At 45.3% G+C, this 230,686-nt stretch carries 214 protein-coding genes and 14 tRNA genes (1 of these 228 cut by a window edge); 91 read left to right on the plus strand and 137 right to left on the minus strand.

Annotated elements, in window-relative coordinates:
- The 7 genes from rnd to DPF91_RS05130 form a co-directional block, all read right to left on the minus strand.
- On the minus strand, positions 1–173 hold the 5' end (the start) of the coding sequence (rnd, locus tag DPF91_RS05100) for a ribonuclease D (protein WP_123766751.1). Its footprint begins 946 nt before the window's first position; the window shows 173 of its 1,119 coding nt (coding positions 1–173); the start codon lies at positions 171–173; its stop codon lies off the left edge, out of view.
- 74 nt (positions 174–247) lie between these two features.
- On the minus strand, positions 248–1,939 hold the full coding sequence (gene fadD / locus DPF91_RS05105) for a long-chain-fatty-acid--CoA ligase FadD (RefSeq protein WP_117233362.1): 1,692 nt from the start codon (positions 1,937–1,939) through the stop codon (positions 248–250).
- A gap of 131 nt (positions 1,940–2,070) precedes the next feature.
- On the minus strand, positions 2,071–2,922 hold the full coding sequence (locus tag DPF91_RS05110) for an alpha/beta fold hydrolase (RefSeq protein WP_117233363.1): 852 nt from the start codon (positions 2,920–2,922) through the stop codon (positions 2,071–2,073).
- Between the two features lies 1 nt (position 2,923).
- Complete coding sequence (locus DPF91_RS05115) at positions 2,924–3,520, minus strand: Slp family lipoprotein (protein WP_117233364.1); 597 nt, start codon at positions 3,518–3,520, stop codon at positions 2,924–2,926.
- A 56-nt stretch (positions 3,521–3,576) separates the two neighbouring features.
- Complete coding sequence (locus DPF91_RS05120; protein WP_117233365.1) at positions 3,577–3,882, minus strand: chromosome partitioning protein ParA; 306 nt, start codon at positions 3,880–3,882, stop codon at positions 3,577–3,579.
- 47 nt (positions 3,883–3,929) lie between these two features.
- The gene (tsaB, locus tag DPF91_RS05125; RefSeq protein ID WP_117233366.1) at positions 3,930–4,637 is read right to left on the minus strand and encodes a tRNA (adenosine(37)-N6)-threonylcarbamoyltransferase complex dimerization subunit type 1 TsaB; all 708 of its coding nucleotides are present in this window, start codon (positions 4,635–4,637) and stop codon (positions 3,930–3,932) included.
- Positions 4,638–4,666: 29 nt separating this feature from the next.
- Positions 4,667–6,616: a DNA repair helicase YoaA gene (locus DPF91_RS05130; RefSeq protein WP_117233367.1), complete on the minus strand. Its 1,950-nt coding sequence runs from the start codon at positions 6,614–6,616 to the stop codon at positions 4,667–4,669.
- Positions 6,617–6,824: 208 nt separating this feature from the next.
- Between DPF91_RS05130 and purU the strand changes: the two genes are divergently transcribed.
- A complete protein-coding gene (gene purU / locus DPF91_RS05135) occupies positions 6,825–7,658 on the plus strand; it encodes a formyltetrahydrofolate deformylase (protein ID WP_117233368.1) in 834 nt (277 codons plus the stop codon).
- A gap of 69 nt (positions 7,659–7,727) precedes the next feature.
- Here the strand turns inward: purU and DPF91_RS05140 are convergent, their stop codons facing one another.
- The gene (locus DPF91_RS05140) at positions 7,728–8,327 is read right to left on the minus strand and encodes a VOC family protein (RefSeq protein ID WP_117233369.1); all 600 of its coding nucleotides are present in this window, start codon (positions 8,325–8,327) and stop codon (positions 7,728–7,730) included.
- Between the two features lie 223 nt (positions 8,328–8,550).
- Between DPF91_RS05140 and argS the strand changes: the two genes are divergently transcribed.
- Both argS and DPF91_RS05150 read left to right on the plus strand, forming a co-directional pair.
- Positions 8,551–10,284, plus strand: coding sequence for an arginine--tRNA ligase (argS, locus tag DPF91_RS05145; protein ID WP_117233370.1), 1,734 nt, complete (start codon positions 8,551–8,553; stop codon positions 10,282–10,284).
- Positions 10,285–10,573: 289 nt separating this feature from the next.
- Positions 10,574–11,005, plus strand: a complete 432-nt coding sequence (locus DPF91_RS05150; protein WP_117233371.1) for an HIT family protein — start codon at positions 10,574–10,576, stop codon at positions 11,003–11,005.
- A gap of 75 nt (positions 11,006–11,080) precedes the next feature.
- Here the strand turns inward: DPF91_RS05150 and DPF91_RS05155 are convergent, their stop codons facing one another.
- The 5 genes from DPF91_RS05155 to znuA all read right to left on the minus strand — a co-directional run bounded on the left by DPF91_RS05155 (position 11,081) and on the right by znuA (position 18,835).
- A complete protein-coding gene (locus DPF91_RS05155) occupies positions 11,081–11,311 on the minus strand; it encodes a FeoC-like transcriptional regulator (RefSeq protein ID WP_117233372.1) in 231 nt (76 codons plus the stop codon).
- A complete protein-coding gene (feoB, locus tag DPF91_RS05160; RefSeq protein WP_117233373.1) occupies positions 11,308–13,581 on the minus strand; it encodes a Fe(2+) transporter permease subunit FeoB in 2,274 nt (757 codons plus the stop codon). Before feoB ends, DPF91_RS05155 begins: the two co-directional genes overlap by 4 nt.
- On the minus strand, positions 13,581–13,808 hold the full coding sequence (locus DPF91_RS05165) for a FeoA family protein (RefSeq protein ID WP_117233374.1): 228 nt from the start codon (positions 13,806–13,808) through the stop codon (positions 13,581–13,583). Before DPF91_RS05165 ends, feoB begins: the two co-directional genes overlap by 1 nt.
- A 723-nt stretch (positions 13,809–14,531) precedes the next feature.
- Complete coding sequence (locus DPF91_RS05170) at positions 14,532–17,855, minus strand: helix-turn-helix domain-containing protein (protein ID WP_117233375.1); 3,324 nt, start codon at positions 17,853–17,855, stop codon at positions 14,532–14,534.
- Positions 17,856–17,950: 95 nt separating this feature from the next.
- Positions 17,951–18,835: a zinc ABC transporter substrate-binding protein ZnuA gene (gene znuA / locus DPF91_RS05175; protein ID WP_117233376.1), complete on the minus strand. Its 885-nt coding sequence runs from the start codon at positions 18,833–18,835 to the stop codon at positions 17,951–17,953.
- An 81-nt stretch (positions 18,836–18,916) separates the two neighbouring features.
- Here znuA and znuC point away from each other — a divergent pair, with 81 nt between their 5' ends.
- Both znuC and znuB read left to right on the plus strand, forming a co-directional pair.
- Positions 18,917–19,702, plus strand: coding sequence for a zinc ABC transporter ATP-binding protein ZnuC (znuC, locus tag DPF91_RS05180; protein ID WP_117233377.1), 786 nt, complete (start codon positions 18,917–18,919; stop codon positions 19,700–19,702).
- Positions 19,695–20,477: a zinc ABC transporter permease subunit ZnuB gene (gene znuB / locus DPF91_RS05185; RefSeq protein WP_117233378.1), complete on the plus strand. Its 783-nt coding sequence runs from the start codon at positions 19,695–19,697 to the stop codon at positions 20,475–20,477. Before znuC ends, znuB begins: the two co-directional genes overlap by 8 nt.
- A 76-nt stretch (positions 20,478–20,553) precedes the next feature.
- On the opposite strand, the gene sucD is transcribed toward znuB, so the two are convergent.
- From sucD to sdhC, 8 genes are all read right to left on the minus strand, one after another.
- Positions 20,554–21,426, minus strand: a complete 873-nt coding sequence (gene sucD, locus DPF91_RS05190; protein ID WP_117233379.1) for a succinate--CoA ligase subunit alpha — start codon at positions 21,424–21,426, stop codon at positions 20,554–20,556.
- Positions 21,426–22,592: an ADP-forming succinate--CoA ligase subunit beta gene (gene sucC, locus DPF91_RS05195; RefSeq protein WP_117233380.1), complete on the minus strand. Its 1,167-nt coding sequence runs from the start codon at positions 22,590–22,592 to the stop codon at positions 21,426–21,428. Before sucC ends, sucD begins: the two co-directional genes overlap by 1 nt.
- Positions 22,593–22,847: 255 nt before the next feature.
- Positions 22,848–24,053, minus strand: a complete 1,206-nt coding sequence (gene odhB / locus DPF91_RS05200; RefSeq protein WP_117233381.1) for a 2-oxoglutarate dehydrogenase complex dihydrolipoyllysine-residue succinyltransferase — start codon at positions 24,051–24,053, stop codon at positions 22,848–22,850.
- 27 nt (positions 24,054–24,080) lie between these two features.
- Entirely contained in the window at positions 24,081–26,906 is a 2,826-nt protein-coding gene (gene sucA / locus DPF91_RS05205) for a 2-oxoglutarate dehydrogenase E1 component (RefSeq protein WP_117233382.1), read from the minus strand.
- Positions 26,907–27,009: 103 nt separating this feature from the next.
- Positions 27,010–27,720, minus strand: a complete 711-nt coding sequence (locus DPF91_RS05210; RefSeq protein ID WP_117233383.1) for a succinate dehydrogenase iron-sulfur subunit — start codon at positions 27,718–27,720, stop codon at positions 27,010–27,012.
- Positions 27,721–27,734: 14 nt separating this feature from the next.
- A complete protein-coding gene (sdhA, locus tag DPF91_RS05215; protein WP_117233384.1) occupies positions 27,735–29,501 on the minus strand; it encodes a succinate dehydrogenase flavoprotein subunit in 1,767 nt (588 codons plus the stop codon).
- Positions 29,502–29,846 carry a succinate dehydrogenase, hydrophobic membrane anchor protein gene (gene sdhD, locus DPF91_RS05220; RefSeq protein WP_117233385.1) on the minus strand — a complete coding sequence of 115 codons (345 nt, stop codon included), beginning with the start codon at positions 29,844–29,846 and terminating at the stop codon, positions 29,502–29,504.
- Positions 29,840–30,232, minus strand: a complete 393-nt coding sequence (gene sdhC, locus DPF91_RS05225) for a succinate dehydrogenase cytochrome b556 subunit (protein WP_117233386.1) — start codon at positions 30,230–30,232, stop codon at positions 29,840–29,842. The genes sdhD and sdhC overlap by 7 nt, the downstream gene beginning before the upstream one ends.
- A gap of 432 nt (positions 30,233–30,664) precedes the next feature.
- On the opposite strand from sdhC, the gene DPF91_RS05230 reads away from it, so the two are divergent.
- The gene (locus tag DPF91_RS05230) at positions 30,665–31,954 is read left to right on the plus strand and encodes a citrate synthase (protein ID WP_117233387.1); all 1,290 of its coding nucleotides are present in this window, start codon (positions 30,665–30,667) and stop codon (positions 31,952–31,954) included.
- A gap of 266 nt (positions 31,955–32,220) precedes the next feature.
- Here the strand turns inward: DPF91_RS05230 and DPF91_RS05235 are convergent, their stop codons facing one another.
- Complete coding sequence (locus tag DPF91_RS05235) at positions 32,221–32,979, minus strand: Nif3-like dinuclear metal center hexameric protein (protein ID WP_117233388.1); 759 nt, start codon at positions 32,977–32,979, stop codon at positions 32,221–32,223.
- Positions 32,980–33,081: 102 nt separating this feature from the next.
- On the opposite strand from DPF91_RS05235, the gene DPF91_RS05240 reads away from it, so the two are divergent.
- Complete coding sequence (locus DPF91_RS05240) at positions 33,082–33,831, plus strand: DUF1853 family protein (RefSeq protein WP_117233389.1); 750 nt, start codon at positions 33,082–33,084, stop codon at positions 33,829–33,831.
- Between the two features lie 136 nt (positions 33,832–33,967).
- On the opposite strand, the gene pgm is transcribed toward DPF91_RS05240, so the two are convergent.
- Positions 33,968–35,614, minus strand: a complete 1,647-nt coding sequence (gene pgm / locus DPF91_RS05245) for a phosphoglucomutase (alpha-D-glucose-1,6-bisphosphate-dependent) (protein ID WP_117233390.1) — start codon at positions 35,612–35,614, stop codon at positions 33,968–33,970.
- Positions 35,615–35,705: 91 nt separating this feature from the next.
- A complete protein-coding gene (gene seqA, locus DPF91_RS05250; protein ID WP_117233391.1) occupies positions 35,706–36,242 on the minus strand; it encodes a replication initiation negative regulator SeqA in 537 nt (178 codons plus the stop codon).
- 154 nt (positions 36,243–36,396) lie between these two features.
- On the opposite strand from seqA, the gene DPF91_RS05255 reads away from it, so the two are divergent.
- The 3 genes from DPF91_RS05255 to fldA all read left to right on the plus strand — a co-directional run bounded on the left by DPF91_RS05255 (position 36,397) and on the right by fldA (position 38,127).
- On the plus strand, positions 36,397–37,200 hold the full coding sequence (locus tag DPF91_RS05255) for an alpha/beta fold hydrolase (RefSeq protein ID WP_117233392.1): 804 nt from the start codon (positions 36,397–36,399) through the stop codon (positions 37,198–37,200).
- Between the two features lie 93 nt (positions 37,201–37,293).
- Positions 37,294–37,515 (plus strand): DUF2788 domain-containing protein, encoded by a 222-nt coding sequence (locus DPF91_RS05260; RefSeq protein ID WP_117233393.1) that lies wholly within the window; start codon positions 37,294–37,296, stop codon positions 37,513–37,515.
- 78 nt (positions 37,516–37,593) lie between these two features.
- Positions 37,594–38,127 (plus strand): flavodoxin FldA, encoded by a 534-nt coding sequence (gene fldA, locus DPF91_RS05265; protein WP_117233394.1) that lies wholly within the window; start codon positions 37,594–37,596, stop codon positions 38,125–38,127.
- A 71-nt stretch (positions 38,128–38,198) separates the two neighbouring features.
- Here the strand turns inward: fldA and DPF91_RS05270 are convergent, their stop codons facing one another.
- Positions 38,199–38,714 carry a DUF4442 domain-containing protein gene (locus tag DPF91_RS05270; protein ID WP_117233395.1) on the minus strand — a complete coding sequence of 172 codons (516 nt, stop codon included), beginning with the start codon at positions 38,712–38,714 and terminating at the stop codon, positions 38,199–38,201.
- A gap of 191 nt (positions 38,715–38,905) precedes the next feature.
- Between DPF91_RS05270 and fcrX the strand changes: the two genes are divergently transcribed.
- A complete protein-coding gene (fcrX, locus tag DPF91_RS05275; protein WP_117233396.1) occupies positions 38,906–39,355 on the plus strand; it encodes a ferric iron uptake transcriptional regulator FcrX in 450 nt (149 codons plus the stop codon).
- 51 nt (positions 39,356–39,406) lie between these two features.
- Positions 39,407–40,027, plus strand: a complete 621-nt coding sequence (locus tag DPF91_RS05280) for a prepilin-type N-terminal cleavage/methylation domain-containing protein (protein ID WP_117233397.1) — start codon at positions 39,407–39,409, stop codon at positions 40,025–40,027.
- Between the two features lie 66 nt (positions 40,028–40,093).
- Here DPF91_RS05280 and glnS read toward each other — a convergent pair whose 3' ends face one another.
- On the minus strand, positions 40,094–41,761 hold the full coding sequence (gene glnS, locus DPF91_RS05285; protein ID WP_117233398.1) for a glutamine--tRNA ligase: 1,668 nt from the start codon (positions 41,759–41,761) through the stop codon (positions 40,094–40,096).
- A gap of 336 nt (positions 41,762–42,097) precedes the next feature.
- Positions 42,098–43,657 carry an N-acetylglucosamine-specific PTS transporter subunit IIBC gene (gene nagE / locus DPF91_RS05290; RefSeq protein WP_117233399.1) on the minus strand — a complete coding sequence of 520 codons (1,560 nt, stop codon included), beginning with the start codon at positions 43,655–43,657 and terminating at the stop codon, positions 42,098–42,100.
- 484 nt (positions 43,658–44,141) lie between these two features.
- Here nagE and nagA point away from each other — a divergent pair, with 484 nt between their 5' ends.
- The 4 genes from nagA (at position 44,142) to asnB (ending at position 50,038) form a co-directional block, all read left to right on the plus strand.
- The gene (nagA, locus tag DPF91_RS05295) at positions 44,142–45,278 is read left to right on the plus strand and encodes an N-acetylglucosamine-6-phosphate deacetylase (protein ID WP_117233400.1); all 1,137 of its coding nucleotides are present in this window, start codon (positions 44,142–44,144) and stop codon (positions 45,276–45,278) included.
- A gap of 2 nt (positions 45,279–45,280) precedes the next feature.
- Positions 45,281–46,495, plus strand: coding sequence for a DNA-binding transcriptional regulator NagC (gene nagC, locus DPF91_RS05300; RefSeq protein ID WP_117233401.1), 1,215 nt, complete (start codon positions 45,281–45,283; stop codon positions 46,493–46,495).
- Between the two features lie 72 nt (positions 46,496–46,567).
- Positions 46,568–48,148 carry a cation:proton antiporter family protein gene (locus tag DPF91_RS05305; RefSeq protein WP_117233402.1) on the plus strand — a complete coding sequence of 527 codons (1,581 nt, stop codon included), beginning with the start codon at positions 46,568–46,570 and terminating at the stop codon, positions 48,146–48,148.
- Positions 48,149–48,373: 225 nt separating this feature from the next.
- Entirely contained in the window at positions 48,374–50,038 is a 1,665-nt protein-coding gene (gene asnB / locus DPF91_RS05310; RefSeq protein WP_117233403.1) for an asparagine synthase B, read from the plus strand.
- 86 nt (positions 50,039–50,124) lie between these two features.
- Here the strand turns inward: asnB and DPF91_RS05315 are convergent, their stop codons facing one another.
- The 4 genes from DPF91_RS05315 to htpG all read right to left on the minus strand — a co-directional run bounded on the left by DPF91_RS05315 (position 50,125) and on the right by htpG (position 55,603).
- Positions 50,125–51,159, minus strand: coding sequence for a chemotaxis protein (locus DPF91_RS05315; protein ID WP_241033762.1), 1,035 nt, complete (start codon positions 51,157–51,159; stop codon positions 50,125–50,127).
- Positions 51,160–51,591: 432 nt separating this feature from the next.
- Complete coding sequence (hemH, locus tag DPF91_RS05320) at positions 51,592–52,551, minus strand: ferrochelatase (RefSeq protein WP_117233405.1); 960 nt, start codon at positions 52,549–52,551, stop codon at positions 51,592–51,594.
- A gap of 177 nt (positions 52,552–52,728) precedes the next feature.
- Positions 52,729–53,373: an adenylate kinase gene (gene adk / locus DPF91_RS05325; RefSeq protein WP_117233406.1), complete on the minus strand. Its 645-nt coding sequence runs from the start codon at positions 53,371–53,373 to the stop codon at positions 52,729–52,731.
- Between the two features lie 328 nt (positions 53,374–53,701).
- Positions 53,702–55,603 carry a molecular chaperone HtpG gene (gene htpG / locus DPF91_RS05330; RefSeq protein ID WP_117233407.1) on the minus strand — a complete coding sequence of 634 codons (1,902 nt, stop codon included), beginning with the start codon at positions 55,601–55,603 and terminating at the stop codon, positions 53,702–53,704.
- A 283-nt stretch (positions 55,604–55,886) separates the two neighbouring features.
- Between htpG and DPF91_RS05335 the strand changes: the two genes are divergently transcribed.
- The 3 genes from DPF91_RS05335 (at position 55,887) to DPF91_RS05345 (ending at position 57,609) form a co-directional block, all read left to right on the plus strand.
- Positions 55,887–56,735 carry a winged helix-turn-helix domain-containing protein gene (locus DPF91_RS05335; protein WP_117233408.1) on the plus strand — a complete coding sequence of 283 codons (849 nt, stop codon included), beginning with the start codon at positions 55,887–55,889 and terminating at the stop codon, positions 56,733–56,735.
- A 13-nt stretch (positions 56,736–56,748) separates the two neighbouring features.
- Positions 56,749–57,261 (plus strand): regulatory protein ToxS, encoded by a 513-nt coding sequence (locus tag DPF91_RS05340; protein ID WP_117233409.1) that lies wholly within the window; start codon positions 56,749–56,751, stop codon positions 57,259–57,261.
- Between the two features lie 69 nt (positions 57,262–57,330).
- The gene (locus DPF91_RS05345) at positions 57,331–57,609 is read left to right on the plus strand and encodes an Rdx family protein (RefSeq protein ID WP_117233410.1); all 279 of its coding nucleotides are present in this window, start codon (positions 57,331–57,333) and stop codon (positions 57,607–57,609) included.
- 226 nt (positions 57,610–57,835) lie between these two features.
- Here DPF91_RS05345 and fadJ read toward each other — a convergent pair whose 3' ends face one another.
- A complete protein-coding gene (gene fadJ, locus DPF91_RS05350) occupies positions 57,836–59,953 on the minus strand; it encodes a fatty acid oxidation complex subunit alpha FadJ (RefSeq protein WP_117233411.1) in 2,118 nt (705 codons plus the stop codon).
- A complete protein-coding gene (gene fadI, locus DPF91_RS05355) occupies positions 59,953–61,260 on the minus strand; it encodes an acetyl-CoA C-acyltransferase FadI (RefSeq protein ID WP_117233412.1) in 1,308 nt (435 codons plus the stop codon). The genes fadJ and fadI overlap by 1 nt, the downstream gene beginning before the upstream one ends.
- Positions 61,261–61,858: 598 nt before the next feature.
- On the opposite strand from fadI, the gene DPF91_RS05360 reads away from it, so the two are divergent.
- The 4 genes from DPF91_RS05360 to DPF91_RS05375 all read left to right on the plus strand — a co-directional run bounded on the left by DPF91_RS05360 (position 61,859) and on the right by DPF91_RS05375 (position 66,303).
- Positions 61,859–62,407: a sigma-70 family RNA polymerase sigma factor gene (locus DPF91_RS05360; protein ID WP_117233413.1), complete on the plus strand. Its 549-nt coding sequence runs from the start codon at positions 61,859–61,861 to the stop codon at positions 62,405–62,407.
- Positions 62,400–63,119: a DUF3379 domain-containing protein gene (locus DPF91_RS05365; RefSeq protein WP_117233414.1), complete on the plus strand. Its 720-nt coding sequence runs from the start codon at positions 62,400–62,402 to the stop codon at positions 63,117–63,119. The genes DPF91_RS05360 and DPF91_RS05365 overlap by 8 nt, the downstream gene beginning before the upstream one ends.
- A 256-nt stretch (positions 63,120–63,375) precedes the next feature.
- Entirely contained in the window at positions 63,376–64,656 is a 1,281-nt protein-coding gene (locus DPF91_RS05370) for an outer membrane protein transport protein (RefSeq protein ID WP_117233415.1), read from the plus strand.
- 318 nt (positions 64,657–64,974) lie between these two features.
- Positions 64,975–66,303: an outer membrane protein transport protein gene (locus tag DPF91_RS05375; RefSeq protein WP_117233416.1), complete on the plus strand. Its 1,329-nt coding sequence runs from the start codon at positions 64,975–64,977 to the stop codon at positions 66,301–66,303.
- Between the two features lie 209 nt (positions 66,304–66,512).
- Here the strand turns inward: DPF91_RS05375 and DPF91_RS05380 are convergent, their stop codons facing one another.
- The 48 genes from DPF91_RS05380 to DPF91_RS05605 all read right to left on the minus strand — a co-directional run bounded on the left by DPF91_RS05380 (position 66,513) and on the right by DPF91_RS05605 (position 111,867).
- A complete protein-coding gene (locus tag DPF91_RS05380) occupies positions 66,513–67,274 on the minus strand; it encodes an MlaA family lipoprotein (RefSeq protein WP_420855573.1) in 762 nt (253 codons plus the stop codon).
- Positions 67,275–67,494: 220 nt separating this feature from the next.
- The gene (gene ccmI, locus DPF91_RS05385) at positions 67,495–68,718 is read right to left on the minus strand and encodes a c-type cytochrome biogenesis protein CcmI (protein ID WP_117233417.1); all 1,224 of its coding nucleotides are present in this window, start codon (positions 68,716–68,718) and stop codon (positions 67,495–67,497) included.
- Positions 68,715–69,194: a cytochrome c-type biogenesis protein gene (locus DPF91_RS05390; protein WP_117233418.1), complete on the minus strand. Its 480-nt coding sequence runs from the start codon at positions 69,192–69,194 to the stop codon at positions 68,715–68,717. Before DPF91_RS05390 ends, ccmI begins: the two co-directional genes overlap by 4 nt.
- The gene (locus DPF91_RS05395; RefSeq protein WP_117233419.1) at positions 69,194–69,742 is read right to left on the minus strand and encodes a DsbE family thiol:disulfide interchange protein; all 549 of its coding nucleotides are present in this window, start codon (positions 69,740–69,742) and stop codon (positions 69,194–69,196) included. Before DPF91_RS05395 ends, DPF91_RS05390 begins: the two co-directional genes overlap by 1 nt.
- A gap of 11 nt (positions 69,743–69,753) precedes the next feature.
- The gene (locus DPF91_RS05400; RefSeq protein WP_117233420.1) at positions 69,754–71,706 is read right to left on the minus strand and encodes a heme lyase CcmF/NrfE family subunit; all 1,953 of its coding nucleotides are present in this window, start codon (positions 71,704–71,706) and stop codon (positions 69,754–69,756) included.
- Entirely contained in the window at positions 71,703–72,185 is a 483-nt protein-coding gene (ccmE, locus tag DPF91_RS05405; RefSeq protein WP_117233421.1) for a cytochrome c maturation protein CcmE, read from the minus strand. Before ccmE ends, DPF91_RS05400 begins: the two co-directional genes overlap by 4 nt.
- A complete protein-coding gene (ccmD, locus tag DPF91_RS05410; protein ID WP_117233422.1) occupies positions 72,182–72,388 on the minus strand; it encodes a heme exporter protein CcmD in 207 nt (68 codons plus the stop codon). The genes ccmE and ccmD overlap by 4 nt, the downstream gene beginning before the upstream one ends.
- Positions 72,389–72,400: 12 nt before the next feature.
- Positions 72,401–73,141 carry a heme ABC transporter permease gene (locus DPF91_RS05415; RefSeq protein WP_117233423.1) on the minus strand — a complete coding sequence of 247 codons (741 nt, stop codon included), beginning with the start codon at positions 73,139–73,141 and terminating at the stop codon, positions 72,401–72,403.
- A 123-nt stretch (positions 73,142–73,264) separates the two neighbouring features.
- Entirely contained in the window at positions 73,265–73,933 is a 669-nt protein-coding gene (gene ccmB, locus DPF91_RS22155) for a heme exporter protein CcmB (RefSeq protein WP_206355541.1), read from the minus strand.
- Positions 73,934–74,584 carry a cytochrome c biogenesis heme-transporting ATPase CcmA gene (gene ccmA / locus DPF91_RS22160; RefSeq protein ID WP_206355542.1) on the minus strand — a complete coding sequence of 217 codons (651 nt, stop codon included), beginning with the start codon at positions 74,582–74,584 and terminating at the stop codon, positions 73,934–73,936. It lies immediately after the preceding gene.
- A 193-nt stretch (positions 74,585–74,777) separates the two neighbouring features.
- Positions 74,778–75,275, minus strand: a complete 498-nt coding sequence (locus DPF91_RS05425; protein WP_117233424.1) for a DUF2802 domain-containing protein — start codon at positions 75,273–75,275, stop codon at positions 74,778–74,780.
- Positions 75,275–75,769 carry a chemotaxis protein CheW gene (locus tag DPF91_RS05430; RefSeq protein WP_117233425.1) on the minus strand — a complete coding sequence of 165 codons (495 nt, stop codon included), beginning with the start codon at positions 75,767–75,769 and terminating at the stop codon, positions 75,275–75,277. Before DPF91_RS05430 ends, DPF91_RS05425 begins: the two co-directional genes overlap by 1 nt.
- Positions 75,770–75,808: 39 nt before the next feature.
- Complete coding sequence (locus tag DPF91_RS05435) at positions 75,809–76,594, minus strand: chemotaxis protein CheW (RefSeq protein ID WP_338116861.1); 786 nt, start codon at positions 76,592–76,594, stop codon at positions 75,809–75,811.
- A gap of 32 nt (positions 76,595–76,626) precedes the next feature.
- Entirely contained in the window at positions 76,627–76,905 is a 279-nt protein-coding gene (locus DPF91_RS22365; RefSeq protein ID WP_338116862.1) for a hypothetical protein, read from the minus strand.
- Positions 76,892–77,674 carry a ParA family protein gene (locus tag DPF91_RS05440; protein WP_117233426.1) on the minus strand — a complete coding sequence of 261 codons (783 nt, stop codon included), beginning with the start codon at positions 77,672–77,674 and terminating at the stop codon, positions 76,892–76,894. Before DPF91_RS05440 ends, DPF91_RS22365 begins: the two co-directional genes overlap by 14 nt.
- Positions 77,675–77,683: 9 nt before the next feature.
- Entirely contained in the window at positions 77,684–78,787 is a 1,104-nt protein-coding gene (locus tag DPF91_RS05445) for a protein-glutamate methylesterase/protein-glutamine glutaminase (RefSeq protein ID WP_117233427.1), read from the minus strand.
- A 23-nt stretch (positions 78,788–78,810) separates the two neighbouring features.
- The gene (locus tag DPF91_RS05450; RefSeq protein WP_117233428.1) at positions 78,811–81,009 is read right to left on the minus strand and encodes a chemotaxis protein CheA; all 2,199 of its coding nucleotides are present in this window, start codon (positions 81,007–81,009) and stop codon (positions 78,811–78,813) included.
- A gap of 9 nt (positions 81,010–81,018) precedes the next feature.
- On the minus strand, positions 81,019–81,738 hold the full coding sequence (locus DPF91_RS05455; protein WP_117233429.1) for a protein phosphatase CheZ: 720 nt from the start codon (positions 81,736–81,738) through the stop codon (positions 81,019–81,021).
- Positions 81,739–81,800: 62 nt separating this feature from the next.
- Positions 81,801–82,169 (minus strand): chemotaxis response regulator CheY, encoded by a 369-nt coding sequence (cheY, locus tag DPF91_RS05460; protein ID WP_008218307.1) that lies wholly within the window; start codon positions 82,167–82,169, stop codon positions 81,801–81,803.
- A 44-nt stretch (positions 82,170–82,213) separates the two neighbouring features.
- Complete coding sequence (locus DPF91_RS05465) at positions 82,214–82,945, minus strand: RNA polymerase sigma factor FliA (RefSeq protein ID WP_117233430.1); 732 nt, start codon at positions 82,943–82,945, stop codon at positions 82,214–82,216.
- Positions 82,938–83,825: a MinD/ParA family protein gene (locus DPF91_RS05470; protein ID WP_117233787.1), complete on the minus strand. Its 888-nt coding sequence runs from the start codon at positions 83,823–83,825 to the stop codon at positions 82,938–82,940. Before DPF91_RS05470 ends, DPF91_RS05465 begins: the two co-directional genes overlap by 8 nt.
- 13 nt (positions 83,826–83,838) lie before the next feature.
- The gene (gene flhF / locus DPF91_RS05475; RefSeq protein ID WP_117233431.1) at positions 83,839–85,347 is read right to left on the minus strand and encodes a flagellar biosynthesis GTPase FlhF; all 1,509 of its coding nucleotides are present in this window, start codon (positions 85,345–85,347) and stop codon (positions 83,839–83,841) included.
- Between the two features lie 66 nt (positions 85,348–85,413).
- Positions 85,414–87,516: a flagellar biosynthesis protein FlhA gene (flhA, locus tag DPF91_RS05480; RefSeq protein WP_117233432.1), complete on the minus strand. Its 2,103-nt coding sequence runs from the start codon at positions 87,514–87,516 to the stop codon at positions 85,414–85,416.
- A gap of 191 nt (positions 87,517–87,707) precedes the next feature.
- The gene (flhB, locus tag DPF91_RS05485; protein WP_117233433.1) at positions 87,708–88,838 is read right to left on the minus strand and encodes a flagellar biosynthesis protein FlhB; all 1,131 of its coding nucleotides are present in this window, start codon (positions 88,836–88,838) and stop codon (positions 87,708–87,710) included.
- Position 88,839: 1 nt separating this feature from the next.
- Positions 88,840–89,622, minus strand: a complete 783-nt coding sequence (fliR, locus tag DPF91_RS05490) for a flagellar biosynthetic protein FliR (protein WP_117233434.1) — start codon at positions 89,620–89,622, stop codon at positions 88,840–88,842.
- A 19-nt stretch (positions 89,623–89,641) separates the two neighbouring features.
- A complete protein-coding gene (gene fliQ, locus DPF91_RS05495; protein ID WP_117233435.1) occupies positions 89,642–89,911 on the minus strand; it encodes a flagellar biosynthesis protein FliQ in 270 nt (89 codons plus the stop codon).
- 12 nt (positions 89,912–89,923) lie between these two features.
- Positions 89,924–90,793: a flagellar type III secretion system pore protein FliP gene (gene fliP, locus DPF91_RS05500; protein ID WP_117233436.1), complete on the minus strand. Its 870-nt coding sequence runs from the start codon at positions 90,791–90,793 to the stop codon at positions 89,924–89,926.
- Complete coding sequence (gene fliO / locus DPF91_RS05505; protein ID WP_117233437.1) at positions 90,783–91,262, minus strand: flagellar biosynthetic protein FliO; 480 nt, start codon at positions 91,260–91,262, stop codon at positions 90,783–90,785. Before fliO ends, fliP begins: the two co-directional genes overlap by 11 nt.
- A complete protein-coding gene (gene fliN, locus DPF91_RS05510) occupies positions 91,195–91,599 on the minus strand; it encodes a flagellar motor switch protein FliN (protein WP_117233438.1) in 405 nt (134 codons plus the stop codon). The genes fliO and fliN overlap by 68 nt, the downstream gene beginning before the upstream one ends.
- A gap of 19 nt (positions 91,600–91,618) precedes the next feature.
- A complete protein-coding gene (gene fliM / locus DPF91_RS05515) occupies positions 91,619–92,677 on the minus strand; it encodes a flagellar motor switch protein FliM (RefSeq protein WP_117233439.1) in 1,059 nt (352 codons plus the stop codon).
- A 7-nt stretch (positions 92,678–92,684) separates the two neighbouring features.
- Positions 92,685–93,191, minus strand: a complete 507-nt coding sequence (fliL, locus tag DPF91_RS05520; protein WP_117233440.1) for a flagellar basal body-associated protein FliL — start codon at positions 93,189–93,191, stop codon at positions 92,685–92,687.
- Between the two features lie 38 nt (positions 93,192–93,229).
- Positions 93,230–95,131 carry a flagellar hook-length control protein FliK gene (locus DPF91_RS05525; RefSeq protein WP_117233441.1) on the minus strand — a complete coding sequence of 634 codons (1,902 nt, stop codon included), beginning with the start codon at positions 95,129–95,131 and terminating at the stop codon, positions 93,230–93,232.
- A 107-nt stretch (positions 95,132–95,238) separates the two neighbouring features.
- Complete coding sequence (fliJ, locus tag DPF91_RS05530; protein WP_117233442.1) at positions 95,239–95,676, minus strand: flagellar export protein FliJ; 438 nt, start codon at positions 95,674–95,676, stop codon at positions 95,239–95,241.
- Between the two features lie 12 nt (positions 95,677–95,688).
- The gene (fliI, locus tag DPF91_RS05535) at positions 95,689–97,008 is read right to left on the minus strand and encodes a flagellar protein export ATPase FliI (protein WP_117233443.1); all 1,320 of its coding nucleotides are present in this window, start codon (positions 97,006–97,008) and stop codon (positions 95,689–95,691) included.
- A gap of 1 nt (position 97,009) precedes the next feature.
- Positions 97,010–97,810 carry a flagellar assembly protein FliH gene (gene fliH / locus DPF91_RS05540; RefSeq protein ID WP_117233444.1) on the minus strand — a complete coding sequence of 267 codons (801 nt, stop codon included), beginning with the start codon at positions 97,808–97,810 and terminating at the stop codon, positions 97,010–97,012.
- A 91-nt stretch (positions 97,811–97,901) separates the two neighbouring features.
- Positions 97,902–98,957, minus strand: coding sequence for a flagellar motor switch protein FliG (gene fliG / locus DPF91_RS05545; protein WP_117233445.1), 1,056 nt, complete (start codon positions 98,955–98,957; stop codon positions 97,902–97,904).
- Entirely contained in the window at positions 98,950–100,683 is a 1,734-nt protein-coding gene (gene fliF / locus DPF91_RS05550; protein ID WP_420855574.1) for a flagellar basal-body MS-ring/collar protein FliF, read from the minus strand. The genes fliG and fliF overlap by 8 nt, the downstream gene beginning before the upstream one ends.
- 67 nt (positions 100,684–100,750) lie before the next feature.
- Positions 100,751–101,062, minus strand: a complete 312-nt coding sequence (fliE, locus tag DPF91_RS05555) for a flagellar hook-basal body complex protein FliE (RefSeq protein ID WP_117233447.1) — start codon at positions 101,060–101,062, stop codon at positions 100,751–100,753.
- A gap of 111 nt (positions 101,063–101,173) precedes the next feature.
- Positions 101,174–102,577 carry a sigma-54-dependent transcriptional regulator gene (locus DPF91_RS05560; protein ID WP_117233448.1) on the minus strand — a complete coding sequence of 468 codons (1,404 nt, stop codon included), beginning with the start codon at positions 102,575–102,577 and terminating at the stop codon, positions 101,174–101,176.
- A complete protein-coding gene (locus DPF91_RS05565; protein WP_117233449.1) occupies positions 102,577–103,635 on the minus strand; it encodes a sensor histidine kinase in 1,059 nt (352 codons plus the stop codon). Before DPF91_RS05565 ends, DPF91_RS05560 begins: the two co-directional genes overlap by 1 nt.
- 106 nt (positions 103,636–103,741) lie before the next feature.
- Positions 103,742–105,205: a sigma-54 dependent transcriptional regulator gene (locus tag DPF91_RS05570; protein ID WP_117233450.1), complete on the minus strand. Its 1,464-nt coding sequence runs from the start codon at positions 105,203–105,205 to the stop codon at positions 103,742–103,744.
- A 252-nt stretch (positions 105,206–105,457) separates the two neighbouring features.
- A complete protein-coding gene (gene fliS, locus DPF91_RS05575; protein ID WP_117233451.1) occupies positions 105,458–105,868 on the minus strand; it encodes a flagellar export chaperone FliS in 411 nt (136 codons plus the stop codon).
- 10 nt (positions 105,869–105,878) lie between these two features.
- A complete protein-coding gene (fliT, locus tag DPF91_RS05580; RefSeq protein ID WP_117233452.1) occupies positions 105,879–106,184 on the minus strand; it encodes a flagellar protein FliT in 306 nt (101 codons plus the stop codon).
- Between the two features lie 10 nt (positions 106,185–106,194).
- Positions 106,195–108,174: a flagellar filament capping protein FliD gene (fliD, locus tag DPF91_RS05585; protein WP_117233453.1), complete on the minus strand. Its 1,980-nt coding sequence runs from the start codon at positions 108,172–108,174 to the stop codon at positions 106,195–106,197.
- A 19-nt stretch (positions 108,175–108,193) separates the two neighbouring features.
- Entirely contained in the window at positions 108,194–108,604 is a 411-nt protein-coding gene (flaG, locus tag DPF91_RS05590) for a flagellar protein FlaG (protein WP_117233454.1), read from the minus strand.
- 66 nt (positions 108,605–108,670) lie between these two features.
- A complete protein-coding gene (locus DPF91_RS05595) occupies positions 108,671–109,804 on the minus strand; it encodes a flagellin (protein WP_117233455.1) in 1,134 nt (377 codons plus the stop codon).
- A 282-nt stretch (positions 109,805–110,086) separates the two neighbouring features.
- The gene (locus DPF91_RS05600; protein WP_117233456.1) at positions 110,087–110,914 is read right to left on the minus strand and encodes a CheR family methyltransferase; all 828 of its coding nucleotides are present in this window, start codon (positions 110,912–110,914) and stop codon (positions 110,087–110,089) included.
- 20 nt (positions 110,915–110,934) lie between these two features.
- Positions 110,935–111,867: a chemotaxis protein CheV gene (locus DPF91_RS05605; protein ID WP_117233457.1), complete on the minus strand. Its 933-nt coding sequence runs from the start codon at positions 111,865–111,867 to the stop codon at positions 110,935–110,937.
- 136 nt (positions 111,868–112,003) lie between these two features.
- On the opposite strand from DPF91_RS05605, the gene flgA reads away from it, so the two are divergent.
- The 3 genes from flgA (at position 112,004) to DPF91_RS05620 (ending at position 113,605) form a co-directional block, all read left to right on the plus strand.
- The gene (gene flgA, locus DPF91_RS05610) at positions 112,004–112,696 is read left to right on the plus strand and encodes a flagellar basal body P-ring formation chaperone FlgA (protein ID WP_241033763.1); all 693 of its coding nucleotides are present in this window, start codon (positions 112,004–112,006) and stop codon (positions 112,694–112,696) included.
- 134 nt (positions 112,697–112,830) lie between these two features.
- On the plus strand, positions 112,831–113,145 hold the full coding sequence (gene flgM / locus DPF91_RS05615) for a flagellar biosynthesis anti-sigma factor FlgM (protein ID WP_117233458.1): 315 nt from the start codon (positions 112,831–112,833) through the stop codon (positions 113,143–113,145).
- Positions 113,146–113,179: 34 nt separating this feature from the next.
- Positions 113,180–113,605, plus strand: a complete 426-nt coding sequence (locus tag DPF91_RS05620) for a flagella synthesis protein FlgN (protein ID WP_117233459.1) — start codon at positions 113,180–113,182, stop codon at positions 113,603–113,605.
- Positions 113,606–113,721: 116 nt separating this feature from the next.
- Here the strand turns inward: DPF91_RS05620 and DPF91_RS05625 are convergent, their stop codons facing one another.
- Positions 113,722–114,906, minus strand: a complete 1,185-nt coding sequence (locus tag DPF91_RS05625) for a DUF2066 domain-containing protein (protein WP_164684052.1) — start codon at positions 114,904–114,906, stop codon at positions 113,722–113,724.
- 254 nt (positions 114,907–115,160) lie between these two features.
- On the opposite strand from DPF91_RS05625, the gene DPF91_RS05630 reads away from it, so the two are divergent.
- The gene (locus DPF91_RS05630) at positions 115,161–116,405 is read left to right on the plus strand and encodes a uracil-xanthine permease family protein (protein WP_117233461.1); all 1,245 of its coding nucleotides are present in this window, start codon (positions 115,161–115,163) and stop codon (positions 116,403–116,405) included.
- A 96-nt stretch (positions 116,406–116,501) separates the two neighbouring features.
- Here DPF91_RS05630 and upp read toward each other — a convergent pair whose 3' ends face one another.
- Positions 116,502–117,128 carry a uracil phosphoribosyltransferase gene (upp, locus tag DPF91_RS05635; protein WP_164684054.1) on the minus strand — a complete coding sequence of 209 codons (627 nt, stop codon included), beginning with the start codon at positions 117,126–117,128 and terminating at the stop codon, positions 116,502–116,504.
- A 168-nt stretch (positions 117,129–117,296) separates the two neighbouring features.
- Here upp and purM point away from each other — a divergent pair, with 168 nt between their 5' ends.
- Together purM and purN are read left to right on the plus strand one after the other, a co-directional pair.
- The gene (purM, locus tag DPF91_RS05640) at positions 117,297–118,337 is read left to right on the plus strand and encodes a phosphoribosylformylglycinamidine cyclo-ligase (protein ID WP_117233463.1); all 1,041 of its coding nucleotides are present in this window, start codon (positions 117,297–117,299) and stop codon (positions 118,335–118,337) included.
- Between the two features lie 179 nt (positions 118,338–118,516).
- Positions 118,517–119,155 (plus strand): phosphoribosylglycinamide formyltransferase, encoded by a 639-nt coding sequence (gene purN, locus DPF91_RS05645; protein ID WP_117233464.1) that lies wholly within the window; start codon positions 118,517–118,519, stop codon positions 119,153–119,155.
- Positions 119,156–119,271: 116 nt separating this feature from the next.
- Here purN and DPF91_RS05650 read toward each other — a convergent pair whose 3' ends face one another.
- Together DPF91_RS05650 and lpcA are read right to left on the minus strand one after the other, a co-directional pair.
- Positions 119,272–120,117, minus strand: coding sequence for a class II glutamine amidotransferase (locus DPF91_RS05650; RefSeq protein ID WP_117233465.1), 846 nt, complete (start codon positions 120,115–120,117; stop codon positions 119,272–119,274).
- Between the two features lie 87 nt (positions 120,118–120,204).
- A complete protein-coding gene (gene lpcA, locus DPF91_RS05655) occupies positions 120,205–120,780 on the minus strand; it encodes a D-sedoheptulose 7-phosphate isomerase (RefSeq protein WP_117233466.1) in 576 nt (191 codons plus the stop codon).
- Between the two features lie 332 nt (positions 120,781–121,112).
- Here lpcA and fadE point away from each other — a divergent pair, with 332 nt between their 5' ends.
- Positions 121,113–123,560 (plus strand): acyl-CoA dehydrogenase FadE, encoded by a 2,448-nt coding sequence (gene fadE, locus DPF91_RS05660; RefSeq protein ID WP_117233467.1) that lies wholly within the window; start codon positions 121,113–121,115, stop codon positions 123,558–123,560.
- 268 nt (positions 123,561–123,828) lie between these two features.
- Here the strand turns inward: fadE and DPF91_RS05665 are convergent, their stop codons facing one another.
- Together DPF91_RS05665 and dnaQ are read right to left on the minus strand one after the other, a co-directional pair.
- Complete coding sequence (locus DPF91_RS05665; RefSeq protein ID WP_241033773.1) at positions 123,829–125,067, minus strand: TIGR03503 family protein; 1,239 nt, start codon at positions 125,065–125,067, stop codon at positions 123,829–123,831.
- Positions 125,068–125,186: 119 nt separating this feature from the next.
- Positions 125,187–125,945, minus strand: coding sequence for a DNA polymerase III subunit epsilon (gene dnaQ / locus DPF91_RS05670; protein WP_117233469.1), 759 nt, complete (start codon positions 125,943–125,945; stop codon positions 125,187–125,189).
- 69 nt (positions 125,946–126,014) lie between these two features.
- Here dnaQ and rnhA point away from each other — a divergent pair, with 69 nt between their 5' ends.
- Positions 126,015–126,479: a ribonuclease HI gene (gene rnhA / locus DPF91_RS05675; RefSeq protein WP_117233470.1), complete on the plus strand. Its 465-nt coding sequence runs from the start codon at positions 126,015–126,017 to the stop codon at positions 126,477–126,479.
- Positions 126,480–126,504: 25 nt separating this feature from the next.
- On the opposite strand, the gene DPF91_RS05680 is transcribed toward rnhA, so the two are convergent.
- Positions 126,505–127,236 carry a class I SAM-dependent methyltransferase gene (locus DPF91_RS05680; protein WP_117233471.1) on the minus strand — a complete coding sequence of 244 codons (732 nt, stop codon included), beginning with the start codon at positions 127,234–127,236 and terminating at the stop codon, positions 126,505–126,507.
- Positions 127,237–127,298: 62 nt separating this feature from the next.
- Here DPF91_RS05680 and gloB point away from each other — a divergent pair, with 62 nt between their 5' ends.
- Complete coding sequence (gloB, locus tag DPF91_RS05685) at positions 127,299–128,057, plus strand: hydroxyacylglutathione hydrolase (protein ID WP_117233472.1); 759 nt, start codon at positions 127,299–127,301, stop codon at positions 128,055–128,057.
- A gap of 115 nt (positions 128,058–128,172) precedes the next feature.
- Positions 128,173–129,747 carry a LysM peptidoglycan-binding domain-containing protein gene (locus tag DPF91_RS05690; RefSeq protein ID WP_117233473.1) on the plus strand — a complete coding sequence of 525 codons (1,575 nt, stop codon included), beginning with the start codon at positions 128,173–128,175 and terminating at the stop codon, positions 129,745–129,747.
- Here DPF91_RS05690 and DPF91_RS05695 read toward each other — a convergent pair.
- The 21 genes from DPF91_RS05695 to rpsB form a co-directional block, all read right to left on the minus strand.
- Complete coding sequence (locus DPF91_RS05695; protein ID WP_117233474.1) at positions 129,744–130,583, minus strand: endonuclease/exonuclease/phosphatase family protein; 840 nt, start codon at positions 130,581–130,583, stop codon at positions 129,744–129,746. The two genes, DPF91_RS05690 and DPF91_RS05695, sit on opposite strands and share 4 nt — an antisense overlap.
- A 110-nt stretch (positions 130,584–130,693) precedes the next feature.
- Positions 130,694–131,032: a nitrogen regulatory protein P-II gene (gene glnB, locus DPF91_RS05700; RefSeq protein ID WP_117233475.1), complete on the minus strand. Its 339-nt coding sequence runs from the start codon at positions 131,030–131,032 to the stop codon at positions 130,694–130,696.
- A gap of 119 nt (positions 131,033–131,151) precedes the next feature.
- The gene (locus DPF91_RS05705; RefSeq protein ID WP_117233476.1) at positions 131,152–131,466 is read right to left on the minus strand and encodes a c-type cytochrome; all 315 of its coding nucleotides are present in this window, start codon (positions 131,464–131,466) and stop codon (positions 131,152–131,154) included.
- 54 nt (positions 131,467–131,520) lie between these two features.
- The gene (tilS, locus tag DPF91_RS05710; RefSeq protein WP_117233477.1) at positions 131,521–132,870 is read right to left on the minus strand and encodes a tRNA lysidine(34) synthetase TilS; all 1,350 of its coding nucleotides are present in this window, start codon (positions 132,868–132,870) and stop codon (positions 131,521–131,523) included.
- Between the two features lie 119 nt (positions 132,871–132,989).
- Positions 132,990–133,949: an acetyl-CoA carboxylase carboxyl transferase subunit alpha gene (gene accA / locus DPF91_RS05715; RefSeq protein ID WP_117233478.1), complete on the minus strand. Its 960-nt coding sequence runs from the start codon at positions 133,947–133,949 to the stop codon at positions 132,990–132,992.
- A 43-nt stretch (positions 133,950–133,992) separates the two neighbouring features.
- On the minus strand, positions 133,993–137,472 hold the full coding sequence (gene dnaE / locus DPF91_RS05720) for a DNA polymerase III subunit alpha (protein ID WP_117233479.1): 3,480 nt from the start codon (positions 137,470–137,472) through the stop codon (positions 133,993–133,995).
- Between the two features lie 71 nt (positions 137,473–137,543).
- A complete protein-coding gene (gene rnhB, locus DPF91_RS05725) occupies positions 137,544–138,164 on the minus strand; it encodes a ribonuclease HII (protein WP_117233480.1) in 621 nt (206 codons plus the stop codon).
- Entirely contained in the window at positions 138,164–139,321 is a 1,158-nt protein-coding gene (gene lpxB, locus DPF91_RS05730; RefSeq protein ID WP_117233481.1) for a lipid-A-disaccharide synthase, read from the minus strand. Before lpxB ends, rnhB begins: the two co-directional genes overlap by 1 nt.
- Positions 139,322–139,563: 242 nt before the next feature.
- Complete coding sequence (lpxA, locus tag DPF91_RS05735; protein ID WP_117233482.1) at positions 139,564–140,352, minus strand: acyl-ACP--UDP-N-acetylglucosamine O-acyltransferase; 789 nt, start codon at positions 140,350–140,352, stop codon at positions 139,564–139,566.
- A 1-nt stretch (position 140,353) separates the two neighbouring features.
- Complete coding sequence (gene fabZ, locus DPF91_RS05740) at positions 140,354–140,806, minus strand: 3-hydroxyacyl-ACP dehydratase FabZ (RefSeq protein ID WP_117233788.1); 453 nt, start codon at positions 140,804–140,806, stop codon at positions 140,354–140,356.
- Positions 140,807–140,893: 87 nt separating this feature from the next.
- Positions 140,894–141,925, minus strand: coding sequence for a UDP-3-O-(3-hydroxymyristoyl)glucosamine N-acyltransferase (lpxD, locus tag DPF91_RS05745; RefSeq protein ID WP_117233483.1), 1,032 nt, complete (start codon positions 141,923–141,925; stop codon positions 140,894–140,896).
- A 6-nt stretch (positions 141,926–141,931) separates the two neighbouring features.
- Complete coding sequence (locus tag DPF91_RS05750; protein WP_117233484.1) at positions 141,932–142,441, minus strand: OmpH family outer membrane protein; 510 nt, start codon at positions 142,439–142,441, stop codon at positions 141,932–141,934.
- An 18-nt stretch (positions 142,442–142,459) separates the two neighbouring features.
- Entirely contained in the window at positions 142,460–144,865 is a 2,406-nt protein-coding gene (gene bamA / locus DPF91_RS05755; protein WP_117233485.1) for an outer membrane protein assembly factor BamA, read from the minus strand.
- Positions 144,866–144,913: 48 nt separating this feature from the next.
- Entirely contained in the window at positions 144,914–146,272 is a 1,359-nt protein-coding gene (rseP, locus tag DPF91_RS05760; RefSeq protein ID WP_117233486.1) for a sigma E protease regulator RseP, read from the minus strand.
- Between the two features lie 27 nt (positions 146,273–146,299).
- Positions 146,300–147,508 carry a 1-deoxy-D-xylulose-5-phosphate reductoisomerase gene (gene ispC / locus DPF91_RS05765; RefSeq protein ID WP_117233487.1) on the minus strand — a complete coding sequence of 403 codons (1,209 nt, stop codon included), beginning with the start codon at positions 147,506–147,508 and terminating at the stop codon, positions 146,300–146,302.
- Between the two features lie 78 nt (positions 147,509–147,586).
- The gene (locus DPF91_RS05770; protein ID WP_117233488.1) at positions 147,587–148,429 is read right to left on the minus strand and encodes a phosphatidate cytidylyltransferase; all 843 of its coding nucleotides are present in this window, start codon (positions 148,427–148,429) and stop codon (positions 147,587–147,589) included.
- Positions 148,426–149,211 (minus strand): isoprenyl transferase, encoded by a 786-nt coding sequence (locus DPF91_RS05775; RefSeq protein WP_117233489.1) that lies wholly within the window; start codon positions 149,209–149,211, stop codon positions 148,426–148,428. Before DPF91_RS05775 ends, DPF91_RS05770 begins: the two co-directional genes overlap by 4 nt.
- 95 nt (positions 149,212–149,306) lie before the next feature.
- On the minus strand, positions 149,307–149,864 hold the full coding sequence (gene frr / locus DPF91_RS05780; protein WP_117233490.1) for a ribosome recycling factor: 558 nt from the start codon (positions 149,862–149,864) through the stop codon (positions 149,307–149,309).
- 81 nt (positions 149,865–149,945) lie between these two features.
- Positions 149,946–150,677, minus strand: coding sequence for a UMP kinase (gene pyrH / locus DPF91_RS05785; protein ID WP_117233491.1), 732 nt, complete (start codon positions 150,675–150,677; stop codon positions 149,946–149,948).
- 230 nt (positions 150,678–150,907) lie between these two features.
- Complete coding sequence (gene tsf, locus DPF91_RS05790) at positions 150,908–151,750, minus strand: translation elongation factor Ts (RefSeq protein WP_117233492.1); 843 nt, start codon at positions 151,748–151,750, stop codon at positions 150,908–150,910.
- Positions 151,751–151,879: 129 nt separating this feature from the next.
- On the minus strand, positions 151,880–152,614 hold the full coding sequence (gene rpsB / locus DPF91_RS05795) for a 30S ribosomal protein S2 (protein WP_117233493.1): 735 nt from the start codon (positions 152,612–152,614) through the stop codon (positions 151,880–151,882).
- 459 nt (positions 152,615–153,073) lie between these two features.
- Here rpsB and map point away from each other — a divergent pair, with 459 nt between their 5' ends.
- The 3 genes from map (at position 153,074) to DPF91_RS05815 (ending at position 157,173) form a co-directional block, all read left to right on the plus strand.
- The gene (gene map / locus DPF91_RS05805) at positions 153,074–153,904 is read left to right on the plus strand and encodes a type I methionyl aminopeptidase (RefSeq protein ID WP_117233495.1); all 831 of its coding nucleotides are present in this window, start codon (positions 153,074–153,076) and stop codon (positions 153,902–153,904) included.
- 129 nt (positions 153,905–154,033) lie between these two features.
- Positions 154,034–156,658 carry a bifunctional uridylyltransferase/uridylyl-removing protein GlnD gene (glnD, locus tag DPF91_RS05810; RefSeq protein WP_117233496.1) on the plus strand — a complete coding sequence of 875 codons (2,625 nt, stop codon included), beginning with the start codon at positions 154,034–154,036 and terminating at the stop codon, positions 156,656–156,658.
- A 131-nt stretch (positions 156,659–156,789) separates the two neighbouring features.
- Complete coding sequence (locus DPF91_RS05815; protein WP_117233497.1) at positions 156,790–157,173, plus strand: DUF3461 family protein; 384 nt, start codon at positions 156,790–156,792, stop codon at positions 157,171–157,173.
- A 467-nt stretch (positions 157,174–157,640) separates the two neighbouring features.
- Here the strand turns inward: DPF91_RS05815 and glyA are convergent, their stop codons facing one another.
- Positions 157,641–158,891, minus strand: a complete 1,251-nt coding sequence (glyA, locus tag DPF91_RS05820; RefSeq protein ID WP_117233498.1) for a serine hydroxymethyltransferase — start codon at positions 158,889–158,891, stop codon at positions 157,641–157,643.
- Between the two features lie 343 nt (positions 158,892–159,234).
- Here glyA and DPF91_RS05825 point away from each other — a divergent pair, with 343 nt between their 5' ends.
- Positions 159,235–159,834: a YitT family protein gene (locus tag DPF91_RS05825; RefSeq protein WP_117233499.1), complete on the plus strand. Its 600-nt coding sequence runs from the start codon at positions 159,235–159,237 to the stop codon at positions 159,832–159,834.
- Positions 159,835–159,908: 74 nt separating this feature from the next.
- On the opposite strand, the gene DPF91_RS05830 is transcribed toward DPF91_RS05825, so the two are convergent.
- Positions 159,909–160,259, minus strand: a complete 351-nt coding sequence (locus DPF91_RS05830; protein ID WP_164684056.1) for an MliC family protein — start codon at positions 160,257–160,259, stop codon at positions 159,909–159,911.
- A gap of 45 nt (positions 160,260–160,304) precedes the next feature.
- The gene (gene gmhB / locus DPF91_RS05835; RefSeq protein ID WP_117233501.1) at positions 160,305–160,859 is read right to left on the minus strand and encodes a D-glycero-beta-D-manno-heptose 1,7-bisphosphate 7-phosphatase; all 555 of its coding nucleotides are present in this window, start codon (positions 160,857–160,859) and stop codon (positions 160,305–160,307) included.
- A 212-nt stretch (positions 160,860–161,071) separates the two neighbouring features.
- Here gmhB and metN point away from each other — a divergent pair, with 212 nt between their 5' ends.
- The 3 genes from metN to DPF91_RS05850 all read left to right on the plus strand — a co-directional run bounded on the left by metN (position 161,072) and on the right by DPF91_RS05850 (position 163,656).
- Positions 161,072–162,106, plus strand: coding sequence for a methionine ABC transporter ATP-binding protein MetN (metN, locus tag DPF91_RS05840; protein WP_117233502.1), 1,035 nt, complete (start codon positions 161,072–161,074; stop codon positions 162,104–162,106).
- Positions 162,096–162,773, plus strand: coding sequence for a methionine ABC transporter permease (locus DPF91_RS05845; RefSeq protein WP_117233503.1), 678 nt, complete (start codon positions 162,096–162,098; stop codon positions 162,771–162,773). The genes metN and DPF91_RS05845 overlap by 11 nt, the downstream gene beginning before the upstream one ends.
- Before the next feature lie 73 nt (positions 162,774–162,846).
- Entirely contained in the window at positions 162,847–163,656 is an 810-nt protein-coding gene (locus DPF91_RS05850; protein WP_117233504.1) for a MetQ/NlpA family lipoprotein, read from the plus strand.
- Between the two features lie 100 nt (positions 163,657–163,756).
- Here the strand turns inward: DPF91_RS05850 and DPF91_RS05855 are convergent, their stop codons facing one another.
- The 4 genes from DPF91_RS05855 to DPF91_RS05870 form a co-directional block, all read right to left on the minus strand.
- Complete coding sequence (locus DPF91_RS05855) at positions 163,757–164,524, minus strand: hypothetical protein (RefSeq protein ID WP_117233505.1); 768 nt, start codon at positions 164,522–164,524, stop codon at positions 163,757–163,759.
- A gap of 122 nt (positions 164,525–164,646) precedes the next feature.
- Positions 164,647–166,074: a glutamate--tRNA ligase gene (gltX, locus tag DPF91_RS05860; RefSeq protein WP_117233506.1), complete on the minus strand. Its 1,428-nt coding sequence runs from the start codon at positions 166,072–166,074 to the stop codon at positions 164,647–164,649.
- 111 nt (positions 166,075–166,185) lie between these two features.
- Entirely contained in the window at positions 166,186–166,821 is a 636-nt protein-coding gene (locus tag DPF91_RS05865; protein WP_117233507.1) for a DUF2057 family protein, read from the minus strand.
- Between the two features lie 67 nt (positions 166,822–166,888).
- Positions 166,889–167,998, minus strand: a complete 1,110-nt coding sequence (locus tag DPF91_RS05870) for a porin (protein ID WP_117233508.1) — start codon at positions 167,996–167,998, stop codon at positions 166,889–166,891.
- A 484-nt stretch (positions 167,999–168,482) separates the two neighbouring features.
- On the opposite strand from DPF91_RS05870, the gene DPF91_RS05875 reads away from it, so the two are divergent.
- Together DPF91_RS05875 and DPF91_RS05880 are read left to right on the plus strand one after the other, a co-directional pair.
- Positions 168,483–171,221, plus strand: a complete 2,739-nt coding sequence (locus DPF91_RS05875; RefSeq protein ID WP_117233509.1) for a cation transporter — start codon at positions 168,483–168,485, stop codon at positions 171,219–171,221.
- A gap of 15 nt (positions 171,222–171,236) precedes the next feature.
- Positions 171,237–171,683, plus strand: coding sequence for a DUF411 domain-containing protein (locus DPF91_RS05880; protein WP_241033764.1), 447 nt, complete (start codon positions 171,237–171,239; stop codon positions 171,681–171,683).
- An 83-nt stretch (positions 171,684–171,766) separates the two neighbouring features.
- Here DPF91_RS05880 and DPF91_RS05885 read toward each other — a convergent pair whose 3' ends face one another.
- Entirely contained in the window at positions 171,767–172,462 is a 696-nt protein-coding gene (locus DPF91_RS05885) for an oligogalacturonate-specific porin KdgM family protein (protein ID WP_117233510.1), read from the minus strand.
- A 419-nt stretch (positions 172,463–172,881) separates the two neighbouring features.
- Between DPF91_RS05885 and DPF91_RS05890 the strand changes: the two genes are divergently transcribed.
- Positions 172,882–173,739 (plus strand): TraB/GumN family protein, encoded by an 858-nt coding sequence (locus tag DPF91_RS05890; protein ID WP_117233511.1) that lies wholly within the window; start codon positions 172,882–172,884, stop codon positions 173,737–173,739.
- 861 nt (positions 173,740–174,600) lie between these two features.
- On the opposite strand, the gene DPF91_RS05895 is transcribed toward DPF91_RS05890, so the two are convergent.
- Positions 174,601–174,677, minus strand: a tRNA-Pro gene (locus DPF91_RS05895).
- 258 nt (positions 174,678–174,935) lie between these two features.
- Between DPF91_RS05895 and DPF91_RS05900 the strand changes: the two genes are divergently transcribed.
- The 3 genes from DPF91_RS05900 (at position 174,936) to rluF (ending at position 176,990) form a co-directional block, all read left to right on the plus strand.
- Positions 174,936–175,076 carry a DUF3149 domain-containing protein gene (locus DPF91_RS05900; protein ID WP_117233512.1) on the plus strand — a complete coding sequence of 47 codons (141 nt, stop codon included), beginning with the start codon at positions 174,936–174,938 and terminating at the stop codon, positions 175,074–175,076.
- A gap of 151 nt (positions 175,077–175,227) precedes the next feature.
- Positions 175,228–175,821, plus strand: coding sequence for a DNA endonuclease SmrA (gene smrA / locus DPF91_RS05905; RefSeq protein ID WP_117233513.1), 594 nt, complete (start codon positions 175,228–175,230; stop codon positions 175,819–175,821).
- Between the two features lie 98 nt (positions 175,822–175,919).
- Entirely contained in the window at positions 175,920–176,990 is a 1,071-nt protein-coding gene (gene rluF, locus DPF91_RS05910; protein WP_117233514.1) for a 23S rRNA pseudouridine(2604) synthase RluF, read from the plus strand.
- 139 nt (positions 176,991–177,129) lie between these two features.
- Here rluF and ybaK read toward each other — a convergent pair whose 3' ends face one another.
- The 8 genes from ybaK to hemA all read right to left on the minus strand — a co-directional run bounded on the left by ybaK (position 177,130) and on the right by hemA (position 185,055).
- A complete protein-coding gene (ybaK, locus tag DPF91_RS05915) occupies positions 177,130–177,606 on the minus strand; it encodes a Cys-tRNA(Pro) deacylase (RefSeq protein WP_117233515.1) in 477 nt (158 codons plus the stop codon).
- 76 nt (positions 177,607–177,682) lie between these two features.
- The gene (gene ushA / locus DPF91_RS05920) at positions 177,683–179,347 is read right to left on the minus strand and encodes a bifunctional UDP-sugar hydrolase/5'-nucleotidase UshA (RefSeq protein WP_117233516.1); all 1,665 of its coding nucleotides are present in this window, start codon (positions 179,345–179,347) and stop codon (positions 177,683–177,685) included.
- Between the two features lie 290 nt (positions 179,348–179,637).
- The gene (gene kdsA / locus DPF91_RS05925; RefSeq protein ID WP_117233517.1) at positions 179,638–180,489 is read right to left on the minus strand and encodes a 3-deoxy-8-phosphooctulonate synthase; all 852 of its coding nucleotides are present in this window, start codon (positions 180,487–180,489) and stop codon (positions 179,638–179,640) included.
- A 50-nt stretch (positions 180,490–180,539) separates the two neighbouring features.
- Complete coding sequence (locus DPF91_RS05930) at positions 180,540–181,349, minus strand: SirB1 family protein (RefSeq protein WP_117233518.1); 810 nt, start codon at positions 181,347–181,349, stop codon at positions 180,540–180,542.
- Positions 181,350–181,355: 6 nt separating this feature from the next.
- The gene (locus DPF91_RS05935; RefSeq protein ID WP_117233519.1) at positions 181,356–181,739 is read right to left on the minus strand and encodes a SirB2 family protein; all 384 of its coding nucleotides are present in this window, start codon (positions 181,737–181,739) and stop codon (positions 181,356–181,358) included.
- Between the two features lie 43 nt (positions 181,740–181,782).
- Positions 181,783–182,634, minus strand: coding sequence for a peptide chain release factor N(5)-glutamine methyltransferase (prmC, locus tag DPF91_RS05940; RefSeq protein ID WP_117233520.1), 852 nt, complete (start codon positions 182,632–182,634; stop codon positions 181,783–181,785).
- Between the two features lie 9 nt (positions 182,635–182,643).
- Entirely contained in the window at positions 182,644–183,732 is a 1,089-nt protein-coding gene (prfA, locus tag DPF91_RS05945) for a peptide chain release factor 1 (RefSeq protein ID WP_117233521.1), read from the minus strand.
- A gap of 69 nt (positions 183,733–183,801) precedes the next feature.
- Positions 183,802–185,055, minus strand: a complete 1,254-nt coding sequence (gene hemA, locus DPF91_RS05950; protein ID WP_117233522.1) for a glutamyl-tRNA reductase — start codon at positions 185,053–185,055, stop codon at positions 183,802–183,804.
- A 160-nt stretch (positions 185,056–185,215) separates the two neighbouring features.
- Here hemA and lolB point away from each other — a divergent pair, with 160 nt between their 5' ends.
- The 19 genes from lolB (at position 185,216) to DPF91_RS06045 (ending at position 192,891) form a co-directional block, all read left to right on the plus strand.
- Positions 185,216–185,881, plus strand: a complete 666-nt coding sequence (lolB, locus tag DPF91_RS05955; protein ID WP_117233523.1) for a lipoprotein insertase outer membrane protein LolB — start codon at positions 185,216–185,218, stop codon at positions 185,879–185,881.
- A complete protein-coding gene (ispE, locus tag DPF91_RS05960; protein WP_117233524.1) occupies positions 185,863–186,741 on the plus strand; it encodes a 4-(cytidine 5'-diphospho)-2-C-methyl-D-erythritol kinase in 879 nt (292 codons plus the stop codon). The genes lolB and ispE overlap by 19 nt, the downstream gene beginning before the upstream one ends.
- Positions 186,742–186,780: 39 nt before the next feature.
- Positions 186,781–187,725 carry a ribose-phosphate pyrophosphokinase gene (locus tag DPF91_RS05965; RefSeq protein WP_117233525.1) on the plus strand — a complete coding sequence of 315 codons (945 nt, stop codon included), beginning with the start codon at positions 186,781–186,783 and terminating at the stop codon, positions 187,723–187,725.
- Between the two features lie 146 nt (positions 187,726–187,871).
- Positions 187,872–188,462: an aminoacyl-tRNA hydrolase gene (gene pth, locus DPF91_RS05970; protein WP_117233790.1), complete on the plus strand. Its 591-nt coding sequence runs from the start codon at positions 187,872–187,874 to the stop codon at positions 188,460–188,462.
- A gap of 10 nt (positions 188,463–188,472) precedes the next feature.
- Positions 188,473–189,564, plus strand: coding sequence for a redox-regulated ATPase YchF (ychF, locus tag DPF91_RS05975; RefSeq protein ID WP_117233526.1), 1,092 nt, complete (start codon positions 188,473–188,475; stop codon positions 189,562–189,564).
- A 284-nt stretch (positions 189,565–189,848) separates the two neighbouring features.
- Positions 189,849–189,925, plus strand: a tRNA-Met gene (locus DPF91_RS05980).
- A 109-nt stretch (positions 189,926–190,034) separates the two neighbouring features.
- Positions 190,035–190,119, plus strand: a tRNA-Leu gene (locus DPF91_RS05985).
- A 53-nt stretch (positions 190,120–190,172) separates the two neighbouring features.
- A tRNA-Gln gene (locus tag DPF91_RS05990) sits at positions 190,173–190,247 on the plus strand.
- 86 nt (positions 190,248–190,333) lie between these two features.
- Positions 190,334–190,410, plus strand: a tRNA-Met gene (locus DPF91_RS05995).
- A gap of 89 nt (positions 190,411–190,499) precedes the next feature.
- Positions 190,500–190,584, plus strand: a tRNA-Leu gene (locus DPF91_RS06000).
- Between the two features lie 52 nt (positions 190,585–190,636).
- Positions 190,637–190,711: transfer RNA gene (locus tag DPF91_RS06005), tRNA-Gln, on the plus strand.
- 53 nt (positions 190,712–190,764) lie between these two features.
- Positions 190,765–190,849 (plus strand) — tRNA-Leu (locus DPF91_RS06010).
- Between the two features lie 46 nt (positions 190,850–190,895).
- Positions 190,896–190,972: transfer RNA gene (locus tag DPF91_RS06015), tRNA-Met, on the plus strand.
- A gap of 89 nt (positions 190,973–191,061) precedes the next feature.
- Positions 191,062–191,146, plus strand: a tRNA-Leu gene (locus tag DPF91_RS06020).
- Between the two features lie 52 nt (positions 191,147–191,198).
- A tRNA-Gln gene (locus DPF91_RS06025) sits at positions 191,199–191,273 on the plus strand.
- A 55-nt stretch (positions 191,274–191,328) separates the two neighbouring features.
- Positions 191,329–191,413, plus strand: a tRNA-Leu gene (locus tag DPF91_RS06030).
- Positions 191,414–191,466: 53 nt separating this feature from the next.
- Positions 191,467–191,541, plus strand: a tRNA-Gln gene (locus DPF91_RS06035).
- A 54-nt stretch (positions 191,542–191,595) separates the two neighbouring features.
- Positions 191,596–191,680: transfer RNA gene (locus tag DPF91_RS06040), tRNA-Leu, on the plus strand.
- 173 nt (positions 191,681–191,853) lie between these two features.
- Complete coding sequence (locus DPF91_RS06045; RefSeq protein ID WP_164684058.1) at positions 191,854–192,891, plus strand: lactonase family protein; 1,038 nt, start codon at positions 191,854–191,856, stop codon at positions 192,889–192,891.
- Between the two features lie 98 nt (positions 192,892–192,989).
- Here DPF91_RS06045 and DPF91_RS06050 read toward each other — a convergent pair whose 3' ends face one another.
- Positions 192,990–194,165, minus strand: coding sequence for a 2-octaprenyl-3-methyl-6-methoxy-1,4-benzoquinol hydroxylase (locus DPF91_RS06050; RefSeq protein WP_117233791.1), 1,176 nt, complete (start codon positions 194,163–194,165; stop codon positions 192,990–192,992).
- 270 nt (positions 194,166–194,435) lie between these two features.
- Between DPF91_RS06050 and miaB the strand changes: the two genes are divergently transcribed.
- The 5 genes from miaB (at position 194,436) to lnt (ending at position 200,074) form a co-directional block, all read left to right on the plus strand.
- The gene (gene miaB / locus DPF91_RS06055; RefSeq protein ID WP_117233528.1) at positions 194,436–195,860 is read left to right on the plus strand and encodes a tRNA (N6-isopentenyl adenosine(37)-C2)-methylthiotransferase MiaB; all 1,425 of its coding nucleotides are present in this window, start codon (positions 194,436–194,438) and stop codon (positions 195,858–195,860) included.
- A 146-nt stretch (positions 195,861–196,006) separates the two neighbouring features.
- On the plus strand, positions 196,007–197,119 hold the full coding sequence (locus DPF91_RS06060; RefSeq protein ID WP_117233529.1) for a PhoH family protein: 1,113 nt from the start codon (positions 196,007–196,009) through the stop codon (positions 197,117–197,119).
- A 2-nt stretch (positions 197,120–197,121) separates the two neighbouring features.
- Entirely contained in the window at positions 197,122–197,586 is a 465-nt protein-coding gene (ybeY, locus tag DPF91_RS06065) for an rRNA maturation RNase YbeY (RefSeq protein WP_117233530.1), read from the plus strand.
- A 74-nt stretch (positions 197,587–197,660) separates the two neighbouring features.
- On the plus strand, positions 197,661–198,557 hold the full coding sequence (gene corC / locus DPF91_RS06070; RefSeq protein WP_117233531.1) for a CNNM family magnesium/cobalt transport protein CorC: 897 nt from the start codon (positions 197,661–197,663) through the stop codon (positions 198,555–198,557).
- 8 nt (positions 198,558–198,565) lie between these two features.
- Positions 198,566–200,074, plus strand: coding sequence for an apolipoprotein N-acyltransferase (gene lnt, locus DPF91_RS06075; protein WP_117233532.1), 1,509 nt, complete (start codon positions 198,566–198,568; stop codon positions 200,072–200,074).
- A gap of 73 nt (positions 200,075–200,147) precedes the next feature.
- Here the strand turns inward: lnt and DPF91_RS06080 are convergent, their stop codons facing one another.
- Entirely contained in the window at positions 200,148–200,618 is a 471-nt protein-coding gene (locus DPF91_RS06080) for a zinc ribbon-containing protein (protein WP_117233533.1), read from the minus strand.
- Positions 200,619–200,735: 117 nt separating this feature from the next.
- Here DPF91_RS06080 and leuS point away from each other — a divergent pair, with 117 nt between their 5' ends.
- The 12 genes from leuS to lipA all read left to right on the plus strand — a co-directional run bounded on the left by leuS (position 200,736) and on the right by lipA (position 213,319).
- On the plus strand, positions 200,736–203,309 hold the full coding sequence (gene leuS, locus DPF91_RS06085) for a leucine--tRNA ligase (RefSeq protein ID WP_117233534.1): 2,574 nt from the start codon (positions 200,736–200,738) through the stop codon (positions 203,307–203,309).
- A gap of 133 nt (positions 203,310–203,442) precedes the next feature.
- Positions 203,443–204,048, plus strand: a complete 606-nt coding sequence (locus tag DPF91_RS06090) for an LPS-assembly lipoprotein LptE (protein ID WP_117233535.1) — start codon at positions 203,443–203,445, stop codon at positions 204,046–204,048.
- 9 nt (positions 204,049–204,057) lie between these two features.
- A complete protein-coding gene (gene holA / locus DPF91_RS06095; RefSeq protein ID WP_117233536.1) occupies positions 204,058–205,095 on the plus strand; it encodes a DNA polymerase III subunit delta in 1,038 nt (345 codons plus the stop codon).
- 90 nt (positions 205,096–205,185) lie between these two features.
- Positions 205,186–205,503 (plus strand): ribosome silencing factor, encoded by a 318-nt coding sequence (rsfS, locus tag DPF91_RS06100; RefSeq protein WP_117233537.1) that lies wholly within the window; start codon positions 205,186–205,188, stop codon positions 205,501–205,503.
- Positions 205,504–205,506: 3 nt separating this feature from the next.
- Positions 205,507–205,977 (plus strand): 23S rRNA (pseudouridine(1915)-N(3))-methyltransferase RlmH, encoded by a 471-nt coding sequence (gene rlmH, locus DPF91_RS06105; RefSeq protein ID WP_117233538.1) that lies wholly within the window; start codon positions 205,507–205,509, stop codon positions 205,975–205,977.
- A gap of 3 nt (positions 205,978–205,980) precedes the next feature.
- Entirely contained in the window at positions 205,981–207,870 is a 1,890-nt protein-coding gene (mrdA, locus tag DPF91_RS06110; RefSeq protein WP_117233539.1) for a penicillin-binding protein 2, read from the plus strand.
- On the plus strand, positions 207,867–208,988 hold the full coding sequence (rodA, locus tag DPF91_RS06115) for a rod shape-determining protein RodA (protein WP_117233540.1): 1,122 nt from the start codon (positions 207,867–207,869) through the stop codon (positions 208,986–208,988). Before mrdA ends, rodA begins: the two co-directional genes overlap by 4 nt.
- Before the next feature lie 6 nt (positions 208,989–208,994).
- Positions 208,995–209,768: a septal ring lytic transglycosylase RlpA family protein gene (locus tag DPF91_RS06120; RefSeq protein WP_117233541.1), complete on the plus strand. Its 774-nt coding sequence runs from the start codon at positions 208,995–208,997 to the stop codon at positions 209,766–209,768.
- Positions 209,769–209,854: 86 nt separating this feature from the next.
- On the plus strand, positions 209,855–211,036 hold the full coding sequence (locus tag DPF91_RS06125; RefSeq protein ID WP_117233542.1) for a serine hydrolase: 1,182 nt from the start codon (positions 209,855–209,857) through the stop codon (positions 211,034–211,036).
- A 143-nt stretch (positions 211,037–211,179) separates the two neighbouring features.
- A complete protein-coding gene (gene ybeD / locus DPF91_RS06130) occupies positions 211,180–211,455 on the plus strand; it encodes a DUF493 family protein YbeD (RefSeq protein ID WP_117233543.1) in 276 nt (91 codons plus the stop codon).
- Positions 211,456–211,632: 177 nt separating this feature from the next.
- Complete coding sequence (gene lipB, locus DPF91_RS06135; protein ID WP_117233545.1) at positions 211,633–212,283, plus strand: lipoyl(octanoyl) transferase LipB; 651 nt, start codon at positions 211,633–211,635, stop codon at positions 212,281–212,283.
- Positions 212,284–212,353: 70 nt separating this feature from the next.
- The gene (gene lipA / locus DPF91_RS06140) at positions 212,354–213,319 is read left to right on the plus strand and encodes a lipoyl synthase (protein ID WP_117233546.1); all 966 of its coding nucleotides are present in this window, start codon (positions 212,354–212,356) and stop codon (positions 213,317–213,319) included.
- 75 nt (positions 213,320–213,394) lie between these two features.
- Here the strand turns inward: lipA and truC are convergent, their stop codons facing one another.
- Complete coding sequence (gene truC, locus DPF91_RS06145; RefSeq protein WP_117233548.1) at positions 213,395–214,120, minus strand: tRNA pseudouridine(65) synthase TruC; 726 nt, start codon at positions 214,118–214,120, stop codon at positions 213,395–213,397.
- On the minus strand, positions 214,120–214,428 hold the full coding sequence (locus DPF91_RS06150) for a YqcC family protein (RefSeq protein WP_117233549.1): 309 nt from the start codon (positions 214,426–214,428) through the stop codon (positions 214,120–214,122). Before DPF91_RS06150 ends, truC begins: the two co-directional genes overlap by 1 nt.
- A gap of 124 nt (positions 214,429–214,552) precedes the next feature.
- On the opposite strand from DPF91_RS06150, the gene DPF91_RS06155 reads away from it, so the two are divergent.
- Positions 214,553–215,602, plus strand: a complete 1,050-nt coding sequence (locus tag DPF91_RS06155) for a DUF3549 family protein (protein ID WP_117233550.1) — start codon at positions 214,553–214,555, stop codon at positions 215,600–215,602.
- A gap of 20 nt (positions 215,603–215,622) precedes the next feature.
- Entirely contained in the window at positions 215,623–215,937 is a 315-nt protein-coding gene (locus DPF91_RS06160) for a DUF3301 domain-containing protein (protein ID WP_117233551.1), read from the plus strand.
- Positions 215,938–215,966: 29 nt separating this feature from the next.
- Here the strand turns inward: DPF91_RS06160 and DPF91_RS06165 are convergent, their stop codons facing one another.
- Positions 215,967–216,470: a GNAT family N-acetyltransferase gene (locus DPF91_RS06165; RefSeq protein WP_117233552.1), complete on the minus strand. Its 504-nt coding sequence runs from the start codon at positions 216,468–216,470 to the stop codon at positions 215,967–215,969.
- A 720-nt stretch (positions 216,471–217,190) separates the two neighbouring features.
- Between DPF91_RS06165 and DPF91_RS06170 the strand changes: the two genes are divergently transcribed.
- The gene (locus DPF91_RS06170; RefSeq protein ID WP_117233554.1) at positions 217,191–217,514 is read left to right on the plus strand and encodes a hypothetical protein; all 324 of its coding nucleotides are present in this window, start codon (positions 217,191–217,193) and stop codon (positions 217,512–217,514) included.
- Positions 217,514–217,957: a YaiI/YqxD family protein gene (locus DPF91_RS06175; protein WP_117233555.1), complete on the plus strand. Its 444-nt coding sequence runs from the start codon at positions 217,514–217,516 to the stop codon at positions 217,955–217,957. Before DPF91_RS06170 ends, DPF91_RS06175 begins: the two co-directional genes overlap by 1 nt.
- A 238-nt stretch (positions 217,958–218,195) precedes the next feature.
- On the opposite strand, the gene DPF91_RS06180 is transcribed toward DPF91_RS06175, so the two are convergent.
- Positions 218,196–218,972, minus strand: a complete 777-nt coding sequence (locus DPF91_RS06180; protein WP_117233556.1) for a Zn-ribbon-containing protein — start codon at positions 218,970–218,972, stop codon at positions 218,196–218,198.
- Positions 218,973–218,977: 5 nt separating this feature from the next.
- Positions 218,978–219,523 (minus strand): SecY-interacting protein, encoded by a 546-nt coding sequence (syd, locus tag DPF91_RS06185; RefSeq protein WP_117233558.1) that lies wholly within the window; start codon positions 219,521–219,523, stop codon positions 218,978–218,980.
- Positions 219,524–219,659: 136 nt separating this feature from the next.
- On the opposite strand from syd, the gene queF reads away from it, so the two are divergent.
- From queF to xni, 5 genes are all read left to right on the plus strand, one after another.
- On the plus strand, positions 219,660–220,505 hold the full coding sequence (queF, locus tag DPF91_RS06190; protein ID WP_117233560.1) for an NADPH-dependent 7-cyano-7-deazaguanine reductase QueF: 846 nt from the start codon (positions 219,660–219,662) through the stop codon (positions 220,503–220,505).
- A gap of 51 nt (positions 220,506–220,556) precedes the next feature.
- Positions 220,557–222,827 (plus strand): tetratricopeptide repeat protein, encoded by a 2,271-nt coding sequence (locus DPF91_RS06195; RefSeq protein ID WP_117233561.1) that lies wholly within the window; start codon positions 220,557–220,559, stop codon positions 222,825–222,827.
- Positions 222,828–222,951: 124 nt separating this feature from the next.
- Positions 222,952–224,520: a sensor domain-containing diguanylate cyclase gene (locus DPF91_RS06200; protein WP_117233562.1), complete on the plus strand. Its 1,569-nt coding sequence runs from the start codon at positions 222,952–222,954 to the stop codon at positions 224,518–224,520.
- A 200-nt stretch (positions 224,521–224,720) separates the two neighbouring features.
- Entirely contained in the window at positions 224,721–226,082 is a 1,362-nt protein-coding gene (gene ppnN, locus DPF91_RS06205) for a nucleotide 5'-monophosphate nucleosidase PpnN (RefSeq protein WP_117233563.1), read from the plus strand.
- Between the two features lie 87 nt (positions 226,083–226,169).
- Entirely contained in the window at positions 226,170–226,940 is a 771-nt protein-coding gene (gene xni / locus DPF91_RS06210; RefSeq protein ID WP_117233564.1) for a flap endonuclease Xni, read from the plus strand.
- A 243-nt stretch (positions 226,941–227,183) separates the two neighbouring features.
- Here xni and rlmM read toward each other — a convergent pair whose 3' ends face one another.
- The 4 genes from rlmM to DPF91_RS06230 are packed head-to-tail and all read right to left on the minus strand — an operon-like array spanning position 227,184 to position 230,219.
- Positions 227,184–228,275, minus strand: a complete 1,092-nt coding sequence (gene rlmM, locus DPF91_RS06215; protein WP_117233565.1) for a 23S rRNA (cytidine(2498)-2'-O)-methyltransferase RlmM — start codon at positions 228,273–228,275, stop codon at positions 227,184–227,186.
- A 9-nt stretch (positions 228,276–228,284) separates the two neighbouring features.
- Positions 228,285–228,671: a DUF423 domain-containing protein gene (locus DPF91_RS06220; protein ID WP_117233792.1), complete on the minus strand. Its 387-nt coding sequence runs from the start codon at positions 228,669–228,671 to the stop codon at positions 228,285–228,287.
- Positions 228,672–228,673: 2 nt separating this feature from the next.
- Positions 228,674–229,318, minus strand: a complete 645-nt coding sequence (locus DPF91_RS06225; protein ID WP_117233566.1) for an alpha/beta family hydrolase — start codon at positions 229,316–229,318, stop codon at positions 228,674–228,676.
- Positions 229,311–230,219, minus strand: a complete 909-nt coding sequence (locus DPF91_RS06230) for a transcriptional regulator GcvA (protein ID WP_117233567.1) — start codon at positions 230,217–230,219, stop codon at positions 229,311–229,313. The genes DPF91_RS06225 and DPF91_RS06230 overlap by 8 nt, the downstream gene beginning before the upstream one ends.
- Positions 230,220–230,686 lie beyond the last annotated feature (467 nt).

A 230,686-nucleotide genomic window follows, 5' to 3' on the forward strand; every position in this document is an offset into this window, starting at 1 on the left:
ACCGGATCTATTAGAGAAAGTGTCTCACCATCGAAAAGTTGAATCAGCCCCAGCTGCGGAAAGTAGGTGCGAGTTCGTACGAATTCGGTATCCAACATCACAACATCGTATTGCTGTGCTTGCTGACACACCTTAACCAACTCATCGTATTGGGTAATTATTTGGTAATTCACTGAATGCCCTCTAAAAAAATACCGGCGAAACCGCCGGTATTGTAGCATTTATTGCAGTAATAGTTTTCGAAAAACTATTTTGCTTCTTGTTTTAACTTCGCATCGTTCTCTTCACGAAGAACACGACGCAAAATCTTACCTACGTTAGTCTTTGGTAGTTCATCACGGAACTCAACCAGCTTAGGTACTTTGTAACCTGTTAGGTGCTCACGACAGTGCGCAATAATCTCTTCTTTGGTTAAGCTAGGATCACGCTTCACCACAAAGATCTTCACCGCTTCACCGCTGTTTTCATTCGGCTCACCGATAGCAGCCACTTCCAACACTTTTCCGTGCAGTGCAACCACATCTTCGATTTCATTTGGGTACACGTTAAAGCCAGATACCAGAATCATGTCTTTCTTACGGTCAACAATGAAAATGAAACCTTGTTCGTCGATACGAACGATATCACCCGTTGATAGCCAACCATCTTGGTCAATCACATCTTTGGTGGCTTCAGGACGCTGCCAGTAGCCTTGCATCACCTGAGGACCGCGAACTTGCAGCTCACCCGTTTGATCCATTGGCAGTACATTGCCTTCGTCGTCAATGATACGCACTTCTGTTGATGGTACAGGTAAACCAATAGCACCCGTGTAATCAGATAGATTATATGGGTTACCCGTTACTAGTGGCGAACACTCTGTCAGGCCATAACCTTCAAGCAGGTGAACACCAGTTATCTTCTTCCATTGTTCAGCAACAGCACGCTGCACAGCCATACCACCACCGACAGACAGGCTTAGGTTGCTAAAGTCTAGCTCGTGGAAATCTTCGTTATTCACCAATGCATTAAACAGGGTGTTTACACCTGTAATCGCGGTGAATGGGTATTTTTGAAGCTCTTTGATGAAGCCTGGGATATCACGTGGGTTAGTGATTAACAGGTTGCGCCCCCCCATCTCAACGAACAGTAGACAGTTCACCGTCAATGCAAAGACGTGATACAGAGGAAGCGCCGTCACAACTAGCTCACGACCTTCACGCAGAACAGGACCGTACGCTCCTTTAGCTTGTAGAACGTTCGCAATCATATTGCGATGAGTCAGGATAGCACCCTTTGCCACACCCGTGGTTCCACCTGTGTATTGCAAGAATGCAATGTCATCACCCGACATGAATGGCTTCACATACTGGAGACGACGACCTTTGTGCAGTGCTTTACGGAATGAGATTGCGCCAGGCAGGTTGTACTTAGGTACCATACCTTTTACGTACTTCACAACGAAATCAACAATGGTACCTTTAGCACGCGGCAACATTTGACCTAGGCTAGTCAGAACAACGTGTTTAACTGGTGTGTTGTCAACAACCTGCTCTAGTGTATTCGCAAAGTTAGACACAATTACGATAGCTTTTGCGTCTGCATCGTTTAATTGATGCTCTAGTTCACGAGGCGTGTACAGTGGGTTTACGTTAACGGCAATCATACCCGCTCGCAGAACACCAAATAGTGCCACTGGATATTGCAGTAAGTTAGGCATCATCAGAGCAACACGGTCACCTTTCTTAAGCTTTAGCTCATTTTGTAGGTAAGCCGCGAACGCTCGGCTGCGCTCCTCCAGCTTGCGGAATGTCATTACCGAGCCCATGTTCATGAAAGCTGGTTGGTCCGCGTAGTTACGTACTGACTGCTCAAACATCTCAACCAGAGACGGATATTGGTCTGGGTTGATTGTTTCTGGCACGTCTTCTGGATAGCGTGATAGCCAAGGTTTATCCACAGTAAACTCCTCAAATAATTGCTGAAATCGCTGATGTTCGTTGCCACTTAGCAACAATTATCACCCTGCATTGGCGAACGTCTATTACAGCACAGCATTAGAGCTTGAGCACGAAAGTCTCAAACACTTGTTTAAATTTTGTTAACTAAACCAAGAATTAGCTCAGCGACAAGCTTTGGTTGTTGCAAATGACAGTGATGACCACCAGAGATCACCTCTATTTGTTGCATGTTCGCTACGTATTGCGACTCTTCACGTAATCGCTCATACCCCTGGTCACCCAAAATAACGAGATTAGGGCAGGTAATCGCAGCCAATATAGCTTCGGCATGTGGGCGAGACATTCGGTATAAAGAGTCGCACTTTAGCTTTGCGTCGTGTCGCCACTGCCACTGTTTTCCATCATAATTGGTGGCGCGTTTGACGATCGGGCTCAGTAGCTCAGCAGGTAATTGATTTGCTTTTACTCTCAGTGCTAACGCATCTTCAAACGATGTCAGTGGGCGTGAAGGCTTTCTGCGCTGTCGTTGTCGACTTAACACCCCTTGCCTCAACCTAGAAACACTGTTTTGCGGGGATTCAGAAAGAGGTCCATAACCTTCGATTTGAACTAATCCTGATACCTTTTCAGGAAAGGCGGCACTATAGCAACTTGCAATCAATGCACCAAGAGAATGTCCTATCAATACAGGTTTGTTTGGCGAAATATACAGCAGGACTTGATTAAGATCGTCAATATAGTCATGAAATGGATAGAAATTATCGGATGATTTATGAAACGAACAGCCGTGACCAGGTAGGTCGATCGCCAAAAGGTGTAAGTCTGGGTGCCGCTGATGTATCTCAGCCAAAGTAGATAAAAAGCTGGCCGAGTTGTCTAACCAACCATGAATAAATACCAAACTAGGTGTCTGACTTGAGGGTTGACCATACTCGAACGCCGCGAGCTTTCCACCAGCGGTAAGGATAGCGATTTCCTTGATGTTATCTTACCTCTTGAATAACGGTACCTTGTCGAGACGGGCTAACATAAACACCTCGACAATGAATTCCACGACAATTATGTAAATAGCTACCCGTATCGTGAATCACTACTCGTTCTTGGATTCGCCACAGGTGATAGCCATCGGCGTCAATCACTGGGTACTGGTAAACGAACTCCTCAACCTTGCCCTTCTCAGATGGGGCGACGCGACCCAATACCGTAATCAAACGTCCTTCAGAGAAGGTGACTGGGTCAACGAAACCGTCAACATACGCGACAAAGCGTCCCTCTGGTTCTTTATTAATATCTGGCTTACCCGCACTACTGATTGGCAAGTTTACCATTTCAATACGCGTTCTATTTTCTGCATTAGAAACCTTGGCGATGACTCCACCAAGACGAGCGACTTGAGAAGACTGCCCGTTACTAGGTTCGGTAACAGCGCTAGATTGTTCGGCGACAGATGCGTAATCAATCAACACATTTTCAGAGGGGGTTATCAGTGATTCAGGAAGAGAAGAACAACCCGCTAACAAAGTCAGTGACAAAAGTGTAATGAGAGACGAGCGTGCTGTTTGATGCAAGAAAGGTTTCATAATGGCCTCGAAGTGATGAGGAATGTCCAAAGAAGCTAAGCGATATAAAAGCGTGACTAGATGTAGATGTCGACTCCTAACATCTTGGCAAGTTCCTCTTTACGACTGTGATTCATAACATCCATGTACTCTTCCATTGCTTTACGGCTTCGGCCTTCAGGAAGATCATACTGCACCTGTGCACGATGCAAGTCGCTTTCGTTCAGCTGTTTAATGGTGTGCGAAACCGCATTGGCCACCTTGGAGGTATGGCCAACTTCTCTCATTTCCTTGCTTTGATTTACCTTGCTGTTCTTCCTCGCCTTCTGTGAAGACGAAGTACTCGGTATACGAGCGGGGGGTAAACCGTTAATCGAAACCATGTTTCACACAACCATTTGAACGACTACAAAATCATTACTTGCTTAGGTTATTCTCGGCCTGGGAGCTTTTTCCACGCGACCTTGTCGCGAAGGTATACTGGGCTTGATTCTTCAACCGGTACCGTATTGCCTTTCTCAAACTCATAACGAGCTAGATGAACAATGTCTTGTGCCTCGGGATACAGTACTTCACCAGCTTCGCTATCCAAGTTTAGCATCTCGAGTTCTGTCTCATAAGCAGACCAACCGGTACCTGCTTGACGCCATTTAGCCTCACTCGCATTGTCTTTTAGCTGCTCAACAAGTTCCGCAGGTGGAATCACACACTCTTCATCCACTTCTGTCCAATCACCGTTTTCCAAGCGTTCAAAACGTCCCCAGTACACCTCACTCATACGAGCATCAATAGCGCTTGCTACAGTAGTCGCACCGTGCTGGCGGAAAGAGCCTTGAGCCATAGCTTTAAGCGTTGAGACGCCAATCATTGGTAAATCTGCACCAAACGCTAAACCTTGCGCAATACCAATGCCAATACGAACACCAGTAAAGCTACCTGGGCCTCGACCGTAAGCAAGGGCATCTAAGTCTTGTAGAGTCAATCCAGCTTCTTTCAGCACTTCATCTACCATAGGCAGAATTTTCTTCGTGTGGTCGCGAGGGGCAACTTCACTGCGTGCGATACATTGATCGCCCACAAGCAGTGCAACAGAACAATTTTCAGTAGAAGTATCCAAAGCGAGGATTTTTTGGCTCATTACTTTTTCTCAATTTTATCTATATCGATTCAGCTTTCGCTGACATCACTCTCGTTGACCTTTGGCGGCTCAAGAGTGCTTAAAAATTCTTTGATGATACCCAAGTCACGTGTTCTTGGGATATCTGGCAAACTGCGCAGGAATATACCACCATAATCACGCGTTACTAGACGATTGTCACAGACAATCAGGGCACCTTTGTCTTTTTGGTCACGAATCAAACGTCCGACACCTTGCTTTAAGGTAATCACCGCATCCGGGATCTGTACCTGCGCAAAGGGTTCTCCGCCTCTCAGCTGACAATCTTCAATTCGTGCTTTAAGTAGCGGATCGTCAGGGGCGGTAAAGGGCAATTTATCGATGATAACACAGCTTAATGCATCACCTCTAACATCTATCCCTTCCCAAAAAGCTCCGGTTGCAACCAGTAGCGCGTTACCTAGCTCCATAAACTCGTTGAGTGTTTTCTGCTTACTAGTTTCCCCCTGCATCAATACGGGCAATGACAGATGCTCTCGGAAGCGTTCTCCCAACTCTTTCATCATGCTGTGCGACGTACATAGGAAGAAACAGCGCCCTTGGTTGTGCTCAATGATTGGCGACAAGATTCTCACTAATTTTTCCGCCATTCCCGGACTGTTTGGTTCCGGTAAATACCTTGGAACACACAACCTTGCTTGTGATTGATAATCAAAAGGGCTTGGCAAAGAAAACTGCTGCTTCGGTTCTAAGCCCAAACGTTGTGTAAAATGGCCAAAATCATCTGAAACCGCTAGCGTTGCGGAAGTAAAGATCCAGGCTCCCTGCTTTTCTTGCAGATGCTCTTTAAACTTATCCGCCACCGAAAGCGGCGTAATGTGGAGGCTAAAGTGCCGTGGTGAGGTTTCATACCAATAGGAATAACCGGTGATCGACACATCACACACTCGGTCTATGCGGCTTTTAATGGTATTTGCTCGCTCATAAGCAGCATCAAGTAACTCACTGCGCCCTAAAGCTAGCTTAAGCACGTCAATCGCTAGCTGAAGAGTATCTTGTAATCGCTCTATTTCACGGATAATTGAGGGCGACTTTAACGCTTCTCGCCAATTGCCTCGAAAGCCCGTTTCACCCAGTGCTATGCGCATATCCATCGCGGCTTGATAGAGCCTATCTCCCACCTTTTGTAACTGACGCATGTCTTTTGCTTCGGTTCGATAGCTGATTTCGATATCTTTCGATAGCTCTTGAATCTGACGACTCGACACCGACTGGCCAAAGTATTGACTGGCAATGTCAGGAAGCTGATGGGCCTCATCGAAAACAAACACATCGGCTTCAGGAATGAGTTCACCAAACCCTGTTTCTTTTATCGCGACATCCGCAAGAAAAAGATGGTGATTAACCACTACCACATCCGATTCGAGCGCGCGCTTACGAGCCTTTAAGACAAAGCAATCTTGATAGCTTGGGCACTCTTTGCCGAGGCAATTGTCATTGGTAGAGGTAATCGTAGGAATGATTGGGCTATCTTCAGCAATATCTTCACAGTCACCCAAATCACCCGATTTAGTCTCAGATGCCCAGGAACGCACTTTTACCAACTGAGTCAGCAGTGTTGGTTCGGCTTCATTGGAGTGGCTTTCCACCAATTGACGGCTCAATCGGTCAAGACAAAGGTAGTTTGACCTTCCTTTTAATAACGCTACTTGCCCATAGAAACCCAACGCACTGATCATTAACGGCAAATCTCGATGATAGAGCTGCTCTTGCAGGTTTTTAGAACCGGTACTAATGATGACCTTCTTGCCACTCATCAATGCTGGTACTAAATAAGCAAATGTTTTACCCGTACCTGTCCCTGCCTCCACGACCAGTTGTGTCTGATTCTGAATCGCATCCACAACAGCATTCGCCATATCCAACTGTGGTTGACGAGGCTGAAATCCGGGAATCGCCTTACCTAAGGCACCGTCAGCAGAGAAGGCTTTATTGATCATTACATTCGCTTTAATGAGGTTTCAATCGAACGCGAAATTATGGCAGGTTTCGAGAATATGTTGAATCTGAAATCAATATAGATTAGTTATAACGGTATGTTCGTTATTAATGCCCCATTTCTAAACAGGTTGGCAACTCGCATTCACGCTCGAAAAACAACGAAAAACGTATTCAGATTATAAATTTAGACACGGAAGATACTGGTAAATGGAAAGAAAGACACTCCTTACCCACTGCACAGATGCACCTGGGCTGATCTCAAAAATCACCAACATTTGTTATAAGCACCAACTCAACATCATTCATAACAATGAGTTCGTAGATAATACAAGTGGTCACTTTTTCATGCGCACAGAACTAGAAGGGATCTTTAATGATGAAACCCTACTGGCGGATCTTGACCAAGCGCTACCACCAGCGACGAAGCGCAAGCTAATTGGCTCCGAACGCAAACGCATCGTTATTCTGGTGACCAAAGAAGCACACTGCTTGGGTGACATTTTAATGAAGAACTTCGATGGTAGCTTAGATGTTGAGATTGCTGCAGTAGTCGGCAACTATGACACTCTGCAAGGCCTAACTGAGAAGTTTGATATTCCCTATCACCATGTGTCTCATGAAGGGCTGAATCGTGAAGAGCATGAACAAAAGATGCTGGAAGTGATTGACCAGTATGAGGCAGATTATCTCGTATTAGCTAAATATATGCGCGTACTAACACCGACATTCGTTGAAAAGTACCACCATAAAATCATCAACATTCATCACAGTTTTTTACCCGCATTTATCGGCGCGAAACCTTACCAGCAAGCTTATGAGCGTGGTGTAAAGATCATCGGTGCTACAGCGCATTTCGTGACGAACGATTTGGATGAAGGACCAATCATCAAGCAGGACGTGATCCCTGTCGATCATAACTTCAGTGCTCAAGATATGGCACAAGCGGGTCGTGATGTAGAGAAAAACGTGTTAAGCAAAGCACTTAATAAGGTCGTAAACGACCACGTATTTGTTTACGGCAACAAGACCGTCATTCTATAGACGCTGGTTCTTAGTGATGTAGTACCTAGTTCCTCGAAAAACAATCCTCTAGGAACTAGGCACTCTCAACTAGGGTCTGCTTTCAGATTCAACAATCTTCTTCAACGCATGTGGGTGTACCTTGATGCAAATACCCTGATGCTTGAACGCGACTGTCGGGTTGTTTAGACGTTCACCCTCGCCCTTAGGGCTAGAAAGCTTCACCTTGACGCCTTTGTCTGCCAGTGAATCCCAGTTATTACCGAACTGCGGATAAGTCCCCTTAAGGTCAGCTAGGTATTCATCCGCTGTTTCTGCGTGCGATGGAATCACAAACTCCACATGTTCCCAGTCTTGGCTAGGATAAAGCTTGCCCTCTGCAGGGTAAGGTAACTCCAAACACTCTATTGACCAGCCTCTACTCTTTAGTGGCTTGTTAAAATGAAGCACGATAATAGGACGGCCATTAATTTGCGCTTCCGAGATAGTGTTTCCGTATGCTAGCCATGCTTGATGCGCTTGTGCAGCTAGCTCCGAATCATTGATTCGCAACGCGATATGATCGGCTTGAGCAAAGGTCATATCGAGTTCAATTAGATTTGCAAGCTGTTCAATTTTCGCCATGAAACCATCTAAGCGTTCAATCATTTGTTTGGGTTCTAACCCTGCTGCAATTAAGGCTTGTGACATTCTACTTTCTCGTTGTTATGTAATTTTCGCCAAGAGTACACCTGTCACAGTGCGTTTGTCATTAGCCTCTCATCCGAACCTCTTACCGAAGATTAATTTTCCTTCCTAATGCCCTACAAGATTAGAGATAAAATTGTTATCATTAGCGCCATTTTTGTGAACTCCAGCAGAATTGGGTCCCACTTTAGCCTGATTCTCCATCCTTGAATTGAAGGAAACGCGTGTGAATATCCAAGCACTTATTAACGACAAAGTATCTCAGGCTCTAGAAGCCGCTGGCGCACCTGCAGGCTCTCCTGCGGCTGTTCGTCAATCAGCAAAACCACAATTTGGTGATTACCAAGCAAACGGCGTAATGGGCGTTGCAAAGCGACTAGGTACTAACCCTCGAGAATTTGCTCAGAAAGTATTGGATGTTCTAGACCTAGACGGTATCGCGAGCAAAACGGAAATTGCTGGCCCTGGTTTTATCAACATCTTCCTAAGCGATGAGTTCCTTGCAACTCAAGCTGACGCTGCGCTGGCTGATGAGCGCCTTGGCGTTGCAAAAGCAGAAGCACAAACGATCGTTGCTGATTACTCTGCGCCAAACGTAGCTAAAGAGATGCACGTGGGTCACCTACGTTCAACTATCATCGGTGATGCGGTTGTACGTACTCTTGAGTTCCTAGGGCACAACGTTATCCGTGCGAACCACATCGGTGACTGGGGTACTCAGTTCGGTATGCTTATCGCAAACCTTGAGCGTATACAACAAGAGTCTGGCGAAGTTTCTATGGAGCTTTCTGACCTTGAAGCCTTTTACCGTGAATCTAAAAAGCTATACGACGAAGACGAAGAGTTCGCAGTTAAAGCACGTAACTACGTAGTTAAGCTACAAAGCGGCGACGAATTCTGCGCTGAGATGTGGAAAAAACTGGTTGATATCACCATGATCCAAAACCAGCGTAACTACGACCGTCTAAACGTATCGCTAACTCGTGATGACGTAATGGGCGAAAGTAAGTACAACGACATGCTACCTAAAGTGGTTGCTGACCTTAAAGCGCAAGGGCTAGCAGTAGAAGACGACGGTGCACAGGTTGTATTCCTAGACGAATACAAAAACAAAGATGGCGACCCAATGGGTGTAATCATCCAGAAGCGCGACGGTGGTTTCCTTTACACCACAACTGACATCGCATGTGCTAAATACCGTTACGAAGAGCTAGGCGCAGACCGCGTTCTTTACTTCATCGACTCTCGTCAACACCAACACTTAATGCAGGCTTGGACTATCGTTCGTAAAGCGGACTACATCCCTGAGTCAGTGTCTCTTGAGCACCACGCTTTCGGCATGATGCTAGGTAAAGATGGTAAGCCATTTAAGACTCGTGCAGGTGGTACGGTTCGTCTTGCTGATCTTCTTGATGAAGCAGAAGAACGCGCTGCTAAACTGATTGAGTCTAAGAACCCTGAACTGGCTTCTGAAGAAAAAACTAAGATCGCTAACACAGTTGCAATGGCAGCAGTTAAGTATGCGGACCTTTCTAAGCACCGTACTACTGACTACGTGTTTGACTGGGACAACATGCTAGCGTTCGAAGGCAACACAGCACCTTACATGCAGTACGCTTACACTCGTGTTGCGTCTGTATTTGCTAAAGCTGGCGTTTCTATGGATGAGCTTCAAGGCGAAATCCAAATCACTGACGCGAAAGAGAAAGCGCTTATCGCTAAACTAATGCAGTTCGAAGAAGCAGTACAAACTGTGGCACGTGAAGGTCAACCACACATCATGTGTACTTACCTATTCGAACTAGCTGGTCAATTCTCTAGCTTCTACGAAGCGTGCCCTATCCTAGTTGCTGAAGACGAGGCCGTTAAGCAAAGCCGTCTGAAGCTAGCGGCTCTTACTGCGAAGACAATCAAGCAAGGTCTGTCGCTACTAGGTATCGATACGCTAGAGCGTATGTAAGGTAAGAGAACTAGAGAACTAGAGAACTAGAGAACTAGAGAACTAGAGAACTAGAGAACTAGAGAACTAGAGAACTAGAGAACTAGATTAAGAGGTCGATGTGAAAACATCGACCTTTTTTGGTTTTGGGTGACGGGAACTATTACCCTCGTATCAACTCCATACAAGTTTTTTACATTGCTAGCTTTCTTTAAATCTATTACCTGTAGCGAAGCGTTCCGTAACCCGGAGCGTAGCGCTCCCTAGTCCCTTGTTTTATACTAATCAAAACAATCAATTGGATAGAACAATGAGCTTCGAACTAAATCCACAACTTGCCAAAGACACGACTGTGATTGGCGAGTTCCCACTGTGCCTAGCTTTGCTGAGCAAAGACGATTCTGTGCCTTGGGTTATCTTGGTGCCAAAGCGTGAAAACCTAAAAGAGCTCCATCACCTGCCGATGGAAGAACAGCAACAGTTCCTATTAGAGTCACAAACAGTCAGCCTAGCACTAGAAACGACTTTCCAGCCAGATAAGCTAAACATGGGGGCGCTAGGTAATATGGTTCCTCAACTGCACATTCATCATATTGCTCGCTTCAAAGATGACATCGCATGGCCTGGCCCTCTATGGGGAAGCACGGCGGGTAAATACCGCAATGACGAGACACAAAACGAGATTTCAGCTCGCATCCAGAATGCGCTTTCACACAGCTCGATTTTCAACAAAGCTTCGTGAGTGAGATAGAAATACTAAAAAGGCTAGCAAACTTGCTAGCCTTAGTTTTATTCGTTACCTATATCATTAGGGTTGTTACATGGTGACTGTTAGCGATAAGCCATCATTTCGATTCACCGCATAGCGAATACGAGTCACCTGATTTTGCTTGTTGGTATCGACCAAGCGGCTAATTTTGCCCTTCTTAATCCATACCTCAAGCATGGCATCAACTCCGTCTTCACTCAGGCCAAACTTAGTCGCCAAATCTTTTTGGCTTACTGGTCCATTTTGCTCAATATGTTGATGGAGTTGTGTCAAAATCATGCGGTTTGAACCTCTAGCCCACGTTGTTTTTTACCAGCACGCTTAAATGCTCGGTAAGTTAAGACGAAACCTGCAACAATCGTTACCATCCACACGCCGCTCGATACTGGGTGTGCTGCGAATGTTGTCGCTTGGTAGTAGAAGGTTGCACCGAAATAACCCAATGCCATTGTCCAAATTGCGATGAATCGAGCGAATAGCTGACCGAATTCACGAACATAGGCACCCATTGCCGCCACACATGGTGTGTAAAGTAGGATCAGAATCAAGTATGCGAATGCAGCATGGCTTGATGCGAACTTATCTTTTAGGTTACCAAAAATAGATGAATCTACTTCTTGGTCTTCAGCCACCGCGTCTGAGTCTGTTAAGTCACCAACTTCAATACCTAGAGGATCGGAGTAGCTTAGACCAGCAAGGTTCTCAGGAATCGTCATCACAGCTTCAGATAGGCTTGCAGCCAGATCAAACTCCGCTTCTTCTTCCTCGCCTGGCGTGGTGTATAAGCTGTTCAATGTGCCCACAACCGCCTCTTTAGCAAAGATACCGGTAATGATACCTACTGTCGCAGGCCAGTTCTCTTGTTGTACGCCCAATGGAGCAAATACCGGAGTCACCACTTGTGCTGCTTTAGACAGTACTGAGTTTTCAGAATCTTCGTTACCAAACGAGCCATCAGTACCCACTGAATTTAGGAAGCTAAGAATCGCAACAACAACGACGATGGTTTTACCTGCACCAAGCACGAAGCGCTTTAGTTTCTGCCATGTTTTGATCATAACGTTTTGCAAGGTTGGCAATTCGTAATCTGGCATTTCCATCACCAAGCTATCACTTGAGCCCGGGTACAACGTATTCTTCAGGAAAAGACCTGTAAAGATAGATGCAACGATACCAAGCAGATAAAGTGCGAATACGATGTTTTGACCCGCCCCTGGGAAGAACGCCGCAGCAAACAGAGCATATACTGGAAGACGTGCACCACAAGACATGAACGGTGCCATTGAGGCTGCAAGTTTACGTTCACGCTCTTGATCTAGAGTACGTGTTGCCATGATCGAAGGCACATTACAGCCAAAACCCAAAACCAATGGAACGAAAGCTTTGCCCGGTAGACCGATCTTCTGCATCACCTTATCAAGAACAAACGCTGCACGTGCCATGTAACCCGAGCTTTCAAGTACCGCTAGGAAAAGATATAGGCAAGCAATCACAGGGATAAAGGTTGCAACGGTTTGGATACCACCACCAATACCATCAGCTAAGATTGTTACTAACCAAACAGGCAGGTGATCATCAAGTAGGTGATGTCCGCCATCTACCAATACTGCACCCACACCAATATCAAAGAAGTCGATGAACGCACTACCGATGTTAATGGAGAACATAAACATCAAATACATCACAAAGAAAAAGAAAGGAATGCCTACCCATTTGTTCAAAATGAATTGATCAACCTTTTCTGTGAAATTACGGCTTAGCTTACCCTCACTGCGGCGCACTTTTTTACATAGCTCATGCAGGTACGTGTACTTGGTGTTGGCAACTGCAAGATCGATATCGAAGCTTGCGTTATTGCGAATGGAGTCGATATCAGCTCGGTCAGAAGGTGAAAGGCTGTTCAAAACCAATAGATCATTCTCTAAACCGCGAATAGCAAGGGCACGGTGCGACACGTTAGCATCATCAAATTTAGTTTCTGCATTAGAGATAAGTTCTTCAAACTGCGCTTCATAATGAATCGCTAATAGCTCTAGCTTTACACCTTGCACAAGCAGCTTGTGTAAGCTCTCTTTGAACTTAGCGACCTGAGTTTTGTCCGTCGCTGACAGCGTCATCACAGGACAGCCTAACTGTTTCTCTAACTCTTTAATGTTGATGGTTAGGCGTTCACGCTTAATCACATCCATCTTATTAAGAACCACCACCATTGGACGACCGAGCTCACGCAATTGCATGGTCATGTAGAGGCTACGTTCTAATGAGCTCGCATCAACAACATTAATGATGACGTCTGCTGGATGAGTTAAAACAGCACGCGAAGCGATTGACTCATCAATGCTGTTGCCATCATTACCACTGTCTAATGCATAGATACCAGGAAGGTCAGTCAGTTCAAACTGATCACCAGCATGGGCATATTGACCGGTTTTCTTTTCAACTGTGACACCAGCCCAGTTACCAACGTGCTGTTTAGCGCCTGTGAGTGCATTAAATAGCGTCGTTTTACCACTGTTAGGGTTACCGACTGTTAAAATTTGGTAGTTCATTATTTGCACTCCACCTCAATTTGTTCAGCCATCGACTTACGAACCGCTAAAGAAACACCGCGCACCTCAATTTGAAGTGGGTCACCCATAGGGGCAGTTCGAACAAGACGAACCTGAGTGTTCGGTAACACACCCATAATCATCAGTTTCTTTCTAGCGCCAGTTTCTAGTGCGTCTAGTGACACTATTTGGCCAACTTGACCATTGTTCATATTAGATAGCTTCACAACCTGAGCCTCAGATTAAGTAGAAATGATAAGAATTAACATTTACAAAATTTTACTCTTTTCTTCTTGCCATGTCTTGACTTAGATCAAGTGATAATAATTCGCACTTAGGCTTTGTCGGGACATTCTCTGACCGTTAAAAGTGGTGATATTAACTACGTCAAAAACGTCAAACTCAAAACACCCCATTACTCTCACCCAAAACAAATAGGATAACCAATCCAAAAGAGATGAATAAGCCGTTTAATTTCAGTAACTTATATAAAGAATGGAAATATGGCGCTTTTATTACAGTCCATTGTCGTTAATTTTATAAGTAAAATAAGTGGTTGTGATTAGTATGAACACATCAAGGAGATGCTCTCCTGAACTAGATTCCAGAGGTAGCACTTAGGTGCTACTCCGGCAGCAAGCGAAGGTGTCTTTGACACCCGTGGCATTGTCCCCCGACCATGCCACGTTATTTTTTCTTATCCCCCGCTTCATCGTTATTCATTCCCCTTCATTCTTTAGCGGCCACCGAGCCTTCTACTCTTCCACTATCTGACAACAAGATGTTGTACCACACGATCGCTAGATACCCACACCTCGAATGCTATTTTCACCTAGCTTTCAATAATAAACTGAAAACTCAAAGCATAAAAAACAGGCATCCCAAACGGTCTGCCTGTTCATTCTGTGTATCCTGGTACTGTTGAAATTTCGAGATGACTCAGTTTGGGCCTACAAGCCAGATACGAACTGCGAGGGTGTTAAGCCAAATTGCTGCTTAAAGCGTTGCGAGAAGTAAGACGGTTCATTGAAGCCCGTTGCAAAAGCCACATCAGATATCATTAACCCTTCACTCAGCAGCTCACAGGCTTTATCGAGCCGATATTCCAGCAGGTAATCGGTAAACGTGCGGTTGGTGACTTGCTTAAATCGTCGCTGAAAACTCCGTTCAGACATAAACAAGTGTTCCGAAATGGATGTAGTACCAAACGCCGGTTCAGCATAAAGCTCCTCAACAAGCGCTTTCACCTTTTGTAACCACTCCTGACGAGCCACCTGCTTTGATTCTGACTTGGTCAACGTATGGATAGACTTAATTTGATTGTTTTGAACCTTCCCTTTTTCAATCAATGGCCAAGAAATCTGTGTATGGTTAGCACCAGAAATACGAGAAAACGCTATAGCTCCTCCGGTCAGCCTCACCATATCTTGTATTGATTGAGTCGAAGAATGTGAAACTGTTGCGACCAGCATCGCCATATCGACTGCTCGCCCGCTGTCACTTATGAGTAACTGGAGCTGTCCTTCACTATCAGAGATCTCGATCGTAATTGTCTGACTTCTGTGTGCACGTTTCAGTGCATCTGCGATGAATACATTGATTACCACATCAAGATTATACGTTGTCGCTTGTATATATCGATAAGGTGTTTGGAAGTCGATATCTATCGAGATACCGAACTTAATGAGTTCATCGCACCAAGCTTCCACAATTAGATCAATGGTTTGTGCTAGGTTGTATTCTTTAAGAGCATTGCGCTCAGTGTCCTTAAGTCCTAGAACAAGCTCAATCGCTTCAATAGATTGCAGCATATCCTCAGCATACATCTCTTGCCATTCTGGTTGACTCTCCACAAGTCGAAATTGCCTTTGATGTTGTAATAGTGATTTCTGTAGCGTATTACGGATCATTAACTGACGCGCATAGGCCGTTTTTCGGATTTGCTGATTGTTGGCTAGTAATACGCGGCTCTGGTGCTGTATTTGGCTCGTTTTTACCTGTACCTGGCGCCTCAACTCTGCATTGTGTAATCGTATTACTCTCGAGCGCCACAAAAAGCACAGAACTATTATCACTGCTGCTGTAATCACTGCTAACACGATAGACGATGTTTGAAAGTACCAAGGCTTTAATACATGAAAGGTGATGAAAGTACTTTGACTTTCTTGAGGCAAGGTTGACGCTACCCGAACTTCCAACGTATGTTCCCCAGGCTTTAGATACTCAAACGTCAAACGAGCGCTGGGTAATGAGGACCAATCCTCGTTCCCGTCTTCGGTAAATCGATATTCAAGCTTGTTAAAGCCGAAATCTGGTAATGAGCCAAAAAGAAAAGAAAGAGAGTGCTCATATTTCACGGTTAATGGCATCCCTTCGAACCAAGAAGTCGGCTCCTGATTAATAAGCACCTGCGAAACCAACACGTTACTGGTTGGGATAATCAACGCATCCAGCTCGCTTAAGTTCGATAGCACCAAACCGTATTTGGATGCCATGAGTATCTGTGTACCGTCTTGATTAATTGCACAGCTATTTACTGAGAATTCATTGTTAATCAAACCATAGGGTGACCCAAAATGCTTAACGATCTGACCATCACGATAATAAGAAAGCCCTTTCGAACTAACTAGCCACGCTTCTTGATATGGATGAGGTGAAGTAAAAGTTGCAACGCATACAGCTTCAGTCTTCGACTCTGGCATCACAACATGTTCAAATTGCTGTTGATCGGCGCCTTTATTGAATAACCCTCTTTCAGACACTAACCATGTGGTATTGGTATTTGTCGCTGTTTGCGTTACCTTGCCGATTTCTTCTGGTTCTGTTAACCAAGCAAGTTGATTGCCAGTAAACGATAAAACGCCTAAATCGGTACCTAATAACATCCCCTTATCCTCGCTTCCTTCCAAGGATTCGACACTGATACCAACAGGCAATTGAACTCGTTTCTCAATGGTCAACTCTTTGTCGAAATTCACGCCGCGTAAGGACAGTTTGGTTAAAAACCTATCATCTGCAGTCCAGAGTTCATCAACACCTAAAGTAAGTACCCACTTAGGCTTCGAAATCCCAATTTTCTGGTAGTTGAATAAATTTAGTCTGTCTTTCTCTAGCAAGATGAGATTATTTTGCCTAACACCCCATATTTGGTTTTGGTACTGTGCAAGGCTCTCCACTCGACCACGAACAACGCGTTTTAGATGGTCGTGGCTCAATTGGAGGATTCCTAAGTGAGAGGCGATCAAAAAGTCTTGTGTGCCAAAAGGAATAATTTGATTGATTTCCCCCAATGGCGTTTTAAAGAGCGTATCCAGGGTATCAATACGATTGAAAACACTACTATAAAGAGAGTGATAAACGACACCTTTGTCGGTTGCCAACCATATCCCGCCTCTTCCATCATTGAGTAAGTCACGTACTTGGTTTCCCAGTAGCGAATATGGCTCTCGGTCATGACTTCGAACATGGCGAATTTCATCGTCTACAAACGACTTAATATAAAGACCGTTTGTGGTTCCTATCCAGTAATCGGACTCTGTCTCAATAACAGCGGTAGCATTGGCATCGATAGATATAACTTTATTGGGTTTGTTGGTGTGAATATCGACAATAGCAACGACGTGATTGCTTCCAACAACGAGCTCTCGCCGATTAGTTGAATAGTAAAGTTGGTTGATTGATAAACCTTTAGATTCAGGTACGAATTCAAATTGTTCATCTTCAGAGAGAAAGAGCCCTTCAGTTGTCGCTAATACCCATCGGCTGCCGACTCGAATTGCTGTATTTAAGATTGAACGAGGGCTATAGGTATAGTGCTCAAGCAAGTCTAGAGAGAGTTGTTCAAGCCGCTTTGATGCCAACTCATAGAAATAAAACGTAGTGTAGTCGCTGAACCACAAAAAGCCGTTAGAGTAGCCAATATTTTGGATCTTACTGCTGGTGGTAACCGTTAATATACGCTCTGCTTCGAACCCAGGTTTTTGCTCAAACACGGTGTTATCTTCAAAGGTCCAAAATAGATTGTTGTGATAGGCTATTTGGGAGGATTTATGGCTTAGCGCACTGCCTTGACGCGGCAGTACATTAGTTCCATCGTAGTAGGCCACTTCCCCAAAAATATTCTTGAACCACAAGCCACCATCTACACCGAGATGAAGCTTTTCAACCGCTAGATAGTCGCCGTCAGTTTGTAAAGGCAATGAATAGAATAGTGGGGAGGCTGCTAATAAACAGTGTGACCAAACAAAGATTAGCAAACTAACGATTAAGCGCACCCTAGCAATACCTTGAGAGTTATTTCGAGACGATAATAATGTAACGTAACTCGTCGATTATCGCTAACTCTGATGCGCTAAACCGTTAACGTGGATTAGTTTTTCACCGTCAAACACTCTTCATAGCTTGTCGCTAGCTGGTTCAAGAATGCAACATAACCGCCCTGTTCAACCGCTATATCAATAGCCAACGGATCAAGTACACCTCTTTGTGCCTTGCTACCACGCATGACTGAATCGACCACAGCTGGCGTGTATTGGGGTTCGCTAAATACGCATGCAATATCTTCATTGCGTAAAGCAGTACGAATCTTAATCAGTGTCTTTGCACCTGGCTTACGCTCTGGACTCACAGTAAAGTGACCTTTAGGTGTTAAGCCGAACTCATCTTCGAAGTACCCATAAGCATCGTGAAATACGTAATATTGCTTATTTGAAACAGGTTGAAGACGCACGGCGATCTGTTTGGTTTCTTTTTCTAAGCTTTGCAAAAATGCAGCCAGATTAGCTTGGTATTTAGCCTCGTTTTGTGGGTCGATATCACTAAGCTGTGATGCGATATTCTCGCTCACTATAGCGACTTGGTCAGGCCCAAGCCAAAAATGAGGGTCAACGCTGCCGTGATCGTGACCATGATGGTCTTTGTGAGAATCACCGTCGAAGTCACGTAATTCTAAACCCTCAATTTGATCTATCTGCAATACATTCTTCGACTGCTTTACTGCGCTCTCTAAGAAAGGTTCAAGTCCGTGTCCAAACCAAACGACGAGATCTGCACTCTGAAGCGCTTTCAGATCGGATGGCTTGAGCGCATAATCATGTGGTGACGCATTCGTCGAAACTATCGACTTTGGTTTGGTAATGTCGCCGGTAATCTCATTTGCTATGAGTTGAATCGGTTTAATACTGGTAACGACCTCAAGGGCCAAAGCCTGGCTTGAAACAAGCAATGATAGGCCTAATGTAATGATGTTGCGCATATTTTCCCTGGCTTAGTAATGGTTTTGTCTAAAAACAAATGTTACATTATAACAATAGTAAGTTGCAAATGAGTCCTATTCATGTCGGCATTAATTGAATTGAAGAACATCTCTATCGTGTTTGATCATAGAAGAGTTCTTGATAATGTCTCTCTCACATTGAGCACCAATAAAATTACCACCTTAATTGGCCCTAACGGTGCAGGTAAGTCCACACTGGTAAAGGTTATCTTAGATCTTGAGAAAAGAGCAGAAGGTCAGATTACTCGTCAACCCAACCTAACTATTGGTTATGTGCCACAAAAGTTAAGACTTAATGATACCTTGCCATTGGATGTCATGCGTTTTCTAAAATTAGCAGGGAAATATAGTAAGCAAGAACGACATGATGCATTAACCTTGGTGGGTGCTGAGCACTTGATTGATGCCAATATGCATACTCTTTCTGGTGGTGAAACTCAACGCGTGTTGCTTGCACGAGCCCTACTTCGTCGACCAAACCTACTCGTTCTTGATGAGCCTGCTCAAGGTGTGGATGTTCAGGGTCAAATCGATCTTTATGAGCTCATTGATTCTCTTCGTCATCGATTTAACTGTGGCGTGCTGCTGGTTTCTCATGATCTGCACCTAGTCATGGCAAAAACTGATGATGTTGTATGTTTAAATCACCATGTATGTTGTTCAGGCGCCCCCCAGGAGATTACTCAGCACCCTTCTTACATCGCATTGTTTGGTAAGGCTACTCATGAAAGCTTAGCTTTTTATCATCACCAACATCTGCATCACCATCACGATTTAGCGGGTGATCCCGTTCAAGGCACAGCAGACAACTGCAAACATCATTCGCACGGACATAAACATGATTGAGTTTCTTCTCCCTTCTCTTCTTGCTGGCCTAGGTATCTCCATTATTGCTGGACCACTTGGCTCATTCGTTGTTTGGAGAAAGATGGCCTATTTTGGAGACACCTTGGCACATGCTGCGCTGATGGGTTTAGCTTTGGGCTTTTTACTCGAGATTAATATCTACTTCGCCCTAGTGATTTGCTGTATTGCACTGGCTATCGGCTTAGTTTTGTTACAGCGAAAACAATTAGTATCAACAGATACGTTGCTCGGTATTCTCGCTCACAGTGCCTTATCTTTGGGGTTAGTCGCTGTGAGCTTTTTAGACAATGTTCGTGTCGATCTGATGAGCTATCTTTTTGGAGACTTGCTTGCTATCACTCCAGAAGATCTGACTTATGTTTTTGTTGGCGTCGCTTTTGTACTGACCGTACTGGTTTATTTTTGGCGTCCGTTGATCTCTAGCACAGTGAATGAAGAACTAGCCTCAATCGAAGGGGTTAATGTTGAGTTGATGCGCTTAGTAGTGATGCTGCTGGTTGGTGTCGTTATCGCTATTGGAATGAAGTTCGTAGGTGCATTGATTATTACCTCGCTACTCATTATTCCTGCCGCAACCGCACGAAAGTTTGCATCCACACCAGAGAACATGGCTTGGATTGCTTCACTGATTGGTGGTATCGCTGTTTGTTTAGGCCTCGCCTTATCGTGGCACTTTGATACACCCGCAGGTCCTTCTGTGGTTATCAGTGCTACCGCTATTTTCTTACTTTCTCAGCCAATCAAACAACGTTGATTTGACAAGTTAGAAGTACAAAAAAGGCCAGAGTTGTGGTTATCAACTCTGGCCTTTGCATTCATAAGTCGGTCTTTTACCAGCCCGTTACTTCACGTAGACCCTGACCAATCTCCGCTAGAGATTTCACAGTCTTAACGCCAGCTGCTTCTAGAGCTTGGAATTTGTCTTCCGCTGTACCTTTACCACCAGAGATGATTGCACCTGCGTGACCCATACGTTTACCCGGAGGAGCAGTCACACCAGCAATGTAAGAAACGACTGGCTTGGTTACATTCTCTTTGATGTAAGCTGCTGCTTCTTCTTCCGCTGTACCACCGATTTCACCAATCATAACGATTGCTTCTGTTTCAGGGTCTTCTTGGAATAGCTTCAGGATGTCGATGAAGTTTGAACCTGGGATAGGGTCACCACCGATACCAACACACGTTGATTGACCGAAGCCTTCATCTGTTGTTTGCTTAACCGCTTCGTACGTTAGTGTACCTGAGCGAGAAACGATACCCACTTTACCTTTCTTGTGGATGTGGCCAGGCATGATACCGATCTTACACTCATCAGGCGTAATAACACCCGGACAGTTAGGACCGATCATGCGAACGCCAGTTTCTTCTAGCTTCACTTTAACGTCGATCATATCTGTCGTTGGGATACCTTCAGTGATCGTAACGATCAACTCGATACCTGCATCGATCGCTTCAAGGATTGCATCTTTGCAGAAAGGTGCTGGTACGTAGATTACTGTCGCTGTTGCACCAGTCGCTTCTACTGCTTCACGCACTGTGTTGAACACAGGAAGACCAAGGTGAGTTTGACCACCTTTACCTGGAGATACACCACCAACCATTTGTGTACCGTATGCGATAGCTTGCTCTGAGTGGAATGTACCTTGACCGCCAGTGAAACCCTGACAGATTACTTTAGTGTCTTTGTTAATTAGTACAGACATTATTTCGCCTCCGCAGCAGCAACAACTTTCTGAGCAGCATCTGTTAGAGATTCAGCTGCAATGATATCAACATCAGAATTAGCAAGTACTTCACGACCTAGGTCTGCGTTAGTACCTTCTAGACGAACAACTACAGGAACTGTTACACCTACTTCTTTAACCGCACCGATAATACCTTCAGCGATCATGTCACAACGTACGATGCCACCGAAGATGTTTACTAGTACTGCGCTAACATTGTCATCAGATAGGATGATCTTGAATGCTTCAGCGACGCGCTCTTTCGTTGCGCCACCGCCTACATCAAGGAAGTTTGCTGGTTTGCCGCCGTGTAGGTTAACGATATCCATCGTACCCATTGCTAGACCTGCACCGTTAACCATACAGCCAACGTTACCGTCTAGTGCTACGTAGTTCAGTTCCCACTGTGCTGCGTGTGCTTCGCGCTCATCTTCTTGTGATGGATCGTGCATTTCACGTAGCTTAGGCTGACGATATAGCGCGTTCGAGTCGATATTGATCTTACCATCTAGACATAGAAGGTTGCCCTCACCAGTAATCACTAGTGGGTTAATTTCTAGAAGCGCTAGATCATATTGAGAGAACATAGTACCAAGACCCATAAAGATCTTAACAAACTGTTTGATTTGATCGCCTTCAAGACCAAGCTTGAACGCTAGCTCACGACCTTGGTAAGACTGTGGACCTACCAACGGATCAATCGCAGCTTTGTGAATAAGTTCAGGTGTCTCTTCCGCAACCTTCTCGATTTCCACACCACCTTCTGTTGATGCCATGAAAACAATCTTACGAGATGCGCGGTCGACAACCGCACCTAGATAAAGTTCGTTAGCAATGTTTGATGCTTCTTCAACTAGGATTTTTGTAACAGGCTGACCATTTGCGTCTGTTTGGTAAGTCACTAGGTTCTTACCAAGCCATTTTTGCGCGAACTCTTTAACGCCATCTTTTGTGTCATGCAGTTCTACACCGCCCGCTTTACCACGGCCACCAGCGTGAACCTGACATTTTACGACTTTCTTGGCTGTACTAATACGACCCGCTGCTTCGAACGCTTCTTGTGGGGTATCACAAGCGTAGCCTTCTGGCACAGGTAAACCGAATTCTGCAAACAGCTGTTTGGCTTGATATTCATGCAAATTCATTTTGTTATTCCATTTGGTTTATTCTCAGTAAGGTTCATAGCGTTCAGCTCTTGTCTTCCGAGATTTATTATTTCCATAACGCTACAGCTCTATACTCATGGTATTTGGCTGCTTGTCGCGCCTGTAGGGTCTTCTCAATTCAATCGTAAAATGAACTATTTACGATTCAAGTGAAGGCCAAACATGTTGAGCTAGTCTAGCCTTGGGGTGCTAAGAACGTCTAGCTACCAGAGGCAGCTAGACGTTTTAGCGATATTAAACGTCTAATAAGAGACGCGCTGGGTCTTCTAGTAGCTCTTTAATTGTTACTAGGAAACCTACTGACTCACGGCCATCGATTAGACGGTGGTCGTAAGAGAGTGCGAGGTACATCATTGGAAGGATTTCAACCTTACCGTCAACCGCCATTGGACGCTCTTGAATCTTATGCATACCAAGAATTGCAGATTGAGGTGGGTTGATGATAGGCGTAGACATTAGTGAGCCAAACACACCACCGTTAGTGATAGTGAAGTTACCACCCATTAGTTCATCAACCGTTAGCTTGCCGTCACGGCCTTTAATGGCTAACTCTTTAATGCCCTTCTCGATATCAGCAAAGCCGAGAGTGTCACAGTCTTTCAGTACAGGAGTGACAAGGCCACGTGGGGTTGAAACCGCCATGCTGATATCGAAGTAGTTGTGATAAACGATATCATCACCATCGATTGATGCGTTTACTTCTGGGTAGCGCTTCAGCGCTTCAGTTACTGCTTTTACGTAGAAAGACATGAAGCCAAGGCGGGTACCATGACGCTCTTCAAACTGGTCTTTGTACTGCTTACGAAGATCCATGATTGGTTTCATGTTCACTTCGTTAAACGTAGTCAACATTGCCGTGTTGTTTTTCGCTTCAAGAAGACGATTTGCAACTGTCTTACGTAGGCGAGTCATTGGAACACGTTTTTGGCTACGAGCCGTTGCTGGAGCCTCTGCTACTGGAGCTTCCGCTTTCGGCGCTTCTTTTGCTTTCGCTAGGTGCGCGTCAACATCTTCGCGAGTAATACGACCACCAACACCCGTACCTTTAACCTGTGATGGCTCTAGACCGTGCTCTGCTAGAAGTCGACGTACAGCTGGACTCAGTGCATCGTTCGACTCTTCAGATAAAGACGCTGTGTGACGCTTATCAGGAGACGCTTCTTTAGACTCGGTGGTATCCGTTGTTGGTTCACCAGCAACTGCACCAGGCTTAAGTTTCGCAATAAGTTGCTTAGAAAGTACCGTAGCACCTTCTTCTTCGATAATCGCTTCCAGTACACCTGCTTCTGGAGCAGGTACTTCTAGAACTACTTTATCGGTTTCAATGTCAACCAGTACCTCATCACGCTCAACTGCGTCACCTGGTTGTTTATGCCAAGTTGCAACAGTGGCATCAGCTACTGATTCAGGTAAATCTGGAACCAGAATTTCAATTGTCATTTTCTATCTTCCTTATACTTCTAGTTCTTAATCAGAAACGTTTTCAGAGAGAGTTAACGCGTCTTCGATCAATGCTTTTTGTTGTTTCAAGTGGACAGACATATAGCCTACCGCTGGAGATGCTGAAGCTGGACGACCAGCGTATTTCAAGTCGGCACCTCGAGGAATTGCCGCGCGGAAGTTATGTTGACTAGAGTACCAAGCACCTTGGTTCTGTGGCTCTTCTTGACACCAAACATAATCTTCAACGTTGCTGTATTGAGAAATAGCGGCTTTCACTTCTTCCAGAGGGAACGGATAAAGCTGCTCAATACGAACAATGGCAACATCGTCTTGTTCTTGTTTGCGACGCTCTTCAAGTAAGTCGTAGTAGACCTTACCCGAACAGAACACAACGCGTTTCACCTTATCGGCTGCCAAGTCATCAATCTCTGGAATTGCAGCTTGGAACGTCCCCTCAGCTAACTCCTCAAGTGTTGAAGTACATAGCGGGTGACGTAGAAGCGATTTAGGTGACATCACAATCAGCGGGCGGCGCATTGGGCGTACAACTTGACGACGAAGCATGTGATAGACCTGCGCTGGCGTCGATGGCACGACAACCTGCATGTTTTGTTCCGCACATAGCTGCAAGTAGCGCTCTAAGCGAGCGGATGAGTGCTCTGGACCCTGCCCTTCATAACCGTGTGGTAATAGCATTGTAATGCCGCATAGACGCGCCCACTTTTGCTCACCAGACGAAATGAATTGGTCAATCACGACCTGCGCACCGTTAGCAAAGTCACCAAACTGCGCTTCCCAGAGTGTCAAACCACTTGGTTCAGCTGTTGCGTAGCCGTATTCAAATGCCAGTACTGCTTCTTCAGAAAGAACAGAGTCGAAGACCTGGAAAGGACCTTGCTTGTCATGAATGTTCTGTAGCGGAACGTATGTACTCGCATCATTTTGGTTGTGTAGAACGGAATGGCGGTGGAAGAAAGTACCACGCCCAGAATCCTGGCCAGAGATGCGAATGCGTTTACCGTCATCCACTAGCGTTGCGTATGCAAGCGTTTCTGCCATACCCCAGTCGATTGCCTTCTCACCAGACATCATTGCGGTACGGTCGTTATAAAGCTTGTTAACGCGACTTTGCAGTTTGTGGCTGTCCGGGTATTGGCAAAGCTTGTTACCGAGTTCTTTTAAACGCTCAAGTTCGTATTTGCTATCCCACTCGATATTCCAGTCGTGACCTAGGTACGGAGACCAGTCAACCGAGTGCAATGCCATTGGGCGCCACTCTTTAACGACGACTTCACCATGGTCAAGCGCATCACGATATTCGTTAACTAACTGAGTCGCGGTTTCGATATCAAACTCACCGCGATCAATAAGCACATCGGCATAAAGCTTACGAGGCGTTGGGTGCTTCTTGATTTTTTGGTACATCAGAGGCTGAGTTGCATTCGGCTCATCGGCTTCATTGTGACCGTGGCGACGGTAACAAACCAAATCGATAACAACATCACGCTTGAAGGTATTACGGTAATCCAGAGCAAGACGAGCAACAAATGCCACCGCTTCAGGATCGTCTGCGTTCACGTGGAAAATCGGCGCCTGTACCATCTTAGCGATATCCGTACAGTACATGGTTGAACGGGTATCTTTAGGGTTCGATGTCGTGAAACCAACTTGGTTGTTGACTACAATTCGAACCGTACCACCAACACGGAAGCCACGCGCTTGAGACATGTTAAATGTTTCTTGAACAACACCCTGACCCGCAATCGCAGAGTCACCATGAACAGTAATTGGCAGTACTGTGTCACCGTTTTTATCACCCAAGCGATCCTGACGAGCACGAACAGAACCAATCACTACTGGGTTCACAATCTCAAGGTGAGAAGGGTTGAACGCTAGTGCCAAGTGAACATTGTTACCACCCGGAGTTGCGAAGTCCGCAGAAAAACCTTGGTGGTACTTAACATCGCCTGTCCCCCATGTTTCATCATGCTTACCTGCGAACTCATCGAAGAGGTCTTGTGGCTTCTTACCTAACACGTTAACCAACATGTTAAGGCGGCCACGGTGCGCCATACCGATGACAACTTCACGCATACCCGAGCCACCCGCGTGGCGAATAAGCTCTTTAGTCATTGGAATTAGAGCATCACCACCTTCCAGAGAGAAGCGCTTCGCACCAGGGAATTTTGCGCCTAAGTAGCGCTCAAGGCCTTCCGCTGCGGTGAGTTCATCAAGGAATGTTCGCTTCTCTTCAAGTCCAAAGGAGGGCTGACCAACCACAGATTCAAGACGCTGTTGAATCCAGCGCTTTTGCTCTGTGTTTGTCATGTGCATGTATTCAGCACCAATTGAACCGCAGTAGGTTTTTTTAAGAGCCTTAACGAGGTCTTTCAGTACCATGGTCTCTTGACCAATAGCGAAAGAACCTACGTTAAACGATTCGTTGAGGTCATCTTGCGTAAGAGTGTGGAACTCTGGGTCTAGTTCCGCGACTTCAGGTCGCATCCATAAACCTAGAGGGTCAAGATTTGCTGCTTGATGCCCTCGGAATCGATAGGCATTGATGAGCTGTAGAACTTTTACTTGTTTTGCATCGACATCTGGATCACTAACTTGGACACTGTAATGCTTCGTTTCTTTAGCGAGACGTCTGAAGTAGTCACGAACACGGGAGTGCGGCTGTTCTGCTGCATCCTGTTGCGATGGAAGAGCATCGAACACCTCTTTCCATTCGTCACTTACTAGATCCGGGTCACTTAGATACTGTTCGTAGATTTCCTCTACGTATGTTGCATTGGCGCCAGCCAAGTGTGAAGACTCGAGCCATGCCTTCATCACGCCGTTGTGCATATTTTCCCTTAACCAGTTGTTTGTTATCCCACTTCGGCTTAAGCCGAACTGTAGTAGCCGATGCCCACACTCCTAGTGCTGAACACCGGCAATTTTCAATGTTTTATACCGAACGATTAACCAACATCGTCTTGATGTGACCAATGGCTTTTGTCGGATTTAGTCCCTTAGGACAAACACTTACACAATTCATGATGCCGTGGCAACGAAAAACGCTAAATGCATCATCAAGATCGGATAAGCGTTCATCTGTTGCGCTATCGCGGCTATCAATTAACCAACGGTAAGCGGCCAACAAGCCTGCTGGGCCAATAAATTTGTCTGGATTCCACCAGAACGAAGGACACGATGTTGTACAACATGCACACATAATGCACTCGTACAGACCATCCAAATGAGCACGCTCTTCTGGTGCCTGAAGGTTCTCGCGAGAAGGCGGTAAGTTGCCGTCTGAAATCAAGAATGGCTTCACTTTCGCATAGTTGTCGTAGAACTGAGTCATATCAACAATCAGGTCTCGGACAACAGGCAGGCCAGGTAGCGGTCGTATTACAATTTCATTGCCTTCTAGTGCAGAAAGCGGAGTGATACATGCTAGGCCGTTTTTGCCATTCATGTTTAAACCATCAGAGCCACATACACCTTCACGGCATGAGCGGCGGAACGAGATTGATGGATCTTGCTCTTTCAAAAGAATGAGCGCATCCAGAACCATCATGTCTGAGCCTTCTTCAACCTCTAGGGTGTACTGCTTCATGTATGGCTTAGCGTCTACATCAGGGTTGTATCTGTATAAAGAAAAATTCAGTTTCATAGCCTACACCTCCCTTAGTAAGTACGAGCTTTAGGTGGGAAAGCTTCACGGTGAACAGGAGTCATGTTCACGTCACGCTTACTCATTTGCTCAGACTCTGGGTTGTAGATTGAGTGGCATAACCACTTCTCATCATCACGCTCAGGGAAATCGAATCGAGCATGTGCACCGCGGCTTTCGGTACGGTAGTTAGCCGCTACAGCCGTTGAGTAAGCGGTTTCCATCAAGTTATCCAGCTCTAGACACTCAATACGTTGTGTATTGAACTCACTGGACTTATCAGCAAGGTGCGCATCGGCTAGGCGTTCACGAATAACTTTCAGCTCTTCTAGACCCGTTGCCATTGCATCACCTTCACGGAATACTGAGAAGCTGTTTTGCATGCATTTTTGTAGGTCTTTACGGATGACGGCTGGATCTTCACCACCCGTGCTGTTTTCCCAACGCATAGTACGAGCAAGCGACGCTTCAATATCTGACTCAGTTGCTGGACGGGCTTCAGCCTGCGCAGCCAATGTTTCGCCAAGGTGAAGACCAGTCGCACGACCAAATACCACAAGGTCAAGCAGCGAGTTACCACCGAGACGGTTCGCGCCGTGTACGGATACTGAAGCGATCTCACCACATGCGTACAGACCTTGAACTTCAACGTCGTTACCTGATGCATCTTGCTTGATAGCTTGACCAGATACTTGTGTTGGAACACCACCCATCATGTAGTGACACGTAGGTATAACAGGGATCGGCTCTTTCACTGGGTCGACGTGTGCGAATGTTCGAGACAATTCACAAATACCAGGTAAGCGAGACTCAAGTACTTCTTTACCAAGATGGTCCATCTTAAGCTTGATGTGTGGACCCCATGGGCCATCACAGCCACGACCTTCACGGATTTCGATCATCATTGAACGAGCAACCACGTCACGACCAGCAAGGTCCTTCGCGTTTGGAGCGTAACGCTCCATAAAGCGCTCACCGTCTTTGTTAAGAAGGTAACCGCCCTCACCTCGACAACCCTCAGTAACAAGTACCCCCGCACCTGCAATACCCGTTGGGTGGAATTGCCACATTTCCATGTCTTGCATTGGTACGCCTGCGCGCAATGCCATGCCAACACCATCACCAGTGTTGATGTGTGCATTTGTTGTAGAAGCATAGATACGACCTGCACCACCCGTTGCAAGAATAGTTGCCTTCGACTTGAAGTAACACATCTCTCCCGTTTCCATGCAGATAGCCGTACAGCCTAGAATCGCGCCGTCTTGGTTCTTAACTAGGTCAAGTGCATACCACTCAGAGAAGATCGTTGTTTTATGCTTAATATTTTGTTGATAAAGCGTATGAAGCAGCGCGTGACCAGTACGGTCTGCCGCGGCCGCAGTACGAGCAGCCTGCTCACCACCAAACTCTTTCGACTGACCACCAAATGGACGTTGGTAGATAGTGCCGTTATCGAAACGTGAGAATGGCAGACCCATTTTCTCTAGTTCGATAACCGATTTAGGGCCGTTTTTACACATATACTCAATGGCATTCTGGTCACCAATATAATCAGAGCCTTTTACTGTGTCATACATGTGCCACTGCCAGTTATCTTTGTGTGAATTACCAAGAGCAACGGTAATACCACCTTGTGCAGATACAGTGTGCGAACGGGTTGGAAATACTTTAGACAGCAAAGCACAAGACAGGCCTTGCTCAGAAATTTGTAGTGCTGCACGCATACCAGCACCACCTGCGCCGATTACTACGGCATCAAACTCACGAACAGGAATAGTCACTTACGCACCCCACAAAATAAACAGACCAGAGAAGAAATAACCCAGAAGAATCGCTACAACACCAAGCTGTAGGCCACCTCGTAGTTTTGTGCATTTGATGTAGTCAGTAAGTACCTGCCATAGACCGATCCACGCATGAATCAGCACGCTCGCAAGCGCTAACATTGTGAAGGACTTAGTGAAAACGCCACCAAAGAACTGGGTCCAAGATGCGTAGTTAATATCGGTGAATACGACGAAACCCAGTAGATACAGGGTGTATAACGTCATGATGATTGCAGTCGAACGGATCAATAAGAAATCATGGACACCGTTTCGACCAAAAGAAGATACGTGTTTTACCATACCAAGATCCCCGCCAATACTGAAAGTACCGCTGTTGCAATGAAGGCAACCTTGGCGCTCTGTGCACCAGATTCAAGCTCTTCAAAATGTCCCAAGTCCATCAAGAGATGACGGATACCACCGGCAATGTGGTAGGCCAAAGCAGTTAAAATGCCCCATAAGATAAACTTAACGATAAAGCTATCGACGATATCAGCGGCTTCCATAAAGCCGACAGGGGATGAGAGGGAAATTGATAGCAACCAAAGCAGAATTCCAATTGCAACAAACGTGATAACACCGGAGATACGGTGCAATATCGATGCGATTGCAGAAATTGGAAAGTGAATGGTCTGTAAATCAAGATTGACTGGTCTAGACTTTCTTTCTTTCACGGGCTTGCTCACTCAGCTCCATAATTGAGCATTTATTATTTTTTGATGAACTTTATGCTTTACTAACTTTTGTTATGTACGATTTCTAGACTGAAACGCTCAAAAGTTAACATTAATTTAACAAACCAAACTCAATACCAAAGAGTTAAATGTAAAATACTTGTTAACAACAAGACAAGTTAAACAACCTCACTACTGTTTTTAGCCTTGATTTTATAAGGTTTTAGCCCCAAATCTCGTCGCCACTATACGACTCGTAACAAGTTAATACAATTGGCATAACAAAAACTGCTACATAGAACAGATTTTTAACGATATTTATATTAAAAATACAAACAAGTGCACACAAAAATGCAGAATAATTGACTTTGACCTGCAAGAGCAGTAAAAATCTGGGGCACAAAACATCCTGGATGGATTAAATAATAAACAAAGGAGATTGTTATGGCGGATAAGAAAGCGACCCTACACGTTGAAGGTATCGCGCCTATCGAGCTGCCAATTATGGAAGGTGCCCTTGGCACACCTGTGATTGACGTTCGTAAGTTAGGTGCAAATGGTTACTTTACTTTCGACCCTGGTTTTCTTGCCACTGCATCTTGTGAATCCCAAATTACTTATATTGATGGTGATAAAGGTATCCTTCTTCATCGTGGCTTCCCAATCGATCAACTTGCTAACAACGCAGATTACCTAGAAGTTTGTTACATCCTGCTTTACGGGAACGCACCAACTCGCAAAGAATACGAAGACTTCCGTGAAACCGTGACTCGACACACTATGGTTCACGAACAACTTGCGAGCTTCTTCCACGGCTTCCGTCGTGATGCACACCCAATGGCAGTTATGTGTGGTGTTGTCGGCGCTCTAGCGGCCTTCTACCACGATTCTTTGGACATCAATAACGATACGCACCGCGAGATAGCGGCTTATCGTCTACTGTCAAAAATGCCAACGCTGGCAGCAATGTCTTACAAGTACTCAATCGGTCAGCCATTTATTTATCCACGTAATGACCTAGGCTACGCAGAAAACTACCTACACATGATGTTTGCTAACCCATGTGAAGAATACGAAGTAAACCCTGTTGTAGCTCGAGCAATGGATAAGATCTTCACACTACACGCTGATCACGAGCAAAACGCTTCAACGTCAACAGTACGTCTAGCTGGTTCTTCTGGCGCTAACCCATTCGCGTGTATCGCTGCTGGTATTGCCTCTCTATGGGGCCCAGCACACGGTGGTGCAAACGAAGCATGTTTGAAGATGCTGGAAGAAATTGGCTCTGTCGACAACATCCCAGAGTACATTGAGCGTGCGAAAGACAAAGAAGACCCATTCCGTCTAATGGGCTTCGGTCACCGTGTTTACAAGAACTACGACCCACGTGCGACAGTAATGCGTGAAACTTGCCACGAAGTGCTGAAAGAACTAAACATTCAAGATCCATTACTAGACGTTGCAATGGAGCTTGAGCGTATCGCCCTTTCTGACGAATACTTCGTGTCTAAGAAGCTATACCCGAACGTAGACTTCTACTCTGGTATCATCCTAAAAGCGATTGGTATTCCGGTATCGATGTTCACGGTAATCTTCGCGATTTCTCGTACCATCGGTTGGATCGCTCACTGGAACGAAATGCACAGCGACCCTCTAAATCGTATCGGCCGCCCTCGTCAGCTATACACAGGTGAAGTTCAACGTGACTTCCAACCTCTTCACGAGCGTGAATAGTATAGAGAGCTAGAGAGCTAGAGAGCTAGAGAGCTAGAGAGCTAGAGAGCTAGAGAGCTAGAGAGCTAGAGAGCTAGAGAGCTAGAGAGCTAGAGAGCTAGAGAGCTAGAGAGCTAGAGAGCTAGAGAGCTAGAGAGCTAGAGAGCTAGTAAAGTTTGAGGGTTGACGCGAAGGCGTCAACCCTTTTTCCATCTACGGTTTAAAAATCTAGATATCTAGTTTTCCAGCAGCGAAGCGAACTAGTTATCTAGGATCGAAGCTGCGACTTACACCGGATTATCAATATCCACAAACTCGACATCCAAGCCGTGCTCTTTCGCTAGCCACTCACCGAGAGCCTTAATACCGTATCGCTCTGTAGCATGATGGCCGGCCGCAAAGTAATGAATATCTTGCTCGCGCGCAGAGTAAGTCGTGCGCTCTGAGATTTCACCAGAGATAAAGGCATCTAACCCTTGCTGCGCTGCAAGTTCAATGTAGTCCTGGCCACCACCGGTACACCAGCCTACCGTTTCAATCATCTTTTCAGCGTTCTCAGGAGCGATATGCAGAGGTGTGCGTTTTAAAACAGAATCGATTTTTTCTGCGAGCTCTGCACCGCTCATTGGAGTCTTCAGTCGACCAAACAAAGCCACCGATTGTGGGTGTCCCTCTAGGCCACCTTCAATTTCGATGTCTAGGAGGCGAGCTAATTCCGCATTATTTCCAAGTTCCGGGTGGATATCGAGAGGTAGGTGATAACCATACAGATTTACATCGTTTTTAATTAGAGTACGGATGCGTTTTCCCTTCATACCTCGTATTGGTTCCGGTTCCCCTTTCCAGAAATAACCATGATGAACCAAAAGTGCGTCGGCACCGAGTTCAACTGCGTGATCGATCAGTGCTTGAGAAGCCGTAACTCCCGTAACCACCTTTTTAATCTGCTCACTACCTTCGACTTGTAGGCCGTTTGGGCTATAGTCTTTGATTAATTGTGGTGAAAGCTTTTGATTTAAAATCTTTTCTAGTTCGACATTATTCATTGGTGACTTCCTCATCCTTATTGCACAAAGTGTATTCCAAGCAATAAAGGGTTAAAAGACGAAATTGGGGGAAAGTCTAAATTTGGAGAAACACGACGACAAATGAACCAATTACAACGTTTCTATCAGTGGGTGCACACTACTCCCTCACTTTTTGAGCTCAATGCTCCTTTTTGTTCACTTGATGGTGTGGCATCCCTTCCCTACACTCATGCCGTATATCAAGGAAATCCTAGGTTGGGGTTCATCTACCAACACCTCGTCTCATATCACCTTAATACCAGTAATCAATACTCAATTGCCTTAGAAGAGCTACAACTTAATCGCGATAACGGACAAACCCTCGGCGCAATAGATTTCATAGTGCAAGACCGAGTGACCCAACAATACCAGCACTGGGAGGTGGCCATTAAGTTCTACCTTCTACATCAAGGCATTTGGTACGGGCCCAATGCGCATGATCAACTCGATAAAAAGCTCGATAGGATGCTCCACCACCAGCTTAAAATGAGCAGTAGCGACCCCTTCCTTAAGTCTCACCCAGACTATCATCAAGCTGAAGAAAAGCTGTTAATGCAAGGCCGTCTGTATATCAATCCATTCTCAGATGAAGCAACCCCTGATGAGTGCTTGGGCTTCCCACTCAACAAAACGCAAATCAATGGGTATTGGTGTTATCAAAGCCAATGGCATCAGATCGAAGAGCCATTATATGAGTTAGAAAAGCCGCAATGGGCGACAGGTTTGGACGTATTTGATAGCCCAATTGAAGAACTAAACGGGCGCTTTACTCATGCGCAAACAAAGAGCGGTCAGTTTTGGTTTATTGTCGTTGATACGTGGCCGTGCTAGAGAGCTAGAGAAAAAATAGGGGATTGACGTTTACACGCCAATCCCCTATTTCGTTTGTTGGGAAGAATCTAGATATCTAGTTTTCCAACAGCGAAGCGATCAAGCTATCTAAGGAAGACAAAGTCCGTCCTGAAGCTTACAAACCCGCTTCAGAAAATACCTGATTTACAATCTCTTGTGCTTCCGCTTCGATTGCTTTTAGGTGCTCTTCACCTTTGAAGCTTTCACAGTAGATCTTGTAGATGTCTTCAGTACCAGATGGACGAGCTGCAAACCAACCGTTCGCTGTTGTCACTTTTAGACCACCGATTGCAGCACCGTTACCTGGAGCGTGCGTTAGGCGTGCTGTGATTTCATCACCAGCCAGTGTCGTTGCCTTCACCATTTCTGGAGACAGTTTAGAAAGTACGGCTTTCTGCTCAGCGTTCGCCACAGCTTGAATACGGTTGTATTGAGACTCACCATGCTTCGCAGCCAATTCTTCGTAGTACTCTTGTGGGTTCTTACCCGTAACCGCTGTGATCTCAGCAGCTAGTAGACATAGGATGATGCCATCTTTATCTGTAGACCAAGGTGTGCCATCTTTACGTAGGAAAGATGCACCTGCACTCTCTTCACCACCAAAGCCGAATTTACCTTCGTATAGGCCATCTACAAACCATTTGAAGCCTACTGGTACTTCACATAATTCACGACCAAGATCTGCTACTACACGGTCAATCAACGCGCTTGAAACGAGTGTCTTACCTACTGCGACTTCTTGCGCCCACTCAGAGCGATGACGGTAAAGGTAGTCAATACACACCGCTAGGAAGTGGTTTGGATTCATCAGGCCTTTCGGCGTCACGATACCGTGGCGGTCGTAATCTGGGTCATTACCAAACGCAAGATCATATTCGTCTTTCAGTGAGAGTAGACCAGCCATCGCATACGGAGAAGAACAGTCCATACGAACTACGCCATCTTTGTCCAACGACATAAATTGGAATGATGGATCTACCGCTTCACTCACAAGAGTTAGGTTCAGCTGGTACGCCTTAGCAATTTGACGCCAGTAATCGATACCTGAACCACCTAGCGGATCAACGCCGATTTTTAGGTCTGCTTTTTGGATCGCTTCCATGTCGATAACATTAACTAGGTCATCAATGTAAGGAGCGACAAGATCTTTTTCTACGAACAATTCAGATGCTTTTGCTTCACCCAGAGGCATGCGCTTCACATCAACCAAACCCGCTGCGATGATTTCATTTGCGCGGTTTTCGATAGCAGTTGTAATCGCACCTTCAGCAGGGCCACCGTGTGGAGGATTGTACTTAATACCGCCATCTTGGGGTGGGTTATGCGATGGAGTAATAACAATACCATCGGCTTTTGCTTCGTTTACTCGGTTGTGAGTTAGGATTGCATGAGAAACACCTGGGGTTGGTGTGTAACCGTTATCCTGCTGAGTAATCACCTGAACGCCATTTGCAACCAATACTTCTACAACAGTTGAGAACGCTGGCTCAGAGAGAGCATGAGTATCTTTACCAACAAACAACGGGCCAGTTGTACCCATTTCTGCACGAACTTCTGCTGTTGCTTGAGCGATAGCAAGAATGTGGTGTTCGTTAAATGTTGATTTGTCAGCCGTACCACGGTGTCCAGAAGTACCAAACAGTACTTTATGAGCTGGATTCGATGGTTCCGGTTGAAGTAAGAAATAGTTAGCGACTAGCGCAGGAATGTTATGAAGATCTTCCTGTAGAGCTTTTTGCCCAGCACGAGGGTGCATAGCCATGACGTGACATCCTTTTAATTATTACCAAAAAACAAAAAACCTCATAATAGCGATATTTATTCGTCTATTATGAGGTTTCAGTCAGAGTTTTTTAAATTGAACCCGTAACTTTTTCAATAAGATCCGTTTGGAAATTCATTCGGCTCATCAACTGCTCTACCATTTGGCGTTTACGGCTGGTGTTATTATTAGTAATAACCCAAAACGGTGAACCAGGGATTGCCTTTGGTTTGGTCGTATTACCATTTGCAAGAAGTGTTTGCTCATTATCTGCAAAGTAAACTCTCTTACGACCTTTAACTTGAGTTGCTTCTGAAAAGCTAGTTGGGTCAACACTATGAAGTGTAGATAAAACAAGCATAAAGCGGTCAATCGCTTTCTTTAAAGAGGCAAACTCATCTGAAATTAACAGTGAGCGCATTTCTTTAACGCTATCTAGTTTCTCTTCTACCGTCACTACAGCTTCCTTCGGAGCAACTGGTTGTGCGACTGGAGCTGCTTTAACTGGCTGACTTGACGAATCAACATTCAGTAGGCGTCTTAAAATATCAGATGCACTCTCACCAATATGTTGTGTTTGACCGGCAATGTAGCGGTATAGATCTTCATCTACCTCAATTGTTTTCATTCGCTTTTCACAATCTCAATGTTTAAACTCGGTGGGATTATATACCCAACTGACCAATAGAAGCTAGGCTGCAGACCAATTGTCGCGATTGGATCTCGCTTAATGTTCTTCAGTTGGTCGGTTTGAACTCGAAATTAAAAAAGAAGGCACACGAATGTCTCAATTCATCAGTCAAAATCCCCAGCTCAACGATCCAAATACACTACTCAACTATAAAGTTGAGGGACAAGGAACTCCACTGGTCCTCATTCATGGATTATTTGGTAGCTTAGACAACCTTGGGATCTTAGCTCGAACGCTCAAAGATACCTTCCAAGTAATAAGTGTCGACCTACGTAACCATGGTCAATCATTCCACTCAGACTCACATAGCTATACCAATATGGCGCAAGATGTTATCCAGGTACTGGAACATTTAAATATTGAGACCGCCATCTTCGTTGGGCATTCGATGGGCGGCAAAGTCGCTATGAAGGTGGCTTCAATTGAGCCTAAAAAAGCGTCAAAACTGGTGGTTCTTGATATGGCCCCGGTCGATTATCAAGTGCGACGGCACGATGATGTGTTTCATGCTATTCAACAGACTGAATCGGCAGCTCCTCAATCTCGCGCAGCTGCGATGGCTATACTCGATAGTCACCTAAAGGTACCAGGTGTGGCTCAGTTCCTTGGTAAATCGCTATATAAGGCAGAGAGTCATATGCAGTTCCGTTTCAATACTCCATCACTCATCTCGAACTATGCCGACATTATTGGTTGGGATGAAGGTGATGCGAATAATGTCGCAACGTTATTTGTAAAAGGGGGTGACTCAGATTATTTAATGGCGAATCATCAATCAGCTATTCAGCGACAATTCCCCAACTCAAAAGCACACATTATTGCTAATACGGGTCACTGGTTACACGCAGAAAAGCCACAAGAAGTTTTGCGTGTGATTAACAAGTTTCTTGGATAATCGACTGTTATTGAAAGTTGAGATTAGCATGCATTAACTTTAGCGATTAACAATGCTATAGTGCCCGAAATTATATTGATATGAAGGACGATCATGCTTTACGACTACATGAATGTACTGGAATCTATTGGCCTTGATTTACTCTTTGCCTCGATCTTTTTCCTGATCGGTATGGCAATAAAAGATGTACTTAAACAAGGGAATGTTCCGGTTTTTGGTCGTAGAATTGTATGGTTGGTTCTGTTTCTCGGCTGTGCAGGCTTCATCGCAAAAGGTCTAATCCAACTGAGCTGGGAAGGAACTGGACTGGGTTAACGGGCTCTAAGAGTCTGTAATCGTTCCCCGAATATTCAATCGTTCAGTGAAAACAACTATTTGAAAGGTAATCAATCTATGGCAAGTGTAGGCATCTTCTTTGGTAGTGATACAGGTAACACTGAAGCTGTTGCAAAAATGATCCAGAAGCAACTTGGTAAGCAACTGGTTCACGTTCAAGACATCGCAAAGAGCAGCAAAGAAGACATCGACAATTTTGACCTTCTTCTTCTAGGTATCCCAACATGGTACTACGGTGAAGCACAGTGTGACTGGGATGACTTTTTCCCAGAGCTGGAAGGCATCGATTTCTCTACTAAGCTAGTCGCAATCTTTGGTTGTGGTGACCAAGAAGATTACGCTGAATACTTCTGTGACGCGATGGGTACTATCCGCGATATCGTTGAAGCAAAAGGCGGTACAATCCTAGGTTACACGCCAACTGAAGGCTACGAGTTCGAAGCATCTAAAGCACTTGTTGAAGGCGACGACAGCCAGTTTGTTGGTCTGTGCATTGATGAAGACCGTCAACCTGAGCTGACTGAACAACGCGTTAATGCTTGGTGTGCACAAATCCACGAAGAGATGTGCCTAGCAGAGCTTGAAGGCTAATTCTGTAATCGAACGCATAAAGACCTCCCACTGGGAGGTCTTTTAGTTTGTAGCCTTATCTATCACTCATCTCAGGTACTCGATTCACTCGCAGGCCCGATGGGATCAGACTCCCTGTATTCTGGCTTCTTTCTTACATACAGCTTTCTGTGTACCTCAGAAACCACCTCTCCCGCCGCGTCTTTCACGTGAATGATAAACTCAGGGAAACATTTGTCACCGTTAACGGTGCTCGCCAAAATCTCATCAAGTTGGTTTTGAGTGATTTCCATTTTTGCAAATAGTTCGGTCTTTCCCGGTTTAATGAAGTTGATACTCGCCTCTTTATCCCAGACATAATACTCCTTACCGAGGATTCCCATCAGCATTAGAGAGTAAATGGGATCTGTGATTGAGAATATACTGCCACCATATTGTGTTCGATTGGCATTCTTATTCCACCAACGCAGTTTGAGACGAATTTTGACACTGCAAAAGTCTTCACTAATCGACTCTATCTTGATTCCAGCTCCCCAAAACGGGGGCCAAGAGTTGAGGGCAAATCTGACAATGCGGGGAGAATATATTTTCTCAATCCATGAGTTCACGCTAGATACCAACCTTTACAATAAAATGTTAATTAATTGTAACTGGTCTAACCTGTTTTTAAAGTGATTTAGCACGCTTTTCGCTCAAATAGGTTATAACCCTCTGAACTTCGAGGTTTATTGTTACCTTAGACTCACCTATAATGTCTTCATTGCTATGCGAATTAAGCAGAACATCAACAGGAAAGTATATGTCAGATAACAACCAAGCACTTAAGAATGCTGGATTAAAGGTTACCCTTCCAAGACTTAAAATTTTAGAGGTTCTGCAACAACCTGATTGCCAACATATCAGTGCCGAAGATCTGTATAAGAAGCTCATCGACCTTGGTGAAGAAATTGGTCTAGCGACCGTATACCGCGTACTAAACCAATTCGACGACGCTGGTATCGTAACTCGCCACCACTTCGAAGGCGGTAAATCAGTATTTGAACTCTCAACTCAACACCACCACGATCACTTAGTGTGTCTAGACTGTGGTGCGGTGATTGAATTCTCTGATAACGTCATTGAAGAGCGTCAAAAAGAGATCGCAGAAAGATACAACATCCACCTAACTAACCACAGCCTTTACCTTTACGGTAAATGCATCGGTGGTAAGTGTAAGGATGACCCAAACGCGCACAAACCGACTAAATAGTGTTAAAAATGCCAGACTCTGTCTGGCATTTTTGCCTTTATAGGATAGTAATTGAGTAAGTTAAAAATAATACGCTTATCCAAGGGTTTCACCCTCATCGAGCTCATCGTGGTCATTGTGGTTATCGCGATATTAAGTGTTATCGCCCTACCTCGGTTCATCAACCTCACCACTCAAAGCCAGCAGGCACAGATTGATGGCATAGCAGCTCAATTTGGTTCCGCTGTCAGTTTTGCCCAAAAACAATGGATAGTGAATGGCGCGACACCAGCTTCTCAAGTCGATCTAGAAGGCTATGGTGACGGGAAACTTGATGTGAACGATATCGGCTTTCCTATAGGGATTGATAAAGGCAACAGCGAAGGTGAGATGAGTAATCCCTACCAAATTGGTAAAAATGAAAAGGGCTGTATTGAGATTTGGAACCAAATTGTCGATGGAGACTATAGCCTATCCATTAATATCAATGATGCTGCAAATGTTGACTTTATTGCCGCAAGAAAAAACTTAAGTTTCACCGCTTCTGATGGAACTAGCCACGATCAAAAAGCCGTTTGCTATTATGCGTCGACAGTAAGACGTGCTGGAAACAACCCTGAAAGCTGGCCTTACATTATTTGGTATAACTCTCGCAACGGTGTTGTATCAACCACTAGACCAGACGGTGTTTAAAGCTAAACGCAATAAAAAACCAGCTCAAGTGAGCTGGTTTTTTCGTTCTAGAGCAGATAGAAGTGATTAACCTTCAATCTTCGCCCAAGTATCACGTAGACCAACGGTACGGTTGAATACGAGCTTCTCTGCGCTTGATTCTTTTGAATCAACACAGAAGTATCCAGTACGCTCAAACTGGAAGCCTTGTGCAGCTTCAGCGGATGCTAGGCTAGGTTCAACAATACCTTCTACTTTCACTAGAGATTCTGGGTTGATCGTCTCAGCAAAGTTATCTGCCGCAGCTGGATTTTCTACCGTGAATAAACGGTCATATAGGCGAATCTCTGCAGGTACACCTTGCGTTGCAGATACCCAATGAATTACACCTTTCACTTTACGGCCATCTGCTGGATTCTTACCAAGTGTCTCGTCATCGTAAGAACAGAAGATAGTTGTGATGTTGCCTTCAGCATCTTTTTCAATGCGCTCAGCTTTAATCACATAAGCACCACGTAAACGAACTTCTTTGCCAAGCACTAGGCGCTTGTACTTCTTGTTCGCTTCTTCGCGGAAATCTTCACGCTCGATGAATACTTCACGCGTAAATGGCACGTCACGAGTACCCATCTCTGGCTTGTTTGGGTGATTCGCAATAGTCAGCGTCTCAGCCTTATCCGCATCATAGTTCTCGATAACGATCTTAACTGGATCAAGAACAGCCATAGCACGAGGAGCATTTTCATTTAGGTCTTCACGAATACAAGACTCTAAAGAACCAAACTCAATCATGTTCTCTTGCTTAGTTACACCAATGCGCTTACAGAACTCACGAATAGATGCCGGAGTAAAGCCACGACGACGGAGGCCAGAGATCGTAGGCATACGAGGGTCATCCCAACCGTCGACTAGGTTCTCAGTCACCAGTTGGTTAAGCTTACGCTTAGACATAACTGTGTATTCTAGGTTCAAGCGACTGAACTCATATTGACGCGGTTGGCAATCGATAGTGATGTTGTCTAATACCCAGTCGTATAGACGACGGTTATCTTGAAACTCTAGCGTACAGATCGAGTGCGTAATGCCTTCAAGTGCATCAGAAATACAGTGCGTGAAGTCGTACATAGGGTAAATGCACCACTTGTCACCTGTTTGGTGATGTTCAGCGAAACGAACACGGTAAAGCACAGGATCGCGCATAACCATGAACGATGAACCCATGTCGATCTTCGCACGAAGACATGCCTTGCCTTCTTCAAAACCGCCATCACGCATCTTTTCAAACAACGCTAGGTTTTCTTCTGGCGAACGATCGCGGTAAGGACTTAGCTTACCTGGCGACGTTAATGTGCCGCGGTATTCACGAATCTGCTCTGGACTTAGCTCGTCAACATACGCTAAGCCTTTATTAATTAATTCCACTGCATATTCGTATAGCTTATCGAAGTAGTTTGACGAGTAACAAATATCGCCAGACCAATCGAAGCCTAACCAACTTACATCATTCTTAATTGACTCAACGTATTCTACGTCTTCTTTTTCAGGGTTAGTGTCATCAAAACGAAGATTACACTGTCCCTGATAGTCCTGAGCAATACCAAAGTTTAAGCAAATAGATTTAGCGTGTCCGATATGCAGGTAGCCGTTTGGCTCTGGCGGAAATCGAGTATGCACGCTTGTGTGTTTGCCATCCGCTAAATCTTTATCAATGATTTGGCGAATGAAATTCGATGGTCGAGCCTCAGCTTCACTCATCTATAGCACCTCGTAGTATTGTCAGTAAATTCATCTCTCTGAGAGTTCAGAGATCATTGCCCGTAATGATCCACAATTCTAGTGGATTAGACAATACGTACCGACAGTAAATTAACAATATTTCGTCTATTCGCTGATCTTTAGAGCAAAGATAAGGCAAGCATTGATTTTGGGGAAAGAGGCGGACTGAGATTTGAGTAAAAAGATCCGAATCAATGAGGTTCCACTCACTTCCCAAACCCTAGTTCCTAAATATCAATTAAGGCTCGAAAACTGAAAAAGCCTCCGAGAGGGAGGCTTTTGATTCTAATCTTACTTAGTGGGCTTGATTAGCGACTAAGGAAGTTTTACGTCAGATAGGTCTTCACCTGAACCGATTGCTTTCATTTCGCCAGCAACGATTTCAGCTAGTGGGCCTAGGATAACCTGTAGGTTGTTTTCGCCTAGTTTAACCACACCTTTTGCACCAAGTTTCTTAAGAACAGCTTCGTCAGCAACAGAGCGATCTTTTAGAGTTAGACGTAGACGTGTGATACATGCGTCGATTGAAGTTAGGTTCTCGTGGCCACCTAGAGCTTTTAGGTATTGGCGAGCTAGGTCACCTTTCGCTGCTTCTTCGTTGCCTGCTGGCGCATCTTCGTCGTCACCTTCACGACCAGGCGACTTCAGGTTGAAAGCGCGGATTGCGAAAGAGAATGTGAAGAAGTATAGAGCACCAAATGCTAGACCGATTAGTAGTAGAACGAATGGCTTAGTAGCAAGACCGTAGTTCAGTACGAAGTCGATTAGACCAGCAGAGAAACCGAAGCCGTGTAGTGTGCCGAACATGTTAGCAACAACTAGAGATAGACCCGTAAATACTGCGTGCATTGCGTATAGTGCTGGAGCTAGGAATACGAACATGAATTCTAGCGGCTCAGTGATACCTGTTAGGAAAGAACAGAATGCTACTGAGAATAGTGCACCACCAACTTGACCACGTTTTTCAGCTGGAGCTGCTAGGTACATTGCTAGTGCAGCACCTGGAAGACCAAACATCATTACAGGGAAGAAGCCGTTCATGAATACGCCAGCGCCTTTATCGCCACCGAAGAAGCGGTGTAGGTCACCAGACTTAACTGTTTCAGTTACTTCTTTAACCACTGCAGTGATTTCAGGGTTTACAGAGTTAGCAAATTCGAATGTGTATTCTTGACCAACAACTAGAGTCTTAGCTAGAGCTGGGTCAACACATAGTTGGTTGAATGCTTCGAAACCAGCAGAACCAGCTACGATGATTTCTTGACACGTGCCCATACCGAACCAGAAGTATGAGTTAAGAACGTGGTGAAGACCAACAGGGATAAGAGCACGGTTAAGAGTACCGTATACGAATTGACCAATTGCACCAGAAGTTGAAACTGCGTGTGCAAGTGCATCAAGACCAGATTGAACACCAGGCCATACCACACCAGAGATCGCACCTGCTACTAGAGCAAATAGACCTGCCATGATAGGAACAAGACGCTTACCTGCGAAGAACGCTAGCCACTCAGGAAGACGAGTCGCGTGGAATGCGTTGTAACAGTGACCTGCGATGATACCTGCAAAGATACCGCCGAAGAAAGACATGTTCACGTCTGCGTTGATTGTTGTCGCTGTTGCTGTAAGAACGAAATAAGCGACCGCACCAGCAAGACCTGCTGCACCGTTACCGTCTTTAGAAAGACCAATTGCGATACCTAGACCGAATAGAAGTGGAAGGTTACCGAAAATTGCTCCACCAGCTTGCGCCATAAATGGAATGTCTAAAAGGTCGCCTTGACCCAAACGTAGTAGAAGCGCCGCAATCGGAAGTGTCGCGATAGGAAGCATTAACGCTTTACCTAGCTTCTGTGCATATCCAAGAATATTCACCTGTTGTTCCCCCTATAGGATTTTATAATTTGGTTCGAGGAACTTTTTTTAGCTCCTCAATTTAGTCCTGTTCAGTTTATGACAATAATTTCGCTCCGCAAATTAAAACCGTCTCATTTGTGATCATAATCACCAGATTTAGCCAAAAACCAAGGTTTTTGCTAGCGAGATCATAAAACTTATTTTATTATGCGAAAAAATGAGATGATATAGTTAAAATTTATCTGCTCAAACGAGTGTGTGTTACTCTTTTTTTTGTGATGCAGGTAAAAGGTTGAAGCTTAACAACCAGTAATAATAGATAGTTCCGAAAGCTATCTTCGAAAAATCAGAAAGTTACCAAATACCTCGTTTAGATATTTTGCTGCACAATACAAGTTATCGATCTAATTGAATTCATCAAAGTAAGTTGTAGGCTATGCCTCCTTACATTCAATAGGTCCCCAAGAATTTTAGAAAATTACCTATAGAAGGATTAGCAACCATGTACGCGCTAACGAATTGTAAAATTTATACTGGTCACGATGTCCTGACTAACCACGCTATCATCATTGAAGGCAACAACATCCAGTCAATTTGCGCAGTGGATGCACTTCCTCAAGATTTAGAAACTCGTGATTTGAAGGGTGCAAACGTAAGCCCTGGCTTTATTGATCTACAGCTAAATGGCTGTGGTGGTGTGATGCTGAACGACGAAATCACAGCTGACACCATGCAAATCATGCACCAAGCAAATCTGAAATCAGGTTGTACTAGCTTCCTTCCAACCCTGATTACGTCTTCTGACGAAGATATGCGTGCAGCGATTGCAGCTGCTCGTGAATATCACAACAAGTATCAGAACCAATCCCTTGGTCTGCACCTTGAAGGGCCATACTTAAACGTTGCGAAGAAAGGTATTCATAGCGTTGATTATATCCGCCCGTCTGATGACAGCATGGTTGAGTTCTTATGTGATAATGCTGACCTAATCGCAAAAGTGACTCTTGCTCCGGAACATAACGACCCTTCGCACATTGAGCGTCTGCGAGATGCGGGTATCGTGGTTTCTATTGGCCATACTAACGCGACATATCAAGAGGCGCGCGAGAGCTTTGCTTCTGGTATCACCTTCGCAACCCATCTATTCAATGCAATGACACCAATGGTAGGTCGTGAACCTGGTGTTGTTGGTGCTATCTACGATACTCCAGAGGTCTATGCCGGTATCATCGCAGATGGTTTCCACGTTGATTACGCAAACATCCGTATTGCACACAAAATCAAAGGCGAAAAGCTTGTATTAGTGACCGATGCCACAGCTCCTGCAGGTGCTGACATGGATTACTTTATTTTTGTCGGTAAGAAAGTATATTACAGAGACGGTAAGTGTGTTGATGAAAATGGCACACTAGGCGGCTCAGCATTAACAATGATTGAAGCAGTACAAAACACTGTTGAGCACGCACATATCGCATTGGACGAAGCACTTCGTATGGCTACGCTATACCCAGCAAAAGCAATCGGCGTTGACAATAAACTAGGCCTTATCAAAAAAGGCATGGTAGCTAACCTGACTGTATTTGACCGTGACTTCAACGTCCAAGCGACAATAGTTAACGGACAATACGAGCAGAACTAAATATGAATGGCGGACAAATCGGTAACGTAGATCTAGTTAAACAACTTAACGGGGCAGCGGTCTATCGCCTTATTGATCAACAAGGACCAATTTCGCGAATCCAAATTGCAGATGTTAGCCAACTGGCTCCTGCTAGCGTTACGAAAATCACCCGCCAACTACTAGAAAAAGGCCTCATCAAAGAAGTTGCTCAGCAAGCCTCAACGGGTGGTCGCCGAGCAATATCTCTGACAACTGAAGTTCAGCCTTTCCATTCAATCGCAGTTCGTCTTGGCCGCGATTACATTCAAATTAGCCTTTACGATCTTGGGGCTAAAGAGCTAGCGACCGTTTCACACGAGCTGGTTTACAAGAACCAAAATGAACTGGTTACAGGCCTACTTGGTCACCTCAAAGATTTCATCCAAGCTAACGAACCGATTATTCAACAACTTATTGCGATTGGCATCGTACTACCTGGTCTGGTGAACCCAGAAACCGGTGTTGTTGAATACATGCCAAACACCGATATTGATAAGCTCGCTCTTAGCGACATTATTACTGAAGAGTTTAAGCTGGCTTGTTTCGTCGGTAACGATGTACGTGGTATGGCTTTAGCTGAACACTACTTTGGTGAGAGCCAAGATTGCCAAGACTCAATTCTTGTCAGTGTTCACCGTGGTACTGGTGCAGGCATTATCGTAAATGGTCAGGTATTCCTAGGTCATAATCGCAATGTAGGTGAAATTGGTCATATACAGATCGACCCTCTAGGTGAACAGTGCCAATGTGGTAACTTTGGTTGCCTAGAAACCGTAGCCGCAAACCCTGCGATCGTGGCTCATGTGAAGAAGCTAATGGCACAAGGCTATGACTCAAGCCTAAACACACTAGATGACGTCACCATTACAGATGTATGCCAGCATGCCGTGAATGGCGATGAGCTCTCAAAACAGAGCCTTGTACGTGTGGGGAATCAGCTTGGTAAAGCCATCGCAATGACAATTAACCTATTTAATCCACAAAAGGTCATCATTGCGGGTGATATTACTATCGCTCAAGACATTGTATTCCCGGCGATTCGTCGAAATGTAGAAAACCAATCTCTAACGACGTTCCACACCGGCCTTCCTATCGTTGCGTCTACTATCGATAGCCAACCGACTATGGGGGCATTCTCAATGATTAAGCGAGCAATGTTAAACGGCGTTCTGTTGCAGAAACTACTTGAAGAGTAACCCAAAAAAACTGTTCAATAGTAAGGTCGTGAATTCACGACCTTTTTTATATCTTCTAGAGATACTTCATATATGGAAATTGTTTTAATCTCTGCCGCATTTTTTATGGGCTTTATAGCTCTTAAGGTCAACCTTCCTCCTCTTGTTGGTTTTTTGTGTGCAGGTTTTGTTCTTCATCACTTTGGTTTTAATAGTAGCGACACTATTGTTACTCTCGCTGACCTTGGTGTTACTCTTTTGCTTTTCACTATCGGCTTAAAGCTCGATATAAAAACACTACTCTCCAAAGAAATTTGGGCAGGTGCGACGGCGCATAATCTTCTTTCTACCGCCTTTTTTACCCTTGCTATACTCGCACTTAAACTGCTTGGCGTTTCATCAATGGCCAGCATGGGTATCGACCAAATCGTTCTGCTTGGCTTTGCGCTCTCTTTCTCAAGTACTGTATTTGCGGTGAAAACTCTGCAAGAGAAAGGTGAGATGAATGCAACCTACGGTACCTTGGCTATTGGTATCTTGGTCATGCAAGACATCTTTGCTGTTGTCTTCTTAACTGCTTCTACTGGAAAAATTCCCGAGTGGTACGCTATTGCGCTATTCGCTCTGCCATTTGCTCGCCCGATTTTATTTAAGATTCTCGATGAGGTTGGTCACGGTGAGATGCTTGTGCTATCCGGTATCTTCCTAGCACTTGTTGCAGGCGCTGGCCTATTTGAGTTCGTTGGTGTCAAACCCGACCTTGGTGCACTTATCTTAGGTATGTTGCTTGCAGGACACCGAAAGGCATCAGAGCTTTCTAAGTCTCTATTCAACTTGAAAGAGCTGTTCCTTGTTTGTTTCTTCCTCAACATTGGTCTATCAGCTCAACCTACCTTAGATGGTTTCTTGCTAGCCATTATCTTCATGTTGCTGCTTCCGGTTAAAGCCCTACTCTATTTTCTTATCATCAACACCTTTAAGTTCCGCGTGCGTACGTCATTGCTGGCTTCGCTGGCTCTGTTTAACTACAGCGAATTCGGCCTGATTGTAGGTGGACTTGCATTCAAAATGGGTTGGATGAGTGGCGACCTAATGGTTGCACTAGCAATCGCGGTCTCTTTATCGTTTGTTCTCGCTTCCCCTATTAATCGCAAGGGTCACAACATTTATCAGCGCTCCTCTAAATGGCTAAAAGAAGCGGCTGCAGAATCATTGAACATCCGCGATCAGCGCATTAACCCGGGGCATGCTCAAGTGTTGATTCTGGGTATGGGTCGCATCGGCACAGGTGCCTATGATGAGTTCCGTTCACGCTATGGCAAGATCAGCTTAGGTATCGAAGTTCGAGAAGATACCGCTAAAGAGCATCGGTCTCTAGGGCGCAATGTTATCTGTGGTGACGCGACCGACCCAGACTTTTGGGAGCGCATCCTCAACACAGAAAATATTCAGCTGGTACTGCTTGCTATGCCGCACCACCAAGGTAACCAATCCGCCCTGGAACTATTGCAAGCTCGCGACTTTAAAGGACAAATTGCCGCGATCGCAGAATACCCGGACCAGTTAGACACGCTCCAAGAGCACGGTGTCGACGCGGCCTTTAACATCTATAACGAAGCCGGCAGCGGTTTTGCTCGCCATGTTTGTGAGCAGCTCAAGCCCAACTTCAAATAGCTCTACGAAAAATAGTTCTACGCACCAAGTTGGCCTCAATCAGGTCGATTTGGTGCATAAATAAACACGAATTAGAATTCATTTACCAAAATCGCAATTTATATGGAAATTGTTCATCAATGGTCAAATTGAGTGATTTAATTTCTTACATTGGGTTGCTTTTTTTATTGATAATGGCAAATTGAATTCATCGGTTAAAAACTTTCCATTTAAAAGGATTTAAATATGTGTTCAGTATTTGGAATCTTAGACATTAAGAGCGATGCATCGGCACTTCGCCCACTCGCATTAGAAATGTCTAAAAAATTACGTCACCGCGGACCGGATTGGTCTGGCATCTATTCATCTGAGCGCGCAATCCTTGCCCATGAACGTCTAGCTATCGTTGGTGTAAATAGTGGTGCACAACCTCTTTACAGCCAAGACAAGAAGCACATCCTTGCGGTAAACGGCGAGATCTACAACTACAAAGAACTTCGTGCTCGTTACGAAGGCAAGTATGAATTCCAAACAGATTCAGACTGTGAAGTTATCCTAGCGCTTTACCAAGAGATGGGCGCTGACCTACTGGAAGAGCTCAATGGCATCTTTGCATTCGTCCTGTACGATGAAGAGAAAGATGAGTACCTTGTGGGCCGAGACCATATCGGTATCATCCCGCTTTACCAAGGTTATGACGAACACGGCAACTACTACGTCGCTTCAGAAATGAAAGCGCTTGTGCCTGTATGTAAAACCGTAAGTGAGTTCCCTCCGGGCAGCTACTATGGTTCAAAAGATGCAGAGCCTCAGCGCTACTACGTTCGCGACTGGAATGAATACGCAGCGGTTCAGGGCAACTCAACCAGCAAAGAAGAGCTGACTGAAGCTCTAGAAGCTGCAGTTAAGCGTCAGCTAATGACCGACGTTCCTTACGGTGTGCTTCTTTCTGGTGGTCTAGACTCATCGATCACTTCAGCGGTAGCAAAACGCTTTGCTGCAATGCGTATCGAAGATGATGAGAAGTCAGAAGCTTGGTGGCCACAACTGCACTCATTTGCAGTGGGTCTAGAAGGCGCACCTGATCTAAAGGCAGCGCGTGAAGTTGCTGAGCAAATCGGTACGGTTCACCATGAGATGACATACACAATCCAAGAAGGCTTGGATGCGATTCGTGATGTTATTTACCACATCGAAACCTACGATGTGACCACTATCCGCGCTTCAACACCGATGTTCTTGATGGGCCGTAAGATCAAAGCCATGGGCATCAAGATGGTTCTTTCTGGTGAAGGGGCTGATGAGATCTTTGGTGGTTACCTATACTTCCACAAAGCACCAAACGCGCAAGAATTCCACGAAGAGACTGTACGTAAGCTACTGGCTCTGAACATGTTTGACTGTGCTCGTGCGAATAAGTCTTTAGCGGCTTGGGGTGTCGAAGGTCGTGTACCTTTCCTAGATAAAGAGTTCATTGACGTAGCGATGCGCCTAAACCCAGAAGACAAAATGTGTGGCAATGGTAAGATGGAAAAACACATCCTACGTGAGTGTTTTGAGCATTACCTACCTGAAGCGATCGCATGGCGTCAAAAAGAACAGTTCTCTGATGGTGTTGGCTACAGCTGGATCGATACTCTGAAAGAAGTGGCTGAAGCAAAAGTCACTGACCAACAAATGGAATCAGCATCATTCCGCTTCCCTTACAACACACCGACAACCAAAGAAGGTTACGTTTACCGTGAAATCTTCGAAGAGTTGTTCCCACTGCCATCGGCAGCTGAGTGTGTACCGGGTGGTCCATCTGTTGCTTGTTCTTCAGCAAAAGCGATTGAGTGGGATGAATCATTCAAGAACATGGCGGACCCATCAGGTCGTGCTGTTCAAAGTGTTCATAACGACGCTTACTAAAATCTGATTTACTCGATATCAAAATTAAGGCCTAGCTATTTAGCTAGGCCTTGTTGTTACTTGAGATAACTAACAGGTTGCTACGATTAACTGGCTTTAACCTTCGAAGCACTGCGTTTACCTAACATGTAGCCAAGCCCCAACGGTGCAAAGAAAATCGCGACAATGAACAGTATGAAGTAAATAATGGTGCTCTTGATCAGTTCGATCAGCTTATCAATCGCCAACGCGACAACGTCCTGCGACATTTGGTCAATGTCTTGAGTGAACTTGGCACGTTCTTTACTAATGATCTGTGCAATCTCAGCACGCTCGCGTGCAACCATTTTCTCTAGTGCCTGACGCTCTTCGCTCAGTTGCTCAATGCGGCTCTCTGTTCGCGAATCGATCTGTTCCACCAAGGGCGCTAATTGAGCATTCATCTGACGCGCAAGCTCTTCCATGTATTCAGGGTTGTTCTCCACAAAATCTTGGAACGAGCGCGAGGTCGCCTGCAAGCTTTCTAGCGTTTTATTCAGTTGCTCACCACTCACAGTACTATTCAAAGCGATAAGTTGCGCCTTCCACGTCATCAGCTTTGGCGTTTGTTCAGACACTAGACTCAATCGATCTGAAACATCCCCTAGAGCTTCAGGCATTGTACCTAAAGTGGACACGACTTGATCTTCACTGATTTGATTCGCCTCTAACCAGGCCCGGTATGCTGGAGTTCGAATAAAACTCAATTCCAAAAATGGGTTATCTTGAGCAAACTGGCTAACAAATGATTTCGTGGTTTCAAAATCACTTTGCTTTAACAAGCCCTTAGCTAAGCCTTCAATATCTTGAGCAAGCAAAGAAGACGTTCCCTGAACGCTATCACCGTCAAATAAGTCAGCACCAGCACCCGAATCAAAATACTGATTCATTTGCTCGGTGAAAACCCATGCATCGATGAGCGCCGCCATTGGAGAAACCTGATAAGCCGCCTGCTGCATCCCTTCTTGAGCGTTTATCTTCCACAGCAGAACATAAGATTGATGTACTCTGTCTTGTGCATCGTACTGCTCTGATATGTGGTCGGCAGACTGTTCCACTTGGGAGAAGAACTGCTGGGTATACTCACGCGTTAACAAGCGCATATTGAGCTCTTGCTGAGTCAAAGGTGTTGTCTGGCTGTCGAGCTTTATTTCCAATAAAGAACAACCGGCTAGAGGTAAGAGTAACAATTAAAATAAAGAGCGGAATCGCATAGTTACGCACATCGAAAGTAAAATAGGACCGTAGTGTAAGCGAGAAGGCAGGAAAGTTGCTATGAGATTATGGTGGTTTTCGCGAGTTTCAGAGCTAGAGAGCTAGAGAGCTAGAGAGCTAGAGAGCTAGAGAGCTAGAGAGCTAGAGAGCTAGAGAGCTAGAGAGCTAGAGAGCTAGAGAGCTAGAGAGCTAGAGAAAAAATAGGGGATTGACGTTTACACGTCAATCCCCTATTTCGTATTCTTGGAAGAATCTAGATATCTAGTTTTCCAGCAGCGAAGCGATCTAGCTATCTAAGGAAGACAAAATCCGCCCTACCCCTACACATTCCCAACTATATCCGCCATCATTTCGATATGCAGATCATCGTCATTCAAACATGGAATGTAGGTGAAGTTATCGCCACCAGCCTCGATAAAGGTCTCTTTGCATTGCTCTGAGATCTCTTCAAGCGTTTCGAGACAGTCTGACGAAAAGGCAGGGGCGATGATAGAGATCGACTTAACACCTTTGCCTGGTAGCTCTTCTAGGGTTTTGTCTGTGTAAGGTTTCAACCACTCTTCTTTTCCGAAGCGAGATTGATAGCTCATACCAATCTTAGATTCATCGAGCCCTAGCTCTTGCGCCAAAAGTTCCGTCGTACGTTCACAGTGCTGAGGATAGATATCGCCTTCGTCAGCCAAGCGCTTTGGAATACCGTGATATGAACACAGTAGATAATCTGATTGACCATGTTCTTGCCAATGCTTACGCACGCTTTCAGCCAATGCTTTGATATACAAAGGGTGCTCATAGTAATCACGAACAAACTTATAATGAGGCAATACAGGCATCTTCTTGTATGCACGTGTTAACGCATCTGAAACCGCAGCGGTCGTTGTGCCTGAGTACTGTGGGTATAGAGGTAGAACAATAACCTCTTCAACACCCTGCTCTAGGAGCGACTGTAAACCAACAAACACACTCGGGTTACCATAAGTCATACCCAACGAAACTGGCATATCGACAACCTGAGCCAACTTCTGTTGCTGACGCTGCGAGTAAACCAACAGTGGAGAGCCCTCCTCCATCCACACCGTTTGGTACAATTTCGCGACCTTTGGTGAGCGAATCGGCAGGATCACTCCATGAAGCAGTGGACACCATAGCCATCGGCTTAGATTAACCACGCGATGATCGTGTAGAAACTCAGATAAGAAGCGCTTAATAGCCGGTGCAGTTGGGGCATCTGGCGTGCCGAGGTTAACAAGTAGAACCCCTGATTTTTTTCCTTGGCTCATAATGGCGAGTATTATCCTGGTGGTTGCAGTTGTTGAACGTTGTTATACGTTGCTGTTCGTCTTTCGATTTTATGAGCTAAAAATAAAAAAAGCGACTGTAAACAGTCGCTTTTAAGAACTTCATAAGCCTAATTGCTCAGAATTAAGGCTTCGATTTTATTCGCAAAGGGCTTTTTATTAGCTAAGTGCTTTTTCTAGCTCTGCACTTACTTCAGCAACTTGCTTAGTACCGTCGAATTTCAGGTACTTAGTGTTGCCCGCTTCAGCTTCTTTACCGTAGTAAGAGATCAGTGGAGCCGTTTGCTCGTGGTATACGCCTAGACGTGCGCGTACTGTTTCTGGCTTATCATCTTCACGGATAACTAGGTCTTCACCCGTAACGTCATCTTTGCCTTCTTCTTTAGGCGGGTTGTAAACCACGTGGTAAGTACGGCCTGATGCTAGGTGAGCACGACGACCTGCCATGCGCTCAACGATCACATCGTCAGCAACATCGATTTCAACAACGTAATCTACGTCAACGCCCATTTCTTTTAGGCCGTCTGCTTGAGGGATAGTACGTGGGAAACCGTCTAGTAGGAAACCTTTCGCGCAATCGTCTTGAGCAATACGCTCTTTGATTAGACCTAGGATGATTTCATCAGAAACTAGCTGACCAGCGTCGATTACAGCTTTAGCTTGCTTGCCAAGTTCTGTACCTGCTTTGATAGCTGCACGTAGCATGTCACCAGTAGAAATTTGTGGAACACCGTATTTTTCCATGATGAAGTTTGCTTGTGTGCCTTTACCTGCACCTGGAGCACCTAGAAGGATGATGCGCATGTTGATTCCTCTTAAAAATTAATGATTTATACCGAAGCTCACAATTAGTGATGACAGCGAATCTATCAGCACAGAAAAATCTGCTTGTACAAGATAAGGGTATTTCCAACCATTTCACTGCACGCAAACGATAAGTTTCGGTATAACACGACCATTCAGGTCTAATATCAAAGCGTGACAAAATACACACCTTGACGCGGTTATTCAAGTTTCAATGCAACCTGAGCAACTAGTTTAACATAAGTGAGTTGCTTAAAATTTGCGTTAAGACTAAAGAATGAAACCACTAAAAAGAAAGAGCCCGCCTAAGCGAGCTCTTCGAGTGATATTATTTTGCTAGAAGCTTGTTCATTGCACCTAAGAACAGTGATGGGTCTTCCATTGCACCGCGCTCAGCTAGCATTGCTTGACCAAGTAGTACTTCTACCCAGCGACCAAACGCTTCTTCATCAGCTTCATCAGCCATGCGTTGAACCATAGGATGCTCTGGGTTGATTTCGAAGATGTATTTCACTTCTGGAGCTGCTTGACCCGCCGCTTCTAAAAGCTTCTGCATCTGAGTACCCATATCAAAGTCATCCGTTACAACAACAGCTGGCGTCGTCGCAAGCTTGAAGGTAGTACGTACTTCTTTAACACGGTCACCAAGGTAAGTCTTAGTGCGATCAACCACAGACTTAAACTCTTCCTCTGTCTCTTTTTGCTTCTCTTTCTCTTGCTCGTCTTCAAACTTGCTCAGATCAAGGCCCGCTTTAGTGATCGATTGGAATTGCTTACCATCGAACTCAGTCAGGTAGTTCATTAGGAACTCATCGATGCGATCGTACATTAGTACTACTTCGATTCCTTTCGCTTTGAACTGCTCGAGGTGTGGGCTGTTTTTCGCTGCTGCATAGCTGTCTGCAGTCAGGTAGTAAATCTTATCCTGACCGTCTTTCATACGCTCAATGTATTGCGCAAGAGAAACTGTCTGCTCAGAAGAGTCAACATCAGAAGATGTAAAGCGCAGAAGACCAGCAACCTTTTCTTTGTTTGCCATATCTTCAGCCGGGCCTTCTTTGATAACAAGACCAAACTCTTTCCAGAACTCTTGGTATTTCTCTTCGTCATTCTTCGCCATGCGCTCCAGCATAGTCAGAACACGCTTAGTACACGCACTACGTAGTGACTGAGTGACCTTGTTATCTTGCAGGATTTCACGAGATACGTTCAGCGGCAGATCATTTGAATCTATCAGACCACGCACAAAACGCAGGTAAGATGGCATGAACTGCTCAGCATCGTCCATGATGAATACACGCTGTACATACAGCTTCAGACCAGACTTATGGTCACGGTTCATCATGTCCCAAGGTGCTTTAGATGGAATGTAAAGCAGGCTTGTGTAGTCGTTTTTACCTTCAACGCGGTTGTGGCTCCACACAAGAGGATCAGCGAAATCATGAGAAACGTGCTTATAGAACTCTTTGTATTCGTCTCCATTGATGTCTGACTTGTTGCGAGTCCAAAGTGCTTGAGCCTTGTTGATTTGCTCCCACTTAGTTTCGCCCGTCTCTTTACCTTCTTCATCACGAACATTAGTCAGGATAGAAACAGGGATACCGATGTGATCAGAGTACTTACTAATCACTTCACGCAGACGCCACTCGTTCAAGAACTCTTTGCCTTCTTCACGCATGTGAAGAACGATGTCAGTACCACGAGACTCTTTTGAGATGTCCTCAATGGTGTAGTCACCTTCACCTTCAGAGTGCCATTGCACTGCTTGTGAAGCGTCTAGACCTGCAGCACGAGTGCGAACGGTTACCGCGTCAGCCACGATGAACGCAGAGTAGAAACCCACACCGAATTGACCGATCAATTGAGAATCTTTTGACTGATCTTCAGAAAGCTTTGAGAAAAATTCAGCTGTACCTGACTTAGCAATCGTACCTAGGTGCTCAATAACGTCGTCACGGCTCATACCGATACCGTTGTCAGAAATCGTCAGTGTGTTTGCTTCTTCATTAAAAGATAACTTTACACCTAGCTCCGCATCACCTTGATATAGATCTGCGTTTGATAGTGCTTGGAAGCGCAACTTGTCTGATGCGTCCGATGCATTTGAGATCAACTCACGTAGAAAGATCTCTTTGTTTGAATAAAGAGAGTGGATCATCAAATGAAGCAGTTGTTTTACTTCAGATTGAAAGCCACGAGTTTCTTTGTTATTCGTTGCCGTTTCGCTCATTTTTTCTCCAAAACATGCAAATGTATGACCAATTCCAGGTATTGATAACCAATTGAATACTGCAGCATTAAGCTGTGCTACAGAAGTATTTAACTTCTAAAGTGAGGCTGAGAAATGTAAATTCAAGGTCAATAAACGTAAATACACTGTTTTTTTAGAAAATTTTAATTATCCTGTTCCTCTAAAATCATAAAAACGCACTATATTTAGTTATTAGTTACATTATAACTTTGTATGTAACTTATTAATACCATTATAAAAAACATCTAAAAAGAAGACCTCTATGAGTAACATTGGTACCAAGTTTATTATTGCGAACCGCTTTGTGTTCGACCCAAATAGTAACTCGCTAACGGATCAGCAGAGTGACAATGAAGTAGTACGACTAGGAAGTAATGAGAGCCGCATACTACTGATGCTATCCGAGAAGCCCAATGAGGTAATTACTCGTAATGAGCTACACGAGTTCGTGTGGCGCAAGCAAGGTTTTCAGGTCGACGACTCAAGTTTGACACAGGCAATCTCTACACTGCGTAAAATGCTTAAAGACTCGACAAAGTCACCTCAGTTTGTCAAAACTGTGCCAAAGCGTGGCTATATGTTGATCTCAACGGTGGAGCGCGCAGCCCCGCTTAGTGGTCAGGATGAAGCAGTAAACGAATTTCAAGCACACGATGCAGATGGCACTCCAGTATCAGAAGCATCCGTTGCAAACAATGTAAACGTAGAAGCCTCCACTGCACCACAAACTGTAGCAACTAAGCCAGCACCAGAGAGCAAAAAGACGATGTTTGCTCTCGTGCTAATCGCTGTTTTATTACCGCTTTTCGTTATGTTGATGCCAGAGCCAGTCTCAACCAGCTTCAAGCAAATCGCAGAGTACGATGGGACACCGATCCGCACTCCGGAAAGTCAACCTGACCTTTCGAGCTGGTTACCTCAAATCGAGCGTTGTGTAGAGCGCTATAACGAAGTGAACACTGGCGATCTTAAGCCGGTAGAAGTGATCGCTACGGGTGGTCAGAACAACCAACTTGTTCTTAACTACGTGCACTCTGCAGAGTACTCAGTAGAAAACACGACCATTCGCTTCTTCTTTGAACAAACTGACCTAAGCCAGATCTGTAACTAAAAGGGTAACTTAGATGAAAATATCAACTGCAAAAATCCTTTTAGGTCTATCAGTACTCTTCAGTGCTTGGTTGTACTGGGGTAGCGATATCAAAGTAGAACAAGTACTTACCGAAAAAGAATGGCAGTCACGAATGGTGACTTACCTGACTGAAGATAAACAAGAAGTTGTTGGGCCATTGCGCAAGGTAAATGTTACCTCAAATGTAAAATACCTACCGAACGGTACCTACATTCGAGTTTCCATGATGGAGCTTTACAGCCAAGATGAAGATGCAAACAGCATCATCAACATCTCAGAGATGGGTGAATGGGAACTGAGTGACAACTATCTACTGATCTCTCCTATCGAGTTCAAAGATGTCTCTTCTAGCCAAAACAAAGATTTTAGTGCCGATCAGCTTAAGCTCATCACTCAAGTATTTAAGATGGATTCTGAGCAAAGCCGTCGTGTCGATATCATCAACGACAAAGCGCTACTGCTAACCAGCTTGAACCACGGCTCAAACATCTTGTTTTCAAACTAAGAGTCGATAAGATAAACATAATTTAAGGGAGCGTATTGCTCCCTTTTTAATATCTATCGGGAGAGCTAAATGGATAAAGCGACCATTCACATCTACTACTGTCGCCAATGTAACTGGATGCTAAGAGCATCATGGTTAAACCAAGAGCTATTGCATACCTTTAGTGAAGAAATAGAGTCAGTGAGCCTTCATCCGGACACAGGTGGTCGCTTTGAGATCATTTGCAATGGCAACGTGATTTGGGAAAGAAAGCGCGACGGTGGCTTTCCCGAAGCCAAGGAACTGAAAAAGCGTGTTCGCGATATAATTGCACCTGAACGTGACTTGGGGCATGTTGATAGTAAATAGAGAGCTAGAGAGCTAGAGAGCTAGAGAGCTAGAGAGCTAGAGAGCTAGAGAGCTAGAGAGCTAGAGAGCTAGAGAGCTAGAGAGCTAGAGAGCTAGAGAGCTAGAGAGCTAGAGACAGAATAGGGGTTGACGTGAAAGCGTCAACCCCTGTTTTTATCTCGGCGCTAAAAGTCTAAATATCTAGTTTTCCAGCAGCGAAGCGATCGAGTTATCTAATTAAGCCTAATTAACTATAAAAACCCTTGCCGATGCCCGCTCGAGTGAGCAAGCCATCGCATGGAGCAAAGCGATCACCATACTTCTCGGCGTATGAGTTCATCGTCTCCACCAGCGTATCAATACCGATGCTATCCATGTAGCGGAATGGACCGCCCAAGAATGGTGGGAAGCCGATACCGAAGATCGCGCCGATGTCACCATCACGAGGGCTACGGATAATGCCTTCGTCCAAACAACGCACGGCTTCATTGAGCATTGGCAACACACAACGCATCGCAATGTCGTTTTCACTCGCTTTTTGTTCAGGCGTCAAAGACAATAGCTTGTAGACTGACTTATCGACTTCTTTCTTCTTACCCTTGTAAGTGTAGAAGCCTTTGCCGCTCTTGCGACCTTTACGATCATCATTGAGCAGAGTGTCGAATACATCTGGGCCTTTGAATCGTTCGCCTAGTTCATTCACCAAGATTGGAATGATCTTCGCACCAATATCAACACCTACCTCATCGAGCAAGGTGATTGGGCCAACAGGGAAACCAAAGTTCAGTAGCGCGCTATCCAAGTGCTCGATCGGCTCGTTACCCATCAACACTTGCGCGGCCTCATTCATGTATGGTGCAAGAATACGGTTCACATAGAAGCCAGCACAGTCTTTCACCACAATCGGCGTTTTACCCTGCTTACGAGCAAATTCAACCACAGTTGAGATAGTCTCATCAGAGGTTGTTTCGTGAGGAATGACCTCAACCAATGGCATCTTTTCTGCCGGACTGAAGTAATGCAACCCAACCACGTTTTCAGGTCTTTCTGCTTGCTCAGCAATCTGGCCAATCGGTAGTGACGAAGTATTCGTCGCAAAGATTGTCTCAGCCTTAGCATGAGTCTCGACGTCTTTGACCATGGCTTGCTTAAGCGCTAGGTCTTCAAAGACAGCCTCAATCACTAAATCACTATGCTCGAACGAGGTAAAATCGATGCCACCAGACAGCTGCATCATTTTATTTTGTAGTTGCGCCTTGCTCAGAATACGGCGTTTTCGCTGCTTATCAAACAACTTGTAGTTGTATTTGAGAGCATTCAACACACCGTCATTCGACACATCTTTAATGCGCACAGGCACTTTCGCCTTTGCAACCGACACATGACTGATACCAGCCCCCATCAAGCCACCACCCAACACATTAACGCGGCCAACCTGCTTCGGCTCTGCGTCGCTGCCGTGTTCTTTCTTCATCTCTGTCGTAGCAAAGAAGATAGAGCGCAGGGCTTTAGACTCAGAGGTCATCACTAGCTCACCAAAACGTTTCGCCTCGTATGCTAAACCTTTGGTCATGCCGTTTTCTAAACCATGACGAATCACATCCAAAATGGCATCTGCAGCAGGGTAATTACCACGTGTCTTTTCATTGGTTTTCTTGGCTGCTTGCTCAAAAATCACCTTACGGCCAAGCTGGTTTTTCGCCATTAAGGTTTCTTTCATCGACGATTTTGCTTTAGCGCGCTTTTTGCCTTTCTCAACAAAGCTCAAAGCCACATCCAGCAACACACTTTGCGGTACGCTTGAATCGACCACACCGAGCTTCTTCGCTTTCTTTGCTCGAAGTTGTTTGCCCGTCAGAATCAAATCGAGAGAAGGCAGAAGGCCGATCAAGCGCGGTAAGCGTTGAGTACCGCCCGAGCCAGGTAACAAGCCCAGTTGCACTTCAGGCAGACCCAAACGCGTTTTTTCTGAATCGGTACACACGCGGTAATCACACGCCAAAGCCAGCTCTAACCCACCACCAAGGCACGGGCCATGAATCGCTGCAACCACAGGGAAAGGTAAGTCAGAGAGAGTTTGGAACATCTCCTGCCCTTTTGTTGCCAATGCTTGCGCTTCTTCTGCTGATTGACAGGCATCCAACATGCGTACATCTGCACCGGCTATGAAGTTATCTGGCTTGAGAGAATGAACAACCATGCCCTTAATCGATCCTTTACTCTCTTCAAGTTGAGCAAAGATCTCGGTCATCTCATCGGCAAAAGCGGCCTGAAGGGTGTTCATCTTTTCATTGGGAACATCGATGGATAGCCAAGCGACGTTGTTGGTATCAACCTTTAGTTCAAATGCTTTTTGCTCGCTCATTACTCCACCTCCAAGATCATTGCTGCGCCTAACCCGCCGGCTGCACAAGCAGTATTCAGTGCTAAGCCGCCTCCTCTACGTTTTAGCTCTCGGAGTGTTTGCGTCATCATTCGAGCACCCGTCGCTGCAAATGGGTGACCATAAGCAATCGAACCACCTAGCACGTTGAACTTCTCCATATCGATTTCACCAATCGCACGCTCACGACCAAGGTGTTGCTGCGCAAACTCATCGCTTGCGAACATCTTCACATTAGCCAGTGCTTGAGCAGCAAAGGCTTCATGCATATCAATCAGTGTTAAGTCATCCAGCTCAAGGCCCGTTCGCTTGAGCACTTCTGCTGTTGCGTAGGTTGGCCCCATTAACATATCCATCTCGACCCCAATCGCAGAGAAAGCATAACCACGAATAAAGCCCATGATCTCAAGGCCCAGCTCTTTGGCTTTACCTTCACGCATCAGCATCACCGCTGCACCGCCATCTGTCAGCGGAGTACTGTTTGCTGCGGTTACGCTGCCGTACTGACGGTCAAACGCTGGACGCAGTTTAGCGTAGCCTTCAATCGTTGAGTCATGGCGAATATTGTTGTCTTCTGAGATCCATTTTTTGTAAGGTTCAGGGAAAGCAGTCATCACCTCATCTTGGATCTTGCCCTCTTTCCAAGCTTGTGACGCCAGGCTGTGAGAGCGATGTGCTAGCTCATCTTGCTGCAGCCTTGAAATACCATGGCTCTTAGCCATTTGCTCTGCAGTTTGGCCCATTGATAAACCTGTCGAGTATTCAGCAACGGCAGGTGGCACAGGCATGAGATCTTTAACAGAGAGAGATTTGAGAATATTGAGCTTTTGACCCAAGGTTTTGGTCTTGCTCAGCGCCAGTAGGTTAGCGGCCAGTTTCTTAGACACACCAATCGGCAATACAGAAGAGGAATCTGCACCACCTGCAATACCGATATCAACCGTGCCCGCCATAATACTTTCGGCGACGTTCACGGCAGCCTGGAAGCTGGTCGCACACGCACGAGTCACACTGTACGCATCGGTATGAATGTTCATCCCAGTACCCAATACTATCTCACGCGCAATGTTTGGCGCTTCTGGCATTTGAACCACTTGGCCAAACACCACTTGGTCGATCAACTTAGGGTCAATATTGGTACGAGCAAGCATTTCGCTTACGACCATCTTGCCCAAATCCACCGCTGGCACTTGGCTAAACTCTGTACTTTGTCTTGCAAACGGTGTTCGCAAGCCGGCAACAACAGCAACACGCTCACCCGAGCGCGTAGTCACGTCCTGTATTCCCATTCTATCTCCTTATTGCATCCCATCTTGAAGTTCGCTTATCTCAGGTCGATTGACCGAATTAGGGTTGATTAACCTAAATTATTATCTGGAACTCTCAGGGAAAATGATGAGGTCAGACCACATTATTGTAATCAAAATGTTATCAACATCAAACATGTGTTTAAATAAACGTGACACAAGCAGAGAGCTTGAAAGGGTGATAGGCTTAAGGGACTGAAAATTAGGCAAAAAAAAACCACACAAAACTGTGTGGTTGGAATCTATAAAGCAATTAACTATTAACGCCAATTGAAAATAATCAGTTTCCTGATTAGGAGAAAGTAAAGTCAGCCTTCAAAAGGAAGTGTCGTCTTGCTCAACATGCCATTTCAAAAGAAATGACTAGACGACAGACGTTAATATAGCGGGTTCAGTCAATGGTTTTTTGAAATAGATCAATTTATATGTGAATAGAGTATGAATACCGCCATTTATAGAACGTCCGACAGAAATCTGACTAAGATTAACCCATAGCCTCCAACTATCGAACAATTCGTAACCCAAACTGAGCACACTAGAGAATCACGTGGCCCTACTACTAGATATGGAAAAATAAAAAATGTTCGGAAAGAAAAAGCCGCCTTCCCCGGTCGACTCTAATATGGACAAGCAAAGAAAATATGAAGCACTAGTGCGTGCCTATCATCGAGACCTTTATCGCTACGCCTACTGGTTATGTAAAGATAAGGCAATCTCCGAAGATTTGGTGCAAGAAACCTGCTTAAGAGCGTGGAAGTCACTAGATAGCTTACAGGACGAAAAAGCCGCCAAGTCATGGCTGATCACCATCTTGCGCCGCGAGAATGCTCGCCGGTTCGAGAGAAAGCAGTTTGATTTGGTTGATATTGATGATTACTCAGGAGAAGCGAAAGTTTCCGATGATCCTCATCATCAAACCGAGTGGCTGCAAAACCAGATAATGAAGTTGGACGTCGAGTATCGCGAACCATTGTTCCTCCAAGTTGTTGGCGGATTCAGTGGTGAAGAGATCGGCGAGATCCTCGAACTGAATAAGAACACCGTTATGACGCGACTATTTCGTGCCCGTAATCAACTCAAAGAAATGCTCGATGAATCAACAGACGCTAAGGGGGTAAACAATGGATGATTTAGAATTCCGTCGACAAATAATGTCCGACCCTAAAGCGCGTGATGAAGAACTGCTTAAAGCCATCGCTGAGAGCGATGTGAATGCAAAGTTTGCCGATGAGATGAACGCGTTAGACGCTCAAATTGCTCAAGCAATGAAAGTCGATGTGCCCGATGACTTGGCAGATCGCATCTTGTTTAGTCAAAGCAGCAGCCACAAGGTGATTCGCCCGAACTTTACCAAGAAAGCCATGGCAATGGCCGCATCTCTTGCGTTTGTCGTCGGTTTATCGGTGGGTCAGCTTAACTGGGGCAATCTAATTGTTCCTGCAGCCCAAGCAAGCCTTGAAGCAGAAGCGATGCGTCATGTGGTGGCCGAGAAGCCATTCGTCAACGCCATTGACGAAGAAGTGAGTTCAACGCAGATCAATACCAAATTGAAGCCTTTTGCGTATCAGTTTAACCAGAACTTCCCTTACCATGTGTATTACCTGAACCACTGTGGTTTTGGCGATTCAAATGCGTTGCATATGGTTTTCCGTGGAGAAAAGGGCAAAGTGACGCTATTTATCACCAATTTGCCGAGTGAAAATGAAAATATCTTCAGCCAAGATGGCATGGCCGGCGCCATTACCCCGATCGGTGACTCAAGTATAATTATCGTCGGCGATATGGACGAGAACGTCGGTGAAATTGCAAGAAAATTAGCACCAATGCTAACCGAATCTTGATTTTCTCTTCCAAACAGGCACAGACAAATTCTGTGCCTGTTTTTTGATTTACAAATAGAGTTAAAACTCTAATAAACGCCGTTCTGCCACTTTTTCCTGCCAGATAGCCGTCATTTCTTTAATTTTCACGTATTTTTTCCAGTGGTCTGATTTCTCTGTCCTATAATTGGGACTAGTATCAGCCACCAACTGAGCAATTGCTCGGATGCAAATCGCCCAACTAGAGGCGGACACACACAAAAAGGAACTATGTCTAATGAATAAGACGCGTCTGTTTAAAAAGTCTCTCCTAGCAGTCACAATTACACTCGCTTCGCAACAAGCTCTTGCTGCAGGCTTCCAATTAAACGCACAATCAGCAACTGGTCTTGGCCGTGCATTCGCTGGTGATGCAGTTATCGCAGATAACGCATCAGTCATGGCACGTAACCCAGCTGCAATGGCACTATTCGACAAAACTGAGCTTTCGCTAGGTTTTGAGACCATTACTTCGATGATCGAAGTGAAAGATGCAACGTACCAAAATAACCTACCTGTATTAGGTGGCGGAGCTCCTATCGTCGCTAATGCAGATGCAGACGATGTTGGTGATACGTCTATCGCACCCAACATTCACCTAATCGTTCCTGTAAACGACAAGTTCGCGTGGGGTGTTAATGCTTACACCAACTTTGGTACTAAAACTGAGTTTTCAGATAACTATGTAGCTGCTGAGTACGGTGGCTTAACTGACGTTAAAAGCTTCAACCTTGGTTTAGCTGGTTCTTACCGCTTGAACCAACAATGGAGCTTTGGTGCTGGTTTAGATCTAATTTACGGTCAAGGTACAATCAAACGTGGTGACCCTGGTGTATTCGGTACAGAGAATGCACTTGATGTTGATGAGGCCGACGGTTGGGCTGTAGGCTTTAGTTTAGGTACAGTGTTCGAGCTAGATGAAAACAACCGTTTTGGCCTAGCCTACACATACAGTCCTGAGTTTGAAGCAGAGGACGACAAAGGCCAAGAAATCACACTGCCGCTACCAGATATGGTTGAGTTCTCTGGTTTCCACAAAATCGAAGACACTAAGTTTGCAGTTCACTACTCTATCCAATACATTGGTTGGAAAGACTTCGATAAGATCGAGTTCAGAAACCTAGATGCTCAATCTTCGCCAATTGGCTTCCTCCCTGGCTCAACAGGCTCTTATGACAAGCCTTATGAATGGCAAGACGGGTGGCATTACGCAATTGGTGGTACATACTACTTGAACAACGATTGGACTCTAAGAGCCGGTTACATGTACGATACTAGTGCACAAGATAGCCTAACATCAATCTCAGTTCCGGATTCAGATCGTCAATGGTTCTCAGCTGGCTTTACTTACCATATCGATACGGCATCAAATGTTGACTTCGGTTTCACTTACCTAATGGGTGACGATGTGAAAGTTGATGAATCGATAGAAGTAGGTGGTATTCCAGTATCAACAATTGAAGCAACAACTCGCGCAGACGCTATCCTATTAGGTCTACAGTACAGCCGCAGCTTCTAATCCAAGCTTACGCTAACAAGAAACATCAAAAGGGCTGAATTTCAGCCCTTTTTGTTTGCCTAAAATTCACTATTTTCTCCCTTTCCTTCAAAATTTCAGCGTACAACCGTAGGGTGACAAGCTCCTTTCATAACACAGCCGTTCGCTCAAACACTTGTTATCGAGTTGTAAACACCACATAAAACGCATTAATTTGCACCGTTTATAGGATAAATACAGTGTATTTACCCTATTCGAGATTTTTCTTTTGAAGTATTTACTCTAACCATTACACTTTCGTGACTTTGTAAAAGGATATTTCAGCGAACAGTGAGATCTATGAAAATCAATAAAAATCTTCTAAGCATCGCAGTGGGTGGTGTTTTGGTGGCTGCATCAAGCAGCGCAATGGCAGCAGGCTTCCAACTGGCAGAATACTCAGCAACTGGCCTAGGCCGCGCATACGCAGGTGAAGCTGCAATGGCGGACAACGCATCTGCACAATGGCGTAACCCAGCAATGCTGATGTACCTAGAAGGCACACAAGTCTCTGTGGGTGCTATTTATGTTGATCCGAATGTGGATGTTAACGGCACTGTAGATGGCACAGCATCTGGCTTACCTACTACCAATGCTTCAGCGTCTGACTTTGCTAACGATGCAGTAATCCCAAATTTCTACATTTCTCACCGTTACTCTGAAGACTTTGCTGTTGGCTTTGCCCTTGGGACAAACTACGGCATGGAAACAGACCTAGGTACTGATTTCGCAGCATCTCACTTCGGTAATGAAGCAAGCGTAACCACTATCGAAGCAAACCTAAACGCTGCTTATAAGATCAACGAACAGTTCAGTGTTGGTGGTGGTATTCGCTATGTAATGGGTGAAGGTAGCTTTGGTGCAACGGCACCAGCCAATAATGTATTCCCTGATGGCCAAGATGGCTACACCCAACTTCCGCAAGGTACAGCATTAAAGTACATGGAAGGAGATGATGAAGCTTGGGGATGGCAAGTAGGTACAGCATGGCAAATCAATGAAAACCACCGTATTGGCTTTGCATACAAATCAGAAGTAGAACTAAAGCTTGAAGGTTATGCCGAAGGTCTTGGTTTTGGTCTGGGTAGTGTAACCCCTCAAACACGAGATAATGGTTACATGAACCTCAGCCTTCCAGCAACCGCTGAGCTAGCGAGTTTCCACCAATTGACAGATAAACTAGCGATGCACGCTAGCTTCAACTGGACAGATTGGAGCTCTTTTGAAAAGTTAGAAGCTCAAATGGATACCGTCGGAACTCAAATGGTTAAAGTAGAAAACTGGGAAGACAACTACCGCTTCGCAGTTGGTGCAACATACCAACTTCAACCTAAGTTAGCGCTTCGTACAGGTATTGCTTATGATACATCAGCTGTGTCAGACAAAAACCGTACAATTACAATTCCAGAGACCGATCGTACTTGGTTAAGTGTTGGCGCAACGTACGAGTGGACCAAGAATTTCACTACAGACGCGGGCTTTACTTACATCATTGCTAAAGATGCACCAATCACGGAATCTCGTGGTTACGACTCTGACAATGACGCTCAAGCTGTTGGTGGTGAGTTCACAGGTGAGACATCAGGCAGCATCTGGCTAATCGGTGTTCAGGCAAACTACCGTTTCTAATCGCAAATTAGCATCGAGATAGACAAAGGGGAGAATGATTGATTCATTCTCCCCTTTTTCGTTTGGGTTACAAGTTACGGAGTATTTTAGAGGACAAATCTCGTCAAGTACTGTTCTGTAGAGCAAGTATCCTGTTACCCGTAGAACGAAGTTCGTCCCGTAGCGAAGCGTCCTGCCCCCCGTAAGCGCAGCGCCCCTTTTCCCTACCCTTATTCAAACCCTTCATCCAGATAACTGTCTAAGAAGTCTTCTTCATCCTCATCGTAGTCATCCACTTCGATTTCGGCTTTAAAGTTTTGGTGTTGGATGTAAGCCTCACGCGTTAATGCGTAAGGATCTGGCGAGTTGTTTAGCTGTGCCTCTTGTGACACAAGTGACGCACGGGTCTCCATTCCTTCCAGAGCCCATTTACCTAACCCAGCCCAGATATTAAGGTAAGAAAGCGGCACGTACATGCCATCAACAAAGTCGCCGGTCTCCCTCACCGTCCAAGGCCCGTAACCCGGCACCATCACATAAGGTCCATTGCCAACACCATAGTGGCCCACTGCATCACCAAAGGCCTTATTGCTTTCCTTCTGGATACCACCAGCTGAAGCGATATCGATAAAGCCTAACAGACCAAAGGTGGAGTTAATCCAGAAACGGTTGAAGTGGTTGAGTGCTTTTTCACCGTTACCCATAAATAGGTTATTGAGCACACTCGATGGCTCATCAAGGTTAGCAAGGAAATTGGCGATACCACTACGAACCGGCTTAGGCGTGTAATCCACATAGGCAAGCGATACTGGCCTCACGAGGTAAGGGTCTAGATAATCGTAGTTAATGGCCCACATCGAGCGGTTGAAGCTCTCAAATGGGTCGTAGGCAGTCGAGTCTTCGACGTCATCAGGTGTCGATGAACAGCCTGATAGTACTGTGACAGCAGCTAGAACGAGTAATAACGTCCGCGCTCGTTGGAAAGTCATCATTCAATGTCCCTATCTTCCTTCTAATGCCACCAAAGCTTTCCTTAAGAAAAAGCTCATAGTTAGGTAATTTTGTTACGTGGCATACAATAAAGACCGGCATAAACCGGTCTTTCATTCATTTGCGTGATTATACAATCTAAAAATCCGTTTTATTAGATTGTATACGCTATTTTATTCAAAAAAAGTGACAAGGCGATTGCCCTGCCACTTTTAATACAACTTATTGATATTGCTGAGAGATAGTCACAGTCACCGGTTCACCCAATGCCGCTGGTTCACTCTCACCGTACCAGTCACCTTGGCGAGTTGCTACGTTACCGTCAGTATCAATACGAGCACGGACCATCAGGCCCTCTAGGTCAGACAGCTTGTTGCCCTGCATCATGCTGTTACCGTCATCCAGTACCACCGTGCGAGGTAACGTACCGATAGGGTAGCGAGCTGCTGCGACTGGCATTGGTGCGCCATCTGCTGTGTGTACAGAGATGATCAGTACGCCTTCGCTTGGCAGCTGAACATTGTCACCAAGCTCAACGGTCACCGCGACGCTCTTGTTGTCGCCGATAGATGCACCCATCTTCTGTTGTGCGCTGATGATACTGCGCTCTAGCATCTCGTAACGGCTGTCTTCTGGACCGATCATCTGCTGCATGATGCTCCAGTACTTCACCGCTGCTGGGTAATCTTGACGCTCGAACGCATCAAATGCCAATAGAGAGAACACTCGCAGATCAACGTAGTCTTGCTGTACTAGCTTACCAAGAAGAATACGTGCTTCGTTCTGGTCAATCTCTTCACCAGATAGCATCAACGCTTGAGCATAACCCAGCTGAATGTCTTCGTTTTCAGGCTCAAGCTTGTATGCTTTTTCCATTGCATCGATAGCCGTTCCAACGGTGCGGTTCGCGAGTGCAATACGACCAAGCAGTAGCCAGCCCATAGAGTCATCTGGGGTGTAATGCAGACGAGTACGTAGAGATAGGGTTAAATCTTCCATCTCTTCGTCTGTCATCGTACCGCCTTCAGGAGACATCAATTTCTTAGACAGTTCAGGTAAGTTATTACTCACTTCTTGCCAGTGCTTCACTTTATCGTAAGCCCCGAAGTAAGCGTATAAACCGTAAGTCAGTCCAACAACCAATACCGTCGAAACCAGCATGACCATCATTGAAGAGGATTTGCCTTGCTCTTGCGGTGCAGCATGGTCGGTTGGAATATCATCGAGCAGAGATTGCTTTAGATCCGAGATGAGGTCGTCTTGGTTTTCAACCAGACCTTCATCCGATTCAACTTCAAGCTCGTCTAAACGGTCTTTGTAGAATGCTTTGTTTAATTCGTCACGTAATGCTTCGTCGTTGTTCGCTTTTTTCGTAAACAGAGGCAGAGCCACTAAGAACAGAGCGATAGCAATTACGACAATGGTAGAGATCCAAAACAGGGTCATTTGTTTTCTTTCCTTTCGCTCTCTTCGTCTAGCAGTTTCTGTAGACGTGCTTCTTTATCTTCATCCCACTCTTGTGTCTTCTCAGCCACTTTCGGGGTTTTCTTGCTTCGAACAACGATTAAGCCAAAGCCCAATACGATAACCACTAATGGACCAAGCCAAAGAATTGAGGTCGCGATAGTCAACGGAGGATTGTAGGTTACGAAGTTGCCGTAACGAGCAATCATGTAATCGATGATATCTTGCTTCGATTGACCCTCTTTGGTCATCTCGTACACTTTTTGACGCAAGTCTTGCGCCAGTTCAGCGTTTGAGTCGCCGATGGTGTTGTTCTGACACTTAGGGCAGCGAAGAGTTTGGTTTAGCTCTTGAAACTGCTCTTCCTGTTCAAGGGTCTCGAAGTCATACACTTCAATCGCCGCGTAAGCTGAGAGTGACAGCAGTAGAGTCGCGCACAGTGCAAATAGCTTTTTCATTACTTCGCTCCTGCCAACAGTTCTTGATACATAGGACCAAGCTTCTCAGCCCAGTTACGTGAATTCACATCACCAACATGGCGGTATTGCACCACGCCATTCGCATCAATCAAGAAGGTTTCTGGTGCGCCATACACACCGAGGTCCAAACCAAGCATACCGTTGCCATCGAACAGGCTGATAAGGTATGGATTACCTAAGTCGTTCAACCAACCCACGGCTTTAGTGCGATCATCTTTGTAGTTCAGACCAATGATCTTCACACCTTGCGCCGCAAGTTCATTAAGGTATTGGTGCTCTGCATAACACGTTGGGCACCAAGTCGCCCAAACGTTAAGTAGCAGAGGTTCGCCTTTAAAGATCTCTTTGTCGTATAGCTTGCCCGGTTCAGCGAGATCTTCCAGCTTAAACTGGGGTACTTCCTTACCGATCAGTACCGATTCCAGTTTGGTAGGATCATCACCACCAGCGTTGCGGGTTAGTTGGGTCGCGAAGACCACAACCAACACCATAAAGAGTGCGAGAGGGATAAATAATGCTTTTTTCATTGCTATCTCTCCTATACCTTCGCGTTTGGTTTGCGGAAGCGATAACGCTTGTCACTGATTGCAATTGCCGCACCCAATGACATGATGAGCGAACCTAACCAGATCCAGCGAACAAACGGTTTGTAGTAGATACGTACAGCCCATGCGTCACCATCATCTAGGCGTTCACCCATCGCGATGTATAGGTCACGGGTTACACCACGATCGATTGCCGCCTCAGTCATCATAGACTTAGCCGTGCGATAGAATCGTTTTTCTGCATGTAGCGTGTTTACATACTTACCGTTTTCCGTGATTTCAAAGTCAGCAATATAACCATCGTAGTTAGGGCCATCTTTGTCACGTAAACCAGAGAAGTAGAAGTCGTAACCTTGGATCTGGAAGTGCTCACCTGGCGCCAAACGTACATCGCGTTCGATGCTGTAGTTTTGCACCATCGCAATACCGATAATCGTCACGGCCAAACCAACATGACCTAGCATCATTGCCCAGTGGCTGCGTTGAATCTTCTTAACACCAACTGCAAATGAATGACGATGCGTCGCACGCTCGTACACCTCAAATGAGTGCATGAAGATAATCCATAGCGCCATTACCCAGCCAAGGAATGCAAGACCCGTAAACTTATCTGCCAATAGGAATACAAACGCCGCACTTAGTACCAGCGAAAGCACACCCGAAACCACCATAGGTTTAACGAGGTTTGACAAGTTGTCACGTTTCCAGCGAATCAGAGGACCGATACCAAGCAGGAACGAGAACGGAATCATTAAGTAAGTGAACAGCATATTAAAGAATGGCGCACCGATTGATACCGAGCCCAAACCAATTTGCTTATGAACTAGCGGTAGCAATGTACCGACAAGCACAACCACGAGCGCTGCTAGAAGCAACACATTGTTTGCCAAGAGCGCATTTTCACGCGAAAGCAGGCTGAAGTTGCCACGTACACGAACCGTTGATCCTTTTAGAGCAAACAGCAGCAGTGAACCACCGATAACGAACACTAGGAAACCTAGAATGAACATACCGCGTGATGGGTCAGATGCGAACGCGTGAACTGATACCAAGATCCCTGAACGAACCAGGAAGGTACCCAGTAGGCTCAACGAGAACGCCGATAGAGCTAGGAGTACTGTCCAAGCTTTAAACGTACCGCGTTTTTCTGTCACCGCAAGTGAGTGCATTAGCGCTGTACCTGCCAACCAAGGCATGAATGATGCGTTTTCTACCGGATCCCAGAACCACCAGCCACCCCAGCCAAGTTCGTAGTAAGCCCACCAAGAGCCTAGTGCGATACCTAACGTTAGGAATAACCATGCTGCTTGTGTCCAAGGACGAGACCAACGTGCCCATGCCGTATCTAGGCGGCCAGTCATCAATGATGCGATTGCAAAAGAGAACGCAACAGAGAAACCCACATAGCCCATGTAGAGCATTGGCGGGTGGATAATCAGACCCGGATCTTGAAGTAGTGGGTTCAAGTCGCGGCCATCGACTGGGAAGAATGGCAATGTACGTAAGAACGGGTTAGACGTTAGGATGATAAACAGTAGGAAGCCAACCGTAATCAAACCCATGATCGCCAATACGCGAGCCACAGACTCTTGCGGCATACCACGGCTGAATGTTGCTACAGCAACCGTCCAACCTGCTTGGATTAGTACCCAAAGAAGCAGTGAACCCTCGTGCGCACCCCAAACCGCCGTTAGACGGTAGTACCAAGGCAGCGCCGTGTTTGAGTTACTCGCTACATAGGTCAGCGTGAAATCGTTGGTATAGAATGCCCACAGTAGAATCGCGAACGAGAAACCCAATAACAGAAACATACCCCAAGAGAGCGGTCGTGCTGTGTTCATTAGGGTTGTGTTGTTCTGGCTTGCCCCAACAAGAGGCAAGATGGTCAACAACACCGACATCGCGAGTGAGGCAATGAGTGCAAAATGGCCTATTTCAGCGATCATTGTGCGCTTCCTTGTTTTTGCTCGTCAGAGTAAGACAAAGGCTCGTGAACCTTTTCCATCGCCTCAGCAATTTCTGGTGGCATGTACTCTTCATCGTGTTTTGCTAGTACTTCGAACGCTTCAATCGTTGTCGCATTTTTTAGTACACCTTGGGCAACGATACCTTGGCCTTCGCGAAATAGGTCTGGCAGGATACCGTCGTATAGAATTGTTACCGCTGGACCAACATCAGCAAGGTCAAAGCTTACGCGTAGTGATTGTGGATCACGCTTAACAGTGCCTTCTACCACCATGCCACCAATACGTAGACGCTGGCCTACCTCAGGTTTTTTACCCTCTTTACCCATGACAAGTTCAGTCGGTGTATAAAACAGGTCCATGTTTTGGTTTAGAGCGTAAAGCATAAGACCAACCGTGGCACTGATACCTAAAAAGAGCGCTAAAATTATCCCTAGGCGCTTTTTGCGTCTTGGATTCATAGTGTGTTCTCCATATTTTTCGCTGCGTCGATACGAGCTTGACGATCAAGTTTCGCTTGAACGTCACCTAGAATTTTATTACCGCGACGGACACTGCTTAGTAGCAAGATAAACATGGCTACAAAGGTGATACCAAACGCACCCCAAACGTAAGAGGCATAGCCTCCCATCGCTAGAAAATCTGAGAAAGTGTCAAAATGCATAGTCAACTCCGATTAACGCTTCGCTTGAGCAAGCTTTTGAACCCAAGGACGATGGCTTTCTTTTGACAGAATTTCGTTTTTGAAACGAATCAGCATGACGCTACCAAAGAAGAAAGCAAAGCCTAGGATGTTTAACAACAATGGCCACAGCATGTCTGTCGACATCGATGGCTTATCAAACTTAGTAATCGTCGCGCCTTGATGAAGCGTGTTCCACCACTCAACAGAGAAGTGGATAATTGGCAGGTTAACCACACCAACAATCGCTAAGATACCTGCTGCTTTCGCCGCAGTTTTTTGGTCATCAAACGCGTGGTAAAGCGCAATCACACCCAGGTAAAGGAAAAGCAGGATAAGTTCAGACGTCAAACGCGCATCCCAAACCCACCAAGCACCCCACATTGGTTTACCCCAAACAGCACCGGTTAAAAGAGCGATAAAGGTGTATACCGCGCCGATTGGAGCCATTGCCGCTGCAGCCATGTTCGCAAGCTTAAGTTGCCAAACAAGACCAATGAACGCAGCAATCGCCATTGACATGTAAACGCCCATCGACCAAATAGCAGAAGGCACATGAATATAGATAATTCGAAAGCTGTCGCCTTGTTGGTAATCGGCGGGTGCAAATGCCAGCCCCCACACGGTACCGATGGACAGGCAGATCAGAGCAATGGCAGCAAACCATGGCAAAAGTTTCTGACTGAGTTGATAGGCCGTTTCAGGCTTGGCATAGGGATGCAGCCATTTCCACATAATTGTTTCTCACTATTACTTCACTACACCAAAGGTGCATTTCATTAACCTACCCGGTTAAGAGTAGGCTCCGAAAGGAATTCAGCTTCCGTTTGAATTCGAGTTAGAACGATATTTTTCGTTTTAGTTCACACTGACTCGTAATGCCGCACTGATTGCGAATGGGGTCAATGTCACCGCGCCCATCAGCATTGCACCAAGCACCGCTAATTGACCGTTATACGCCATACCAAGCCCAGCAGCATCAATCGCTGAGGTGGCAAAAATTAGAATTGGGATATAGAGCGGCAGTACTAATAAACTCAGTAACACCCCACCCTTTTGTAACCCTACTGTCAGTGCAACACCAATGGCACCAATAAAGCTCAACGTCGGTGTTCCCACTAACAACGTCAGAACCACAGCCAGCCAGGTATTGAAGTCCAGAGAAAGCAGTACCGCAAGCAACGGGCTTATGACAATCAGTGGCAGACCGGTTAATAGCCAGTGAGCAATGACTTTGGCAATGGTAAAGACCGGCAGTGGAATAGGCATCAGCATCGCTTGTTCTAACGCGCCGTCTTGAAAGTCATCTTTAAACAGACGTTCCAATGAAAGCAATGCAGATAATAGCGCAGCTACCCATACGATACCCGCAGCAATGCGAGCCAATAGGTTCGGCTCAGGTCCAATACTCAGAGGGAACAGGGTAATGACGATAATAAAGAACCACAACGGATTAAAAATATCGGCTTGACGGCGAAAAGCGATTAATAGCTCTCGTCGAATAATGGTGCCCATCGACGCAATCATCTATTCACCTAACTTAATCTTGCGGAGTTTCGGGTTGTCTTCAAACATATCTTGGTGCGTAGTCAACATCACTATCCCACCCTGCTCTGCATGTTTGAGAAACAAAGATTCTAGTACCTTCACCCCTTGCTTATCAATCGCAGTCAATGGTTCATCAAGAATCCACAGTGGGTGGTCACTTAACCAAAGGCGGGCTAAGGCGACACGGCGTTGTTGTCCAGCGGAGAGTTGTCCAACAGGAACATCCTCACGACCAGCCAATCCGACCTGAGTCAGAACGTGCCATATATCTTCGTCATTTTGCTTGTTGTTTCTTTGTTTAGAATCAAGGTTAGCTCGACGCCCATAAATAGATTGATAAAACTTTAAGTTCTCGTATGCAGTTAGCTCTCGCTTAACACCCGTTTGGTGGCCTAGGAACAACAAGTCCTCATGAAAACCTTCACGGTTGCTCTTTACGCTTTCTGATTTCCAGTGCACATCACCATTATCGCTGTGACCGAGGCCAGCAATGATACGCAATAGTGTTGTTTTACCGGTACCATTTCGCCCTTCAATCTGCACCAGTTCACCTGGATGGATTTCAAAGCTAAGAGACTCAAATAAAACTCGCTCATCACGAATAGCGGTAAGATCAATTACTTGTAACATCTGAAACTTAAAGAGAAAAATGAGAACGGTATATTACCATACCTAACAATAAGCACGTAGAATTATGCCGATTCAAAGTTTGAAAGTGGTAAAAATCTGTTAACCGTTGATCACAATTTAATAAATTACCTCTAAAGTAGTAATAACCTAAATTAAGTGAGATCAAAAAAGGAAGCTCATTGCTTCCCTTTTACTATCTACGATACGGCTTCTGTTGCCTTGGCTGGCGCATTCTTCGCTCTGGCTCGTCGCTCAGTGGTGGGACTTTTTCTTTGCCCGCAAGCTTATTCTGAAGAGACAGCATCAATTCAGCTTCTGCTTTAGGTAACTCGCACTCTTGAATGAGCTCATCAAGGTCAGCACCAAGCTGAACCATTTTGGTTGCTCTTGAGTAGAGACGACCATCACCATCCTCTTGCTCAAGTTCCTTTACTCGCTCAATAAGATGTCGAATGACATCCTCTTGCTCAGTCACTTTTTGGCCTAAACCAACGACAACCGAACGCACTTCTAATAACTGGTTATTACTTTTCTGAAACTCTTTCTCCTGCGTACGCAATTGCTGTCGTTGATGACGAACTTGCGATTGCAAGCCTCTCATTGAACGAATAATCGTAATAAGCAATATAAGGGGAACTAGAGCAACTCCCCCTGCAATCAGGGGAAGTGGAAGTAAAAACTGGTCAGTCATTATAGGTGAGCCATATCATCCCATTCGTCATCAGAGAGTAGCTTGTTTAGGTCAACAAGGATAAGTAGCTTGCCGTCACGGTTGCTAACACCTTGGATAAACTTAGCACTTTCATCTGTACCAACGCTTGGTGTTGTGTCAATTTCAGAAGAACGTAGGTATACCACTTCCGCTACGCTATCTACTAAGATGCCAATAACTTGACGCTCAGACTCGATAACGATAATACGTGTGTTATCCGTAACTTCACCCTGCATCAAACCAAAGCGAGAGCGAGTGTCAATTACTGTTACAACGCTACCACGTAGGTTAATAATACCTAGAACGTAATCTGGAGCACCAGGCACTGGCGCAATTTCAGTGTAACGCAGTACTTCGCGTACTTGCATAACATTGATGCCATACGTCTCTTCTTCAAGCTGAAAAGTTACCCATTGGAGCACTTCATCGTTCACTTGTTCTTTTCTTACTTCAATTTCATTCGCTTGAGACATAATCTTTCCTCATTTATGTCATGCAGACAGTCTTTGTTCTTAAGTGTATGCCTTGATGTCCATGCCTGCGTTAAGCATGCCGACCATGGCTTTTACATGGATTAGTGCGCACATTTTCTCGGTTACCATTCCGGCTAACCAAGGGCGCTTACCGGCAACGTTACGCCAACGAACCATCGCGTTCGACAGGGTTTCGGTGCCTTTTAATTGAGAACTTGCCAGTCCCCATTGGCTTTCGCCTAGCATGACGATGTAATCATAGTCCTGCTTGTATTCTTCATCAGCCAGTTTATCTGCCATCACCCATTTAGCGGTATCAACGACATCCATTTGGTTCTCTCTTTGAGTTTGTAGCCCAAGATACCAATCCGGACGGCCGATCAGGTGACTAAGCTCACCCAGCTTGTGAATTCCGCCGAGTTCATCGAGTGGCACCGCAAAAGTGACACCATTCACGTCGAAATAAAGCACCTGGAATTCTTCAACACGTTCGGTTGAGTGCCACAGCTCTTCATCCCCTCCAGCAGCCTGGGTTTGAGTCTCTAGCTCTACGCTAATCTCTTGAACTGGCTCCGTTTCTGGTTCTGCAACCTCGGTTATCGGCTCGAACTCGTCAGCCGGTGATTCAACCACCCACTCTTGAATCTCTTCAACCGGGGTAACGACATCAACAATCATTTCAGCTTCAAGTTGTAGCGTTGACTCTGTGTTTACCGTGATGTCGAGTGTGTTCTGCTCCATCACTGATTCAACCTCAAGCTCAGCCACAACATTGGTTGATTCCATTTGGTTGAGCAGGCGCTGAACATCATCAAGATTCGGCACATCAAACTCGCGCTCCAAATGTTGAGCTTGTTCTAAAGCTTTTGGCTCTGGCTCTGGCTCTGGCTCTGGCTCTGGCTCTGGCTCTGGCTCTGGCTCTGGCTCTGGCTCTGCTCTGGCTCTGGCTCTGGCTCTGGCTCTGGCTCTGGCTCTGGCTCTGGCTCTGGCTCTGGCTCTGGCTCTTCCAGTGTATTGTCGGACTCAAACGCGTCAACAATTTCAGATAATTCTTCCGTTAAAACAGGCTCTTCTAGTAACGCACTAAAATAGTCATCGAGTGCCTGCTCACCGGATAAGGCACTATCTTTGTTCATCGATAGCTAACCTTCCTAGATAGATTAAGAGTTGCTTGTAAGCAAACACGCCTCGGCTACCCGATGCAAAGTGAGAAGCAGGTAAGTTCTTTAAGCTCGCATCTCTGAACTTGGTATCGATAGGTACCGCAGATGTCCAAACTTGATTTGGATAATCACGTTTCAACTGAGTTAACGTTTGCAAAGAAGCCTTGGTGCGCTTGTCATACATTGTCGGTACAACCGTCACTTTGAACGGACTCTTGCGCGACTTCTGCATGATCGACAAGGTGCGTACCATTCGTTCAAGACCTTTCATCGCCAAAAACTCGGTTTGCACTGGGATCAAGATACGATCACTCGCAGCCAGCGCGTTCACCATCATTACGCCCAAGATAGGCGGACAATCGATCAGCACATAGTCATAGTCTTGACTCAAGGCTTGTAGCGAACGCTTTAGGATCAATCCCATACCGCTGCGATTCCCCATGACACGGTCTAGCGTCGCAAGCGACATGTGTGCTGGGATAATATCGATACCTTCAACCTGAGTTTCCAGTATCAATGGACGTACCTTCTCACGCTCGAATGACTTAAGTTGAAATAGGTCAAACAAGCTTGAGCTTAGTGCATCACTGTCAAAGCCAAGATAAGTAGTAAGCGAGCCATGGGGGTCAGTATCCACCAACAATACGCGGTGGCCCTGCTGGCTCAATAAACCAGCAAGAGTCACTGTAGTTGTTGTTTTACCAACGCCGCCTTTTTGGTTGGCAACACTCCAAACGATCATTATCGATTCCTACGCAAGACCAACTTCAACCAACATGCGCTCGGCAATACGGTCTAAAGGAAGGTCTTCAGTTGAGATGCCTGCTTTTGCTACAGCTTGAGGCATACCATAAACAACACAGCTATCTTCGTCTTGTGCCCAAATGGTTGAGCCTGCAGACTTAAGCATGCGCGCGCCTTCACGGCCATCAGCACCCATACCGGTCAACACCATAGACAAAACTTTGTCACCATAGCTTTTAGCCGCCGAGCCAAATGTCACGTCAACACATGGCTTGTAGTTCATTCGGTCACCGCCATCAATGATGCGTAACTTAGCCGCACCAGGGCGACCATCAACCATCATTTGCTTACCACCAGGAGCAAGGTAAGCAACACCCGGCTTAAGCACATCACCATCTTCCGCTTCTTTCACCTGAATCTTACATAGAGAGTTCAAGCGCGCCGCAAATGCCGCGGTAAATGTCGCTGGCATATGCTGAATGAGCAAAATCGGCTGCGGATAGTTCGCAGGTAACTTGGTCAAAATTTTCTGCAGTGCAACTGGGCCCCCCGTTGAGGTGCCAATCGCTGTCAATTGGTACTTCTTACCTGATGCCTTGAATTTCTTACCAACGGGTGCTGCTATTGGAGCAGACTTAGCGATAGAAGAACTCGTTGCCGAAGCCGTTGAAGCAATGGACGCCGCACGAACAGGACGCTTCTTCATCAATGCGCGCTTAGAGGCAATTTCAGCGACGCGTTGTTGCAGCAATACAAGCGCTTCATCACGGTTACGAGCGATGTCCTCGAACTTCTTCGGTAAGAAATCCAGAGCACCGGCATCTAATGCATCCAGGGTTGCTTTTGCACCATCGTGCGTTAGCGATGAAAACATCAGGATTGGAGTCGGATGGCTGGCCATGATCTCACGAACGGCAGTAATACCATCCATCACAGGCATCTCGATATCCATTGTGATCACGTCAGGCTTGATCTGCTGCGCTTTTTCTACGGCTTCTTTACCGTTTGTAGCAACATCTACAACCTCAAGACGTGAATCTGAGTTAATAATTTCACTTACGCGGCGACGAAAAAAGCTTGAATCGTCGACAACTAAAACTCTAATAGCCATGTTTATCCTTAATTATTACTGGCTTACACTCGTGATGCCGCTGCATACTGCCTAAGAAGATCTGGCACGTCCAGAATCAGGGCAATATGACCATCACTTGTGATTGTTGCACCAGCCATACCTGGTGTTCCTTGCAACAGATTATCAAGTGGCTTGATAACCACTTCTTCTTGGCCGATTAATGTGTCGACAACGAAGCCCACACGTTGACTGCCTAGCTGAACAATCACTACATGGCCATGACCTGTGCGGATCTTTTTACCTTGAGCGGTTGGTGCTAACCAATTCTGTAGATAAAACAGTGGGATAGATTTCTCACGCACAATAATAGTGAGCTGGCCATCGACCACGTTGGTTTTCGACAGATCTAAGTGGAAAATCTCATTAACGCTTGCAAGCGGCAGTGCGAATGGATGACCACCGACACCGACCATTAGCGTAGGTAGAATTGCCAGTGTTAACGGTACCTTGATCGTAATCTTGGTGCCTTTGCCCATTTCTGAATCAATATCAATTGAGCCATTTAGCGTGTTGATCGCAGTTTTCACTACGTCCATGCCCACACCACGACCAGAGATATCTGAGATCTGTTCTTTACTTGAGAAACCTGGTGCAAAAATAAGGTTAAAACACTCTTTGTTGCTCAAGCGTGAAGCCGCATCTTCATCCATAATACCGCGCTTAACTGCGATACCACGTAGTTTATCTGGGTCCATACCGCCGCCATCGTCAACAATAGCCAGTTCAATATGGTCACCCTCTTGAGATGCCGACAGAATCACTTTACCAGTACGTGACTTACCTGCTTGAACACGGTCTTCAGGCATTTCAATACCATGGTCAACCGAGTTACGAACCAAGTGAATCAATGGATCCGCAAGCGCTTCGACTAGGTTCTTATCTAGATCGGTCTCTTCACCACGCATCTCGAGTACGATGTCTTTATTTAGGCTACGAGCCAGGTCGCGAACCACTCGAGGGAAACGGCCAAATACTTTCTTAATTGGCTGCATACGAGTCTTCATCACCGCACCTTGAAGGTCCGCAGTGACGACATCTAGATTCGCTACCGCTTTCGACATTTCTTCGTCGTTGCTGTTAAGGCCAAGACTAACCAAACGGTTACGAACCAGTACTAGTTCGCCCACCATGTTCATAATGGTGTCGAGTGTTGATGTATCAACACGTACAGTCGCTTCCGCTTGAGGTTTTTTAGCTGCCGGTGCTTTCGCTTCTGCCTTTGGCTTAGCGGCTGCTTTCGGTGCCTCTGCTTTTGGTGCAATAGGCTGCGGAGCTGGTTTCACTTCAGGCTGTGGTGCTGGTGTCGAAACTGGTGGAATATCTGCTGGACGTGTCGCAGCATCAAGCTCTTCGGCAGACGGGCCATTACCTGTACCGTGCAGCTCATCAAGCAGTTTTTCGAACTCTGCATCTGTCATCAGGTCGTTGTCACCAGCAGAGCTTGCCGGAGCAACGGGCTCTGGTGGCGTGACAGGCGCTGGCGCTGATACATTGCTTGTCGAAATAGCGCTTGAAGGTGCATTACCTGCACCATGCAACTCATCAAGCAATCTTTCGAATTCATCGTCAGTGATATCACCAGAATCCGCAGGCTGGACCGGCGCTGGTTCCGCTGGTTTTACCGATGTTGGCGAGCCACCCGCACCATGAAGTTCATCAAGCAACTTTTCAAACTCATCGTCGGTGATTTCATCAACCGATGATGCTGAAGTAATACTTGCTGGCTCAGGAGTTGCTTCTACAACAGGCGCAACAACGGGTTCAACGAATACAGGCTCAGCTACCACTGGTGCAGCAGGTGCTTCTTGGCTCTCAGGCGCACTTAGGCGATGTAGCTCGGCAAGCAGACCTGGATCTGCCGCTTCAAGAGGCTCACGCTCTTGTAGTGCTTGGAACTGAACGTTTACTGTATCAAGAGCTTGTAAAATGGTGTCCATCAGCTCAGAGGTTACTGAACGCTGGCCATTACGCAGAATATCGAAGACGTTTTCAGCACCGTGACACGTATCTACTAGTTGAGATACAGACAAGAAGCCTGCACCACCTTTTACAGTGTGGAAGCCACGGAAGATTGCATTCAGCAGATCTTTATCGTCTGGGTTATTCTCCAACTCAATAAGCTGTTCAGACAACAGCTCAAGAATTTCTCCTGCTTCGACTAAAAAGTCCTGAAGAATATCTTCGTCTAATTCATAGCTCATAAATAACCTTTAAAATCCTAGGCTAGACAGTAAATCGTCCACTTCGTCTTGCGACGCTACTGCATCCTCTCTTTGTTCAGCGTTTAGGATTGGTCCTTCTGCTGTTATTGGAGAGGCTGCTGGTGATTCAGTCTTTTGCTGACGTTCGGCTTCGCCAAACACCGTTAATATCTCGACAAGTCGGCCTTCTACTTCTTCAACAAGTGTGATGACACGACGAATAATTTGACCGGTTAGATCCTGGAAATCTTGTGCCATCAAGATCTCAGTAAGCTGACCCCGAAGCTCAGTGCTATCGCCTTCAACTTGCGAAAGCATACCGTCAATGCGATGACAGAGTGCTTTGAATTCATTGATGTCGATACTGCCGTTCATCAGTTGATTCCACTGAGGTCGTACTTCAACGAGTCCTTGGTGAAGCCTGTCTGCAATTGGCATCGATCGGTCAACTGCATCCATCGTTTTATTGGCAGCCTGCTCTGTCTTAGTAATGACGTATTCAAGGCGATCCCTAGCGTCAGGGATTTCGTCATTGGCTAATTCATTTATGCGCGAGTCAGAATTAAATTGCTGCAACGAATCATGCAGTTCACGGGTTAACTCTCCAACTTGACGATAGATCTCGTCCTGATGATCGTCGTGCATCGTTTTTAAGAGTTCAGAAGCCTCTTGCTGTTGTTCCTGCTCAAGCAGAACAACAAGCTGCTTCGCATCTTGTAATGAAATCATTCAAAAATACTTACTGTGATACCTAAACCAAGCCAAGTCACTTTGGCCGTGATCAGCCTCGATTAGAGACGCTCAAAGATCTTGTCTAGCTTCTCTTTCAGAGTTGCAGCGGTGAATGGCTTCACGATGTAGCCGTTAACACCTGCTTGCGCAGCTTCAATGATCTGCTCGCGCTTTGCTTCAGCAGTGATCATCAATACAGGCAAATGCTTGAGCTCAGCATCGGCACGAATGTGCTTTAGGAGGTCGATACCTTGCATGCCTGGCATGTTCCAATCCGTTACAACAAAATCGAATTCGCCTTTCTTCAGCATAGGAAGTGCTGTTAGACCATCATCCGCTTCTTGAGTGTTGTTGAAACCAAGATCACGTAATAAGTTCTTAACGATACGGCGCATTGTTGAGAAATCATCAACAATGAGAATTTTCATATTTTTGTTCAAAGTTGCCTCCACTGAATCAAATGTCAGTGTTATTAATCATTTTGTGTCCACGCACTCAATTTGGTGCGTAGGCGTTGCATCGATTGACTCAGAATTTGGCTTACACGTGATTCGCTTACACCAATAACTTCACCAATCTCTTTTAAATTCAGCTCTTCATCGTAATAAAGAGATAAAACCAAAGCTTCCCGCTCTGGTAAACTTTTAATCGACTCTATCAACGCTTGGCGGAAAGATTCGTCTGCCACACCCTTGAAAGGTGTATCGTCTTCTTCAACCTCGTTAGATACTGTATCGACCGGTACACCCAAATCTTCAATACCAACGAGCTTAGAGCAGTTAATATCGGTCAACGCAGCGTGATATTGTGCCAAAGTCATATTTAAATGCTCGGCCACCTCAACATCGCTTGGGTCTCTTCCTAGTGTTGCTTCAAGTTCACTGATCGCTTGAGTAATAGTCCGATTGTTCTTATGAACTGAGCGTGGAACCCAATCACCGCGACGAATATCGTCCAGCATTGCACCTCTGATCCTTATGCCTGCATAAGTCTCAAAGCTTGCTCCTTTTGAGCCATCATAGTTACGTTGCGCTTCAATCAGGCCAATCATGCCTGCTTGAATAAGGTCTTCAACCTGAACGCTAGGAGGTAAACGTCCCAAAAGGTGATGTGCAATACGTTTTACCAACACAGAATATTTTTCTAAGAATGCCTGCTGGCTATTCATATTCGCATGTTGGTCGTATGTAAGCGCCTTATTCACCAAAAGGTTCCCCTAACACGTCACGACGGTTTAGCAAGCGCTCGACAAAGAACTCCAAGTGTCCACTTGGTGTCTTCGGAATCGGCCAGCTTGCTGCCTTATTTGCTAGTGAACTGATTGCCAGTGCCGCCGGTGAACGTGGGAATGCATCGACCACAATTTTCTGTCTTTTCACCGCTTGGCGCACTTTGTCATCCAATGGGATACACGCCACAAGCTCTAAACTCACGTTCAAGAATCGTTCGGTTACTAACGTTAACTTAGCAAACAATTCTCGCCCTTCACGGTAGCTTCGTACCATATTGGCAACCACTTTGAAGCGTTGAACTTGGTGCTCTCGGCTCAAAAGCTTAATCAAAGCATAGGCATCGGTAATCGAGGTTGGTTCATCACAAACCACAACCACAACATCTTGTGCAGCACGAGAAAAGCTCACGACCATGTCAGATATACCAGCTGCCGTATCGATTAGCAAGACGTCAATCTCTTCTTCGAGAGAACCAAACGCTCTGATCAGCCCGGCGTGCTGGCTAGGTGAGAGTTCCGTCATGCTTTGTGTGCCCGAAGTCGCAGGAATGATGCGGATACCGTATGGGCCTTCAACTATAACATCTTTAAGCTCGCACTCACCTGCAAGAACGTGACCTAGGTTGCGCTTTGTCCGAATACCAAGCATCACATCCACATTTGCGAGTCCAAGGTCTGCATCAAGTACCATAACCTTCTTGCCCTGACGAGCTAAGCACATCGCCATGCCTAAGGTTACGTTTGATTTACCGACACCACCTTTACCGCCTGTTACCGAGATAACCTTGGTCAATGTTGGTTGTGTTAAGCGACGGAGGCCGCTTGCTTGATCTTGTATCATATTTTCAGTCATCATCGTCCGCCGCCTATAAACCTTCCGAGTCACTGTTCCAGTAATGAGGTTCATCCTCAGTCGACTTCTCTAATAGTTCGTTTGCTTTCGCTACCATGTACTTCGGTTGAGCAACCACAATATCTTCCGGTACGCGCTGCCCGTTTGCGATGTAAGCCACAGGTAGAGCGTTTTGCACTACAACACTAATAAACTCACCTAAGCTGAGAGACTCATCTAGCTTAGTCATGATGCAACCAGATAGTGGAATGCGTCTGAAGTGCTCAATGGTTTCCTGCAACACTTTTCGTTGCGCTGTTGCAGGAAGTACGAGATAGCTGTGAATCACCTCGCCACTTTCTTGCATCAAAGTGTCCAATTGCTCGGACAAACGAACGTCACGTTGACCCATACCTGCAGTATCGACCAACACAAGCTTGCGGTTTCTTAATTGATATATTACTTCGGCCAGTTCGTTCGAATCTTTAGCAACTTTTACCGGGCAACCCATGATGCGACCATAGATAGATAGCTGCTCATGAGCACCGATTCGGTAGGTATCCGTCGTCACTAACGCTACATTATCAGCGCCGTATTCCATTGCAGCTCTAGCCGCCAATTTTGCGATGGTGGTTGTCTTTCCAACACCTGTTGGCCCCAATAGAGCAACAACACCACCACGGCGTAGAATATCTTGTTTAGTAATCGTTATTTGATCAGCAATTAAAGCTAACAACGCCTTCCAAGCTCGCGATGGCTGAGTATCTTCAGGGATATAACATGCCATTTGATCGGCAAACTCGGGAGAAAATCCCATACGTTCCAAGCGCTTAATAAGCATGGCACGCAGAGGTTCACGACGCTCCACTTCCTGCCACATTAAACCCGATACTTGATGCTCGAGAAGACGACGGATAGAGGTCATCTCTTCACGCATGACTTCAAGCTCTGATTCGCTTTCAGGCTCATCATGCTGTGGGCTACGGCGATCATATCGAGTTGGATCCAGTTGCGGTTGCTTGCGCTCTAAGCGGCGATCTTCGGCAATCAGGCGAGACAAACCAGACTCTTCTTGATAAGAAGAACCACTTTGTGGACTCGTTGTCTGACGTGACTCGCTGCCGCGGGCATCTGACTGACGCTGTAATAACGCAGAAAGTGAATCAGCTGGCGGACGACTCGGCTCTTGCTCAGGCTCTTGGCTGTATTGCTTAAGCATGTTGGCAAAACGCTTGGTCATTGAACCACCGCCTTGCTTACTGCCCGAACCAAGACTGACTTGGTCGTCTTTTAATGCACGCTCACCAGATTGTGAGTAATTAGAAGGAGCACTCAACTGTGAGTAGTTTGAGCTTGAACGAGCAGGCGTAGCTTGGTGCCTACTTGCCGGTGCTGCTTTCGATTCGCCATCTATGGCTGCAACGATTTCAACCCCACCCATCACCTTCTTATTGGACATAATAACCGCATCCGACCCAAGTTCTTCTTTCACTTGAGCCAGAGCTAATCTCATGTCTTTGGCAAAAAATCGTTTAATTTTCAATCTAGTAACCTGAATTTGGTCAATAATTCAAACTTGCAGCATCCATTGCTGCGAGCATTAAAATCTTTAATTACCTACTGCCTGAACAATTCGAATTTGCTTCTCGTCGGGTATTTCTTGGTAAGAAAGTACTCTCAGGTTCGGGATTGTATTCTTAACAAACTTCGCTAGTGTTGTTCTTAACACGCCCGAAGTCAGTAGTACTGCAGGTTCGCCTTTGAGTTCTTGGTCTTGTGTAGCCTGACTCAAAGAGGCTTGTAAACGCTCGGCTAAACCAGGTTCTATACCTGCCGATTCACCACCTGCAGCCTGCATCGTTTGATGCAAGATTTGTTCCAGCTCAGGAATAATAGTAATCACTGGCAACTCTGGCTCTATCCCATTGATTTCCTGAACGATTAAACGTTTTAATGCGATTCTTACTGCCGCTGTAAGAATGTCGGGTTCTTGACTCTTTGGTGAATATTCAGACAGTGTTTGAACAATAGTACGAATATCACGAATTGGGATTGCTTCATTAAGCAAATTCTGTAGCACTTTTACGACAACACCCAAAGAAAGCTGGTCTGGAACAAAGCCTTCCACCAGTTTCGGTGCAGAGCGTCCCAGCATCTCCAGTAGGTTTTGCACCTCCTCGTGACCAATAAGCTGTGACGCATTGTTGGTCAAAAGCTGGCTCAAATGTGTTGCCAGAACAGTCGCGGAATCCACCACGGTGTAGCCAAGCGCCTGAGCGTGCTCACGCTGATCTTCTTTAATCCAAACCGCCTCAAGGCCAAACGCCGGGTCTATGGTTGGCTCACCTTCGACCATGCCGTAAACCTGGCCTGGGTTGATCGCTAGCTCTTGATCTGGACGAATCTCCGCTTCACCAACGGCAACGCCCATCAAGGTAATACGATAGCTATTCGGTGTTAGCTCGAGGTTGTCACGGATATGTACTGCAGGGATCAAGAAACCAAAATCTTGAGAGAGCTTTTTACGCACACCTTTCACACGCTCTAGTAGCTCTCCGCCTTGGTCTTTGTCCACCATTGAAATAAGTCGATAACCGACTTCTAAGCCAATGGTATCAACGGGTTGAACGTCATCCCATGAGAGCTCTTTCTGAGCAGATGCCTCACCACCTTGAGTCGTTGTCGCGGGAAGGTTTTTCTCTTCTTCTGCTTCTTGTTTTTTCTTCTTGGTAAGCATATACGCGCCACCACCCGCAATTGCAGCCAAGAGCAAGAACGCAAAGTGTGGCATACCTGGGACGATCCCCATGACGCCGAGTATAGCAGCAGTAATGGTCAGAGCTTTCGGATTATCGAATAGCTGAAAGACTACCTGCTGTCCCATGTCTTCATCGGTATTTTGACGCGTCACCATAATCGCCGCACCGATCGACAGTAGTAACGACGGGATTTGTGCCACTAGGCCATCACCGATGGTTAGTAAGGTGTAAATCTCAATCGCTTCACCAAAACCAAGACCGTTTTGCGCCATACCAATCGATAAGCCACCGATGATGTTAATGAATAGGATCAAGATACCAGCAATCGCATCACCCTTTACAAACTTAGACGCACCGTCCATCGAACCGTAGAAGTCTGCTTCTTTGGTCACTTCAAAACGACGTAACCTTGCTTGGTCTTGGTCAATCAAACCGGCGTTAAGGTCGGCATCGATAGCCATTTGCTTACCTGGCAATGCATCAAGGGTAAAGCGTGCACTCACCTCTGAGATACGACCTGCACCCTTGGTAACTACCATAAAGTTGATGATCATCAAGATGATGAAAACAACCAGACCTACCGCATAGTTGCCACCAATAACAACGTTACCGAAAGCTTCAATCACATTACCTGCAGCGCCCGCACCTTCGTGGCCATAAAGCAATACCACACGTGTCGAGGCCACGTTCAACGCGAGCCTTAATAGGGTTGAGATAAGCAGTACGGTTGGGAACGCTGCGAAATCTAATGGTCGACGGGTATAGACCGTTACCAATAACACCACCATTGCCAGAGCAATGTTAAAGGTAAAAAACAAATCGAGAAGAAATGCTGGGATCGGTAACACCACCATTGCCAAGGTCGCAAGAACCATAATCGGTGCACCGATAGCCGGCATTGCACGGCTAGGCAAAGGAGGCAGTTTGTCTGAAAATGGTAAGGCGAACTTCATAAATTACCGATTCTTCTCACTAACTAATTGGGTCAATAAAATTTGGGAGCACAGGCCTCCCGAAGCACAGCGATTATGCAATAAACACACCAAAACCACGACGAAAAATTGACGGCGTACTGTATCGGCTCACAAATTATTGATAAAGAACTCAATTTAAAGGTTCTGCGGGCTTGATGCTACAGGGTCAGTTACTTTCTCAAATCTGGCGGTATAGGTAAGTTGGAGGCTTGTAGCTTAGGGCGATCTCCACCGCGTTTGCGATACTGCTTCAATTGGAAAACATACGCAAGTACTTGAGCGACGGCGGTAAACAGACCATCTGGTATTTCTTGTTCCAACTCGGTTGAGTGGTATAAAGCACGAGCCAACGGCGGAGCAGGTATCACATAAATATCATGCTCACGCGCCACTTCTCGTATCTTCAAGGCGATATGATCCACACCCTTCGCGACCACGATTGGTGCTTTGTCCGTATCTTGCTTGTAGCGAAGTGCGACAGAGAAGTGTTCAGGGTTAGTGACTATAACGTCTGCCTGAGGAACATCCGCCATCATCCTACGCTGAGCGGCCTCACGCTGAAGCATGCGAATACGTCCCTTCACTTCTGGCTTACCTTCCGTGTCTTTGTATTCGTCTTTCACTTCTTGCTTGGTCATTTTCAACTGATTAGCGTGTTGCCAGATTTGGAACGGGATATCGATCCCCACTACAATCAATAATGAACAGCTGATCAGCAAGATAAAGTTAAGCAGGATATCTAAAGCATGAAAGATATTCTGAGGGTAAACATCCATACTCAGCTGAAAGAGATCTTGTTTAGAAGCATCGATCAGATAGAAAGCCATGCCCGCAACAAGAGCAACCTTCAAGATCGACTTGATCAACTCGACCCAGCTCTGCATGCCGACCATACGCTTCAAACCGCTAAGTGGATTCATCTTAGACAACTTGGGCATTGCTGCTTGTGCAGAGAAACTAATCCCCCCAAGCCCCGCCGCACCAACTAATGCCGCAACAAACAAGGTCACTAATATCATTAGCATTGGCAACAAGATATGAACAAGCGCCCCACTGACAATATCCAGTAGCTTATAGGGATCGAATACTTCGTCGCGACTTAGGGTAAACAAACGCCCCATCACATTAAATAGGCCACGAGCGAGCGATTCACCAAACCACATTAGCGCAACTGAGCCAATGACGAGCACGGAAACAGACGCTAACTCTTTTGAACGTGCAACCTGCCCCTTTTCTCGGGCCTGTTGCAAGCGTCTGGGCGTGGCGTCTTCTGTACGTTCTTGACCGTCTGACTCTGCCAAACTAGCACTCCATCCTAATTAAGCGGCATATCTGTTGCTCGCCTTGGAGCCAGATAATTTCGTAATGATCAAATAAGCCTAGCATTAGATACCAACAAATCGCGAGGCCGACCAGCAACGCAAAGGCAAAACCGAGCGAGAAAATGTTTAGCTGTGGCGCTGCACGCGTCATTACACCAAAAGACAGGTTAATAGTAAGCAACGCAATAATCCCCGAAAGCGACATGCTTAATGCGGCTTTAAACATAATGCCAAACCACAAGGCCATTTCGCGATAATCAACAGCCGTTAATGAACCCGATCCGATCGGCAGCGTTTTAAAGCTCATGACAACAAACTGCAGCATTTTTAGATGACCATCGGTTGCGAGGAAAAACATCGTCGCTAAGAACATGAAGAGCTGACCAAGTAAGGGCGTGTTCTGTCCGTTTGCAGGATCCACCATCGAGGCGAAACCGAGACTCGACTGCATACCCAATATTTGGCCAAGCATAACAAAGGTTTGCAGCATAAACTGGGTAACGGTCCCCATCGCTATGCCAATGATGAGCTGCTCAACGACCGTCAAAAACCCTTGAAAGGAAAGTAACTCAATATTATCCGGAACCGCTGGAATAGCTGGCATCACAGCAAAGGTGATCGCCAACCCTAAATAAAGTCGAACCCGAGTAGGAACAAAGCGCGCACCCGTCACGGTCATCACCATCAACATGGCAGAGATGCGGGTATATGGCCAAAAGTAATTGGCTATCCAGTCTAAAACGATTGCAGTGGGATATTCCATCGCGCCAGCGCCCCTCTGTCTAGAAGAGAACTTGTGGCATACGCTCAATGATATCGAAGAAGAACTCCATCATCATTTGAGTCATCATGTGAGCAAACATCATCAGCGCCAATAGCGTGACTATCAAACGTGGTAAGAAACTTAAAGTCTGCTCGTTGATTGAAGTAGCCGCTTGGAAAATCGCCACAATTAAACCAATCAGCAAGCTAGGAATGATAATCGCACACACCATGATGAGCACCATCCAAAGTGCATCACGGAACAGCTCTACAAACATCTCAGGAGTCATAGTATCTCCTAGCTAGAGGGCAAAACTGCCGGCTAAGGTCGACAGTATCAAATTCCAACCATCAACTAACACAAACAGCATCAGTTTAAACGGCAGCGATACGATCATCGGTGAAAGCATCATCATACCCATCGCCATCAAGACCGACGCCACTACGAGGTCTATAATCAAGAAAGGCAGGAACAACATAAAGCCTATCTGAAACGCCGTCTTAAGCTCAGAAGTGATGAATGCCGGAATAAGAATGCTCATCGACACGTCTTCGGGATTAGTCACTTGCGCACCAGCGATATTAACGAAAGTTTCTAAGTCTTTCACACGTGTTTGCTGCAACATAAACGCTTTCATCGGCTCTTGCGCGATATCAAATGCCTGACGTGCCGTCACCTGTTCATTTAAATATGGCTGTACTGCGGTCTGATTGATTTGATCAATCACTGGCGACATGATGAAGAAGGTTAAGAAAATGGCGATACCAATAATTACCTGGTTGGATGGCGTTTGCTGTAGACCCATCGCTTGACGAAGAATCGACATTACTACCACGATACGGGTAAAAGAGGTCATCAAAATAACCATCGCTGGCAAAAAGCCAAGCATGGTCATTAACGCTAAAATCTGCAGGTTAACCGAGTAATCTTCGCTGCCATCTGGGTTAGTCGTCATGGTAAAAGCAGGAATACCACTGCCACCCGAGACAATACTCTGGGCACTGGCGCCACCTGCTCCCGTTTCACTTGCCATTTGGCTAACGGTCACTGAACTGCTTGAAGTGTCGACCGGTATCTCACCAGCGAGCTCTTCTTGCGCATAGACAAAGGTGCTACTGAAAATCAGCAGCACTAGGCTAAAGAACTGACGAATCCATTGCTTATTTATCATGTTTAGAAAGTAGCTGGCTCAATTGATTAGAGAATGGTGACTTCGACGTACTGTCAGCACTGAGTTTTGCTTCGTCATCGATAGGTTTATCAAGCTTAGAGATAAGGTTGATGGACTGGGCAGTAATCCCAACCAGGAACTGCTCTTCCCCTGCTTGTACAATAACAATTCGCTCTTTAGTGCCAATCGACAGTTGGCGGACGATCTTTAGCCCTTGTTGATTACCCAGTGCAGGCAATTTCATGCGCTTCATCAGCCAAGCTAACAGCAGAATGATCGCCAATACAAAGATCAGCGAGCCTGCTGTTGTCATTAGCTCAACCGAAGATGGGGTTGCTGCTTGTGCTATTGGGGCAAATAAGCCAACGACTAACAAAGATAAAGAACGAGAAGTCACAAGACTACCTAAGCTTCTTAATTCGTTCGGTTTGGCTAATAACGTCAGTGAGTCGGATACCAAACTTGTCATTGACGACAACGACTTCGCCGTGTGCGATCAGCGTACCGTTAACCATCACATCGAGAGACTCGCCCGCAACGCGGTCAAGCTCTACAACCGAGCCTTGATTGAGTTGCAGCAAGTTACGGATGCTGATTTGCGAACGACCGACTTCCATCGAGATAGTCACTGGAATATCCATAATGGTGTCGAGTTTACGACGCTCATCGTCAGAAATGGGTGCTGCAGAATCCGTGAGCTCGTCTAATGGCGCTGCCATAATGTCATCGCCTTGCTGCGCTGCTACATCTTCACTCAGTGCCGCAGCCCACTCATCTGCAAGTTTTTGATCTTCACTAATAGACATTCAATTTTACCTAATTGGTTTATTCGGCGTCTTCTGAGTCGCCATTTTCATCACCGTCAATACCGGCAATGATATCTTTACTTAGAAACGCCAGATCGGTCTTAACCACATCTGGGCGTTTAATTTTCTCTGAAATCTGAACAGCCAGGTTTTCTCCGGAGCGCCCCATCTTCACTCGATAGGTTGGGAGCTCTTCGACAAACATGGTGGCATTCTCTGGCATATCAATTGGAATAACATCTCCCACTTGCAACTCCATCAGGTCACGCAGTGAGATGTCTTTCTCAAGTAAGTTCACTCGGAAGTTAACCGGAACATCCATGATCTCTTCACGCAGAGCGGTACTCCAGCGAACGTCGGTCTCCATCTTGTCAGATTGAACACCGGCATCGAGCAGCTCACGGATCGGTTCGACCATGGAATAGGGCATAACGACGTGGAAGTCACCGCCACCGCCATCGACTTCGATGTGGAATGAACTGACGACGATCACCTCTGTCGGGCTCACAATGTTCGCCATACTCGGGTTTACTTCAGAATCTAGGTACTCAAACTCGACACCCATTACTGGAGACCAAGCCTCTTTGTAATCTTCAAATACCGTTTTCAGCAATAGCTGAATAATACGTCTTTCTGTCGGCGTAAACTCGCGACCTTCAATTTTTGCGTGGAAGCGACCATCACCACCAAAGAAGTTCTCTACAAGGATAAAGACCAGACGAGCTTCCATAGTGATAAGCGCGGTACCTTTAAGCGGACGGAAACGCACCATGTTGAGGCTGGTTGGTACATACAATGTGTTTTGGTATTCACCAAACTTCATCATTTGTACGCCGTTGATCGATACCTCAGCGGTTTTACGCAGCATATTGAACAAGCTGATACGCATATGGCGTGCAAAGCGCTCGTTAATAAGCTCCAAGGTCGGCATACGACCACGAACAATGCGGTCTTGTGAGGAGAAATCAAAATTGACGGCTCCTTCGACATCACTGTCTAATATTTCTTCGACTTCATCGACATCATCTACGCCGTGTAATAGCGCATCAATTTCGTCTTGGGATAAGAGATCTGTCACCGTATACCTACTGGATTACAAAATCTGTAAAAAGCACTCGCTCAATAACAGGTTGTCCAACAACTTCTGTCAATGTCGCTTGAATATCACTGGTCGCTTTTTGGCGTAGCTCAATACGCCCTGTCGGCGTTCTTAATTGTTCAACGGTTGCAGACGCGAAGGTGCCAAGCAATGTACTCTCTATAAGCGGAGAATGATAACGAGCAAGGCCCTCATTCTTAGAGCCACGAACCATCAGCTGAGCTTTAATCTGAATTAAGCGGTCACGTTTATCACCCGTAACATTAAACAGAAACGGTTGAGGAATATTCACGTAAGAAGCAGGGACTTCTTTGACTACCTGCTGAGTCGCTGTTTCGTTGCTTTCCTTTGCTGCAACGCTATCATCGGAAGAACCTAACAAGAAGAATGCAGCCGCACCGCCCCCCGCCAAAAGAACGACTAGCGCGACAATGATTATAATTAGTTTTCCTTTGCCTTTCTTAGCTTCGCCGCCGGTTTGCTCATCAGCCATTGTTAATTACAACTCATCTATTTCAATTGAAGGATATTCTATGCGTAAAAACTAATTCCATCACCTTTTTCAGTGATATTCATCTCAAGATTTACGCTCTCATCATGGTTATCCGCAGAGCCATCTTCACCTGAGGTTCCACCACCGCCCGAGCCGGTTGAACCAGAAGCCATTTGACCTTGCTGTTGCTGACCACTATTTTGCTGCTGTACCGACGTATCAGCTAACTGAACGCCTTGCTGGGCAAGCATTTCACGTAGACGAGGCATGGCTTGTTCAACCATGTCTCTTGATTGCTGGTTTGCAACCGTAAACTGAACACTCGCAACGTCGTTGTTCATGGTCATGCGAATTTGCATACGCCCCAACTCAGGTGGGTCTAATCGTATATCCACACTCTTTAGGTTTTTAGCTAACATCATCTGTACGCGCTCAGCCATCTGCTCACCTGCCATTTCTCGGTTTAAAACCAATGGCGAGTTCACTGCTGCCTGTTGTGCCTCAGCTCGCACCTGATTCGCATTGACACCTTGCTGCATAGCCATACCAGAGAGCTGTTGATCAAGGCGAGCTTCAGGTTGATTGGATTTCTTATCTGTCCCCGCAGCAGCTAACTTACCTACGCCTAACGCAGCCCCTAACTGTGCCGCTTGCCTGTTCGGAGAGGTCGATTGCGCCGCCGCTAATTGGGTTGGGTTTAATGCAGCATTGAACTGCCCCGCTTGTCCTTCATTGTTTGGGGTCGGGACTGATGCGTGTTGACTCATCGCTTGAGGAGCAGCTTGATTTGCTTGTAGAGCTGCGGCTACCGCGGCACCAGATGCTACCGTACTACCGCTATGGGCCACTATTTGTTGATTGTTCGCTGCATTGGCAGGCTGAGCATGAACCACTTGTCCATTCATTAACTGAGCGATCTCTTCTTCGCTCAACTGAGCCAACTCTTCTTCCGGTAGCATGCCTTGTGGATCAGTGTTAGGTTGGGCAGAAGACATTAGAGCCCCAGCGGTTGCGGTAGAAGCGACTGGGTTTATATCCAAACTGCCCGCCTGGGTAACAGATGTTTGATTCATAACATTCAATGGCTGAACCGGCTCAGATGGATTTCCCCACTCTATGTGGCTGTATTGTTCAGACTTAGCATTATTTTGAGCTTGGTTGCCTTGTGTTGTTAACTCCCCAGCTTGCTCAGCAACGAGCTGGTTAGGTGTAACATCTGCACTTGATACATTTCCGTCAGCCAACTGCCCTTCTTTCAATGATAGGGAAGCAGGCGCAACTGCAGAAATACCTGATAGGTCAGTCGTTTTTTGAGAGCCCGTTTCCGGGTCAGCTGCCACAGGTTCAGCACTAACCTGAGCCTTTGTCGGTCTTAAAGATTGGTTTGCTTCTTCGAGTTTACCCAGCAGTGCATTCCCCTCGTCCATCGCTTGCTGAGCGCTACTCTTACTCGCTTGGCCGCTTGAGGCATTGTCGCTAGATACTGTTTGCTCAAATTCACTAGCGGCTGCTAGTTCAGAAATACCCGATCCTGTATTTAAGGTTTTAGAATCAGTAGCAGTGAGTTCTACATCCTCTTTACCCGTTGGTTGAGAGGACTTGTTACTTGTATCCGTCGTGACCCCGTCTGGACCTTCAAGCAGTGCTTCGGTTATTTGCGTCGATCCGCTACTTGAAGCGTCTTTCGTTGTTGAACTTTGAGATCTCTCTTTATCCGCTTTTACATCAACCGCTTCAGCATTACCACTAGTAGGCGTGGCTTTGCCGCCCTGCTCTGCTGCTTTAGCTTTGACTTGCGGCTCATCCGAGCCAACCAGAGCAGATTTGAGTGACGATAGGAAACCCTCAACCTCTTCGGCAGAAGATTGTGACTTACTGTTATTTTTCAATGAAATAGACGCACTAGATTTGTCTACAGATGAGGTAACACTGCTACTCATTTAATCACTCTAACCAAAAAAGGAATCAAGATCTTGAATGCTCAATGCCACAACGGGTGGCAAAGGCAAAACTAATCTATAAAACGATGCAATTATCGAACCAAAAGCTAAAGTGAACGACGGCTAAACTGCAGGGTTGCAAATTCATCCATCTGTTTTTGCTCCGCTTTGTCGAGACGCATTTGCTTCTCTTTTTGTGCTTTTTCTAGCATCCATTCATACGACTTACGCTGCTTTCTCATCTCTAACCAGTACTCGCGGCAGTTCTCAACTTGATCTTTAAAGTGTTGCTCCGCTTGCTTCTGTTTAGCAAGAGTCTCATCCATCTGAGTTAAGAATCGATTCAAGTGGCCGTACTCACTCGCGGTTAGCCCTTGTTTACCACGATCAATCAGTTGATTGCAGTAATCCATGCGGTACTGCTCAATTTGCTTCAGCTGTTGGTAGTAGTTCTCCAGCTCACTGTTAGCACTGTTTAGCGCGAGTACCGCTTGGTTCTCTTTCTCTTTTGCTTGTTCTTGCAAGAATTCCAAAGCTTGGCTCATATGAGGTTACCTTTAACCACCAAGGGAGCTTTTCAGCATGTTGACACACATATCGTATGGCACAGATTCTTTCATGCTCTGTTGCAGGTACTCATCCAAGCGAGGCTTCAAGGTGAAGGCACTGTCAATCGCAGGGTCAGTGCCTGGCTTATAAGCACCAATCGAGACTAGGTCTTGGTTCTTACGACAAATAGACAGCACTTGTCTTACCGCCTTCGACATCAGCATGTGCTCTTCAGTGGTAATCTGCGGCATGACACGACTCACTGACTTCTCAACATCGATCGCAGGATAGTGGCCTGCATCTGCCATTTCACGTGATAGAACAATGTGACCATCAAGGATGGCTCGTGAAGCATCAGCAATGGGGTCTTGAAGGTCATCCCCCTCGGTAAGTACAGTGAAGAAAGCTGTAATTGAGCCTTGTTCATCACTGCCATTACCAGCTCGTTCGACCAACGCCGGCAATTTCGCGAATACCGACGGCGGATAACCTTTCGTGGCCGGCGGCTCGCCAACCGACAATGCAATCTCACGCTGCGCCTGTGCGAAACGAGTCAATGAATCCATCAAAAGAAGAACGTCCAAGCCTTGATCGCGAAAGTATTCCGCTATGGTTAACGCCGTCTGACAGCCTTTTAAACGCATCAGTGGTGAAGCATCCGCGGGAGCAGCAACGACGACAGAACGCTGACGACCATCTGGGCCCAAAATTTCTTCGATAAACTCTTTAACTTCTCGACCACGCTCACCAATCAAACCGACCACAACCACTTGCGCGGTTGTACCACGTGTCATCATGCCAAGTGTTACCGATTTACCGACACCAGAGCCGGCAAACAAGCCAATACGTTGGCCTTTGCCAACGGTAAGCAAGCCGTTGATTGCCTTCAAACCCACATCGAGTGGCTCCGAAATGGGCTTTCGTGCGAGTGGATTAATCGGTTCAGAGTTAAAAGAAGCGCGCTGCTCGGTATAGATCTCACCTAAGCCATCAATTGGGTTACCAACCCCATCAATAACACGACCAAGTAGCTCCATCCCAACAGGAAGACCATCTTCAGAGGTTAAGGGTGTTACCTTTGCTCCCGGCAGGACACCGGTAATTTGCTCACTCGGCATCAAAAATAGATTATCACCTGAGAAGCCGACAACTTCAGCTTCCATTGAACCGGAGATAGTCTCTACACTCACCAAGCTACCCACAGGCGCTTTACAGCCTGTCGCTTCTAAGGTAAGACCAACGACACGAACTAACTTACCCGACGCGATAGCACGGGACTTGTGACCTTCGACTTTGTATTGAGATAGACGTTCGACTAATGGCAGCATGCTACTCACTCATCTGATGGCGATTCTTGCCACAAAAAGACTGGATAACGTTACGGATTCGCTCTTCCATACGATAGTTCACCGAAGACTCACCCGCCTCGATTTGTAGGTCGCCACGATTTAACGCTGGCTCTGCAACCAGTGTCCAGTTACGACAATCCAGCTCCGCTTCACCATAAGCAGAACGAATAATGTCGCAATCTTCTGGTGTTAACTTGATGGTGATTGGATGACCAGCAATAGGAAGCGCTTCTACTGATTCTTTTATGGTATCCAAGATCACTTGAGGATTGGTTTGCACTTCTATATGAACCACTTCTTTAACTAAAGTCAGCACCATATCTACCAACTGCTTCTCAACTTGGCTACTCATTAGTTCAAGTGGTTGTGCAAACTGGTTAGCAAGGTTCATAAAGTGTTCGACTTGCTGCTGGATAAACTCTTGACCAGCGGCAACGCCCTCCGCTTGACCTTGGGTAATACCTTCCGCTTTACCTTCTTCAAGCCCTTGTTCTTTACCTTTTTCATAACCTTGTTTGAAACCGGCTTCTTGACCTAGCATCAAGCCTTCTTGATAGGCCCCCTGCTTGATCAGTTCAATCTCTTCTTCTGTCAGTTGAAGTGGTTCTTCTTCCGTAGGCTCATCAAAGTTTGGTACCCAGCTTGGGTCATAGTTAAACGCCGTTTCTTTTGCGTCTTTGCTTACTTCAGAGGTGTAATCAGGCAGGCCCCATTTTTTAGGTTGCTCTAGATTCGCATCTTCGTCTGGACGTAAGAATCCTCGTTTGCGATCAATTGCCATGTGGTTTAACCCTCTTAGTAAGCTTTGGGGAGTGGAAATGAATACCGCAGCGAAATTGCTGCGGTATCATTAAGTTATTACATTTAAACAATTATAGGAACTCGTCGGCACCGCCAGATAGCATCAATTCACCGCTATCGGCCAATCGACGGGCGATACCCAAGATTTCTTTCTGCGCCGCTTCTACGTCTGCAACACGCACTGGAGGCATCGCTTCAATGTCATCACGCATCATATCGGCAGCACGTTTAGACATGTTCTTGAAGATCTTCTCACGAAGCGCATCATCAGCACCTTTAAGTGCACGCTGAAGCACGTCTTGTGGAACATCTCTAAGCAGCTTCTGAACACCTTGATCGTCCACTTCGATAAGGTTCTCGAATACGAACATAAGGTCTTGGATCTGCGTAGCCATGTCTTCATCTTGGTCGCGAATTTGATCCATCAAGATGCCTTCCACGCTGTTATCCATGTAGTTCATGATTTCAGCTGCAGCCTTCAGACCACCGATCTTCGCCGCTTGAGCACCAGCTTGACCAGCAAACTGTTTCTCCATGATCTCATTCAGTTCAGCAAGCGCTGATGGCTGAACCTCTTCAAGGTTCGCGATACGCATCATCAGATCTAAGCGAACACGCTCAGGGAACTGAGATAGAATTTCTGCCGACTGATCCGCCTCAAGGTATGATAATACAATGGTTTGAATCTGCGGGTGCTCATTAATAATGATGCTCGCTACCTGACGAGGATCCATCCATTTAAGGGAATCCAGACCTTTAGAGCCCGTTCCGAGCAGGATTTGATCAACCAGGTTATTCGCCTTGTCTTCGCCCAGTGCAGCAACCAACGCATTACGCATGAAGTCTTCACTGCCCATACCGATATTGGTGTATTTCTGAATATCTTCCAAGAATGCTCGGTGAACCGCGCTCACTTTATCGGTATTCAGATCCGTAGCTCGAGCCATTGCACTACCTACACGCTGAACCTGTTTTGGCTCTAGGTGACGAATAATGCCCGCCGCATCTTCTTCATTCAGGCTGAGAAGCAGGATGGCTGCTCGCTCATCACCTGAAATAGTGGAAATATCGACTTCAGTGCTAACTTCTGTAGATTCTTCGTTAGCAGGTACAATTTCGTTAGGCATCTTGCATCCAGTTCTTCACTACTTGAGCTGCTAGCTCTGGTTCATTCGCTACAAGCGCACGAACCGCTTTCAGCACATCTTCATCTTTGTGTAGGTTTGGCAGGTCAATACCAGTACCAAACTCAAACAAATCGCCACCTTCGATGTCACCACCGATCAGGCTAGTCTCACCGTCCATACCAACTGGCATGCCGTCAGGACCGTACATTTCATCTTCTTCCTCATCCGCATGAGGGTTAAGCAGTTTCTTCATCGCTGGACGAACAAGTACCAACACGATGATGATGATAACGAGGCCACTAACGAACCAGCGAACCCAATCATTAAAGTTAGGGTGTTCCCAAATTGGCACGTCCGCGATGCTTTCAACTTCCATCTCAGCAAACTTAACGCTTAGCACGTTCAGCAAGTCACCGCGAGCTTCGTTGTAGCCCACTGCACCAATCAAGACTTGGCGAATCGCCTGAAGCTCAGGTTCCGCTAATGGCACGTGTGTCACTTCACCCGTATCAGGATTAGTGATTTGACGATTTTTGATCGCAACGGCAACCGTTTGGCGATCAACAATACCCGTTTGACGACGTTCGTGACTGATGGTGGTATCCAGCTCAAAGTTACGAGTCGCTTCTTTGTGAACTGAACCGTTGCCCATCATTGAGCCATCTTTCATCTGCGCCACATCTTGCGGAATAGACGCATCCGCAGGTGGCTGGTTACTTAGCGCACCTGGCACACCAGCAACGACACTGCCATTGTTGTAGTCTTCCAGCGTGTACTCACTTCGAGTCGCCGGTGTATTCGGGTCATATTGTTTGCGAGTTTGCTCAATCGCGCTGAAATCCATTTGGATATCTACCTGCGCAGTATAGTTGCCTAGACCAAGTATAGGGATCAGGACTGAATCAATCTTCTCACGCAGCGCTTGCTCTTGCTTGCGCTCAAGCTCATGTTCTTTACGACGTGCCGTCGAAGCAGGGTCTTGTGAGCCTGAGCTCAGTAGTCGACCATGCTGATCCGTCACCGTAATACGAGTTGGCGACATACCCGGTACCGCACTTGCTACCATGTCCACGACAGAATCCACCTCTTCTTGATTGAGGTTTGCTCCAGTACGTAGCGTCAGGAAAACCGACGCCGAGGCTTCTTGGTTATGGCGGACAAACACGCTCTGCTTAGGCAAAGCCAGCAGTACCGATGCCTTTCGCACCTGGCGCATCTGTTCGATAGCCTTAGCAAGTTGACGCTCACGGCTTAATTTCAGACGCTCTTGCTCCAGGCGTTGAGAAACCCCAAAGCCCATGTCTTGCAGCAAGATATCATCCCCCTGCTGAGAGCCTTGGTTCAGGCCTGCGCGAGCAAGGTTTAGCTTGAGATCATTATATGAGTTCGCTTCAACATTAACCGTATTGCCATCAAGGTTGTACTTCACCTTTTGCTGATCTAGATAATCAAGGATTGGGATCAGTTCTTCTGTTTCGTAAGAGCCAAGCGGACGCATTTCCGGCTCTTTGACCCAAAAGAAAACCATGACAATCAGCGCCACACAGATAGAGATTGAGAGCACAAGCACCACTTGACGCAATAGGTCAATATCACCGATTGCTAAATCAAGCTTTGAGGTACTTTTCTCATCGAGATCTGGGTTCTGAGTATCTAAATCACTCGAGGTCGAGCTCACTAGATCGGTGCTGTTATCACCGTTAGATACTGTTAAATCGGTACTCAATTTATTCTCCGCAAGGCTAATCGCTTACAAAATCAGGAACAAGGTTTATCAAATTAATAGCGGCCAATTACACAGGCATGCTCATTAACTCTTTGTAAGCTTCCACGAGCTTATTACGAATCTGGATGGTTGCATCAAAGGCAACACTCGATTTGTTTCGAGCTATCATTACATCTGATAGTGAGACATCGGCGTCGCCTCTATCAAAACGAACTTGTAGATCACCTGAGGTCTTTTGAAGGCCGTTCACATTATTGATGGCTTGCGTCAACATATCACCGAAATCAGCACCCACCTTTTGGCCTGTTGCTGCTGATTGCGTGTTAAGCGCTTCAAGCTTCATTGCCTGCATTTCGCCTTGAATTCCACCAATATTCATTCCATACCTCAAATGCCGCCAAAAATATGGCGTATTGTTTACTATATTTATTGACAGTGCAATCAGTATGCCAGAATTAATTCTCTAGCATACTCATACCTCATACAAGGATCAGCTTGGGATATCGATTCCAGCATCGCGCATTTTCGCCAACTTGTAACGTAATGTGCGTGGGCTGATCCCGAGCTTCTCTGCAATTTCTTTACGACGACCATTACACTCAATCAAGGTTTCTAAGATAATTGCGTACTCTTGATCGCGAAGCTCGTTGCCCAAACTTTCTGGAGCCGTTGTCGCTTTCTCTGGAGTTGGCTCTGCCACTGGTTTAACCGTTGGTGTAGCCTGACCTGTTTCGACGACTTGCTGTAATGAGTTGGCGTCTTGCCAATCCACACCTTCAAGCAAAATATGTTCGGCATTGATATTACCTTGGTCGCTCAGAATAAGTGCACGCTGCACGACGTTATCTAGCTCTCGCACATTACCCGGCCATGGGTAAGCGGTCAGCTTAGCTATCGCTTGTGCTGAGACACTAGGTACGGGCATTCCAAGTTTCTTACAGTGGCGCTCAGTCAAGTGCTTTGCTAAGGGCTCAATATCACCAGTACGATCTTTGAGTGCCGGCCACGCAATTGGGAACACGTTCAAGCGGTAATACAAGTCTTCACGGAAGTTTCCTTCTGAAACATACTGCTTTAGGTCACGGTTACTGGTTGCCAATACGCGAACATCGAGCTTTATACTCTTGCGACTACCTAAACGCTCCACTTCACGCTCTTGAAGAACGCGTAGCAGTTTTGCTTGCAAGTTCAGATCCATTTCGCTGATCTCGTCCAGCAAAATAGTACCGCCTTGAGCCTGCTCAAACTTACCTGGGCACGCCTGAACCGCGCCAGTGAACGCACCTTTTTCATAACCAAAAAGGGTCGCTTCAAGCATGTTATCTGGAATGGCAGCACAGTTAATCGCTATGAATGGGCCATCTTTTCGATTCGAAGCATTATGGATGTAGCGAGACATCACTTCTTTCCCCGAACCACTTGGACCAAGCACCATCACATTCGCATCTGTTTTTGCTACTTTATCGGCTAGCTGCAGAAGACGTAGGCTCTTCTCATCGGCGACCACCGCATCACCATTGTCGTCAGACTTAATTGGAGCGTAGCGGCTTACCATGTTAAGCAATACTTCAGGAGCAAATGGCTTCGCCATATAATCAATCGCTCCTTCCTTCATTGCCGATACCGCGTCTTCAATATTGGCGTAAGCCGTCATCAGCAACACGGGTAATTTTGGCCAATGCTGCTTGATGTTACGCAGCAATGCTAATCCACCCATACCAGCCATCTGCACATCAGAGACAACGATATCAACAGCATTAGATTTCAGTTTCACTAATGCATCTTCGGCACAGTCAGCTTCTAGCCACTCGTAACCCGCTAATGCAAGGGTATCGACTAGTGCTTCACGCAAACCTTCATCGTCTTCGACGATTAAAACTCTACTTTGAGCCATCATTTATCTCCAATATTAGTACGGTCTTCAGAAAGAGAACGTTCGACAGGAACACACACCGTAAAGCATGCCCCGTCGCCCTCTTCCGAAATTAATTCTAATCGCCCTTCGTGTGCTCGACACACCATTTGCACTACGGCTAAACCAAGGCCTGTACCTTGGGAGCGCGTTGTGAAGAAGGGTTCCATAATCTTATTTTTCAGTTCAGCTGGCACACCTGGGCCACTGTCTTGAACCGAGATCTTTAGCTCACCATTGGCGACTCGGAAAAATACATCAACCTGAGACTCTTTTCCGGCAATTTGTACCGCATTAACCACTAAGTTGCTGACTGCAGAGGAAATTGCATTGGCATTGCCCATCAATTCTACTTGTTCAGACTCAACTTCTAAGAAGTAATCAATCTGGTTATTCTTAATCACGGTTTCGACCATAGGCTGAAACTCGGCAACTAGCTGAGCCACTGTGAACTTATTGACAACTTTGTTATCACCACCTTTGGCAAACAGCAACATATCATTCACTTGCTTTTCAAGGTCGTGAAGTCGATCCATCAATTTGGTCTGAAAGCGATCTTTCGTCGCCGGTGGCAAGTTTGGCGCTGCGAGATTCGAGGCATACAACATCGCACTTGAAAGTGGTGTTCGCACCTGATGAGCCAAAGACGCAACCATACGGCCCAACGACGATAGTCGCTGAAGGTCACTCACTCGGCTTTGTAGCAATCGAGTCTCTGTTAGGTCCGTGATTAAAATCAACTGACCATCTGTTGACGCTGAAATCGCTAGACGAACCTTACGACCATTCTTTAGTGAGATCTCATGACCATCATCGTCTTGCGGCGCAAACGCATTTTGGATGACCGAAAACCACTTCTCTCCGACTAAAGGTACTTCTAGCAAACGGTGTGCTTCAGGGTTGGCTTCGCGCACTTCCCCTTGTGTATCAAGCAGTATCACACCAGCAGGCATTACATCCAGTACTTGTTGGTATCGAGAAACTTGTTCTTCCAAGGTTCCCAAGTTTGAAGCCGGACGCGGTGCGTTGCCTTCGGTCATGTCAGTATTCCGTATCATTAAAAATAACAATAGCCTGGTATGCATAATACGTACCAGGCTATTTAAACCAATTTATCAGTAACTTATAACAGCGTCGATATTTTGACTATCTCTGTAAGTTGTATTTCCGCATCTTCTCAACCAAGGTAGTACGGCGCATTCCGAGCATATCTGCTGCTCTAGCGACCACACCACTCTGAGCGTCAAGCGCTTGACTGATCATATTAATTTCAACTTCCGCTAGCATTTCTTTGAGGTTCACACCCTCAGGTGGGAGCTCTTGAGGACCACCAGCTGTATCATTGAACTCCGCTGTATCTTCGAATGAAAAGTCTTCAGAGAAGATGTCAGAGAATACGTCCTGCTCTTGTTCTTCAATTGGAATCGGCGACATTTCTGGTTGAAACTCAGGTATGTCGCTGTAACGATACTTAGTCGGTAAATGATTAACGTCAACTAAACTGTTTGGATAGAGAATAACCATCCTTTCGACTAAGTTTGCTAGCTCACGAACATTTCCTGGCCAGCCATGCTCCATCAACGAATTGATCGCACGAGGTGTGAAGCAGATTGGCTCACCACCTTCGGCTTCCATTCGCGTCATCAGCTCTTGCAATAGAAGTGGAATATCCTCGGAACGCTCTTTCAACGCAGGCATTTCGATTGGGAACACATTCAGACGATAATACAGGTCCTCGCGGAACTTACCTTCATCGATCATTGCTTCTAAGTTGCGGTGCGTTGCTGCAACAACGCGAACGTTAACTTTAATCGTCGTGTTGCCACCGACTCGTTCAAACGTACGCTCTTGCAGTACTCGAAGCAGTTTTACCTGCATCGTCATTGGCATATCGCCAATCTCGTCTAAAAAGATCGTACCGCCTTCCGCTAGTTCAAAACGCCCTTTACGTCCAGTAATCGCACCAGTAAACGCCCCTTTCTCGTGCCCAAATAGTTCACTTTCAAGCAACTCCGCCGGAATCGCACCACAATTAATAGGAACGAACGGGCCATTGCGACGCGATGAGTGGTAATGGACATTGCGCGCCACCACCTCTTTACCTGTGCCTGACTCGCCAAGGATGAGAACGCTCGCTTCTGTACCAGAGACCTGCTCAATGAGGTGTCGTACCTCTTGAATACCAGAGCTTTGACCGACTAGGCTTCTGAACAGTGTATTCTTGCGGTTGGTATGTGGTGTTTGAACGCCTTTACGGCCCAAGAAGTCTTTGCAATGACGTAATGCAGCACTCAGCTGAGGGTAGTTTAGGGGAAGTTCTAACTCTCCAACGTAATGCGGAAGATCTTCTACGTCGTAGGCACATTTGCCTAAAACTAACAGAGGAATATGGTTGGATTTTTTTAATGCAGTGGCAAGCTCAGTGTTGATCTTCTTACCGCATAAGTTACCCAGAATGCAGCCTGACCAAACCTTAGTCCAGTCAATGCTGTGTATTTGATCCGAACGGATCACTTCGCAGTGCTCGCCTACAAATTCCAAAATGTTGCGTAGATTGAGACGACTTTGTTCATTGTCGTCAATCACTAGCAGTTTTGCCAAGCCTTGCATATGTTTGAGATATTGCCTTACATTTGAGAAATGAGTCGCCGATACCTTATTTCCTTAAGGTATATGATGAGAAGAAAGTCTTCAGCTAAGCGAAATAGAGCTACATCTATGGATTAACAATAGACAACTTTCTTTGATCGGCAACAAAAAAGCCATTAGGGCTACTAATGGCTTCTTATTTTATTTAATTAAAAAATAAAGGCAACCAAGCATTTAACTGATGTGAGGTTGGTGGAAAGAATAAGATTTTTCTTAAATTCCAACTTCGTCCGCAGTCAAATTATGATATTCAGTCGGAATCTGGTCCCATGCTGATTTAATTTCTCTTAAAATCTCAACAACATCATCAATTGGTTGAGGATCATTTTGCAAGTTTGCTGCAGAGATCTGTGCAATCACAAAATCGTAGAGTTGGTCGAGATTCTGTGCAATATCACCGCCATCATCCATAGATAGGCAACTACGTAAGCTGATTACGATATCCAACGCTTTACCCAAGCGCTCACCCTTTACAGCAATATTTCCTTGCTGCATTGCAGCTTTTCCTTGGATTAGACGTTCAATAGCGCCAGCCATTAGCATTTGAATGACTTTGTGCGGTGACGCAGAGCTTAGCTGACTGTCTACCGATACCCGCTTGTACGCTTGTAATGAACCGCGCATATTAACCTCGTTAAATAAACTTTTTGTACTGTTGAACCGACTTATTACCGTGGCGATAACGCCTTAGCTGTTGCCCCAACTTGGACGTCTCATCATTCATCCGTTCAATGATAAATTTTGTTCTTTTTATTGACTCATCCCACAGCTTGGATTGTGTCATCGAAGAGTCACTTTTTACTTCTTGCAGAATAATTTGCACTAACTTATCCCTCTTATCGACCATTGCGACAATTTCTTCAGTCTCAGGGGAATCTATATTTAACAATTCTATCAACTGTGAATCAAGATCACACAATTCTTGCAATTTCGTCGTCATTTAGCGCTTCTTAGCCTATCGCACTCATCAAGCCTGCAAGCTGCGATTGCATATTGCTGGTTGCATCTTGCATCGCAGTAAATTTGGCGTGTGTTCTTTGCTCTAAACTTTGCATACGGCGATCTAGTGAGTCTTGGTCATCATTCAGGCGATAGTTACGTTCAACCATTCCCTGCTCACGGGTTCGAATTGTACCCGTCATACCCGTTAATGAGTGAATAGCATCCTCGACCTTCTTTGCAAAGCCGTCATTCCCCCCAAAAAACTCACCTAGCTTGTTAAAGTTATTGTTGATCTGCTTGTTAAGCATCTCATAATTGATCTCTAAATTACCTTGACGTGTGGTGGTAATACCAAACTCAGTGAGGCTTTTAATGTCTTCTGGTGCTTTTTCAATAGACGTTGAGAACACGCTTTTTAAACGAGATTCAGCATTGCGAACAATACTATCACCAGCAAGAGGCCCCATTTGGCCAGTCACGGGGTCTACCGCTGACAGATCTTTGGTGGTTTGATAAAACTGGTTGTAGGCCGCCACAAACTGTTCAATGTCGTTTTGTACACGTTGCCTATCATACTCGATACCAATCTCTGCTGGTTTCTCTCCTGGCTTGCTTAAATTCTTAACCGTGAGATCAACACCGTCGATAGCGTTTTCAATGACATTGTTATCACTCGAAAGTTGAGCAACACCATCAAGCATCACCATTGAATCCTGTGCAGCTTGAACTTCTGTCATACCGTTATAGGCATCAAACGATGACTGTGCAGCAACCAGTGCTTTCTGTGCGACTTCCAGCTGTTCTAATCGTTCTTGTTCTTCTTTTGGTAGCTTGGCACGTTCAATTGCTTTGGCTTCTTCTTCTGTCATATCACCATTTGCAACCGCTGATGCTATAGCAGCTTGCTCTGCGGCTAGCTCTGAGTCTAGCGCAGCTTGTGCTTCTTTTGGTGTGACATAAGAGTCGGTCAAGGTCCCTGATGCAGTATTGCTCCAACCCGGAACATCAGGCGCTTTCTTTAAAGCCTTCTGATCAAGCTCAGGTTCAGGAAACTGATAAGAATCAAGCAAGGTACCAGATGCTGTTTCAGACCAACCAGGAATGGTGTCTTCTGGCTTGCCAGTTGCGGCAGCTACGGCGGCTCTCATTTCATCAGCAGAAATAACGCCATCGCCATTAAGATCTTCAGCCATGTTGGCTTCAGCGGCATTGGGATCGGCACTGAACGGCTGATCCAGGCTCTCTTCATCACTTGCGTCTTCAGACAAGGCGGCAACATCTTGCCCTTCTTCATCCTCAGATACCGACTCCGGAGCAATCAACGCCTGAGCATTAGCTCGTGCTTTTTCTAGCGCTTCAATACGATCTTCGAGAGTTTTGTATTCGAACTGTTTGAGAGGATTGCCAATCTCTGCATCAACAGAGATCTGAATATTATGCTCAGCACCAGAGTAATCTGACGCTAAGATCATCCTTGGGCCTTCAACATCGTTGATCACCGATGCTCGAACACCAGGGTTATCTTTGGCTGAGTTGATTTCGCGCACAACATCGACCAGTCGCGCGTTTTTCTTTACATCAATAGAGAAGCTGTCATCACCGAGCGAAATTTGCAGCTTACCCTGGTCAAATTTTACGTCTTTTGGAAGTACATCCGACGCAATTTTATGACTTTGAGCAAGCTGCAACACATCGACTGCATATTTGCCGGCGATCGCTTCTGTTGTGGCTGTCGCTGAGATAACACTCTCGTCAGTTGAATCAACTGTACGCGCTGCAAAGGCTTTTTCCTGACGGAATTCAGCCATTAACATCTTCATGCTATCTAACGACTCTCTGAGCCGCCCATAAGCACTGATACTGGTATCAATTTGAGTGCGCTCATTATCAATACGTTGCTGTTTAGGTAAACGCTCCGCATTGACAATTTTACTCACCATGGAATTGATATCCATTCCAGCACCCATGCCCATTGGGTTTATGCTCATCAAATCACCTCAGAAAAAACTAAACCTTATCGATCAGTAGGCTTGAGCCACCATTCGCTAAGTTGCGATAAACTTCTAACATCGCCGCATCAGGAAACTGTCTTATGACTTCACCGCTGCTTACCTCATAAATGGTAACCACGTTCTTTCCTGATTCTTCATCGACACGAAATGACAATCCTTTGTTGAGTGAAGAAATAAACTCGTTCATCTCTTCAACCATCTGTTCCCTCTGTTGTTGATTCAATTCTTGTTGCATCTCTGCAATCTGCTTCGAAGTGTCAACTTTGGAAATTTCTTTAGGTTGTCCTTGCGCCGAACTCGGTTTGTTCGTTGTTATCTCGCTATTCTTGGTTTCTTCTTTTGCAATTTGTGTGCCACTAAGCGAACCATAAGGCTGGATGTTCGATGTGCTTGAAGATAGTTCCATAACACTCTCCCTTCCACCCCGCAGGGGGCGGTATCAATTTACCGCCGGTCCATTAAAAAGCTTGGATTAGCCAAGTAGGCTAAGCGCTGCAGATGGCGTTTGTTTCGCTTGTGCAAGAATAGAAGTACTTGCTTGTTGTAGAATTTGTGATTTCGTCATCTGAGTTGTTTCACGAGCAAAGTCAGTATCTTTGATTCGGCTCTTAGATGCGTTCACGTTTTCATTGATGTTTTCAAGGTTGTTGATTGCGTGATCAAAACGATTTTGGAAAGCACCTAGAGAAGCTCGTTGGCTATCTACGTTTTTCAGTGCACCATCAATGATAGCAACCGCTTCTTGAGAACCTGCAACAGATGTTACGTCGATATCAGCAACCGTTACATCTTTTTCAGCACCAAAACCGATGTCTGTTGCTAGACCACCACTGAATGTAACACTACCATCAACCTTTTGAGATGATGCGTACATTTGCAGTTTACCATCTTCACCAACAGACGCTTTTACATCTTCATTTTGACCGTTGATGTAAGTTGCAACCTGCTCTAGGTCATCACCTTCTTTTACGTTGATAGTGATGTTTTGTGCATCACCGTGTACGTCAGTGTAAGCCATTGTTAGGTCTAGAGAACCTGATTGTGCAGTCCAATCCGCTGCTTTGCCCGCTGTTGCTTGGTAGCTCTTACCACCCATATCAACCGTGTCAGAGCGCATGTTGCCGATAGAAAGTTGAACACCTTCACCAGAGTCCGCACCGATTTGGAAAGATTGGCTGCCGTAAGTACCGTTTAGTAGTTTGTTACCACCAAAAGAGGTTGTTTCAGCGATACGGTTAAGTTCGTCGTTTAGAGCCGTCACTTCTTCTTGAATAGCAATACGTTCTGCACGAGAGTTAGAGCCGTTAGAAGACTGAAGCGCTAGGTCACGCATACGCTGTAGGATGTTAGTAGACTCATCCATTGCGCCTTCAGCTGTTTGTGCGATCGAAATACCATCGTTGGCATTCTTAACCGCCATGTCTAGACCGCGGCTTTGAGCCGTTAAGCGGTTAGAGATTTGCAGACCTGCTGCGTCATCTTTTGCACTATTGATTTTGTAGCCTGAAGATAGGCGTTCCATTGATTTTTGAACGTCACCTGCAGATTGATTTAGGTAACGCTGAGCCGTCATTGCAGACACGTTAGTGTTTACATTAATTGCCATATTGATCTCCTTTGGCGTAGGTCACCATCCACGCGCTGGCTCTCACCCCAGTTTGTAGACAGGTCATATTTAAAGGTGTGCCGCCGTGTCTCTCACCTCACATTGGCACACTAATTTCATTTCTCTCGTTCCCTTTAACGGCTTCCTATATAGAAGCTTTAGAAAAAAATTAAGAAAAATCGCTATTTAGATTCAGCAATATGGTTTGTGTGATCATCACCCCAAATCTCAGGCAATAAAAAACCCAGCTCGAAAGCTGGGTTTTTAGAATGTTCGAATTGGCTATTTAAGCTTATAAATAATCCCTGGGTTACAACGCACCATCTCAAAACGATCGGTCAGGCCTGTTAATGATTCCGACGCACCCAACAACAAGTAGCCACCAGGGTTAAGGCTATTCGCCATTTGATTTAGTACTTTCGACTTCATCTCTGGAGAAAAGTATATCAGTACGTTTCGGCAGAAAATAATGTCGAATTTACCCAGAAGCGTATAGTTGTCCATTAAATTTTGCGGGCGGAAAGAAACCATGCGCTTAACGTTATCTTTGATCTTCATTTTGCCGTCACCAGCATCTTCAAAGAACGTTCTCTTACGCTCTGGAGACAAACCACGACCTAACGCTAGGTTGTCGTATACACCCGCACGGCATTGCTCCAGCATGCTCGCTGAAATATCTGTTGCGGTAATCGAAACACTACTCAGCATGCCAGGCTTGCGAGCTTGAGTTTCCAGTACCGTCATCGCCATTGAGTATGGCTCTTGGCCAGATGAGCTCGCTGCCGACCAAATTTTGATCGGGCGCTTATTTGCCGCAATCTCTGGCAACAGCTTGTCAGCCAGTACCGTAAATGGGTAGTTATCACGGAACCACAGAGTTTCGTTGGTTGTCATCGCATCAACTGCAGCAAGGCGCAGCTCGCGGTTTCTTCCTGAAATGACATCCTTAAGCAGATCAGACAGTGAACCAAGCTTGAACTTGGTCACTAATGGGCTCAATCGACTACGAACTAGGTATTGCTTACTATCACCTAGCACGATGCCACATTGAGACTCCAAAAACCGAGTAAAATCGCGATACTCTTGATCACTTATGGTTATAGCTGTCATTCTTTTCTCTTTGTAAATAATTATTTAGTTACTGCGGCTTTAACTGCTGTGCCTAACTCATCAGGGTTAAACTTCGCAATAAACTCATTCGCGCCAACGCGTTCAACCATCGCCTGGTTAAACACCCCACTTAACGAGGTGTGCAAGATGACGTGTAAATCTTTTAAATCTGGATGACGACGGATTTCTGCCGTCAGTGTATAACCATCCATTTCTGGCATTTCGATATCCGAAATCACCAAAGAAATCTGATCGTAGATGCTGCCTTGAGCTGCCATTTCAGCAAGCTTGTAGTACGCTTCTTTACCATCTTTCACCGCAATCGCTTCAAAGCCGATCGATTCAATTGCTCGCTGCACCTGTTTGCGTGCCACGGTTGAGTCATCAGCAATTAGAATTCGACGAACGATCTCTTTTTGAGATTCTTGTTCTACTTGAGCGATTTCTTCTGCGATACCACTGTCCATAGTTTCATCAGCAGGAGAGATTTCCATCAAGATTTTTTCTACATCCAGAATCTCAACTAACTCGTTATCGATATTAGTGACCGCAGTTAGGTAGTTTGACTTACCTGCGCCATCTGGCGGTGGAAGAATGGATTCCCAGTGCATGTTGATAATACGTTCAACTGAGCTTACTAAGAAGCCTTGAATAGTGCGGTTGAATTCTGAAATAACCACGAAACAGTTATCGATATCCGTCGTTGGACGACCGCCAATTGCTAAGCTTAAGTCGATAACTGAAATAGTTTGTCCACGAATATGCGCAATACCCTTAACCAAAGGATTAAGATTTGGCATAGACGTCAGTTTTGGACACTGAAGAACTTCTTTAACCTTAAATACGTTAATACCGTAACGCTGACGACCCATTAAACGGAATGTCAATAGTTCCAATCGGTTCTGACCAACAAGCTGCGTTCGTTGGTTTACCGAGTCCAAAATTCCCGTCATACGCTATTCTCCATATCAAACTTCTTAGCGAAAAGTGGTAGTCTACAAGTATCAACGCAAACATTGTAACAGAATGATGTATTATATTCTCAAACTGATGCATATTTCCATATCTAACTGCAGAGCTTTATAAAAAATGTTTAGTAAGTCTATCGGCATTTTCGGATTTCTCTTTAGCATAATGATCAGTGTGAGCAGCGTCGCTGCAACACCCGAACAGCTGAAGCAAATAAAAGTGTCCGCAGAGCAATATGTTACCGATAATTTTGCTCCGCCAGCGGGTGGAAAAATATCGGCATTAGCGGCGAATATTGATAGTCGAATTCATGCCACCGACTGCCCTTCTCCGCTCATTACTAGCTCCAATTCTACTAACGTTACATCCAACATTACGGTGCTCGTTCGCTGTGAAGAAGACAACTGGCGGGTTTATGTGCCGGTCAGAGTAAATCGTTCTCAACCCCTCATTATTACTAATCGAGCACTCGCTCGAGGAGAAGTGATTGCGGAGAGTGACCTTTCGATGAAGTTTGTCGACCTCAACGCCTTTCGACGTTTCGGTTTTTCCTCTAAAACGCTCATCGCTGGAGCAAAAGTAAAGCGCAATATAAAGATGGGGGATGTGGTTGAACAGCGTGATATATGTGTTGTTTGTCGCAATGAGTCAGTCATGATCAAAGCTGTTAAGGGGGAAATGAGCATCATCACTAATGGAACAGCACTATCCGACGCGTCATTGGGTGAGCAAGTAAGAGTGAAAAACGACAAAAGTCAGCGTATAATTGAGGGACGAGTCTCCGCTATTGGAGAAGTGACGGTGAACTTTTAGGCCTAAGTGTCAATCAAACTGAAGAACGACGTTTTTTTGCCATTTTTTACTAAATATCGTTAAAGTATTCCAAAGCTTAGTCGATAACCGGATTACAACGTCTCGTTTTTATTGCATTCAAAAGGCATTCAATTATGACTGGCATCGATAATATTCGTTCAGGACAAACACTGACTACCAACCGTAGTGCTGTTCGTTCAGACTCTAACTCTGCGTCTAATCGCTCAGAGTCATCAAGCCATGCAAAAGCACCTCAAGATGCGGTATCACTCAGCCAACAAGGTAAGGCTATTGGTCAAATGCATACTGATCTTGCTGCTCAACCAAGCTTCGACAGCGCAAAAGTAGCTGCAATTAAGGAAGCGATTGCCAATGGTTCGTACACTGTTGACCCAGAGAAACTGGCTGACAACATGATTAAGTACGAGAATGAGTTCTCGAACTTCTAAGTGATAATCGCACTTAAACGCAAACACAGATTCTATGGCAGCATTAAAAGACCTTGTAGATTTTCAACTTTCTAACGCATTATCGTTATCGCAACTTCTAGTCGAAGAAAAGGTAGCGATAACTCAGCGCGTCTCTGCAGACATTGAGTCTGCGGCCAAAAAGAAACTCGAACTGATAACTCTGCTGCGTCAAACCGACGAAAGAATTGCTAAACACGATGGTGTGTCTCAACTGACTGAAGATCCAGAACTTAAGGATAAAGTCATCCAAATACAATCCGTTATCCATGACTGTCAGCAAGCTAACACTGTTAATGGTGAGGCTCTCCAAAGGGCACAACTGAGCTACAACAAGCTCAACAATTTGATGCAGCAAAGCCACGGTAAAATAGGTATGACCTACAACGCTGGCGGTCAAACTCATACGATTTCAACATTAGGCACAACTGTCAAAGCATGATGCTTGATTGATAAAAATTAAGAGAATAGCTAGCTTAACCAGTAAAGAAGCATAAAAAAACGGAACCTCAGGTTCCGTTTTCTGTTTCTAATAACTACCGATTTTACGGCAAGTATTTATTCTTGAGTCCATTGGTAGTAAAGGCGCGTTTCTTGTTTAGCTTCTTCAACTTCTGGAGTGACCGCTTCGACCTCAACGGCCTGAACAACGATTGATTCAGTGCCTTCGGCCTTAACTTGCTCAACTTCTTCACCCAAAGGTATTGCAGTCTCAACATTGGACTCATTCACTGCTTCAGGTAGCGCTTCCACCACTTCGACTTCCGCAAATGATGCGATGTTGCTGAGCTCTCGTTTGAAGCTTTCAACATCCGTTAGAAGCTTGATGCTAAAGACCATTTCCTCACCCTGCATTTGCATGATGTCTGCTGATGCTACGGTATTGAGGGCTTTTAAGCGATTCTCGACATTGAAAAAATCCGATGCTGAATCAACACCTTGAATGTGCAAGTAAACATTTTGATCTGTATCGCTACCAATCGTGAGGGCATGCTTACCTACATAATGAGCAGCAACCGCATCCACAACTTGCTTCATCTGAGCATCGTTATTACCCGACACTAAACCACTCAGAGGTCGCGCTGTTGAATCGGCCATTCGCTGCGGTGTTTGATCGTACAATGTCCAACGCGCTTGCTCACCTTGCTTACGCACCAATAAAATCGCATCAACTGGATAACGCGCACTTGCTTGTGCAATAGGACCAGTAAAGCTACCCCACAGGTCAGCACTGTTAATGCCGGTCACATCTTCAAAATCACCAACAGGTACCGTATAAGGAAGGCCACTCGAACGGGCATGAATCGAAAATGCATCCAGTGAAGCGTTTGAACCTGTTTCCCAAGCTATTTCACGTTCAAAGCCCTTATCTTCAACAATCCACAGTAGAATGTTTTCACGATTCTCTGGCCAATAAGGTAATTGTGCCTGGCTCAACAGTGATTGAATTTGTCTGCCATTAAATCTCATCACCAAGGTAGGCTGATCGTCGCTGCTACCGTAACTGATTTGTGAAAGGTATTGATCATTTTGACGGTAAGCTTTCTTAATCACATCGTTACTAAGCACATCTTGTGATCCACTTGCTCGAACCAAGACTTGTTGCATCCCAGTAATGCGTGCATTTCGCTCTGCATTGTCTTCGTCACCAATCACAACTTCAGCATCATAAAGCTCAACCGTCGTCATTGCGTGTACTGAGTAGCTACACAAACTAGCCAAGAATATAAGTAGAGAACGCATAATTATCCTAATAAATAAAAGCTTAGAAGGATGATAAGCAACTATCGAACAAGGGGCAAGGATTGCGCTAAAGGAATGACTAGCACAGGACATGTTTTCACAATCCTCTGATGAACAAATTAATCTGGTATGTGCACGGAATAGTAAGTCGGTGTGTCATTGTTTGATCTTATCCCAGATGTAATCGATTTCTTGATGCTACACTTTGCAACAATTTGACGATATTCAGCTCATTATTTAATCAAGGAGAATTTATGAGACAGGTCCTGCAAGGAACCCAAATGCTATTCGTCGCATTTGGCGCACTCGTGCTGGTTCCACTTTTAACAGGTCTAGACCCTAGTGTTGCGCTCTTCGGTGCAGGTGTCGGTACCCTCCTCTTTCAACTCGTTACCCGCCGTACAGTTCCCATTTTCTTAGCCTCCTCTTTCGCGTTTATCGCGCCAATCATGTTCGGTATTCAAACTTGGGGTATTCCAGCAACAATGGGTGGCTTAATGGCTGCTGGTTTTGTGTATGTTGCAATGGGTGCAGTAATTAAAGCAAAAGGCTTGGCTGTTATTCACCGTTTGCTACCTCCAGTTGTGGTTGGCCCAGTCATCATGGTGATTGGCTTAGGGTTAGCACCCGTTGCCGTAAACATGGCACTTGGCCGAGGTGGTGATGGCACACAGCTTGTGGATGCGAACGCTTCTTTGATCATCTCATGTGTTTCGTTGCTCACAACCATTGCAATCACTGTAAAAGCAAAAGGGTTCCTAAAATTAATGCCGATTCTTGGTGGTATTGTTGTGGGTTACGCTCTGAGCTTGGTTTATGGCATCGTTGACTTTACTCCAGTAGCACAAGCAGCATGGTTTGCCCTACCTAACTTTGTTATGCCAGAGTTCAACATCAACGCGATTCTATTCATGATTCCGGTTGCAATCGCTCCTGCTGTCGAGCACGTCGGTGATATGTTGGCGATTTCCAACGTGACAGGTAAAGACTACCTCAAGAAGCCGGGGTTACATCGTACGATTACCGGTGACGGTGTGGCAACGATTGCTGCTTCAATGGTTGGTGCTCCACCAAATACCACCTACTCAGAGGTAACGGGAGCTGTAATGCTTACTAAAGCATTTAACCCAGTCATTATGACTTGGGCAGCAATTTCAGCGATTGTTCTCGCGCTCGTAGGAAAACTGGGGGCAGTACTTCAAACCATCCCAATGCCAGTAATGGGGGGGATTATGATCCTACTCTTTGGTTCAATCGCAACCGTAGGGCTCAACACGCTAATTAAAAACAAGGTTGACCTACACGACTCACGCAATCTAGTGATCGTGGCGATTACACTTGTATTTGGTATTGGCGGTATGGCTTTCGGTATTGGTGAGTTCAGCCTTCAAGGCGTAAGCCTGTGTGGTATTGTGGCAATCTTACTTAACCTTATTCTTCCACGAGAGTTAGGGGAATCTAAAGTGGTCGATAACGCTCAAATCGAAACTGAGAAATAAACAGCCCAATTTGATTCCGACTGCAATAAAAAACGCTCGCCATATTGGCGAGCGTTTTTATTCTGTGTCGTCAGGACCCGGTAGCTATAACTAAAGTTACTTAGTACCGAAGATCTTATCACCTGCATCACCAAGACCAGGAACGATGTAACCTTTGTCGTTTAGCTTCTCATCGATTGCAGCAGTGTACAGCTCAACATCTGGGTGTGCTTTTTCTAGAGCTTCAATACCTTCTGGAGCAGCTACAAGTACCAGCACTTTGAAGTGCTTACAGCCTTTCTCTTTCATTAGGTCGATTGTAGCAATCATAGAACCACCAGTCGCAAGCATTGGATCAACCACTAGAGCAATACGCTCATCAATGTTTGATGCTAACTTATTGAAGTACGGTACTGGTTCTAGAGTTTCTTCATCACGGTAGATACCAACTACGCTGATACGAGCACTTGGGATATGCTCTAGAACACCATCCATCATACCCAGACCAGCACGTAGGATAGGAACAACGGTTACTTTCTTACCTTTGATCTGATCCACTTCTACTGGACCGTTCCAACCATCAATGGTCACTTTTTCCAATTCAAAATCTGAAGTTGCTTCATAAGTAAGTAGGCTACCTACTTCTGTTGCAAGCTCACGAAAACGTTTAGTGCTGATATCGCCCTCACGCATCAAACCAACTTTGTGCTTAATAAGAGGGTGTTTCACTTCAACAACTTTCATGTCCATCTCCGGCAAATTTAAACAAACCTTGCAATTATACATACTTTTTATGGGTTTTTCAGGGGAAATTGACAGATAAAAAAACTTACGCAAACGTTTGCTCTAAAATAGTAAGCCCTGTTAGAATAGCGCCGTTTTCACATCCAACTTAAGACCGAGGACTACCCCGTGAGCGGAAACAACTCTTCTCTAAGCTACAAAGACGCTGGTGTTGATATTGATGCAGGTAACGCACTAGTAGACCGTATTAAAGGTGCAGTAAAACGCACTCGTCGCCCTGAAGTTATGGGTGGTATTGGTGGCTTTGGTGCCCTTTGTGAACTTCCAACGAAATATAAAGAGCCGGTACTGGTATCAGGTACTGACGGCGTAGGTACTAAGCTTCGCCTTGCTTTGGATATGAAAAAGCACGACACCATTGGTATCGACCTAGTAGCAATGTGTGTCAATGACCTGATCGTACAAGGTGCAGAACCACTATTCTTCCTAGATTACTATGCAACGGGCAAACTAGACGTTGATACAGCTGCAGACGTTGTATCGGGTATCGCTGAAGGCTGTGTTCAATCTGGCTGTGCTCTGATTGGTGGTGAAACAGCAGAAATGCCTGGTATGTACGAAGGCGAAGATTACGACGTAGCTGGTTTCTGTGTTGGTGTTGTAGAAAAAGCAAACATCATCGACGGTACTAAAGTAGCGGCAGGCGACGCACTAATCGCTGTAGGTTCAAGTGGCCCACACTCAAACGGTTACTCTCTGATCCGCAAAGTACTTGAAGTATCTGGTGCGGATAAGAGCGAAGTTCTAGAAGGTCGTACTATCGGTGAACACCTACTTGAACCAACAAAGATTTACATCAAATCAGCACTTAAGATGATTGAAGCGCATGACATCCATGCTATCTCTCACATCACAGGTGGTGGTTTCTGGGAAAACATTCCTCGCGTACTTCCAGAGGGCACTAAAGCCGTTATCGATGGTAAGAGCTGGGAATGGCCTGCAATCTTCAACTGGCTACAAGAAAAAGGTAACGTTGAGACATTCGAAATGTACCGTACCTTTAACTGTGGTGTAGGCCTTGTGGTTGCACTTCCAAAAGATCAAGCTGAAGCAGCGGTTGAGTTGCTAAAAGCAGAAGGCGAGAACGCTTGGGTTATTGGTGAAATTGCTAATGCTGAAGCGGGCGAAGAGCAAGTTGAAATCAACTAATCGCTATCACAGCTAACATATAGGTCAACTGACCTGCTTTGAATGAGGACCTAGTGTCCTCATTCTGCTATCTGGCTCCTAGAAAACCTTATATTTCGTAAGTAAATTATAGTTCGCAGGCAGGCTACAGTTCTTGCCTACAACATGAATCGCTCCACCGACGTAAACGGATTCACCTCATGAAAAATATCGTAGTATTAATCTCAGGTAATGGCAGTAACCTTCAAGCAATCATTGATGCCTGTGGTGACTCTGTACCAAACGCGAAAATCAGTGCTGTTTTTTCAAATAAGCAACAGGCTTATGGCTTAACTCGCGCTCAAGATGCACAGATCTCTGGGTACTTTGTTGACCCTAAGCAATTTAACTCTCGCGAAGACTTTGACCAGGAGCTAATGAAGCAGATCGACCAGCACCAGCCGGACCTAATTGTACTTGCTGGCTACATGCGCATTCTAAGTAATAACTTCGTCCGTCATTATCTCGGCCGCATGATTAACATCCACCCTTCTCTATTGCCAAAGTACCCTGGTTTGGATACACACCAAAAAGCGATCGATGCCGGTGACGAAGAGCACGGCACCAGCGTCCACTTTGTAACAGAAGAGCTCGATGGCGGCCCGGTCATTCTTCAAGCAAAGGTACCGGTGTTTGAAGAAGACGATGCGCAAACATTAACGGCGCGCGTGCAGACTCAAGAGCATAAGATTTACCCGCTAGTGGTGAAGTGGTTTGTGCAAGATAGACTGTCGATGCAAGGCAACCACGCTTATCTTGATGGGAATAAGCTCGGCGAAGCAGGATACGCAGAGAGCTAGAGAGCTAGAGAGCTAGAGAGCTAGAGAGCTAGAGAGCTAGAGAGCTAGAGAGCTAGAGAGCTAAGAATAGATTAGTGAAAAGCAGAGTCAACCTGGCTCTGCTTTTTTGACGGGTACTATTCTAATGGCTCAGTTGGTGCTTGGCTGGCGACTTTCGCTGGAGCAAAGTCAATGTCTGTTAACTCATCAGCATTGCCATCAATCAACTCACCGAAATGGAACAATGCAAACTCACCAGGCTTCATTCGGCCCCATGTTTCGTTATCAGTCAAAGGCTGCGTTGCAATCACAGACACAACGTCATTGGGCGTGGTCTCTTCTTGGAAGTTAATTTCAACGTCTTCGTCAATCAGGCTCGCCTTACCAAAAGGCGCTCGACGCGTGATCCAATAAAGATGGTTGGTACAGTAGGTCATGACATACTCACCATCACTCAGCAGCATGTTAAACACACCCATCTCTTTTAACTGATCACAACATTCAGCGACGAATCGGAACATACCAGCAAGGTCCTGAGGCGGTTCAGGATAGCGGTCTTCAAGTTGCTTAAGAAGCCAACAGAATGAGATTTCACTGTCGGTCTGGCCAACTGGACGATGACGGCCAGTGTCTAAGTCTTGATAACCGGTCAGTTGCCCGTTATGTGCAAAGGTCCAGTAACGTCCCCATAACTCTCGAGTAAATGGATGCGTATTTTCGAGGTTCACCCCACCACGGTTAGCTTGTCTGATATGACTGACCACCGCACAACTTTTGATCGGATAGTTTTGAACCAGCTCAGCTATTTTTGATTCACTGCTCGGCTTAGGGTCTTTAAACGTACGAAAGCCCTTCCCTTCATAAAAGGTAATCCCCCAGCCATCACGGTGTGGCCCAGTATTGCCCCCACGCTGCATTAGACCGGTAAAACTAAAACAAATGTCTGTTGGGACATTTGCACTCATACCAAGCAATTCACACACGGTTTAACTTACTCCTTAACGTAAACCATTTTATTCGTTTGAAGGCGCAATATTACGCCTTCGGACCAGTAAGCTTATCGCTCCTGATTATTCCATCTCTTTCTCAACTAGCTGAATGATGATATGGATGATCTTAATATGGATTTCTTGAATGCGGTCTGCATAACCAAAGTGAGGAACACGAATCTCGATATCAGCACAGCCAGCCATCTTACCGCCATCTTTACCTGTCAGCGCGATAGTTTTCATACCTTTCGCTTGTGCAGCTTCAATCGCTTTCAAGATGTTGCCTGAGTTGCCAGAAGTAGACAGACCGAACAGTACATCACCTTTACGACCTACTGCCTCTACGTAGCGAGAGAACACAAAATCATAGCCGAAATCGTTACTCACACACGACAGATGGCTTGGATCAGAGATCGCGATACCAGCATATCCAGGGCGATTTTCACGGTAACGACCTGTTAACTCTTCAGCGAAATGCATCGCGTCACAGTGAGAACCACCATTACCACAAGACAAAACTTTGCCCTCTTGTTTAAAAGAATCTGCAATCAACTTCGCTGCCGCTTCGATCTGCGCAATATTGTGGTCATCATTTAGGAACTTGTTGAGTACATCAGCAGCTTCCGTTAGTTCACTCTTAATAAGGTCTTGATACATATCTTTATCTCTTGTTGAGGCCGCGCTGATTCTGATGGCACTGCCAGTTTTCACGTTATGCTTTGAGTTTACCCATATTCTGTTTTGGGTGTCGATAGTTAAGCTCAAACTATATGGATTTTAGTTCGATACAGCATACCTAACATCTTTAATTGGTGATATTTCATCCAAGTATTCTGATTTCAACTTGAAGTAATAACTCTACTCAGATCACCGAATTCACATTGTGAAATTTACATTTTTTTAACACCCTGGTTATAATTTAACTGGTTAGACCTCTTACCAACGTATAAACCTATAACTATAAATAGGTCGCAAAAGGAAATAGAACTATGGACATCATTTTTTCGCTGGTCGCATACTTTGGGTTAATCGCGGCCTGCTTGTACCATCGAGTAAGGCTATGGAACACGGTTGCTATGCTCACAACACTACTCGCTGCTCTTACACTATTCGGTAGCTCAGGTATTACGGCTTGGTTGGTACATGGGCTTGCCATTACCTTGTTGTGTATTCCGCACATCCGACAAACCCTTTTAACTCAGAAAGCTTTTACAGGGTTCCGAAAAGTTCTGCCACCTATGTCGCAAACAGAAAAAGAGGCACTGGAGGCTGGTACAGTATGGTGGGAAGCAGAGCTGTTCAAAGGCAAACCTGAGTGGGAAAACCTACACGCAATTCGTAAACCGACGCTCAGTGCCGAAGAACAGGCCTTTATCGACGGGCCTGTCCACCATGTATGCGGCATGGTAAATGATTTCCAAGCAACTCATGAACTCGCCGACCTACCACCAGAGGTTTGGCAATACCTAAAAGATCACAAATTCTTCGCTATGATCATTAAGAAAAAGTATGGCGGCCTAGAATTCTCTGCCTATGCGCAATCCGTTGTTCTACAAAAACTAACCGGCGTATCTGCACTGCTTTCGTCCACTGTGGGGGTACCGAACTCACTTGGCCCAGGTGAACTTCTTCAGCATTACGGCACACCTGAACAACAAGATTACTATCTACCTCGTTTAGCCGAAGGTAAGGAAATACCTTGTTTCGCATTAACAAGCCCAGAGGCTGGCTCAGATGCAGGCTCTATCCCGGATTACGGTGTAGTTTGCAAGGGCGAATGGGAAGGTAAAGAAGTACTAGGGATGCGAATTACCTGGAACAAACGCTACATCACCCTTGCCCCAGTGGCGACAGTACTTGGTCTTGCATTCAAACTGCGCGATCCGGAAGGTCTACTAGGGGATAAGGAAGAGCTTGGCATCACCTGTGCCCTTATTCCAACTCACCTACCCGGTGTAGAGATCGGTAACCGCCATTTCCCACTCAACGTTCCGTTCCAAAATGGTCCAACACGAGCAAAAGATTTGTTTGTGCCTATCGACTTCATTATCGGTGGACAGAAAATGGCTGGGCAGGGTTGGCGCATGCTTGTTGAGTGTCTTTCTGTTGGACGAGGCATCACCTTACCATCTAACTCAACAGGTGGACTAAAAACTGCTGCTCTGGCAACAGGGGCATACGCTCGTATTCGTCGCCAGTTCAAACAGCCAATTGGCCATATGGAAGGGATCGAAGAACCTCTCGCTCGTATTGGCGGTAATGCCTACGTCATGGATGCTGCGAGTGCCCTGACCGTTACAGGTATCGACCTTGGTGAAAAACCATCGGTTATCTCTGCCATTGTTAAATATCACTGTACTCACCGAAGTCAACGCGGCGTGATTGATGCAATGGATATCGTTGGCGGTAAAGGCATCTGTCTGGGTCCTTCGAACTTCTTGGCTCGTGGATACCAAGGCTCACCCATTGCGATTACCGTAGAAGGAGCCAACATACTTACCCGTTCAATGATCATCTATGGTCAGGGAGCAATTCGCTGTCACCCATACGTACTAAAAGAGATGGCGGCGGCTCACAATGAAAACCAAAGCGAAGGGTTGGAACAATTTGACCAAGCTCTGTCTGGCCACATTGGTTTCACACTAAGTAATCTAGTTCGCAGTATCTGGTTTGGCCTAACTGACGGACGAGGTTGCCAAGCTCCAACGAAAGACGCGACGCGTCGTTACTATCAAAAGCTCAATCGCTACAGTGCCAATCTGGCATTGCTGTCTGATATTTCAATGGCGATATTAGGTGGCTCACTCAAACGTAAAGAACGTTTATCTGCTCGACTAGGTGACATTTTGAGTCAGCTTTACTTGAGTTCGGCGACGCTAAAACGTTATAACGATGATGGTCGTCAGATTGAAGATTTACCGTTGGTTCATTGGGGAATGCAAGACAGTATCAAACAGACTGAGGTTGCGATTGACGAGTTTCTAGCCAACTTCCCAATCCCTGCGCTAGGTAAAGTGTTAAGAGTCTTGTTGATGCCATTTGGTCGTATCAACACAGCACCAAGCGACAAACTGGATAGCCAAGTAGCACAGATACTCCAATCTCCTAATGCAACGCGTACACGCTTGGGTCAACATCAGTATCTCGAACCATCAGAGCACAACCCTGTTGGTTTGATTGAGCAGGCACTGCACACAATTTTGAGTGTTGAGCCCCTGTTCAACAAGGTATGTCAATCACTAGGTCAAAAGCGTCCGTTCACTAATCTAGATAAGGTAGCTCAGCTTGGTCTAGATGAAGGCATTCTCACAGTCGATGAAGCCAAACAACTGATTGAAGCAGAAAAACAACGACTTTATACCATCAATGTTGATGACTTTGATCCACAAGTACTTGCAGCGAAGAAAACACTCCCTGTAATGGATAACGTCGCATAAAAATCATTGATGAAGAGCTGAAATATCATAGGGATGGCTTAAGCCATCCCTCTTTTTTGTCTCAACGCTACTTAACCTCAGCTCGGTATAAGAAAGTCTAAAAAGCTAATATTTTCATAAGCATAGTTTAACCCATCAGTCAGTGCAGTTAATTAAGATGCAAAACAAGGCAAAGTCACAAGTCAACAGCTTGCCTATTGTGTTGATTTTAAAGAAGTTAGTCACTTAAGAAGCTGTGCTGAATGGCTTCAATTATCCCGAGCTGAGCTTACTTATTCTTTGGCATCTCTAGCTGCATCTCAGGCATAGCTTGCTTTCGACTCTTCAGTTTGCGAGCCACCAACCAAGATACAATACCGAGTAGCATAATAATCAGGTTAACCGCCACAATAATAATAACAGTGTGTTTATTTGAGGCTTCACGTTCAGCGAGGATGCGTTGCTTTTCAAGCTCTCGTCGTTTGCGCTCCAACGCTTCTTCTTGTTGGCGTTGGGTCTCAACCAGATCAATTGCCGATATAATACTGAAGCTTTGCTCTGCAATCGGGAAAAACAAATCACGCTGATTGCTTCTATCGGTTGCATTGATGCTACCATGCCAGCGATAAATCCCCGGCTCTGAAACACTAGTTAGTTCGGTATTTGCCTTTAAAGAATCAGAAGTAGCCTGACCTTGCCCATAATCGATATACCCATCAGGCGCTTCTAGCTGAGCAGAAACTAAGATTGAACCTGGTTCAATCATACCCTCCTCGCCAGAGACAATAAGTTGATGAGGTTGTTCAGATTTTCGGGATTGAATAAAGGTCTTGGTCATTGGTGAAGGATAAACCAGGGCCACCTGCTCTATTGCGCGTAGGAACACTCCGTTTCCAGAAGTAATACGAACTCGATATTTCCCTGGATTCACTGAAATAGGTAGCTCGACAGTGAACACGCCGTCACCAGCAACTTCATCTAAACCTTGTCCGTCATCAGCAAAGTTTCCAATGACCTGTGGAAGTGGGCGAGCTTCTTTTATCAATGACTCTTCGTTCTCAACGTATTTGGTAAATGTCACATTGAGGTTTACGCGGTCGAGAAAATCCCTGTCCACCAGTGGCTTATCGTTAGATTTAAGGCGAGCGGTAAACTTCATCACCTCCCCTTGGTAAACACGATTAGGGAAATTGTCGCCTTCAAGGGTAATGTGAGAAATGAGTTTAATGTTGTTCTTTGGGGTAACCTTACCCACCGCTTGCCATGGGCCAGGCATAGGATCATCGATAGAGATAATATCCATCCCTGATTCTTCGTACCAACTGACGTTTTCAGGTGAGCGCCAAGCATAATACTTCACGCCATCTGGACGAACGAGAACAACAGGCTGGGAACGCTTGGCACGATAAACAACGAAGGTAATTTGCGAAATAGAAGGATCGACTCTAAAACGGTTATCAAGCAGGGATACCGTATTTGAGGTGTTAGCAACAGCGGCGTCGATTGAGGCAACAATAGAAATTAACAAGGTCGCTAGATAAACCCAGACCTTTGAGAGCTGATCAATTCTCACTAACGACATTTCCTTTTACAACTGGGTCAACAGCCCCTAATTCCTACTATCGCTTCCTCGTCATTAATCGATGATCAACGCCAGAGACAAGCTCCACTCTTTGCCACGATATCTAAACGATCTTCGTGCGCTACTAATTCATCGGCAGAAGCCCGTAAAACCTTTAGAGCTTTTCGTCCTTCAACTCGTCGAATACCCTCAACACCACCAGATTCGGCATTACTACCACTAAACTGCAGTGATGTTTGCCCACCGGTCATCGCTAGGTAAACATCCGCCAAGATTTCAGCATCGAGCAAAGCCCCGTGGAGAACACGTGCTGAGATATCGATCATGTAGTGTTTTGCGAGTGAATCAAGATTCTTTCTTGCCGGCATATTTGGCATACGCTTGGCCATTGCCAAGGTATCGGTCACTTTACAGTGTTCTGCCGTGGTCCCAATGCTTGAATCCAGCATGCTGAATTCATGATCCATAAAGCCGACGTCGAAGGGCGCGTTGTGGGCAACAAGTTCTGCGCCGTCGATGAATTCAAGAAATTCTTTGTGAACCTCTTTGTATTCCGGCTTATCAACCAAGAATTCATCCGTAATACCGTGAACTTCAATCGCATCAGGTTGAATTTCTCGATCCGGCTTTATGTAAACATGGAAGTGACGACCGGTCAGCTTGCGGTTGATGATCTCCACGGCACCGATTTCGATAATGCGGTGTCCTTGGTAGTGTGGGCCACCTTCACGGTTCATACCTGTGGTTTCGGTATCGAGAACAATGATACGACGATGTTCATCGGCTGCGGCTTGGTTCTGAGTTGAATTGCTACTGGTATTCATATTGAAATCTGTGTCAGACTAATGATCGTTGAACGAATAAAAACGATAATCTCGCTATAATATCAAATCATGACAAAACAAGTTGAAATTTTCACAGACGGTTCGTGTCTTGGTAACCCCGGCCCTGGTGGTTACGGCATCGTACTGCGCTATAAATCGACCGAGAAAACTCTCGCAAAAGGCTACACACTCACGACGAATAACCGTATGGAGATGTTGGCTGCAGTTGTTGCTTTGCAAACCCTCAAAGAGCCATGTCACGTAATTCTTACTACTGATAGCCAGTATGTACGCCAAGGCATCACTCAATGGATACATAACTGGAAAAAGCGCGATTGGAAAACCGCCGATAAAAAACCGGTAAAGAATGCCGACCTATGGAAAGCACTCGATAAAGAAACGGCACGCCACCAAGTTGACTGGCGCTGGGTCAAGGGCCACGCAGGTCACCGTGAAAACGAAATGTGTGATGAACTGGCTCGCACCGCAGCAGAAAACCCAACCGAAGAAGATACAGGATACGTCAGCTCCTAATACTGAGTTCCTAGATTCTATTGATCTAGGATCTAGGATCTATCTTATAATTCACACTCACTGGAGACAGCTTACGCTTCAGTTTCCAATGAGGTTTGATTGGCTTCAACGGATAAGTGCGCTTTCTTGCCACGATGAAGTAGAGACTTCCCATAGGGCTTGCCCAATCCCCTAACCCCCCTTCTAACCATGTCCAAAAGGTTTGGTATTTCTGCATAGGAAAGAGTGCATACTTATCGCAGTGCACGACTTGATAGTTCAACAACCCTAACCAATCTTTAATCCGGTTAGGGGTAAACATTCGCCCACTCCAAGGCAAATTATTCTTACGCCATGGCATCAAACTCGATAGCCCCATAAAGCTCAGTGGATTAAAGCCAGTAATAATCAAATAACCGTCATCCACCATCACCCTATCCACTTCTCGAAGTATCCGGTGTGGGTCATTCATATATTCCAGTTGATGGGAAATAAGTACTGTATCGAAGCTTTTTTCAACAAACGGGAGCTCATACGGGTCAGCAATAACGTTGTGCAGCAAATTAAACTGGTCTAAATTGACTTGATGTGGAATATTGCACGTACAGCTAGATATTTCACAACTCAAGCCACCCAGCTTGAGCATGTGGTAGCCAAAAAGTTTGGGGCACCACTCATCTAAACGGGTTTGAATAGATTGAGCTATCCAATCTCCATTCTTTAACTGAGACCATGAGTGTGGCTGTTCGAACTTGCGTGTACTCGCTGCTGGCTTCATCCATTACCTTCTAGCTTTACAATCACTAAAGTATTACCCAACATTTGAAGGATTAACAAACAATGTTAGTAATCAAAAGCATACCTGCATTTAATGACAATTACATCTGGCTCATCTGCAATGATGAGAACCACTGCGTCGTTGTTGACCCAGGTGATGCAAAACCTGTGATTCAGTTCTTAGAAGAGCACAATTTAACACTAGATGCGATTCTTGTGACTCACCACCATAATGATCACATCGGTGGCATTTCTGAGCTTCTTCGTTATCAACCAAAGATCAACGTTATTGGGCCTAAACACGATGCTGTCCCAAGCTTAACGCACTCCGTCGAAGGCGGTGAACAGATTGAGATTTTTGGTGAGCGCTTCATGATTCTTGACCTACCTGGACATACGCATGGCCATATTGGCTATGTCGGTGATGGTAAACTATTCTGTGGTGATGTGCTTTTTTCTGCAGGGTGTGGTCGCGTTTTTGAAGGAACAGCAGAGCAGATGTATCACTCTCTGCAAAAGCTGATGCGTCTTCCGGCAGAAACTGAGATTTATTGCGCGCATGAGTACACCGCGAGCAACTTAGCGTTTGCGATGGCGGTTGAACCCAATAATAGTCAACTGCGTGACTATCGCGATGAAGTAAATAGACTGAGAGCAGCAAACAAGTCGACGATCCCCTCAACGCTACAGAAAGAAAAATGGATTAACCCATTCCTGCGTGTTGCAGAGCCGGAAGTGATGAAATCTGTCAATAATCGCACTTCGAGTACCGATGAGTTGTCAGTATTTACTGCTCTCCGAGAGTGGAAGAACGAATTTTAACACTTTGCTTGTTGTTAGATTATACAAGGAAAGTATGATGCTTAACTCGCCAGGTTTTATAACGATATAAAATAATACCGACGAGCAGCAAACACACATCAAGATAGGCGTATTAATGAAACTGAAATACAGTTGGGCAGTTGCCCTGTTACTGACAGGTTGTCAATTAACCCAGCAAGACACAACGGACCAAGGCACGGTTTCTACCAATACGCCAAAAGAACAAGAACAAACCCAAGACAAAGTACAAACACCGAGTCAAAGCGATCAGACAGTCACGGCTGAACCTGTGGAGTCGACACCACAAGAGCAAGAAGATGTTTGGCAACGTATTGCTATGCAGCTTGAGCTTGAGGTACCAGACCACAAAACCGTCGACTACTACCGCACTTGGTATCTAAAGCACCCAAGCCACCTGCGTACCGTTTCAAAGCGTGCAGAACCTTTCCTATATTTAATCACAGAGAAAGTAGAAGAGCGTGGTATGCCGCTTGAGATTGCTCTACTTCCCGTGGTTGAAAGCTCTTTTGATGCTTTCGCATACTCACACGGCAGCGCAGCAGGACTTTGGCAGTTCATTCCTGGCACCGGAAAAATGTATGGCTTAGAACAAGACTTCTGGTATGACGGCCGCCGTGATGTTGATGCAGCCACTGATGCTGCTCTCGACTACTTGACCTACCTAGGCAAACGATTCGATGGTAACTGGAATCATGCGATCGGCTCTTACAATAGTGGAAGTGGTCGCGTTTCCCGTGCAATCAAAAAGAACCAAAAGGTCGGTAAACCAATAGATTTCTTCTCACTTGACCTGCCTAAAGAAACCAGCGCTTACGTACCAAAATTACTGGCGCTTGCGGACATCGTTGCCAACCAAGAGAAATACGGCATTGAGATCCCAGCAATTCCTAACAAGCCCGTGTTAGCCAAAGTCGACCCGAAAGAGCAGCTTGACCTAGCCATTGCAGCTAAATACGCCGATATCTCGGTAAAAGAGCTTCAAAGCTATAACCCTGCTTACAACCAGTGGGCAACCTCACCGCAAGGCCCTTACCACTTCTTAATTCCGCTTAGCCAAGTTGACACATTCAACAAGGCAGCAGAGGAAAATCGTGGTAAAGGCGTCAAACTGGTACGGTACAAAGTCGAGGCTGGCGATTCAATTAGTGTATTAGCACAAAACCACAATACGACATCGCAAGTCATTCGTAATGCCAACGGTATGACCAATAACAACATTCGTATTGGCCAGTACCTAATGATCCCAACTTCTACCCAGGATGAAAAAGCGTATGCACTGAGCGCAACCAACCGCTTAGAAAAAACGCAATCCAAAGCTCGTGGTAAGTTCAAACTGACGCACACGGTGCAAAATGGAGACAGCCTTTGGAGTATCGCACGAGCGAACAAGGTCTCTCATCAGTCACTAGCAAAATGGAATGGTATGGGGCCAAAAGACACACTACGCATTGGCCAAAATTTGGTCATCTGGAAAAACAGTAGCGACGGCGCCATTATTAGAACTGTGCACTACAACGTGCGCAATGGCGACACCATTAGCGGTATCGCAAGTAAGTTCAAGGTAAGAAGTTCAGACATTGTGAAATGGAATGGCTTAAATCAGAAGAAGTACCTTCAGCCAGGCCAAAAGCTTAAGCTCTATGTTGATGTAACTAAGGTAAGCGTTTAGTCCTTTAACTTTAACGATATCAACAATGGATTATGATCGGAGGCACCTGACAATGGTGCCTCTGCTGTTTCTACCATTAGCCCACGAATATAGGCATGATCAAGCGGCAAGCCGGTGACGAACTCAGTGCGATTATCGGGAGTGAAACGTACTTCTTGTAAGCCCAGCTTCTCTAGCGATGATTGCATCGCTGCCACTCTCGCATCACTCCAACTATTAAAGTCCCCTGCAAAGATTATCGGGCCTTGATGAGCCTTAAGAGCTTCGTAACCTTGCTTAAGCTGTTGCTCATATTCTTCAGTTCCAATGGTGAAGTTCACTGCATGGATATTAATCACCGCAAGATCTTGTCCATTACTGAGTTTATATAGGGTATACAACGATGACTTAGGGAGCTGCAGCCACGGCTCACGCTGAAGATAAGCGCAAGCCTCAAGTGGTGTGGCGTTAGATAAAGTCAGAACGCCAGCTGTGGTATCAAAAGCCTTGAACGCCTCGACTTGCTGGCTGTGCCACTCATGGTTCACTATCCATGATTGTAGCTCTGGAGTAAGGCTCGACTCTTGAAGCACCAACAATTGAGCACTTTGGCTATAATCATTTAAGGCTTCTTTCCAGCCTTCATTCTGCTGCTTGTAAATATTCCACACCACAAGCTCGATATGACCTTCGTTGTCCAATACCATCTGGCTATCGAACTGCTTGCATTGCAAAGAAGCGACACCATCACTCACAAGGGTTGGGCTATCAGGGATAGTAAAAATTGAATGGTAACCGCAAGCTGCTGTACCTACTAATAATGCAACTACCGCTAGCTTAGTTTTCCACTTCTTCATCTATCCCCCTAAACCATTGCAGCTAAAAAGAAAAAGGTGTTTCTAAAACAGAAAAAGGAGCCTAAGCTCCTTTTCAATAATACAACAAATCATAGTACAGAGAACGGCAATTAAATCGCGTCTTCGTCTTCTTCACCAGTACGAATACGAACAACACGCTCAACGTCAGTAATGAAGATCTTACCATCACCAATCTTGCCTGTTTGAGCCGTTTCAACAATGGTATCAACACACTGATCTACTACGTCTTCCGAAACAACGATCTCTAGCTTCACTTTTGGCAAGAAGTCCACCATGTACTCAGCACCACGGTAAAGCTCTGTATGGCCTTTTTGGCGACCAAAGCCCTTCACTTCAGATACCGTCATCCCTGTAATGCCAACTTCAGCAAGTGACTCGCGAACATCATCAAGCTTAAATGGCTTAATAATCGCTTCAATCTTTTTCATTCTCATCCCTTAATCAGTGTGTCTTGTTATGGCGAATATTATGATTGAGGCGCTATGAACATTCAATACAATAAAGCCCAGAAGAATGCTTTCTGGGCTCTTAAATTGTAAAAGTGAGACTATTTCAAACTCGAGTAATAAGCCGCTAGATTATTGATATCATCGTCACTTAGCATGGACGCTTGAGCCTGCATCACAGCGGCTAAGCCGCCGTTTCGCTGCTTATCTTTGTAGGCTTTCATCGAGGTAACTAGGTACTGTTCGTTTTGACCTTTAAGGTTTGGGTACCCAGGGATGACCGCGATACCATCAGCACCATGACAAGCAGCACAGATAGCCGCTTTTGCTTTACCTGCTGCCGCATCGCCCGCTGCCATCGCTTGACCGCTCATCAAGCCAAGCCCCAATATTGCTCCGATTACTAGTTTATTCATTGCGCTTCCCTTTGTTTATTTTTTTATATCTTACGATTTTGGCATGAAATAGTTCTATCTGCGCCAGATTAATACGATTTCTTGACCGAGATAATGTTTCGATACAAATAATCCAGTCACAGCCAATACATTCTCGTTATATTTTAAGATTGGTGTTCGCCTTCTAAGCCAAGAAGGAACTGAATATTCTTGAAAGAGTTTCTTTAATTTCCGGCTGCCACTGCGTCCTTGTGGCGCAGCTGACAAGCCTTGAGGTTCAAAGCCAACTTTTACCGAGATATCAGTATCCGGGAGTGTGCAATAATGGAGAACGACCCCATCGTCCTCATCATCAGCCAAGTTGACTTGTTTGGCACAAAACATCGAAATTGCTCCAAGCCCGTCAGGCAAGACGAGTGTCTCACCTAAAGTCAGGTTCCCCTGCCATTGGCCTACATCTTTATATTGCGGAACCAAGTACAGCCTCTGCTCAAAACGTCTAACCTCTCGCCCTTGCACGAGGAGTTTAGGGTTCGCGTCTTGAGTAGCATGTATCACTTCTTGGTAAATCTTATTGAGTTGACTGCGACTTGGCATTGCAGCTCCAAGACCAGCAAACCACATACGGATGATGTGATTTAGCTTCAACCGACTAAAGGTATCCAATTGATTCAGCAGTAAGCTGCCATCACTGTGAAGTGAAGAGTGGTAGATTGGCATCAATAGTTCTTCGAGAAGCAGCTCTTGCTCTGCACATAACTGTGCACTGCGAGACACAGATTGAGGGAAATTGGGCCAACGTTCAGTCAAAACGGGGGTTATCTGATGACGAATGAAGTTTCGGTCAAAACGCGTGTCTTGATTGCTCTCATCTTCCACCCAGTCGAGTTCTCGCGATTGTGCGAAAAATTCGATATCTGCACGTCTTACTTCTAGTAATGGGCGTACTAAATTCGCGTGACCAAAGGCTTTGACTTGCGCCATCGCAGACAAGCCTTTAGGACCACTGCCGCGCTTTAACGCTAATAGAAACGTCTCCAACTGGTCATCAAGATGCTGCCCTACCAGCAGTAGATCATCCGGTGTAAGGTGTTTACTTAACGCCATATATCGTGCATTACGTGCTTGTTCTTCCAGGCTAGTTCTTGTTTTTCTCTCTAACTGAACTCGCTCAAGTACAAATGGGACTTCGCGCTCTGCACACCATCGCTGACAGCTTTTCGCCCACGTTTCTGCGTTATCGCTCAAGCCATGGTGTACATGTACTGCCAAACACTCGATATGCGGATTCTCATTCTTATAATCAGAAAGCAATTCAAGCAAAACTCGAGAGTCCACACCACCACTTAGAGCCAATACCAGTTTACTGTTGGCTTTAATCATTGGCTTAATTGTGCTGTTAAAGTGGTTATTTAATGTGGTCATTCGATTTCCGTTCGGCAAGAAACATTTTATTTTCGATAATAAAAAAGGCTAGTTTTCACTAGCCTTTAGTTTATTAAATCTATCTTAATGCTGCTATTTAATTAGCAGTAAGCTATCGATTAGCAGTAGCCGTAGCTCATTAGACGCTGGTAACGGCGCTCTAGCAGGTCGTCGTTGCTCAAACCTTCTAGGTCAGCAAGTTGCGCCAGTAGCGTTTCTTTCATGTTCGCAGCCATCGCTACGTAATCACGGTGAGCACCACCTAACGGCTCTTCGATAACGTTATCGATTAGCTCTAGCTCTTTCAAACGTGGAGCGATAAGGCCCATAGCTTCTGCAGCTTGTGGGGCTTTGTCTGAATCACGCCATAGGATAGATGCACAACCCTCTGGAGAGATTACCGAATAGGTTGAGTATTGCAGCATATTCACATAGTCACCAACACCAATAGCGAGAGCACCACCAGAGCCACCCTCACCTACAACGTTACAGATTACTGGCACTTTTAGGCTCGACATCTCTTTCAGGTTGGTCGCAATTGCTTCTGATTGGCCGCGTTCTTCTGCACCAACACCTGGGTATGCACCCGCCGTATCGATGAACGTAATTACAGGCATCTTGAAACGCTCAGCCATTTTCATTAGACGCAGCGCTTTACGGTAACCTTCTGGCTTTGGCATACCAAAGTTACGAACCACTTTTTCTTTTGTCTCGCGGCCTTTTTGGTGACCAATGATCATCACAGGACGACCATCTAAACGCGCAATACCACCAACGATCGCTTTGTCGTCAGCGTAATGACGATCACCCGCAAGCTCTTCAAACTCCGTAAATACGTGCTCTACGTAGTCAAGCGTGTATGGACGCAATGGGTGACGAGCCAATTGTGCAGTTTCCCACGCACCTAGGTCGCTGAAGATTTTTTTCTTCAGTTCTAGGCTTTTCTTTTCTAACTGCTCAATTTCTTTATCTAAGTCGATTGATGCATCACCACCGTGGCGTGACACGTCACGTAGTGCTTCAATTTTTGCTTCTAGTTCCGCAATCGGCTTTTCAAATTCAAGAAAGTTTAGGCTCATCTATGAATCCTTTGTTACTCGACTCTCACTCTTTGGAGCCGAATTAGTTAAATTCGAGTTCTACTTGGTTATTGCCAAGTAGAAGTTTTAATTCGTCTAACAATGTATCGGTCGGCGTTACACGCCATTCAGTACCCAGCGTCAACTTCGCTCGCGCGTCTTCACGTTGGTAGTATACATTGACAGGAACGGTTCCTGCTTTATGTGGCGCTAATATTTGACTAAAACGTTCGAAAAATGTGTCATCGATTTGAGATGACTGTATCGAAATCGATAGGCCACGAGCATATTTTTCTCGTGCTGAGCCTAAGTCGAAGACTTCACGCGCCGACATTTTAAGGCCACCATTGAAGTCATCAAAGCTGACCTGTCCAGAAACGACCAAAATTTTGTCTTTTTCGAGCAGTTCAGCATACCTTTCTAACGCGTCAGAGAACAGCATTACTTCCATTCGGCCACTGCGGTCATCGAGCGACATCAAACCAATACGCGTTCCTCGCTTGGTTGTCATAACGCGAGCGGCGATGACAAGTCCCGCTACCGTCACCGTTTGGTCACGACGCGTTGGTGTCGAGTCTTTGAGTCGACAGCTGGTGTATTTATCCAGCTCTTTAAGGTATGCGTTAACTGGGTGACCCGTAAGATAAAGACCAAGCGTCTCACGTTCACCCTCTAACCAAACCTTCTCAGGCCATTTAGGTACTTGAGTATATTTTTGTTCAACCTCTTCAGGAGCATCAGTTAACACACCAAACATATCCGTTTGACCAAAGGCTTCGGCTTGGTTGTGCTGACTTGCAGCTTTAACCGCATCATTAAGTGACGCCATCATCGCTGCGCGGTGAGGGCCTAAACGGTCAAGTGCACCAGATAAAATCAATTTCTCGATAACGCGCTTGTTCACACGCTTCAGGTCGATGCGTGCACAGAAATCAAACAGGTCTTTGAAGTAGCCGCCTTTTTCACGCGCTTCAATGATCGCTTCGATTGGACCTTCACCCACCCCTTTGATCGCGCCGATACCATAGACAATCGCACCATCTTCATCGACATTGAAGCGGTACAAACCTGAGTTAATATCCGGTGGAAGTAATTTCATCTTCATCCGGATACATTCATCAACCAAGCCAACAACCTTCTCGGTGTTATCCATATCAGCGGTCATTACCGCTGCCATGAATTCTGCTGGGTAGTGAGTCTTCAGCCAAAGTGTCTGGTAAGAAACAAGCGCATAGGCAGCCGAGTGAGACTTGTTAAAACCATAGCCGGCGAACTTCTCTACCAAGTCGAAGATCTTCATCGCGAGCTCGCCATCAACACCGTTAGCGACCGCACCTTCCTCAAAGGTTGCTCGCTGTTTGGCCATCTCTTCTGGCTTCTTCTTACCCATTGCACGACGCAGCATGTCTGCACCACCAAGGGTGTAACCAGACAGTACCTGGGCAATCTGCATTACCTGCTCCTGATACAGGATGATGCCGTAAGTTGGTTCTAGAATCTCTTTAAGCGATTCGTGCTGCCATTTTTCGTCTGGGTACGATACAGCCTCTCGACCATGCTTACGGTCGATAAAGTTATCTACCATCCCCGATTGCAATGGACCCGGACGGAACAAGGCTACGAGTGCGATAATATCTTCAAAACAGTCGGGTTGAAGTCGCTTAATCAAGTCTTTCATACCACGCGATTCCAACTGGAATACCGCGGTGGTTTCAGAGTTTTGTAGTAGATTGAATGACGCTGGGTCTTCTAATGGAATAGACTCGATCGCTACAGGCGACTTACCTTCACGTTCAAGACGCGGGTTAATCAAACCTAGAGCCCAGTCGATAATCGTTAGTGTTCGAAGGCCAAGGAAGTCAAACTTAACCAGGCCGGCGGTTTCAACGTCATTCTTATCAAACTGGGTTACTGGGAAGTGGCCTTCCGCATCGGCGTAGATAGGCGCAAAATCAGTAATGGTAGTTGGTGAGATAACCACACCACCCGCATGCTTACCCGCGTTTCGCGTACAGCCTTCGAGGATACGACATTTGTCGATCAGCTCTTTGACCTCTTCATCGGCCTCATATAGCTCAGGTAGTGCTGGCTCAGCCTTAAATGCTTTCTCTAGCGTCATGCCTGGATCAGGTGGCACAAGCTTAGAGATACGATCGACAAAACCAAACGGGTGGCCAAGCACACGGCCCACGTCGCGGATTACCGCTTTAGCAGCCATAGTACCGAAAGTAATGATCTGCGATACCGCATCACGACCATACATTTCTGCAACGTGGTCAATCACTTGGTCACGCTTATCCATGCAGAAATCGACGTCGAAATCGGGCATGGATACACGCTCTGGGTTCAAGAAACGTTCGAATAGCAGGTCATATTCAAGCGGGTCAAGGTCAGTGATCTTCAACGCGTAAGCCACCAAAGAACCAGCACCTGAACCGCGGCCTGGACCTACAGGAATGAAGTTATCTTTTGACCACTGGATGAACTCCATTACGATCAAGAAGTAACCTGGGAAACCCATGTTGTTGATAACTTCGAGCTCAACCTTTAAACGCTCGTCATACTCTGGTCGACGCTTTGCTCTCTCTTCAGCATCAGGGAACAGAAACTCTAGGCGATCCTCTAGTCCCTCTTCTGATTTTTTCACTAGGAATTCGGTTTCTTCCATCCCCTCTGTTGGGAAAGCTGGCAGGAAGTACTCACCCAAGCGCACTGTAACATTACAACGCTTTGCTATCTCAACACTGTTCTCTAATGCTTCAGGGATATCGGCAAACAGCTCACACATCTCTTCTTCAGTACGAAGATACTGTTGTGCGCTGTATTTTTTAGGTCGACGAGGGTCTTCTAGTGTATAGCCATCATGAATCGCAACACGAATTTCATGAGCCTCGAATAAGTCTTCTTCAATAAATACCACTTCGTTGGTGGCAACGACAGGCAGCTCTTCTTGCTCTGCGAGCTCTAGAGCAAAGTGGAGGTAGCTCTCTTCGTCACTTCGACCAGTGCGAATCAGCTCTAGATAAAAATTATCCTTGAAGTGAGTTTGGTAAAAATCGACACATTGATCGACCAGTAATTTGTTACCTTTTAGTAGCGCCTGCCCTACTTCACCCTCTTTAGCACCTGAAAGGATAATCAAGCCTTCAGAAAGTTCGACTAGCCACTCTTTATCTATCACTGGCTGATGCTGAACATGGCCACGTAAATACGCTTTCGAGATCAATAAGGTTAAGTTGTTATAACCCGTATTGTTAGTCGCTAGAACTGTTAGCTTAGTAAGTTGCTCACCAAACTCAGGCGATTGCATAGCAAAGTCTGCACCAATAATAGGTTTGATACCGCAGCCATGGGCTGTGCCGTAGAACTTTACCAAGCCACAAAGGTTGGTAAAGTCGGTCAACGCCATCGCAGGCATGCCTAGCTCCGCCACTTTCTTTACCAGTGGTGGTACTTTAGAAAGCCCATCAACCATTGAGAAGTCACTGTGAACTCGAAGGTGAATAAACTTAGGATCGGACATAAAAAAGTACCTAACTACGGAGGGTCAATTTGAAACTAAAATGTATGAGGATTATAAGTGATTAGCTAGGCTTAATCGAGTAAGCCTAGCGCACGTTTAACGGGTTTAAAGCTCTTACGGTGCTGTTCTATCACGCCATGTTGCTCAATCGCTTCAAAATGCGCTTTGGTTGGATAGCCTTTATGTTTAGCAAAACCAAATTGAGGGTATTCTTTGTCAAGCTCTTCCATCTCTTGGTCACGAACTACCTTGGCAATAATCGAAGCGGCACTGATTTCAGCGACACGCAAGTCACCTTTGACTACCGCGACACCATCCATCGGTAACTCTGGAACTCGGTTACCATCTATAAGTGCAAGGTCAGGTTGAACAGACAAACCGGCAATCGCACGCTGCATTGCTACCATGGTCGCTTGCAGGATATTAAGCTCATCAATCTCTTCCGGTGAGCAACGACCTACTGACCATGCCAACGCTTTTTCTTTGATCTCTGGCAATAGAGCCAAACGTTTCTTTTCTGAGAGCTTCTTAGAGTCATTAAGCCCTTCAATTGGGTTATTCGGGTCCAAGATCACAGCAGCGGTAACAACATCACCGACCAACGGACCACGACCGACCTCATCAACACCGGCAATTCTCTGGTAACCCTGTGGGTATTCAAATGGTGGAAGTTCTTTTTTTTCTGCAGCCATTATTGGTTTCCTACTATCTTCATTCCAATCAAATTTAGTACCGCATCCGCTGCTTGTTTGTCTGCACCTTTACGGATCCAGTGGTGCATATCTTCGAAACGCTCGATCATAGAGTCTCCACCACCTTCAAATAGTCGAACGATCTCGTTAAAGAAATTTTCCGGTATACATTCTTCCAGAATAAATTCCTTCACCAATTCTTCATCAGCAAGGATATTAGGCAGAGAAACATACTTAGTTTTTACTAAGCGGCGAGCGATAAATGCGGTTATTGCGTTGACGTTATAACCCACCACCATCGGACGTTTCAGCAACATACACTCCAACGCCACTGTTCCTGAGGCTAGTAGGACAGCGTCAGAAGCCGTAATGACGTTACGAGCCGTGTCATCGACCAATTTGAAATCAAGCTCTGGAGCATACTCTTGCCACGCTTGTTCAAATTGCTCCCGGCGTTTTTGATTAACCAGAGCCACCACAAAGCCTAAATCTGGGTATTTCTTATTGAGCTGTTGGCAAGTTTCGATGAATGGCTTCGATAGCATTTTTAGCTCATTGCCTCGGCTTCCTGGAAGGACGGCTAACCATTTTTTGTTTTGCTCTAGGTTCAATAACTCACGAGCGGGTGCTTTCTCTGAGTGGAGCGGAATCGCGTCAGCCAATGTGTGCCCAACAAATTCACAAGGGACATTAAACTTGTCGTAAAAAGCCTTTTCAAAAGGCAGAAATGCGAGTACCAGATTGGTCGCCTCTGCAATGCCATAGATACGTTTTTGACGCCACGCCCAAACAGAAGGACTCACATAGTGGACGGTTTTTATTCCGGCTTTCTTTAAGTCTTTCTCTAATCTTAAATTAAAGTCCGGAGCATCAATACCAACAAACACATCGGGTGGATTTTGTTTGAAGTAACGTACAAGCTCAGCCTTTACATGTAGCAAGCGCTTAAGGCGACCCAATACCTCAACCAACCCCATGACGGCGAGCTCTTCCATATCAAAAAGAGATTCGCATCCTAAAGCCTTCATCTTAGGTCCACCAATACCGACGAACTCTGCATCTGGGTATTGCTCTTTGAGCGCTTTAATGAAGCCTTCACCTAGGGTATCCCCAGATAATTCACCAGCAACAATTCCGATTCTTAGTGGTCGCGTCATGGTTAATTCCCTATGGTTTATACCAATTACATCAATTATCTGGTCATTTTTGCTTGTTAAAATCACTGATAACTACGTTAAAGATTTTGTAGGTAGGACAACTAGCTAGCTTCAATCTTTGCCTTGTTCTAAGCGATTTTTCCTACGCAATTTTCTGAACATTTAATTAATGCAACTGGTATTAAAACAGAAAAAGATCGCCATTAAGTAAGCGATCTTTCTAATTTGGTTACAGTATTCTTTTAGCGAATAATGCCACGCTCAGATTTTTCTAACAACTCAAGCATTGGTTTAACTGCGTCAAACTCTTGTGCCATCTCAATCAAAGACTCTTTCGCTTCTTCCAAGGTTTTGCCTGAGCGGTAAAGTTCTTTGTACGCTTTTTGCAACGCACGAATCTCAGGTTTCTCAAAACCATTACGCTTCAAGCCAACTAAGTTCAGACCAAAAGGAGTGGCATGGTTACCTTGTGCCAGCACATAAGGTAATACGTCTTGTACTACGGCAGAACAACCGCCAATGTACGAGTACGCACCAATGTGACAGAATGGGTGAATCGCAGAGAGTGCCATCACGCCAGCGTAATCACCGACAGTAACGTGGCCACCAAGAATCGCATTGTTACCAATGTGCGTGTGATTGCCAACGATAACATCATGAGCAACGTGTGCATTCACACACAATAAGTTGTCGTTACCGATTACGGTAGTTGCCTTGTCTTGCACTGTGCCGCGGTGAATCTGTACCGCTTCACGAATCACGTTACGATCACCAATCACAACCGTAGTGTCTTCACCACCATATTTCTTGTCTTGGTTTTCTTCACCAACGACTGCATTAGGGAAGATACGGTTCTCGTTGCCGATAGTCGTGTGACCTTTGATCACCACGTGAGACATAATTTCATTGCCTTCACCGATAGTGATGTTGCCTGAGATGTAGGTAAATGGGCCGACGATAGTGTTAGCACCAATCGTTACCTCACCTTCGATCACCGCTGACGGGTGAACTTGAGCAGTTTCATGAATCATATTAGAACTCTCGACGTGCACATTTTAGCTCAGCAGAACACACCACATCACCATCCACTTTTGCCACACCGTTAAATAGAGCGATGCCACGGCGATCTTTGATGAACTCCACTTCGATAATCAATTGATCACCTGGGACAACCGGCTTACGGAACTTGGCGTTATCAACACTAGCAAAGTAGTAAAGTTCATTCTCAGCTGGTGCACCAAATGATTTGAAGGCAAGTAGACCTGTTGCTTGAGCCATTGCTTCAAGAATCAACACACCTGGAAATACTGGAAGCTGTGGAAAGTGACCGGTGAATTGTGGTTCATTAACAGAAACATTCTTAATTGCAGTAAGTGTCTTTGCTTCTTCAAAGTCAATTACGCGATCAATTAATAGAAATGGGTAGCGATGAGGTAGAAGCTCTTGGATCTCAGTGATGTTCATCGTCTTATTTTCAGTAGTCAAAGTCATGTTCCTGTTATCTATATGTATCTTGGGATTATAGACGAAAAAGGCCCGCAGTTTGCAGGCCTTTTTTAAAAGAAAATGCGGTTACGCTTCCGGTTTCTCTTCTAGCTGTTTCTCAACGGCTTTCAATCGCTTGTTCATCTCATCGATACGATGAACGCGCGTTGCAGTCTTGCGCCACTCTTTGTTCGGCTGAAGAGGGATACCTGATGAGTACATGCCCTTCTCTGCAATACTACGCATTACCATGCCCATACCCGTAATGGTCACACCATCTACAATCTCGATATGGCCATTGATCACCGTTGCGCCGCCAATAATGCAGTACTTACCAATTTTAGTACTGCCAGCCACCACTGTACCACCAGCCATAGCCGTACCATATCCGATCTGTACGTTATGAGCGATCTGTATTTGGTTATCGATGATGACGTTATCTTCAATGATGGTGTCATCTAGAGCACCACGATCGACAGTGGTACAAGAACCAATTTCAACCCGATTACCAATGCGAACAGAGCCAAGCTGAGGGATCTTAATCCACTCCCCTTTTTCGTTCGCGTAGCCAAAGCCGTCTGAGCCGATAACCGTGTTGGCTTGAATCAGACAATCAGTGCCGAGAGACACCTCGTGATAGATGCTCACGTTTGACCAAAGTTTAGTATTATTGCCAATCTTAGCGTTTTTACCGATAAAGCAACCGGCACCAATCACGACGTTATCACCTAGAACTACACCGTCTTCGATAACTGCATTTGCACCTACAGAGATATTCTCTCCCAAGGTTGCTTGAGTTGAAATAACGGCTGAAGGGGCGATTTCGGTCGCTGGTGAAGGCGTTGTGTCTAGAGCTTGTGCCACCTTAGCGAAGGCAACATAAGGGTCGTCCACAACCAGCGCATTACCCGTACAAAAGTCTTTTTGTGCTTCCTTAACCATAACTAAAGTCGCACGACACTCTGCTAGGTGTTTAGCATACTTAGGGTTAGACAAGAAAGTCACATGACCTTCTTGAGCTTTGTCCATTGGGGCAACCATAGTCACTGTCGCTTGTGCGTCACCATGAAGCTCGCCACCAGTAATAGTTGCCAATTCGGCTAGAGTGATTGCTGTCATAATCAATTATTTAAGTTGGTTGATAACTTTTTCAGAGATATTAAATTCAGGCTTGCCGTACTGCATCGTTTGGATATCAATGATGATATCGTAGCCTTCTTTCTCTGCTACTTTCTCTACCGCTTCTTGAATTTGCATGAAGAGCTTCTGCTTCTCTTGAGCTTCGCGACGAGCAGATGCTTGTTCAAGTGCTTGACCCTTGATCTTGTACTTGCTGTCTAGCTCTGCAATCTCAACACGTAGCTTCTGAACATCATCTGGACTCATTAGCTCGCCATCACGCTTAAGCTTTTCGATCTTCGTTTTTGCATCAGCCTGAATTGCTTTTAGCTCATCAGCTTTATCTTTGAACTCTTCCTGCATTTTTTGCAGAACAACTTCACGCTGTGGAAGCGCTTGGAAAACCTGTGCAGTGTTAATGTAACCAACTTTCTGCGCTGCTTCTGCCGCGGTAGCCATCATTGAAGAGCTTAATAGTAGTAGGCATAGGCCCGCAGTTTTCATCATGTTTTTCAAAATTGTTTCCTTAAATAATTAGAAGGTTCTTCCGATAGTGAAAGTGAAGAATTCTTCGTCATCACCTTCGTAACTTTTTATTGGTTTCGCCACAGAGAACACCAAAGGTCCCATTGGAGAAATCCACTGTAATGCCGCACCGTAAGATGCACGGAAATTTGTTGGGTCACTGTAATCGTAATACAAATCATTTCCGATCAAATCTTGTTCACGATAATCAAATTCAGTATCCCAAACACTAGCAGCATCCATAAAGAGACTGGTACGAATCTGACTACGTACTTCATCAGATGCGAACGGTGTTGGTACTATCAATTCTAAGCTCGCTAGAGCCACCGCATTGCCCCCCACCGAGTCGTCGGTTACTGACTCATGGGTCGGATTGTTAAATGTACTTCCCTCATATACAGCTCTTGGGCCAACGGAGTTAGAGCCAAAACCACGCAATGAAGTAAAACCACCCGCATAGTAGTTTTCATAAAACGGGAACAGGTTGTCATTACCATCCGTCTGGCCATAACCATTACCATATCCTAATCGACCACGCATCAATAGCGTAAACTCATGTTTTTTCGTTAATGGAACATACTGCCTTACATCATATTGCGCTTTAAAATACTGAGCGTCAGAGCCCGGAACTGTGATCTTGTAAGATGCTCGTTGGTGATTACCGGCCGTTGGGAAGTAACCACGGTTCAGGTTGTTTCGCGTCCAAGTAATGCTGACATCAAAGTCATTGATATTTAGTTCATCTTCATCTTCTTGCCCAATACTGCGAACAAACTTGTCTGCTTGAACATATTCAGGAACATTACCGATCGTATTGTGAGTATACCCAACACCAAATTCGAAGAAGTTCAGCTCATCGAATGGAAAACCCCATGTCAAGCTCGTACCGTAGCTGGTATTGGTATAGTCGATAATACCCGCTTCAGATGCTTCGAATTCGTTATAGAAAACTTTACCACCAAGACTCACACCATCGAGGTTCCAATATGGGTCACGATAGTCGAAGCTTACGTTTTTCTGGTAGTCGTTCATCATTGCGCTGACACCAACGCGGTCACCACTACCAAGGAAGTTATCTTGTTGCAGACCAACCTGGAAGCTGACACCAGACTCAGTACCATAGCCGACACCGAAGTTGATGCTACCAGAGTTCGCCTCTTTCACATTGTAAACTAGGTCTACTTGGTCATCCGTACCCGGTACACGAACCGTTTGCACATCTACCGTTTCAAAGAAGCCAAGACGGTTAAGACGCGCTTTACTGGTTTCTATCGCTTTTGAGTTCAACCAGCTGCCTTCCATCTGACGCATCTCACGACGAAGTACTTCATCTTTGGTTAGGTTGTTACCGGTATAACGAATGTCACGCACATAGATACGGCTACCCGCTTCTACGCTAACTACTAGATTAACTTCTTTCTTCTCGTCGTCGAACTCTGGGATAGTACGGACATTAGGGTAGGCATAACCTGCTTCACCAAGTACGCGCTTCACACCTTCTTCTAAACCAGTCACGGAAGAACCGTTATAAACATCACCCTTCTCAAACGGGTTCATGTTTTTAAACTCTTCTTCTTTTCCGATCAATTCTCCACGGAACTGAACATCATTGACGGTATATTGCTCACCCTCATCCAGACCAAGAGTGATGTAAACGCCCTTCTTATCTGGTGAAATCGCAACTTGTGTTGAGTCGACTTTGAACTTCAAGTAACCGCGGTCAAGGTAGTAAGAGGTCAGTGCTTCGATATCACCCGCTAGTACCTGCTTCTGATATTTATCGTCCGCAAGGAAGTTCCACCAAGCAACATCCACATTGAGGTTAAAACGAGATAACAGTTCAGCATCAGAATAAACTTTGTTGCCGATAAAGTTGATCTGTTGAATCTTCGCAGAAACACCTTCAGTGAAAACAAACTTTAGGTCAGAACGATTACGAGGAAGCGGAGTAACAACCGCTTTTACTGTCGCATTGTATTTACCAACACTGTAGTAAAAATCCTCAAGACCTTTCTCAATGTTGCTCAGTGCAGTGCGGTCCAGCGCCTCACCTACACGTACGCCAGATGCATCCAGGTTTTGTTGTAATTGTTCTTCTTGAATCGCTTTGTTGCCAGAGAAAGAGATGCTCGCGATGGTTGGGCGCTCTTGAACACGCACAACCAATACATTGCCATCACGCAATACTTCAACATTTTCATAGTTACTTGAACTATAAAGAGCGCGGATGATCTCAGACACATCCTGCGAGCCGACAGTATCGCCAACCCTTACCGGAATTTTTAATAGCGCGGCACCCAGTGCTACACGCTGTAAGCCTTCAATTTTTATGTCTTGAACAACAAAACTCTCTGCACCGTTTACCGTAAGGCTTGTGGCCAAAAGAGAGGTAAACAGTAATTGCTTAATCGCCATATGGATTCGATTATTCCTTGCTACAACTAATGCCTAACGCGATACAAATCACAGGCGAGTAAAATCATTAAATATTGCAATAGCCATTAAAGAGAAGATGATAGCACCACCCACTCTGTAACCCACCTCTTGCACCTTCTCTGGTACAGGACGGCGAATAATTGCTTCTATTGCAAAAAACATCAGGTGACCACCATCTAACATAGGCAGTGGCACTAAATTTATTATCCCCAAGTTCACACTGATCAATGCCAAGAAGCCGAGGAAGTAAACCAGGCCATAATCAGCCGTAGTACCCGCTCCTTTTGCTATTGAAATTGGTCCGCTTAAGTTCTCAAGACCAACATGCCCAACGATAAGCTTCTTCAGCATACTGATCGTTAGGTTGATAATTTGTCCAGTTTTCTCTATGGCCTTTGGAATCGCAGCGAATAATCCATACTGCATTTCAAAGCGATAGCTTTCAGGCCACTCTCCTACTTGCGGAGCAATACCAGCAAAGCCTACCACACTGCCATCCGCTAACTCTCGAGACATTGGCGTCAATGTCACATTTCTTTGTGCTCCATCACGCTCAACCGTTAAGTTCAGTGCTTGATTTGGACTATTGCGAATCACTTCCACAAGCTCCGTCCACTCTCCCAAGGTGTCGTCATTGACCGCGACAATAGTGTCATTTGACTGAAGACCTGCTTGCTCACCCGGACTGCCTTCACCGACAGTTTGTAGAGTTAAGAAGATTTCAGGGCTGTACGGCAAAAAACCAAGCGCAGACATCGCTGACTCTTTCTCTGGATCAAACTGCCATTGAGAAATGTCGAGAGTGTAAGTCTGCTCTGAACCAATTTCAGTATTAGAAGAGGCGGTTAGTGTAAGGGTCTGATCTCCAATATGGGATATCAAACCCATATTGACAGATTCCCAATCTGGCGTTTTGATTCCTGAAATGCTCTTTAGTTCCATCCCAGTTTCAATTCCTGCTTCGGCAACAATTGAGTTGGGCGTTACTTCACCAATTACAGGCTTTACAGCTGGAACACCAATAAGGAATACAAGCCAGTAGGCAAAAACCGCAAAGAAGAAGTTAAAAGCTGGTCCTGCACCTACAATTGCCACTCGCTGCCATAACTTTTTATGATCGAATGCTTGTGATTTTTCTTGCTCAGAAATGTCGTCAACACGGCTATCAAGCATCTTAACGTAGCCACCCAATGGAATGATAGAGACGCTGTATTCCGTGCCATCTTTGCCCACTTTAGACCAGATAGACTTACCAAAGCCGATGGAAAACTTTTCAACACGAACACCGCAGCGTCGTGCGACCCAAAAGTGTCCAAACTCATGCACTGCGACTAAGATACCAAGGGCAACAATAAACGAGCCCAAGTTCCATAAGATACCTGTCATTATTAAAGCTTCCTGAAGATAAGTGCGTTATGCGTTCATTTCTGCGATAGCACTCTGTGCCAGCTCTCGCGCCATTCTATCGAGTGACAATATGCTTTCCAAGCTATTCGCATCGCTCGCGTTGAAATCCTGACATACTTTTTCTGTCACTTTAGCATTTATTCGAGCAATATCAGTAAATCGGATCACCTTGTTCAAGAATGCATCAACGGCAACTTCATTCGCTGCGTTCAACGCAGTTGTGGCGTGCTGCCCTTCATAACAAGCATCAATCGCCAGTTTTAAGCAAGGGTATCGCTGATAGTCTGGCTCGATGAAGGTCAGCTCTCCGACTTTGGTAAAGTCTAACGGTGCGACACTAGATGCAACTCGATCAGGGTAAGAGAGCGTCAGGGCAATTGGGGTACACATGTCAGGTTCACCCATTTGCGCCAGCACTGAGCCATCAATGTATTGCACCATCGAGTGGATTACTGATTGAGGGTGGATGATGACCTTTAACTGCTCACGTGAGGCGTTAAATAGCCATTTAGCTTCGATATACTCTAAACCTTTGTTCATCATTGTAGCTGAGTCTACCGAAATCTTTGGTCCCATTGACCAGTTTGGATGAGCAACGGCTTGTTCTGGAGTCACTGCTTCTAGAGTTTCAATGTCACTATAGCGGAAAGGACCACCTGAACCGGTCAATAAAATTGACGAGACGCCTTGCCCTGCCAAATCGCAAGCACCAAGCGTGGTTTGCAGTTGAGCATTTAAGCATTGAAAGATCGCATTGTGCTCACTATCTACTGGCAGAAGCTCAGCGCCACGCTCTTTCACTGCATCGATAAATAGCTGCCCAGACATAACTAAGGCTTCTTTATTTGCTAACAAGATCCTTTTGCCTGCTTTTACTGCTGCCATCGTTGGTACCAAGCCAGCTGCACCAACAATCGCCGCCATAACCATATCAACCTCATTATGACTAGCGACAGCGCTTGCACCATCCACACCAGACAAAACCTCGGTTGAGATTTGTTTTTCAGCCAAGCGAGCGGCTAATACGTTAGCAGCAGCATCATCATGCATCACTGCAAATTGCGGATTCCATTCACAACACAGCTTTACCATCTTATCGACGTTGGTTGCTGCACTGAGTGCAAATACAGAAAATTGATCGCGATTTTCTGCGATAACTTTAAGGGTGCTAGATCCAATAGAACCTGTTGCACCAAGAATCGTTATGTTTTTCATCGGCTAGAGACCATCGTATAAGGAGTGGCAATACACCACTCCTACAAGAATTCATCGAAGAAACGGAAAACGTTTTGCTTAGAATAAGAAGTATAGAAGAGCAAACACAGGGAAAGCAGCAGTCAGGCTATCAATACGATCTAGGATACCACCATGACCAGGAATCAAATTGCTGCTGTCTTTGATACCAGAAACGCGCTTAAACATACTTTCGACCAAGTCTCCTAATACCGATATCACGACCGTAGCGAGAGTAATCACAATCATAGACCAAGCGCTTGTGAAGTGGATATCAAACCAACCGGCAGTAAACCAACCTACAACTAATGCTGCAATGATACCGCCTACTAAGCCTTCGATCGTCTTATTTGGACTCACTTTCGGCGCCATCTTGCGTTTACCGAAGCTTTTTCCAGCGAAATAAGCACCACTGTCTGCAGCCCAGACCAAGAAACAAACAAACAACACCAAGCGTGCACCATGGTACGGATCCAGCTGAACGTTTTCAGCACGCAGCATGACCACACTCCAGAAGAATGGTAACAAAGTCAAAATACCGAAGGCATGGCGAAGTAACTTGGAGTTCTTCCAAATAGGGGTAGAATTAGGGTAAGTAATCGCTAACCAACTCGCGGCAACCCACCAGATCACACCAACAGTCAAAACTGCATAGTGCGCGTTAGATAGCATATTAAGGTTAAGTGCGTCGAAAGGGATGACAAATAAACTGATCGCACCGACCAAAGTTGCTGGCACTAAAGCTGCCATTCGAGACTTGGATTCAACGAACTGAGTCCATTCCCAGAAACCAAGCATCGAGATCGCTGCGAGCATTACGATAAACATTGGCAATGATAGTTCGAAAATCCCCAACATAACTAACGGTGCTAAGATCAGGGCGGTAATTATTCTCTGTTTCAAACCGAGCTATCCTTTTTGTTCATAGAGGCTCTTTGCTCCATTAATTCTTTTATTTGTTCACCAGTCGCACCAAAACGACGTTCTCGTTCAACAAACCAAGTTACAGCCTCTATCAAGCTATCTTCACCAAAATCTGGCCAAAAAACAGGAGTGAAGTACATCTCAGCATACGCTAACTGCCACAGCATAAAGTTGCTTATTCGGCATTCTCCACTGGTGCGAATAAGCAAATCAACTTCTGGAATATCAGACATCGTTAACTCAGAGGTGATCAAATCTTCATCAATTGAGTCAACGCTAATTTCACCCTGTGCTACTTTGTGAGAAATACTCTTCACTGCCTGAGTGATATCCCATTTACCGCCGTAGTTAGCGGCAATATTGATGACCATGCCGCTGTTGGTCGCCGTTAGCTTTTCCGCTTCTTCAATCTTGCGTTGTAGACGCTCGCTAAAACGACTCTTATCGCCAATAATTCTCAAACGAAGATTGTTCTTATAAAGCTTCTTCACCTCGCTAGATAGAACTGAAATAAACAGCTCCATTAACAAGCCAACTTCTTCTTCAGGACGACGCCAGTTTTCACTACTGAACGCAAATAAAGTCACGGCTTGGATACCCATTTTCGCCGCTGAGCGAATGGTTTTACGTACTGCTTGTACACCGTGTTTATGACCAAAGACTCTTGGCTTCCCTTGGCTTTTTGCCCAACGGCCATTGCCATCCATAATAACAGCAATATGTTTTGGTAAAGATTCAGCTAAGGCTTGAGAGTTTTGCATAGATTATAGAGGTGATTATTAAGGGCATGAATCATAGCATAAAAAAAGCGTTGTGCCGAAACACAACGCCTTTCTACGATCTAATAGTTGAGAAATTAAACTTCCATCAACTCTTTTTCTTTAGTCGCTAGAACTTCATCTACTTTCTTAACAGCAGCGTCAGTTAGCTTTTGAATCTCGTCTTGCGCTTTACGATCTTCGTCTTCAGAGATTTCTTTATCTTTTAGAAGTGCTTTTAGATCACCGTTTGCATCACGACGGATGTTACGGATAGCAACGCGACCGCCTTCAGCTTCACCGCGAACGATCTTAACTAGGTCTTTACGACGTTCTTCCGTTAGCGGTGGAAGTGGAACGCGAATGACAGTGCCAGCAGACATAGGGTTTAGGCCTAGGTCAGACATCATGATCGCTTTTTCAACAAGTGGAGTCAGCTCTTTATCAAACACAGTAATTGCAAGAGTACGCGCATCTTCTGCTACTACGTTTGCAACTTGGTTTAGGGGAGTTGGAGCACCGTAGTACTCAACAGAAATACCCGCTAGAAGGCTTGGGTGTGCACGACCTGTACGGATTTTTAGAAGGCTGTTCTTTAGCGCTTCAACGCTTTTGTCCATACGCTCTTGAGCGTCTTGTTTGATTTCGTTAATCACGATTTCACCTTGATTTTATTCTTAATTCCAAGAGATGGGGTCGGCAACAGCACTAAATGTCTGCTGCCCAATACTTGCAGATTACTCAGCTTCGCTGATTAGTGTACCTTCTGCTTCACCCATAACCACGCGGCGTAGTGCGCCTGGCTTGTTCATGTTAAATACACGGATTGGCATTTTGTGATCACGAGCAAGCGTAAATGCAGCCAAGTCCATTACTTTCAGCTCTTTTTCAAGAACACTGTTGTAAGAAAGCTTATCATACAACTCTGCGTCTGGGTTTGCTACTGGGTCTGCAGTAAATACGCCATCAACTTTCGTTGCTTTTAGAACTACATCAGCCTCGATTTCGATACCGCGTAGACATGCAGCAGAGTCAGTTGTGAAGAATGGGTTACCTGTACCCGCAGAGAAGATCACTACACGACCTTGACGAAGTTGAGAAATCGCATCCGCCCAGTTGTAGTCATCACACACGCCTTTTAGAGGGATCGCAGACATAACACGAGCGTTTACGTATGCACGGTGCAGTGCATCACGCATAGCAAGACCATTCATTACTGTTGCTAGCATACCCATGTGGTCACCAACAACGCGGTTCATACCTGCTTCTGCAAGGCCAGCACCACGGAACAAGTTACCACCACCGATAACTACACCTACTTGTACACCTAACTCAACCAGTTCCTTCACTTCTTGAGCCATACGGTCCAAGATTGTTGGGTCAATACCGAAGCCTTCTTCACCTTGAAGTGCTTCACCGCTCAGTTTTAACAGAATACGTTGATATACTGGTTTTGGGTTTGTAGTCATGGAGTTTACCTTCCAGAGTATTGATGATTAACAGTCATGAATAGATATGAGTAACTAGATTAAAGTTCCTAGTACCTAGTTCCTAGAGTCTTCTAGGTTCCAATTTCTAGATACTAGGTACTAGCTTCTAGAAACTAATACCCATTCATCACGATTAATCGTTTGCTCGCTAATCGTAAAAAGACCGCAGCGATTGCCACGGTCCTTATCATCAACTAATACGCTAAGGATTAACCTTTTTGTACAGCTGCTACTTCATCAGCAAAGCTCATTTCTGCAGCTTTCTCGATGCCTTCGCCTACTTCTAGACGAACGAAAGTAGTTACAGCAGCGCCGCGCTCTTTTAGGATTTCGCCAACAGATTTCTTAGGCTCCATTACGAACGCTTGACCTGTTAGAGAGATTTCGCCAGTGAACTTCTTCATGCGACCAACAACCATCTTCTCAGCGATTTCTGCAGGCTTGCCTTCGTTCATTGCGATTTCAACTTGAACAGCTTTCTCTTTTTCTACTACGTCTGCAGGTACGTCTTCTGGGTTAACGAACTCAGGACGAGAAGCAGCAACGTGCATTGCAACGTGCTTAAGAGTTTCTGCATCACCAGCACCAGCAACAACAACACCGATCTTCTCACCGTGACGGTAAGTAGAGATAGCTTCGCCTTCAACGTATTGTACGCGACGGATGTTGATGTTTTCACCGATTTTAGCAACTAGAGCAACACGAGTTTCCTCGAATTTAGCTTGTAGCTCTTCAGCAGTTGCTTTAGTCGCTAGAGCGTCAGCTGCAACTTCTTCTGCGAACGCAGTGAAGCTAGCATCTTTAGCAACGAAATCAGTTTGACAGTTAACTTCAAGAAGAACAGCTACACCGTTTTCTTCTTTGATGATGATTGCGCCTTCAGCAGCTACGTTACCTGCTTTCTTAGCAGCTTTAGCAGCACCTGATTTACGCATGTTTTCGATTGCTAGTTCGATGTCGCCGTTTGTTTCGTTCAGCGCCTTCTTACAGTCCATCATGCCTGCGCCAGTACGGTCGCGCAGTTCTTTAACTAGAGCAGCAGTAACAGCCATTCTCTATTCCTCAAGTTGATTCAATTGGTAAAAATCAGGGGCCTAATTCTGGGCCCCTGTTACTAACTATAACTTAGTTTTTATGTGAGCCATATGACATGACTTAACTAAGTTTCAGCAGAGCCGCTATTACTCAGCTTCTTCTACAAAACCGTCTTTTTCAGTAGCAACTGCTGCAACGTCTTTGTTACGACCTTCAGTCACTGCAGAAGCTGCAGCGTTTAGGTATAGTTGTACTGCGCGGATTGCGTCATCGTTACCTGGGATGATGTAGTCAACGCCATCTGGGTCAGAGTTAGTATCAACAACAGCGTATACTGGGATACCTAGGTTGTTTGCTTCTTTAACTGCGATGTGTTCGTGATCAGCGTCGATTACGAATAGAGCGTCTGGTAGGCCGCCCATGTCTTTGATACCACCAAGAGATTTCTCTAGCTTCTCCATTTCGCGAGTACGCATTAGAGCTTCTTTCTTAGTTAGCTTCTCAAAAGTACCGTCTTGAGATTGTGCTTCAAGATCTTTTAGACGCTTGATTGACTGACGAACAGTTTTGTAGTTTGTTAGCATACCGCCTAACCAGCGGTTGTTAACGTAGAATTGGTTGCTTGCGATAGCAGCTTCTTTAACAGCTTCAGATGCAGCGCGCTTAGTACCTACGAATAGAACTTTACCTTTTTTCTCGCCAACTTTAGCAATCTCAGCTAGAGCTTCGTTGAACATTGGTACAGTTTTTTCTAGGTTAATGATGTGAACGCGGTTACGAGCACCAAAGATGAATGGCTTCATTTTTGGGTTCCAGTAACGAGTTTGGTGACCGAAGTGAACACCAGCTTTCAGCATATCGCGCATTGATACAGTTGCCATTTTAAAATCCTCTATGGGGTTAGGCCTCCACACTCCCCATGAATCCGACCCCTAAGTATCGAAATAAGATACTTGGAGCACCCCGGAACATGTGTCGGAATGTGTGTGATTTAAAGATATAAGTAAGTGGAGCAAAGCCAGCTTCGCCAAGTGGAGAGAACAGTCTTTAGCTTCCGGCGCGCTTTATACCATAAAAACCACTTTACTTGCCAGTAATTTTTCGAATTCACCGACTAGAATGGACGTCAGATTAACAACAATGCTTATCCCCAAAATAGTTGGTGCTGCAGCTAGGCGACAAGAAAATTCAGCCCTATGAGCATAGTTTGCTATGTGATTAGGGTGAATTGACGCAGTCAACAACGCTGCAGCTTCAAATATGAAGGGGATAAACAATTGCGCTTACGCCTGTCGTTGTTAGAATAAAAGCAATTACCAGATATTTAATTGAGAAAGTCGATGTCTATCAAAATCAAAACAGCAGATGAAATCGAAAAAATGCGCGTAGCAGGTAAACTTGCTGCTGACGTTTTAGAGATGATCGAACCTTATGTAAAAGTCGGTGTAACGACTGAAGAGTTAGACCAAATCTGTCACAAGTACATCACTGAAGAGCAAGGTGCTATCCCTGCGCCATTGAACTACCACGGTTTCCCTAAATCAATTTGTACTTCAATCAACCACATCGTTTGTCACGGCATTCCTGCGGAACAAGATGAGATGGGTACGACGGGTAAACTGAAGCCAGCAGTACTAAAAGATGGTGATGTGATCAACATCGATATCACCGTTATTAAAGATGGTTACCACGGTGATACCTCAAAGATGTTCTACGTGGGTGACGTATCTCCAGCGAACAAGCGTCTGTGTATGGTTGCGCAAGAGAGCCTATACATCGGCATGAAGAAGGTAAAACCAGGAGCAACGGTTGGTGACATCGGTACTGCTATTCAGAAGTACATCAAGGGCGTCACGCCTAAGTTCTCTATTGTAAAAGACTTCTGTGGTCATGGTATTGGTTCTGAGTTCCACGAAGAACCACAAGTTGTTCATTACAAAAACCCAGATCGTCGCGTTCTTAAAGAGGGCATGTGTTTTACGATCGAACCAATGATCAATGCGGGTAAGTTTGGCTGTAGTATCGACGGTGATGATGACTGGACAGTTTACACAGGCGACGGTAAAAACTCCGCACAGTGGGAACACACTATCCTAGTGACAGAAACCGGCTGTGAAGTGCTCACTTTACGCAGTGATGAAAACATTCCTCGTCATATGCACAACGCATAATTTCTTGGAAAGCCAAGAAATAGACAACTATTGAAAAATATCTCTGCTTGCAGAGATATTTTTTTATCTGCTAAATTCAATTTTCGTTCTTTTGAACAGACCTTTATTTGCTTGCACGGATTGCATTGTATGTCATACGTTTCTCCTTCAGCCCTAACTGCCGAACAGATCAATCAAAACGATCTCAGAGAGCAATTGCAACTCTTGGCTGAACACCAAAAACAAGAGTTCTTAAACCACCACCCAGTGACCGACCTGGTTCTTAGCCGTTCTGAATATATGGATGAGCTATTATTGCGCTTGTGGCAACACTTTGAATTCCATCAGCTACCCCACATCAGTTTGGTTGCGGTTGGGGGTTACGGCCGAGGAGAGCTTCACCCTCTATCTGATATCGATATCCTCGTTGTCTCACAAAAGGCACTTCCAGAATCACTTGGTCAGAGGGTCAGTGAGTTCATTACCCTACTCTGGGATTTGAGGCTCGAAGTAGGCCACGCCGTTCGCACCATAGACCAATGTGCAGAAATTGGTCGCGAGGACCTCACCGTAGCAACTAACTTACAAGAAGCACGTTTGCTTTGTGGCTGTGAGAAAACATTCAATGCCTTGAATAAAGTGATCCTCTCAGACTCATTTTGGCCAAGTGACGTATTCTACAAAGCAAAAATCGATGAACAAAAAACACGTCATTCACGTTACCACGATACCACTTACAACCTCGAACCCGACATCAAATCCAGTCCGGGTGGCTTACGAGACATTCATACATTGAGTTGGGTAGCTCGACGTCACTTTGGCGCTACAAGCTTGCGTGAAATGAGCCAATATGGTTTTTTAACCGATGCCGAATACCGTGAGCTCGTTGAATGTCAGGACTTCTTATGGCGCGTCCGCTTCGCCCTGCATATCGACTTACGCCGCTACGACAACCGTCTCACATTTGCGCACCAGTCAAATGTGGCTGAACACCTAGGTTATGTTGGCGAAGGTAACCGTGGTGTTGAGATGATGATGAAAGAGTTCTACCGAACACTGCGTCGTGTTGCAGAGCTCAATAAGATGCTGCTTAAGCTATTTGACCAAGCAATTATCAATAAAGGCGAAATTGCACCTGCAGAAATCATTTCCAATGATTTTCAACGTCGTGGTCACCTGATCGAAGCTCGCAAGCCTGCTCTATTCCAAGCAAGGCCCGAAACCATCCTTGATATGTTTATCCATATTGCCAATGACTCTACGATTGAGGGGGTAGCTCCCGCGACACTGCGCCAGCTTAGAACCGCTCGCCGCCGCCTAAATAAGTTCCTACACACGATACCTGAAGCGCGAGAGAAGTTCATGGAGTTGGTTCGCCACCCAAATGCGCTGCACAAAGCATTCAGCTTAATGCACAAGCTCGGCGTGTTAGCCGCTTATTTACCTCAATGGAGCCAGATTGTCGGCCAAATGCAATTTGACCTGTTCCATGTCTACACAGTGGATGAGCATAGCATTCGCTTGTTAAAGCAAATTAATAGTTTTAGTTACGCTAAAAACCGCGATAAGCACCCTATATGCTGCGAAGTATACCCTAAAATTCAGAAAAAAGACTTATTAATTCTTGCAGCGATCTTCCATGACATTGGAAAGGGCCGAGGTGGTGACCACTCAGAGATTGGAGCTGTAGAAGCTTACGAGTTCTGTATTGAGCATGGTTTATCAAAACCTGAAGCTAAGCTTGTCTCTTGGTTAGTTCAGAACCACTTACTAATGTCTGTGACTGCACAGCGTCGCGATATTTACGACCCCGATGTGATTACTGAGTTCGCCAAAAAAGTCCGTGACGAAGAGTACCTTGAGTACTTAGTTTGCCTGACCGTTGCCGATATATGCGCCACCAACCCTGAACTCTGGAATAGTTGGAAACGTACCCTACTTGCAGAGCTATTCCATTCTACGCAAAGAGCATTGCGTCGCGGTTTAGAGAACCCTGTCGATGTTCGTGAACGTATTCGCCACAATCAACAGATGGCCTCGGCACAGTTGCGGAAAGAAGGCTTCACTGCTCGTCAAATAGAAGTACTTTGGCAACGCTTTAAAGCGGACTACTTCTTGCGTCATACCCACCAGCAGATTGCATGGCATAGCCAACATTTACTCACGCAAGAAGACCCGTCTCACCCGTTGGTGCTCATCAGCAAAAAGCCGTCGCGCGGTGGGACCGAAGTATTCGTGTACTGCAAAGACCAACCCGCCTTGTTTGCAACCGTTGTTGCAGAACTAGATAGACGCAACCTCAATGTTCATGATGCTCAAATCATGCTCAGTAAGGATGGCTTTGTACTCGACACCTTTATGGTACTTGACCAAAACAGTCAGCCGATTGAGGAGCCAAGGCACGAAGCCATTATCAAACATTTGACTCATGTATTATCCGATGGACGCCCTACCAAACTGAAAGTTCGCAGAGCACCAAGAAACCTTAAACACTTTAATGTTAAAACCCGTGTCGACTTCATACCGACCAAGAGTCAGAAAAAAACACTGGTTGAGTTTGTAGCCCTCGATACTCCAGGGCTACTAGCTAAAGTAGGCGCAACCTTCGCCGATTCTAAGGTGAACATTCATGCCGCAAAAATTACCACTATTGGTGAACGTGCAGAAGACTTGTTCATTATCACCAGTGAAACCGGTGGCCGTTTAAGCGAGGAAGAACAAACCGAATTACGTATTAGACTTACGGAATCGGTTGATGAATTGAGCCCTAGCTAGATCAATCCCACAACTCTTCACTTCCATAATAAAAAGTTGGTCGTGAAGTTGATCTACACACTATCTAGCGCATAATTAGACTGCTACATTTGAAGAATGTAGTAGTCATAACTTACTGATAGAGGTCGCTTATGTACCCAAACCTCACTGGATTAGGGATCAATGAACCAGAGCAGATTGAACGTTACTCTCTACGTCAAGAAGCTCACAAGGACGTGCTAAAAATTTATTTCCGCAAGCAGAAGGGTGAGCTTTTCGCGAAAAGCGTAAAATTCAAATACCCGCGCCAAGTAAAAAGTGTCCTTGTCGATGGTGGTAGCCATCAGTACAAGAATATTACCGAGATCAACCGTAACCTGACTCTAGTGATTGATGAACTCAATAAGATCACGAAACCACAGAAACCGGCAGAAGTGGATGTTAAACAGAAGATCCTTACCGATCTTCGTCACTTAGAAAAAGTCGTGGCAAGCAAGATCGCCGAGATCGAGGCGGATCTAGAGAAGTTGAAGTAAAAGCTAGAGAGCTAGAGAGCTAGAGAGCTAGAGAGCTAGAGAGCTAGAGAGCTAGAGAGCTAGAGAGCTAGAGAGCTAGAGAGCTAGAGAGCTAGAGAGCTAGAGAGCTAGAATTTTGAGGGTTGGCGTGAAAACGTCAACCCTTTTTATTTCATAGACTTCTTTATGTCACCCGCAATAATGATGAATAAATGAGTTAGGTACCTTTTGTGCGCTGTGTTACGAGGCTTGATTGAATAATTAGAATTATACGTTCGCAAAGATCTCCTACTACGCTCCTTCGTCGCTATAGGAGATGATGACACTTATACGCTCTCTTAGCGCCATAAAACAAAAAAGGCTCCCAACAGGAGCCTTTCAAATCGTATTTTTCAATCAAATAGCTTTAGTTCAAGGAAAAGGCGCGGAGTTTACGGACGTAAATGAGCACCTTTGACACAGAAATTAAGCTATTTGAGCCAGAAAAATTAAGCGTAAACTGGTAGACGCTTACAGATTTCCAATACTTTTGCTTTGGTTGCTTCGATAACAGACTCATCACCCATGTTATCTAGGATGTCACACATCCAGCCAGCAAGTGCTTTCGCGTCTTCTTCTGTGAAACCACGACGAGTAATCGATGGTGAACCGATGCGGATACCTGATGTAACAAACGGGCTACGAGGGTCGTTTGGTACTGAGTTCTTGTTTACTGTGATGTTTGCTGCACCTAGTGCTGCGTCTGCTTCTTTACCAGTGATGTCTTTGTCGATCAGGTCAACAAGGAATAGGTGGTTTTCAGTAGAACCAGAAACGATGTTATAACCGCGCGCTAGGAATTCAGCTACCATTGCTTTTGCGTTTGCAACAACGCGTGCTTGGTATTCTTTGAATTCTGGTTCTAGTGCTTCTTTAAATGCTACCGCTTTACCCGCGATTACGTGCATTAGAGGACCACCTTGACCACCAGGGAATACAGCTGAGTTCAGCTTCTTGTAAAGCTCTTCACCTTCGTTAGAAAGGATTAGACCACCGCGAGGACCTGCTAGTGTTTTGTGCGTCGTTGTTGTTACAACGTGTGCATGAGGTACTGGGTTCGGGTAAACACCCGCTGCAATGAGACCCGCTACGTGTGCCATATCAACAAATAGGTAAGCACCTACTTTATCAGCGATTTCACGCATGCGTGCCCAGTCACAGATTTGAGAGTAAGCAGAGAAACCACCGATGATCATCTTAGGCTTATTCTCAACCGCTAGACGCTCCATCTCTTCGTAATCAATTTGACCTTTTTCATCGATACCGTAAGGGATGATGTTGTAAAGCTTGCCAGAGAAGTTTACTGGAGAGCCGTGAGTCAGGTGACCACCATGTGCTAGGCTCATACCTAGAACGGTATCGCCTGCATTTAGAAGGGCCATGTAAACAGCATTATTTGCTTGAGAGCCTGAGTGAGGCTGTACGTTCGCGTACTCTGCACCGAACAGTTCACATGCACGCTCGATAGCTAGCGTTTCAACTTTATCAACGTACTCACAGCCGCCGTAGTAACGCTTGCCTGGGTAACCTTCAGCATATTTGTTAGTAAGCTGAGAACCTTGAGCTTCCATTACACGTGGGCTTGTGTAGTTTTCTGAAGCGATTAACTCAATATGTTCTTCCTGGCGAAGAGTTTCTTCTTGGATAGCTGCGAACAGGTCCGCATCGTAATCAGCGATGTTCATATCACGCTTAAGCATCTGTATCTCCTGACTCAGATTTTACTGAAAGTATCAAAAAAACCACACAACGACTAAACGCAAACGTTTTCGTCACCGTAATGGCGCGTATTCTACATAATTTGATCTAGGTCATAAAGAGCAAATATAAGAATTTTTTATGTAGTTTTTTCATAATGACAATGAGGGCTAATAATGCATCGAGAAACAACATTCAAGTCCGACCACAGTGTCAATTATTAGCTTTACACCCTGTAAAACTTTAATTACACAGCTTAGCTGTCAATTTATCTATCAAACTACCGTAATTACAAAGCTTTCTCTACTATGCGCAGCAATATTTGGATAGATAATTGTTAAGCTGATGGAAAAACATACACACAAAGAAGATGTTATTGCAATACTGACCGCAACCTTTCTCGTTGCACAAGGTGTTTTCTTCTTACAGTCCGCGAATCTTCTTACCGGAGGTACCACAGGCCTGGCATTACTATTGAGCCAAATCCTGCCATTTACCTTTGGTGTGCTTTACTTTGTCTGTAATTTACCTTTTTACGCACTAGCGTGGAAAAGGTTCGGCAGTAAGTTTGCCATCAACAGTGCGATTTCGGGAGCATTGGTTTCTATTTTTGCAGACAACCTCTACTTAGTAATCTCTCTAGATAAAGTCAATGAGGTGTATTGCGCCATCGCTGGCGGTCTTCTGATGGGATTAGGAATGTTGATTCTATTTAGGCATCGTTCAAGCTTAGGGGGCTTCAATGTGCTGTGCTTGGTAATTCAAGATAAGACGGGTATCTCTGTAGGAAAAACTCAGCTAACGATCGACTGCCTAATCTTAGCGGCCTCACTCTTCTTCGTAACTCCTTGGGTGATCTTCGCTTCGATTATTGGTGCACTGGTTCTTAATGTAGTACTTGCGATGAACCACAAACCTACCCGCTATACGGTTCGCTACAGCTAACACTTGAATAGATGTAACTCGAAAGCGACAAAAAACGGGAGCCGCGCAGGCTCCCGTTTTCTATTCGTTCATGATCAGTTTACTAAGGTACAATTTCTAAAAAGAATATTGCCGACTTCCAATCTGGCATCATCTCCCTTAGCGATGAAAGTTACCCCATTAATTGGCGGTTTTGTTCCGTCATCCAGAATGTACTTCATACCTGACGCTGCAGGGTACTTTGCTAAACGATAGTCTTTAGAACTTGAATTAAGATAAGCGAACTCATCACCATCAAATGCAATCTGGAACCCCTTATTTCCCTCACACTGATATGAAGTATATGAGAGCCCTACTGGTAACTCATCGGAATCAATAAATGCTTTCTTTGTACAACCCGAAAGTACAATCGCACCAAGGATAATAGTTACTGCTCTCTTCATCATGACCTCACCTTCCATTGGTTACCACCGCCCCTTAAGAAAGCTGAATCATTTGCTTTTTAAGTAATCCGGTACGTCTTTAATGCTATCTAATACGATATCTGCCAGCTGCTCACCCTTTTCAGTGACAGGTTTACCGGTACGCACAAGAATCTTAGTGCCAACACCAGCAGCCTCAGCAGCCATTAGGTCTTCTGCTTTATCGCCAACCATCACTGAATTAGCCATATCAATCTTCAGGAAATCTCTTGCAGAAATGAACATCCCTGGCTTAGGTTTACGGCAATCACAGTCGATTTTGTATTCGCCAATGCCTTTCTCTGCATGGTGTGGGCAATAATAGATACCGTCAAAATCAACACCATTGTCCGAGAAGTTCCAGTCCATCCACTGAGTCAAAGACATAAAACGGTCTTCGCTAAACATGCCACGAGCAATACCAGACTGGTTCGTCACCAGTACTAATTGGTATCCCATTGCCTTGAACGCTTTTGTAGCTTCAAATACACCATCAATGTACTCGAAATCATGCTCGTCGTGTACGTAGCCGTGATCGACATTAATTACGCCATCACGATCTAAAAAAACTGCTGGTTTAGCCAAAATTCTTATCTCTTTATGTAGTTACACGTTAATTATTGCACGCTTTATTTATTACATCACCTTCTAATATGAACATTCGTTTCCCCGTTAAATCTTTTTAGACGTCTAGACGTCAAAATATCTGTTGACTTGTTAAAATGAAAACCATAGCATCAACCTATAAATGAGATGTTGATCAAAACTTTATTCTGTTCCCCTGTACAGGCATATCCATGATTCAAATTAACCAAGTAGACAAAGTCTTCTATCAAGGCGATAAAGAAATAAACGCCCTGAAAGATATCAATCTTCACATTCCTCAAGGCACTATCTTTGGTGTTATCGGCTCTTCTGGTGCAGGGAAAAGCACACTTATCCGCTGTGTAAACATGCTAGAGGCTCCAACCCGTGGTGAAGTGATCGTTGATGGTGTAGATCTAACTAAACTCTCTAAATCAGAATTAGGGAAAGCGCGCCGTAATATCGGTATGATCTTCCAGCACTTTAATCTACTTTCATCTCGTACTGTATTTGAAAATGTTGCGCTACCTTTAGAGCTAGCAGGACGAGACAAAACTGAATTGACTAAAAAAGTGACCGATTTATTGGCTCTTGTTGGTCTTGCAGACAAACACGATAGCTACCCATCAAATCTAAGTGGCGGTCAAAAACAACGTGTTGCAATTGCTCGTGCCCTAGCATCTGACCCAAAAGTACTGCTATGCGATGAAGCAACCAGTGCACTCGACCCTGCTACTACTCAGTCAATTTTAGAGTTACTTAAAGAGATAAACCGCAAACTTAACATTACTATGCTGCTTATTACCCATGAAATGGATGTAGTGAAGAGCATCTGTCATGAAGTCGCTATCATCGGTGGTGGTGAGCTGGTTGAAAAAGGCACGGTTGGTGAAATCTTCGCACACCCTAAAACAGAACTTGCGCACCAGTTCATTCGTTCAACGCTGGATCTCTCTATTCCAGAAGATTACCAGCAGCGTCTGCAACAGATTCGTGTAAACAGCAGCTACCCACTTGTTCGTCTTGAGTTTACTGGTGCGACCGTCGATGCACCTGTAATGAGCCAAATCGCTCGCAAGTTTAATATCGATGTAAGCATTCTGAGTTCAGACCTAGATTATGCCGGTGGTGTAAAATTCGGAATGATGGTTGCTGAGCTATTTGGTTCAGAAGAAGATGATAATGCAGCAATTGAGTATCTGCGCGAACACAATGTAAAGGTAGAGGTACTTGGCTATGTCCTTTAACACGATTTCTGAATGGCTGAGCCTCAACGGCGACCTACTACTTAAAGCAAGCTGGGAAACCATTTACATGGTTGCCGTGGCAGGTATTGTTGGTTTTGCTGTGGGCATTCCACTCGGCGTTATTCTGCATACGACGAAAAAAGGTGGCTTGCTTGAGAACACCAAGCTTAATAGCATTTTAGGCGCTATCGTAAATATCGGTCGCTCAGTGCCTTTCTTAGTGTTGATGGTTGCGATCATTCCAGTAACTAAGCTATTGATTGGTACGTTTATTGGTACTACTGCAGCCATTGTACCGCTAACGATTGGTGCGATTCCATTTGTTGCCCGTCTCATTGAAGGTGCACTACTAGAAGTTCCAACAGGTTTAGTCGAAGCCGCTCAATCAATGGGGGCAACGCCTACTCAAATTATTACCAAAGTACTGCTACCAGAAGCATTACCGACCATCGTTAACTCTGTCACTATTACCCTTGTGACTCTAGTAAGTTACTCAGCGATGGCGGGGACTGTTGGCGGTGGTGGCTTAGGTGACGTAGCAATCCGTTATGGCTTCCACCGTTATGATGTCGTTATCATGGCTGTCACTGTAGTCATGCTTATCGTGTTGGTACAAATCATTCAATCAATCGGTGACTCAATTGTTCGCCGTGTTGACCACAGATAACTTAAATAAAAACTGTTAACCCCCAAGAACGAGATGTCGATTCCTACCTAGTAGGAGCAATAAGGAGATTATAATGAAGTTCAACCTTAAGAGTTTATTAGCAATTGCGGCAGCGGCCTCTGCTCTAGTACTTTCTGGCTGTGGCGAGAAAGAAGCGGATCTGAGCAAAGTAAAAGTTGGCGTAATGGCGGGTGCGGAAGCACAAGTTGCTGAAGTAGCAGCAAAGGTTGCTAAAGAGAAATACGGTCTAGATGTTGAGCTAGTAACATTTACAGACTACGTAACACCAAACGCAGCACTAGATGATGGCTCTATCGACATCAACGCATTCCAGCACAAGCCATACCTAGATCAGCAAGTTGCTGACCGTGGTTATAAGCTAACAATCGCGGGTAACTCATTTGTATACCCAATCGCAGGTTACTCTAAGCAAGTTAAATCTGTAGATGAAATCCAAGACGGCGCTCGCATTGCAGTACCAAACGATCCAACAAACCTAGGTCGTTCTCTACTACTACTTGAGCAACAAGGTCTTATTGAACTGCGTGAAGGTGTTGGTCTACTTGCAACAGTACGTGATATCGTCGGTAACCCAAAAGAGATCACTATTGTTGAGCTTGATGCTGCACAACTACCTCGCTCTCTAGACGACGTAGCGCTATCTATCATCAACACAACTTACGCAAGCTCTATCGATCTAACACCACAGAAAGACGGCATCTTCGTTGAAGACAAAGATTCACCATACGTGAACCTAATCGTATCTCGTGAAGACAACGCAACAGCTGAAAACGTAACTAACTTTGTTAAAGCTTACCAAACAGAAGAAGTATACAACGCAGCTTCTGACATCTTCCAAGGTGGTGTTGTTAAAGGCTGGTAATCAATCAATTTGGTTATCACTGTCTCAAAGGCCAGCATTTTGCTGGCCTTTTCGTATTTTTTCTTCGTGATTTTTCACTGTGTTGATAACTCGTAACTAACTACGGCAACAATTTGGCGACCAACAATATAAGCAACATATAGATGAGATAGACAACGAGAAAGAACAGCCAAAACACAATAGCTACCGAGAGCAGCGTGTTGACTGCACTTATCAACCCAGACAGGCCAATCGCTACTGTCAAAATGGCAATAATAGGTAGCGCATAAATCAATGCTCGAAGGGCATTTCCAAAATCCGCACTAGAAGGAATCATTCTGGCAACAATAGAAGTACTGATGAATAACCAAATACAATACCGTCCAAGACCATGTTCTATTGCCGAGCTATTGAACTCGATGACTGAGTGAACCAAGGCTCTTGCCACCAAATAGAGATCTGATAGCTGACTAATGTTGACGAGTAACTCACTGATGCTCGCCACGTAAGAAAGAAACAAACTACTAGGGAAAACAAAGTGTGTGAGTAGCACAATCAAGAAGACACCAAAATAGAATGGTGCTGTGGCAATAAAAATATTCCCTAAGTTTTGGTAATAACTTTTGGGGTTCCACTGGTGGATAACTGCACCACCGAGCCCCGTTGGGTCTACCCACTCTATTTTTACAATTCGATGCCTAAAGACAACACACATCACGACATGGCTCAGTTCATGAACCGGTGTGCCGACCCATCGGGTTAACGAATAAAGATAGCCCTGCCCACGTAGAAACAGTCGTCTAAATAAAACCCACTCTAGCTTTCTTTGCACAAAGCCCAGTACTATCAATAAACTAATCAAAGTGCCAAACAGCACAAATGGTGTCATTTCTCAGTTTCCTACTGTCCTAGTTTCCTAGTTTCCTAGTTTCCTATGCATAAAAAAACCGCAGTGACTGCACTGCGGTTTTTATATCAATAAGTCGTTTATAGTATCAACGAGTCAGTGGATTAAGCGTTCGCTTCGCGCTCTTCAATGAATGCGATAGCCATCTTAATACGTGCAACTGCACGCTCTTTGCCTACTAGCTCCATTACCGCATCAACAGATGGAGACTGACCGCCACCTGTTACTGCAACGCGTAGAGGCATGCCAATTTTACCCATGCCGATTTCTAGCTCTTCACAAACCGCAGCGATAACGCCATCTTTGATATTTGCTGTTGTCCACTCTTCTAGTGCTTCCGCTTTTGCAAGTGCAAGTTCTAGAGGAGCTTTAGCAACACCACGTAGGTGCTTCTTAGCTGCGCCAGCTTCAAACTCAGCGAAGTCTTCGTAGAAGTAGCGGATTTGCTCAGCTAGCTCTACTAGCGTGTTACAACGCTCACCGACTAGCTTAATCACTTCTGTGATTGCAGGGCCGTTTTCAATGTTAAGGTTTTGGTTGTCTAGGTGCCATTGTAGGTACTCAGCCACGTACTCAGGAGCAGAAGTCTTGATGTAGTGGTTGTTCAACCAAAGTAGTTTTTCAGTGTTGAACGCAGACGCTGACTTAGAAACCGCATCTAGCGAGAACAGGTTGATCATCTCTTCAGTAGAGAAGATTTCTTGGTCACCGTGAGACCAGCCAAGACGCACTAGGTAGTTGTTTAGAGCGTTTGGTAGGTAGCCTTCATCGCGGTATTGCATTACTGATACCGCACCGTGACGTTTAGACAGTTTCGCACCGTCATCACCTAGGATCATTGCACAGTGAGCAAACGTCGGCACTGGAGCACCTAGTGCTTCATAGATGTTGATCTGACGAGGCGTGTTGTTGATGTGGTCTTCACCACGAACAACGTGAGTGATGCCCATGTCCCAGTCGTCCACTACTACTACAAAGTTGTAAGTAGGAGCGCCGTCAGTACGACGGATGATTAGGTCATCCATTTGGCTGTTAGCGATTTCAATGCGGCCACGGATCTGGTCTTCAAATACTACGCTGCCTTCTTTCGGGTTACGGAAACGAACCACAAACGCATCGCCTTCTTTTGCTGCTGCATTCGCTGCAACCACTTTCGGGTGGTTAGCATCGTAACGTGGCATCTCTTTTGCGGCTTCTTGCTCAGCACGGATCTCTTCAAGAAGCTCTTTCGATGCGTAACACTTGTAAGCTTTGTCTTCTGCTAGCAGCTTATCAACCATCTCGTTGTAACGGTCGAAACGCTTAGACTGGAAGTAAGGACCTTCATTCCACTCAAGACCCATCCACTGCATACCTTCTAGGATCGCATCAACCGCATCCTGAGAGTTACGTTCTAGGTCAGTATCTTCGATACGTAGAACGAATTCACCGCCTTGGTTTTTCGCGTATAGCCAAGAGTAAAGTGCAGTACGTGCACCACCAACGTGAAGGTAGCCTGTTGGGCTAGGAGCAAAACGAGTTTTAACCGTCATGAAAAATACCTTGATTGTCTAGATGACCACACCATCAGATTATGGTGCCAAAATTGCGCGTTATTTTAGCACCGATATGTAATTCTACAATCCATCTGGACTATGTTTTACTTAATCGTTGATATGTTTTACCGCCCAAGAGATAAACTCTTGCCGTTGCAGTGGAGTCATATCCAAAAACTCGCCCTTAATCCCAATGGAAACGGTCGGTTTAATTCCCACCTCTTTTGGTTGTTTGTCCATTATTTTTGGTTCTTGCGTGAAATTATCTAACTCAATAGCTGCAGGACCACCAGCAAGATTGTATTGAGTAAGCATCTCTCCGTAGTCCTTTATAAATGCGAATGTTTGGTCATAAATTAGATCTGTCTCAATTGCTACCGCTTTCCCATCGCTGGTGACTTTAATACTTGGTGCTTTCTCGAACTTCCTCACTCCACGCTCATCTCGAATGGCAAAAGGAGTTTCCATCTCTAATACTTGGTCACGCGCTTCAAACTTCACTACCATTGGAAATGAATTAAACTTTTGTTTTCCGCCGTTACTGTCAACTAACGCAGTCACTCTGATCAAAAGTTGATTGATACCATTTTCAATTTTCAAATCCCCTTTGCCTTTTTTCGGAACATCATTGATCACTTGATTGACTGCTAAGATCTCCACACGGCTATCGGTTTTTATCGTCACATTGGCATGAGTGAATGTGCTAATCAGTGCTAACCCCAAAATAACCATTATCTTGTTCATTTATTATTCCCCTAAACCAAAACTGGAAAAGGCGGGCACAAGGCCCGCCATTTAATAGCATTTTATATTAGAACGTCCACTCAGTACCTACGCGTACCATTAGGTCGTTATCATAAACAGAATCATCTTGTTGAGTCAGACGAAGGAAGGTGTAAACAGAGTTGAATGAATAGCCCAGCTCACCGCTAATAGACGTTGAGTCTAAATCTGAATTGCTTGAACCATCTTCTTTGCCGCTTTGGTCTGCATAACCTACACGGATGTTAGCATTGCCAAAGAAGTAGTTGGCTTGTACTGAGTACGCATCGATTTCACGCTCTGTGTAACCGTAACCGCCACCACCATTGGTTGAGTCATAAGAACCTGTTTTATAAGCACCGAGGATATTGAAGTTATCGATAGGGCGAAGCTCAAAACCAACAAAGTATGAATCAGTGTCACCGATTGATGCTGCGACTGCAGGATTCCAATCTGGGCTATCAGGAGTAGCATTGTTTGTGTCCCAATGGCCCTCTTCACCGCCCTCAAAGGTGGTTCCTTTCGCATTTTCAAATGCCGCATGCAGCGTTAGCATTTCAATAGGAGTTACCGATACCGAACCACCGAAGAAGTATGAATCTTCATGGTTTTCACTGCCATTACCCGCAGCTAAACTGAACTTGACCATATCTGCAAACATTGGTGAATCGTAACGACCCATTTGGCTCTTGCGGTCAAAGTGGTAACGCTCACCACTGCGCCATGCACGGTCAAAAGTACGACCTAGGTTAGAAGCTGAGTAGGGCCAGTCAACAAGTTCATATAATGGTGTCAACATACGACCAAAGCGGACCTGACCCCAATCATCACCACGCAATCCGACGAAGGTATCACGGTTACCTAAGTCTGCACCGTAGTCCAGTACCCAACCCGATTCCACTTGAGCGAAAGCAGTCACGCTATCTGTCATTTTTTTTGCCGCACGGAAGCCAACTCGTGTTTCATTCTCAAGCGCCCAACCCGCATCAGGGCCTGCATCATTGGATGCTCCGTAATCAACCGCAGAAATAGACACAACGCCGTAGACTTCAACGTTTGCATCATTTGGATCACCAAGCATGTAAGCATTTGCTGTCCCCGCAATCATTGTTGTTGCAGCAATTGCAGCCCCTAACAATGTCTTCTTGAATGTAGCCATAAGATTAACCCCTATTGTTTATGTTTTATTTTTTGTTCCTCTAGCCTCAGTAAGCTTCTGATTCTTCAGGGAACAATTTTTGATGGGTCAATCTTTGCAAACTTTTTTTGCGTTAAAAATCGAGTTAAAAATAAATTCGACACACTTCAAATCACAGAAATCAACATGCGAACAAAGTCATTTAAAAACAAAAACTTAACCAGAAAACAAAAAAGTTAAAAACGTCAATTTGAGGTTTTAATGAGGATAATCTCGTTAAACTTCATGAAATCTGTTAACCAAATCTCGAATGTTTTTGAAAAAATTACGGAACTTTATATTTACCGTGAATAAAGATTGAGGTCTGTCGCAATAATTTTCGTCAATTTCAAAGCGAAAAAATTGAAATTAACGTTTGTGCTAGCGTTTTGTTTATTGACCTTCCCCTTAAGGCAAGGTTTAAACTCTCCTTAAATCGCATCAAAGCGTTAACCAAGGGGAAATCATGACTCAATTTGCTATTTCGCTATCCGGACTCAATTGCATGGGCTGTGCGCGTAAGGTAGAGCGTGCATTGAATGAACAGCACAGCGTTGAGATCACTGAACTTTCCCCTACTCTGATTAAACTCGATACCGATGCGACTCTAAAGCAAATCGCAGATACGGTTGCTGGCTTGGGCTATCAGGCAGGCAACCAATACCACTTTCACCTTTCAGGCTTAAATTGTGGTCGCTGTGTAAAAAAGCTGACTGAGCACCTAGACGGCCAAACTTCGGTGATTGAATTTGAGGTAACGAAAACCGAACTAACCATTCGCACTTTGCTAACAGAGCAAGAGGTAATCGCGCTGGTTGAAGAAGTTGGTTATCAAGCGACAACTGAAGCACCTATTAAAGAAGCGGTCATCGCAGAGAAACAAGAGCCAATTCTTGAGCAAGAAAAAACGCCACCAGCGCCCTCTCACAAAGAACAAGTTGCACCAACGCCTGAATCACAAGTACAACTGCTTATCCAAGGCATGACCTGTGCGAGCTGTGTGGCCTCAGTAGAAAAAGCCCTAACCAAGGTAGAAGGCGTGGTGAAAGCGCAAGTAAACCTTGCCGAGCAAAGCGCGTTGGTTTTCACCTCTCAAGATTCATCATTCATGTCTCAAGCCATCACTGACAGCGTGAAGCAAGCAGGCTACAACGCCGAAGTTCTGGAAGACGCATCGACACTGCAACAAAAACAAGCGGCTCAACATGCAGAACAACAAAAGCGCTTTAAGAAAGATGCCATTGCCGGCCTCGTTGTTGGCGCACCTTTGATGCTTTGGGGCGTGCTTGGTGGAAACATGATGATTCGCCTTTCTCCTGACCAAACCATCAGCACGGATCAGGCAATCTGGGGCACGATTGGCGTACTTTGCTTCGTACTGCTTGCGACAGCAGGTAAACTCTTCTTTACTAACGCATGGCAATCCTTCAAGCATGGTCGTGCGACTATGGACAGCTTAGTGGCGCTTGGTACAGGTGCCGCTTGGTTCTACTCAATGCTTGTCGTGGCAATGCCACAATGGTTTCCTGAGCCTTCTCGCCATGTTTACTTTGAAGCGAGTGCGATGATCATTGGTTTGATTTCGCTCGGTCACTTTATTGAGGCGAAAGCCAAAGCGAACACGACTAAATCTCTACAAGCGCTGCTTAATCTGCAGCCACAAAGCGCCACGCTGATCACCGAAAGGGGCGATCAGCAGGTAAGTATTGAAGCAATTCAATTGGGCATGAAACTTCGCATCAAGCCAGGTGAAAAGATCCCGGTCGATGGTGTCGTTGTCGATGGTGAGTCTTATATTGATGAAGCTATGCTAACCGGCGAGCCAATTCCTGTACTAAAAACAGCAACGATGAATGTGTCTGCCGGTACGCTTAACACCGATGGCGCATTGGTTATCGAAGCAACAGGCATCGGTGCCAATACCATGCTTTCACGCATCATTCGCATGGTTCGTAGTGCGCAAAGCAGCAAACCTGCAATTGCCAAACTGGCTGACCAAATCGCTTCTGTATTCGTTCCAGTGGTTGTGGGTATTGCCGCCATTGCCGCTCTGGTTTGGTTTATCTGGGGTCCAGAGCCAAAAGCAAGCTACATGCTCGTGGTAACGACAACGGTACTTATTATTGCCTGCCCATGTGCACTTGGTCTTGCTACACCACTTTCTGTTACCGTTGGGGTCGGCAAAGCTGCTGAGCTTGGCGTATTAATTAAAGATGCCGATGCTCTGCAAATCGCGAGTAAGGTCGATACGGTCGTATTCGATAAAACTGGTACGCTGACCCAAGGTAAGCCAAAGGTTCAAAAGGTATTTACCACAGGTATTACCCAAGACGAGCTATTGGCGCTTGCTTATGGTTTAGAAACCCAATCGGAGCACCCTCTGGCCAAAGCCATTTGTCAGTACGCCCTTGATAACAAAATTAAAGCTTTGGCTGTCAGTGACTTCCTAGCCCATCGAGGCAAAGGCGTTGTCGCATCATTTGAGGGGGAAAAAGTACAGCTTGGTTCGATCCCATACTTTGAATCTGAAGGTATTTCACTCGTTAAACTTGAGTCAGCAATTCAAGAAAGCGCGCAGCAGGCTTGGACGCCGATTGTTATCGCACAAAACAATCAAGCACTTGGTCTGATCGCCATCTCTGATTCTATTCGTGAAGACGCAAAAGCGGCAATTTCGGCGTTAAACCGCCAAGGCATCAACACCATTATGCTAACGGGTGACAACCCACACGTCGCTAACGCGATTGGCAAGCAACTTGGTATTAACGAGGTGATTGCTCAAGTCTTACCCGAAGAGAAAGCAAGCCATATTAAACGCTTAAAAACGCAAGGTAACACTGTGGCTATGGTGGGTGATGGCATTAATGACGCACCAGCATTAGCGACTGCCGATCTCGGCATTGCGATGGGTGGTGGTAGTGACGTGGCGATTGAGAGTGCTCAAATGACAATTTTGAACACATCACCAATTGCAGTCGTACATGCTTTAGAACTGTCTCGTGCAACACTTAAGAACATGAAGCAGAATCTTTTTGGTGCATTCATCTATAACTCTCTAGGTATTCCTGTTGCGGCAGGTGTACTATTCCCGGCGTTTGGGTTCTTGCTCAGCCCTGTCGTAGCTGGTTTGGCAATGGCGCTTTCGTCGATCACCGTCGTAAGCAACGCAAACCGACTACGTTTATTTAAAGTCAGTTCAAGATAACTGTTTGAGGTCATTATGTTAAAACTGAAACACATCGCTTATTCAATGCTTATGCTGACGTCAGCAAATGCGCTAGCGGCAGACGTGCTCAACCATAAGTCTCCGTACTGCGGTTGTTGTACTGAGTGGACTAAGCATATGCAAGATGCTGGTTTTGATGTCAAAGAGCAGCTACATGAGGATATGAATCCAATTAAGAAAAAGCTTGGCGTAACACCAGAACTAGCATCATGTCATACCGCAGAAATCGATGGCTATGTCTTTGAAGGACACATTCCAGCGGACGACATCAAAGCATTTCTAGCAAACCCACCGAAAAATGCGGTTGGCCTTGCTGTTCCTGGTATGCCTATGGGCTCCCCTGGCATGGAGTACGGCGATAAGAAAGATGAATACTATGTGTACGCTTTCAATGAAAAAGGTCAGGTCTTCAAATATCGTCACTATGAAGGCAATAAATAATCATAGACTAGGCTAACGTCAAAAAGAGCTTAGCATTACGCTAAGCTCTTTTCGTTTCCGCAGTATGTTAACCCTGCTAGGAATTAGAACCCGTAAGACGCACCAAATACAAATGCGTTGTTTGTGTTATCGCCTTGGTTACGGTACTCAAAATAAGGCTGTACGCCGTTGCGAGTCCACGTAGCGCGAAGCTCGTGGTCCATCACTTCAGCATCAATCATGTAAACGTTGTTGTAGCTTAGTGCTAAGTCTTCATTTACGGAGTAAGCAATGCGGTTGTCCATGCGGTAGTCAATATCAGCATCGGCGTCTGTCGCATCGATGTGAGCACGAGTACGGTTACTAATAGAGATACCATTGTCAAAGTTATAACCAATCTTTACCAAGGGACGATATTGAATACTTTCGCCTTCGATGATGACGTGCTGATAACCAGCTGCAACCCATAGGTTGTCTGTAAGATTGAAAGATTGTTCGCCACCAATAGTTACAGCGGCAGAAGCAGAAGAGCCTCCAGAGGTACTATTACCATCGACATCTACTTCACGCTCTTCAGCTAACTCACCTAACTGAATGCCGTCAAACTCAGTGTAAACCGTAAAACCACCAAACTGGTTATCAAATGTATGGCCAGCTTCGAGTGTTGATGTAACATCTGAACCGTGCATTTTGTCACTATCAGAATGGAACTGAAGATTACCTGTAACGTAAGAAGAACCAGCAAATGCGCTTGATGCGAACGCGAAAGAAAGCGCACTTAGAGCGATAATTTTTTTCATAATTTGTACCTTTATCATTTTTCGATGCAGCTTGTAATGGTTCCATGTTGAAAGCTGCTGAGCTTGCCTCCGTGGCATGGGAGTCATCATGGCTCAATTAATTTACGACACAAATTAATTCAAAAAAAGCGTGACCTAGTCGACAGTAAAAAGTTCTAAAACCAACAAATTCATGCAGTTATAAAAACATAAAGACCAAAACGAGGAAGACAAACAGCGCCAAGATTACCAAAACAGTGATTTTCATCCGCAGAAGGCTACTTATTCCACACATATTTAGGTCTATTTAGACCCGACTTTTTTATCAAAGAAAAATATGCGATCTAGTTAACATTTATCTAGCGGTGAAAAACAGCAATAACTATTGCTTATGTAAATCATCTACACTGCACAATAAGCTCATTATTGAAGTGACTAATATGCGATTTTTATTCCTAGCACTCTTCCTCTTATCTCAATCAGCATTCTCTGAACCACTCACTTGGGTTGCATCCAAAGGAAACCTCAGTTTGACTATGATGGGATCTATTCATGTGGGCACGAAAGCACTCTACCCACTTCCGCAACAAGTGATAACGCGATTAGAAGCGAGCGATAGTTTAATACTAGAGATCGATATTGAAGACTCTGCTAATGTCACGCTGCCACAATCTCGTTTATCGTCAAAGCAAGTGCTCGACTCAAAACAGATCGAAGATTTGAACAACATAGCCAAAGAGCTTGGCTTACCCATCGAGGCACTCCTAAATTCCGCACCTTGGCAAACCGCGTTAACGTTACAACTCATGCAGCTTAATAAGCTCGGCTATGATAGCCAGCTTGGTATCGATACTTACTTCCATACATTGGCTAAGCAACAACAAATACATGTTGAGCCACTAGAGACCGCACAATTTCAAATGGACTTGCTTTCTTCACTGCCTAACGATGGGCAAGAGCTATTGGAGAGCGCGATTAATGAGTGGAGTACTAGCAAACAAATTATGAATTGTTTACTGGAAAGCTGGCAAAGCGGTGATACAAATAAGCTCACTGAGTTTTCTCAAGTCAGCGATATGAGCACAACTATGCACGATCGCTTCATTCGTTTACGTAATCAAAACTGGGCTAATCAGCTTGATAAAATGGCTCAAGAGCCTGAAGTGCAACGAAAGTTTATGGTTGTCGGCACTCTACATTTGGTTGGAAAAGATAATGTCATCGATATGCTTAAACAAAGAGGGTTTAAAGTAAGCCAGGTATCCACGAGTCGAAGAGCGACATGCTCGTTTGATTAAGGTCGGTTCGAATCAATTTTCCTGAAGCTAGAAACGGCGAAAGCCTGCTCAAACGAACGGGCTTCCTAAATAGTGGTCAGTGAAGAGCCATTCCTTGAACATCAGGCGAACCCCACCTTGGTTCGAATTAATACTTCTGACCTTTGAAATTTCTGCCCTTAGAAACGGCGAAAGCCCGTTCAAACGAACAGGCTTTCTAAATAGTGGTCGGTGAAGAGCAATTCCTTGAACATCAGGCGAACCCCACTTGGGTTCGAATTAGCACTTCTGACCTTTGAAATTTCGGCCCTTAGAAACGGCAAAAGCCCGTTCAAACGAACGGGCTTCCTAAATAGTGGTCAGTGAAGAGCCATTCCTTGAACATCAGGCGAACCCCACTTTGGTTCGAATCCATACTTCTGACCTTTGAAGTTTCTGCCCTCTGAAAACGACGAAAGCCTGCTTAAAAAAGCAGGCTTTCTAAATAATGGTCGGTGAAGAGCCATTCTTTGAACATCAGGCGAACCCCACTTGGGTTCGAATTAATACTTCTTACCTTTGAAATTCCTGCCCTTAGAAACGGAAAAAGCCCGTTCAAACGAACGGGCTTCCTAAATAGTGGTCAGTAAAGAGCCATTCCTTGAACATCAGGCGAACCCCACTTTGGTTCGAATCCATACTTCTGACCTTTGAAGTTTCTGCCCTCTGAAAACGACGAAAGCCTGCTTAAAAAAGCAGGCTTTCTAAATAGTGGTCGGTGAAGAGCCATTCTTTGAACATCAGGCGAACCCCACTTGGGTTCGAATTAATACTTCTTACCTTTGAAATTCCTGCCCTTAGAAACGGCAAAAGCCCGTTCAAACGAACGGGCTTTCTAAATAGTGGTCGGTGAAGAGGGATTCGAACCCCCGACCCTCTGGTCCCAAACCAGATGCGCTACCAAGCTGCGCTATTCACCGAGATGCTCAATCGACGTTAGCGTCGAGAACGAGGCGTATAATACGGATTATTTATTCGCGTGCAAGTGCTTTTCGAAAAAAGATTTAAAACTTTGTTTCAACTGCTTATAAATATAGCAGCACGTACTAATTGTGACCAACAACACGCTAACAAGAACAAACCAACAACCTTTTAATTACAATTGATCCAGATCATCACTACAAGATTATTTCATCATTAAATTGAATCTGTCTTCGTTACTTTCTATAGGGGGTATTATGGATTTTTGGCTAGATTTACTATTTGGTAATGCCGTCGGATTATCTTCTATGATTGTCATCCTTGGAGCGTTTAGCTTAATGCTCTTCTATGGTGGCTTTATCCTATACAAAGTAATGAGCGACAAATCTCCTCACTAGCTTGCTGACGCATAGCGCATTGCGCAAATCGATATACGGCACCGGAGTCTGTTATTACTTTCTCCGGTTTTCTTTTATCTTTAATTCTTGATCACACTCATGAGATTAGATTGGTATAATTGAGGCATGTACCACCCTTCTTAATACAATCATGCCTGATTCCGACTTTCATCAAGATGACCTCGACCTCTTCCAACAAATGATGGGAGATGTAAAGCCGATTACTCAAGATACTGCAGAGCATAAGAAGACCCACCAAGTTTCTGAGGCTCAATTAGCTAAACGTGAGGCTGCGATCACCCTTACCGAACAAGACGAAGAGTACTTGTCTATTGACCATGCACCGATGTTGAAACCCGAAGGCATCATTGAATATAAAAAAGATGGTGTCCAAGAAGGTGTGTATCGCAAGCTACGCTTAGGCAAGTATCCAATACAGGCTAAACTCGATCTTCATAGAAGAACGCTAAAGGATGCGCGAGAAGAAGTCGTTGCCTTCCTGCGTAAGGCGATGCGTATGGATATCCGCACGGTACTGATTGTTCATGGCAAAGGTGAACGTTCTAATCCACCAGCCTTAATGAAAAGCTTTTTAGCAAGTTGGCTAATGCAAATTAAAGAAGTTCAGTGTGTGCATAGCGCTCAGCAATTTCATGGTGGTTCGGGCGCTGTCTACGTCATGCTAAGAAAAAGCCAAGATAAAAAACTAGAGACTCGTGAGAGGCATCAAAAGCGACTAGGTTAATTCTGGCGGCAGTGCTAGAATCCACTCCCCAAAATATATGATGAATTGTTAACCAACAGTTCATCTTCTTAATTAACGTTGTGAAACGCGAGACGAACATGACCCAACACAAATCAACCAAAGCTTCAAACCAAAATGGTGAAGGTAAACGCCTCAATAAGTTCATCAGTGAGACTGGCTTCTGCTCACGTCGAGAGGCAGACAAGCTGATCGATGCAGGCCGTGTCACGATCAACGGCAAAGTACCAGAAATGGGCACTAAGGTGATGCTAGGTGACGATGTACAAGTTGATGGTAAACCACTTAAAGCCAAAGAGCGTCCAATCTATATCGCTCTCAATAAGCCTACAGGCATTACTTGTACAACCGAGCGCGACATTCCGGGTAACATCGTTGATTTTATCGGCCACAAGCAGCGTATCTTCCCTATTGGTCGTTTGGATAAACCTTCCGACGGCCTGATTTTCCTGACCAACGATGGCGATATCGTTAACAAAATTCTTCGTGCGGGCAATAACCACGAAAAAGAGTACGTGGTTCGTGTTGATAAGCCGATTACGGACGACTTCATTAAGAAAATGTCCAGTGGTGTTAACATTCTCGATACTGTGACGCTTCCTTGTAAAGTGACCAAAGAGACTAAGTTCTCTTTCCGTATTGTGTTAACTCAAGGCTTAAACCGCCAAATCCGCCGTATGTGTGAAGCATTAGGCTACGAAGTATTCAAACTTCGCCGTGTTCGAATTATGAATATCTCACTTGATGGCATCCCTAACGGCAAATGGCGTTACCTAAGTGATGCTGAAGTCGCTGAAATCTTGGCAATGTGTGAAGGTTCGAGTGGTACAGAGGAAGCCTCAAAAACAGGGGGGAATGGCCGTCGTATTCGTAAAGCAACTGACGCCAAGTTATTTGATAGCCGTGAAGAGAATCAAGGTTCTAAAGCACGACGTAATCAAAGAGACCAAAAAGGCCGTACTTTTAAAGGGAATAACGCTGACGAGTTTCGTCATGCACCAAACTCTAAGAAAGGGAAGTTCGGCAAACAAGAGCGCAGCTCAAATAACAAATCAAACTCAAACAAACGCGTTGAAAAACCTCTCCAAGAAAACAAGCCGGTGGGTAAACCTAAAGCACGTGTTGGCGGCACGTTAAGCCTGAAGAAGTAATCCATAAATAAGTACACCGAAGCTTACACCTAAATTCAAGCTTCGGTGCCCTTCTCAACATTCATACCTAGAACAGATTACCTATCTTGCTCGTGGGCTCGCGGTAGGGGATGACAACATGAGTATATCAATCCCAAATCTAGTCGAGTGTGAGGGGAATAAACTGTGCTCGGGTCAACTTAGCCAAATCGCTCGGCGCAAGTTCAACATCCAATCCCCGCTTTCCAGCGCTGACATAAAATTTATCTAGTCCTTCAGCACTCTCATCAACAAACGTCGGTAGTAATTTCTTTTGCCCAAGTGGGCTGATACCACCAACGATGTAGCCACTCGTCTTCTGTGCAATGTCTGGGTTCGCCATCTCAGCTTTCTTACCCCTTGCTGCTTTTGCTGCAAGTTTGAGGTTCAATTTTTTATCAACGGGAATAATCGCCACAGCAAGGTTTCTCGGTTCGCCGTTAATACAAAACATCAATGTCTTAAAGACTAAAGACGGATCTAAGCCCAACACCTCTGCGGCTTCCATACCATAGCTTTCATGTTTAGGGTCATGATCGTACTGATGTAACACATGCGCCACTTTCTTCTTTTTTAGGGTATTGATTGCAGGGGTCATTCAGAAGCTCCAAAAACTAAAAGAGGGTAGCCTACGCTACCCTCTTCGATTTTACTTAACCAGTTAAAAATGAAAACTAGTTCTTGTAAACCATCTCACCAGAAGGTGCAAAACGGTTTACATCTACAGGGCTGTTCGATTCTAGGAATTCTTTAAGAACTTCTGCGTCTACAAAACCAGTGTTTACGTGGCCTGGGTGGTTATTCACCTTAGGGTAACCATCACCACCAGCTGCGTTGTAGCTTGGGATTGTGAAACGGTAAGTTTCATCTAAACGTAGCTGTTTGCCACCGATAAATACGTTAGACACTTTATCGCCTTCAACAGTCATAGAGATACCTGCGAACTGCGCGTATGCACCAGAATCAACCGGCTTGGTAGCAACAACGTTTAGGTAATCCATCACTTCTGCACCCGTCATATCGGTGTAAGTCAGAATATTTGCAAATGGTTGAACCGTTAGAACGTCTTTGTATGTAACCTCACCCGCCTCGATAGAGTCACGAACACCGCCAGAGTTCATTACAGCGAAGTCTGCCTGTGCACGCTCCATGTGAGCAGTTGCAATCAGACGACCTAGGTTAGTTTGTTGGAAACGAACCACGTTACGATCACCTTCAAGCTTGCCGTTTGTTTCAGCAATCTTAACATTCAGCTGCTCTTGACCCGCTTCTTGGTACGGACGCAAGAATTCTAGTAGTTCAGAATCTTCTGCAATTTCATCTTCAATGAGAACACGCTGGCTCTTACCATCAACCTTGATCTTCTTCTTAAGGTTCACAGGAATCAGGTCGTAGCTCACCATCTCTAGCTCACCGTTAAGGAATTCGAAATCAGCACGGCCTACGTACTTACCCCACTCATATGCTTGAACAATATGAGTACCGTTTTGGATGTCAGGCTTACACTCGTCAGAAGGCTTGAAGTTCTTCTTAACAACGTTTGGCGCTTCCATACATACAGGCTCTTGAGAGTGACCACCTACGATCATGTCCAGAGAGCCTTCGTCTAGATAACGAGCTAGTGCAACGTCACCCGGCGCATTCACACCACGGTTACCATCTTCGTAGTGACCCATGTGCGTCACAGCAAAGATTAGGTCTGGGTTCTCAGTTTTTTCTAGTTCAGCAATCAGCTTTTTCGCTTCTTCTTTTGGATCACGGAAGTCGATGCCACCAATGAACTCTGGGTTACCAATTTTTGCCGTGTCTTCTGTCGTCAGACCGATAACCGCAACTTTAATACCTTGTAGGTCAAACATCTCGTATGCTTGGAACATACGCTCGCCAGTCGCTTTGTCGTAGATGTTTGCAGAAAGCATTGGGAAGTTTGCCCACTCTTTTTGCTTCATCAGTACATCTAGTGGGTTATCAAACTCGTGGTTACCTAGTGCCATTGCATCGTAACCAATCTTGCTCATACCTTTAAAATCAGGTTCTGCATCTTGAAGGTCTGACTCTGGCACACCTGTGTTGATATCACCACCAGATAGAAGTAACGAGCTGCCACCTTCTGCAGCAATCTCAGCACGCAGCTCATCGATAAGCGTTTTACGTGCCGCCATGCCGTACTCGCCGTATTTGTTCTGCCAGAATCGGCCGTGGTGGTCATTGGTGTGAAGTACAGTCAGCTTATACGTTTTGTCCGCTTCCCATTCCTGCTCTGGTTGAGTCGCACAGCCAGCTAGTGAAGCAATGATTGCTGCACTCAACGTCGTTTTAAAAAGAAGGCCTTTTTTCATTATCATACCTTTGAATATTTGGGGGTAATCCACTGCAGATTTGATTCACATTAACAATGTAAACCAATGAGTCCATATAACTTTGATTAAGTTTAAATTAACAGACTAAAGGTGACATTATGATTTCATCGTAATGTCTATCAGATCACTAATTTCTCGACATAAAAGTGTAACAAAGACGATGCATAGCATGCGATAAGAACCTACCATTTTAAGCAAACGTTTTCGTTCGTTTGCATAAAAAAACGCCAGCATTTCTGCTGGCGTTTAAAAGTTATACAAGTGGCTAACTATTTAATTTCGATGGGTTCAAAACCTTTAATCAGATCATCTAGCGCTTTCATTTGAGCTAGGAACGGCTCTAGCTTGTCTAGAGGAAGTGCAGAAGGACCATCACATAGCGCTTTTTCTGGGTTCGGGTGCGCTTCAATGAATAGACCCGCAATGCCCGTTGCTAGACCTGCTTTAGCAAGTTCCACTGTCTGCTCACGGCGACCGCCAGATGCTGCACCAGATGGGTCACGCATTTGTAGTGAATGCGTTACATCAAAGATGATAGGGCTGCCGTTTGATGCTTTCTTCATAACACCAAAACCAAGCATGTCTACAACAAGGTTATCGTAGCCCATGCATGAGCCACGCTCACATAGAATGATATTTTCATTACCGCACTCAGCAAACTTATCAACGATGTTGCCAACCTGACCAGGGCTCATGAATTGAGGTTTCTTCACGTTGATTACTGCACCAGTCTTCGCCATTGCTTCAACTAGGTCAGTTTGACGTGCAAGAAATGCAGGAAGCTGGATGACATCCACTACGTCCGCAACAGGTTGTGCTTGCTCCTCAGTATGAACGTCAGTAATGATCTTCACACCGAATGTATCTTTCAGCTCTTGGAAGATCTTCATACCTTCTTCTAGACCAGGACCACGGTAAGAGTGAACCGAGCTACGGTTTGCCTTATCGAAAGACGCCTTAAATACGTAAGGAATACCTAGCTTCTCTGTTACCTTTACATAGTGCTCACAGATCTGCATTGCCAGATCGCGAGATTCAAGCACGTTCATACCAGCGAATAGTGTGAATGGCTTGTCGTTCGCAACATCAATATTGCCGATCTTAACCGTTTTTTGTTCCATGTTTGACTCTCTTCTTCGTAGAGGAATTTAATCTTGATTGTGATTGTGAATTAGTGAACAACCACAGCTGAATCTTCGCTCATCTTGCTTACTTGACCTTTAAGAAGCTCCGCTGCTGGGTCTTCAGGGCACTGCTCAATGAAGTATTCATAGTCAGATATCGCAATATTTGTACAGTCGAGCTGCTGATAAATAAAGCCGCGATCTCGGATCTCATAAGGATCATCTGGGATAAAGTTTAGCGCTAAATCCGTACATTTTAATGCAAGCAGATACTTTTCTTCATTAAGCAGCGTCGACTTAAGCAAAGCCAACCAACGCCCAATAACCGTTGGGTTATCGGTAACTTCAAGGTGCTCTTCTTTCAACGTCACGAGAGGGCCATCTGAACCAATGAGCCATGCGCGTAGGGTATGCTCCGAAACGTATTCACCATTAAATGGGTTAATATATTCAATCTCATCATCCCAGTTTGCACGCACAACAAACTGCGTTGGGAAAGCGATACCTTCAAGTGGCAGGCCAAGCTGACGCCCAAAATAAAGCAGTAGAGCCCCTAAGCTAACAGGGATGCCTTTACGAGATTCCAGTACCTTGTCGATAAACGCATTCTCTGAGCGGTAGTAAGCTGTGGTATCGCCCTTAAAGCCCCACTGATGATAGAAAATACGCAGAAACGATGCCAAACGCTGTTTATCATCACGCTCATGCACCAACTCAAGTTCTAGCTCAGCAAATAAACGAGCCATCTCTTGCTTCGCCCAATCAACCTGAGTGCTTTCATCAATCGCGTGGTTTAAGATCAATGCACCTTCAGCTAAAGGTAGGCTATCAAAGTCTTCATCAAACATATCAATCATTGACGATTACCCAAAAAGTGAACCCACTTTGCTGGTTGCAGTGTTCGCTGCCATCAATAACCAACCTAGTGAACCCAAGAAACCAAAAATACGTGCCCAGTTATTACGAGCAATCTTCAGGGTATAAAAACCTAAAGCAATGTATGCCAACACACCGGTCAATTTCGTCGTCATCCATGGTGCTGCATCAGTAAATGGCATGAAGCCCGTTACCATAATTAAACCGATACCCGTTAGAAACAAAACGGTATCTACGGCATGCGGAGCTACTTTAATGAATTTGTTCTCCAAAAGAGGAGATGAACGAAGAACAAAAATAAAACGAAGTGTAAAAAGCGCAACACTCAAAGCAATGAACAGAAAGTGTGAGTGTTTTAGTGTCATATACATATTGATTATCTCCATATCGCAAAGGTAACGAAATAAGCAGCGTTTAGCCGTTCCACTTGCCTAGAGTAACGCGGTCGTTACCTGCATAATCTTGTTGAGTTGCAACCATTGAATAGCCGAGAGATTCCAAAAACTCTCTAGTCACCTTTCCTTGGTCATAACCATGTTCAAACGCAATCCAGCCCCCAGTATTGAGGTAACTTCTTGCGTTTGTCGCAATCCAGCGAATATCTGCCATACCTTTGTCATCAGCAACCAATGCACTCTTCGGTTCAAATCGAACATCACCTTGATCTAAATGAGGGTCTTGCTCATCAATATAAGGCGGATTTGACACAATTAAATCAAAGCGTAAATCGCCTATCGGTTCGAACCAGCTACCCAGTACAAAGCGCGCATTACTTATTGAGAGGTTTTTCGAGTTTTCAGTTGCTAGCTGTTGTGCCTCTTCTCTCAGGTCGACACCAATCACCTCACGATTTGGCATCTCCGAGGCTAGTGCCAATGCAATCGCACCCGTTCCCGTCCCTAAGTCTAAAATTGGACCATTGGCATCGATGGTAAGATCAAGTGCAACCTCCACCAAACGCTCAGTGTCAGGACGGGGAATGAGTGTCGAAGGCGACACCTTTAGCGGCAATGACCAAAATTCACGTTCACCGACAATATATGCCACTGGCTTGCCCGTTAAACGTTCACTAATAAGATCATTGATTGCCCCCTGCTCTTCCTCGCTTAGCACTTTATCAGGCCAGGTGAATAAAAAAGAACGAGGTTTGTTTAGGGCATGACAAAGCAACACCGCCGCATCAAGCGACGGTGATTCACTACCATTTGCAGTCAACTGCTCGGTAGCTTGCTTCAATAACTGTTCGACGGTCACTGAAGATGACATATCAGCCAATTACTGGTTGTCTGCCAGAGCAGCAAGCTGATCAGCTTGGTGTTCTTGTAGAACTGGGTCGATAAGGCTTGCTAAGTCACCTTCCATCACTTCATTCAGACGGTAAACCGTTAGGTTAATACGGTGATCCGACACACGGCCCTGTGGGTAGTTGTAAGTACGGATACGGTCACTTCGGTCACCAGAGCCTAGAAGGTTACGACGAGTATCAGATACCTCTGCAGCACGACGCTCTTCTTCAGCTTGAACGATACGCGCAGCAAGAACAGCCATCGCTTTTGCTTTGTTCTTATGCTGAGAACGCTCGTCCTGACACTCTACTACAGTACCTGTTGGTAAGTGAGTAATACGGATTGCAGAATCCGTGGTGTTAACGTGCTGACCACCCGCGCCCGATGCGCGGAACGTATCGATCTTAAGATCCGCAGCTTTGATTTCAGGTAGATCCGCTTCTGGGATTTCAGGCATAACGGCAACAGTACATGCAGATGTGTGAACACGGCCTTGAGATTCTGTTTCTGGCACACGCTGAACACGGTGACCACCCGACTCAAACTTCATTGTGCCATAAACAGCATCACCAGAAATCTTAGCGATCATTTCTTTGTAACCGCCCTGCTCTGATTCGTTGCAGCTCATCACTTCAACGCGCCAGCCTTTTTTCTCAGCAAACTTCGAGTACATACGGAACATGTTCCCAGCGAAGATACCTGCTTCATCACCACCCGCACCTGCGCGAATTTCTAGGAAACAGTTGTGCTCATCGTTCGGATCTTTCGGTAGAAGAAGAATCTGCAGCTCGTCAGTGAGAGTCTCAATGGCTGCTTTCGCTTCTTTGATCTCTTCCTGCGCCATTTCTCGCATTTCTTCGTCGTCTTCGTTCGCCATCTCTTGAGCTGCTTCAAGATCTTCTTGCGCTTGCTGGTAAGATTGGAAACATTTCGTCACCTCTTCCAACTGAGAGTATTCTTTCGATAGTGCGCGGAACTTGTCTTGATCACCGATCACATCAGGATCACCAAGTAGATGTTGAACTTCTTCGTAACGTTCAACTAGCGTTTCTAGCTTAGTTAGAATCGAGGCTTTCATTCTTTTCTTTCCGTATATAGGGGTTAGCGTAAAGTAGTCACACTGGAAACAGTAGCACGGTGTTCATGCCTACTTGTCTAACCCTAGACTTTCTCTAATCACCACCAGCTTTGCAGGTTCACCTTGCTCAGCAGCAGTTTGAAGGGCACGCGTTGGTGCATGAATCAGTTTATTTGTCAGTTTGTTACTAAGCTCTTTCAGAACTTTCTCAGGGTCAGTTCCAGCCGCCATTGACTGCAGTGCTTTATCTAACAAATCTTGGCGAATTTCATTTGCAGATTGGCGGTATTCTCGGATGCTATCCACAGCATAGAGCGAACGCATCCAAGCCATAAAGGCGGCACTTTCTTCACTCACAATAGCCTCAGCTTGAATCGCTTCGGCCTTACGCTGCTCAATATTCGAGCTAATGATAGATTGCAAGTCATCTACCGTGTATAGGTAAGCGTCATTCAACTCACCTACTTGCGCTTCTACATCGCGCGGGACAGCGATATCCACAAATAACATAGGCTGATGCTTACGTTCTTTCAGTGCAGTCTCAACCATACCTTTACCAATGATTGGTAATGGACTTGCCGTTGAACTAATCACAATGTCCGCACGCGCTAAATGCTCTGGGATTTCATTAAGGCTGATAACCTCAGCATCAAACTCTCTAGCCAGACCTTCTGCACGCTCGCGAGTACGGTTAGCCACAATCATCTTGGTACAACCATTTGCGGAAAGATGCTTAGCCACGAGTTCAATAGTTTCACCTGCACCAACAAGCAACACAGTTGAGTCAGATAACGATTCGAAGATGTGTTTTGCCAACGTACAAGCGGCATAAGCCACAGATACAGCGTTACCACCAATATCAGTCTCAGTACGTACACGCTTTGCAACCGAGAATGCTTTTTGGAACCACTTCTCCATTGCGCTATCGACCACGTGGTGCTCACGAGAGTCGGCATAAGCTTGCTTTACCTGACCAAGGATTTGTGGCTCACCTAATACCAATGAGTCCAGACCACAAGCGACACGCATCAGGTGTTTGATAGCAGCTTGGTCTTCATGCAAATACAAGCTAGGCTTTAATTCTTCTGGAGGAACGTCATGAAATTCAGATAACCAACTGATCACACGGCTCTTATTGTCTGCTTTCACATCACAATAGATCTCAGTGCGATTACAGGTTGATAAGATAACTCCACCGTTAACATAGCTGCTTGCTTCCAATTGCTGCAGAGCACCGGATAACTTATCCGGCGAAAAAGCGACTTTCTCGCGTAGTTCAACAGAAGCTGTATTGTGATTAATACCAATAGCGAGCAATGACATGTCGTGAAAAATCTCTGACCTAAAGACAAAATAAGAGACGAATTTTACTTGATGGGGCTAACTAATGAAAGAGCAGCATAGATTTGTTTTGCTGACTATGTGCGGATAAGTGATATAGTCATGAGATATCAACGATTTTTTGGATAGGTTTTGACCAACAATGACGTTATTTTCTTCTGATACCTCGCCACTATCATGGATTGTGCGCAAATTTCGTTTGCTGGTTGTGTTGAGCATCTCATTGTACCTGGTTGGTTGTGCGACGCCGCCAGAGTCAGAAACCAATGTCGACTGGCAACAACACCAAAGCCAGTTGCAAGAGATTACGCACTTCCGCGTCACCGGAAAACTCGGCTATAAAGACTCAGAGCAAAGCCAAAGTCTCAACTTTATTTGGCAGCATTCACCAGAAAAAAGTGAACTAAGATTGACCAATTTTTTGGGTCAAACCATGCTGAACCTAACAACCGATGGCACTTCAACCAAGGTTGATACTTTTGGTGGTGATTCTTATACAGGCTCAAACCCGAGTCAGCTAATCTATCAATTAACGGGCATTATCATCCCATACCAGCAAATGAACAGCTGGATTAAGGGCGTTCCGACATCAAACGACACATACACTCTAAATGAGCAATCGACACTTGCGAGCATAAGTAGCCCTATCACCAATAAACCTTGGCTCCTGAGTTACCAGAGCTATATGGATGTCGCTAGCACAGCCAATGCTCAAGACGCTCAACTACCGATGCCCAAAAGCCTTCGTCTAACACGAGACGACCTTCTGATTAAACTCGCAATTACCAAATGGACCCTGAATCCGTGATCACTGACACCACAAATTGGCCCTCGCCAGCAAAACTGAATCTCTTTCTCTATATCACTGGACGAAAGCCCAATGGCTATCACGAACTACAGACCTTATTTCAGTTCGTTGATCATGGTGATACGCTAGACATTACCGCGAACTCATCAGGTGATATCACGCTATCTCCTGAGATTCCTGGGGTCCCCCTGCAAGTGAATTTAATCTGGAAAGCAGCCACTGCTCTGCAAAAAGCCACTAACACTCAACTTGGCGCCCATATCGAACTGACTAAAGTTCTGCCTATGGGGGGCGGAATTGGTGGTGGTTCTTCCAATGCTGCAACGGTTTTAGTGGCACTTAACTTCCTATGGCAGTTAGGACTTGATAGCGAACAGTTGGCGGATATAGGCTTACACCTTGGGGCCGACGTTCCAGTGTTTGTGAAGGGACATGCCGCATTTGCAGAGGGTGTCGGTGAGCAACTCACAGCAGCTTACCCTGAAGAGAAGGTCTACTTGGTAGTTAAACCAGAGGTGAGCATTGCAACCGTAGACATATTCACACACCCAGATCTGACCAGAAATACGCCAAAACGCTCGCTTGAAACGCTTCTAGCTACAGACTACGGAAACGATTGCGAAAAAATTGTGAGATTGATCTACCCAGAGGTTGATAAGCAACTTTCTTGGCTGCTACAATATGCGCCGTCAAGATTGACTGGCACCGGATCATGCGTTTTTGCTGAATTTGACAGCAAATCCAGCGCAGAAAGTGTACAGAACAAACTCTCTGACAGTGTCTCTGCTTTTATTGCGAAAGGACGGAATGTTTCGCCTTTAATGAAGACACTCGCTGATTACCAATCGGCCTACTCATAATTTATTTAAAAACTGGACGCAACCCTGAGGTTTTTTACCGTGCCTGATATGAAGCTATTTGCTGGTAACGCTACACCTGAACTAGCCCAACGCATTGCTGACCGTCTATACATCTCACTAGGTGATGCTACTGTTGAACGTTTTTCTGATGGTGAAGTATCAGTAAAAATCAACGAGAACGTTCGTGGTAGTGATGTATTCCTAATTCAATCTACTTGTGCACCAACTAACGACAACCTAATGGAGTTAGTGGTAATGATTGATGCAATGCGCCGCGCTTCTGCTGGCCGTATTACTGCAGTAATCCCTTACTTCGGCTACGCTCGCCAAGACCGTCGTGTACGTTCTGCTCGTGTGCCAATCACTGCAAAAGTTGTTGCGGATTTCCTATCTAACGTTGGTGTTGACCGCGTTCTTACTATCGACCTACACGCAGAGCAAATCCAAGGCTTCTTCGATGTACCAGTTGATAACATCTTCGGTACTCCAGTGCTTCTTGAAGACATGCAAAGCCGTGGCCTAGAAAACCCAGTTGTGGTTTCTCCAGACCTAGGTGGTGTTGTACGTGCTCGTGCAACCGCTAAAGCGCTAGGCGATATCGACATCGCTATCGTTGATAAGCGTCGTCCACGTGCTAACGTTTCAGAAGTAATGAACCTAATCGGTGATGTTGAAGGTCGTGATTGTGTAATCGTTGACGACATGATCGATACAGGCGGCACGCTATGTAAAGCTGCTGAAGCGCTAAAAGAGCGCGGTGCGAAGCGTGTATTCGCTTACGCAACTCACGCAGTATTCTCTGGTAACGCATCAGACAACATCAAGAACTCGGTACTAGACCAAGTTATCGTGACTGACTCTATCTCTCTTTCTAAAGAGATGGCAGCGACAGGTAAAGTAACAACACTAAGCCTATCTCGCATGCTAGCTGAAGCGATTCGTCGTATCAGCAACGAAGAGTCAATCTCTGCGATGTTCAACTAATCCCCGATTAGTCTAAACTTTTCAAAAACACCCCTATATGGGGTGTTTTTTTATTTGCGCGTTTTCGAGTACAAGCTACCTCTCGCCCGCTGCGAGTTTTCTGTGCTATCATACTGCGCTTTTTAAAAATGGGAGAGATTGACACCTTGAGCCAGCAAATCAAACTACTCGTAGGCCTTGCTAACCCTGGGCCAGAATACGCAAAGACCCGCCACAATGCAGGTGCATGGGTAGTAGAAGAACTCGCACGCGTACATAACGTAACACTTAAGAATGAAGCTAAATTCTTTGGTCTAACTGGACGCATTATGGTGAATGGTCAAGATCTTCGCTTATTGATCCCAACCACTTTCATGAACCTTTCTGGTAAAGCAGTGGCAGCACTCGCTAAGTTTTATCAGATTAAACCAGAAGAGATCATGGTTGCTCATGACGAGTTAGACCTGCCTCCTGGTGTAGGTAAGTTCAAGAAAGGCGGTGGCCATGGCGGCCATAACGGTCTAAAAGACATCATCAGTAAGCAAGGTAACAATAAAGAATTTTATCGCCTGAGACTGGGTATCGGACACCCAGGTCATAAAGACAAGGTCGCAGGCTATGTGCTGGGAAAAGCTCCAGCAAAAGAACAAGAATGCATCGATGCAGTTGTCGATGAGTCCGTACGTAGCTTAGACATCTTACTTAAAGATGGTCTAACTAAAGCACAAAACCGCTTACACACGTTCAAAGCAGAATAAGGTTATTATCATGGGTTTTAAATGTGGCATCGTTGGCCTACCAAACGTTGGTAAATCAACACTTTTCAATGCACTAACTAAAGCTGGCATCGAAGCAGCAAACTTCCCTTTTTGTACTATCGAGCCAAACACTGGCGTAGTACCTGTGCCAGATCTTCGCTTGGACGCTCTAGCAAAGATCGTTAACCCGCAAAAGATCCTACCAACAACGATGGAGTTTGTTGATATCGCAGGTCTAGTAGCTGGTGCATCTAAAGGTGAAGGTCTAGGTAACAAATTCCTAGCAAACATCCGTGAAACTGATGCGATCGGTCACGTAGTTCGTTGTTTTGAAAACGAAAACATCGTACACGTTTCAGGTAAAGTATCACCTATCGAAGATATCGAGGTTATCAACCTAGAGCTTGCTCTTGCAGACCTAGACAGCTGTGAACGTGCTCTTCAGCGTAATGCGAAGAAAGCAAAAGGTGGTGATAAAGACGCTAAGTTCGAAATCACTGTTCTAGAAAAGCTTCTTCCAGTGCTGACTGAAGGTGGCATGGCGCGTACTGTTGAGCTAGCAAAAGAAGAGCTGGCGGCGATTGGTTACCTAAACTTCCTAACTCTGAAGCCAACAATGTACATTGCTAACGTGAACGAAGATGGTTTCGAAGACAACCCATACCTAGACGCTGTTCGTGAGTTTGCAGCAAAAGAGAACAACGTTGTTGTTCCTGTATGTGCAGCTATCGAATCTGAGCTTTCTGAGCTTGAAGATGAAGATCGTGAAGAATTCCTTGCTGACATGGGTATCGAAGAACCTGGTCTTAACCGCGTGATCCGCTCTGGTTACGAACTGCTCACACTGCAAACATACTTTACTGCAGGTGTTAAGGAAGTACGTGCTTGGACGATCCCGGTAGGTGCGACTGCACCACAATCAGCGGGTAAGATCCACACAGATTTTGAAAAAGGTTTCATCCGTGCAGAAGTTGTTGGTTACGATGACTTTATCGAGTTCAATGGCGAAAGTGGTGCTAAAGATGCAGGTAAATGGCGTCTAGAAGGTAAAGAATACATCGTTAAAGATGGTGATGTGATTCACTTCCGCTTCAACGTTTAATCAATAGCTTGATTAATAACTAGAAAACCGGCGACGTTCGCCGGTTTTTTTATGCCGAAAAGATATAGATAAACAATACATCCTCGTTTCAACATAGTATTTGTAAGGGTAGATGTGCTTTTTTGTTTAGTTTTCGTATATAAACACAGCTCTTTGATTAAAATTAAATCGAACAACCTATTTTGCCAAATTTATTAAAAAAAACTATTGACGGTTTTCTCTCATGTCCGCATAATGCGCCCCGTTCTCAGCGATAAGGCAACTTAGCGATGAGATAGAAAATTGGCTACTTAGCTCAGTTGGTTAGAGCACATCACTCATAATGATGGGGTCGCAGGTTCAAATCCCGCAGTAGCCACCATTTTCTAAGCGCTTTTCATAAGAGCCTTTAGAAAATAAAGAACAACGTTATTGAGATTCACCAATCATCTCCTTAACTACACTCTTTGCTTTAAGAATAAAAAAGCGATGCGGAAGTGGCGGAATTGGTAGACGCACCAGATTTAGGTTCTGGCGCCGCAAGGTGTGAGAGTTCAAGTCTCTCCTTCCGCACCATTATTCTTCTCTTACTTAAAGAGACATGCGATTGACATGTAAAACAATCCAGTTGGGCTATCGCCAAGCGGTAAGGCACCGGCTTTTGATGCCGGCATTCCCTGGTTCGAATCCAGGTAGCCCAGCCACTAATTAAAATATTTTTAATTTACTGTTGAAAATATTGCGACGTTTGATTATATTCTCTCGTCCAAATTTAGTCTTTTGACTAGATGGCTACTTAGCTCAGTTGGTTAGAGCACATCACTCATAATGATGGGGTCGCAGGTTCAAATCCCGCAGTAGCCACCATTTTCTAAGCGCTTTTCATAAGAGCCTTTAGAAAATAAAGACAACGTTATATTGATTTTACCAATTGTCGATATGACTACAGATTTGTTGCGGAAGTGGCGGAATTGGTAGACGCACCAGATTTAGGTTCTGGCGCCGCAAGGTGTGAGAGTTCAAGTCTCTCCTTCCGCACCATTATTCTTCTCTTACTTAAAGAGACATGCGATTGACATGTAAAACAATCAGTTGGGCTATCGCCAAGCGGTAAGGCACCGGCTTTTGATGCCGGCATTCCCTGGTTCGAATCCAGGTAGCCCAGCCACTAATACAACGTTATTGAGATTCACCAATCATCTCCTTAACTACAGAATTGATGCGGAAGTGGCGGAATTGGTAGACGCACCAGATTTAGGTTCTGGCGCCGCAAGGTGTGAGAGTTCAAGTCTCTCCTTCCGCACCATTATTCTTCTCTGCTCATGTCTTCTAAGAGCAATAGAGAGGAAATTGGCTACTTAGCTCAGTTGGTTAGAGCACATCACTCATAATGATGGGGTCGCAGGTTCAAATCCCGCAGTAGCCACCATTTTCTAAGCGCTTTTTATAAGAGCCTTTAGAAAATAAAGACAACGTTATATTGATTTTACCAATCATCGATATGACTACAGAATTGTTGCGGAAGTGGCGGAATTGGTAGACGCACCAGATTTAGGTTCTGGCGCCGCAAGGTGTGAGAGTTCAAGTCTCTCCTTCCGCACCATCATTCTTCTCTTATTTAAAGAGACATGCGATTGACATGTAAAACAATCAGTTGGGCTATCGCCAAGCGGTAAGGCACCGGCTTTTGATGCCGGCATTCCCTGGTTCGAATCCAGGTAGCCCAGCCACTAATTACAACGTTATATTGATTTTACCAGTTATCGATATAACTACAGAWTTGWTGCGGAAGTGGCGGAATTGGTAGACGCACCAGATTTAGGTTCTGGCGCCGCAAGGTGTGAGAGTTCAAGTCTCTCCTTCCGCACCATTATTCTTCTCTTATTTAAAGAGACATGCGATTGACATGTAAAACAATCCAGTTGGGCTATCGCCAAGCGGTAAGGCACCGGCTTTTGATGCCGGCATTCCCTGGTTCGAATCCAGGTAGCCCAGCCACTAATACAACGTCTAGTTGATTCACCAATCATCAGCTAAGACTAYAGAATTGATGCGGAAGTGGCGGAATTGGTAGACGCACCAGATTTAGGTTCTGGCGCCGCAAGGTGTGAGAGTTCAAGTCTCTCCTTCCGCACCATCATTAGAGACCCAGCTTCTAGCTGGGTTTTCTTTTATCTGCTCTCCTGCTCAGTGACCCCTTTCAGCTTTTGTTACTAAAATCACCTTTCTAAAACAGTCTACTAGTAAACCTTTTAGCCAAAATATCGGACAATAGGTGTTTCAATATTTGGCACACTAGGACGTATCGCTGTGGAACCTATTACTCTTCTCATTGGCTGCTACACCAATAACAACACGCTAAGCAAAGGTGTTCAGACCATATCATTTGATCCTGCTGATGGCAGCTTCAGCCACAAACAATCACTTTTAGAATGTGACAACCCCTCATTCGTGACCAAAGTGGAAAATGGCTTCTACGCGATCACCGAGCTAACAAAACAAGAGCAGCCTCAGCTTGTTTTCCGATCAAATGATAACCTCAACAATCAACATGACATCGACGGCGACCACCCTTGTCATATTGCCGTGTCTAACAAGTTTGGTCTCATAGTCACTTCACAATACACCTCGGGCAGTTTCGATATTTTCACTCGAGACTCAACTGGGTCGATTAGCGAAAGGTTAGCGACCTTAATAATGAGTGGTTCAAGTATTCATCCAAAGCGCCAGACTGCACCTCATGCCCACCAAGCTGTTTTCTTAGAAACGAGAGATCAGATGGCAACTGTCGATCTAGGTGGCGACAAGATTAGGTTGTTTGATATTCAGCGTTCTGAGTCAGGCCAATACTCTTTCCCTGAAGCAGAAACCATTGTTTTACCTGCAGGTAGTGGCCCTCGCCATCTGGTATTCAATTCGACAGAAGAAATGCTATACATATTGTGTGAGTTGACTGAAGAGTTGTTTGTAGCTCAACGAGATAATGGAAAATGGAACCTGGTTCAACAGCTTAAGCTACTGCCAGACACTGAGATTGGAGAAGCCGCAGCAGCAATAAAGCTCTCTTCAGACAGCCGCTTCCTGTACACGTCGAGCCGTAAACAATCACGAATTAGCTGCTTTGCTGTTAATCAAGAGTCAGGGCTTGTTGAATATAAAGATAGTTACTCTACACAAGGGGTATTTCCTCGTGATTTTGCAATCATCGCAAATGGTGAGTGGTTAATTACAGCCAACCAACATTCTAATGATATGGCGAGCTTTAAAGTAAACAAAGAAACGGGAACTCTTATGTTTAGCGGAAATAAAGTAGAGATCGGTGAGCCTGTTTGTATTGTTGAGTGTTGATAAACAATCTCTGACAACCAAGCTCCGATTGCAGGAAACAAAAAAGCTCCGCCTCGGAGCTTTTTCATCATTTATTAATTCTTCCCTGCTTACTCGACTTATAAGCCTAATGCGTACTTTAAGACTTGGTCTTTAATGGGTCCTGATTGCTCTGCTAGCTTAAGGGCTGCATTACGAACAAACTTAGCTGGCCCAAGATCATTACTGAACGTCTTGTAAAAGAAGTCCATGCCCGTTTGCATCAATAAGTTGTCACCACGACGCTTTATCTCATATTTACGCATCTGCTTTTCAGTGGCGGGCTCATCACTGGCGCACACCTCCAACAGCGCTTTCACATCTTTAAAACCTAAGTTCACACCCTGCCCTGCTAATGGGTTAATGGTATGCGCAGAGTCCCCAACCAATACACAACCTCGTTTGAAGTAGTTCTGAGCGTGTCGACGGGTCAAAGGAAATGAACCTGCTTGTAGAACTTTAATAGGCCCTAACTCAGAGGGAAAGTGCTGAGCAATCTCTCGCTCTAATGCGGTATTAGATAGCTGCTTGAGTTCACGGATTCTTCTGGCGGAGTCATACCAAACCAATGACCCCTGCCCGACTTCTTGCCCATCCTTCTCCAAAGATGCCAAAGGCAGGAACGAGCGTGGGCCCGAAGGCATAAATTGTTGCCAAGTAATATCTTGTTGAGGCAGCTCAGTTTCAACATTGATAAGCATGCAATCCTGACGATAATCCCATGCAGTAATGCCGATACCAGCCATCTGACGGACCATAGAGTTTGCACCATCAGCCCCGATGATCCAGCCTGTTTCAAGCACTTCGCCAGAGTCTAAAGTCACCTGATTAACGTCACCAAACTCAATGCGCTCTAGTTTATCAGAGCAAAACAGAGTTAGATTGTCATGGTGCTCAAACTGCTCCCACAGGCCCAGTTGAATCACTCGGTTTTCGACAATATAACCAAGCTGTTCCATATCTAAGGAATCAGCATGGAACCGTGTACGGCACTCTGGGTGCTCCCAAGTCTCCAATCGTTTGTAACGACAGACTCGTTTCGATGAAATGCCAGACCAAGCCCCTAAAGACTCCAACAGGTTAACCGAATTCTGTGAGATGGCGGATACTCTTATATCCAGTGGCTGATCTTGTTCAAATGCCTTCGGTGCAAAGTTTTCGACAACCGCCACCTGTTTTCCTTGTTTAGCAAAACCCAGAGCTACAGCGGCTCCAACCATGCCACCACCAATCACTACAAAATCGAACTTGGTCATTTTATGTACTTTATCACTTTGATTCTTTGACTGTTTTTCATTGTACTTTTTCCCAATCAAATTACGACCAGTTTTCCCCATTAAAGAGAGGTCAAGATCAAAGCTATTTACCTGTTTTTCACTACTAGTCAGCGTCGATTGAAACCAGTACAATACGCGGCTTGCCAAAGGATGGCACCAATATAACCATGGATGAGAGTGGTTTAAGATAAACCGAATCAACACTGGGCGATTTGCTCCCTTAATTTAAACTAACGATCGAGCGAAATTATGAGTAAGAAACTGCTAATTAAAACCTGGGGATGTCAGATGAACGAATACGATTCATCAAAAATGGCAGACCTTCTAAACGCAGCCAATGGCTACGAACTGACGGAAGTTCCAGAAGAGGCAGATGTACTTCTACTCAACACCTGTTCTATTCGTGAAAAAGCACAAGAAAAGGTGTTCCACCAGCTTGGTCGTTGGAAAACACTTAAAGATAAGAAAGATGGTGTTGTTATCGGCGTGGGTGGCTGTGTAGCAACTCAAGAGGGTGACCATATTCGTGAACGTGCACCTTACGTTGACGTAATCTTTGGCCCACAAACACTGCACCGCCTACCAGAGATGATTAAACAATCTCTGAGCGACGAAGCGCCTGTAATGGATATCTCTTTCCCTGAGATCGAAAAGTTCGACCGTCTGCCTGAGCCTCGTGCTGAGGGTGCGACAGCATTCGTTTCTATCATGGAAGGCTGTTCTAAATACTGTACTTACTGTGTAGTACCATACACGCGTGGTGAAGAAGTTAGCCGTCCAATGGATGACGTGCTTTTTGAGATCGCACAACTAGCTGAGCAAGGCGTACGTGAAGTAAACCTACTAGGTCAAAACGTAAACGCATTCCGTGGTCCAACACACGAGGGGGACATCTGCACGTTTGCAGAACTGCTTCGTCTTGTTGCATCAATTGATGGCATCGACCGTATTCGCTTTACCACAAGCCACCCGCTTGAGTTTGGTGATGACATCATCGCAGTTTACGAAGATACGCCGGAGCTTGTGAGCTTCCTACACCTACCAGTACAAAGTGGTAGTGACCGTATTCTGACGAACATGAAGCGCCCTCACACGGCGATTGAGTACAAATCAATCATTCGTAAACTACGTAAAGCGCGCCCTGACATTCAAATCAGCTCTGACTTCATCGTTGGTTTCCCTGGCGAAACAGACATGGATCATCAAGCAACAATGAAGCTGATCAAGGACGTTGATTTCGATATGAGCTTCAGCTTTATCTTCTCTCCTCGTCCAGGTACACCTGCTGCCGATTACCCATGTGATCTGCCTGAGCAAACGAAGAAAGAGCGCCTATACGAGCTACAGCAAGTTGTAAATAGCCAAGCTATGCGTTACTCACGTCAAATGCTCGACACTGAACAGCGCGTTCTTGTCGAAGGCCCATCGAAGAAGAATCTAATGGAGCTTCGTGCGCGAACTGAAAACAACCGCGTAGTAAACTTCGAAGGCAGTGCAGACCTGATTGGTCAGTTCGTTGACGTAAAAATCACAGACGTATTTGCAAACTCTTTGCGTGGTGAAATCGTACGTACAGAGAAAGAAATGGACCTACGTTCTATCATTTCTCCAACGCAAATGATGGCAAAAACCAAGCGTGAAGATGAGCTGGGTGTAGCGACCTTTACGCCATAAGCTTTAATTGAGCTAAGTAAGCTTGAAAAACCCTGAGTAAGTGACCATCTTAGAAACAGGGATATCGCCATAAGAAGCCCGGTCCCAATCGGGCTTTTTGCTCTTTATTTTACAGTGGAGCAAGTGGCAAACATTGAGAGGCTAATTTGAGCAATAAAATTGTAACTCTAGAAATCAATCTAGAACCTTCTGATAACCGCAGACTTGCAAGCCTATGCGGTCCATTTGATGACAACATCAAACACTTAGAGCGCCGCCTAGGCGTTGAAATCAACTACCGTAGCAACTTCTTTACGATCGTAGGTAAGCCACATACCTCGGCAGCTGCTCTTGATATCATCAAATCACTGTATGTTGATACGGCGCCAGTTCGAGGCCAGATTCCAGATATCGAACCAGAGCAAATTCACCTGGCAATCAAAGAGTCGGGGGCATTAGAGCAAACTACAGAAAGCGACTTCGAGCACGGTAAAGAAGTCTTTGTTAAGACGAAAAAAGGCGTTATCAAGCCTCGTACACCTAACCAAGCTCAGTACTTAGTGAACATGGTTACTCACGATATCAGCTTTGGTATTGGTCCTGCTGGCACAGGTAAGACCTACCTAGCTGTTGCTGCGGCTGTAGATGCACTTGAGCGTCAAGAGATCCGTCGAATCTTACTTACTCGTCCTGCAGTAGAAGCAGGTGAAAAACTCGGTTTCCTACCAGGTGACCTAAGCCAGAAAGTCGATCCATACCTGCGCCCTCTTTACGATGCATTATTTGAGATGCTTGGCTTTGAGCGTGTAGAAAAGCTTATCGAGCGTAACGTAATTGAAGTTGCCCCACTGGCTTATATGCGTGGTCGAACGCTTAACGATGCGTTTATCATTCTTGATGAAAGTCAGAACACCACCGTTGAACAGATGAAGATGTTCCTGACACGTATCGGCTTCAATTCTCGTGCCGTAATCACTGGTGATGTAACGCAGATCGATTTACCTCGTGGTGCCAAGTCCGGCCTTCGCCATGCTATTGAAGTTCTGAGCGAAGTAGACGATATCAGCTTTAACTTCTTCCAATCAGACGACGTGGTTCGTCACCCTGTTGTTGCTCGTATTGTTAACGCGTATGAGAAGTGGGAAGCGAAGGATCAAAAAGAGCGTAAAGAGCGCGACCGTATTCGCCGCGAAGAGCGTGAAGCGCAGCAAGCGGCTAACCAAGCACTAGTGGAAGCGGCAGCAACTGCAAGCAATTCGACAGCAAAAGAGAGTAACTGAACATGAGCATCGAACTAGATCTGCAACTTGCGGTCGAAGATGAGCAAGGTTTACCGTCTGAGCAAGATTTTCAAACTTGGCTAGACAAAACCATTCCTCAGTTTCAGCCTCAAGCGGAACTAACGATTCGCATCGTTGATAGTGAAGAAAGCCACCAGCTTAACCACGAGTATCGTGGTAAAGACAAGCCAACTAACGTTCTGTCTTTCCCATTTGAAGTGCCACCTGGTATTGAGATGGATCTGCTGGGTGACCTAATCATTTGCCGTCAAGTGGTTGAGCAAGAAGCAAAAGAGCAGAATAAACCTCTGTTGGCACATTGGGCCCATATGGTTGTACATGGCAGTCTTCATCTGCTAGGTTATGATCATATCGAGGACGAAGAAGCCGAAGAGATGGAGTCACTCGAAACAGAAATCATGCAAGGTATGGGCTTTGAAGACCCTTACTTTTCTGAGAAAGAGTAGTCGATAGGGCCATCACCTTATCGCTACTGATGTGAGTTACCACACATCTGGTAACACTAACGACTAGAGATAAAATGAACGAAGACAATTCGCCCTCACACCCCGAAGGCAAAAACGAAAAATCTGAAGGTCCGAGTAGAAAGTCCTTCTTTGAACGCCTAGGTCAAATCTTTCAAGGCGAACCAAAAGACCGCCAAGAGCTTGTAGATGTTATCCGCGACTCTGAAGAAAACGACCTAATTGACCACGACACTCGCGACATGCTTGAGGGTGTTATGGAAATCTCAGAAATGCGAGTACGTGACATTATGATCCCACGCTCGCAAATGGTTACGGTAGAACGAACCGATGATCTTGATACGCTCATCGAACTGATTACCGATGCTCAACACTCTCGCTATCCAGTGATCAGTGAAGACAAAGACCACGTTGAGGGCATTCTATTAGCGAAGGACTTACTTAAATACTTAGGATCAGGCAGTTCACCGTTTGATATCGAAGAAGTCATCCGCCAAGCTGTTGTGGTTCCTGAAAGTAAACGCGTTGACCGTCTGCTTAAGGAATTCCGTGAAGAGCGTTACCACATGGCTATCGTGGTTGATGAATTCGGTGGTGTATCTGGGCTTGTTACCATTGAGGATATCCTTGAAGAGATTGTTGGTGAAATCGAAGACGAATTCGATGACGAGGAAGAAGTCGATATTCGTAAACTGAGTAAACACACTTATTCAGTGAAAGCACTAACAACCATTGAAGAATTCAATGATCAATTTGGCACCAACTTCAGCGATGAAGAAGTGGATACTGTGGGTGGTATGATCATGACCAACTTTGGTCACCTACCGTCTCGTGGTGAGTCAATTGATATCGAGGGTTACTTGTTCAAGGTGACTTCAGCAGATAGCCGAAGAGTCATTCAACTTCAAGTCACCATTCCTACTGTGGAGTCGGTGCAACCACAAGAAGAATAATCACCTCAATGATAAAATCACTTTATCGTTCCTTAGGGCTGCCAGTATTGGCAGCCCTAGCTGGAGCCGCTTCAACTCTCGCTTTTGCTCCATACTCGGCGTGGTACGCCGCGCTTATTAGTCCACTCATTCTGTTACTACTGATCCAAAATACCTCTCCAAAGCGAGGCTTTGCCCTTGGTTATTGCTGGGGATTTGGTCAGTTTGCGACAGGTATAAGTTGGGTTCACATTAGCATCGACAACTTCGGTGGTATGCCAAAGGTAGCCAGTCTGTTTTTGATGTTCCTGCTAGTCGCTTATCTTGCCGTATATACGGGCTTATTCGCCGCTTTATTGAACAGGTTTACACCACAAATATCTAAGACTCGCCTGCTTGTTGCCGCACCTGCTTTATGGCTTATCAGTGACTGGCTACGTGGTTGGATCATGACGGGGTTCCCATGGCTATGGCTCGGTTACAGCCAAATAGACACTCCTCTTGCTAGCTTTGCTCCTATTGGTGGTGTTGAGTTACTAACGCTTCTCGTAACCATATCAACCGGTGCAGTCGCTTACGCGCTAATGAGTAAACGTTGGTCGATTCTTTTGATCCCAGCTGTCATTTATACATTCGGCTTTGGTATTCGCCATGTAGATTGGGTGACCCCAAAACCGCAACAAACGACCGACGTCGTCCTTATTCAAGGCAACATCGACCAAGCTTCAAAATGGATTCCAAGCAACCGTTGGCCAACCATTATGACGTACATGGATACAACTCGTGCGAACTGGGACGCCGATATTATCGTTTGGCCTGAGGCAGCTATTCCTGCCTTTGAACTCGAGCTGCCGTCTTTCTTGAGTAACCTAGATTCTGCTGGAAAAATGAATGACAGTGCAGTGATCACAGGTGTCGTCAACCGCTCTGAAGATAAGCAGTACTACAACAGTGTGCTTACTCTGGGTGTCACCCCATATGGCGATTACAGCTACGATTTAGAAGAGCGCTACCATAAGCATCACTTACTACCATTTGGTGAGTTTGTACCATTTGAAGATATCCTGCGTCCATTGGCCCCTTTCTTCAATTTACCAATGTCGTCTTTCAGTCGTGGTGCGTATATCCAGCCTAATATCGTTGCAAATGGCCGCCATTTGGCCCCGGCATTGTGTTACGAGATCATCTTCAATGAGCAGTTACGTCAGAACATTACGGATGAGACAGACTACATCCTTACGCTCTCTAACGACGCATGGTTCGGTGACTCAATCGGTCCTCACCAGCATATGGAAATCGCTCGCATGCGTGCTCTTGAGTTTGGTAAACCGCTTATTCGCTCTACCAATAATGGGGTGACTGCAGTAACCGACTATAAAGGTAATATCACTCATGAACTACCTCAGTTTGAGTTTGGGGTGTTAAAAGCCACGATGACTTCTACAGAAGGAAGCACACCCTACAAAACGCTAGGCAGCTGGCCGTTGTATGTTTGGGTATTGGTCAGTTTAGTTTGGGGATGGCGTAGAAGCACCTAGTTGCTAGAACCTAGTGCCTAGATTTTTGAAAAGTTTTATTCTAGGTACTAGGCACTCGCTTCTAGGTACTAGTTTATGGCTTGAGCGGTTGTCGACTAAAGCCATTATTTCCGCATTTAATACAATTCACTACTTCCGTTGGGTGGTTGTATTCCACCTTATGTCCGCAGTTTTCACATACTAAAATGCCTAGGCCAATCATATCGCCGGTTTTGTACAAGCCTTGGTGCTCAAGGTCTTGGAATAACTCCACCCATTCCACCTTTGTTCGGTCGGTAATCTCCAACAAACCATGCCAGATAGAGTTCGCCACCATCAGATAAAATGGCCCGCTCTTGCTCTCTTCATAGTTTTCGGAAAACTCTTTCAAATCAGATTTTACATAGGCAGAAATCAAAGCTAGCTCGTCTTTGGTCATGTCATTGGCGGCTTTTGCATACTTACCAGACGTCTCTATTTTATTGTTGAGTTCATCAGGGCTGTGCTTGAGCGTCTCAATCACATCTTCCACTATCTCTTCATAAAGCGCTTTTTTCTTCGGCATACGGCACCTCCATAGCATTGACTATTGTTGATGTGGCTTGCTTTAGGTATTCTATAACGATCTATTGAAGTCTGTTTAAACCAGACTCACAAATTCCAAGATAACCGGACATCATCGATGCAAGAACAATACAACCCGCAAGATATTGAACAGAAAGTTCAACAGCATTGGGACAACAACAAGACCTTTGTTGTAAGTGAAGACCCAAATAAAGAAAAATTCTACTGTCTATCAATGTTCCCTTACCCAAGTGGCCGACTGCACATGGGTCACGTGCGTAACTACACTATCGGTGATGTGGTTTCTCGTTTCCAACGCCTGCAAGGCAAAAATGTAATGCAACCAATCGGTTGGGACGCATTCGGTCTTCCAGCAGAAAACGCAGCAGTTAAAAACAACACGGCTCCTGCACCATGGACTTACGAAAACATCGAGTACATGAAAAACCAGCTTAAAATGCTAGGTTTGGGCTATGACTGGGAGCGTGAATTCGCAACTTGTACGCCTGAGTACTACCGTTGGGAGCAAGAGTTCTTCACTAAGCTTTACGAGAAAGGTTTAGTTTACAAGAAAATGTCGACAGTTAACTGGGATCCAGTAGACCAAACGGTTCTTGCAAACGAGCAGGTTGTAGATGGCCGCGGTTGGCGTTCTGGCGCAATCGTAGAGCAAAAAGAGATCCCTCAGTGGTTCATTAAGATCACTGAATACGCTCAAGAACTCATTGACGACCTAGACAACCTAGATGGTTGGCCTGAAATGGTTAAAACCATGCAGCGCAACTGGATTGGCCGCTCTGAGGGTGTTGAGCTGAAGTTTGAGGTTAAGGGTCAGCAAGACCTAGAAGTTTACACAACTCGCCCCGACACGCTAATGGGCGTGACTTACGTTGGTATTGCAGCAGGTCACCCTCTAGCAGCAGAAGCGGCTAAAACAAACCCTGAGCTAGCAGCATTCGTTGAAGAGTGTAAGAACAACAAAGTAGCAGAAGCTGAAATGGCTACAATGGAGAAGAAAGGTATGGCGACTGGCCTTACTGCTATTCACCCATTGAACGGTCGTGAGGTTCCTGTTTACGTAGCTAACTTCGTACTGATGGACTACGGTACAGGCGCTGTAATGGCAGTACCTGCGCACGACCAACGTGACTACGAGTTCGCAACTAAATACGGTCTAGATATCATCCCTGTGATCAAGCCTGCTGATGACAGCGAGCTGAACATCTCTGAAGAAGCGTACACTGAGAAAGGCGTACTGTTCGATTCAGGTGAGTTCGATGGTCTTGACTTCCAAGCAGCATTCGACGCTATTGCAGCGAAGCTAGAAGCTGAGGGCAAAGGTACTAAGACAGTAAACTTCCGTCTACGTGACTGGGGTGTATCTCGTCAACGTTACTGGGGCGCACCAATCCCAATGGTAACTACTGAAGATGGTGAAGTGCACCCAGTACCAGCTGACCAACTGCCAGTAATTCTTCCTGAAGACGTGGTAATGGACGGCGTAACTAGCCCAATCAAGTCTGACAAAGAATGGGCGAAGACAACATTCAACGGCGAACCTGCTCTACGTGAGACTGATACCTTCGATACGTTCATGGAGTCTTCTTGGTACTACGCGCGTTACTGTTCTCCACAAGCTGACGACATCCTAGACCCAGAAAAAGCAAACTACTGGCTACCAGTAGACCAGTACATCGGTGGTATCGAGCATGCTTGTATGCACCTACTGTACTCTCGCTTCTTCCACAAACTTCTACGTGATGCGGGCTACGTAACGTCTGATGAGCCGTTCAAGCAACTACTATGTCAAGGCATGGTTCTGGCTGACGCTTTCTCTTACGAGAACGAAAAAGGCGGTACAGAGTGGGTTGCACCTACAGATGTAACGGTTGAGCGTGATGGTAAAGGCCGCATCGTTTCAGCGAAAGACAACACAGGCCGTGACGTTGAGCACTCAGGCATGATCAAGATGTCTAAGTCGAAAAACAACGGTATCGACCCACAAGAGATGGTAGACAAGTTCGGTGCTGACACTGTACGTCTATTCATGATGTTTGCATCACCTGCAGACATGACACTTGAGTGGCAAGAGTCTGGCGTAGAGGGTGCAAACCGCTTCCTGAAACGTGTTTGGAAACTAGTAAACGAGCACGCAGCGAAAGGCGCGGTAGAAGCCGTTGATACTTCAGCACTGTCTGGCGACCAAAAAGCGCTTCGTCGTGACGTTCACAAGACTATCGCGAAAGTGACTGATGATATCGCTCGTCGTCAAACGTTCAACACGGCTATCGCTGCAATTATGGAACTGATGAACAAGCTAGCGAAAGCACCTCAAGAGTCTGCACAAGACCGTGCAATCCTTGATGAAGCGCTTAAAGCGGTTGTTGCAATGCTGTACCCAATCACTCCGCACATCTCTTACGAAATGTGGGCAGGTCTTGGTGAGACAGACATCGACAACGCGGCATGGCCAACGTTTGATGAGAAAGCGCTAGTTGAAGACGAGAAGCTAATCATCGTTCAGGTTAACGGTAAGCTACGTGCGAAACTGACGGTACCTGCAGATATCTCTAAAGAAGAGATTGAACAAATTGGCCTAAACGATGAGAACGTAACTAAGTTCACTGATGGCAAGACTGTACGTAAAGTTATCTACGTACCAGGTAAACTTCTGAACATCGTTGCGAACTAATCGCAGATAAATAAGTCATAAGCAGGGTGGTGATTTTACCCACCCTGCTTTATTTATCTTAACGCTTTGCTTTATCTACTCAGATAAGTACAGAGCCTTAAGATAAATAACTAAACATTGAGATCATCTTGTCATGCGTCTAATTTCTCTTTCTTCTGTAAAGCTATCTTGTGTCGTTCTTATTGCTAGCCTTCTATCGGCATGTGGCTTTCATCTTCGTGGCAATTTTGATGTACCAGAAGAGCTTCAGAAACTGTCTCTAACCAGCTATGACCAATACAGTGATCTAACACGCTCGGTAGAGGCGCAACTTCGCCTGAACAAAATCGATGTCGTTTCACCAGCAAGTAATGTTCCTAACCTGCACCTAATCAGTGCTGGAACAAGCGAGCGCACACTTTCTCTATACCAAAACACTCGCGCAGCTGAAAAAGAGCTGACCTACCGAGTGAGTTACCGTATTACGGTTCCTGAGCTAGGAATGAAAACATTCTCAACCTCAGTTACCCGCAGCTACCTAGATAACCCGCTGACCGCACTAGCAAAGTCGGTTGAACGCGACATGATCGAAGACGAAATGCGTCAGCTTGCATCGACACAGATCATCCGCCAAACCGCTCGCCTAAAAGCAGATTATGAAGCCAACGAGCTCGAGTTTGATGATATGCCAAAGAAAAAAGAAATGGGTGTAAACACGATCGAGACTTTGGAAGCAGGTAGCGAGCCCGCGGCTCAGTAACCAATCAATATGCGAATTTATGCCGATCGCTTAACCGATCACCTGCAAAAACAGCTTCTCAACTGCTATCTCGTTTTTGGTAATGAGCCGCTTCTTGTACAAGAGAGCCGTCAACTCATTCAACAAAATGCGCAAGCAAAAGGCTTTGAAGAAGTACATCGTTTCTCTGTTGATTCAAGCCTAGATTGGAATGAAGTCATCGACTGCTGCCAGTCGATGAGTCTATTCTCTAACTTACAGCTTATAGAACTCGATCTAGGTGAAGGGAGCATCACTGCCGCTATTGCTAAGCAGCTTTTAGAATTAGCTGAGTTGATAAACCCAGATGTGTTGATTGTCTTGGTGGGCACCAAACTCACTAAGGCACAAGAAAACGCGAAATGGTACAAGGCGCTCACAAAAAATGGGGCATTGGTGAGTTGCCATAGCCCTGATGCCCAGCGCCTACCTCAATTTGTGATGCAGCGTTGTAGAGCGGTTGGCCTAAAGCCAGACCCAGAAGCCGTGCAGATGTTGGCTCAATGGCATGAGGGTAACTTATTTGCCCTGAAGCAAAGCCTTGAGAAGCTTGCTCTGATCTACCCAGATGGCCAACTTACTCTGATTCGCCTGCAAGAATCACTGAGTCGCCACAACCATTTTACAGCATTTGATTGGATTGATGCTCAACTGGCTGGCAAAGCAAATCGCGCCCAGCGTATCTTGCGTCAACTTGATGCAGAGGGTATCGAAAGCATTATCTTAATGCGCACACTGCAAAAAGAACTGATGCTACTGCTTAGGCTAAAAAGTGAGTCTCAGACCTCTCCACTCGGTAGCCTCTACGATAAATATCGAATTTGGCAGAATCGTCGCCCATTGTATCAATCAGCACTAGGACGACTCGATACCAACAAGCTCACTCAAATGTTGAAACTGTTAGCTCGAGCAGAAGTGCTGGCTAAAACTCAATATGAGCAATCGCCTTGGCCCCTATTAACCCAATTAACGTTAGAAATGAGTCAAACTAACGCTAGCCACGTGCTGCAAGCTAATACTCATTACTAAAGCGTGGTAATATCTACCGCATTAAACACCCGAGAGTATGCTAAACATAGCACTCTTAGTAGAAATTTGAACACATTTAAGGATTCCACTTTGCAACGCGAAGAACTCAAAGCCTTTTTGGCTGACAAAGCTGATGATATGAAAGCAGAAGATATCGTAATTGTTGATGTTATCGGTAAATCTAGCGTAACGGATTACATGGTTATCTGCACTGGCACCTCTAAGCGCCACGTTTCATCTATTGCTGAACATGTATCGAGTGAAATCAAAAAAGTCGGCCTTGAACCACTGGGTATGGACGGCGAGCAAGAAGGTGAATGGGTTGTACTCGACATGGGTACAAGCATGCTACACGTGATGCAAGAAGAGCAACGCGAGCTATACCAACTTGAAAAACTTTGGAGCTAAGCGTTGAAAATCCAGCTGATTGCCGTTGGCACTAAGATGCCCAAATGGATCGAAGAAGGTTTTAAAGAGTATCAACGTCGGTTCCCGCATGATATGCCGCTAGAGCTGATTGAGATCCCTGCAGGCAAGCGTGGAAAGAACGCAGACATTGCTCGCATCTTACAAAAAGAAGGCGAAGCAATGTTAGCAGCAGTGCCAAAGGGCAACCGTATTGTCACTCTTGATATTCCAGGCAAACGTTGGGATACCCCACAACTGGCACAACAGCTTGATGCTTGGAAATTAGATGCGCGCGATGTGTCTATTCTGATTGGTGGCCCTGAAGGCTTAGCACCTGCGTGTAAAGCAGCGGCAGACCAAAGCTGGTCTCTATCACCGCTCACTCTTCCCCACCCACTAGTACGTGTTGTGATGGCTGAAAGCCTATACCGTGCGTGGAGCATTACGGCGAACCACCCGTATCACCGCGAGTAACACATGCTACGACGTAAGCGCAGCCAGATAAGGGACTACAAAGCAGAAAGCGCGTTGTTTTCACGACGCGCTTTGGTTGCATTTGTCGGTATTATCTTCATGATGGGTTTATTGATCCTTAACCTGTACAACATTCAGGTGAATCAATATCAGGATTATGAAACCCGCTCCAACGACAACCGCATCAAGGTTGTTCCTATCGCTCCAAACCGAGGTTTGATCTACGACCGTAAAGGTCGATTGCTGGCTGAAAACCGCCCGGTGTTCAACTTAGAGTTGACCCCGGAAAAGATTAAAAACATGGACGCGACCATCGCTGCATTACAAGATATTTTACCTATCTCAGATGAGCGAGTTGAATCCTTCGAGAAAGACCGACGCCGCACTAGACGCTTCAAGTCTGTACCACTGTTGACTCAGCTTAGCCAAGAGCAAGTCGCAATATTCTCGGTTCAGCAACATAAGTTTCCTGGGGTTGAAGTCACCGCGAACCTAAAGCGCTTTTATCCTTACGGCGATGTTTTGACGCACGTGATTGGCTATGTATCTCGCATTAACGATCGCGATATGCAGCGCCTGATCCGCGAAGAAAAAGCCTCGAATTACCAAGCTACCAGAGACATCGGTAAGCTCGGCATCGAGCGTTACTATGAGGATATGTTACACGGCACTGCGGGTTATCAAGAAGTTGAGGTAAACAGTCGAGGACGTGTCATTCGGACGCTCAAGTACGTACCACCTAAACCAGGCAAAGACATTGTTCTAAACCTCGATATTGACCTACAACTCTATGTGCATAAGCTGCTAGATGGTCATCGTGGTTCTGCTGTTGTGCTCGACCCTGCTGACAATGGTGTACTTGCCATGGTGTCCAGCCCAAGCTATGACCCGAATGACTTTGTTCACGGTATCTCGAGCAAAGGCTATAATGCGCTTCTTAACGATCCTGATCGACCATTAGTAAACCGCGCAACCTTAGGCATCTATCCACCGGCTTCGACGATAAAGCCATTTATCGCTGTTGCGGCATTAGATGAAGGTGTGATTACGCCTAAAACGGTCAGAAACGACCCAGGATACTGGCGTATACCCAACTCAAAAACCAGACCTTTCCGTGATTGGCTACGTTGGGGCCATGGCAAGGTTGATGTGAAAAAGTCCATAGAAGAATCGGTGGATACCTTCTACTACCAAATCGCTTACGACTTGGGTATTGATCGCATCTCCGACTGGATGATGCGCTTTGGCTTTGGTGACTATACCGGTATCGATATCCATGAGGAGAGTAAAGCGAACATGCCTACTCGTGAATGGAAACAGGCTCGCCACAGAACCCCATGGTACCAAGGTGACACTATCCCTGTCGGTATCGGGCAAGGCTACTGGACAGCAACACCAATGCAGATTGCCAAGGCAACCTCAGTATTGGTTCACCGTGGTGAAGTGATTGCCCCCCACTTGCTTCGTTCAACTATCGAAAACGGTGAAGAGTTTAACTCTCAAGAGCTATCACCTATTGAAACCTACCCTCCAATTCAAGGTGTAGCAACCAGTTACTGGAACATTGCCGAAGAGGGGATGCGCCTGGCCAATCACGGTAAAAAGGGGACCGCTCGCCGCGCGTTCGCCAAGCTTGGCTATTCAAGCGCAGGTAAATCTGGCACCGCGCAGGTATTTAGCCTGAAAGAAGATGAAGAATATAACGCTGACGAAATCCCAGAACATCTGCGTGACCACGCCCTATTTACCGGCTACGCACCAATCAATGATCCAGAGGTGATCGTTACTATCGTGTTAGAAAACGCCGGTGGTGGCTCTACCAACGGCGCACCCGTGGTGAGACGAATCTTTGACCATATCATCCTAGATGAAGAGAAAGAGGCGCAGCAATGAAACTAGACCCATCTACGGGTAAAAACCGCGCTTTATTTGAACGCGTTCACCTCGACTTACCCTTGCTACTTGGTGTGTTCGCACTAATGGCATTTGGATTGGTTGTCATGTACAGCGCCAGTGGTCAAAGCTTGGCGATGATGGACCGCCAGGCAATGCGCATGGGCTTGTCTATCGGGGTAATGATCGTACTCGCTCAGATTCCTCCAAGAACCTACGAAACCCTTGCCCCGCTGCTTTTTGCTGGCGGTATCATATTATTGCTTGGGGTACTGTTCTTTGGAGAAGCCTCTAAGGGGGCACAGCGCTGGCTCAACTTGGGTTTCGTCCGCTTCCAACCCTCAGAGCTTCTAAAACTCGCCGTTCCTTTGATGGTAGCCCGATACATAGGTAAGCGCCCACTACCCCCGACTTTCCAGACGATCATTATCTCTTTAGTCATGGTCTTTGTACCGACCATTTTGATTGCCAAGCAACCCGATTTAGGGACCTCAATCCTAATTGCAGCCTCGGGTATCTTTGTTATTTTCTTAGCTGGTATTAGCTGGAGAATCATCTTCGCTGCTGCGATAGCAGTCGGGGGCTTTATTCCTATCCTTTGGTTCTTCTTGATGCGTGAGTATCAAAAAGTCAGGGTAAGAACCCTATTTGATCCAGAATCCGATCCACTGGGTGCGGGTTACCACATTATTCAAAGTAAGATTGCCATCGGCTCAGGTGGTTTATCAGGAAAAGGGTGGTTAAAAGGCACGCAATCTCAATTAGAGTTTCTGCCTGAGCGACATACAGACTTCATCTTCGCCGTTATCGGTGAGGAGTGGGGAATGATTGGTATCCTTGCCCTCCTCGCCCTATACCTTTTCATTATCGGCAGAGGACTCTATCTCGCAAGCCAAGCACAAACGGCGTTTGGTCGGATGATGGGTGGTAGTATTGTTTTGAGTTTCTTTGTTTACGTTTTCGTAAATATTGGTATGGTGAGTGGTATATTACCGGTTGTTGGTGTACCACTCCCGCTTATAAGCTACGGTGGTACCTCTATGGTAACCCTGATGGCCGGCTTCGGTATCCTGATGTCTATCCACACCCACAGAAAAGCCTTCTCAAAGGCAACATAACGGACTATGAACAAAGTACTTTTAGTTTCTAGCTTAACGCTACTCACTTTAGCAGGCTGTTCCAGCGGCAGCCGCTATAGCATATCTGATGATGTTGCACCCGATGCACCTTTCTCAGTGGACCACATTGAAGATGCCAACCCAGTTTATGAACCCTATAGCCTAGGTGGAAACAGCAACTATTCATTGCGCGGTGAAGACTACACCATCGTTCGCGATACCCAAGGTTTTACTCAAAAGGGTCAAGCCTCTTGGTACGGCAAAAAGTTTCACGGTCATCAAACTTCAAATGGTGAGGTCTATGACATGTACTCAATGAGTGCAGCCCATAAAACCCTACCGATCCCAAGCTATGTTAAGGTGTACAACCTCGATAATGGTACTGAAGCGATTGTTCGAGTGAACGATCGTGGTCCTTTTCATGAAGGTCGCATTATTGACCTAAGCTACGCAGCCGCGTACAAATTAGGGGTTGTCAAAACCGGTACGGCTAACGTCAAGATTGAAGTGATCTCAGTCGATAGACCTGTAGATACACCGCTTTCCCCAAAGCACCCTCAATACGTAGTCCAAGTTGCCTCTTCTAAGTATGAAGATCGCTCACGAACTTTATCGCAAGACCTTGGTCAAAAAACAAATTCTCCAAGTTTTCTTGAGCCTAAAGACAGCATTTACCGCATTATGTTAGGTCCATTTGATGACTACAACCTGACGCAGGAAGCGCTGGAAAAAGTAAAATCACTCGGTTTTGACTCGGCTTTCATCAAAAAAGCTAAATAAATACCGGATCACTCACAGACCTTATATGGCCTCGATGAATGATTCTGATAAGATACGGACAGTTTAAAAAGTAATTAATAGCCACTATGAACAAACCAAAAGCTTCTCTTAAATCTCTGATTGCATCTTCAGTTGCACTCACTGCAACGCTTGCAACTTCTGCTGTTGCTGCCCCAATCGTCGTTCCTGATGCGCCTCAAATTGCCGCAAAAGGTTTTGTTCTGATGGATTACAACTCAGGTAAGGTCATCGCTGAAAAGAACAAAGACGTTAAGCTAAACCCAGCAAGCTTAACCAAGATGATGACAAGTTACGTTATCGGCCAAGAAGTTGAGCGCGGAAACATCTCTCTTGATGATGACGTTGTAATCAGCAAAAACGCTTGGGCAAAGAACTTCCCAGATTCATCTAAAATGTTCATCGAAGTTGGCACTACTGTTAAAGTTGCTGACCTAAACCGCGGTATCATCATTCAATCTGGTAATGATGCATGTGTCGCAATGGCTGAACACATTGCCGGCTCTGAGGACGCATTTGTTGCATTGATGAACGCTTGGGCAAACAGCCTAGGAATGACCAATAGTCAGTTCTCTAACTCTCACGGTCTAGACAGCGATACTCTATTCTCAACGCCTTACGACATGGCTTTGCTAGGCCAAGCGCTAATCCGTGACGTACCAGAAGAATACCGCATCTACTCCGAGAAGCAGTACACATACAACGGCATCACTCAATACAACCGTAACGGTCTACTTTGGGATAAGAGCATGAACGTTGATGGCATCAAGACAGGCCATACAAGCGGTGCAGGCTACAACCTAGTAAGCTCAGCGACAGAGGGCAAAATGCGCCTAGTTGCTGTCGTTATGGGTACTAAGAGTGCGAACGCGCGTAAAGCAGAAAGTAAAAAGCTTCTGAACTACGGCTTCCGTTTCTTCGAAACAGTCGCTCCTCACAAGGCGGGTGAGACTTTCGTTGAAGAGAAAATCTGGATGGGTAACAAAGACGCTATTGCACTGGGTGTTGCCGAAGATACATTCGTAACACTACCTCGTGGCCAAGCGAAAAACCTAACCGCAAGCTTTGTACTTGAAAAAGAACTTGAAGCCCCAATCTCTAAAGGCGATGCGGTTGGCAAGCTATACTATCAAGTAGATGGTGAAGACATTGCTGAGTACCCGCTACTTGCGCTTGAAGATGTTGAACAAGGTGGCCTATTCAGCCGTCTATGGGATTACATCGTACTGCTATTCAAGAGCTTCTTTTAATAGAACCTCATAGCAATACAAACAAAAGCCACCTAGAGTGGCTTTTGTTGTTCTTAAGCTCACCAACTTGAGTTCCAGCAAGCAAGCGAGTAATATTCCGCCCTTATTGAATTTATGCGCTCTATAAGAGCTTGGAGTCGACAATGAATATTAATTCTGATGCGAAACTAAAAGACCTGCTTGAGTTCCCATGCTCTTTTACTTACAAAGTGATGGGTTATGCAAAACCTGAACTACCAGAGAAAGTACTTGAGGTAATTCAACGCCACGCACCAGGTGATTACAGCCCAACAGTGAAGCCAAGTGCAAAAGGTAACTACCACTCGGTATCTATCAACATCACTGCGACTTCAATTGAGCAAGTTGAAACACTTTACAAAGAGCTTGGCGAGATCGACATCGTTCGCATGGTTCTTTAATATTTTTAAAAATTAAAATATTTTTTAAAGCAGCTTCGGCTGCTTTTTTGTTATTTATCAACACGATAAAAACTATCGACTAAGAATCGCGTTAAAAACCTGTTATTAGGTTGTAGTTCCAAGCTTTCAATAGGTTTATAATCCATTCTCTTTACTAACCTACCTACGGACTTTGGCATGCAAAATCAACTTGTTGTTAAGCGTTTAGGACGACAAGACTATGAGCCGATCTGGAAAGCGATGCACGAATTTACCGACAATCGCACAGATGAAACCTTAGACGAGGTTTGGCTAGTCGAACACAATCCAGTCTTCACGCAAGGGCAAGCTGGTAAAGCCGAACATGTATTAAATGCCGGTGATATTCCTGTGGTTCAAAGTGACCGGGGGGGCCAGGTGACATACCATGGTCCTGGACAGCTTGTGGCGTACTTTTTAATAAACCTACGTCGCAAGAACATGGGGGTTCGTGAACTGGTCACCCATATTGAAAACCTAGTGATTAATACACTGGGAGCATACAAGATTGAATCTGCAGCGCGCCCAGATGCCCCTGGCGTGTATGTGGATGGCAGAAAAATCTGTTCTCTCGGTTTGCGTATCCGTAAAGGCTGCTCTTTCCACGGGCTCGCTCTGAACGTAAATATGGATCTTTCTCCTTTCTTACGAATCAACCCGTGTGGTTATGCAGGTATGGAGATGGTTCAGGTCAGCGACCTTGGCGGCCCTACCGAGATCACAGCCGTAGAAGAACAACTTATACAAGAGCTCGCGTCTATATTAGGCTACGAGCACATAGAATTTAGCACTGAAGCCGCTTTACCTTAGCCTTAAAGCTAATAATGAAGCCTAGAAGCCAACAAATAGGCCTTGAAGCCGATAACTAAGTAGTAGAATCATGAGCAAACCGATCCAAATGGAAAAGGGCGTTAAGTACCGCGACGCCGACAAGATGGCCCTCATCCCAACAAAAAATGTTCCTACGGAGCAGAAAGAAGTTCTGCGTAAACCGGACTGGATGAAGATCAAACTGCCTGCGGATAGCCAACGCATCCAAGACATCAAATCAGCGATGCGTAAGAACAACCTTCATTCTGTATGTGAAGAAGCTTCATGCCCGAATCTAGCGGAATGTTTCAATCACGGCACAGCGACCTTCATGATCCTAGGTGCTATCTGTACACGTCGCTGCCCGTTCTGTGATGTTGCGCACGGCCGCCCTGTTGCTCCAGAAGCCGAAGAACCAACAAAGCTGGCGAAAACGATTTCTGACATGAGTCTCAAGTACGTTGTAATCACATCAGTTGACCGTGATGACCTGCGCGACGGTGGTGCTAAACACTTCGCAGACTGTAACCGCGAAATCCGTGCACTTAGCCCGAACATTCGCATCGAAACTCTTGTGCCTGACTTCCGTGGTCGTATGGACAAGGCTCTAGATGAACTCAAAGAGTGTCCGCCAGATGTCTTCAACCACAATCTAGAAACGGCTCCACGCCTCTACCGTAAGGTACGTCCTGGTGCGAACTATCAGTGGTCATTGGATCTGCTGAAGAAATTCAAAGAGCAGCACCCAGAGGTTCCAACTAAGTCCGGTTTAATGATGGGTTTAGGTGAGACTAAAGAAGAGATCGTTGAAGTACTAAAAGATCTACGCGCACACGGTGTTACTATGCTGACACTTGGTCAATACCTAGCACCAAGTCGTCACCACTTACCGGTAGAGCGCTATGTGCCACCAGCAGAGTTTGATGAACTAAAAGAGATTGCACTTGATTTAGGCTTTACTCACGCAGCCTGTGGCCCATTCGTGCGTTCTTCTTACCACGCAGACCTTCAAGCAAAAGGTGAGGAAGTTAAGTAGTTCCTAGCTTGAACACTCCAAGTTCCTAGACTGAAATACCTAGGAACTTGGAACCAAAATCCGCTCTATCTATACCTAAAACTCTACATCCGTCCATTCGAACTCTTCGATCAAGCGGCGCCACGTCTCATCAAATTTCGCTTCTAGCACTAACTCGACACCTGTAAATGGATGAATAAACGTCAAACGAGATGCGTGTAGTAACAAACGATGTGAGTCGTAGTGATCGCGGAATAAGCGATTATGCTTACCATCACCATGCGAGGTATCACCAACAATCGGATGACTTAAGTGGTGCATATGACGACGAAGCTGATGTTTACGACCTGTTTTCGGCTTCATTTCCACCAAACCATAACGCGTAGTGGGGAAGCGGCCGGTCGAATGAGGCACCTCAACCTTTCCTAGTGGTCGATATTCGGTGATTGCCTCTTTCGCTTCTTTGTCTTGATCAGCGAACTTATCGGCGATCTTATCCAACTCTTCTTTGAGTGGGTAATCGAGGGTATCCCCCTCTTCAATCCAACCGCGAATAATGGCGTGATAAGTTTTTTCCATCTCGTGATTGGCAAACATCGGCATCACCTGTGATGCTACCTCACTCGACAACGCAAACACCAAAACGCCAGAAGTTGGGCGGTCCAAACGATGCAACGGAAACACATGCTGACCAATTTGATCACGCAAAGTCTGCATCACGAATTGAGTTTCATGCTTATCGAGCCAAGAGCGGTGCACTAGCATTCCAGCAGGCTTGTTTACTGCTACCAAGTACTCATCTTGATAAATGATTTCTAGCATTAAGTACACTCCCGATCAATTCGACCCACAATATCAATGACACTCTGCATTCCTGGCTGTTGGTTCCACACTTGTTCAAAATATGGCTTCATCTCAAATCCACTTGGTAGCGTGGTATTGGTGGCTATGAGGTACTTAATTTTAGGAATAAAGATCCATTGAAGCCATTGCTCAGGAGCAAGGGTATCGACAGCAAAAGGCTGCTGACTTCTTAAATCTTGCTCTGAAGGGGCGGCATCTTGCCAAGCACCTTGCGCGCGTAAAGCAGCCTCTAGCTCGTCGAGTAAAATCGAGATTGGGTGATTCATAAATGTTCTATCAGTCTCTTTGTGAAGATTTCGGCTCTAATTATCGAGATTTAAAACCGAGGAAACCTTGAAATTTCGCCATAGAATACCATTTAACAATTAGATTAGGTTAGAGGTACTTGAAATGGACAACATCGAAACGCTGACGCAACTTTTGACAAACAGCGGCTGTGATTATCATATCTACGATTTGGGGCGCAGAATCCAGTCTGTCGATAATGCGTTATTCTCAAAGGTCGAGTTGGGCCAACAAGCCTACCCTTACCCACTCAAACGACACGCGCATATCGCGATTAGCTACTGGAATGAGCAAAAGCAACCGTGGATCTGGTTCCTTAAGTTCCCGTTGGATGAACGTGGGCTGCTGAAACAATCAGATATCGGCAACTTCATTAAGTATGTTGTAGAAGCCATGGGTTCCCGTTTAAGCGGTGAATTAAGTGAAGAACAGCAACAAAAGCTATCCAACAACCCATACACCTTTAAACCAACCGAGGATAAGCTTGCCCTGTTCCATAGCGTGGTTCGTGCACAATTAGATCTACCTGCAAGCCAATACTATGCTCATGCAAAAGAGTACTTCTCTGGCGCGCTAGGTTGGAGCAATTGGCAGACGGTCGGCTTACAAGGCATTACCGATATTTGTGCTCGTCTGAATGATGAACAAAACAGTGTCATGGTGCGTAAGGCTCTCGCTAACGTTTCTGACCAACCACTTTACGCTTTGCTCGGCGCATTAGAACATATCGATTTAAACAACAAGCTTGCAGAAAGCCTATTCGAAAAGACCCAAACTGAAATCAACAGTGACCAACCAGATCTATTCTTACTTTCAGCGCTAATAAGAGGTTTAGCAGGTGCGGATGTTGCGATTCAAACCAAGGTGGTTTCCGCAATACTAAATAGCGCACTCTTGAGTCACCAAGAGATCCTTATCGCGATTGCAGGCAGAAACTGGCAAGTGCTTCAAGATGCTAAGCTGGCAGAGCAGTTCTTAGTCCGCCTAGCACAAACCAATAACCAGGCTCTATTCAACCAGTTGTTCGCTGATCTTGTCATGTTGCCAGCACTAAGAATGACGTTATTACCTCTTCTGCATGGAGCACCTTCCCCAGAGCTAGCAAAGGCCTTAATACAACTACAACGCGCAACGAAGGGTGAAGCGTCTCATTAAACGAGCACTAAAGGGAAATTATGATAGGAGATCTTTTCGCAATACTCGGCCTAGCCATGTTCTGCTTTCTGTTTTGGCAGCAGCGTCGACAGTCCGAGTTGGCTAAAGCTGCTATTGCCAGGCGTTGTGACCGTTTAGACATCCAACTTCTGAGCGTGGCGTTTAAGAAGCACAGCATTGGCAAATTTGGTGGACGGCTACGTTGGTATACCCAATATCAATTTGAGTTTTCAGCCCTTGGGGATGATTATTATCAGGCAGAGTTGACCATGCATGGCTTTCGAGTCGGCTCATTTGCAATACCACCTTACCGAATGAGCGAAAGTTCACTCTAAGTTTTCTCAGTTAAAAAAGAAGCGGCCTTTTAGGCCGCTTCTAACTCATGACACTGCTTTTCCATATAAAAATACGGCCCATATTCGTCTTCTTTTTGCGCCGTTACGTCAAAGCCTAACCTTTCTAACAACTTTTTAGATGGTGTGTGGTGGGTGTTCACTGTCGCGATGATATGAGTCAAGTCCATACGATAAATAGCCTTTGGTAAGTAAGCAGAGAGCACTTCTGTCGCAATGCCTTGCCCCCAGACCGACTTGTCAAAGATAAAACCCAGTTCGAAGTCATTGTCTTCGCGGCTAATAAACACATGTCCGATATACTCTCGAGTCGAAAGATCGAGTACCGCCATCGCACTGGTTGGTGTTTGATGGCTCACCTTCAATACATTTTCAAACAAGCCCATGGCTGATTTGGGTTTGTGGGGACCATTCATCTCAGCTCGATTAATCGGACAACAGTTGAGCCGAATAAAGTCCCCCATATGTTCCTCTGTATAAGGAACAAGAAGTGTTCTATTAGTCACAATAGTCATAATGGTATCCTTACCAAAAAGAAAAGCCCCAACACTCGCGTGTCGGGGCTATAGTCTTACTCGCAGCAGTCCAGCTACTAATTAGTGCTCCATGCATCATCCATAATTAGTGCTGATTCCTTCAGCTAATTCCGTGCGTCGCCTTCCTAGCGGTGTCCAAACATCCTAGTTACTGATAATCCTCATCAGTACACATCACTTGTTCCTTGAGCGGTGTCCCTTACATCATCCTGATGTGGTTCCTAACCTTTATCCTAAAGGTGTCCATTGTCATTCCGTTGCAGTAAATATCCTATCTACTGTTTGTTTCCCTACAATGTCCTAGCTCCTTGCTGATTACTCATCCTGAATAATCATGTCTTCATCCTGAAGACTTTAACAATCCGTTGTTTCCTGTTCCGTGTCAGTATCCTTCCGACACCGTTCAATTTACGCTTCTACCGATTTAACTCAACAGGGATATCAAATAAAGTTTTCTATTAAGATGATAAACACAATCTAACTTCCAAATAAACAGCTAAAATACAAACACTTAAATAAAAACCCTTCACTTTGACCATGATATAAAAGCACTTTATCGCACACCTCATGTGAGAGATCTCGCACACGCGATGGTCGAAATTGCTTTTCAGCGTCTTTCTTCCTCAAAATAAGAGTGTGATCTAGACAGCATATTGCTTATACCTTTACCATTACTACAAAACAAAATGGACATTTAGCATGCTGACAAAAGACGTATCACAAGAACTTCAAGACGTATTCGACTCTCTACAACGCGATGGTAAAGAACCAACCGTGGCCTTAGTCAAAGCTCGCCTTCGTACCTCGATTCCTATGCCGGCTATTATTACGGCAATCAAGACCTTTAAGACGGCAAATCGAGTACCAAAGGTTGAAGTGAAAGCGCCTGAAGCTTCAGATGAAGGCCAAGTCTCTGCTTTACTGGAACAAGTTTCAAAGCTTACTCAACGAATTGAGCAACTCGAAACCAGACTTGCAGCGGTTGAATCTGCGGCCGCTAATAAAACACAAGAGAATCAATAATGAAGATTTGGGTTGATGCCGACGCGTGTCCAAAAGTGACTCGCGAAACAATTTGCCGCGCAGCCGAGCGCACTGGGGTGTTGTGCACTTTTGTCGCGAACCATCGAGTCCCTGTACCAAACCGCACCAATATTCGTTCCATTCAAGTTCAGAGTGGCTTTGATATCGCGGACAACGAAATCGTACGTTTAACCGAAGCCAATGATCTCATCATCACCTCCGATATCCCACTGGCCGATGAAGTCATCACTAAGGGAGCGCTTGCCCTCAGCCCAAGAGGCGAGCTTTATACCAAAGAGACCATTAAAGCGCGACTTAATATCCGCGACTTCATGGACACCATGCGCTCAAGTGGTATTCAAACCGGTGGTCCAGCAGCATTAAGTCAAACTGAGAGAAGAGAGTTTGCCAATCATCTAGATAGGATTTTGGCGAAGAGATAGAGCTAGAGCTAGAGAGCTAGAGAGCTAGAGAGCTAGAGAGCTAGAGAGCTAGAGAGCTAGAGAGCTAGAGAGCTAGAGAGCTAGAGAGCTAGAGAGCTAGAGAGCTAGAGAGCTAGAGAATTTTGAAGGGTTGACGTTTCGCGTCAACCCTTTTTAGTGCGGTAGATTGAAGAATCTAGAGATCTCGTTTTCCAGTAGCGAAGCGAACTAGTTATCTAGGAGCGCAGCGTTACAAATTCTACTTAAGATGATCCCACGAAATATTCGACACCAGTCGGCAGTTATCGCACTTAAAGTGGAAGATATCGTGCAACGGTTCTTCCAGCAGCCATTCTCCACCACACTTTGGACAAGGGCGAGCCTTTTCATCAGCTAAGCTTTTGCCGCCAACACGATATTGGTAGTAATAAGTCGGAATCTTGGTTAAAAACTCAATGCGTCCTCTGATATCCCAGCCGCGACGGAAGATATCACTGGTTGGATTACACAGCTGTTCAAGGGCTGCATGCTCCGCTTTACTTGCGCCAGCCATTTGCAGTTCATCACATGCCTGCCACTCGGTTTGCCACTTAATCACCGCCTTATGATCACCGTTAAAAGTCGCCTCATTACGGTAAAGTGGGATCGGTAATAACGTTTCACCACTGCGTAGTGGAGAACAAGTGTGAACATAAGTGGTATACAGCACTTGCCAGCTTGGTATTTCTTCTTCGGCTGCTTGCTCCGAGTTCAGATCACGCCCCAAAAGACGCATCTTTGGTGAGAGTAAACACGCTTCAGAAAGGCGCTCAATGCAATGCTTAACAAAATCAGAGTGGTTGTTTGGGTGTAAGCTGTCCTGTTCCGGGCAAACCGTTCGGACGTAGAACTCTCCTTCCCCCATGATGATTGGGAACTCACGCCCCAGAATTTGGCCGTTATAACGCAATGCGTCCATCAAACCGTTAATGGCCTTATCTACAGCCTCAACGGTCGTGTTATCAAAGCACTCAAATTGCATCTCAACAACGTACATCTGTACTACACCTCAAGTGTCAATTGTTGAAGGAACGTTTCAACATCATCTGTCAAATGGCGACGCTTATCGGTGCCAAGGGTTTCAACGATAACATTGCCAGATAGGTTACAAATAGAGACAACCTCAAGGTCGTCATCTGTTGCTCCGATAAAAATCGTCGGTTTTAGCTTTAGACGACGCTGCATAACAAGATGTCCTAGCATGTTTTCTTGCAGACGAGTCATATCCTCTTCACTCCAAACCTGTAGCAGTGTGAAATGATTGCCATCCCAGCTCGCTTCAATATCCGCGCTGAACTGGCTGCCGTAAAACTCTTTAATATCAGAATGCAGCTCCAGCTCAATACCTTGCTCTACATTGGCAAAGGTTTCCGGAGATTCTCGCTCAACAACCACCCATTCAACGTAGTCACCCGTTGTTTTTTGGATACAAGGAGAGGGAATACCAACAAGCTCTTCACTACGTGGGTTCGATTGATGTTTATCTTGCCATAGCTGTTGATATTGCTGGCTAAGTTTCAGTAAGGCTTCGCTCACCGTTAACGACATAGGGCTCTCCTTGTTCATTCCGTCAAAAGTAAAAATTGGTAATGACTTTTATCATTAAGAGTCGAGGTTAGTTAATGACAGTATGAGTGCGATTGAAGTAAAATTTGCCCTATTCTAATCGAAAAGCTGTAAAACTATGAGCAAATATTCCAACGCGAAAGAGTTGGCTGGCCTGACACTAGGTCAGAAGACTGAATACCATCACCAATACGATCCTAGCCTGCTGCAACCGGTTCCACGCAGTCTAAACCGTGACGACTTAGAACTTGGTGACACCCTGCCTTTCTTTGGATGTGATATTTGGACGCTCTATGAAGTTTCATGGTTAAACAGCAAAGGATTACCACAAGTCGCCGTTGCCGATGCTCGTATTCCGGCAACCAGTGCTAACCTAATCGAATCCAAATCATTCAAGCTTTACCTAAATAGCTACAATCAAAGCAAATTTGATAGCTGGGAGCAGGTACAACAACACCTGGAAAAAGATCTAAGCGCTTGTGCGGGTGAACATGTTGAAGTAGAACTTAACCCTGTAGGCTCATTCGAGGGTCAAGCTGTCGTTGGTATGAAAGGCGAATGTCTCGATAGCCAAGATATCGAGATTGATCACTATGACTTCAATGACACTTTGCTGCAAAACTCCACTAGCGATATTGAGGTTGAAGAGTCTCTTCACAGCCACCTACTGAAATCGAACTGCTTGATCACCAATCAGCCTGATTGGGGTAGCGTAGAGATCTGTTACCAAGGTAAGCAAATTAACCGGGAAGCGCTACTACGCTATATTGTCTCTTTCCGTGAACACAACGAATTCCATGAGCAATGTGTTGAGCGTATCTTTACTGACATCATGAAGTATTGCTCACCTAAGCATCTAACCGTTTATGCTCGCTATACTCGTCGCGGTGGATTGGATATCAACCCTTATCGCTCAACGAGCAAAGAGATGCCAACGCACAACACACGCATGGCTCGCCAATAAGCCAACGTCAAATACACGCTAAAAAACACTACGCTAAAATAGGCATCAAGGATGAACTCTGTTCGCTGGATTACCAGACTACTGACTTTAATGATTGCACTGACTTCGCCATTATCTATGGCGAAGGTATTCAGTAGTCCAATTCTCGAAGAAGCAAATCAACTCGTTGAGATTGAACCTCTACGTGCAAAGACCATCACAGAAAACTATCTGTCAAAACGTAAGTTATTGGGTCGCAATACGAGTAACCAGTCTGCTGTTACTAGCGAAGAGAGAGATACTGACGTTCGCACACCTAACGCCACTATCGATGCGTTAGTGATACTTGCACGCAGTAAGTTTGAAACTGGTGATATGCGCGGTGCTATTCATCATCTCGATAAAGCACAATTGTTAGCAAATGAATACAAGCTCAACTATCTCAGTCTTGAGGTTGAGTTAACGCGCGTTGAACTATATTGGCGTCAAAATCGCAATGTGACTGCTGCAAACCAAGCATTGAGAGAGATTACGGATAGCCTAAAGCAGTTTGAAAAATCACGTCAGCTTGCGCGTGCACTGTCCTATCGAACCAAGATGATGCGCGCCCAAGTAGCCTCAGCGAATAACGAGTATGACTATGCGACTCAGCTTTACCTAGAAGCAGAAGAGTACATCAAAGAGACGCATTCAGAAGTTACCAAGATCGATTATCACATCCAGGTAGGTAAGCACTACCTAACGCATCAAAAATATAACTTAGCACTATCGGAATTATTACTGGGTTATTGGCAAGCGATCGAAGAAAACCAGAGTGCACAACTGGCTAAGGTGAACCACCTACTTGCCACTTTGTTCTATGAACGCAAGGTCTACGACAAATCTCTTGAGTACTTATCTCAGGCTGCCGATTTTTATGACAACTACAACCAATCACCTGTCCTGGCCCAAGTACTCAAACAGATGGGAGATATCTACTACTTTGAAGGTCGTTACAACCTGGCTTTGGTTCATTACTTCAATGTCATCGACCATGAAAATACAGAGAGAAACGTCGCAAACGTCATCGATATTCGCTTGAGTCTGGCTGCGACCTATCTTCAGCTCTACAACTATGCATTAACTGAGCAGTATTTGGAGAGAGCGAATGAGCTTCTTCAATATACCGATCTTCCACTATTGACAGCGAAAGCACATCTGCTCTCGGCGGGTGTGGCATACCACCAAAAACAAGCAGGGTTGATCATCGAGCATGCAAAGCAAGCACTGGAGATTGGCCAGCGCATCGAACACACTCCAACTCAATTACAAGCCTACCGACTGCTGTCTATGGGTTACGAGGTTGCTCAAAACTATCAAGCCTCATTGGAAACACTGAAACAGCATTACGCACTCGCAGCACAACAGCAACTTACGCTAAATCAAATCAGTGAAGATGCCTTTAGGCAACAAAAGGACTTCGTCGAGAAAAATCTTCATTACTCTAGTCAAACGGAAGAGCTTGATTTCCTACATCAAGAGCATAGAAAGTTTCAGAAAATAGCCTTTGCTTTACTCATTGTTTCAATACTTTTGATTCTATTTGTTTGGAGAAGGGGATACTTACTCCAATCTTTAACTGAAAAGCTTGCAGAGACGAATAAAGACCTCTATACACATCCTAGATCAGGTTTAAAAAACTTACGCCTTTTGAATGCTAAGTTAGCGACATCCTTAGAAAAAAGCAGTGTAAGCTTTGAACAGTGGCAAGTTGGCGACCTGATCAACGAACCTCTTAATGATCGTCTACGCTTTACTATGATCGATCTACCGTTCTTGCGCACCATGTACCTTAAACATGGTTATAAAGCCGGATTGGATTTAGAGAAGAAATTTGGGGAATACTTACAGTCACGTTTGGCCGACGGTATGCGCATCTATCACTTTTCAGATGCCAACATTTTATTGGTAGAGCCAAATGTGGATAGTGGATTAGAAGCGTCACTAACCTTCAACCGAATCCAGCAATGGATCAATGAGTTTGAAGCTGAAAGTAACATAAACCGAATTGTACGCATCGGTATTGCTGATTACCCGTTCTTACCTCGGGCCTATACCGCTATCAATGACAAAGAATTGATCGAGATACTGCTCTACGCCACCAGCGTGGCTCGTGAAGCAAGTATGAAAGAAAATCGCAGTCACTGGACACACCTGAGAGCAATCAAGAATGCTCCAGCCGCAAGCTTAGCGAAGCAGGACATTCGTAAAGCATGTGCACAAGCGATCAAGCAGGGATTAATAAAATTGCATTCGTCTTATCAAAATGAAGAGTTTATTAAAAAATTGATAGATAAGGCTTAAGTTATGTTGTGTACTGTCGATAAAACTATAGATATCCATCGGACTATCTCAGTTTGTTCGGCAGTTAAGCCAGCACACTGCATTTTTATTACTAAGGCTAAACTACCTATTAAAGCAGTACATAATGGGCGCATTTGAAGAAAGTATTCATCCAAAGTTAGAGCAAGCTAGGACACAACTTGAGAAACTCAAGTTGCAGCAGAGAGACAACTCTTTGAAGTATCAAAGAGAAGTGAAAGTGCTTAAGCGACTGGTAGCAAACCTATCGACTTCGATTGGCAGTGAAGACTCGCGCCTACAGAACCAGCTTTTGTCGATCCGACAGGATTTAGAGCAACAAAAAGATGTCAGCAAGCTGATTCCTCAGTTTGCCGTACTTGAACGCATGTTGAACTCCTCTCAGTTGAGCGACAGAAAACAATTTTCTCAGCTACATGAGCGTGTGCAGCAAGGTGGTGAAACACTGCTGCGTGTCATTGGTCTGCCAGCACAGTTAAAGCGCGACCTACGTAATCTACTTAACTTTGCCGATCAGCAAACCAAACCAGTAGCTCAACAAGCCACGGTACTTTTGAGCTTATATGAGCGTGCGATCAAGATCATCTCGAGCAATGGTAGGTTTGGCGACCCAGACTATGACGATGCCGCTAATCGTCTATTAGTAGAGCAACTTGCACAGGAACTTCAACACCTTATAACTGAGCTTGATTTCCATGGTGAATCTGGCGATCGCTTGATGGATATTCGTACACGCCTGTTATCTGAAAACGCACTCGATCAGTTACTCGAGTTAACTCTTGAAACACTGAAGCTAGTCATCGAGGGTACCAAGTATGAACGTAATACGTCTGAACAATTCCTTGAGCAGGTCAATAGCTCGATAGCGACTGCTATTAAGACAGCCGGAGGCAACCTTGATCAAAGTGAGGCCTATCAACAACATCGTTCTGAGATGAATCATGAGTTGGAGACCTTAGTCACTCAGAGTAGAAACACACTGGCCCAAGACAACCTTAGTGCGGATAAACTCAAAGAGAGCTTGTCTCCGATTTTTTCTGAGTTAAGTAGCCTAACAGAGCGCCTTAAGAAAGCTGAAGAGCGTGAGAAAGCTCTACTTGAACGTATGAGCTACGGTAGTAACCAACTCAAATCTCTTCAAGAGACTACAATGGACTATCGTCGACGCTTGGATGATCAAGCACAACGTATGCTGCTTGACCCTCTCACTAAGGTATACAACCGTGCGGCGTTTACCGACCGCTTAGAGCTAGAGTTTAGGCGCTGGATTCGCACGCAGCATCCCCTTTATATAGCTCTAATCGACATCGACAACTTTAAGTCAGTCAATGATAGCTTTGGCTATACTGCTGGTGACAAAGCCCTGAAGATAATTGCTCGCACTGTTAGTAAGAACGCACAAGATACCGATACTGTTGCTCGCTTTGCAGGACAAGAGTTTATCCTAATCATGCCTGAACAAAGCAAAGAAGCCGTCGAGAAACAGTTATCTAACATTCAAAATCAAATTAGACAGTTACCGTTTAAGTTTCGCGATCAGAACCTATCCATCACCGCGACAGTCTCTATCTCTCGCTTTGAGGGTTCAGATACACCAGAAGCTGTGGTCGAACGGTTAGCGAAGGCTAGAGATAACGCGAAACGCTTTGGCAATGAGCAACTGACCTTCAGCTAACAACAAACACTTCAATACAAACGGGCATCAATACGATGCCCGTTTTTTGTTGTTTTTTTCATATACCTAGCTCGTACTATCAAAGAGAAAGTTCGCATTAAAAGCAAAACAGGTATATGGTTATTGAATGTGTTAAGTATCTAATTTTAAAGAATTAGCACTGGTCATTGTAAGGTTATTATAATTAAAAGGAGGCCTACATGATTACTCATATCAGCCCTGCGGGAAGCATGGATCTTCTCTCTCAACTTGAAGTTGAGCGCCTTAAGAAAACCGCTGCAGGCGATCTATATCAACTATATCGAAACTGTACTCTCGCAGTGCTAAATTCAGGAAGTCATACCGACAATTCAAAAGAGCTGCTAGATAAACACAAGTCGTTTGACGTCAATGTGATGCGTCGTGAACGTGGGATTAAGCTTGAGCTAAGTAACCCTCCAGAGCACGCATTTGTTGATGGACAGATTATTAAGGGTATCCAAGAACATCTGTTTGCTGTGCTACGTGACATCGTTTATGTGGATACACAACTCGCGCAGATTCAAAACCTAAACCTAACCAATGCGACTCACATTACTAACCTCGTGTTCTCAATACTGCGCAATGCTCGCGCGCTAACACCGGGCATTGAACCCAACCTCATTGTTTGTTGGGGCGGCCACTCAATTAACCCTACCGAGTATCAATACACGCGGGAAGTGGGCAATGAGCTTGGCTTACGAGAACTCAATATCTGTACAGGATGTGGTCCAGGAGCGATGGAAGGCCCAATGAAAGGTGCCGCTATCGGCCACGCCAAGCAACGCTATCAAGAACAGCGCTACCTTGGTTTAACAGAGCCTTCGATCATTGCGGCAGAGCCACCTAATCCAATCGTGAATGAGTTGGTGATCATGCCAGACATCGAAAAACGCCTAGAGGCCTTCGTGCGTATGGCTCATGGCATCATAATCTTCCCTGGAGGTCCAGGCACTGCAGAAGAACTCCTCTACATTCTAGGTATCATGATGCATCCAGACAATGTTGAGCAGCCACTTCCTATCGTCCTTACAGGTCCTAAAGAGAGTGAAGCCTACTTCCGCTCTATTGATGCCTTTATCGCAGATACGCTCGGCCCTGATGCACAAAAGCATTACGAGATTGTTATTGATGATCCGGCAAAAGCGGCACGTATCATGAAGCAAGCGATGCCCGAAGTCCGCGAGCACCGTAAATCAACTGGGGATGCCTACAGTTTTAATTGGTCACTAAAGATTGACCCTGAGTTCCAACTCCCATTTGAACCCACTCATGAATCTATGGCCTCTCTAGACCTGCACTTGAACCAGCGACCAGAAAACCTTGCAGCAAGCTTGCGCCAAGCTTTCTCTGGTATCGTAGCAGGTAACGTAAAGTCAGAAGGTATTCAAGAAATTGAGAAGCACGGTCCGTTTATCATCGATGGTGATAAAGAGTTGATGAAGAAAATGGATAAACTGTTATCTGACTTTGTTGAACAACAACGAATGAAGCTACCAGGTTCTGCTTATGTCCCTTGCTACCGAATTGCAGGGCAAGATTAAGTCATATCACCTTGGTATAAGGTATAGTTATTTTTAATCTACAAGATAGAATAGAGAGCCAATTGGCTCTCTATTTGTATATGCTCTATGTCTATTCATCTCGTTATCATTGATGCTCTCAACCTCATTCGCCGCGTGCACTCTGCACAACCGGACCCAAATGATATTGCCCGTACGAGCACAACCACGACTCGTACCCTAAATCGAATCATAAAAGAGGCAGAGCCAACACACATGATTGCGGTATTTGACCATCACGAACAAGACCGTGGCTGGCGAGCAGAAGTCATTCCGAGCTATAAAGAAAACCGAAAACCAATGCCTGAACCTCTACTCAAAGGGCTCGAGCAGATCCAAGAAGCATGGTGGGAGTTGGGTATTGATTCACTTCTATCTGAGGGTGACGAGGCAGACGATCTCATCGCTACCTTAGCCATGAAAGTCGCTAATCATGGCGAAAAGGTCACGATAGTTTCTACCGATAAAGGCTATTGTCAGATCCTCTCCCCTACTTTGCAGATTCGAGATTACTTCCAACACCGTTGGCTTGATGCACCATTCATCGAAAAAGAATTTGGTGTAAAACCACATCAACTTTCTGACTATTGGGGACTCACCGGGATTAGTTCAAGCCAAGTCTCAGGAATACCTGGCGTAGGGCCTAAAGCGGCAAAAGAGATTCTTACTCAGTTTGACAATATTGAAGAGGCTCATGCATCTGAAGAGCTTGCTAAAAAATACCGCAAAAAGTTTGATGAGCATATTGAGATTGCAAGGAAGAGTAAGCAAGTAGCGGCGCTTAAGACCGATATTGAGCTTGGGTTTAATTTGCAGGATATAAGGTTTGAGCAAAGCTAGAGAGCTAGAGAGCTAGAGAGCTAGAGAGCTAGAGAGCTAGAGAGCTAGAGAGCTAGAGAGCTAGAGAGCTAGAGAGCTAGAGAGCTAGAGAGCTAGAGAGCTAGAGAGCTAGAGTTTTGAGGGTTGGCGTAAACACGTCAACCCTTTTTTGACATCTTAAGTGTAAGGTAACTTGAATCTCGATATCTAGTTTTCCAGCAGCGGAGCGAACGAGTTATCTAGGATCAAAGTACTCTTAATATCTTAGTGTGGCGAGATATTCGACAAACACTGAATATGAACCGTAATCTCTTCACGGTCATGATATAGGTGCTTGGCCTGCATCTTAAACTTCACCTTATTCTCGATAAGGAACATTTTTAGGTTTTCGATATCTTGCAGAACTTCGTCGTAGCGACCTTTCATTGGTAGCTTAAGGTTAAATAGTGCTTCTTTCGCCCAGCCTTTAATGATCCACTCACCCATTAGGTGCGCAACACGTGCTGGCTTCTCGACCATGTCACATATGATCCAGGTTACGTTCTTACGGTCTGGTTCAAACTTAAATCCATCCACCATATGGTGTTTAATTTGACCTGTTTCCATCAAGCTGTCAGCCATCATTCCGTTATCAACACAGTGAACAAACATAGAACGCTTCACTAGTTGATAGGTCCAACCACCAGGACATGCACCTAAGTCTACGCCCCACATACCCGGAGCCAAGCGCTCGTCCCACTCATCGCGTGGGATAAATACGTGGAAAGCTTCTTCAAGTTTCAGCGTTGAACGGCTTGGTGCATCCGCTGGGAACTTCAGACGCGGGATACCCATAAAGAACTTAGAGTTGTTACCTGGTAAAGAGTAACCAACAAAACAGTGACCCGGCGCAACGAAACAAACGTGCAGCACTGGCTTCTTAGGGTTGTCATTCTTAAACAATAACCCCTTGCCACGAAGTGCTTGGCGTAGCGGCACAGTGAACTTACGGCAGAACTTAAGCAGCTCTTTTGCTTCATTGGTATCTGGTGTTTCGATACGAAGGTCGCCACACATTGGCATATCTTCAATATCAGCCAACTCAGAAAGAATTGGCGAGATGCGATCTTCCGATGGTAAATCGACAAACTCAGCTGCAACGGCAAACATCTGACGGGCAAAGATCAAAGATTGGAAATCCAAGCCTTTTACCAGTTTCGCTGCATCACCTTCTTGGTAGCATTCAAACAGAACGTATCCCGAGTTGCTCTTAACACGAGGGAAACCATACACTTCCAGTTGCGTGGCTTTATCTTGGATTTCACCCGCACACTCTTTTTCAAATCCAGAGCGGCAATAAAGTAGTAAATGTTTCACTGAGTTTCCTTAGGTAATCGTCAATGCTGCTTTGATGAACAGTGCCCAACCGAGCATAAAGAATAGTCCACCAAGAGGGGTAATAGGGCCAAACCATTTCACTCCAGTGATAGCGAGCAGGTACAGGCTACCGCTGAAGAAAAGGATGCCGATAATAAAGCAAATTGCCGCGTAGCAAAACCATTTGTGGGCATTAATTGTCCTGGTTACTAGAATCAGTATCGCGCTCGCCACTATCGCAAACGTATGGACGAACTGATAAAGCACCCCAGTTTCAAAAACACCAATCAAGTATGGTGATAATGATGCTTTAAGGCCATGTGCAGCAAACGCTCCTAATGCCACACCACTGAGACCAAATACGCCTGCGATTGAGAGTAGTATTTTAGGAGACAACATTAACCTTGCTCCTGATTGTCAAAACAATGGTTGATAAATGACGTTAAGCGTTCAACAGTGAAGGTGATATTTTGTTCATAGGTAAAACCAGAGCGCTTACGTGGTGAAAAGCTATGGTCTCCATCATTAATCCATTCAACCGTTACTTTATCTGAGAGCGAATATTCACTGACTTCCTCACGATTGCCGAAGGTGTCTCGCTCTCCTTGAAGAATTAGGGTTGGCTTAGAAATATCGGCTAGGTGCTCTCCCTTGAACTTATCCAACTTCTTCGGAGGATGAAATGGAAAACCTAGGCATGCCACACCGAGTACCTGATCATGCTCGAAGCTTAGACTGGCCATCCGTCCGCCCATCGACTTACCGCCTATTACTACTTTTCCTTGTTGTTGCTCAATTATCTTCGCATAGGCTTCTAACAACTTTGGCGCTCTATCAGGTGGCCGGCGCTTACCATCAATAGCGCGCTTTGCCATATAGGGAAAATCAAAACGCACCACTCGGATGCCGTTATCACTCAACCCTTTCGCCACATCTTGCATGAACTCATGGTCTTTACCAGCGCCCGCACCATGGGCAAACACAAAGGTACGAGTGTGTTCATCACCATCGACAATTACAGGCAGCTCAATCTCATCACTCATCAAACATATCCTCCTGCTCACTTTGCGCCTTCGCAATCATCCAATCCCTAAAGGTCGCAATACGACCCATGTCGGCTTGCTTATCGTGACAAACGACATAAAAGGCGTTCTTGCTCACCAGCACCTCATCAAACGGCGCAATCAAACGCCCAGCTTCAATTTCTGGCTGTGCCAATACGTTGTTGCCCAAAGCAACGCCTTGGCCGTGTGCCGCAGCTTGGAGCACCATAGTCGAATGACTGAAGATCGGTCCATGGTTCACATTCACACCATCAATCTCATTCTGTTTCACGAACTGTTTCCATGCTTTTCGTGAGGTGTCATGAAGTAACGTATGCTGCCCCAAATCAGTGAGAGATTCTAATGGCTTACTGCCCAACAAAAGACTCGGTGAACACAAAGGAACTAAATACTCTTGGTAAAGTTTGTCTGCACGAAGCCCAGGCCAATTACCTCGACCATAGTAAATCGCGACGTCTACATCATCCGTTAATGAGCCTTCGTCCATATCCACAGCTTTGATTCGAACATCAATGTCTGGCTCTTGCGCATTAAAGTCGGCTAAACGAGGCACCAACCATTGAATGGCAAAACTCGGCTGCATACTGATTGTTAAGGCCCCTTTCTCACTGCGCTCTAATACTTTATCAGTAGCCTCGGAAAGTGAGGTGAAGATGTCTTTAATATCAAGAAAATAACTCTGCCCTTCCTCAGTCAAAAGTAATGAGCGATTACGACGACGGAATAATTTAAGCGATAAGAACTCTTCAAGAGACTTAATCTGATGACTCACTGCTGCCTGAGTAACAAACAACTCTTCAGCAGCTCGGGTGAAACTAAGATGACGCGCCGCCGCTTCGAACACACGCAGCGAATTTAGAGGGGGAAGACGTCTGGACATTTCCTGCAAACCAACCATTAGTTTTATTTATGCGAAACATTATAAATTGTCCGTTGTTTTACAGCCAGAGAAATTCTATATTTCTCTCCGCGGTGATGGCCTGAACGGCTTAACTTCCTCTGAAGTTAATTGGCTGTCTTACCGTAATGTTGTGTTTGCAAGCTCGTATTTCGAGTTCGGTAGAGTTCTACCACAATGCAACGTCCTTCTGTGACGGTGCATTTACTTCCTGTTTTTGACTTGTCTGTCAGATTTTTAACACCGCCTTTATGGCGGTGTTTTTTTATGCGTAAGAGCTAGAGAGCTAGAGAGCTAGAGAGCTAGAGAGCTAGAGAGCTAGAGAGCTAGAGAGCTAGAGAGCTAGAGAGCTAGAGAGCTAGAGAGCTAGAGAGCTAGAATTTTGAGGGTTGGCGTAAACACGTCAACCTTTTTTAACGTCTAAAGGTAATTGAATCTAGATATCTAGT

Origin of the sequence: Vibrio maerlii, from assembly GCF_003415655.1 — a bacterium.
GTDB lineage: Bacteria > Pseudomonadota > Gammaproteobacteria > Enterobacterales > Vibrionaceae > Vibrio > Vibrio maerlii.

Coding starts and splice junctions, on each gene's coding strand:
- DPF91_RS05115 (WP_117233364.1), bottom strand. CDS start 3,520: ATGAAACCTTTCTTGCATCAAACAGCACGCTCGTCTCTCATTACACTT.
- DPF91_RS05120 (WP_117233365.1), bottom strand. CDS start 3,882: ATGGTTTCGATTAACGGTTTACCCCCCGCTCGTATACCGAGTACTTCG.
- tsaB (WP_117233366.1), bottom strand. CDS start 4,637: ATGAGCCAAAAAATCCTCGCTTTGGATACTTCTACTGAAAATTGTTCT.
- DPF91_RS05130 (WP_117233367.1), bottom strand. CDS start 6,616: ATGATCAATAAAGCCTTCTCTGCTGACGGTGCCTTAGGTAAGGCGATT.
- purU (WP_117233368.1), top strand. CDS start 6,825: ATGGAAAGAAAGACACTCCTTACCCACTGCACAGATGCACCTGGGCTG.
- DPF91_RS05140 (WP_117233369.1), bottom strand. CDS start 8,327: ATGTCACAAGCCTTAATTGCAGCAGGGTTAGAACCCAAACAAATGATT.
- DPF91_RS05150 (WP_117233371.1), top strand. CDS start 10,574: ATGAGCTTCGAACTAAATCCACAACTTGCCAAAGACACGACTGTGATT.
- DPF91_RS05155 (WP_117233372.1), bottom strand. CDS start 11,311: ATGATTTTGACACAACTCCATCAACATATTGAGCAAAATGGACCAGTA.
- feoB (WP_117233373.1), bottom strand. CDS start 13,581: ATGAACTACCAAATTTTAACAGTCGGTAACCCTAACAGTGGTAAAACG.
- znuA (WP_117233376.1), bottom strand. CDS start 18,835: ATGCGCAACATCATTACATTAGGCCTATCATTGCTTGTTTCAAGCCAG.
- znuC (WP_117233377.1), top strand. CDS start 18,917: ATGTCGGCATTAATTGAATTGAAGAACATCTCTATCGTGTTTGATCAT.
- znuB (WP_117233378.1), top strand. CDS start 19,695: ATGATTGAGTTTCTTCTCCCTTCTCTTCTTGCTGGCCTAGGTATCTCC.
- sucD (WP_117233379.1), bottom strand. CDS start 21,426: ATGTCTGTACTAATTAACAAAGACACTAAAGTAATCTGTCAGGGTTTC.
- sucC (WP_117233380.1), bottom strand. CDS start 22,592: ATGAATTTGCATGAATATCAAGCCAAACAGCTGTTTGCAGAATTCGGT.
- odhB (WP_117233381.1), bottom strand. CDS start 24,053: ATGACAATTGAAATTCTGGTTCCAGATTTACCTGAATCAGTAGCTGAT.
- sucA (WP_117233382.1), bottom strand. CDS start 26,906: ATGCACAACGGCGTGATGAAGGCATGGCTCGAGTCTTCACACTTGGCT.
- DPF91_RS05210 (WP_117233383.1), bottom strand. CDS start 27,720: ATGAAACTGAATTTTTCTTTATACAGATACAACCCTGATGTAGACGCT.
- sdhD (WP_117233385.1), bottom strand. CDS start 29,846: ATGGTAAAACACGTATCTTCTTTTGGTCGAAACGGTGTCCATGATTTC.
- DPF91_RS05230 (WP_117233387.1), top strand. CDS start 30,665: ATGGCGGATAAGAAAGCGACCCTACACGTTGAAGGTATCGCGCCTATC.
- DPF91_RS05235 (WP_117233388.1), bottom strand. CDS start 32,979: ATGAATAATGTCGAACTAGAAAAGATTTTAAATCAAAAGCTTTCACCA.
- DPF91_RS05240 (WP_117233389.1), top strand. CDS start 33,082: ATGAACCAATTACAACGTTTCTATCAGTGGGTGCACACTACTCCCTCA.
- pgm (WP_117233390.1), bottom strand. CDS start 35,614: ATGGCTATGCACCCTCGTGCTGGGCAAAAAGCTCTACAGGAAGATCTT.
- seqA (WP_117233391.1), bottom strand. CDS start 36,242: ATGAAAACAATTGAGGTAGATGAAGATCTATACCGCTACATTGCCGGT.
- DPF91_RS05255 (WP_117233392.1), top strand. CDS start 36,397: ATGTCTCAATTCATCAGTCAAAATCCCCAGCTCAACGATCCAAATACA.
- DPF91_RS05260 (WP_117233393.1), top strand. CDS start 37,294: ATGCTTTACGACTACATGAATGTACTGGAATCTATTGGCCTTGATTTA.
- fldA (WP_117233394.1), top strand. CDS start 37,594: ATGGCAAGTGTAGGCATCTTCTTTGGTAGTGATACAGGTAACACTGAA.
- fcrX (WP_117233396.1), top strand. CDS start 38,906: ATGTCAGATAACAACCAAGCACTTAAGAATGCTGGATTAAAGGTTACC.
- glnS (WP_117233398.1), bottom strand. CDS start 41,761: ATGAGTGAAGCTGAGGCTCGACCATCGAATTTCATTCGCCAAATCATT.
- nagA (WP_117233400.1), top strand. CDS start 44,142: ATGTACGCGCTAACGAATTGTAAAATTTATACTGGTCACGATGTCCTG.
- nagC (WP_117233401.1), top strand. CDS start 45,281: ATGAATGGCGGACAAATCGGTAACGTAGATCTAGTTAAACAACTTAAC.
- DPF91_RS05305 (WP_117233402.1), top strand. CDS start 46,568: ATGGAAATTGTTTTAATCTCTGCCGCATTTTTTATGGGCTTTATAGCT.
- asnB (WP_117233403.1), top strand. CDS start 48,374: ATGTGTTCAGTATTTGGAATCTTAGACATTAAGAGCGATGCATCGGCA.
- DPF91_RS05315 (WP_241033762.1), bottom strand. CDS start 51,159: ATGCGCTTGTTAACGCGTGAGTATACCCAGCAGTTCTTCTCCCAAGTG.
- hemH (WP_117233405.1), bottom strand. CDS start 52,551: ATGAGCCAAGGAAAAAAATCAGGGGTTCTACTTGTTAACCTCGGCACG.
- adk (WP_117233406.1), bottom strand. CDS start 53,373: ATGCGCATCATCCTTCTAGGTGCTCCAGGTGCAGGTAAAGGCACACAA.
- htpG (WP_117233407.1), bottom strand. CDS start 55,603: ATGAGCGAAACGGCAACGAATAACAAAGAAACTCGTGGCTTTCAATCT.
- DPF91_RS05335 (WP_117233408.1), top strand. CDS start 55,887: ATGAGTAACATTGGTACCAAGTTTATTATTGCGAACCGCTTTGTGTTC.
- DPF91_RS05340 (WP_117233409.1), top strand. CDS start 56,749: ATGAAAATATCAACTGCAAAAATCCTTTTAGGTCTATCAGTACTCTTC.
- DPF91_RS05345 (WP_117233410.1), top strand. CDS start 57,331: ATGGATAAAGCGACCATTCACATCTACTACTGTCGCCAATGTAACTGG.
- fadJ (WP_117233411.1), bottom strand. CDS start 59,953: ATGAGCGAGCAAAAAGCATTTGAACTAAAGGTTGATACCAACAACGTC.
- fadI (WP_117233412.1), bottom strand. CDS start 61,260: ATGGGAATACAGGACGTGACTACGCGCTCGGGTGAGCGTGTTGCTGTT.
- DPF91_RS05360 (WP_117233413.1), top strand. CDS start 61,859: ATGTTCGGAAAGAAAAAGCCGCCTTCCCCGGTCGACTCTAATATGGAC.
- DPF91_RS05365 (WP_117233414.1), top strand. CDS start 62,400: ATGGATGATTTAGAATTCCGTCGACAAATAATGTCCGACCCTAAAGCG.
- DPF91_RS05370 (WP_117233415.1), top strand. CDS start 63,376: ATGAATAAGACGCGTCTGTTTAAAAAGTCTCTCCTAGCAGTCACAATT.
- DPF91_RS05375 (WP_117233416.1), top strand. CDS start 64,975: ATGAAAATCAATAAAAATCTTCTAAGCATCGCAGTGGGTGGTGTTTTG.
- DPF91_RS05380 (WP_420855573.1), bottom strand. CDS start 67,274: ATGATGACTTTCCAACGAGCGCGGACGTTATTACTCGTTCTAGCTGCT.
- ccmI (WP_117233417.1), bottom strand. CDS start 68,718: ATGACCCTGTTTTGGATCTCTACCATTGTCGTAATTGCTATCGCTCTG.
- DPF91_RS05390 (WP_117233418.1), bottom strand. CDS start 69,194: ATGAAAAAGCTATTTGCACTGTGCGCGACTCTACTGCTGTCACTCTCA.
- DPF91_RS05395 (WP_117233419.1), bottom strand. CDS start 69,742: ATGAAAAAAGCATTATTTATCCCTCTCGCACTCTTTATGGTGTTGGTT.
- DPF91_RS05400 (WP_117233420.1), bottom strand. CDS start 71,706: ATGATCGCTGAAATAGGCCATTTTGCACTCATTGCCTCACTCGCGATG.
- ccmE (WP_117233421.1), bottom strand. CDS start 72,185: ATGAATCCAAGACGCAAAAAGCGCCTAGGGATAATTTTAGCGCTCTTT.
- ccmD (WP_117233422.1), bottom strand. CDS start 72,388: ATGCATTTTGACACTTTCTCAGATTTTCTAGCGATGGGAGGCTATGCC.
- DPF91_RS05415 (WP_117233423.1), bottom strand. CDS start 73,141: ATGTGGAAATGGCTGCATCCCTATGCCAAGCCTGAAACGGCCTATCAA.
- ccmB (WP_206355541.1), bottom strand. CDS start 73,933: ATGATTGCGTCGATGGGCACCATTATTCGACGAGAGCTATTAATCGCT.
- ccmA (WP_206355542.1), bottom strand. CDS start 74,584: ATGTTACAAGTAATTGATCTTACCGCTATTCGTGATGAGCGAGTTTTA.
- DPF91_RS05425 (WP_117233424.1), bottom strand. CDS start 75,275: ATGACTGACCAGTTTTTACTTCCACTTCCCCTGATTGCAGGGGGAGTT.
- DPF91_RS05430 (WP_117233425.1), bottom strand. CDS start 75,769: ATGTCTCAAGCGAATGAAATTGAAGTAAGAAAAGAACAAGTGAACGAT.
- DPF91_RS22365 (WP_338116862.1), bottom strand. CDS start 76,905: ATGAACAAAGATAGTGCCTTATCCGGTGAGCAGGCACTCGATGACTAT.
- DPF91_RS05440 (WP_117233426.1), bottom strand. CDS start 77,674: ATGATCGTTTGGAGTGTTGCCAACCAAAAAGGCGGCGTTGGTAAAACA.
- DPF91_RS05445 (WP_117233427.1), bottom strand. CDS start 78,787: ATGGCTATTAGAGTTTTAGTTGTCGACGATTCAAGCTTTTTTCGTCGC.
- DPF91_RS05450 (WP_117233428.1), bottom strand. CDS start 81,009: ATGAGCTATGAATTAGACGAAGATATTCTTCAGGACTTTTTAGTCGAA.
- DPF91_RS05455 (WP_117233429.1), bottom strand. CDS start 81,738: ATGATTTCATTACAAGATGCGAAGCAGCTTGTTGTTCTGCTTGAGCAG.
- cheY (WP_008218307.1), bottom strand. CDS start 82,169: ATGAAAATTCTCATTGTTGATGATTTCTCAACAATGCGCCGTATCGTT.
- DPF91_RS05470 (WP_117233787.1), bottom strand. CDS start 83,825: ATGACTGAAAATATGATACAAGATCAAGCAAGCGGCCTCCGTCGCTTA.
- flhA (WP_117233432.1), bottom strand. CDS start 87,516: ATGAAGTTCGCCTTACCATTTTCAGACAAACTGCCTCCTTTGCCTAGC.
- fliR (WP_117233434.1), bottom strand. CDS start 89,622: ATGGAATATCCCACTGCAATCGTTTTAGACTGGATAGCCAATTACTTT.
- fliQ (WP_117233435.1), bottom strand. CDS start 89,911: ATGACTCCTGAGATGTTTGTAGAGCTGTTCCGTGATGCACTTTGGATG.
- fliP (WP_117233436.1), bottom strand. CDS start 90,793: ATGATAAATAAGCAATGGATTCGTCAGTTCTTTAGCCTAGTGCTGCTG.
- fliO (WP_117233437.1), bottom strand. CDS start 91,262: ATGACAAGTTTGGTATCCGACTCACTGACGTTATTAGCCAAACCGAAC.
- fliN (WP_117233438.1), bottom strand. CDS start 91,599: ATGTCTATTAGTGAAGATCAAAAACTTGCAGATGAGTGGGCTGCGGCA.
- fliL (WP_117233440.1), bottom strand. CDS start 93,191: ATGGCTGATGAGCAAACCGGCGGCGAAGCTAAGAAAGGCAAAGGAAAA.
- DPF91_RS05525 (WP_117233441.1), bottom strand. CDS start 95,131: ATGAGTAGCAGTGTTACCTCATCTGTAGACAAATCTAGTGCGTCTATT.
- fliJ (WP_117233442.1), bottom strand. CDS start 95,676: ATGAGCCAAGCTTTGGAATTCTTGCAAGAACAAGCAAAAGAGAAAGAG.
- fliI (WP_117233443.1), bottom strand. CDS start 97,008: ATGCTGCCATTAGTCGAACGTCTATCTCAATACAAAGTCGAAGGTCAC.
- fliH (WP_117233444.1), bottom strand. CDS start 97,810: ATGGCAATTGATCGCAAACGAGGATTCTTACGTCCAGACGAAGATGCG.
- fliG (WP_117233445.1), bottom strand. CDS start 98,957: ATGCCTAACGAAATTGTACCTGCTAACGAAGAATCTACAGAAGTTAGC.
- fliE (WP_117233447.1), bottom strand. CDS start 101,062: ATGAATATTGGTGGAATTCAAGGCGAAATGCAGGCAATGAAGCTTGAA.
- DPF91_RS05560 (WP_117233448.1), bottom strand. CDS start 102,577: ATGGCTCAAAGTAGAGTTTTAATCGTCGAAGACGATGAAGGTTTGCGT.
- DPF91_RS05565 (WP_117233449.1), bottom strand. CDS start 103,635: ATGACCGAAGGCAACGCACCGCGTCCGGCTTCAAACTTGGGAACCTTG.
- DPF91_RS05570 (WP_117233450.1), bottom strand. CDS start 105,205: ATGCAAGGCTTGGCAAAACTGCTAGTGATTGACGACAATGAACAAAGT.
- fliS (WP_117233451.1), bottom strand. CDS start 105,868: ATGCGCGGTTCATTACAAGCGTACAAGCGGGTATCGGTAGACAGTCAG.
- fliT (WP_117233452.1), bottom strand. CDS start 106,184: ATGACGACGAAATTGCAAGAATTGTGTGATCTTGATTCACAGTTGATA.
- fliD (WP_117233453.1), bottom strand. CDS start 108,174: ATGAGCATAAACCCAATGGGCATGGGTGCTGGAATGGATATCAATTCC.
- flaG (WP_117233454.1), bottom strand. CDS start 108,604: ATGGAACTATCTTCAAGCACATCGAACATCCAGCCTTATGGTTCGCTT.
- DPF91_RS05595 (WP_117233455.1), bottom strand. CDS start 109,804: ATGGCAATTAATGTAAACACTAACGTGTCTGCAATGACGGCTCAGCGT.
- DPF91_RS05600 (WP_117233456.1), bottom strand. CDS start 110,914: ATGACAGCTATAACCATAAGTGATCAAGAGTATCGCGATTTTACTCGG.
- DPF91_RS05605 (WP_117233457.1), bottom strand. CDS start 111,867: ATGACGGGAATTTTGGACTCGGTAAACCAACGAACGCAGCTTGTTGGT.
- flgA (WP_241033763.1), top strand. CDS start 112,004: ATGTTTAGTAAGTCTATCGGCATTTTCGGATTTCTCTTTAGCATAATG.
- flgM (WP_117233458.1), top strand. CDS start 112,831: ATGACTGGCATCGATAATATTCGTTCAGGACAAACACTGACTACCAAC.
- DPF91_RS05620 (WP_117233459.1), top strand. CDS start 113,180: ATGGCAGCATTAAAAGACCTTGTAGATTTTCAACTTTCTAACGCATTA.
- DPF91_RS05625 (WP_164684052.1), bottom strand. CDS start 114,906: ATGCGTTCTCTACTTATATTCTTGGCTAGTTTGTGTAGCTACTCAGTA.
- DPF91_RS05630 (WP_117233461.1), top strand. CDS start 115,161: ATGAGACAGGTCCTGCAAGGAACCCAAATGCTATTCGTCGCATTTGGC.
- upp (WP_164684054.1), bottom strand. CDS start 117,128: ATGAAAGTTGTTGAAGTGAAACACCCTCTTATTAAGCACAAAGTTGGT.
- purN (WP_117233464.1), top strand. CDS start 118,517: ATGAAAAATATCGTAGTATTAATCTCAGGTAATGGCAGTAACCTTCAA.
- lpcA (WP_117233466.1), bottom strand. CDS start 120,780: ATGTATCAAGACCTTATTAAGAGTGAACTAACGGAAGCTGCTGATGTA.
- fadE (WP_117233467.1), top strand. CDS start 121,113: ATGGACATCATTTTTTCGCTGGTCGCATACTTTGGGTTAATCGCGGCC.
- dnaQ (WP_117233469.1), bottom strand. CDS start 125,945: ATGAATACCAGTAGCAATTCAACTCAGAACCAAGCCGCAGCCGATGAA.
- rnhA (WP_117233470.1), top strand. CDS start 126,015: ATGACAAAACAAGTTGAAATTTTCACAGACGGTTCGTGTCTTGGTAAC.
- DPF91_RS05680 (WP_117233471.1), bottom strand. CDS start 127,236: ATGAAGCCAGCAGCGAGTACACGCAAGTTCGAACAGCCACACTCATGG.
- gloB (WP_117233472.1), top strand. CDS start 127,299: ATGTTAGTAATCAAAAGCATACCTGCATTTAATGACAATTACATCTGG.
- DPF91_RS05690 (WP_117233473.1), top strand. CDS start 128,173: ATGAAACTGAAATACAGTTGGGCAGTTGCCCTGTTACTGACAGGTTGT.
- DPF91_RS05695 (WP_117233474.1), bottom strand. CDS start 130,583: ATGAAGAAGTGGAAAACTAAGCTAGCGGTAGTTGCATTATTAGTAGGT.
- glnB (WP_117233475.1), bottom strand. CDS start 131,032: ATGAAAAAGATTGAAGCGATTATTAAGCCATTTAAGCTTGATGATGTT.
- DPF91_RS05705 (WP_117233476.1), bottom strand. CDS start 131,466: ATGAATAAACTAGTAATCGGAGCAATATTGGGGCTTGGCTTGATGAGC.
- tilS (WP_117233477.1), bottom strand. CDS start 132,870: ATGACCACATTAAATAACCACTTTAACAGCACAATTAAGCCAATGATT.
- accA (WP_117233478.1), bottom strand. CDS start 133,949: ATGAGCCTAAACTTTCTTGAATTTGAAAAGCCGATTGCGGAACTAGAA.
- dnaE (WP_117233479.1), bottom strand. CDS start 137,472: ATGTCCGATCCTAAGTTTATTCACCTTCGAGTTCACAGTGACTTCTCA.
- rnhB (WP_117233480.1), bottom strand. CDS start 138,164: ATGGCTGCAGAAAAAAAAGAACTTCCACCATTTGAATACCCACAGGGT.
- lpxB (WP_117233481.1), bottom strand. CDS start 139,321: ATGACGCGACCACTAAGAATCGGAATTGTTGCTGGTGAATTATCTGGG.
- lpxA (WP_117233482.1), bottom strand. CDS start 140,352: ATGATTCATGAAACTGCTCAAGTTCACCCGTCAGCGGTGATCGAAGGT.
- lpxD (WP_117233483.1), bottom strand. CDS start 141,925: ATGACAGCAATCACTCTAGCCGAATTGGCAACTATTACTGGTGGCGAG.
- bamA (WP_117233485.1), bottom strand. CDS start 144,865: ATGGCGATTAAGCAATTACTGTTTACCTCTCTTTTGGCCACAAGCCTT.
- rseP (WP_117233486.1), bottom strand. CDS start 146,272: ATGACAGGTATCTTATGGAACTTGGGCTCGTTTATTGTTGCCCTTGGT.
- ispC (WP_117233487.1), bottom strand. CDS start 147,508: ATGAAAAACATAACGATTCTTGGTGCAACAGGTTCTATTGGATCTAGC.
- DPF91_RS05775 (WP_117233489.1), bottom strand. CDS start 149,211: ATGCAAAACTCTCAAGCCTTAGCTGAATCTTTACCAAAACATATTGCT.
- pyrH (WP_117233491.1), bottom strand. CDS start 150,677: ATGACTACAAACCCAAAACCAGTATATCAACGTATTCTGTTAAAACTG.
- tsf (WP_117233492.1), bottom strand. CDS start 151,750: ATGGCTGTTACTGCTGCTCTAGTTAAAGAACTGCGCGACCGTACTGGC.
- rpsB (WP_117233493.1), bottom strand. CDS start 152,614: ATGGCAACTGTATCAATGCGCGATATGCTGAAAGCTGGTGTTCACTTC.
- map (WP_117233495.1), top strand. CDS start 153,074: ATGTCTATCAAAATCAAAACAGCAGATGAAATCGAAAAAATGCGCGTA.
- glnD (WP_117233496.1), top strand. CDS start 154,034: ATGTCATACGTTTCTCCTTCAGCCCTAACTGCCGAACAGATCAATCAA.
- DPF91_RS05815 (WP_117233497.1), top strand. CDS start 156,790: ATGTACCCAAACCTCACTGGATTAGGGATCAATGAACCAGAGCAGATT.
- glyA (WP_117233498.1), bottom strand. CDS start 158,891: ATGCTTAAGCGTGATATGAACATCGCTGATTACGATGCGGACCTGTTC.
- DPF91_RS05825 (WP_117233499.1), top strand. CDS start 159,235: ATGGAAAAACATACACACAAAGAAGATGTTATTGCAATACTGACCGCA.
- DPF91_RS05830 (WP_164684056.1), bottom strand. CDS start 160,259: ATGATGAAGAGAGCAGTAACTATTATCCTTGGTGCGATTGTACTTTCG.
- metN (WP_117233502.1), top strand. CDS start 161,072: ATGATTCAAATTAACCAAGTAGACAAAGTCTTCTATCAAGGCGATAAA.
- DPF91_RS05845 (WP_117233503.1), top strand. CDS start 162,096: ATGTCCTTTAACACGATTTCTGAATGGCTGAGCCTCAACGGCGACCTA.
- DPF91_RS05850 (WP_117233504.1), top strand. CDS start 162,847: ATGAAGTTCAACCTTAAGAGTTTATTAGCAATTGCGGCAGCGGCCTCT.
- DPF91_RS05855 (WP_117233505.1), bottom strand. CDS start 164,524: ATGACACCATTTGTGCTGTTTGGCACTTTGATTAGTTTATTGATAGTA.
- gltX (WP_117233506.1), bottom strand. CDS start 166,074: ATGACGGTTAAAACTCGTTTTGCTCCTAGCCCAACAGGCTACCTTCAC.
- DPF91_RS05865 (WP_117233507.1), bottom strand. CDS start 166,821: ATGAACAAGATAATGGTTATTTTGGGGTTAGCACTGATTAGCACATTC.
- DPF91_RS05870 (WP_117233508.1), bottom strand. CDS start 167,998: ATGGCTACATTCAAGAAGACATTGTTAGGGGCTGCAATTGCTGCAACA.
- DPF91_RS05875 (WP_117233509.1), top strand. CDS start 168,483: ATGACTCAATTTGCTATTTCGCTATCCGGACTCAATTGCATGGGCTGT.
- DPF91_RS05880 (WP_241033764.1), top strand. CDS start 171,237: ATGTTAAAACTGAAACACATCGCTTATTCAATGCTTATGCTGACGTCA.
- DPF91_RS05885 (WP_117233510.1), bottom strand. CDS start 172,462: ATGAAAAAAATTATCGCTCTAAGTGCGCTTTCTTTCGCGTTCGCATCA.
- DPF91_RS05890 (WP_117233511.1), top strand. CDS start 172,882: ATGCGATTTTTATTCCTAGCACTCTTCCTCTTATCTCAATCAGCATTC.
- DPF91_RS05900 (WP_117233512.1), top strand. CDS start 174,936: ATGGATTTTTGGCTAGATTTACTATTTGGTAATGCCGTCGGATTATCT.
- smrA (WP_117233513.1), top strand. CDS start 175,228: ATGCCTGATTCCGACTTTCATCAAGATGACCTCGACCTCTTCCAACAA.
- rluF (WP_117233514.1), top strand. CDS start 175,920: ATGACCCAACACAAATCAACCAAAGCTTCAAACCAAAATGGTGAAGGT.
- ybaK (WP_117233515.1), bottom strand. CDS start 177,606: ATGACCCCTGCAATCAATACCCTAAAAAAGAAGAAAGTGGCGCATGTG.
- ushA (WP_117233516.1), bottom strand. CDS start 179,347: ATGAAAAAAGGCCTTCTTTTTAAAACGACGTTGAGTGCAGCAATCATT.
- kdsA (WP_117233517.1), bottom strand. CDS start 180,489: ATGGAACAAAAAACGGTTAAGATCGGCAATATTGATGTTGCGAACGAC.
- DPF91_RS05930 (WP_117233518.1), bottom strand. CDS start 181,349: ATGATTGATATGTTTGATGAAGACTTTGATAGCCTACCTTTAGCTGAA.
- DPF91_RS05935 (WP_117233519.1), bottom strand. CDS start 181,739: ATGTATATGACACTAAAACACTCACACTTTCTGTTCATTGCTTTGAGT.
- prmC (WP_117233520.1), bottom strand. CDS start 182,634: ATGTCATCTTCAGTGACCGTCGAACAGTTATTGAAGCAAGCTACCGAG.
- prfA (WP_117233521.1), bottom strand. CDS start 183,732: ATGAAAGCCTCGATTCTAACTAAGCTAGAAACGCTAGTTGAACGTTAC.
- hemA (WP_117233522.1), bottom strand. CDS start 185,055: ATGTCATTGCTCGCTATTGGTATTAATCACAATACAGCTTCTGTTGAA.
- lolB (WP_117233523.1), top strand. CDS start 185,216: ATGACGTTATTTTCTTCTGATACCTCGCCACTATCATGGATTGTGCGC.
- ispE (WP_117233524.1), top strand. CDS start 185,863: ATGGACCCTGAATCCGTGATCACTGACACCACAAATTGGCCCTCGCCA.
- ychF (WP_117233526.1), top strand. CDS start 188,473: ATGGGTTTTAAATGTGGCATCGTTGGCCTACCAAACGTTGGTAAATCA.
- DPF91_RS06050 (WP_117233791.1), bottom strand. CDS start 194,165: ATGACCAAGTTCGATTTTGTAGTGATTGGTGGTGGCATGGTTGGAGCC.
- miaB (WP_117233528.1), top strand. CDS start 194,436: ATGAGTAAGAAACTGCTAATTAAAACCTGGGGATGTCAGATGAACGAA.
- ybeY (WP_117233530.1), top strand. CDS start 197,122: ATGAGCATCGAACTAGATCTGCAACTTGCGGTCGAAGATGAGCAAGGT.
- corC (WP_117233531.1), top strand. CDS start 197,661: ATGAACGAAGACAATTCGCCCTCACACCCCGAAGGCAAAAACGAAAAA.
- lnt (WP_117233532.1), top strand. CDS start 198,566: ATGATAAAATCACTTTATCGTTCCTTAGGGCTGCCAGTATTGGCAGCC.
- DPF91_RS06080 (WP_117233533.1), bottom strand. CDS start 200,618: ATGCCGAAGAAAAAAGCGCTTTATGAAGAGATAGTGGAAGATGTGATT.
- leuS (WP_117233534.1), top strand. CDS start 200,736: ATGCAAGAACAATACAACCCGCAAGATATTGAACAGAAAGTTCAACAG.
- DPF91_RS06090 (WP_117233535.1), top strand. CDS start 203,443: ATGCGTCTAATTTCTCTTTCTTCTGTAAAGCTATCTTGTGTCGTTCTT.
- holA (WP_117233536.1), top strand. CDS start 204,058: ATGCGAATTTATGCCGATCGCTTAACCGATCACCTGCAAAAACAGCTT.
- mrdA (WP_117233539.1), top strand. CDS start 205,981: ATGCTACGACGTAAGCGCAGCCAGATAAGGGACTACAAAGCAGAAAGC.
- rodA (WP_117233540.1), top strand. CDS start 207,867: ATGAAACTAGACCCATCTACGGGTAAAAACCGCGCTTTATTTGAACGC.
- DPF91_RS06120 (WP_117233541.1), top strand. CDS start 208,995: ATGAACAAAGTACTTTTAGTTTCTAGCTTAACGCTACTCACTTTAGCA.
- DPF91_RS06125 (WP_117233542.1), top strand. CDS start 209,855: ATGAACAAACCAAAAGCTTCTCTTAAATCTCTGATTGCATCTTCAGTT.
- ybeD (WP_117233543.1), top strand. CDS start 211,180: ATGAATATTAATTCTGATGCGAAACTAAAAGACCTGCTTGAGTTCCCA.
- lipB (WP_117233545.1), top strand. CDS start 211,633: ATGCAAAATCAACTTGTTGTTAAGCGTTTAGGACGACAAGACTATGAG.
- lipA (WP_117233546.1), top strand. CDS start 212,354: ATGAGCAAACCGATCCAAATGGAAAAGGGCGTTAAGTACCGCGACGCC.
- truC (WP_117233548.1), bottom strand. CDS start 214,120: ATGCTAGAAATCATTTATCAAGATGAGTACTTGGTAGCAGTAAACAAG.
- DPF91_RS06150 (WP_117233549.1), bottom strand. CDS start 214,428: ATGAATCACCCAATCTCGATTTTACTCGACGAGCTAGAGGCTGCTTTA.
- DPF91_RS06155 (WP_117233550.1), top strand. CDS start 214,553: ATGGACAACATCGAAACGCTGACGCAACTTTTGACAAACAGCGGCTGT.
- DPF91_RS06160 (WP_117233551.1), top strand. CDS start 215,623: ATGATAGGAGATCTTTTCGCAATACTCGGCCTAGCCATGTTCTGCTTT.
- DPF91_RS06165 (WP_117233552.1), bottom strand. CDS start 216,470: ATGACTATTGTGACTAATAGAACACTTCTTGTTCCTTATACAGAGGAA.
- DPF91_RS06170 (WP_117233554.1), top strand. CDS start 217,191: ATGCTGACAAAAGACGTATCACAAGAACTTCAAGACGTATTCGACTCT.
- DPF91_RS06175 (WP_117233555.1), top strand. CDS start 217,514: ATGAAGATTTGGGTTGATGCCGACGCGTGTCCAAAAGTGACTCGCGAA.
- DPF91_RS06180 (WP_117233556.1), bottom strand. CDS start 218,972: ATGTACGTTGTTGAGATGCAATTTGAGTGCTTTGATAACACGACCGTT.
- syd (WP_117233558.1), bottom strand. CDS start 219,523: ATGTCGTTAACGGTGAGCGAAGCCTTACTGAAACTTAGCCAGCAATAT.
- queF (WP_117233560.1), top strand. CDS start 219,660: ATGAGCAAATATTCCAACGCGAAAGAGTTGGCTGGCCTGACACTAGGT.
- DPF91_RS06195 (WP_117233561.1), top strand. CDS start 220,557: ATGAACTCTGTTCGCTGGATTACCAGACTACTGACTTTAATGATTGCA.
- DPF91_RS06200 (WP_117233562.1), top strand. CDS start 222,952: ATGGGCGCATTTGAAGAAAGTATTCATCCAAAGTTAGAGCAAGCTAGG.
- ppnN (WP_117233563.1), top strand. CDS start 224,721: ATGATTACTCATATCAGCCCTGCGGGAAGCATGGATCTTCTCTCTCAA.
- xni (WP_117233564.1), top strand. CDS start 226,170: ATGTCTATTCATCTCGTTATCATTGATGCTCTCAACCTCATTCGCCGC.
- DPF91_RS06225 (WP_117233566.1), bottom strand. CDS start 229,318: ATGAGTGATGAGATTGAGCTGCCTGTAATTGTCGATGGTGATGAACAC.
- DPF91_RS06230 (WP_117233567.1), bottom strand. CDS start 230,219: ATGTCCAGACGTCTTCCCCCTCTAAATTCGCTGCGTGTGTTCGAAGCG.